This is a genomic window from Rothia uropygialis, assembly GCF_004137765.1.
Classification (GTDB): domain Bacteria; phylum Actinomycetota; class Actinomycetes; order Actinomycetales; family Micrococcaceae; genus Rothia.
In genome coordinates this window covers 230,686-461,371 of the sequence record NZ_NOIS01000002.1, presented here as the reverse complement: position 1 = coordinate 461,371, position 230,686 = coordinate 230,686, and the positions used below count along the sequence as shown (strand labels likewise).

202 protein-coding genes (2 of these 202 running past the window's edge) are annotated in these 230,686 nt (G+C 60.9%); 122 read left to right on the top strand and 80 right to left on the bottom strand.

Translation table 11 applies throughout. The annotated features are described in order from the left end of the window. Positions 1-24, top strand: partial view of a DNA polymerase III subunit alpha gene (locus tag EWV35_RS05665; protein WP_129658942.1) — the 3' end only. It extends 3,297 nt beyond the left edge of the window; the window shows 24 of its 3,321 coding nt (coding positions 3,298-3,321); its start codon lies off the left edge, out of view; the stop codon is at positions 22-24. 37 nt (positions 25-61) lie between these two features. On the opposite strand, the gene EWV35_RS05660 is transcribed toward EWV35_RS05665, so the two are convergent. The 3 genes from EWV35_RS05660 to EWV35_RS05650 are packed head-to-tail and all read right to left on the bottom strand — an operon-like array spanning position 62 to position 2,021. Further along, complete coding sequence (locus EWV35_RS05660) at positions 62-415, bottom strand: GNAT family N-acetyltransferase (protein WP_129658939.1); 354 nt, start codon at positions 413-415, stop codon at positions 62-64. A gap of 42 nt (positions 416-457) precedes the next feature. Beyond that, a complete protein-coding gene (locus EWV35_RS05655; protein ID WP_129658937.1) occupies positions 458-1,531 on the bottom strand; it encodes a pirin family protein in 1,074 nt (357 codons plus the stop codon). Between the two features lie 7 nt (positions 1,532-1,538). Next, positions 1,539-2,021, bottom strand: coding sequence for a carboxymuconolactone decarboxylase family protein (locus EWV35_RS05650; protein WP_129658935.1), 483 nt, complete (start codon positions 2,019-2,021; stop codon positions 1,539-1,541). A 244-nt stretch (positions 2,022-2,265) separates the two neighbouring features. Between EWV35_RS05650 and thrS the strand changes: the two genes are divergently transcribed. The 4 genes from thrS (at position 2,266) to bioD (ending at position 8,939) form a co-directional block, all read left to right on the top strand. Further along, on the top strand, positions 2,266-4,302 hold the full coding sequence (thrS, locus tag EWV35_RS05645; protein WP_394342436.1) for a threonine--tRNA ligase: 2,037 nt from the start codon (positions 2,266-2,268) through the stop codon (positions 4,300-4,302). Between the two features lie 253 nt (positions 4,303-4,555). Further along, the gene (gene bioA, locus EWV35_RS05640; RefSeq protein ID WP_129658930.1) at positions 4,556-5,899 is read left to right on the top strand and encodes an adenosylmethionine--8-amino-7-oxononanoate transaminase; all 1,344 of its coding nucleotides are present in this window, start codon (positions 4,556-4,558) and stop codon (positions 5,897-5,899) included. After that, positions 5,896-8,193 (top strand): aminotransferase class I/II-fold pyridoxal phosphate-dependent enzyme, encoded by a 2,298-nt coding sequence (locus EWV35_RS05635; protein ID WP_129658928.1) that lies wholly within the window; start codon positions 5,896-5,898, stop codon positions 8,191-8,193. Before bioA ends, EWV35_RS05635 begins: the two co-directional genes overlap by 4 nt. Beyond that, complete coding sequence (gene bioD, locus EWV35_RS05630; RefSeq protein WP_165168369.1) at positions 8,190-8,939, top strand: ATP-dependent dethiobiotin synthetase BioD; 750 nt, start codon at positions 8,190-8,192, stop codon at positions 8,937-8,939. The genes EWV35_RS05635 and bioD overlap by 4 nt, the downstream gene beginning before the upstream one ends. A gap of 25 nt (positions 8,940-8,964) precedes the next feature. Here the strand turns inward: bioD and EWV35_RS05625 are convergent, their stop codons facing one another. After that, positions 8,965-9,468, bottom strand: a complete 504-nt coding sequence (locus EWV35_RS05625) for an FBP domain-containing protein (RefSeq protein ID WP_129658924.1) — start codon at positions 9,466-9,468, stop codon at positions 8,965-8,967. A gap of 106 nt (positions 9,469-9,574) precedes the next feature. Between EWV35_RS05625 and EWV35_RS05620 the strand changes: the two genes are divergently transcribed. Further along, entirely contained in the window at positions 9,575-10,153 is a 579-nt protein-coding gene (locus tag EWV35_RS05620) for an HIT family protein (protein ID WP_129658922.1), read from the top strand. A 3-nt stretch (positions 10,154-10,156) separates the two neighbouring features. Here the strand turns inward: EWV35_RS05620 and EWV35_RS05615 are convergent, their stop codons facing one another. Both EWV35_RS05615 and EWV35_RS05610 read right to left on the bottom strand, forming a co-directional pair. Further along, positions 10,157-10,771: an LOG family protein gene (locus EWV35_RS05615; RefSeq protein WP_238654182.1), complete on the bottom strand. Its 615-nt coding sequence runs from the start codon at positions 10,769-10,771 to the stop codon at positions 10,157-10,159. Between the two features lie 96 nt (positions 10,772-10,867). Continuing rightward, positions 10,868-11,875, bottom strand: coding sequence for a hypothetical protein (locus EWV35_RS05610; RefSeq protein WP_129658918.1), 1,008 nt, complete (start codon positions 11,873-11,875; stop codon positions 10,868-10,870). Positions 11,876-11,925: 50 nt separating this feature from the next. Here EWV35_RS05610 and EWV35_RS05605 point away from each other — a divergent pair, with 50 nt between their 5' ends. From EWV35_RS05605 to EWV35_RS05560, 10 genes are all read left to right on the top strand, one after another. Continuing rightward, positions 11,926-13,221 carry a MurT ligase domain-containing protein gene (locus tag EWV35_RS05605; protein ID WP_394342435.1) on the top strand — a complete coding sequence of 432 codons (1,296 nt, stop codon included), beginning with the start codon at positions 11,926-11,928 and terminating at the stop codon, positions 13,219-13,221. Next, the gene (locus tag EWV35_RS05600) at positions 13,218-13,937 is read left to right on the top strand and encodes a type 1 glutamine amidotransferase (RefSeq protein ID WP_129658915.1); all 720 of its coding nucleotides are present in this window, start codon (positions 13,218-13,220) and stop codon (positions 13,935-13,937) included. The genes EWV35_RS05605 and EWV35_RS05600 overlap by 4 nt, the downstream gene beginning before the upstream one ends. Positions 13,938-14,156: 219 nt before the next feature. Next, a complete protein-coding gene (locus EWV35_RS05595) occupies positions 14,157-14,918 on the top strand; it encodes a YebC/PmpR family DNA-binding transcriptional regulator (RefSeq protein ID WP_129658913.1) in 762 nt (253 codons plus the stop codon). 19 nt (positions 14,919-14,937) lie between these two features. Next, complete coding sequence (gene ruvC, locus EWV35_RS05590; RefSeq protein WP_129658911.1) at positions 14,938-15,609, top strand: crossover junction endodeoxyribonuclease RuvC; 672 nt, start codon at positions 14,938-14,940, stop codon at positions 15,607-15,609. A gap of 89 nt (positions 15,610-15,698) precedes the next feature. Continuing rightward, complete coding sequence (gene ruvA / locus EWV35_RS05585; RefSeq protein WP_129658909.1) at positions 15,699-16,346, top strand: Holliday junction branch migration protein RuvA; 648 nt, start codon at positions 15,699-15,701, stop codon at positions 16,344-16,346. An 18-nt stretch (positions 16,347-16,364) separates the two neighbouring features. After that, positions 16,365-17,423, top strand: a complete 1,059-nt coding sequence (gene ruvB / locus EWV35_RS05580; RefSeq protein WP_129658907.1) for a Holliday junction branch migration DNA helicase RuvB — start codon at positions 16,365-16,367, stop codon at positions 17,421-17,423. A 116-nt stretch (positions 17,424-17,539) separates the two neighbouring features. After that, positions 17,540-18,139, top strand: a complete 600-nt coding sequence (yajC, locus tag EWV35_RS05575) for a preprotein translocase subunit YajC (RefSeq protein WP_129658905.1) — start codon at positions 17,540-17,542, stop codon at positions 18,137-18,139. A 67-nt stretch (positions 18,140-18,206) separates the two neighbouring features. Beyond that, positions 18,207-19,964, top strand: a complete 1,758-nt coding sequence (gene secD / locus EWV35_RS05570; RefSeq protein ID WP_129658903.1) for a protein translocase subunit SecD — start codon at positions 18,207-18,209, stop codon at positions 19,962-19,964. Further along, positions 19,957-21,123 (top strand): protein translocase subunit SecF, encoded by a 1,167-nt coding sequence (secF, locus tag EWV35_RS05565; protein ID WP_129658901.1) that lies wholly within the window; start codon positions 19,957-19,959, stop codon positions 21,121-21,123. Before secD ends, secF begins: the two co-directional genes overlap by 8 nt. A 148-nt stretch (positions 21,124-21,271) precedes the next feature. Continuing rightward, positions 21,272-23,656, top strand: a complete 2,385-nt coding sequence (locus EWV35_RS05560; protein ID WP_129658899.1) for a RelA/SpoT family protein — start codon at positions 21,272-21,274, stop codon at positions 23,654-23,656. 17 nt (positions 23,657-23,673) lie between these two features. Here the strand turns inward: EWV35_RS05560 and EWV35_RS05555 are convergent, their stop codons facing one another. Beyond that, on the bottom strand, positions 23,674-24,318 hold the full coding sequence (locus EWV35_RS05555) for a hypothetical protein (protein WP_129658897.1): 645 nt from the start codon (positions 24,316-24,318) through the stop codon (positions 23,674-23,676). A gap of 106 nt (positions 24,319-24,424) precedes the next feature. Beyond that, a complete protein-coding gene (locus EWV35_RS05550; protein ID WP_238654179.1) occupies positions 24,425-25,756 on the bottom strand; it encodes a DUF349 domain-containing protein in 1,332 nt (443 codons plus the stop codon). Between the two features lie 268 nt (positions 25,757-26,024). On the opposite strand from EWV35_RS05550, the gene hisS reads away from it, so the two are divergent. The 4 genes from hisS to EWV35_RS13520 all read left to right on the top strand — a co-directional run bounded on the left by hisS (position 26,025) and on the right by EWV35_RS13520 (position 30,359). Continuing rightward, complete coding sequence (gene hisS, locus EWV35_RS05545) at positions 26,025-27,371, top strand: histidine--tRNA ligase (RefSeq protein ID WP_129658895.1); 1,347 nt, start codon at positions 26,025-26,027, stop codon at positions 27,369-27,371. 117 nt (positions 27,372-27,488) lie between these two features. Further along, a complete protein-coding gene (aspS, locus tag EWV35_RS05540) occupies positions 27,489-29,264 on the top strand; it encodes an aspartate--tRNA ligase (RefSeq protein WP_129658893.1) in 1,776 nt (591 codons plus the stop codon). A gap of 293 nt (positions 29,265-29,557) precedes the next feature. Then, positions 29,558-29,770 (top strand): hypothetical protein, encoded by a 213-nt coding sequence (locus EWV35_RS05535; protein ID WP_129658891.1) that lies wholly within the window; start codon positions 29,558-29,560, stop codon positions 29,768-29,770. Between the two features lie 457 nt (positions 29,771-30,227). Continuing rightward, positions 30,228-30,359, top strand: a complete 132-nt coding sequence (locus EWV35_RS13520) for a hypothetical protein (protein WP_274542946.1) — start codon at positions 30,228-30,230, stop codon at positions 30,357-30,359. Between the two features lie 142 nt (positions 30,360-30,501). On the opposite strand, the gene EWV35_RS05530 is transcribed toward EWV35_RS13520, so the two are convergent. From EWV35_RS05530 to EWV35_RS05465, 14 genes are all read right to left on the bottom strand, one after another. After that, the gene (locus tag EWV35_RS05530) at positions 30,502-30,864 is read right to left on the bottom strand and encodes a hypothetical protein (protein WP_129658889.1); all 363 of its coding nucleotides are present in this window, start codon (positions 30,862-30,864) and stop codon (positions 30,502-30,504) included. 151 nt (positions 30,865-31,015) lie between these two features. Continuing rightward, complete coding sequence (locus tag EWV35_RS05525; protein WP_129658887.1) at positions 31,016-31,219, bottom strand: hypothetical protein; 204 nt, start codon at positions 31,217-31,219, stop codon at positions 31,016-31,018. A 574-nt stretch (positions 31,220-31,793) separates the two neighbouring features. Beyond that, positions 31,794-32,354, bottom strand: coding sequence for a cysteine hydrolase family protein (locus tag EWV35_RS05520; protein WP_129658885.1), 561 nt, complete (start codon positions 32,352-32,354; stop codon positions 31,794-31,796). Positions 32,355-32,483: 129 nt separating this feature from the next. Beyond that, a complete protein-coding gene (locus EWV35_RS05515; RefSeq protein ID WP_165168365.1) occupies positions 32,484-33,341 on the bottom strand; it encodes an arylamine N-acetyltransferase family protein in 858 nt (285 codons plus the stop codon). A 19-nt stretch (positions 33,342-33,360) separates the two neighbouring features. Continuing rightward, positions 33,361-33,819, bottom strand: a complete 459-nt coding sequence (locus tag EWV35_RS05510; RefSeq protein ID WP_129658881.1) for a peroxiredoxin — start codon at positions 33,817-33,819, stop codon at positions 33,361-33,363. Positions 33,820-33,891: 72 nt separating this feature from the next. After that, positions 33,892-35,274: an allantoinase AllB gene (allB, locus tag EWV35_RS05505; protein WP_129659626.1), complete on the bottom strand. Its 1,383-nt coding sequence runs from the start codon at positions 35,272-35,274 to the stop codon at positions 33,892-33,894. A gap of 404 nt (positions 35,275-35,678) precedes the next feature. Then, positions 35,679-36,845, bottom strand: a complete 1,167-nt coding sequence (locus EWV35_RS05500) for a glycerate kinase (protein WP_394342434.1) — start codon at positions 36,843-36,845, stop codon at positions 35,679-35,681. 100 nt (positions 36,846-36,945) lie between these two features. Beyond that, the gene (gene gcl / locus EWV35_RS05495; RefSeq protein ID WP_129658877.1) at positions 36,946-38,721 is read right to left on the bottom strand and encodes a glyoxylate carboligase; all 1,776 of its coding nucleotides are present in this window, start codon (positions 38,719-38,721) and stop codon (positions 36,946-36,948) included. 51 nt (positions 38,722-38,772) lie between these two features. Continuing rightward, positions 38,773-39,675: a 2-hydroxy-3-oxopropionate reductase gene (locus tag EWV35_RS05490; protein ID WP_274542947.1), complete on the bottom strand. Its 903-nt coding sequence runs from the start codon at positions 39,673-39,675 to the stop codon at positions 38,773-38,775. Between the two features lie 20 nt (positions 39,676-39,695). Next, positions 39,696-40,481 carry a hydroxypyruvate isomerase family protein gene (locus EWV35_RS05485; RefSeq protein ID WP_129658873.1) on the bottom strand — a complete coding sequence of 262 codons (786 nt, stop codon included), beginning with the start codon at positions 40,479-40,481 and terminating at the stop codon, positions 39,696-39,698. A gap of 261 nt (positions 40,482-40,742) precedes the next feature. Beyond that, on the bottom strand, positions 40,743-41,585 hold the full coding sequence (locus EWV35_RS05480; protein WP_129658871.1) for a bifunctional allantoicase/(S)-ureidoglycine aminohydrolase: 843 nt from the start codon (positions 41,583-41,585) through the stop codon (positions 40,743-40,745). Continuing rightward, positions 41,582-42,961, bottom strand: a complete 1,380-nt coding sequence (locus EWV35_RS05475; protein WP_129658869.1) for a DUF6986 family protein — start codon at positions 42,959-42,961, stop codon at positions 41,582-41,584. Before EWV35_RS05475 ends, EWV35_RS05480 begins: the two co-directional genes overlap by 4 nt. Then, entirely contained in the window at positions 42,958-44,565 is a 1,608-nt protein-coding gene (gene aceB, locus EWV35_RS05470) for a malate synthase A (protein WP_129658867.1), read from the bottom strand. The genes EWV35_RS05475 and aceB overlap by 4 nt, the downstream gene beginning before the upstream one ends. Before the next feature lie 52 nt (positions 44,566-44,617). Then, on the bottom strand, positions 44,618-46,012 hold the full coding sequence (locus EWV35_RS05465) for an NAD-dependent malic enzyme (protein WP_129658865.1): 1,395 nt from the start codon (positions 46,010-46,012) through the stop codon (positions 44,618-44,620). A gap of 265 nt (positions 46,013-46,277) precedes the next feature. Here EWV35_RS05465 and EWV35_RS05460 point away from each other — a divergent pair, with 265 nt between their 5' ends. Continuing rightward, complete coding sequence (locus tag EWV35_RS05460; protein WP_129658863.1) at positions 46,278-47,039, top strand: IclR family transcriptional regulator; 762 nt, start codon at positions 46,278-46,280, stop codon at positions 47,037-47,039. A 128-nt stretch (positions 47,040-47,167) separates the two neighbouring features. Here EWV35_RS05460 and EWV35_RS05455 read toward each other — a convergent pair whose 3' ends face one another. The 4 genes from EWV35_RS05455 to uraD form a co-directional block, all read right to left on the bottom strand. Beyond that, a complete protein-coding gene (locus tag EWV35_RS05455; RefSeq protein WP_129658861.1) occupies positions 47,168-48,721 on the bottom strand; it encodes a nucleobase:cation symporter-2 family protein in 1,554 nt (517 codons plus the stop codon). Positions 48,722-48,813: 92 nt separating this feature from the next. Further along, the gene (pucL, locus tag EWV35_RS05450; RefSeq protein ID WP_193554081.1) at positions 48,814-49,698 is read right to left on the bottom strand and encodes a factor-independent urate hydroxylase; all 885 of its coding nucleotides are present in this window, start codon (positions 49,696-49,698) and stop codon (positions 48,814-48,816) included. Between the two features lie 73 nt (positions 49,699-49,771). Then, a complete protein-coding gene (gene uraH, locus EWV35_RS05445; RefSeq protein ID WP_129658857.1) occupies positions 49,772-50,098 on the bottom strand; it encodes a hydroxyisourate hydrolase in 327 nt (108 codons plus the stop codon). Further along, the gene (gene uraD / locus EWV35_RS05440; protein WP_129658855.1) at positions 50,095-50,589 is read right to left on the bottom strand and encodes a 2-oxo-4-hydroxy-4-carboxy-5-ureidoimidazoline decarboxylase; all 495 of its coding nucleotides are present in this window, start codon (positions 50,587-50,589) and stop codon (positions 50,095-50,097) included. Before uraD ends, uraH begins: the two co-directional genes overlap by 4 nt. A 509-nt stretch (positions 50,590-51,098) precedes the next feature. Between uraD and EWV35_RS13610 the strand changes: the two genes are divergently transcribed. The 6 genes from EWV35_RS13610 to EWV35_RS05410 all read left to right on the top strand — a co-directional run bounded on the left by EWV35_RS13610 (position 51,099) and on the right by EWV35_RS05410 (position 54,117). Continuing rightward, a complete protein-coding gene (locus EWV35_RS13610; RefSeq protein ID WP_202976044.1) occupies positions 51,099-51,323 on the top strand; it encodes a lactococcin 972 family bacteriocin in 225 nt (74 codons plus the stop codon). Positions 51,324-51,478: 155 nt separating this feature from the next. Further along, entirely contained in the window at positions 51,479-51,820 is a 342-nt protein-coding gene (locus EWV35_RS05430) for a hypothetical protein (protein ID WP_129658853.1), read from the top strand. Positions 51,821-51,823: 3 nt separating this feature from the next. After that, complete coding sequence (locus tag EWV35_RS05425) at positions 51,824-52,363, top strand: hypothetical protein (protein ID WP_129658851.1); 540 nt, start codon at positions 51,824-51,826, stop codon at positions 52,361-52,363. Next, positions 52,330-52,995 carry a hypothetical protein gene (locus EWV35_RS05420; RefSeq protein WP_165168363.1) on the top strand — a complete coding sequence of 222 codons (666 nt, stop codon included), beginning with the start codon at positions 52,330-52,332 and terminating at the stop codon, positions 52,993-52,995. Before EWV35_RS05425 ends, EWV35_RS05420 begins: the two co-directional genes overlap by 34 nt. A gap of 20 nt (positions 52,996-53,015) precedes the next feature. Next, the gene (locus tag EWV35_RS05415; RefSeq protein WP_129658847.1) at positions 53,016-53,351 is read left to right on the top strand and encodes a hypothetical protein; all 336 of its coding nucleotides are present in this window, start codon (positions 53,016-53,018) and stop codon (positions 53,349-53,351) included. 109 nt (positions 53,352-53,460) lie between these two features. Further along, positions 53,461-54,117, top strand: coding sequence for an ABC transporter ATP-binding protein (locus EWV35_RS05410; RefSeq protein WP_202976043.1), 657 nt, complete (start codon positions 53,461-53,463; stop codon positions 54,115-54,117). Between the two features lie 73 nt (positions 54,118-54,190). Here the strand turns inward: EWV35_RS05410 and xdhC are convergent, their stop codons facing one another. Genes xdhC through EWV35_RS05395 form a run of 3 tightly spaced genes read right to left on the bottom strand, consistent with a single transcriptional unit; the run spans position 54,191 to position 58,901 of the window. Then, a complete protein-coding gene (gene xdhC / locus EWV35_RS05405; RefSeq protein WP_129658845.1) occupies positions 54,191-54,988 on the bottom strand; it encodes a xanthine dehydrogenase accessory protein XdhC in 798 nt (265 codons plus the stop codon). Beyond that, the gene (xdhB, locus tag EWV35_RS05400; RefSeq protein WP_129658843.1) at positions 54,988-57,432 is read right to left on the bottom strand and encodes a xanthine dehydrogenase molybdopterin binding subunit; all 2,445 of its coding nucleotides are present in this window, start codon (positions 57,430-57,432) and stop codon (positions 54,988-54,990) included. The genes xdhC and xdhB overlap by 1 nt, the downstream gene beginning before the upstream one ends. Next, positions 57,429-58,901, bottom strand: coding sequence for a xanthine dehydrogenase small subunit (locus EWV35_RS05395; protein WP_238654177.1), 1,473 nt, complete (start codon positions 58,899-58,901; stop codon positions 57,429-57,431). The genes xdhB and EWV35_RS05395 overlap by 4 nt, the downstream gene beginning before the upstream one ends. 568 nt (positions 58,902-59,469) lie before the next feature. Between EWV35_RS05395 and EWV35_RS05390 the strand changes: the two genes are divergently transcribed. From EWV35_RS05390 to EWV35_RS05380, 3 genes are all read left to right on the top strand, one after another. After that, complete coding sequence (locus tag EWV35_RS05390) at positions 59,470-61,080, top strand: nucleobase:cation symporter-2 family protein (RefSeq protein ID WP_129658841.1); 1,611 nt, start codon at positions 59,470-59,472, stop codon at positions 61,078-61,080. A 67-nt stretch (positions 61,081-61,147) separates the two neighbouring features. Further along, the gene (guaD, locus tag EWV35_RS05385; protein WP_129658839.1) at positions 61,148-62,473 is read left to right on the top strand and encodes a guanine deaminase; all 1,326 of its coding nucleotides are present in this window, start codon (positions 61,148-61,150) and stop codon (positions 62,471-62,473) included. A 163-nt stretch (positions 62,474-62,636) separates the two neighbouring features. Continuing rightward, on the top strand, positions 62,637-64,100 hold the full coding sequence (locus tag EWV35_RS05380; protein ID WP_129658837.1) for an NCS2 family permease: 1,464 nt from the start codon (positions 62,637-62,639) through the stop codon (positions 64,098-64,100). A gap of 96 nt (positions 64,101-64,196) precedes the next feature. Here the strand turns inward: EWV35_RS05380 and EWV35_RS05375 are convergent, their stop codons facing one another. Further along, on the bottom strand, positions 64,197-65,030 hold the full coding sequence (locus EWV35_RS05375; protein WP_129658835.1) for a carbon-nitrogen hydrolase family protein: 834 nt from the start codon (positions 65,028-65,030) through the stop codon (positions 64,197-64,199). Between the two features lie 125 nt (positions 65,031-65,155). Here EWV35_RS05375 and EWV35_RS05370 point away from each other — a divergent pair, with 125 nt between their 5' ends. After that, the gene (locus EWV35_RS05370; protein ID WP_129658833.1) at positions 65,156-65,812 is read left to right on the top strand and encodes a GntR family transcriptional regulator; all 657 of its coding nucleotides are present in this window, start codon (positions 65,156-65,158) and stop codon (positions 65,810-65,812) included. A 40-nt stretch (positions 65,813-65,852) separates the two neighbouring features. Here the strand turns inward: EWV35_RS05370 and EWV35_RS05365 are convergent, their stop codons facing one another. Continuing rightward, a complete protein-coding gene (locus EWV35_RS05365; protein ID WP_129658831.1) occupies positions 65,853-67,193 on the bottom strand; it encodes an MFS transporter in 1,341 nt (446 codons plus the stop codon). 129 nt (positions 67,194-67,322) lie between these two features. Between EWV35_RS05365 and EWV35_RS05360 the strand changes: the two genes are divergently transcribed. Next, complete coding sequence (locus EWV35_RS05360; RefSeq protein WP_129658829.1) at positions 67,323-68,003, top strand: DUF2848 family protein; 681 nt, start codon at positions 67,323-67,325, stop codon at positions 68,001-68,003. Between the two features lie 143 nt (positions 68,004-68,146). On the opposite strand, the gene EWV35_RS05355 is transcribed toward EWV35_RS05360, so the two are convergent. Further along, entirely contained in the window at positions 68,147-69,208 is a 1,062-nt protein-coding gene (locus EWV35_RS05355) for a Gfo/Idh/MocA family protein (protein WP_238654175.1), read from the bottom strand. Beyond that, complete coding sequence (locus EWV35_RS05350) at positions 69,205-70,032, bottom strand: sugar phosphate isomerase/epimerase family protein (RefSeq protein WP_129658827.1); 828 nt, start codon at positions 70,030-70,032, stop codon at positions 69,205-69,207. Before EWV35_RS05350 ends, EWV35_RS05355 begins: the two co-directional genes overlap by 4 nt. Before the next feature lie 224 nt (positions 70,033-70,256). On the opposite strand from EWV35_RS05350, the gene EWV35_RS05345 reads away from it, so the two are divergent. Beyond that, a complete protein-coding gene (locus EWV35_RS05345; protein ID WP_165168361.1) occupies positions 70,257-71,891 on the top strand; it encodes a glycoside-pentoside-hexuronide (GPH):cation symporter in 1,635 nt (544 codons plus the stop codon). A gap of 13 nt (positions 71,892-71,904) precedes the next feature. Beyond that, positions 71,905-73,083, top strand: coding sequence for a Gfo/Idh/MocA family protein (locus EWV35_RS05340; protein ID WP_129658823.1), 1,179 nt, complete (start codon positions 71,905-71,907; stop codon positions 73,081-73,083). 106 nt (positions 73,084-73,189) lie between these two features. Here the strand turns inward: EWV35_RS05340 and EWV35_RS05335 are convergent, their stop codons facing one another. Together EWV35_RS05335 and EWV35_RS05330 are read right to left on the bottom strand one after the other, a co-directional pair. Beyond that, a complete protein-coding gene (locus EWV35_RS05335) occupies positions 73,190-74,047 on the bottom strand; it encodes a sugar phosphate isomerase/epimerase family protein (RefSeq protein ID WP_129658821.1) in 858 nt (285 codons plus the stop codon). 285 nt (positions 74,048-74,332) lie between these two features. Beyond that, a complete protein-coding gene (locus EWV35_RS05330) occupies positions 74,333-75,877 on the bottom strand; it encodes a sulfatase-like hydrolase/transferase (RefSeq protein WP_238654173.1) in 1,545 nt (514 codons plus the stop codon). Positions 75,878-76,142: 265 nt separating this feature from the next. Between EWV35_RS05330 and EWV35_RS05325 the strand changes: the two genes are divergently transcribed. Next, entirely contained in the window at positions 76,143-78,086 is a 1,944-nt protein-coding gene (locus EWV35_RS05325) for an aconitate hydratase (RefSeq protein ID WP_129658820.1), read from the top strand. A gap of 109 nt (positions 78,087-78,195) precedes the next feature. Here EWV35_RS05325 and EWV35_RS05320 read toward each other — a convergent pair whose 3' ends face one another. The 8 genes from EWV35_RS05320 to EWV35_RS05285 all read right to left on the bottom strand — a co-directional run bounded on the left by EWV35_RS05320 (position 78,196) and on the right by EWV35_RS05285 (position 88,207). Then, the gene (locus tag EWV35_RS05320) at positions 78,196-79,590 is read right to left on the bottom strand and encodes a D-serine ammonia-lyase (protein WP_129658818.1); all 1,395 of its coding nucleotides are present in this window, start codon (positions 79,588-79,590) and stop codon (positions 78,196-78,198) included. A gap of 137 nt (positions 79,591-79,727) precedes the next feature. Next, a complete protein-coding gene (locus tag EWV35_RS05315; RefSeq protein ID WP_129658816.1) occupies positions 79,728-79,907 on the bottom strand; it encodes a hypothetical protein in 180 nt (59 codons plus the stop codon). Between the two features lie 90 nt (positions 79,908-79,997). Then, positions 79,998-81,740 carry an FAD-dependent oxidoreductase gene (locus EWV35_RS05310; protein ID WP_129658814.1) on the bottom strand — a complete coding sequence of 581 codons (1,743 nt, stop codon included), beginning with the start codon at positions 81,738-81,740 and terminating at the stop codon, positions 79,998-80,000. A 50-nt stretch (positions 81,741-81,790) separates the two neighbouring features. Next, on the bottom strand, positions 81,791-82,627 hold the full coding sequence (locus EWV35_RS05305; RefSeq protein ID WP_202976042.1) for a sugar phosphate isomerase/epimerase family protein: 837 nt from the start codon (positions 82,625-82,627) through the stop codon (positions 81,791-81,793). After that, positions 82,624-83,760: a Gfo/Idh/MocA family protein gene (locus EWV35_RS05300; protein WP_129658812.1), complete on the bottom strand. Its 1,137-nt coding sequence runs from the start codon at positions 83,758-83,760 to the stop codon at positions 82,624-82,626. The genes EWV35_RS05305 and EWV35_RS05300 overlap by 4 nt, the downstream gene beginning before the upstream one ends. Before the next feature lie 55 nt (positions 83,761-83,815). Further along, the gene (locus EWV35_RS05295; protein ID WP_129658810.1) at positions 83,816-85,642 is read right to left on the bottom strand and encodes an FAD-dependent oxidoreductase; all 1,827 of its coding nucleotides are present in this window, start codon (positions 85,640-85,642) and stop codon (positions 83,816-83,818) included. A 173-nt stretch (positions 85,643-85,815) separates the two neighbouring features. Further along, a complete protein-coding gene (locus EWV35_RS05290) occupies positions 85,816-87,150 on the bottom strand; it encodes an MFS transporter (protein WP_165168359.1) in 1,335 nt (444 codons plus the stop codon). Between the two features lie 154 nt (positions 87,151-87,304). Beyond that, positions 87,305-88,207: a LysR family transcriptional regulator gene (locus tag EWV35_RS05285; protein WP_165168357.1), complete on the bottom strand. Its 903-nt coding sequence runs from the start codon at positions 88,205-88,207 to the stop codon at positions 87,305-87,307. 222 nt (positions 88,208-88,429) lie between these two features. Here EWV35_RS05285 and EWV35_RS05280 point away from each other — a divergent pair, with 222 nt between their 5' ends. The 7 genes from EWV35_RS05280 to EWV35_RS05250 all read left to right on the top strand — a co-directional run bounded on the left by EWV35_RS05280 (position 88,430) and on the right by EWV35_RS05250 (position 96,038). Then, positions 88,430-88,741, top strand: a complete 312-nt coding sequence (locus EWV35_RS05280) for a YciI family protein (protein WP_129658806.1) — start codon at positions 88,430-88,432, stop codon at positions 88,739-88,741. Next, positions 88,738-89,796: a zinc-dependent alcohol dehydrogenase gene (locus EWV35_RS05275; protein WP_129658803.1), complete on the top strand. Its 1,059-nt coding sequence runs from the start codon at positions 88,738-88,740 to the stop codon at positions 89,794-89,796. The genes EWV35_RS05280 and EWV35_RS05275 overlap by 4 nt, the downstream gene beginning before the upstream one ends. Next, positions 89,793-91,421: an FAD-dependent oxidoreductase gene (locus EWV35_RS05270; RefSeq protein ID WP_129658801.1), complete on the top strand. Its 1,629-nt coding sequence runs from the start codon at positions 89,793-89,795 to the stop codon at positions 91,419-91,421. The genes EWV35_RS05275 and EWV35_RS05270 overlap by 4 nt, the downstream gene beginning before the upstream one ends. Positions 91,422-91,533: 112 nt before the next feature. Next, the gene (locus EWV35_RS05265; RefSeq protein ID WP_129658799.1) at positions 91,534-92,442 is read left to right on the top strand and encodes a LysR family transcriptional regulator; all 909 of its coding nucleotides are present in this window, start codon (positions 91,534-91,536) and stop codon (positions 92,440-92,442) included. Between the two features lie 130 nt (positions 92,443-92,572). Continuing rightward, on the top strand, positions 92,573-93,835 hold the full coding sequence (locus tag EWV35_RS05260; RefSeq protein WP_129658797.1) for a CaiB/BaiF CoA transferase family protein: 1,263 nt from the start codon (positions 92,573-92,575) through the stop codon (positions 93,833-93,835). Then, a complete protein-coding gene (locus EWV35_RS05255; protein ID WP_129658795.1) occupies positions 93,832-94,596 on the top strand; it encodes a crotonase/enoyl-CoA hydratase family protein in 765 nt (254 codons plus the stop codon). Before EWV35_RS05260 ends, EWV35_RS05255 begins: the two co-directional genes overlap by 4 nt. Positions 94,597-94,847: 251 nt before the next feature. Continuing rightward, positions 94,848-96,038 carry an acyl-CoA dehydrogenase family protein gene (locus EWV35_RS05250; RefSeq protein WP_129658793.1) on the top strand — a complete coding sequence of 397 codons (1,191 nt, stop codon included), beginning with the start codon at positions 94,848-94,850 and terminating at the stop codon, positions 96,036-96,038. A gap of 158 nt (positions 96,039-96,196) precedes the next feature. Here the strand turns inward: EWV35_RS05250 and EWV35_RS05245 are convergent, their stop codons facing one another. Beyond that, the gene (locus EWV35_RS05245; RefSeq protein WP_129658791.1) at positions 96,197-97,573 is read right to left on the bottom strand and encodes an NAD-dependent succinate-semialdehyde dehydrogenase; all 1,377 of its coding nucleotides are present in this window, start codon (positions 97,571-97,573) and stop codon (positions 96,197-96,199) included. A 225-nt stretch (positions 97,574-97,798) separates the two neighbouring features. Further along, entirely contained in the window at positions 97,799-98,740 is a 942-nt protein-coding gene (locus EWV35_RS05240) for an Lrp/AsnC family transcriptional regulator (RefSeq protein WP_238654171.1), read from the bottom strand. Between the two features lie 243 nt (positions 98,741-98,983). On the opposite strand from EWV35_RS05240, the gene EWV35_RS05235 reads away from it, so the two are divergent. The 5 genes from EWV35_RS05235 to EWV35_RS05215 are packed head-to-tail and all read left to right on the top strand — an operon-like array spanning position 98,984 to position 106,216. Further along, complete coding sequence (locus EWV35_RS05235) at positions 98,984-100,324, top strand: MFS transporter (protein WP_129658789.1); 1,341 nt, start codon at positions 98,984-98,986, stop codon at positions 100,322-100,324. Continuing rightward, on the top strand, positions 100,324-101,991 hold the full coding sequence (locus EWV35_RS05230) for an amidohydrolase (protein ID WP_129659609.1): 1,668 nt from the start codon (positions 100,324-100,326) through the stop codon (positions 101,989-101,991). The genes EWV35_RS05235 and EWV35_RS05230 overlap by 1 nt, the downstream gene beginning before the upstream one ends. A gap of 3 nt (positions 101,992-101,994) precedes the next feature. Further along, the gene (locus EWV35_RS05225; RefSeq protein ID WP_129658787.1) at positions 101,995-103,614 is read left to right on the top strand and encodes a thiamine pyrophosphate-binding protein; all 1,620 of its coding nucleotides are present in this window, start codon (positions 101,995-101,997) and stop codon (positions 103,612-103,614) included. A 5-nt stretch (positions 103,615-103,619) separates the two neighbouring features. Beyond that, positions 103,620-104,630, top strand: a complete 1,011-nt coding sequence (locus tag EWV35_RS05220; protein WP_129659606.1) for a C-terminal binding protein — start codon at positions 103,620-103,622, stop codon at positions 104,628-104,630. Positions 104,631-104,650: 20 nt separating this feature from the next. Further along, positions 104,651-106,216, top strand: coding sequence for a zinc-binding metallopeptidase family protein (locus tag EWV35_RS05215; RefSeq protein WP_129658785.1), 1,566 nt, complete (start codon positions 104,651-104,653; stop codon positions 106,214-106,216). Between the two features lie 532 nt (positions 106,217-106,748). On the opposite strand, the gene EWV35_RS05205 is transcribed toward EWV35_RS05215, so the two are convergent. The 4 genes from EWV35_RS05205 to EWV35_RS05190 all read right to left on the bottom strand — a co-directional run bounded on the left by EWV35_RS05205 (position 106,749) and on the right by EWV35_RS05190 (position 111,085). Then, positions 106,749-107,792 carry a fatty acid desaturase family protein gene (locus tag EWV35_RS05205; protein WP_129658781.1) on the bottom strand — a complete coding sequence of 348 codons (1,044 nt, stop codon included), beginning with the start codon at positions 107,790-107,792 and terminating at the stop codon, positions 106,749-106,751. Positions 107,793-108,026: 234 nt separating this feature from the next. Further along, a complete protein-coding gene (locus tag EWV35_RS05200) occupies positions 108,027-109,397 on the bottom strand; it encodes an APC family permease (RefSeq protein ID WP_129658779.1) in 1,371 nt (456 codons plus the stop codon). 53 nt (positions 109,398-109,450) lie between these two features. Beyond that, complete coding sequence (locus tag EWV35_RS05195) at positions 109,451-109,699, bottom strand: hypothetical protein (protein WP_129658777.1); 249 nt, start codon at positions 109,697-109,699, stop codon at positions 109,451-109,453. A 471-nt stretch (positions 109,700-110,170) separates the two neighbouring features. Further along, positions 110,171-111,085, bottom strand: coding sequence for a LysR family transcriptional regulator (locus EWV35_RS05190; protein WP_129658775.1), 915 nt, complete (start codon positions 111,083-111,085; stop codon positions 110,171-110,173). 71 nt (positions 111,086-111,156) lie between these two features. On the opposite strand from EWV35_RS05190, the gene EWV35_RS05185 reads away from it, so the two are divergent. From EWV35_RS05185 to EWV35_RS05170, 4 genes are all read left to right on the top strand, one after another. Next, a complete protein-coding gene (locus tag EWV35_RS05185; protein WP_129658773.1) occupies positions 111,157-112,017 on the top strand; it encodes an amidohydrolase family protein in 861 nt (286 codons plus the stop codon). A gap of 5 nt (positions 112,018-112,022) precedes the next feature. Next, on the top strand, positions 112,023-113,423 hold the full coding sequence (locus tag EWV35_RS05180) for an MFS transporter (RefSeq protein ID WP_202976040.1): 1,401 nt from the start codon (positions 112,023-112,025) through the stop codon (positions 113,421-113,423). Positions 113,424-113,898: 475 nt separating this feature from the next. Continuing rightward, a complete protein-coding gene (locus EWV35_RS05175) occupies positions 113,899-114,699 on the top strand; it encodes a putative hydro-lyase (RefSeq protein WP_202976039.1) in 801 nt (266 codons plus the stop codon). A 171-nt stretch (positions 114,700-114,870) separates the two neighbouring features. Continuing rightward, on the top strand, positions 114,871-115,341 hold the full coding sequence (locus tag EWV35_RS05170) for an OsmC family protein (protein ID WP_129658771.1): 471 nt from the start codon (positions 114,871-114,873) through the stop codon (positions 115,339-115,341). A 103-nt stretch (positions 115,342-115,444) separates the two neighbouring features. Here the strand turns inward: EWV35_RS05170 and EWV35_RS05165 are convergent, their stop codons facing one another. Then, positions 115,445-115,957, bottom strand: coding sequence for a GNAT family N-acetyltransferase (locus EWV35_RS05165; RefSeq protein WP_129658769.1), 513 nt, complete (start codon positions 115,955-115,957; stop codon positions 115,445-115,447). Between the two features lie 267 nt (positions 115,958-116,224). Here EWV35_RS05165 and EWV35_RS05160 point away from each other — a divergent pair, with 267 nt between their 5' ends. Then, positions 116,225-117,673, top strand: coding sequence for a sugar porter family MFS transporter (locus EWV35_RS05160; protein ID WP_129658767.1), 1,449 nt, complete (start codon positions 116,225-116,227; stop codon positions 117,671-117,673). A 767-nt stretch (positions 117,674-118,440) separates the two neighbouring features. Then, positions 118,441-118,971, top strand: coding sequence for a quercetin 2,3-dioxygenase (locus EWV35_RS05150; RefSeq protein ID WP_202976037.1), 531 nt, complete (start codon positions 118,441-118,443; stop codon positions 118,969-118,971). 197 nt (positions 118,972-119,168) lie between these two features. On the opposite strand, the gene EWV35_RS05145 is transcribed toward EWV35_RS05150, so the two are convergent. Together EWV35_RS05145 and pdxR are read right to left on the bottom strand one after the other, a co-directional pair. Then, the gene (locus tag EWV35_RS05145; RefSeq protein WP_129658763.1) at positions 119,169-120,368 is read right to left on the bottom strand and encodes a 4-hydroxybenzoate 3-monooxygenase; all 1,200 of its coding nucleotides are present in this window, start codon (positions 120,366-120,368) and stop codon (positions 119,169-119,171) included. 253 nt (positions 120,369-120,621) lie between these two features. Beyond that, positions 120,622-122,112 (bottom strand): MocR-like pyridoxine biosynthesis transcription factor PdxR, encoded by a 1,491-nt coding sequence (gene pdxR, locus EWV35_RS05140; protein WP_129658761.1) that lies wholly within the window; start codon positions 122,110-122,112, stop codon positions 120,622-120,624. A 118-nt stretch (positions 122,113-122,230) separates the two neighbouring features. Here pdxR and EWV35_RS05135 point away from each other — a divergent pair, with 118 nt between their 5' ends. Genes EWV35_RS05135 through EWV35_RS05125 form a run of 3 tightly spaced genes read left to right on the top strand, consistent with a single transcriptional unit; the run spans position 122,231 to position 125,550 of the window. After that, on the top strand, positions 122,231-122,476 hold the full coding sequence (locus EWV35_RS05135) for a hypothetical protein (protein WP_129658759.1): 246 nt from the start codon (positions 122,231-122,233) through the stop codon (positions 122,474-122,476). Next, positions 122,473-123,933, top strand: coding sequence for a sodium:solute symporter family protein (locus EWV35_RS05130; protein ID WP_129658757.1), 1,461 nt, complete (start codon positions 122,473-122,475; stop codon positions 123,931-123,933). The genes EWV35_RS05135 and EWV35_RS05130 overlap by 4 nt, the downstream gene beginning before the upstream one ends. Continuing rightward, complete coding sequence (locus tag EWV35_RS05125) at positions 123,934-125,550, top strand: amidohydrolase (RefSeq protein ID WP_129658755.1); 1,617 nt, start codon at positions 123,934-123,936, stop codon at positions 125,548-125,550. A 213-nt stretch (positions 125,551-125,763) separates the two neighbouring features. Here the strand turns inward: EWV35_RS05125 and EWV35_RS05120 are convergent, their stop codons facing one another. Next, on the bottom strand, positions 125,764-126,225 hold the full coding sequence (locus EWV35_RS05120; protein WP_202976036.1) for a MarR family winged helix-turn-helix transcriptional regulator: 462 nt from the start codon (positions 126,223-126,225) through the stop codon (positions 125,764-125,766). A 126-nt stretch (positions 126,226-126,351) separates the two neighbouring features. Between EWV35_RS05120 and EWV35_RS05115 the strand changes: the two genes are divergently transcribed. From EWV35_RS05115 to EWV35_RS05090, 6 genes are all read left to right on the top strand, one after another. Next, on the top strand, positions 126,352-127,959 hold the full coding sequence (locus EWV35_RS05115; RefSeq protein ID WP_202976035.1) for a DHA2 family efflux MFS transporter permease subunit: 1,608 nt from the start codon (positions 126,352-126,354) through the stop codon (positions 127,957-127,959). Between the two features lie 626 nt (positions 127,960-128,585). Next, complete coding sequence (gene aroA, locus EWV35_RS05110; protein ID WP_238654169.1) at positions 128,586-131,702, top strand: 3-phosphoshikimate 1-carboxyvinyltransferase; 3,117 nt, start codon at positions 128,586-128,588, stop codon at positions 131,700-131,702. A gap of 7 nt (positions 131,703-131,709) precedes the next feature. Next, on the top strand, positions 131,710-132,879 hold the full coding sequence (locus tag EWV35_RS05105; RefSeq protein ID WP_129658751.1) for an acyl-CoA dehydrogenase family protein: 1,170 nt from the start codon (positions 131,710-131,712) through the stop codon (positions 132,877-132,879). Beyond that, positions 132,876-133,691 carry an SDR family oxidoreductase gene (locus EWV35_RS05100; protein ID WP_202976033.1) on the top strand — a complete coding sequence of 272 codons (816 nt, stop codon included), beginning with the start codon at positions 132,876-132,878 and terminating at the stop codon, positions 133,689-133,691. The genes EWV35_RS05105 and EWV35_RS05100 overlap by 4 nt, the downstream gene beginning before the upstream one ends. After that, complete coding sequence (locus EWV35_RS05095) at positions 133,688-135,733, top strand: oxidoreductase (RefSeq protein ID WP_202976032.1); 2,046 nt, start codon at positions 133,688-133,690, stop codon at positions 135,731-135,733. The genes EWV35_RS05100 and EWV35_RS05095 overlap by 4 nt, the downstream gene beginning before the upstream one ends. A 212-nt stretch (positions 135,734-135,945) precedes the next feature. Further along, positions 135,946-136,341, top strand: coding sequence for a DoxX family protein (locus EWV35_RS05090; RefSeq protein WP_129658747.1), 396 nt, complete (start codon positions 135,946-135,948; stop codon positions 136,339-136,341). A 152-nt stretch (positions 136,342-136,493) separates the two neighbouring features. Here the strand turns inward: EWV35_RS05090 and EWV35_RS05085 are convergent, their stop codons facing one another. The 8 genes from EWV35_RS05085 to EWV35_RS05050 form a co-directional block, all read right to left on the bottom strand. Then, positions 136,494-137,921 (bottom strand): aldehyde dehydrogenase family protein, encoded by a 1,428-nt coding sequence (locus tag EWV35_RS05085; protein ID WP_129658745.1) that lies wholly within the window; start codon positions 137,919-137,921, stop codon positions 136,494-136,496. 144 nt (positions 137,922-138,065) lie between these two features. Further along, complete coding sequence (locus EWV35_RS05080; RefSeq protein WP_129658743.1) at positions 138,066-139,178, bottom strand: NAD(P)-dependent alcohol dehydrogenase; 1,113 nt, start codon at positions 139,176-139,178, stop codon at positions 138,066-138,068. Between the two features lie 200 nt (positions 139,179-139,378). Next, positions 139,379-139,579 carry a tautomerase family protein gene (locus EWV35_RS05075; RefSeq protein WP_129658741.1) on the bottom strand — a complete coding sequence of 67 codons (201 nt, stop codon included), beginning with the start codon at positions 139,577-139,579 and terminating at the stop codon, positions 139,379-139,381. Positions 139,580-139,616: 37 nt separating this feature from the next. After that, positions 139,617-140,648, bottom strand: a complete 1,032-nt coding sequence (locus EWV35_RS05070) for a VOC family protein (RefSeq protein WP_202976031.1) — start codon at positions 140,646-140,648, stop codon at positions 139,617-139,619. A 34-nt stretch (positions 140,649-140,682) separates the two neighbouring features. After that, positions 140,683-141,465 (bottom strand): 2-keto-4-pentenoate hydratase, encoded by a 783-nt coding sequence (locus EWV35_RS05065; protein ID WP_129658739.1) that lies wholly within the window; start codon positions 141,463-141,465, stop codon positions 140,683-140,685. Next, entirely contained in the window at positions 141,462-142,502 is a 1,041-nt protein-coding gene (gene dmpG / locus EWV35_RS05060; RefSeq protein ID WP_129658737.1) for a 4-hydroxy-2-oxovalerate aldolase, read from the bottom strand. Before dmpG ends, EWV35_RS05065 begins: the two co-directional genes overlap by 4 nt. Then, positions 142,499-143,425: an acetaldehyde dehydrogenase (acetylating) gene (locus EWV35_RS05055; RefSeq protein ID WP_193554080.1), complete on the bottom strand. Its 927-nt coding sequence runs from the start codon at positions 143,423-143,425 to the stop codon at positions 142,499-142,501. Before EWV35_RS05055 ends, dmpG begins: the two co-directional genes overlap by 4 nt. 14 nt (positions 143,426-143,439) lie before the next feature. After that, on the bottom strand, positions 143,440-144,234 hold the full coding sequence (locus EWV35_RS05050; RefSeq protein WP_129658735.1) for a 2-keto-4-pentenoate hydratase: 795 nt from the start codon (positions 144,232-144,234) through the stop codon (positions 143,440-143,442). 73 nt (positions 144,235-144,307) lie between these two features. Here EWV35_RS05050 and EWV35_RS05045 point away from each other — a divergent pair, with 73 nt between their 5' ends. The 29 genes from EWV35_RS05045 to EWV35_RS04905 all read left to right on the top strand — a co-directional run bounded on the left by EWV35_RS05045 (position 144,308) and on the right by EWV35_RS04905 (position 175,436). Continuing rightward, positions 144,308-145,075, top strand: a complete 768-nt coding sequence (locus tag EWV35_RS05045; protein ID WP_165168355.1) for an IclR family transcriptional regulator — start codon at positions 144,308-144,310, stop codon at positions 145,073-145,075. A 157-nt stretch (positions 145,076-145,232) separates the two neighbouring features. Further along, positions 145,233-145,670 carry a D-aminoacyl-tRNA deacylase gene (gene dtd, locus EWV35_RS05040; protein WP_129658731.1) on the top strand — a complete coding sequence of 146 codons (438 nt, stop codon included), beginning with the start codon at positions 145,233-145,235 and terminating at the stop codon, positions 145,668-145,670. A gap of 34 nt (positions 145,671-145,704) precedes the next feature. Further along, on the top strand, positions 145,705-147,093 hold the full coding sequence (locus EWV35_RS05035; RefSeq protein WP_238654167.1) for a replication-associated recombination protein A: 1,389 nt from the start codon (positions 145,705-145,707) through the stop codon (positions 147,091-147,093). A 310-nt stretch (positions 147,094-147,403) separates the two neighbouring features. Continuing rightward, complete coding sequence (locus tag EWV35_RS13430; RefSeq protein WP_238654166.1) at positions 147,404-148,075, top strand: hypothetical protein; 672 nt, start codon at positions 147,404-147,406, stop codon at positions 148,073-148,075. 289 nt (positions 148,076-148,364) lie between these two features. Next, complete coding sequence (rpsD, locus tag EWV35_RS05025; protein ID WP_129359589.1) at positions 148,365-149,006, top strand: 30S ribosomal protein S4; 642 nt, start codon at positions 148,365-148,367, stop codon at positions 149,004-149,006. Between the two features lie 150 nt (positions 149,007-149,156). After that, on the top strand, positions 149,157-149,594 hold the full coding sequence (locus EWV35_RS05020; protein WP_129658729.1) for a DUF948 domain-containing protein: 438 nt from the start codon (positions 149,157-149,159) through the stop codon (positions 149,592-149,594). Then, positions 149,591-150,094 (top strand): hypothetical protein, encoded by a 504-nt coding sequence (locus tag EWV35_RS05015; RefSeq protein WP_129658727.1) that lies wholly within the window; start codon positions 149,591-149,593, stop codon positions 150,092-150,094. Before EWV35_RS05020 ends, EWV35_RS05015 begins: the two co-directional genes overlap by 4 nt. A gap of 72 nt (positions 150,095-150,166) precedes the next feature. Continuing rightward, positions 150,167-152,851, top strand: a complete 2,685-nt coding sequence (gene alaS, locus EWV35_RS05010) for an alanine--tRNA ligase (protein ID WP_129658725.1) — start codon at positions 150,167-150,169, stop codon at positions 152,849-152,851. A 28-nt stretch (positions 152,852-152,879) separates the two neighbouring features. Continuing rightward, on the top strand, positions 152,880-153,401 hold the full coding sequence (gene ruvX, locus EWV35_RS05005) for a Holliday junction resolvase RuvX (protein ID WP_129658723.1): 522 nt from the start codon (positions 152,880-152,882) through the stop codon (positions 153,399-153,401). Beyond that, positions 153,398-154,612, top strand: a complete 1,215-nt coding sequence (gene mltG, locus EWV35_RS05000; protein ID WP_129658721.1) for an endolytic transglycosylase MltG — start codon at positions 153,398-153,400, stop codon at positions 154,610-154,612. Before ruvX ends, mltG begins: the two co-directional genes overlap by 4 nt. Beyond that, positions 154,582-155,538 carry a shikimate dehydrogenase gene (locus EWV35_RS04995; RefSeq protein WP_238654164.1) on the top strand — a complete coding sequence of 319 codons (957 nt, stop codon included), beginning with the start codon at positions 154,582-154,584 and terminating at the stop codon, positions 155,536-155,538. The genes mltG and EWV35_RS04995 overlap by 31 nt, the downstream gene beginning before the upstream one ends. Positions 155,539-155,612: 74 nt before the next feature. Further along, positions 155,613-156,833, top strand: coding sequence for a chorismate synthase (gene aroC, locus EWV35_RS04990; RefSeq protein WP_129658719.1), 1,221 nt, complete (start codon positions 155,613-155,615; stop codon positions 156,831-156,833). Next, on the top strand, positions 156,830-157,366 hold the full coding sequence (locus tag EWV35_RS04985; RefSeq protein ID WP_165168353.1) for a shikimate kinase: 537 nt from the start codon (positions 156,830-156,832) through the stop codon (positions 157,364-157,366). The genes aroC and EWV35_RS04985 overlap by 4 nt, the downstream gene beginning before the upstream one ends. Positions 157,367-157,425: 59 nt before the next feature. Continuing rightward, positions 157,426-158,526: a 3-dehydroquinate synthase gene (gene aroB, locus EWV35_RS04980; protein WP_129658715.1), complete on the top strand. Its 1,101-nt coding sequence runs from the start codon at positions 157,426-157,428 to the stop codon at positions 158,524-158,526. A 98-nt stretch (positions 158,527-158,624) separates the two neighbouring features. Beyond that, positions 158,625-159,188: an elongation factor P gene (efp, locus tag EWV35_RS04975; RefSeq protein WP_129658713.1), complete on the top strand. Its 564-nt coding sequence runs from the start codon at positions 158,625-158,627 to the stop codon at positions 159,186-159,188. Further along, positions 159,185-159,598 carry a transcription antitermination factor NusB gene (gene nusB / locus EWV35_RS04970; protein WP_129658711.1) on the top strand — a complete coding sequence of 138 codons (414 nt, stop codon included), beginning with the start codon at positions 159,185-159,187 and terminating at the stop codon, positions 159,596-159,598. The genes efp and nusB overlap by 4 nt, the downstream gene beginning before the upstream one ends. 318 nt (positions 159,599-159,916) lie before the next feature. Further along, a complete protein-coding gene (gene pyrR / locus EWV35_RS04965; protein ID WP_129658709.1) occupies positions 159,917-160,579 on the top strand; it encodes a bifunctional pyr operon transcriptional regulator/uracil phosphoribosyltransferase PyrR in 663 nt (220 codons plus the stop codon). After that, positions 160,576-161,559 (top strand): aspartate carbamoyltransferase catalytic subunit, encoded by a 984-nt coding sequence (locus EWV35_RS04960; RefSeq protein WP_129658707.1) that lies wholly within the window; start codon positions 160,576-160,578, stop codon positions 161,557-161,559. Before pyrR ends, EWV35_RS04960 begins: the two co-directional genes overlap by 4 nt. A gap of 8 nt (positions 161,560-161,567) precedes the next feature. Continuing rightward, complete coding sequence (locus EWV35_RS04955) at positions 161,568-162,890, top strand: dihydroorotase (protein WP_129658705.1); 1,323 nt, start codon at positions 161,568-161,570, stop codon at positions 162,888-162,890. A gap of 6 nt (positions 162,891-162,896) precedes the next feature. Beyond that, the gene (locus EWV35_RS04950; RefSeq protein ID WP_193554079.1) at positions 162,897-163,487 is read left to right on the top strand and encodes a PH-like domain-containing protein; all 591 of its coding nucleotides are present in this window, start codon (positions 162,897-162,899) and stop codon (positions 163,485-163,487) included. 4 nt (positions 163,488-163,491) lie between these two features. Then, positions 163,492-164,679, top strand: a complete 1,188-nt coding sequence (gene carA, locus EWV35_RS04945) for a glutamine-hydrolyzing carbamoyl-phosphate synthase small subunit (RefSeq protein ID WP_129658703.1) — start codon at positions 163,492-163,494, stop codon at positions 164,677-164,679. A gap of 4 nt (positions 164,680-164,683) precedes the next feature. Then, positions 164,684-167,998: a carbamoyl-phosphate synthase large subunit gene (gene carB / locus EWV35_RS04940; RefSeq protein WP_129658700.1), complete on the top strand. Its 3,315-nt coding sequence runs from the start codon at positions 164,684-164,686 to the stop codon at positions 167,996-167,998. Further along, positions 167,995-168,852 (top strand): orotidine-5'-phosphate decarboxylase, encoded by an 858-nt coding sequence (pyrF, locus tag EWV35_RS04935; RefSeq protein ID WP_129658698.1) that lies wholly within the window; start codon positions 167,995-167,997, stop codon positions 168,850-168,852. The genes carB and pyrF overlap by 4 nt, the downstream gene beginning before the upstream one ends. A 335-nt stretch (positions 168,853-169,187) precedes the next feature. Beyond that, the gene (gene mihF, locus EWV35_RS04930) at positions 169,188-169,502 is read left to right on the top strand and encodes an integration host factor, actinobacterial type (RefSeq protein ID WP_129658696.1); all 315 of its coding nucleotides are present in this window, start codon (positions 169,188-169,190) and stop codon (positions 169,500-169,502) included. Between the two features lie 4 nt (positions 169,503-169,506). Beyond that, positions 169,507-170,091 carry a guanylate kinase gene (gene gmk / locus EWV35_RS04925; protein WP_238654162.1) on the top strand — a complete coding sequence of 195 codons (585 nt, stop codon included), beginning with the start codon at positions 169,507-169,509 and terminating at the stop codon, positions 170,089-170,091. Between the two features lie 204 nt (positions 170,092-170,295). Then, positions 170,296-170,712, top strand: coding sequence for a DNA-directed RNA polymerase subunit omega (gene rpoZ / locus EWV35_RS04920; protein WP_129658692.1), 417 nt, complete (start codon positions 170,296-170,298; stop codon positions 170,710-170,712). 59 nt (positions 170,713-170,771) lie between these two features. Then, positions 170,772-172,064, top strand: a complete 1,293-nt coding sequence (coaBC, locus tag EWV35_RS04915) for a bifunctional phosphopantothenoylcysteine decarboxylase/phosphopantothenate--cysteine ligase CoaBC (protein ID WP_129658690.1) — start codon at positions 170,772-170,774, stop codon at positions 172,062-172,064. Positions 172,065-172,068: 4 nt separating this feature from the next. Next, the gene (gene metK, locus EWV35_RS04910) at positions 172,069-173,271 is read left to right on the top strand and encodes a methionine adenosyltransferase (protein WP_129359610.1); all 1,203 of its coding nucleotides are present in this window, start codon (positions 172,069-172,071) and stop codon (positions 173,269-173,271) included. Between the two features lie 2 nt (positions 173,272-173,273). Further along, positions 173,274-175,436, top strand: a complete 2,163-nt coding sequence (locus EWV35_RS04905; protein WP_165168351.1) for a primosomal protein N' — start codon at positions 173,274-173,276, stop codon at positions 175,434-175,436. 18 nt (positions 175,437-175,454) lie between these two features. Here EWV35_RS04905 and EWV35_RS04900 read toward each other — a convergent pair whose 3' ends face one another. Both EWV35_RS04900 and EWV35_RS04895 read right to left on the bottom strand, forming a co-directional pair. After that, a complete protein-coding gene (locus EWV35_RS04900; protein ID WP_129659573.1) occupies positions 175,455-176,555 on the bottom strand; it encodes a glycosyltransferase family 4 protein in 1,101 nt (366 codons plus the stop codon). A 26-nt stretch (positions 176,556-176,581) separates the two neighbouring features. Continuing rightward, positions 176,582-177,463 (bottom strand): alpha/beta fold hydrolase, encoded by an 882-nt coding sequence (locus tag EWV35_RS04895; RefSeq protein ID WP_129658688.1) that lies wholly within the window; start codon positions 177,461-177,463, stop codon positions 176,582-176,584. A gap of 218 nt (positions 177,464-177,681) precedes the next feature. Between EWV35_RS04895 and leuS the strand changes: the two genes are divergently transcribed. The 5 genes from leuS (at position 177,682) to holA (ending at position 184,903) form a co-directional block, all read left to right on the top strand. Beyond that, positions 177,682-180,255, top strand: a complete 2,574-nt coding sequence (gene leuS / locus EWV35_RS04890; RefSeq protein WP_129658686.1) for a leucine--tRNA ligase — start codon at positions 177,682-177,684, stop codon at positions 180,253-180,255. Between the two features lie 9 nt (positions 180,256-180,264). After that, positions 180,265-181,215, top strand: coding sequence for a DegV family protein (locus tag EWV35_RS04885; RefSeq protein WP_129658684.1), 951 nt, complete (start codon positions 180,265-180,267; stop codon positions 181,213-181,215). A gap of 92 nt (positions 181,216-181,307) precedes the next feature. After that, positions 181,308-182,270, top strand: coding sequence for a ComEA family DNA-binding protein (locus EWV35_RS04880; protein ID WP_129658682.1), 963 nt, complete (start codon positions 181,308-181,310; stop codon positions 182,268-182,270). A 269-nt stretch (positions 182,271-182,539) separates the two neighbouring features. Further along, positions 182,540-183,850, top strand: a complete 1,311-nt coding sequence (locus tag EWV35_RS04875) for a ComEC/Rec2 family competence protein (protein ID WP_129658679.1) — start codon at positions 182,540-182,542, stop codon at positions 183,848-183,850. A gap of 48 nt (positions 183,851-183,898) precedes the next feature. After that, the gene (gene holA, locus EWV35_RS04870) at positions 183,899-184,903 is read left to right on the top strand and encodes a DNA polymerase III subunit delta (protein ID WP_129658677.1); all 1,005 of its coding nucleotides are present in this window, start codon (positions 183,899-183,901) and stop codon (positions 184,901-184,903) included. A 77-nt stretch (positions 184,904-184,980) separates the two neighbouring features. Here holA and rpsT read toward each other — a convergent pair whose 3' ends face one another. Next, positions 184,981-185,244: a 30S ribosomal protein S20 gene (gene rpsT / locus EWV35_RS04865; RefSeq protein WP_129359619.1), complete on the bottom strand. Its 264-nt coding sequence runs from the start codon at positions 185,242-185,244 to the stop codon at positions 184,981-184,983. A gap of 242 nt (positions 185,245-185,486) precedes the next feature. Beyond that, complete coding sequence (locus EWV35_RS04860) at positions 185,487-186,017, bottom strand: type II toxin-antitoxin system PemK/MazF family toxin (RefSeq protein ID WP_129659570.1); 531 nt, start codon at positions 186,015-186,017, stop codon at positions 185,487-185,489. Between the two features lie 102 nt (positions 186,018-186,119). Between EWV35_RS04860 and lepA the strand changes: the two genes are divergently transcribed. Next, complete coding sequence (lepA, locus tag EWV35_RS04855; protein ID WP_129658675.1) at positions 186,120-187,976, top strand: translation elongation factor 4; 1,857 nt, start codon at positions 186,120-186,122, stop codon at positions 187,974-187,976. Beyond that, positions 187,973-189,199 carry a radical SAM family heme chaperone HemW gene (hemW, locus tag EWV35_RS04850; RefSeq protein ID WP_129658673.1) on the top strand — a complete coding sequence of 409 codons (1,227 nt, stop codon included), beginning with the start codon at positions 187,973-187,975 and terminating at the stop codon, positions 189,197-189,199. The genes lepA and hemW overlap by 4 nt, the downstream gene beginning before the upstream one ends. A gap of 16 nt (positions 189,200-189,215) precedes the next feature. On the opposite strand, the gene EWV35_RS04845 is transcribed toward hemW, so the two are convergent. Beyond that, positions 189,216-189,635 (bottom strand): DUF4870 domain-containing protein, encoded by a 420-nt coding sequence (locus tag EWV35_RS04845; RefSeq protein WP_238654160.1) that lies wholly within the window; start codon positions 189,633-189,635, stop codon positions 189,216-189,218. 149 nt (positions 189,636-189,784) lie between these two features. Continuing rightward, positions 189,785-190,651: a DUF3097 family protein gene (locus EWV35_RS04840; protein ID WP_129658671.1), complete on the bottom strand. Its 867-nt coding sequence runs from the start codon at positions 190,649-190,651 to the stop codon at positions 189,785-189,787. A gap of 209 nt (positions 190,652-190,860) precedes the next feature. Here EWV35_RS04840 and hrcA point away from each other — a divergent pair, with 209 nt between their 5' ends. The 3 genes from hrcA to EWV35_RS04825 all read left to right on the top strand — a co-directional run bounded on the left by hrcA (position 190,861) and on the right by EWV35_RS04825 (position 193,849). Continuing rightward, entirely contained in the window at positions 190,861-191,874 is a 1,014-nt protein-coding gene (hrcA, locus tag EWV35_RS04835; protein WP_129658669.1) for a heat-inducible transcriptional repressor HrcA, read from the top strand. Positions 191,875-191,941: 67 nt separating this feature from the next. Then, the gene (dnaJ, locus tag EWV35_RS04830) at positions 191,942-193,072 is read left to right on the top strand and encodes a molecular chaperone DnaJ (protein WP_129658667.1); all 1,131 of its coding nucleotides are present in this window, start codon (positions 191,942-191,944) and stop codon (positions 193,070-193,072) included. Between the two features lie 9 nt (positions 193,073-193,081). Next, a complete protein-coding gene (locus EWV35_RS04825; RefSeq protein ID WP_129658665.1) occupies positions 193,082-193,849 on the top strand; it encodes a 16S rRNA (uracil(1498)-N(3))-methyltransferase in 768 nt (255 codons plus the stop codon). A 6-nt stretch (positions 193,850-193,855) separates the two neighbouring features. Here EWV35_RS04825 and EWV35_RS04820 read toward each other — a convergent pair whose 3' ends face one another. Then, positions 193,856-194,773 (bottom strand): GerMN domain-containing protein, encoded by a 918-nt coding sequence (locus EWV35_RS04820; protein WP_129658663.1) that lies wholly within the window; start codon positions 194,771-194,773, stop codon positions 193,856-193,858. 231 nt (positions 194,774-195,004) lie between these two features. Between EWV35_RS04820 and EWV35_RS04815 the strand changes: the two genes are divergently transcribed. From EWV35_RS04815 to EWV35_RS04775, 9 genes are all read left to right on the top strand, one after another. Then, positions 195,005-196,048: a PhoH family protein gene (locus EWV35_RS04815; RefSeq protein ID WP_129659564.1), complete on the top strand. Its 1,044-nt coding sequence runs from the start codon at positions 195,005-195,007 to the stop codon at positions 196,046-196,048. A gap of 47 nt (positions 196,049-196,095) precedes the next feature. Further along, positions 196,096-196,581 (top strand): rRNA maturation RNase YbeY, encoded by a 486-nt coding sequence (gene ybeY / locus EWV35_RS04810; RefSeq protein ID WP_129659561.1) that lies wholly within the window; start codon positions 196,096-196,098, stop codon positions 196,579-196,581. Positions 196,582-196,587: 6 nt separating this feature from the next. Then, on the top strand, positions 196,588-197,874 hold the full coding sequence (locus tag EWV35_RS04805; protein WP_129658661.1) for a hemolysin family protein: 1,287 nt from the start codon (positions 196,588-196,590) through the stop codon (positions 197,872-197,874). 2 nt (positions 197,875-197,876) lie between these two features. Continuing rightward, the gene (locus tag EWV35_RS04800) at positions 197,877-198,965 is read left to right on the top strand and encodes a GTPase Era (RefSeq protein ID WP_394342433.1); all 1,089 of its coding nucleotides are present in this window, start codon (positions 197,877-197,879) and stop codon (positions 198,963-198,965) included. A 112-nt stretch (positions 198,966-199,077) separates the two neighbouring features. Further along, complete coding sequence (locus tag EWV35_RS04795) at positions 199,078-200,565, top strand: LCP family protein (protein WP_129658657.1); 1,488 nt, start codon at positions 199,078-199,080, stop codon at positions 200,563-200,565. A 255-nt stretch (positions 200,566-200,820) separates the two neighbouring features. After that, a complete protein-coding gene (gene leuA / locus EWV35_RS04790) occupies positions 200,821-202,557 on the top strand; it encodes a 2-isopropylmalate synthase (RefSeq protein WP_129658655.1) in 1,737 nt (578 codons plus the stop codon). 82 nt (positions 202,558-202,639) lie between these two features. Beyond that, complete coding sequence (recO, locus tag EWV35_RS04785; protein WP_165168349.1) at positions 202,640-203,398, top strand: DNA repair protein RecO; 759 nt, start codon at positions 202,640-202,642, stop codon at positions 203,396-203,398. Beyond that, positions 203,395-204,180: an isoprenyl transferase gene (locus EWV35_RS04780; RefSeq protein ID WP_129658651.1), complete on the top strand. Its 786-nt coding sequence runs from the start codon at positions 203,395-203,397 to the stop codon at positions 204,178-204,180. Before recO ends, EWV35_RS04780 begins: the two co-directional genes overlap by 4 nt. A gap of 61 nt (positions 204,181-204,241) precedes the next feature. Further along, complete coding sequence (locus EWV35_RS04775) at positions 204,242-205,330, top strand: quinone-dependent dihydroorotate dehydrogenase (protein ID WP_274542944.1); 1,089 nt, start codon at positions 204,242-204,244, stop codon at positions 205,328-205,330. 90 nt (positions 205,331-205,420) lie between these two features. On the opposite strand, the gene EWV35_RS04770 is transcribed toward EWV35_RS04775, so the two are convergent. Then, positions 205,421-205,957: a DUF3043 domain-containing protein gene (locus EWV35_RS04770; protein WP_274542943.1), complete on the bottom strand. Its 537-nt coding sequence runs from the start codon at positions 205,955-205,957 to the stop codon at positions 205,421-205,423. A 129-nt stretch (positions 205,958-206,086) separates the two neighbouring features. Here EWV35_RS04770 and EWV35_RS04765 point away from each other — a divergent pair, with 129 nt between their 5' ends. From EWV35_RS04765 to EWV35_RS04740, 7 genes are all read left to right on the top strand, one after another. Continuing rightward, the gene (locus tag EWV35_RS04765; RefSeq protein ID WP_129658647.1) at positions 206,087-207,508 is read left to right on the top strand and encodes a dipeptidase; all 1,422 of its coding nucleotides are present in this window, start codon (positions 206,087-206,089) and stop codon (positions 207,506-207,508) included. A gap of 151 nt (positions 207,509-207,659) precedes the next feature. After that, a complete protein-coding gene (locus EWV35_RS04760; protein WP_129359636.1) occupies positions 207,660-208,022 on the top strand; it encodes a HesB/IscA family protein in 363 nt (120 codons plus the stop codon). A gap of 296 nt (positions 208,023-208,318) precedes the next feature. After that, the gene (ctaC, locus tag EWV35_RS04755; RefSeq protein ID WP_129658645.1) at positions 208,319-209,176 is read left to right on the top strand and encodes an aa3-type cytochrome oxidase subunit II; all 858 of its coding nucleotides are present in this window, start codon (positions 208,319-208,321) and stop codon (positions 209,174-209,176) included. Positions 209,177-209,186: 10 nt separating this feature from the next. Further along, complete coding sequence (gene ctaD, locus EWV35_RS04750) at positions 209,187-210,890, top strand: aa3-type cytochrome oxidase subunit I (RefSeq protein ID WP_129658643.1); 1,704 nt, start codon at positions 209,187-209,189, stop codon at positions 210,888-210,890. Positions 210,891-210,901: 11 nt separating this feature from the next. After that, complete coding sequence (locus EWV35_RS04745; RefSeq protein ID WP_129359639.1) at positions 210,902-211,303, top strand: cytochrome c oxidase subunit 4; 402 nt, start codon at positions 210,902-210,904, stop codon at positions 211,301-211,303. Between the two features lie 902 nt (positions 211,304-212,205). Further along, entirely contained in the window at positions 212,206-212,397 is a 192-nt protein-coding gene (locus tag EWV35_RS13155; protein WP_165168345.1) for a hypothetical protein, read from the top strand. 438 nt (positions 212,398-212,835) lie between these two features. After that, on the top strand, positions 212,836-213,069 hold the full coding sequence (locus tag EWV35_RS04740) for a hypothetical protein (RefSeq protein ID WP_129658641.1): 234 nt from the start codon (positions 212,836-212,838) through the stop codon (positions 213,067-213,069). Between the two features lie 802 nt (positions 213,070-213,871). On the opposite strand, the gene qcrB is transcribed toward EWV35_RS04740, so the two are convergent. From qcrB to ctaE, 4 genes are read right to left on the bottom strand one after another with little or no spacing between them, the layout of a single operon-like run. Further along, entirely contained in the window at positions 213,872-215,500 is a 1,629-nt protein-coding gene (qcrB, locus tag EWV35_RS04735) for a cytochrome bc1 complex cytochrome b subunit (protein WP_129658639.1), read from the bottom strand. Positions 215,501-215,502: 2 nt separating this feature from the next. Continuing rightward, positions 215,503-216,594 (bottom strand): cytochrome bc1 complex Rieske iron-sulfur subunit, encoded by a 1,092-nt coding sequence (qcrA, locus tag EWV35_RS04730; RefSeq protein WP_129658637.1) that lies wholly within the window; start codon positions 216,592-216,594, stop codon positions 215,503-215,505. A gap of 58 nt (positions 216,595-216,652) precedes the next feature. Next, positions 216,653-217,447 carry a cytochrome bc1 complex diheme cytochrome c subunit gene (gene qcrC / locus EWV35_RS04725; RefSeq protein WP_129658635.1) on the bottom strand — a complete coding sequence of 265 codons (795 nt, stop codon included), beginning with the start codon at positions 217,445-217,447 and terminating at the stop codon, positions 216,653-216,655. A gap of 55 nt (positions 217,448-217,502) precedes the next feature. After that, positions 217,503-218,141, bottom strand: a complete 639-nt coding sequence (gene ctaE, locus EWV35_RS04720; RefSeq protein ID WP_129658633.1) for an aa3-type cytochrome oxidase subunit III — start codon at positions 218,139-218,141, stop codon at positions 217,503-217,505. Between the two features lie 253 nt (positions 218,142-218,394). Here ctaE and trpD point away from each other — a divergent pair, with 253 nt between their 5' ends. Continuing rightward, on the top strand, positions 218,395-219,450 hold the full coding sequence (trpD, locus tag EWV35_RS04715; protein WP_129658631.1) for an anthranilate phosphoribosyltransferase: 1,056 nt from the start codon (positions 218,395-218,397) through the stop codon (positions 219,448-219,450). Between the two features lie 58 nt (positions 219,451-219,508). Here trpD and EWV35_RS04710 read toward each other — a convergent pair whose 3' ends face one another. Beyond that, positions 219,509-219,928, bottom strand: coding sequence for a DUF3054 domain-containing protein (locus EWV35_RS04710; protein WP_129658629.1), 420 nt, complete (start codon positions 219,926-219,928; stop codon positions 219,509-219,511). Between the two features lie 160 nt (positions 219,929-220,088). Here EWV35_RS04710 and EWV35_RS04705 point away from each other — a divergent pair, with 160 nt between their 5' ends. From EWV35_RS04705 to EWV35_RS04695, 3 genes are all read left to right on the top strand, one after another. Then, positions 220,089-220,583, top strand: coding sequence for an NfeD family protein (locus tag EWV35_RS04705; protein WP_129658627.1), 495 nt, complete (start codon positions 220,089-220,091; stop codon positions 220,581-220,583). A gap of 42 nt (positions 220,584-220,625) precedes the next feature. Then, positions 220,626-221,798, top strand: coding sequence for an SPFH domain-containing protein (locus tag EWV35_RS04700; RefSeq protein WP_129658625.1), 1,173 nt, complete (start codon positions 220,626-220,628; stop codon positions 221,796-221,798). Between the two features lie 230 nt (positions 221,799-222,028). Then, positions 222,029-222,382 carry an RNA polymerase-binding protein RbpA gene (locus EWV35_RS04695; RefSeq protein ID WP_129658623.1) on the top strand — a complete coding sequence of 118 codons (354 nt, stop codon included), beginning with the start codon at positions 222,029-222,031 and terminating at the stop codon, positions 222,380-222,382. Positions 222,383-222,487: 105 nt separating this feature from the next. On the opposite strand, the gene EWV35_RS04690 is transcribed toward EWV35_RS04695, so the two are convergent. From EWV35_RS04690 to tatA, 5 genes are all read right to left on the bottom strand, one after another. Then, positions 222,488-223,243 carry a polyprenol monophosphomannose synthase gene (locus EWV35_RS04690; RefSeq protein WP_129658621.1) on the bottom strand — a complete coding sequence of 252 codons (756 nt, stop codon included), beginning with the start codon at positions 223,241-223,243 and terminating at the stop codon, positions 222,488-222,490. Positions 223,244-223,377: 134 nt separating this feature from the next. Further along, positions 223,378-224,235, bottom strand: coding sequence for a hypothetical protein (locus tag EWV35_RS13570; RefSeq protein WP_129658618.1), 858 nt, complete (start codon positions 224,233-224,235; stop codon positions 223,378-223,380). After that, entirely contained in the window at positions 224,232-227,081 is a 2,850-nt protein-coding gene (locus EWV35_RS04680) for a DEAD/DEAH box helicase (protein WP_129658616.1), read from the bottom strand. Before EWV35_RS04680 ends, EWV35_RS13570 begins: the two co-directional genes overlap by 4 nt. Positions 227,082-227,169: 88 nt before the next feature. After that, positions 227,170-228,012, bottom strand: a complete 843-nt coding sequence (gene tatC, locus EWV35_RS04675) for a twin-arginine translocase subunit TatC (RefSeq protein ID WP_238654156.1) — start codon at positions 228,010-228,012, stop codon at positions 227,170-227,172. A 97-nt stretch (positions 228,013-228,109) separates the two neighbouring features. Beyond that, positions 228,110-228,400 (bottom strand): Sec-independent protein translocase subunit TatA, encoded by a 291-nt coding sequence (gene tatA / locus EWV35_RS04670; RefSeq protein ID WP_129658614.1) that lies wholly within the window; start codon positions 228,398-228,400, stop codon positions 228,110-228,112. Between tatA and EWV35_RS04665 the strand changes: the two genes are divergently transcribed. Then, a complete protein-coding gene (locus EWV35_RS04665; RefSeq protein WP_129658612.1) occupies positions 228,399-228,605 on the top strand; it encodes a hypothetical protein in 207 nt (68 codons plus the stop codon). The two genes, tatA and EWV35_RS04665, sit on opposite strands and share 2 nt — an antisense overlap. 212 nt (positions 228,606-228,817) lie before the next feature. On the opposite strand, the gene EWV35_RS04660 is transcribed toward EWV35_RS04665, so the two are convergent. Continuing rightward, positions 228,818-230,686, bottom strand: partial view of a helix-turn-helix transcriptional regulator gene (locus EWV35_RS04660; RefSeq protein WP_129658610.1) — the 3' portion only. Its footprint extends 159 nt past the window's final position; only the last 1,869 of its 2,028 coding nucleotides appear in the window; the start codon falls outside the window, past its right edge — the gene reads right to left on this strand; its stop codon occupies positions 228,818-228,820.

The window sequence follows — 230,686 nt, the reverse complement described above, 5'->3', positions numbered from 1 at the left end:
CACTCTGTGAACTTCGGGGCATGAGTCATCCCGTCCTCGTCACCGGACGCCGAACCGAAAACTAGCCCAAGGCCTTGAGATGCTCCGGCGTGACCGATGTCGAGAACTCTTCGTACTCCGGATGCTTGTGAATCCACGACTTGACGTAGGGGCACACCGGAACGATCGTGAAGCCCTCCTTGATACTCGAGTCCAGGGCACGGCGGACCAGAGCGGAGGCAAGCCCCTTGCCATTGAACTCTTCGCTGACAAAAGTGTGCGGGAAGATCCGGGTTTTCTCCTCCCCACCCTCGAAGTCCACGAATTGCGTGAAACCAGAGGCTTCACCGGAACCGTTCGTGTGAATCTCGAACGCCGGACGTCCCTCCTGGTGTCCGACGATCACCTGAGGATCGTCCACAGTAGGTACTGGCATGACATACTCCTTCTTCTCTTCGGATTCCCGGGCTGACCAGTCTCAGCCTCTGAGTTTCAAACGGGTGCGCGGTAGCTCTGGGGCAGGCAGAGGAGCAGGCGTATTCGGCGGAAAACGACCGAACTGAGGTGTATCCGTTCCATCCGGATTCTCGGGGCTTTCCGAGGGCCGGGCTTCACCGGGATCCGCGAATCCCATTTCCTGCATGTAGCGCTCGCGCCATTGGGAAATCTCTTCATGGCTGCGTCCCACGAAGTTCCACCACATGAGAATTTGCTCGTTGAGGGGCTCCCCGCCCAGAAGAAGAGCGATCCCCGGCTCCGAGCCCACGCTGATGCGCACCGATTTGTGACCGGTCGGCACAAAACCGATGGCCTCCTGCGGCACCGTGACCCCATTGAGTCTCAAAGACCCGCTCACGTGCACCAACCCGTGCTCATGATCTTCCGGGAGCTCCACCTCGAGTTCGGTGTGGGGTTCGAGCCGTATTTCGGCGCCCGTCAACGGGATAAACGTCGGGACCGGCGACGTCTGGCCGAACAGGGAACCCAGGAATACTTTGGCTTCATATCCCTGTCCGTGCACAGTCTCAGGTCGGTGAGATTCCAAACCAGGGTCGGAAAAACGTGCCGCACTCGGTAACGCGTACCAGAGTTGGAGCCCGTGCAACGTCGTCGTTCCCGCCGGGGAGAACTCGGAATGCGTGATCCCGCGCCCCGCATTCATGAGGTTCACTTCACCCGGTCGAACGGTTGCCCCATTGCCCGCCGAATCCAGATGATCGATTCTGCCTTCGAACAGCCACGAAACCGTGGCCAAGCCTGTATGGGGATGACGCGCGACCTTCATGCCTCCGGTCCGGGCGACGTCGTCCGGACCATATGAATCCACGAAGCACCATGCACCGATCAACGAGCGGGCACGCTGCGGGAGCGAACGATGCACTGTCATCGCCCGCGGCCCGCCCAAAGGAACCTCACGAGGTTCAAGGATTTCCACGACGCCGTCTTCGCACTGCTCGCGAGTCACGCCATTGCGCAAACCGGCAGAAAACTTTCCCTGAGAGGGATCGGTCGCACAAACGACCTCTTGAGGGTCTTTTTCGAGATTGCTCATCCTGGGATCACTCTTTGACTCGGGGGACGGGATGATGTGACATGATGGAAATCCGATTGGTCGCATTCATGGTGATGGCCAACCACTGAACCGCACTATACTGCGCGTCCGTGAGAGATCCAGCACTCAGTAACTGGGCGAAATCCCGATCTTCGCCCTCGGGAAGCAACGTGACGGTTTCCGCCAGATACAGAGCCGCCTTCTCCTGATCCGTATACGCCTCCGTATCCTGCCACGCAGGCAGGAGCGACAGGCGCTGCTCGCTCACCCCCGCTTTCTTTGCGCGCTGGGAATGAAGATTCAGGCAATAGGCACACCCATTGATCTGGGATACCCGAACTGAAATCAACTCGACGAGCTGACGATCCAAGCCCGCCGTGCGGGCCGATTCGGCGCTCGCTGCGCTCAGGGCGCCTATTGCCTTCCACGCCCCAGGGTCAGCCTTGTCCAGATAAAACCCTAAAGGGTCGTGAGCGAAATGGTCAGACATACTGTGCACAACCATGACGGAGTCACGATCATTCCGGGAGCTCTCACATTCTCCTGAGGCAAGAAAAGAAACAATCGGTTCAGCCTCCCGAGGCGAGAAGGTATCCACAGGAAACGAGCATCCGACCTGGCAGGCTTCCGAGTTCGAGGTAGAATCACCACGTTCCTTCCCGACGGAGAGAACATCCCCGCATGGCACGCCCCAGGTATCGGCGTGCGTCCAACAACTCGAGGAGTGAGTGTCCATGGCCGAGAACACGGCCGAAAACCTGCATATCACCGTCCACGGCGAATCCCAGCAGGTGACAACGGGCACCACCGCTGCCGATCTGTTCGCAGAAGACCCGAAGGTCGTCGTCGCCCGCATCAATGACGTCCTGAAGGATCTGAGCACGCCGCTGACCGAGGGAGACTTCGTCATCCCCGTGACGATTGACCAGCCGGAGGGCCTCGAGGTACTGCGCCATTCGGCTGCCCACGTCATGGCGCAGGCGGTACAGAGCATGCGTCCCGATGCCAAGCTCGGCATCGGACCCTACATCACGGACGGCTTCTACTTCGATTTCGACGTCGAGGAACCGTTCACGCCCGAGGACCTGAAAAAGGTCGAGAAAACGATGATGAAGATCGTCAAATCGGGTCAGACGTTCCGGCGTCGTTCGGTTACCCACGAGGAAGCCCTCGAGGAGATGAAGGACGAGCCCTACAAGCTCGAACTGTTGGGTCTTTCCCAGGGGCCCGGTTCGGGATCGGATGCCGCCGAGGGCGCCTCGGTTGAGGTGGGCGAGGGCGAGATCACCATTTACGACAACGTGGATCGCAAGGGCGAGGTCGTCTGGAAGGATCTGTGCCGCGGTCCGCACCTGCCCAACACCAAACTGATCGCCAACGGCTACGCACTGACCCGTTCGGGCGGCGCATACTGGCGCGGCTCGGAAAAGAACCCCATGCTCCAGCGCATCTACGGCACCGCATGGCCCACCAAGGAAGAGCTCACGGCCTATAAGGAGCGCATTGCCGAGGCCGAGCGCCGGGATCATCGCCGGCTGGGCGAAGAACTGGATTTGTTCTCTTTCCCCAAGACCATCGGTCCCGGCCTGCCCGTATTCCACCCCAAGGGCGGCGTGATTAAGCGCGAGATGGAGAATTACGTCCGCGACCGGCACATCGCGGAAGGTTTCCAATACGTGGGGACCCCGCACATCGCCAAAGAAGACCTGTTCTACACGTCGGGCCACCTGCCTTACTACACCGAGGGAATGTTCCCGGCGATGGAGCTGGACAACGGCAATTACCGCCTCAAGGCGATGAACTGTCCGATGCACAATGAGATCTTCCGAGCGCGCGGACGTTCCTACCGTGAATTGCCGTTGCGTTTCTTCGAATTCGGCACCGTGTATCGCGACGAGAAGTCGGGAGTTCTTCAGGGACTGACCCGCGTGCGCATGATCACTCAGGACGATTCCCACAGCTACGTGACCAAGGAACAGGCGCCCGGGGAAGTCCGCCACTTGCTGAACTTCATGTTGTCGCTGCTGACCGACTTCGGTCTGACCGATTTCTACCTCGAACTCTCCACCCGGGAGACCGAAGGAGAGAAAAAGGACAAGTTCATCGGCACGGACGAACAGTGGGAAGAAGCCACGGCCGTTTTGGAGGGCGTCGCTCGCGAGACCGGTTTGGAACTCGTTCCGGACCCGGGCGGAGCTGCATTCTACGGGCCCAAGATCTCCGTTCAGGCCAAGGACGCGATCGGCCGCACGTGGCAGATGTCCACGGTGCAGTACGACTTCAATCAACCGGCCCGATTCGGCCTCGAATACCAGGCAGCGGACGGCAGCCGTCAAGAGCCGGTCATGATCCACTCGGCGAAATTCGGTTCGATCGAGCGATTCATGGGTGTGCTGACCGAGCATTATGCGGGGGCATTCCCAGCGTGGCTCTCCCCGGTTCAGGTCATCGGTATTCCGGTCGCCGAAGCGTTCAACGATTACATGGCCGAGATCGCCCAGAAGCTCCAGACTCAAGGCATTCGCGTCGAGGTCGACTACGGGACGGACCGCTTCCCCAAGAAGATTCGTAATGCTTCCAAGGAGAAGGCTCCATTCGTCCTCATCGCAGGTGGTGAGGATGCCGAGAACAACGCGGTGTCCTTCCGATTCCGCGACGGTTCGCAGGACAACGGGGTTCCCGTCGACGACGCCGTCGCTCGCATCGTCGAGCACGTGCAGAATCGGGTCAACACCGATCCCACGTCCGACGCCGAGACCAGCGATGCCTAGACCGACGTACTGACTCGGCACAGCCGGCCCAGGAGGGTCGGGTAGGTACCCGTTATGGGTACCTGCCCGGCCCTCTTCGCGTTCGCAACTCTCCGTGCCACACCGGTAGGCAGTTTTACCCAATTTGAACAGCGTTCAAAAACTGGTTACGGTACTTCCATGCGACAACCGGAACACCGCCCATCGTGCCCGAAAGTCATCTATCGGACAGAGGACGTCAGAGGGGCCGATCTGTCCATGGAAGGCCGAGATCGTGGTTGAGTCCCAGGGGTTGCTCCCCCGGGATGCCCGCCATGTGTGGCATCCGTACGCGCCCGTCGAAGAAGAGCAGCTCTATGCGGCCCGTTCCGCCGACGGCGCACTGCTGCGGCTGGAAGACCCCCAAGGGCAAGAGCACACGGCGATCGACGCAATGGGATCGTGGTGGGCGATGGTCCACGGGCACGCGCACCCGAAGCTGATCGACGCTCTGCGGCGACAATCCGAAATCATGCCTCACGTGATGTTCGGGGGCCTCACCCACGAACCGGCCGTCCGACTGGCCGAGTGCCTTGTCGCGAATTCGCCCTCCGATCTGCAACACGTGTTCTTCTCGGACTCCGGATCGATAGCCGTGGAGATCGCCCTCAAAATGGTGATCCAGTACCAAGCCGCTACGGGACGACCGGACAAGAACCGAATGCTGACGGTTCGCGGCGGATACCATGGGGACACCTTCGCCACAATGAGCCTGTGCGATCCGGTCGACGGGATGCACCACGCTTTCAGCCCACTGGCGACGCAACATATCTTCGCCCCGCGGCCGCCCGGAGGCCACTACGACGTAGCCGACGGCTCATGGAACTGGGATGACCAAGCCCTGAACACGTGGGCCGAGGAATTCGAGTCAATCCTGGCCGATCACCGGGATCGCATCGGCGGCGTCATCCTCGAACCCGTGCTCCAAGGGGCCGGAGGCATGTACGTGTACGATCCACGAGCCCTCGCCGTTGCTCGTCACGCCTGCGATGCTCATGACTGCCTGCTCGTCCTTGACGAGATCGCTACCGGATTCGGCAGAACCGGTCGATGGACGGCATCCGAGTGGGCCGGAATCGAGCCCGACATCATGTGCTTGGGCAAGGCCCTGACCGGCGGGACCCTGACAGGGGCAGCCACCCTCACGACCATACGGGTCGCGAAAGAAGTCTCCGGAGGCAGAAACGGAATGCCGGCCGCGTTGTTGCACGGTCCGACCTTCATGGGCAACCCACTATTCTGCACGGTGTCCTTGGCGTCCCTGGAACTGCTGACAGACGAGGAGTCCGGCTGGGCGCGGCAAGTGCCTCGTCTGGAACGACTACTCGCCGACGGCCTGGCTCCGGCCAGGAAGCTGAACTCGGTCGCGGACGTGAGAGTCCTGGGTGCCGTAGGCGTCATCGAGCTGAACCGTGACGTGGATGTACGAGCCGTGACCCGGGCCGCGGTGCGACGTGGAGTCTGGATCAGACCGTTCCGTCGGCTGGTCTACGTGATGCCGCCCTACATCACCACCGACGCCCAGACGAGGCAGATCTGCCACGGACTCATCGAAGCGATTGACGAGGTCCACGGATGAGTGCCGACTGGAGCGAATGGGCCGAGAATCGGCAACGCGTCCGGACCCGCCGCAACTTGGGCCGAACGGCCGACGCGCCCCCATCGGCAAACGCGAAGGCGACGGTGATGGATTTCCGGACCAATGACTATCTGGGTTTAGGCTCACGCAGCTTGCTGGCTCGTCAGGACCCCGCGCCCGTTGGCGCGGGATCCTCCCGCGTCGTCGCCGGCACGCACCCGGCACACCGGAAACTCGAATCCGCCCTCTCGCGACTGGCGGGAGCGACGGACGCGCTCGTCTTCTCGTCGGGTTACCTGGCCAACCTTGGCATCATCGGCGCCCTGGACGCTCCGGGAACCACACTGCTGATGGACGAGCACGTGCACGCGAGCCTGCGCGACGCAGCGCGAGCGGCGACGTCCCGCCACGAATTCTTCCCTCACCAAAACCTGGCCGAACTGGCGCATGCTCTCGAGAACGCACGGCAAGCACAACCGGGCGGTCGCATCGCCGTCGTCGTGGAGTCGGTGTATTCCGTTCTGGGGGACGCGACCGACCTGGACGCGCTCGCGGGACTCTGCGCGGCCCACCGGGCTCTTCTGGTCGTCGACGAGGCCCATAGCTTCGCCACCGTTCCGGGAGGAACCCTCACCGGAAGACATGGGCTATGGGCCGAGGAGCGGAACACGGCGGCACCGATTATCGTCACGGCGTCCCTCTCCAAAGCGCTCGCGGGGCAAGGCGGAGTGATCCTCTTCGGAGGCTCGGTGACCCGAGCCACCCTGTGGCGCGACCACATGGTCAACACCGCCCGTACCTTTGTCTTCGATACCGGCTTGTCGCCGCTTGTGGCCGCGGCCGCCCTCGAGGCCTGCTCCGTCGTCGCCGAACAGAATCTAGCGGGCAGGCTCGAGGAGCGGCGTTGCCTCGCCCGGACGGTGCTCGGACGACGCTCCGCCGTCGAACGCGTGCTGGACGGCGGAGACGGGCCCATCCTGTCCCTCCGCATGCCTTCCGCGGCATCCGCACTCGCCGTGGCCCGGGAACTGGAGGAAGCCGGAATCCGAGTGGGAGTCTTTCGGCCCCCGAGCGTTCCCGACAACATCTCCCGTATCAGGTTGTCCGTTCATGCCGACCATCGGCCGGACAGGCTAGTCATCGCGCTCGAACACGTCGCTTCCTCGGTCGAACGGGCTTGGGGCATCACGGACGGTTGTCCCTTTGCCGCACGCGACGCTCGTCCACCCGAACACCGTCACCGGCAGATCCTGGTCGAGGATCCGAACGTGGTGCGAGATATTATGGGCGATCCCCGGTCATTCCTCCCGGACAACGCGTTGACGACCAACGTCCCTTTGGATCCGGCCCCTCGACGGATCCTGGCCAAGGTCGGATTCCAATTGCCTCCCGTCCTCGCCTCCGCGACAGGCGAATTGCATCGAAGGGTGCGAAGGGTGACGACCCCGTACTTCTCGGCGGCCACGGTCAGACGCAGACTTCCCGACATCCGTCGAATCTGCCGAGACAGCATCAAAGAACTGGAAGCCGACCTCGGCTCGGGGCCGGTGGACCTTTCCCGCACTATTTCCTTCGCCGTCCCCGCCCGAAGCCTGCAGATGCTCTCCGGGATGCCCGCCCCCGAATCCACCGAATTGCAACAGTGGAGTGCGGACTCCCTCGAATTGTTCTGGGGATGGCCCGAGCGGTCCCGCCAGATACGGTTGGCTCGCTCGGCGGCGGAGCTCTACGCCTGGCTCAGGAGCGCTGTCCAAGAATCGCGCGGCGGCGAAAACCTCTTCGCGAGCCTGCTCGATGCCGGAATCAGCGTCGAACGTGTTGTTTCCCTTGGATACTTCCTGGTCATTGCCGGGCAGGAAACCACCAGAATGCTGATCAGCACGGCCCTCCACCGGGCACTCGGTGATCGCTGTCTTTGGACGGAACTCGGGAACCCTGAATCCGGACCGGGAGTGGCAGACGAACTCATCCGCGAGACCCTGCGCAGGAGTTCGTCGGTTCCCACCTGGCGGCGGCAATCGGCGGTCCCGACCGATCGTCCGGGACTGCACACGGAACCCGGCGATCACCTGCTCCTCCGTCTTTCAGGCGACGCACTGCCGGACCACCGGCTGGCCTTCGGGCACGGAATCCACCGTTGCCTCGGTGCGGCACTCGCCGAACAGGAGTCCTCGCTCGTGATCCACGAGTTGGCCCGCAGCCTGCCCGGCCTGCGTCCGAGCGGTGTCGCACCATCGTGGCTGACGCTTCTGTCTTTCCAATCCCCACAACACGTCATTGCGGAGAATCCGTGATCACCCCTTCTGATCCTTGCGCCACGGGCTCCCTTCCGCAAACCTCGATCTGGGTGGTTACGGGGACCGATACAGAGGTCGGCAAAACGTGGACCACGGCGGTACTCGCGGGAGAAAACCTGAGAGAAGCGGGACGAGTTCACATCGACAAACCTGTCCAGACGGGTCTGAAGCCAGGGGAACCCGGTGACGTCGAGGAGTGCCTCGAGATGATGGGGCATCCGAAAGGGCTGACCGGCTCGGAGGGGACAAGGCTCGGCCCCGCGATGGCGCCTCGCGACGCGCTGGACTGGTCCGACTCGACCGATGTCGAGTTGCCCTCGTTGGAATCCCACCTGGCGCGCTGGAACTCGCGCCTGAGCGCTTCGACAACACTTGTGATCGAAGGCTCCGGGGGAGTCACGGTGGCCTTGACGTCTGAAGGCGAGACGGCGGTCGACGTCGTCGATACCCTGCGTCGGCGCACCGAAAGCGCAGCCGCAGGGAAGCCAAAGGTGCGCCTTGCTCTCGTCTGCCGACCCGGCCTGGGGACCCAGAATCACACCCAACTGGCCATGGAACATTTGGACCGCCGTGGAGTGCTTCCCTCATGCCTCGTAGTTTCGGGCACCTCCGCTCGGCCAGACGCCGTCGAGAGGGCCAACCTGAGGTTTCTGGTGCGTCTCGCGGCAAAATATCGGGCGAGAATGTTCACGATCCAGCGAGGGTCTCTGCGTCTCGAGGAATTCTGTGACGGCAGGCTCTAGGCATCAAGAGATCCGGCGTCGAGCGTCACGGCCTGGATCGGGTTTTGAGACGGTTGATGAAACGCTCCACGTTGTTGGCGGTGCGATCCTTGCGGTCCTCGACGGTCATGGTCTCTTCCATCTGCCGGATGCCGACGGGCCGCTTTTTGTTCACGGCGTACTCTGAGCACCCCAAATCGGAGCACAAGTACGTGCCCAAGGAGGAATAGTGTTCCTTCCTCGTCGCGGGACGTTGAGCGGAATACATCGACACGCCGCTGCCGCCATGCAGCGTCATGCAGAACTGGCACATCTGGGCCATGGGTCGGCCGCGCTGTGGCGTCCTCTGCAGAACTATGCCTTTGGGCCCATCGTCGGTCTCCGCGACCACGTAACCGCGGTGCGGGCTCTTGGCATCGATCCATCCGAGAAATGCCTGTGATTCCCACTCGATGTGGGAAAGGCCTGCGGGAAGGTGGAGCCGTTGAGCCTCACCCTGGCTGCAATTGATGAAGCTGTTTCTGATCTCGGTCTCGGAGAGGGATCGCATGATTTCCAACCTATACCCGTGCTCACCTGAATAAATGCGTCGATGTCATGAAGGCTCAATACGTAAGGAACCGCACTGGGGCGTGCGAACGACCTAAGCTGGAAACATGACGGAGGAACCTGACTACTCAACCGACGATTTCGTGTTGCCTGGGGTGCCCGATGCGTTCCAGCGCATGTGGACCCCGCACCGTCGGGCCTACGTCAGTGGAGGCCAGAAGGACTACACGGAGATTTCGTGTCCGTTCTGTGTCGCCCCGGAACGCAGCGATGAGGAATCGCTGATCGTCTACAGGGGAGAACATGTCTACGTGGTCCTGAACCTTTATCCTTACAATCCGGGGCATTTGTTGGTCTGCCCGTACCGTCACGTGGCTCAATTCGACGAAATCGATTCGGCTGAGACCGCAGAAATGTCAGCCTGCGTGCAGGCAGCCATGAGGGTTCTCCGCGAAACCTCCAACGCCGCCGGTTTCAACATGGGCATGAATCAAGGCAAAGTCGGTGGGGCCGGAATCGCGGCTCATCTCCACCAGCATGTGGTTCCTCGGTGGAACGGTGACACCAATTTCTTGCCGATCGTCGCCGGAACCAAAACCGTCACCCAGACTCTGGACCAGATTCGTCGTATCGTCGCGGACGCATGGCCGAAAGACCTGATCAACCCCAACGACCCCAAGAATTGATTGCTAGCTTGCCCATTTGGGTTTGAGGGGTTGCCAGGTGCTCAGGGCTTCAAGTAGTAGCTCAGGTTCAGATTCGACAATGAGCGAGTGTCGCAGATTCTCTCGCAGAAACCCTTCTTCGACCATGTGGTCTAGAAGCTCGATCAGGGGATTCCAAAAGCCATTGACGTTGTAGAGCGCAACGGGTTTCGAGTGCAGCCCAAGGTGCTGCCAGGTCCATGTCTCGAAGAGTTCCTCGAGCGTTCCGGCTCCGCCGGGCAAGGCCACAAAAGCGTCACCCAGCTCGGCCATCCTGTTCTTCCGTTGGTGCATGTCTCCCACGACGTCGAGGGTCGTCAGCCCCGGGTGCGCAATCTCACCTTCGACTAAAGATTGAGGCATAACCCCGTGAACTGTGCCCCCGGAATGGAGGGCGGAGTCCGCGAGAATCCCCATGAGCCCGACTTTGCCCCCGCCGTAGACGACGCCGATGCCTCGCTGTGCGAATGCAACGGCCAGCCGGCGAACCGCCTCGGTGTACACGGCGTCGTTACCGGTCGCGGAACCGGTATAGGCCGTGATCGTGCGGATAGGAAGCGCAGGCATGGGATGGGTGGAAGCTGACTCATCGATACTCATGTTTTCCACCATAGACACCTCGGACATGACGAGAAGGGGCATGACACCCACTGCTCACGAGGATTGCGAATCGTGGGATTCCATCACGGCGGTTTCCTAGAACAGAGACTCCTGAACACTCACCGGCCCGTCGTCGCCGAGGAAGAGGGCGCACGTCCTGTTTTTCAATGCGGCCGTATTGAGCAACCATCCGGCCGTGTCGGGATCGCTTTCGGTGCAACCGGAAAGAAACGGGCCGGAACCGGATACTATTCGGAAACTCCGAGGTCCGGAAGACCACGCTTCGTAGCCCTGGAGCGGCCGGGAGCGCGCTGTGCCCAGTTGCTCGTAAGCTCGCAGCATCGCGCCGCCCGGCGTCCATTGCTCCGTTACTACCCGATAGCCCGAATCGTCCCATGCAGACAGCTCATCGCGGACCGTGGCCGCGATCTGGTCGTGAATTCTTGTCAGCTCCTCCGGGTCCTCAGGGTTCAGCCATGCCTTGTACTTTGCCTGGACTCTCTTGAGCTGAGTGAGCTGAACGGTCTGCGTCACGGCGTCTTCGAGTCGTCGGACCTCCAGGCCGTCGTCGGCGAGTGCGACGTAGCTGGCCCGGGCGACCGCTTGTTGATCGAGGCGTGTGACCTTGGACCTTTCGTGCGCGGTGCCGACTTTTGATGTGCCGTCAGGAAACGTCGCGACGTACAACCAATGAGGCCGGGCGGTGTAGGCACGTGCAACCTTCGACAGTTCAGCTCCTCGGTGGGCGCGGTGAATGGGTCGAAATTTGTCCAAGTGCATGCACAGCCGGCACTGCTGTCCCTTCGTGATGCGGTTCCCCTGTGGGCAGGGGACCGTCCGGAAAAACGGCCGTGCGTCAGCGTCGAACTCACCGTGTGCGAATCCGCTGCACCAGAGACCGGCGGATTCCTCGTCGTTTGCGAGCAAACGGATATTGAAGACGCTGCCGGGAGGCAACGGCACGGTGATGACCTCGCCGCTCGGTGAATTGTCGACGAACGGCTCGACTCTGACCGCGGGTAGTCGTTCCGGCCACGAAAGATCGCGCCAGATGAAACGTGAATCGGGAAAACGTTGAGGCGCCGTCGCATGCGTCGAATTCATCACTCCATCATGGCAAATATTGCGGAAAGGCACGGGTTAGGATTGATTCCATGCCAAGACCTGTCATCTTCAGACCCGCCACCCGCCTGATCGGCCAAGGCATTCGGTACGCATCCAAGCTCCGAGGGGGAGGTTCCGCTTTCCCCGGGCTGGTCATGGAGAAGTTCGATCCCGGATTCGTCGCTCGTGAACTGTCCAAGCTGCCGCGCGGCGTTGTGGTCGTGTCAGGCACCAACGGCAAGACCACGACCACCAAAATGGCCGTCCAGCTCCTCGAGTCCCAAGGCCTCAAGGTCTTCACGAACCGCACGGGGTCGAACTTCGTCCGCGGCGTCGCGGCGGCTCTTCTGGGCGAAATGAACCTGAAGGGCACACTGGACGCGGATATTGCCGTACTCGAATTGGACGAGGCCCATGCGGTTCACTTCGTCAAGCTGATTCAGCCAAGGTATGCCTTGCTCCTCAACGTGATGCGCGATCAATTGGATCGTTTCGGCGAAATCGACACGACCCGCAAGATGCTGACCAAGGTCGCCCAGGCAACCACCGGAACCGTGGTACTCAACCGTGAGGACCCGCGTATCCGCCGTATTTCGCAGGATGTCGGAGAGGGTACCGACGTGGCCTACTACGGTCTTTCTCACTCATTGCGATCCCGGTTCCCGTCCGACGACGAAATGCGGGACAACAGGCCCGCCCAACAAGCCGAGAATCTTCCCGATGCGTCGGTGACCCTCACCTCCTTCGAGGGCACCAGCACACATGTGCTGATCGGCGACCGTGAAGTCACTACGGAGATCAACCTCTACGGCATCTACAACATCTACAACGCTGCCGCCGCGTTGGCACTGACCCTTGAGATCATGGGCGACGAGGCCGACGAGAGCGCTTTGCTGTCCGAACTGTCCAAAGTGACTCCGGCCTTCGGGCGTGGAGAGTCGGTTCGTATCGGCGACCGCACGCTTCAGCTCCTGCTCGTCAAGAACCCAGCGGGGTTCCGACTTTCCCTGGCTTCCGCGACCGGCGGCGATTACGCGACCATGATCACGATCAACGACGAATACGCCGATGGTCGGGACGTGTCCTGGCTTTGGGATGTCGACTTCGAGGCGCTGCAATCCGGCGGGGTCGACGTCGTCTCCGGAACGAGGGCGTATGACATGGCGCTGCGCCTCGAGCACGACGACGTTCCCGTGCGCGCGGTCAATACCGACCTCTCGAGCGCGCTTGACGAATTCGTCCGCGGCTCGGGGGAGCAGCCGATGCGCGTTTTCTGTACCTACACGTCCATGCTCGCCCTGCGCCGCGAGCTGGCCAAGACGACCGAGGTTGCTGATATCGGATGACCGAGAGCCTGAAAATCCTTCAATTGTACCCGCGGGATATGAATATCTACGGGGACTGGGGCAACGTGCTGTCGCTGACCAGGCGAGCTCGCCAGCATGGCCTGGCCACGGAGATCGTCGATTACAACCCCGGGGACGTTTTCCCGGAGGACTTCGACATCCTCGTCGGCGGTGGAGGCCAGGATTCCGGCCAAACCGTGATCCAGGACGACCTTCACCGCATCGCCCCAGTACTCCGCTCCAAGGCCGAGGCGGGGACCCCGATGCTGGTCATTTGCGGTCTCTATCAGCTATTCGGCAAGGAGTTCCGAACCGTCGGGGGCGAGGTCCTGGACGGAATTGGACTCTTCGACGCGCACACCGTCGGTGGGGAGGAGCGCTTGATCGGGAACATCGTGATCGAGTCGGAAGAGTTCGGCACGGTCGTCGGTTATGAGAACCACTCCGGACTCACGTTCCTGGGCCATGACGTCGAGCGTCTGGGGACGGTGACCAAGGGGGAGGGGAACAACCTGGACGACGATGGCGAAGGCGCACGAGTCCATCACGTCATCGGCAGCTATCTGCACGGGTCTCTGCTTCCCAAGAATCCCAGGATCTCCGACTACTTGATCCGCCATGCGGCGGAGGCGAAATTCGGTTCCTTCCACCCCGTTGAGATCGACGATTCTTTGGCAACCCGGGCGCGCGAGGTCGCGGCATCCAGACCTCGCTGAGCATTGAAGCGGCATCGTCCCAAGCTCACTCGTTAGGGATCCGCAAGTCCATGCGGGTGAGGTTTGCGCGCGCCGTTACAATAGGACCAGGTTTATTCGCGGCCTGATGCCCTGGTTCCGCCTTCGGCGCGAGCCCGTAGGAAACCGTGCCAGGGCCGACTCGAGGGAGAAGCTCTCCGGCCGCGCAACGAAATTGTCTACATTCCGAGGAGCACATCTATGTCGGGTCACTCCAAGTGGGCCACCACCAAACACAAGAAGGCGGCGATCGACGCCAAGCGCGCCAAAGCCTTCGCCAAGTACATCAAGGGGATTGAGGTTGCCGCCCGCATGGGTGGCGCGGATATTTCCGGTAACCCCGCTCTGGACCTGGCCATTTCCAAGGCCAAGAAGAACTCGGTTCCCAATGACAACATCGACCGCGCGGTCAAGCGCGGTGCGGGCCTCACCGGCGAGGTCGTCGAATACTCCGAGATTCTCTATGAAGCACGCGGCCCGCAGGGATCCGCTCTCTACATCGAGTGCTTGACCGACAACAAGAACCGGGCAGCGTCGGATGTCCGTGTGGCCGTGACGCGCAACGGCGGAACCATGGCGGACCCCGGTTCGGTGTCTTTCCTGTTCGAGCGCAAAGGCGTCGTGGAGGTCGCCAAGAGCGAGGGCTTGACCGAGGACGACGTCCTCATGGCCGTGCTCGACGCGGGCGCCGACGAGGTCAAGGAAGAAGACGAATTCTTCGAAGTCATCTCGGAGGCCACCGACCTTCCCGAGATTCGCAAGGCGCTGGAGGATGCCGAACTCGATTACAACAACGATGACCCTCAATGGCGCCCGACCATGACGGTGGATCTGGACGCGGAGGGTGCTCGTAAGTTCTTGCGCCTCGCCGATGCGGTGGAAGCCCTGGACGACGTCCAGAACGTCTACTCGAATGCGGATATCTCGGCCGAGGTCATGGAAGAACTCGAAGCCGACGACTAGTCGAATCGGGAACCAGGATATGGCGCACGAGCACAAGGGACCGGTGGGGGCCGTCGAATCGACGTCCTCCGCCGGTCCTCTGCGTATTCTCGGCGTGGACCCTGGCCTGACCAGATGCGGTTTCGGCATCGTCGAGATGTCGGCGAACCGGAAAGCCCACTACATCGATGCCGGGGTCGCGGGCACTCATGCGGCCGATTCTCTCGACGCCCGAGTACTGCATATCCAACGCGCGATGCAAGGCTGGATCGATACGTATCGGCCCGATGTCATGGCGATCGAACGGGTATTCGCCCAGGAATCCGTCAACACGGTGATCGGGACGGCCCACGCCTCCGGAGTGGTGATCGCGACGGCCGCAGCGGCAGGCATCCCGGTCGCGTGGCACACCCCGTCAGAGGTCAAAGCGGCGGTCACGGGCAGTGGCCGGGCCGACAAAAAATCCGTCGGACGTATGGTGACCCGGATTCTGCAACTCGAAGAAGTCCCCAAACCGGCCGACGCCGCGGACGCATTGGCCCTGGCCATCTGTCACGGTTGGCGGTCAGGGATCATCGGCACCGGCATCAACATGAGTACCGGTGTGCAGACCCATCAGGGATCGATTCCTTCAGGTGCCGCAACCGGTGCCATGACCCCCGCGCAGCGTGCCTGGAAGATGGCCGAAGAACGGTCACGGCGCGGTCGATGAGGCCGGAATCGGGCCCGTGGGCGAGCGTCCGTCGTCCACAGACTCGCCGCTGAATGTTTTTCGTAACTTTGTTCGAATAAGATGGAAGCATGATTTCTTCTCTGACCGGCACAGTGACCCACGTCGGCCTTCACGAGGCCGTGATTGAGGTCGGAGGTGTCGGAATGCTGGTTCAGGCGACTCCTGGAACCCTCGCGACCTTGCGTCTCGGTGAGCGTGCGCATGTGGAGACTTCCTTGATCGTCAAGGAAGACTCGTTGACGCTCTTTGGTTTTCGGGACGACAGCGAAAGGGAGGTTTTCACGACCATGCTTTCGGTCTCCGGAATCGGGCCTCGAATCGCATTGGCGGTGTTGTCCGTGTATACGCCCGTCGAGGTCTCGCGCGCCGTCGCATCCGGCGACGACAAGGCCTTCAGCAAAGTTTCGGGGATCGGGCCCAAGGGGGCCAGACGGATTGTTCTGGAGCTGGCGGGCAAACTCGTTCTGCCTGACGCCGAGACGGACGAGAATCCGGGGAACACACCCCCGGGGGTCTCGACCCAAGGACCGGCATGGAGGCCCCAAGTTCTGGACGCTTTGATCGGTCTCGGCTGGCATGAGAAAGACGCCACTGGAGCCGTTGACTCGTTCGCCGAAGCAGAACCGGAGGCCGATTCCATGAGCGTTGCCGAGGCACTTCGTGCGGTTCTTGCAAGCCTCGGCAGGGTCAACGGTATGGGCCACCGCTCCAAATAGCTCCGTGGAAAGGAACTTATGACACAGCAATTCCCGGAGAACGACGCGCAGAACTTACCCGGCCAGCAGCGTGCGGGCCAGGAACGGTTGGTTGACGCGGAGATCGAACCTGAGGACAAAGCCATCGAGGCGGCTTTGCGCCCCAAAGCCCTTGACGATTTCGTCGGCCAAAAGCGGGTTCGTCAGCAGCTCTCGCTCGTCCTGGAAGCATCCAAGCTCCGGGGCAAGAGTGCGGACCATGTCCTGCTGTCAGGGCCTCCTGGCCTCGGTAAAACGACCCTCGCCATGATCATCGCGGAGGAGATGGGATCGCCGCTTCGGATCAGCTCCGGACCGGCAATCCAGCATTCGGGCGATCTCGCCGCCATACTCTCCTCGCTGACTCCGGGCGAAGTTCTCTTCCTCGATGAAATCCATCGGATGTCTCGTCCCGCGGAAGAAATGCTGTACATGGCCATGGAAGACTTCCGGGTGGACATTGTGGTGGGTAAGGGTGCTGGTGCCACCTCGATTCCGCTGGAATTGCCCAGTTTCACGCTCGTCGGCGCGACTACGCGGGCGGGGCTCCTGCCCGGTCCGCTCAGGGATCGCTTCGGGTTCACCGGTCATCTGGAGTTCTACGATGTTGCGGAACTGGAACTCGTGCTCCGTCGGTCTGCTTCTCTGCTGGACCTCAAGATCACCACGGAAGGATTCCACGAAATTGCGTCGCGCTCCCGGGGAACCCCACGTATTGCCAACCGCTTGTTGCGGCGAGTTCGCGACTGGGCTCTGGTGCACGCGGTGGACGACATCGACGCTCGCACCGCGGCGACCGCATTGAACATGTACGAGGTCGACTCGAGAGGCTTGGATCGTCTCGACCGATCTGTTCTGGAATCTCTGATTCACAAATTCGGTGGGGGACCGGTGGGGCTCTCGACCTTGGCCATCGCCGTCGGCGAAGAAACGGAAACCGTGGAGACAGTGGCGGAGCCTTACCTGGTGCGGGAAGGCCTCATGGGGCGGACGCCCCGGGGCCGAGTCGCATTGCCGTCCGCGTGGGAGCACTTGGATCTGGAACCACCCGAAAAATGAGTTGAGAAGTCTTGACGGGATATTCAGACTCTTCAATTATACTTGCCTAAGTCTGCCCTCCCGTCCTCATCGGGCACCTGCACGGGGGCGGTCACGATCAATTACGTGAGGAACACATGCTACTTTCCACCATCAATCCATCCGGAAGCCTTCAGGCCGCCGAGCAAGGCGGAGCCGGTGGCTCCAACTTCCTGCTACTGGGGCTCATGCTGGTGGTGGTCATCGTTTTCCTCGTCCTGCCCATGCGGCGACAGAAGAAGGCACGCCAGCAGATGCAAGAGCGTCAGCAAGCCATGACGCCCGGGACGCGCGTCATGACCCAGTTCGGCGTGTTCGGAACGATCGTGTCGATCGACCGCGAGGCCAATCGCGCGGTCATCGAAGTTGCCCCCAAGACCGAAATCACGGTTCACTTGGGTGCCGTCACCACGGTCCTGGACCAGAACGGTCAGGTCCCCGGAACCCCTGAGGCCGCTCGGGCGGCGGCCGCACAGGGCGTCACCGACGACTCCCAGCAGGGAACCGGTGAATTCCAGAACGACTCGTCACAGTCCGGCGGCGGATTCGGCTCTTCGGCTTCGGCTGCAGAAAACGATCCGCGTTTGAACGGTGAGCCGATTCAGGACGAGCGTTCGCAGGGCTTCCGCGATGAGAGCCAGAGTGGTTACCGTGAGCAGCGTCCTGAAGGCGACGACAACTTCGGTTCGTCCCGTTAAGTTCAACCCACTTCTCGAGGTGTCCGCCGGCGGCGGGCACCTCGACTTATGATCCTCAGGAATCCTTATGGCTCGGAATAAACGAATGTCGGGTGCCCGAAAGGCCCTGCTCCTGTTGACCGCCATCGTGGTGGTCCTCGGTGGGGTCGTCGGTCTGTCGGCCACCAAGCTCGGTGGTTCCGCGGCACCCAAGCTCGCCTTGGACTTGTCCGGTGGCACGGAGATGATCCTGTCTCCCAAGGCTACCAACGGGGGCGGAGACATCAGCAAAGACCAGCTCGACCAGGCCGTGGACATTATTCGCCAGCGCGTCGACGGCGCTGGCGTCTCGGAAGCAGAGGTCAGCACTCAGTCGGGCAAGAACGTGGTCGTTTCGATGCCTGACACGCCGAGTCAGGAAACTCGCGATCTCATTCAGGCTTCGGCCCAGATGTCCTTCCGATCGGTTCTGACCGAGGGCGAGGGGGCGGCCGTGCCGCAGGACAAACGCACGGAAGAGTCCAAACTCCCTCATCCGGACGCCCAGCCGACCAACGGATCCGATTCCAACTGGATCACCCCCGAGTTGCAGAAGCAGTACGAGCAACGTGACTGCACCGCGAATCCGGGCAAAGACGACCAACTCGATCCCAAGAAAGCCGTGGTTGCCTGCTCCCAGGACGGCAAACAGAAATACATCCTTGGTCCCGTCGAGCTCAACGGCTCGGACATCAAGGATGCCAGTCATTCACAAGTCGAGTCCGGCGGGGGCGTGAGCACGGGTCAGTGGGGCGTGAACATCACGTTCAACGATCACGCGAAGAACGTCTTCAAAGACGTGACCCAGCGTCTCTACGGCTTCTACGGCCAGAACCAGAACGACCCCAAGGCGTCCTTCGCGATCATGCTCGACGGGGGAGTGTTGCAGGCTCCCCGGGCGCAGAACGTGATCTCCGACGGTCAGGCTCAGATCACCGGCAACTTCACCGAGGATGATGCCAAGAGCCTCTCCGAACAACTGAAATACGGTGCGCTGCCGATCAGCTTCAACATCGAGTCCGAGCAACAGATATCGGCGACCTTGGGCACGGACCAGTTGCAGATGGGCATTATCGCCGGAATCATCGGCCTGTTGCTCGTCTGCATCTACTCGCTGTTCCAATACCGACTACTCGGTTTCGTGACGATTGCCTCCCTGCTCGTCGCTGGGGTGGTCACCTACGAGGCCATCACACTGCTCGGTTGGGGAGTCAACTACAGACTCTCCCTCGCGGGCGTCGCGGGTCTCATCGTCGCGATCGGTCAGACGGCGGACTCGTTCATCGTCTACTTCGAACGCATCAGAGACGGTTTGAGGGAAGGGCGAAGTGTGCCCTCTGCGGTGGACCACGGGTGGATGCGTGCGCGCAGAACCATTTGGGCGTCAAAGGGCGTCAACCTCCTGGCCGCCGTCGTGTTGTACTTCGTGGCCGTGGGCAACGTGCGAGGCTTCGCCTTCACGCTCGGCCTCACGGCGATTGCCGACCTCATGGTGATCTTCTGGTTCACCCATCCGATGATGGTTCTACTCTCCAGGACCAAGTTCTTCGGGGAAGGGCACAGACTCTCCGGATTGGATGCTCACGCCCTCGGGTACGTCCCGTTGTACCGGGGTGCCGGCCGGCTCCGCGACCCCGAAGACTCACCGCGTCGAAAGCGCCGCCGGGACGAGGTCGGGGAAGAACCGGACCGTCCCCTCACCATTGCCGAAAGACGCCGTGCCGAGGCTCTGAAATCAAAGGAGCACCAGGCCGAATCCCCTGAAGAGAAGGCCGGCCAAAATCCTGAAGGAGCCGACAATGCCTAAGTTCGCAGAGTTCGGTAGCAATCTCTATACGGGCAAGACTTCCTTGCCGTTTATTCCGAAGAAGAAGCTCTGGCTCGGAATTTCCGCGGTACTGGTCATCATTGCTCTTCTGATCCCGGTCCTCACGGGTGGGTTCAAAATGGGCATCGATTTTCGGGGCGGTTCCGAGTTCACGGTTTCCGATACCAAGAACACGGACATCCAGACCGGAAAGGACGCCGTTTCGAAACACGCGGGCGCGGCCGAGACCGAGGTGACGCGCATTGCTGCCGGAACCGTTCGCGTGCAAACCGAACAGTTGAGCGATGACGACACGCTGGCCGTCAAGGAAGCCCTGCAGAAGGCCTACGACGTCAAACCGGACGATGTGACGTCCTCGTATGTCGGCCCGACGTGGGGTGCCGGCGTCACTCGTCAAGCCACCTGGGGGCTGATCGTCTTCGTCGTGCTGGCAACCATTGGCATGGCGTTGTATTTCCGCACCGTCAAGATGTCCCTCTCGGCCATCGCGGGCCTGCTCTTCACCGTCATCACCACAGCAGGTGTCTACGCGTTGGTGGGCTTCGAAGTGACTCCGTCGGCAATTATCGGATTCCTCACGATCCTTTCCTATTCGCTCTACGACTCGGTCGTAGTCTTCGACAAGATCCGCGAGAACACCAAGGGATACCGGAGCAACAGGAAGCGGACCTTTGCCGACGAGGTCAACCTGGCGGTCAACCAGACGCTGGTGAGGTCCATCAATACGTCGGTCGTCGGAATCCTGCCCGTCGGTTCGATCCTGTTCATTGGGGCCTTCCTGCTCGGCGCGGGAACCCTGCAGGATCTGTCCCTTGCCTTGTTCATCGGCATCATTATGGGGACCCTGGGAACCTTGTTCGTCTCCGCCCCCCTCTATGCTGTTTTGCGTCAAGGGGAGAAGCCGATCAAGGAACAGGCGAGGCTCGTCGAGGGCCAGGACTCCTCGGAGGACACCGCCGCCGCATCCGATGCCGGGCGCGAAGCGCGCTCTTCCGGGTCGTCGAGCTCGAGCCGGTCCGGCTCCTCGACAGCAGGTCGTTCCTCACTGGGCAACGGCAATGTCACCACGGACACCAATCCGGTACCCCGTTTGGACCCGGGCGGTGACGACAAACCCGATAACGGTGCGGTGGTCTGAGATCGCTACTGTCGAAGTGCGACGCCGGTGCGGCTGTGAAGCCGCGCCGGCGTTTCTGCGTTCGCTTAGAGAGGCCCCGGCCGTTTCGAATCGGCTCAGCGCTCCGCGAGGACTAAACTAAGTCCATTACACGGTCAGGAGGTTCATCATGGCATCATCCGATGATCAACAAAGCCACGGGACTCATAGGGTTATGTCGGCGTCAACGAGGACGCCTGAACGTCGGGCATTCCCCAAAGCTTCCGTCATCCCGGCCGAAAACGGGAACCAGCCAACGGAAGGCATCAGCGACTCGACCGCGGCTAGCAGGAGCAAACCGGTCTCGCCGGTTCTGGTTCCCTTGCTGAGAACTGTCAAAGCCAACAATCCGCAGGAGGATTTCTCCACGATCGAGCGGGCCTTCGCCGTCGCGGACAAGCACCACACCGGGCAGAAACGCAAGAGCGGCGATCCGTACATCACTCATCCGGTTGCTGTCACCACGATTCTGGCGGAATTGGGTGCCTCAGGGGCCACGCTCATTGCCGGGTTGTTGCACGACACGGTCGAGGACACGGAGTACTCCCTCGAGGAGCTCACGGCAGACTTCGGTGAAGAAGTCGCCGAACTCGTCGACGGCGTGACCAAACTGGACAAGGTCACCTACGGGGAACACGCCCAGGCCGAGACGGTCCGCAAAATGGTCATCGCCATGGCCAAGGACATCCGTGTTCTCGTCATCAAATTGGCCGACCGTCTCCACAACGCACGGACGTGGCGTTTCGTGTCCCCGCAGTCGAGTGCCCGCAAAGCGAAAGAAACCCTGGAAATCTTCGCCCCACTGGCGCACCGGTTGGGAATCAACACCATCAAATGGGAACTCGAAGATCTCTCCTTCGCGGCCCTTGAACCCCGGATCTACGACGAGATCGTCCGGATGGTCGGGGACCGGACCCCGGAACGCGAACGGCAGCTCCAGGAAATCCGCACGGGGGTGATGGACGAACTCAAGGCATCCAACATTTCGTGCGAGGTCACGGGGCGACCGAAGCATTATTACTCGATCTACCAAAAGATGATCCTTCGGGACAAAGAATTCGACGAGATCTACGATCTCCTCGCGATCCGAATCCTCGTGGATTCCGTGCGCGACTGTTATGCAGCGCTCGGTGCGATCCATGAGGTGTGGAAGCCTCTCCCCGGCAGGTTCAAGGACTACATTGCGGTTCCCAAATTCAACACGTATCAGTCGTTGCATACCGCCGTGATCGGCCCGTCCGGGCGACCCGTTGAGGTGCAGATCCGTACGCACGAGATGCACCAGAAAGCCGAATACGGCATTGCGGCCCACTGGAAATACAAAGCTGCCGCCCGCGGCGAAGCATCCTCCTCAGGGCAACGCACCGAAGACTCCGCCGACGCGTTGAAGTGGTTGCAGTCGTTGATGTCCTGGCAGTCCGAGACCAGTGACTCGTCAGAATTCCTGGATTCGCTTCGCTACGAGGTCAACGCCCAGGAAGTCTTTGTGTTCACACCAGCGGGTGACGTTCTTTCCCTGCCAGCCGGCTCGACACCGGTCGATTTTGCCTACGCGATCCACACCCAGGTCGGCGAGCACACCATCGGAGCCAGGGTGAACGGCAAGCTTGTGCCCCTGTCCTCGAAGCTCAACCACGGTGACCGTATTGAGGTCTTGACGACCAAGGCCGAGGATGCCGGCCCCAGCGAAGACTGGCTCAAATTTGTCGCGAGTCCGCGGGCGCGGACCAAAATCCGGCATTATCTGACCAAGGAACGCCGCGAAGAGGCCATTGAAAAGGGCAAGGACAACCTCACGCGGTCCATGCGCCGCCACAGCCTGCCTTTACAGAGGCTTCTGACGAGCAAACTCCTCCTGTCGGTTGCAGAGGAGCAACACAAAGACGACGTCGCCGCCCTGTACGAGGCCGTCGGAGAAGGTCAGATCAAGGCCCAGGACGTCATCGACCGACTTGTCGATCTCTTGGGCGGTTCCGGAACCGAGGAAGAAGACCTCGAGGAAGAAACCTCCATTACGACGCATGCGCGCCCCAAGTTCGCGGATTCGGGCGTAGTGGTCCAAGGTGCAGATGGCGTCTACACCAAATTGGCACGCTGCTGCACCCCCGTTCCTCCGGACGAGATCATGGGAATCGTGACCCGCGGGAATGGCATCTCGGTGCACAGAGTGGATTGTCCCAACATGCGGCAGGCACAGGATGACCCCCGGCGCATCGAGGTGCAGTGGGCACCGACCAAATCCTCGGTGTTCCTGGTGGAAATCCAGGTCGAGGCTTTGGACCGCAAGTCTTTGCTCTCGGATGTGACCAGGGTGCTGTCGGAAAGCCACGTCAATATTCTCTCGGCGAATGTTCACACCAACGTGTCCCGGCTTGCTATTTCCCGTTTCTCCTTCGAAATGGGTGATCCCAGATACCTTGACCATGTGCTCAATACTGTCCGCGGCATCGACGGCGTGTACGACGTCTACCGAATCACGGGTTCTCGTCCAACGCCAACCCAACCTGCGTCCTGAACGGCCTGCGGCGGGAATCAGGACACCGTGGGCGCCAGCTGATGCACACGCTCGATCGCTCGCCTTCGGAACTTGAGCCGTGGGACCGCAGCCAGAGCCGCGCACAGGACCGGCGGCGAACAGCCGAATGAGGGTGCTCGTATGAAGGTCGCCAAGGCGGCGTCCCCAGCGGGTGAGGCGTCGAAAGCAGCGAGGTCCACGCATGTCCGCAGGGGAGTGGTAACCAGTACGGGCCCGACCCGGTTTACCTCGAATCGCGAATAGTTCAGGTAACGGTGGTGGACGTAGCGCAGTTCCTGGGCGCCGAACTTGTGGCCATCGCTCCCGTTGACCGTGCACTCGAGATAGCGGGGCGGAGCCGCACACCCGTAGATCCAAGCCGCGGTCAGTCGGTGGAGTACGGACCGGCGCCGGCTCAAGGCTCTCAGATGGAGACCGGCCGCATATGCCCGTAACTCCGGCGATGGCGCGGAACTGCTGTAAACGCGGTGAAGAACAGGCGCAAGGAGTCCACGTGCCGCCAGCGTCTGGGCCTCGGCTTCGGTCAGATGCACTCCGGCGAGAAGCAAGCTTTGTGGGCACCCCAATTCCGCAAAGTGAACTTCCCACAGAGTCTCAGGACGGGGTGAAACGGTACGTTCGGTCGGGGAATCGCTATGCATACGACTCATCTCACCGTACGAAAAGCGCAAAAAGCACGGGTTTCGGAAATTTGTGGATAAATTCCCGAACCCGTGCTTCATGAGGCACAGGACGCCTGTGCTGCGGCTAGGAGGCTGACTCGACCTGGTCGAGCCACTTGCGGCGTGCGTCCAGAGCTTCCTGTGCCTTGGCGATCGCCGTGGAGTCTCCCTTTGCTTCCGCCGCGGCCAGCTCGTCTTCCAGCCCAGCGATGGATTGCCGGAGCTGAGCCACCATCGAGTTGGCTCTGGCCTGAGTTTCCGGGTTGGTTCTTTCCCACTCGGCCTGTTCGGCCTCGGAAATTGCGTCCTGGACCTTCTTGAGCTCGTTCTCGACGCGGCGGAGGTCACTGCGAGGAACCATGCCGGCCCGATCCCATTCATCGAGGATGGGCGCGAGTTTGGCCTTGGCGACATCCGGATCCTTGACCGGCAGAATAGCGCGCGCCCTCTCGAGCAGGGCTTCCTTGACCTTCAGGTTCTCGGCGAATTCCCGATCGGTTTCCTCGTTGGCTGCCGCGCGGGCGTTGAAGAAAACGTCCTGGGCCGCCCGGAAACGGGCCCACAGGGCGTCGTCTTCCTTGCGGGACGCACGTGGTGCCTTCTTCCACCGATCCATGAGGTCGCGGTACTTGATGGAGGTTTCGCCCCAGTCGGTCGACCCGGAAAGAGCTTCGGCCTCGGCGATCAGGCCTTCTTTGGCTTTCTTGGCCTTCGCGTTGTCTTGATCCAACTGGGAGAAGTAGGCGCGGCGATGTTTGTCGAAGGTCGTCCGTGCGTTGCGGAAGCGCTTCCACAGTTCATCTTCGACCGACTTATGAAGCCTGTTCTCCTTCTGGGCGGTCTTCCAAGCATTGAAAAGGTCGTTCATCCGGGCGCTGGAATTCTTCCAGTGAGTCTGAGCAGGGTCTTGCTCGGCGACGTCTTCGGCCGCCTTGACGATGGCTTCCCGTTCGGTGCGAGCACGCTCCTTCGCGGCCGCTGCCTCGCGTTCCTGCTCCTCCGTGAGACGGCTCGCTGCTTGTTCCAGAGCATCGAGCCGTTTCTCCAAATCGGCTATGTCGCCGACCATTCCCCGTGCAGCAACCTGTTCCTTGAGGCTGCCAATGGTTCGGGAAACCGAGGCCGCGTCGGTGCCCTGGGAGACTCGATCCTCCAACAAGGAAATCTGGGTCTCGACTTCAGCAAACTTCCTCGCGAAGTAGGCGAGGGCCTCGTCTTCGGTGGCGTCCGGGAACGCCCCTACCGGTATATTCTCTCCGCGCACTTCGACGTAGACGTGTCCGTCCTCGCCGACGGATCCAAATTTCTTCGCCTCCTCCAGGGACGGCCGCACAGGGGGAGCGGCAGGTTTGGGCGCGGTCGGGGCCCCGGGCAGGTTGGCCGGAGTGGGCATGTCGTCGGGCTTCTTCTCGGTCACCGCTGAAACTCTTTTCGTGGGAGGGCCTGTGCGGCCCTGGTGTATCGATGTGCGACGGCGCCCTGAGATTTCATGGGCACTGGACACCAATATATATGGGGCGCGCGTCACGTGAATGGGGTGTTTCGCGAGAAGATGAGGCAATTATGCCTCATCGGGGCCTTTCACCCCCGTTTTTCGGTTCGCTTGGGTCCTCGCCAAGGTTTAGTCTTAAGGATGATTGTGCGCGATGTGCGCGCCGGCATGCTCAAAACTCGAGGAGAGGCACATGGCCCGTAAGGCGTCCCTGTCAGGTTTTCCGGAATTGCTACCCCAAGAGAGGGTCGTGGAGAATCACGTGCTGGACGTCTTGAGGCATACGTTCGAACTCCACGGATTCTCCTCCGTTGAAACCCGGTCTGTGGAAACTATCGATCAGCTCCTCCAAAAGGGCGAGATCGACAAAGAGGTTTACGCGGTGTCCCGTCTCCAGGAAGATCCGGACACCAAGAAAGCGGAGAAACTCGCGCTCCACTTCGACCTGACAGTCCCTTTCGCCCGGTATGTCGTGGAGAACGCGGGATACCTGAATTTCCCGTTCATGCGGTACCAGATCCAGAAGTCCTGGCGGGGGGAGCGCCCACAGGAAGGCCGGGCCCGCGAGTTCACGCAAGCGGATATCGACGTCGTCGGAGAAGAAACGCTGCCGTTCCGATACGACGTGGAGCTCGCACTGATCGTCGTGGACGCCCTGACTCGGTTGCCCATTCCCGAATTCAAATTGCGGGTCAACAACCGCAAACTTTCCGAAGGCTTCTATCGCGGCATCGGACTGTCCGACACCGCGGGGGTCCTGCGTTCGATCGACAAGTTGGACAAGATCGGGCCCGTGGCCGTGGGTCAGCTCCTCAAGGACGAGCTCGAGGCCACGGACGAGCAAGTTCGCGCCGCGTTGAACTTGGCGTCCATCACCGCAGAAGACACCTCTTTTGCGGAGAAGGTCCGCGCTTTTGGTGTGGAGGACGAACTCCTCGACCAGGGCCTGGCCGAATTGACCGAGGTCATCGAGGAAGCGTCCAAACGCGCGCCGGGCAGGGTCATCGCAGATCTGTCGATCGCCCGCGGCCTGGACTACTACACGGGGACCGTCTACGAGACCGTACTGGTGGGGCACGAACAATTGGGTTCCATCTGCTCCGGCGGACGCTACGAGTCCCTCGCTTCGACGGGGAAGAAAACCTACCCCGGCGTAGGACTCTCGATCGGCGTGACTCGCTTGGTCTCCCGAATTCTCTCCCAGGAGCTGGCCCGCCCCACGCGCAAGGTGCCTTCCGCGGTGCTGGTTGCCCTGACCAACGACGAAGCATGGTCGGCTGCGCAGGACGTCGCCGATCACCTCCGGTCCCGAGGGATCGCGTGTGAAGTCTCGGCCAGCGCCGCGAAATTCGGCAAACAGATCAAGTACGCGGATCGCCGAGGCATACCCTTCGTGTGGTTCCTGGGGACTGACGACTCAGGCAATACGACCCACGAGGTCAAGGACATTCGTTCCGGCGAGCAGGTGGCCGTCGACCCGAGCACCTGGAATCCGCCCGAGGAAGATCTTCATCCGCGCGTCGTCGCCGGCGACGACTGAATCCCCCCCCCCCATCTTTGTGGTGCGGGGTCCGACTCTGAGCTCTGAGCGGGCCGGGTAGACTCTGCACAGAACAAGTCCGGCGGAGAACCCGCCGGCACGTCGAAAGGACCGTGAGTGCTACGCACGCATACGCTCGGTGAATTGACCGCCGAGAACATCGGAGAGACCGTAACGCTGGCTGGCTGGGTAGCCCGCCGCCGTGACCACGGCGGCGTGGCCTTCGTGGATCTGCGCGACCGGGAAGGCGTCACCCAGTGCGTGTTCCACAATGAAGCGGACTTCGATGCGTTGCGCAACGAGTACGTTCTGAAGGTCACGGGTGTGGTGTCTCGCCGCCCGGACGGAAATGACAACCCGAATCTGGTGACCGGCCAAATCGAGGTCGAGGTCAACGAGGTCGAGGTGCTGAACACCGCGGCGCCTTTGCCGTTCCAGATCGACGAGCACGTCGAAGTGGGCGAGGAAGCTCGCTTGCGCCACCGGTACCTGGATCTGCGCCGTCCGGCCCCTGCGGCGGCCATGCGTCTGCGCTCGGACGCGAGCCGGGTCGTCCGTGAGCTGTTGCATCAGGACGGTTACCTCGAGGTAGAAACTCCGACGATGACCCGGTCTACCCCGGAAGGCGCCCGTGACTTCGTCGTGCCCGCACGACTGGTTCCCGGCTCGTGGTACGCCCTGCCCCAGTCCCCGCAGTTGTTCAAGCAGCTCCTGCAGGTCGGCGGAATCGAAAAGTACTTCCAGATCGCGCGTTGTTACCGTGACGAGGACTTCCGCGCCGACCGCCAGCCGGAATTCACCCAACTGGATATCGAGGCTTCTTTCGTTGAGGAAGACGACGTCATCGACTTGGGAGAGCAGGTCGTGTCCGCTCTGTGGAAGCTGATCGACGTCGAAATCCCTCGCCCCATTCGCCGCATGACATATCGCGAAGCAATGGAGAAGTACGGGTCGGATAAACCGGACCTGCGCTTTGGCCTGGAGCTCACGGAGCTGACGGAATATTTCCAGGACACGACGTTCCGTGTTTTCAAGGCTCCGTACGTCGGAGCGGTTGTGATGCCCGGCGGCGCTTCGCAGCCGCGCCGCACCCTCGATGCTTGGCAGGAATGGGCAAAGCAGCGTGGTGCCAAGGGCCTGGCATACGTTCTCGTCCAGGAGGACGGCAGCCTGACCGGCCCTGTCGCCAAGAACATCACCGAAGCCGAGCGCGAAGGTCTGGCTGCGGCAACGGGCGCAGAGCCCGGTGACTGCATCTTCTTCGCTGCCGGTGAGGCCAAGCCTTCTCGCGCTCTCCTGGGTGCTGCACGCGTCGAAATCGGTCACCGCACCGGACTCATCAAAGACGGCGACTGGGCTTTCGTGTGGGTCGTGGACGCCCCGATGTTCGAATCCGCGAAAGAGGCCGAGGATTCTGGCGACGTCGCCCTGGGCAACTCGGCATGGACCGCTGTGCATCACGCCTTCACCTCCCCAAAGCCGGAGTTCCTGGAGACGTTTGATCAAGATCCGGGCTCGGCTCTGGCGTACGCCTACGACATCGTGTGCAACGGCAATGAGATCGGCGGCGGTTCCATCCGTATCCACCGCCGCGACGTCCAAGAGCGCGTTTTCAAAGTCATGGGCATCTCGGAGGAGGAAGCCAACGAGAAGTTCGGGTTCCTGCTCGAGGCCTTCAAATACGGTGCGCCCCCGCACGGTGGAATCGCCTTCGGCTGGGACCGCATGGTCGCCTTGTTGGCCGGCACCGATTCCATCCGCGACGTCATCGCCTTTCCGAAGACGGGCAATGGCTTCGACCCGTTGACTGCGGCTCCCGCACCGATTACGCCGCAGCAGCGCAAAGAAACCGGCGTGGATGCCAAGCCCGAGAAGAAGGGCTCCGAGAAGTAGCCAATGGCTGGCTTTGCCAAGCCGTGGTAATGCTGTAACCCCCGGCCTTGGGCCGGGGGTTTTCCCGACCTGCGGGGGGGGGGCCGACGCCCGCCGAGCAAGGGCAAAAAAGGCTTCCTCACCGGATGAACGGCCTGATCCGTAGGCGCCGTAAGCCACGTACGGGCCGACCGTGCGGTCACGTGGAGCCGGGTACACCGAGAAGTGATGGACGGCGGTACGCCCGAATTCAGTCCTCTCTCACCTCGCGTGCGGTCTTCTGCGGACTAGCGTTCAGAACGTGACCTGCAAAAATGGACCACCACGAAATCGAGCTCACGGCCCTGGAAAATATGGCTGGGCCCTTGATGACCTCGAACGTCTCCAGAGGGCGGTCCGAAGGGTCCGCCGGATGCTCCCGCACCATCCGTCTTCCGGACGGTCACATCGACGGCGACGGTATTCGAATCAAGCAATTCTCATCCGTGAAAGTTTCTCCAGGATCCACGGTCTCCGGCGTGACGTGATTGGCACCGGCCATTGTGCTGTTCTTCGCCATTTCCCAGATTGTGATCTCCTTCGAATGGACCGGTATCGGCTTCATCCTGACGGTCAGGGGGTCCATGGTTTTGGTCAAACCGTCACGGCGAGTTTGCCCGGATATCTTTCGGCTCTTGTCGGTGCCCTTCGGTGGTCGAGGGTCGAGACGCATGTGGCACAGATGTTTCTGCCTCGTGGGGTTTGGCATCGACGTCGTGGGCCTTGGTCGGGTGGTGTTGGGTGGGGGTCACCCGGTTGAGAGGTGTTTTCCATCGTGAGGTGGGGGCTGTACCCCTCCTAATGGTGAAACCGGCACCGTATCGAGCAACCACCACCTAACGGGGGCAGACTCCCTGGAGGATCCCACGCCCCACATCTGCTGGTTCTGATCCTCATGAGGATCGGGGTCGAGACTGTCAACGGGATAGTGACCAGGAGTCGATCATGTGGGCGATATTAGCTCGCCTTCTGGTTCCGACGATGATGTATTTCGGCGTCGGCTTTGTTCGCCGAACCGTCTTTTTCGCCCTGCGGTACTTCATGGCCGCCCTCTTGGGCCGGGCCACCTTCGCCTGATCAGGGTTCCGCCCGGTGGACAAACGGTGCCCTGCACGTCCCAGTGGTCCGGGTCCAGGGCACCAGCCTTCCCGATCAGGCTTCCGGCTCATTCATCAGGCGTGAGATGTCTGTAGTAGCTCAGGCGATGCCTGATCGGTTGTCATTCGGCTTCATGGCTGGCGGCTGCACCCGGCCTGGTTTGAGGAATTTTGTTTGTCGCGGCCTTCCTGAGTTCTTCGGCCGCGGCTTCGGCTTCCTCCGGAATCAGATGCCAAGCAATACCGGCGGTCAGCTCGCCTTCTTCCTTGGGGACGATCCATCCGAGACCGACCAGGGCCGTGGTCAGGGTGTTCAGCCCATCGGCCAGAGTCTTTCCATCACTGTCGCAAATCTCTCCTGTTTCGGCACACAACCGCCACCGATGTCTCACGCAGATCTGCCGAGCCCACTGGGACTCGTTCTGCACATATTTTGGTGGGATCGTCAGGATTGTCTCTGTGACTGGTTGCGTTTCATACTGCATGGTGAGCTCCTTTGCTCTGCCGGACACAACGGCTTGACCGTCTCCGACTTCTTAGCAGGCGGGCCAGACCTTAAAGCTGTGGGACCGACGGAAGTTGTGCAAGAACTCTGAGCGCAGAACGTCCGTCGGGCCGCATGTCAGCTAGGGAAGTTTAGCTGGACTGGTTGCCGCTATGGCGGCCGCCCTTGGCCTTGTCCTCTGTGGACTGGGCCTCAGCGCCTTCCCTTCCGGCCTTATGCGGGTCGGCAGAGTTCTTGTCACCGAAGCTGCCGGTGCTCTCTTCGCCGCCCTTGTGGGCTTGTTCTTGGGTGTCCTTGCGGTTCCCGAACTGTCCCGGAGTGTTCTTGTCAGCCATAATCATGCCCTTTCCGATATGGGAGCGTTCTTCTTACAGCTGTGCGCCTCACTAACTATATAACTCCGACCGGATCGACTTTGCAAGCATTTTTCCGATTTTTGGTTTAGATCTCTTTCAAGGAAGCTGGGTGGTGGAAGACGGATTTGTCGGAAAGTGTTTGTGCATTGCTGGGGAAATACTGCGGGATACCGCGGAATACTGTGACACCCGCCCTTATCCGGCGTTGTGTTGCCGTAGATTCGCCGATTCTGATTCTCGACGCTATCGGGGATTCTGCTGTTTGGCCCTTGAAATACCACGGCATTAGCCAATTCTGATTTAATCTCCTGACTGCATAATAGAAATACAATGTGCTTTGGGTCAGAGTTAGCCACCCTCTGGTTACTATGGGGTTCGCTCCGGAGATCGGGGCGGGATAATACGGCTCACAGTTACATGTTGCGGCATCGTAGTTCCCCAATACTGTAGCTCGCCGTAGTACTGAATCATCGCCTCTCGAAACCGTCTCGGACGACGAGGCCAGAAGCAAGGCGTCGTCCGACGCTACAGTCTCAGAACGGCCGATCTCCGCTCAGTGATCGGACTCCCACATCTGTATGACCTCGTCCACGGCGTGCAACTGGGTCTGCCGGTCGTCGACCAGCTGCTCCAGCATGATGTCCTGGTAGCGCTCCCGATCATCCGCTATGGCGTCGGTTGCAATTGCCGTTCGAATATTTCGTGCGTACGCGTCCCGCACCGTTTGAGCAATGCATCCATGGGTGGAGACCCCCGCGACCACCACGCGATCAACATCCAGGTTTCTTATCCTCAAGTCCAAGTCGGTGCCGAACCAGGCGCTGTCACGGGTTTTCTCGACCCGCGTGACGCCTTGGGTGTCAAGCCCCTCGACCAGCTCTGCCGAGGGGTCGTTGTGGAAGAGATACCCCTGATCGTCGTCGAGCATGTTGAGAGTCCACGTGGATCGGTCCCGGCTGTGCTCGGTCGTGATGAGGAAAACCGGGACCCTGTTGTCCCTAGCCGCTGCTATGAGTTTGTTGGAAGACTCGACGAGATTCTTTCGGGCCAGTTTCAAGGTCTCGGACGTAAAGAACCCGGCTTGGAGATCGATCAGCAACAGTGCGTCTTTCATAGAACTTCGATTCATCGTGAGGACAGGCCGTCCCACCATTCTCACCGAGAGCTCACCCGATTGAAATCCTCGAAGGCCCAAGGGGCCGGCGTCGTGGCCGATTCGCCAGGAAGCCGCCGTCTGTTCGCTCTAGATCTCGTTCCGAGTCGAGGGCGCCCCCGAACGGTTTTGCAGGTCTGCGATCCTCTCCGCGAGTCTTTCCTTCTCATGAGAAGTCATGTGCACGCCCAATGCTTCGACAGCGGTGGCGGTATCCACGGGGTCCAGTTCTTCTCTGCGGGTGCTTTGCCCGGCAGATCGGAAGGTTCGAGCCTCTTCGGTGACGGTGACGTGGCCTTCGGCAGTGTGCCGCATCACCATAAGATGTTCCGTGAACGGTCCGAAGCCAGCGGTGGACGTGACCAGGTGGCCTGAGCGGACATCAACGGGCATCACCGGCAGTCGGTCCGTGAAGTGCTGAGGCTCGCCATCGCGCTGCAGCTCCCAAACCTCAGAAGCCGCCGAGCCGTGTTTGACCAGAGTGAAGGTGCGGTCGCCTTCGATATGCTCGCCGTTTTCGGAAATGAGCATCGGCTCGCGCAGGCTGAAACCGAAGCCTGGGTCGCACAGGTAGCTGTGATCGCCCACAGTGACGACGACGCTCAGATGCGTTCGCGAGTTGTCGGGTGAATGCACGCGTCCAAGGAAGAGGTCGACCGAGAAGCCCAATCGCTGCAGGACACCCGCGAAAAGCTGAGAATGTTCGAAGCAATAACCGCCACGATGACGCTCCACGATGGACTGCTGCACAGCATGCGCCGTCACGCCCGGATGATCACCCAGGAGCACCTGGACATTGGAAAACGGATACGTGCGAACGTGACCGCCGTAGATTCGACGCACTAGATCCAGGTCGAGAGGCGCTCGGTGTGCATCGACCACGCCGATCTGGTCCAAATATGTTTCGACATCGTAGGCCCCGATGTCCCATGGTGTTCCCGAAGTCATTTCGATCCCATGTCCCCGGTTATTTTTGCAGCTCGGACACGAGTCGAGCCACATGGCCTTCCGCATCGACACGGTATTCGGCGCGCACGATCTTTCCGGCGGTGTCGATCACGAAGGTCGATCGCAAGGGGCCAACGGAAGTCTCACCGTTGATAGTGCGCTCACCCCACGCGCCCCATTCCTGGGCAGCGGCGTGATCCGGGTCGGACAGGAGCGTGTACGGGAGGCTGTACTCCTCGGCAAAGCGGGCCAATTCCTCTGGGCTGTCCCCGGAGACCCCATAGACCCGTCCCTTGAGGGCGGCCAGGTTGTCCCGGAAGTCACAGGCCTCGCTGGTGCACCCGGGGGTGAAGGCCTTGGGGAAGAAATACACCACCACGTCGCTTCCGTGGTGGGCACCGAGGTTCACGGTGCTTCCGTCGTGGGCTGAAAGTTCGAGGGTGGGGGCGGGGTCGCCGGGAACGAGTTCGCGTGACATGTTTTCTCCTGATGATTGATGGTTTGTTTCGGTAGCCGGCTGGCGTCGATGCCTAGCGTTCGCAGCGCCGACTTAAGCGGATCCGCGGTTGATCAGTCTGCCGGTCGGGGTTTTGTAGTCTACGAGCTTGCCACCGACGAATGTCTTGCGGACCTTGCCTGAGACTACCTTGCCTTGGTAGGGGGTGATCGGGTTCTTGTGATTGAGCCTGGCGGCATCGACGACGTAACTTTCGTCTGCCGCAAAAACCGCGAAGTCTGCGTCGTAGCCCAGGGACAGGCGACCTTTGGACCGGAGACCCACACGCTCGGCCGGCCGCCGGGACATCCACTCGAGGACCTTAGCCAACGGGATCCCGCGACGACGCGCCTCGGTCCAGATCAGGGACAGACCCAACTGCAGGGACGAAACTCCACCCCACGCCACACCGAAGTCGCCATTTCCGAGATCCTTGAGCGCCAGTGTCGAAGGCGAATGGTCCGAGACGATGAAATCGATGGTCCCGTCCATAAGTCCCTCCCACAGCTTCTCCCGGTTGTCCACCTCGCGTACCGGTGGACAGCATTTGAAGGCGGTGGCGCCGTTCGGAATCTCCTCGGAGAGCAAAGTCAGATAGTGAGGGCAGGTTTCTACGGTGATATCCAAGCCATCACGCTTGGCGGAGGCGATCATGGGCAACGTGTCGGAGGACGAGACGTGCAGGACGTGCGAGCGGGCACCGGTCCAGCGGGTCCGCTCGATGACCTCCGCGATCGCGATGTTCTCCGCGCCGCGAGGCCGGGACTTCAGAAATCTGTCGTAGACGTCCCCATCCGGACTCGGAGCCCTGTCGATGGTCCGGGAGTCTTCGGCATGCACGATCATCAACGAGTCAAACGTCTTGATCTCGGCCATGTCCTTTTCCATCTCATCCGCATCGAGGTGCGGAAACTCGTCCACCCCTGAATGCAGCAGGAAGCACTTGAAGCCGAATACGCCCTCGTCGTGAAGGGTACGCAGATCCTTCTCATTTCCGGGAACGGCCCCTCCCCAGAACCCGACATCCACAAAAACGTTGCGCCGGGCGAACAACCTCTTGTATTCCAGCGCCGGAGCGTTGACCGTGGCGGGCACGGAATTCAGCGGCATGTCCACGATCGTGGTCACGCCGCCGGCGGCGGCCGCACGCGTAGCGCTCGCGAATCCTTCCCAATCGGTGCGACCGGGCTCGTTGACGTGGACGTGAGTGTCCACCAAACCCGGGATCAGCGTCTCGTCCTCCTCCAGCTCGACCACACGCGTCCCGTCGAGGTCTGCCCCCAGCGGCTCGATTGCCACAATCTTTCCGTCCTTGACCGCGACCTCTCGAGGGGCGACATGGTCGCCGCACGAGACCTGGCGGCCGCGTACCACGAGGTCGAAGCGGGACTCTCCAACGACTGTGGCAGCGTCCCGGTTCTTGTCTTCCGGTCCGATGTCGTCGACGGTGTGCTCGGACTTGTACGCACGTATCAGCTCCCGCACTCGCACAGGGTTGTTGGCCCTGTTGGCAAGTTTGATCTGCTCCGCGCGCGCGGAATCGAAGCCCGACTGACGACCGTCGGTCACGGACCGCTGGGAATTCCCCTGGGCGACGTCGTGCGGTGAGTTCTGCGGTTCTGGCTCCGAGGCGGAGTTCTCGATCTTGCTCCGAACGGTCTGGGGCGCCTTCTTGGCATTTTCTTTGGGCGTCACAGCCCACCGCCCACGATCGGACTCCGAATCCGTGCGTTCATCGGCTCCCTCCGAGCCGTTTGGCGTGGAGTCCTTGGGATGTGCGTTCATGGTGGAATCCTTCCGTGAGAGGGGACGTCGGACGCCGTCCCGACTAAAATTACTGGTCAGAGCTGATTGTCGGGGGACGGTACGGCCCGTGCCATGCCATGTTCCGTGACGAGCGTTCTCCCTACCTTGTGGAGAAACCGGGGAGCCTCGCGGATCGAGGTCAGGTCATCCGGTGCAAGTCCGGACAGGGCGTAAACCGCGTGGAATCCCGTCTCGTGCAGGATGCGCCACGGCAAAGTAGTGCGACCGCATACCGCGAGCACGGGCACGCCGTGGTCCTGACCGACCTTCAGCACCCCCAAGGGTGTCTTTCCGGCGAGACTCTGTTCGTCCAGGCTTCCTTCCCCGGTGATCAGAAAGTCGGCGTCGGCGACGGCCTCGTGGAGGGAGACCAAGTCGAGGACGACGTCGATGCCGGGCCTTCGTGTGGCTTTGAGCACTGTCAGGGCTGCGTAGCCCACGCCGCCTGCTGCACCGGCTCCTTCCGAACTCGCGGCCCGCCGCGCGGACTTGCCCAAGGCTTCCGCGAGCCTGTCACGGAAGACGCCCAGAGCGGAGTCGAGGTCCGCGACGTCCTTCTTGCTCGCGCCCTTTTGCGGACCGAAGACTGCCGCGGCCCCACGGTTTCCGGTCAGCGGGTTGTCCACGTCCGCTGCCAGTACGAACTCGGTGTCCTTGATACGCGGATGCAGGTTGGAGAGATCTATCGCCCCCAGATTCGCGAGAAACGAACCGCCGTCCGGCAGTTCATTGCCGGAGGTGTCCAGCAACCGGGCACCCAGTCCCGCGATCATGCCCGCACCGCCATCGGTGGTAGCGCTGCCGCCCACAGCCAGGACGACTCGTGTGCATCCGGAGTCCAATGCGGCGGCGATCAATTCGCCGGTGCCTCTGCTTGTGGCCTCGCGCGGCGCCAGGATCGGTTCGCCCGTGGCGTCGTGCGGCAGCGCCGCCAATCCCGACGCCAGGGACATCTCGACCACGGCGTCGCCACCACGTCTCGCCCACGCCGCGGACACGGGGTTGCCGACCGGCCCGGTCACCGTCTCCTCCTGGAGCGTGTAGCCGGACTCCACGGCGGCCTCGAGGGTCCCTTCTCCGCCGTCGGCCACGGGGAGTAGGACGAGATCGGCATCCGGCCTGGCCTCGCGGATTCCCGCTGCGACGTGCTCGGCCGCCTCGCGGGCCGTCACGCACCCCTTGAACTTGTCAGGTGCCACCACGATTCGCACCGTTACCTCCCTGAGAATTCTGGGGCGAGCCGCGGATCTGCGTGGAATCCGCGAGACACGCGGCTCACCCAATGGTGTTGGTATCGGACGGTCAGTCCATGACCGAAATGGCCGTGGGCGCGTCCGATCCGTTCTCGGCCAGCTCCTCGAACTCCGTCACGTTGTCCAGCTCGGTGCCCATGGAGATATTGGTGATCTTCTCCAAGATGGCTTCCACGACCACCGGAACCTGATGCGCTTGGGCCAGCGACTTCGCCGAGGTGAAGGCATCACGGAGCTTTTCGGGATCCGTGACGCGAATGGCCTTGCACCCGAGTCCCTCGACGACTTTAAGATGGTCCACCCCGTATCCCTGGGTCTCCGGAGAGTTGATGTTCTCGAAGGCGAGGGACACGTTCTGTTCCATCTTGAACCCGCGCTGTGACTGGCGGATGAGACCAAGATAGGAATTGTTGACAACCACGTGGACGTACGGCAGGTTGAACTGCGCGCCCACCGCAAGCTCCTCGATCATGAACTGGAAGTCGTAGTCACCGGAGAGGGCGACGACGGTCTGACCGGGTTGTCCGCGCACCACTCCCAGTGCCGCGGGGCAGGTCCAGCCCAAGGGGCCGGCCTGACCGGCATTGATCCACCGTCGCGGGCCGTAGACGTGCATGAACTGGCCACCGGCGATTTGTGAGAGCCCGATCGTCGAGACGTAGGTGACGTCCGTTCCGAAGGCCGCATTCATCTCCTGGTAGACCCGTTGGGGCTTGATGGGAGTTTCGGTGAAGTGGGTCTTGCGGTGCATCTGCCCTTTTCGGTGCGCGCACTCCTTGGCCCACACCTCGTAGTCGGGCACGGAGAACTGCTCCTTGCGGTCGCGGGCGACCTCGACGAGGACGTCCAAGGCGGCACCGGCATCCGAGGCAATGCCGAGGTCCGGGGCGAAGACGCGACCAATCTGGGTCGGGTCGATGTCCACGTGCACGAAAGTGCGTCCCTCGGTGTACTTGTCGATGGATCCTGTGTGGCGGTTGGCCCAGCGATTGCCAATTCCCAGAACGAAGTCGGACTCGAGAAAGGTCGCGTTGGCGTAGCGGTGTGACGTCTGTATCCCAACCATGCCGGCCATCAGCGGGTGGTCGTCCGGCATCGTTCCCCAACCCATGAGGGTCGGAACAACCGGTACGCTCAGCAGCTCGGAGAGCTCCACGAGCCTGTCAGAGGCATTGGCGTTGATGACCCCGCCGCCCGCGACAATCAGAGGATGATCGGAAGCGAAGAGCATGTCCAGGGCCTTCTCGGCCTGGGCGCGGGTTGCCGCCGGACGGCTGGCCTGCATGGGTTCGTACAGATCGACGTCGAATTCGATTTCCGCCTGCTGAACGTCCAGAGGAAGATCGAGCAGAACCGGGCCGGGTCGGCCCGAACGCATCAGATAGAAAGCTTTTTGGAACGCGCCGGGGACCTGCCCGGGCTCCAGGACAGTCATGGCCATCTTGGTGACCGGTTCGGCGATGGATGAAATGTCGACCGCTTGGAAGTCCTCCTTGTGCAGCTTGGCGACCGGAGCCTGACCAGTGATGCACAGAATCGGAATCGAGTCGGCCGACGCCGAATACATCCCCGTGATCATGTCCGTTCCTGCCGGCCCGGAGGTGCCGATGCAGACGCCGATGTTGCCTGGAGCCGCGCGAGTGTAACCCTCGGCCATGTGGGAGGCGCCCTCGACGTGGCGGGCCAGGGTGTGGCGGATACCGCCGTGCGCGCGCATCGCTGAATAGAGAGGGTTGATCGCCGCGCCGGGCAGACCGAACGCCTCGGTCGCGTTCTCCTTCTCGAGGATCTCCACGATGGCGTCGACCGTACGCATCTTGCTCATGATGTTCTCCTTGAATTCAGTTCAGTTCCCCGCAGCCCGCAGGCTTCGGGGCTACTTCTTGTCGCGGCCTGATAATTCGTTGACGAGTTGGAACAGCCCCGAGTGGTCCAAGCTTCCGTCGCCGCGCGCGACCAGGGCGGTGACCAATTGGGCCACGAGACCCCCGAGGGGAATGCTCACGCCAGCCTCTCGAGCCGCGGCGGTGACGATGCCCATGTCCTTGTTGTGGAGGGCCAGACGGAATCCGGGGTCGAAGTTGCGGTCCAGCATTTTCTGGCCCTTCTGATCCAAGACTTTCGAGCCCGCCAGACCGCCGCCGAGTACCTTCAGAGCGGCGTCCGTGTCCACGCCGTAGGCCTCGAGGAAGACCACAGCCTCGGCCAGCAGCTCGATGTTGCCGGCCACGATGAGCTGGTTGGCGGCCTTGACGGTCTGTCCTGACCCCGAGGGACCAACATGCACGATCGTCTTGCCGACCACGTTGAGGACCTCTTGGGCCGCCTCGAAGTCGGCCTCCTCGCCGCCGACCATGATGGACAGAACCCCGTCGATCGCGCCCTGTTCACCTCCCGAGACCGGGGCGTCCAACGGGCGCAGACCCGCCTCGCGGGCCGCGTGAGCCAGGTTGCCGGCAACATCCGGACGGATTGTCGACGCGTCGATCCATAACGCACCCTGGGCAGCATGGGCGAACACGCCGTCATCGCCTTCGACGACGCTTTGGACGTCGGGGGAGTCCGGGACCATGGTGACGACCACCTCGGCTCCCGTGACGGCCTCGGCTACGGAATCTGCGGCGGTCCCTCCGGCCTGGACCAATTTCTGGGCTTTCTCAGGGGAGCGGTTGTAGCCGACGACGTCGTGCCCCGCGTTCACGAGGTTCTTCGCCATGGGGAGACCCATGATGCCCAATCCGATGACTGCAATCTTGGTCATATCGTTCTCCTTAAAGATTCGGTTGAGAATTCGGTTGTTCAGGACCGGCGTTCGCGCGGCAACCACGCAAACGGGTCGTTGTGGGATGCCTTGTACTCCAGACCGACGACGCCGTCGTAGCCGAGTTCGGCGGAGCGTTCGATCCACCGTTCAAGGGGAAGCTCTCCCGTGCCCGGCTCGTTCCGACCCGGGTGGTCCGCGATCTGGATGTGACCGAAGTCCGCGGCGTGCTCCTCGATGACCTTCGCGACGTCGTCGCCGTTGGCGGCCAGATGGTAGAAGTCCGCGAGCAGCCTGACGTTGTCTCGCCCGACCTTCTCGATGATGGACAGCGCGTCCGCTGCCGTCTTGAGCGGGTACGCCTCGGTGCCGGAGACAGGCTCGAGCAGGACGACACCGTCAATCTGGGCCACGGCGTCCGCCGCCTGCCGCAGATTCTCGACGCCCAAGCGGTCCTGGGCGGCCGGGTTCTCGCCATCGACGCGGTTGCCGTACAACGCGTTGAAAGCTGTGCACCCGGTTTCCCGGGCAATCTTCAGGACGGGCTCGATATTGGCACGGAACTCTTCGGCCCGTGCAGGTTGGGACAGCACACCGCGCTCGCCTCCGGGCATGTCGCCCGCGTAGAAGTTCAGGCCGGTCAGCTGAACCCCAGCGGTTGCGAGGGAATCCACGAACTCTTCGACCTCGGAGTCCGAGGGCGTAGGGGTCGGGAACGGCCACCAGAACTCGGCGCGCGTGAACCCGGCGTCGGCTACGGCCTGCGGGCGATCCTTGACGGGCAGGTCAGTCAGCAAGATCGATGCGTTGACGGTGTAGCTCACGGTGTTCCTCCTGTGCGGTAGGGTCTCCGTCGAATCCAAACTTTCGGGATACGGAATCTAACTTCTGTTGTATGAAAACCCTAGGTCAGGATGTGACGTGCGTCAACCGGAAAATTTGGGCGATCTTCGCGGATTTTCTTCGGAGCGAGATCGCCGAGGACGGGCCCTTCAACGCACGACGCCGCCGTGGGACAGCACTGTGTGCTGTCCGACGACGGCGTGGGTGCGGTGCGTGGGCCCTTCGGGATGACCATCGTGAGCTCAGCGGCCCGCGTGGCCTCCCAGGGCGAGGGGCGCGTGACGGTTGACGTCCTTATACAGGAGATAACGGAAAGGCTTGGGGCCACCGGCGTAACAGGCCTGTGGACAGAACGCCCGCAACCACATGAAGTCACCCTCTTGAACCTCGACCCAGTCTTCGTTGAGTCGGTAGACGGCTTGCCCCTCGAGCACGTAGAGACCGTGTTCCATCACGTGGGTTTCCGCGAAGGGGATGATTCCGCCCGGTTGGAAGGTCACGATGGTCACGTGCATGTCATGGCGCATATCCTTGGCGTCCACGAAACGGGTCGTGGCCCAACGTCCCTCTGTGCCCGGCATCGGTGTGGGGTCGATGTCCTGCTCGTTGGTCACGAACGACGTCGGTCTCTCGATCCCCGGAACCTCCTGATACCGTTTGCGAATCCACATGAAGCGCGCCGCATCGGTGCCCCGATTGTGAATCGCCCATGTTTCGCCCGGAGAGATGAACGCGTAACCGCCCGGCTTCAGCGTGTGAGGTGCGTCGGCCAGAGTCAGCTCGAGATGGCCCTCCATGAGGAATAAAACGGCCTCGGCACCAAGGTCTTCTTCCGGCCGGTCCGATCCGCCCCCGGCAGAGACCTCCACCAGGTATTGGGAGAACGTCTCGGCAAATCCCGTGAGCGGTCGCGCAAGGACCCAGAGGCGTGTCTTGAACCAGAACGGCAGGACCGAGGCGACGATATCGCGTTGGGTACCACGAGGGATGACCGCATAGGATTCCCGGAACATGGCGCGGTCGGAAAGAAGATCGGTTTGTGGAGGATGTCCACCTCGGGTTGCCCAGTAATTGCGATCGGTCATCGTACGTCTCCTGTCTGTGGTGCCATTCCGGAAGCCGGGGAAGCCGCGGAACGGAGCGTCTCTGGATCAAGTCCGACCTCACGCAGCTCGTCCTCGCCCACCGCGCCGCAGAGGAGCCCCCGCCGTACGTAGACAGCAAGCGCTCGCGCAGTCGCCGGTTCATCCGCGACATCCGCCGCCTGGATGCCCGGGACGGACCGTCCGGCATAGGCCACGAGGCGTCGGAGGGCATCGGCGAATGCGTCTCGATAGAAGCCGTAATTGGTGAGGAAACGCGTGGGCAATTGATGCGCGTGCAAGTCCCAGCCCTGGTAGTAGCCGCGCTCGAGCGAGCGGCGGATCAGGCGCGCGTGCAGGGTCCAGGCCTGCCTACGCTGGTCGGCCTCGCCCACCGGTAATTGGTTGGTCGAGCCGTCCGAAAGATGCACTCCGGTACCGGCCACGGCCACCTGCATGACCGCTTTGGCGTAGTCGGCAGCCGGGTGTTCCAGAGACTGGAATTCGCCCGATATGCCGAGCGAAGCGGAATAGTCGTATGTGCCGTAGTGCAGAGAAGTCACGCGCCCTTCGGCAGTACGGAGCATGTCCGGGATCGGGCACCTTCCGTCCAGACCCAAGATCATGGGCGCGGTCTCCATCTGAATCTCGAAGTTCAGGCGACCAGCGGGCAGCCCCAAGGCATTCTCGAGTGCTTGGCACGCTTCGACCATGACCTGCACCTGCTCCACGCTCGATACTTTGGGCAAAGTCAACACCAGGCCGGGCGGGAGCCCGTCCGCGCTCACGCCGGCTTCCTTGAGCCCACCCGATTGCACCAACGTGGTCAGGAACAGGTCCAGGGACCGCAGCCCTCGTGCCCGGGTGGCCGACTCGAAACTCTTGAAACGGATGCCTGCGAAAGCTGGGGCGGGGGCCGAGTCGTGGTGACGATTGAACGCGAATCGTGCGACGGTCCGGGCCGCTTCTGCGGCCGCGGCATCTTCTTGCGCATCCGGTCGGTCGCCGAATCCGTCCTCCAGGTCCAGACGAAGGTCCTCGATCGGCTCAATCCGCAGCTTCGCGGTCACCCGCTCGACGACGTCGCGCGCGTCGGTCGGGTCGATTCCCACAAGTCCGGCCAGGGATTCGATCCCGCCGGCTTCCTCCGCGGCCCGAAGAGCTGCGCGACCCCACTCGGCGGGGGTTCGTTCGGTGACCAGATCGGCGGGAACATAGCACGTGTGGACGGGCTGGCGGACGCCGGAATCGCCCGGGAAGAAACGGGCCAGATCTGAGTCCGTGCCGGCGAGCAATTGATCGGCCCGCGTTGCGAAGGTCCCAGAGAGACAGCCGACCTCCTCCGTCTCCGGGTCTGGCAGGGCGGTCTGGCGGCTCACTTGATCCCTTCCATCAGCTCATAAGCGGGCAAGGTCAGGAAGTCTGGGTAGTCCTCGCGCAGGACCATGTCCTGGATCAGCTTGCCCGCTGGCACGAACCACTTCTCGTAGTTTTCGGAATCGATCTCGCCGCGCAGCACGTCGAGCTGTCGGTCCAGCGCCGTCGAGACCAGGGCCTGAGTAGCGGTGTTGCCGGTGTCCTGATAGACCACGCCGTTCTTGATTTGTTGCCAGACCTGGGACCGTGAGATTTCCGCGGTGGCGGCATCCTCCATGAGGTTGTGGATTGCCACGGCGCCGTTGCCGGAAAGCCACACGGCGATGTACCGGATCGCAACGTACAGGTTGTCGTTCAACTCCGCTTCGGTGCGCTGGTCCCCGGCGGACGGGACGTCCAACAGTTGCTCGGCGGTCACCGTGACGTCGGGCCGTAGCCGGTCCACCTGATTGGGCTTGTCGCCCAAGACGTCGTCGAATACTTCCTGGCACACCGGAACCAGGTCAGGGTGCGCGACCCATGAGCCATCGAAACCGTCCTGGGCCTCCCTGCTCTTGTCGTTGCGGACTTTCTCGAAGGCTGCCCGGTTGACCTCTTCGTCCTTGCGGGACGGGATGAAAGCCGCCATGCCACCCATCGCGAATGCGCCGCGCTTGTGGCAGGTCTGCACGAGCAGATCGGTGTACGCGCGCATCAGGGGCGCGGTCATGGTGACCGAGGAACGGTCGGCCAGGATGAATTTTTCCCCGGCGTCCCGGAAGTACTTGATGATCGAGAACAGGTAGTCCCAGCGTCCCGCGTTCAGCCCGGACGCGTGATCGCGCAATTCGTAGAGGATCTCGTCCATCTGGAACGCGGCGGGGATCGTCTCGATCAGAACCGTGGCTCGGATGGTTCCGTGGTCGAGGCCGAGGTATTCCTCGGCGAAAGTGAAAACGTCCTCCCAGAGTCGAGCCTCGAGATAGGACTCCATCTTGGGCAGGTAGTAGTACGGTCCGTGACCGTTCTCCAGCAGCTGTTGCGCGGTATGGAAGAAATGCAGGCCGAAGTCGGTCAGGGAACCGGACCCGGTCTTTCCATTGACGGTGATGTTCTTCTCCGGAAGGTGCCAGCCGCGTGGGCGAACAACGACCACGGCCCTGGGCCGGTCTTCGCGCAACGTGTATTCCTTGCCCTTCGACGAGGTGAAGCGGAGAGTACCCCGTGCCGCGTCGCGCAGGTTCGCGACCGAGTCGATCTGGTTGTACCAGCTGGGGCTCGCGGCATCCTCAAGATCCGCGAGCCACACTTTGGCTCCGGAGTTCAGCGCGTTGATGGCCATGTTGGGTGGAGACGCGGGCCCGGTCATCTCGACCCTGCGGTCGCGCAGCGCTTCCGGTGCAGGGGCCACTTTCCACTCGCCCTCGCGCACTTGACGCGTCTCCTGGGGGAAGTCCAAAGATCCCCGGGCCACGACCTTCTCTCGCTCCGTCTCGCGGGCTCCCAAGAGTTCTTCGCGGCGATCCCCGAACTTCTCGTGGAGGGCTTCGACGAATGTGAGGGCCTCATCGGTGAGGATCTCGTCCGCGACGGCCAGATTCTCCGGCGTGTTGTGAGTGATGGTCATGCTTGCCTCCTGGGCTCTCGATGTATCTGGTGGTGGCTGGGACGGGCTCGTCTCAGCGCCCTGATTCGCCCCGTGCGGTGGTTTCGACGGCATCGGCCACAGCCTGGGCCACATTGGGGTCGAAGACGCTCGGAACGATGAAGTTCGGATTCCGTTCCTCCTCGTCCACGCAGTCGGCAATGGCCTTCGCCGCCGCAACGAGCATGTTCTGAGTGATGTCCGACGCTCCTGCATCGAGCAGACCTCGGAACAGGCCGGGGAACGCGAGAACGTTGTTGATCTGGTTCGGGAAGTCGCTGCGGCCGGTTGCGACGACGGCGGCGTGCTCGGCGGCTTCGGTCGGGTCCACCTCGGGGTCCGGGTTGGCCATCGCGAAGACGATGGCACCGTCGGCCATGGTCGCGATGTCCTCGCCCGTCAGAAGGTTGGGCGCCGAGACGCCGATGAAGACGTCCGCGTCGGCCACGGCCTCCTTGAGCGACCCGCTGAATCCGTTCTTGTTGGTGTTCTCCGCGAGCCACGTTCGGTGTGGGTCCGTGTAGTCCTCGCCGGAGTGGATGGCACCGTTGCGCGAACAAGCGATCACGTTGGCAACGCCGTTGGCGAGCAGCAACTGGATGATCGCGTTTCCTGCGGCGCCGACGCCTGAGACGACGACTTTGATGTCCTCGATCTTCTTGTCGACCTCGCGCAGCGCGTTGTACAGAGCCGCCAACGTGACGATCGCGGTGCCGTGCTGATCGTCGTGGAACACGGGAATGTCCAATTCCTCGCGAAGGCGGGCTTCGATCTCGAAACAGCGCGGGGCAGCAATGTCTTCGAGGTTCACCCCGCCGTAGACGGGCGCCAAGGCCTTGACGATGCTGATGATCTCCTCGGTGTCCTTGGTGTCCAGGCATACGGGCCACGCGTCGACCTCGGCGAACGCCTTGAAGAGGGCGGCTTTGCCTTCCATAACCGGCAGGGCCGCGGCCGGACCGATGTCGCCGAGACCCAACACCGCGGTTCCGTCGGTAACCACGGCGACAGTATTGCGTTTGATCGTCAGGCTGCGCGCGTCTTCAGGATTCTCGTGGATCGCGGTGCACACCCGGGCGACGCCGGGGGTGTAGGCGCGCGACAGATCGTCACGGTTGCGGAGGGAAACGCGTGGTGTCACCTCGATCTTGCCTCCCAAATGAATCAGGAAGGTGCGGTCGGAGATGTGATGGACCGCGACGCCGTCGAGATCGTTGATGGCGTCCCGCACCTCGTCGCGGTGGGCCGCGTTGGAGACATTGCAACTGATGTCGACGATCACGTTGTCGGGACGCGACTCCACGACATCCAGAGCGGTGACCTGGGCACCTGCAGCGGAGGCGGCGGCGGTGATCTCACTGGTGGAGTTGAACGAAGCGGGTGCCTCGAGGCGGAGAACCATGGAATATCCGGGGCTGGGAGCGGGCATATCTGAATGTTTCCTTCCGTGACGTACCGGATGACTGCTCCGGCACTAAATCCGTATTGTGGAAAAACAATTCCATTAAATGAATCCTAAATGTACGATGTGACGCATGACAAGGTTTTGTTGAAATATGATTCTTAGACTGCCGACCCGGCGCCTTCCAAGCCGGAGGTTCGGCGCACCGCCACCGAGGCCGGAACCATGGCGTCAGCGCGAGTCCCGGCCAGGAGAACCACACAGTGCGCGGTAACCACCACGAGGAGGCACAATGACAGAAGGAAAGAGTACGGGCGGTGTTCAGTCCGTCGAGAGAGTTTTCGACCTGCTCAACATCATCACCAGCTCCGGAGGCGAATCCTCGCTCAGTGAGCTGGCCGGCAAAGCTGAATTGCCTCTGCCGACGATCCACCGATTGCTCCGGACCTTGGTGTACCTGGGCTACGTGCGGCAACTTCCCAATCGCAGTTATGCCCTGGGGCCCGGGCTGATCCGGCTCGGATACACCGCGAGTTTGCAATTGGGCGCGTACGCCCAGCCGGTCCTGAAGAAGCTCGTGGACCGCCTGGGGGAGTCCGCCAATATGGCGGTGCTGGACGGTCACATGGTCGTATACGTGGGGCAGGCGCAGTCCTCGCATTCGATGCGCATGTTCACGGAGGTCGGGCGCAGGGCCCACACCCACGACACCGGCGTCGGCAAGGCCATCCTGGCAACGCTGCCCGAGTCCCAGGTGATCTCGATCGTTTCGACGATGGGGATGCCGACGCCCACGAACAAGAGTCTGGGCACCATGGAGGAACTGCTCGCGGACTTGGCCAAGATCCGCGAACGGGGTTACGCGATCGATGACGAAGAGCAGGAGATCGGGGTGCGCTGCTTTTCGATGGCGTTGCCCGAGGCTCCCACGCCAACCGCGATCTCCGTATCCGGGCCAGTCTCCAGAGTGGATTGGGATTTCGGAGAGCGAGCCGTCCCACTCCTGCGGGACGCGGCCCAAGAGCTCTCGAGCCAGTTCGCACAATCTCGCTGACGGGCACTGTCCGCCAAGGCGCTGGGCGCAGGCAGACTGCCTGACACCCCGGTCGAGCCCGGTCACCAGTCAACGACGACGCGGTCCCGCATCCATGCGGGCCCGCGTCGTCGTTGTGTGGATTGTGCTCAATGGTCCTCTGAAGCGACCTCGGTGAATTTATCCATCACGGGCGCATCGACGATCTGGCCGGAAGCGGTGATGCACGGGAGTTCGTTCCCGTTCGAATCGAGGATCTTGCCGTCCTTGACGACGTCCCCCTCGTGGAGGCGGCCTCGAAGCTGTTCGAGAGCTTCGAAGGGAACGTACCTCGGAGGCGCCGAAGCGAACACGGACCCCTCACCGGCCGGTGGATTTCCGAACTTGAGTTCGTTGAACAGCAGGTTCAGCAGAACGGCGACGACGGCGGCCGAGCTGATACCCGAATGGAAAATGGTTTCGAACCAGCTCGGGAATCCGCTGTAGATGTCCGGCTTGACGACGGGCAGCAGGCCCACGCCGAGGGAAGCGGAGACGATGATCAGGTTCGAGGTGCCCTCGTACTCGACCGTGCTGAGCGTCCGGATGCCCGATGCGGCCACCGTACCGAACAGAACGATGCCTGCACCGCCCAGAATCGGTGGGGGAACCGCTGAGACCACTCGCCCCAGAATTGGTAGGAGACCGAGGACCAGCATGATTGCGCCTCCGGCCGTGACCACGAATCGCGATTTCACGCCGGTAATTGCGACCAGGCCGACGTTCTGGGCAAAGGCCGACTGCGTGAAACCGTTGAAAATGGGGGCTATGAAGGAAGCACCCACGTCGGCGCGCAGGCCGTCGCCGATCCGTCGACGGTCCACCTTGGAATCGACGATCTCGCCCACCGCAAGGATGTCGGCGGTGGTTTCGGTCAGGATCACCAACATGACTATGGTCATGGAGACGACGGCCGCTAGGTCGAACGTCGGCAGGCCGAAAGAGAAGGGTTGAGGGAAAGCAAAGATCGCGCCGTCGCCGATGGTCGAGAAGTCGGCCATGCCGAGCACGACGGCCAGGACTGTGCCCAGGACGATGCCCAGAAGGATGGACAGGCGCGATATTGCGGCACTGCCCACTTTGGAGAGCAACAGAATGATCAGAAGCGTGCCGCCCGCGAGGCACACGTTCTTGACGATCGTCGGTGCATCCCCGGTTACCTCGACCTCCGCTCCACCCATCGCCCACTGAGCCGCCGTGGGAAACAAAGACAGTCCGATGGTCGTGATCACAACGCCGGTGACTACCGGTGGGAAGAACCGGATGACGCGGGCGAAGAAGGGCGTGATCAGGAAGCCGATAAAAGCGGAGACCATGACAGCGCCGAAAACGGCCTGGATGCCTCCGTCGCCGCTCACGATCGCCGTCATGGTGGCCACGCTCGCGAACGATGTGCCCTGAACCAGGGGCAACTGGGATCCGAAGAATTTGATGCCGAAGGACTGGAGCAGGGTGGCCAGTCCGCCGATGAAGAGGCAGCACGCGACCAGCTGGGCCTGTTCGCTTCCGGACAGCCCGGCGGCGCCGCCGACGATCAGCGGCGGGGCGATGATGCCGCCGTACATCGTCAATACGTGTTGGAATCCGTAGCCGAAGCTGGGGCCGAGGCCGAGGTATTTGTCCTCTGGCCGCGGGCGTTCTTCGGCGGTGACCTTGCTCGACATGGGGATAGCCTTCCTGAGTGTCGGTCCGTGAGCGATGAGTCCCCGCCCCGTCGTTCGGGGGACAGGGGCGGGGACTTTGCTGGGGCCCGGGGTTAGCAGAAGCCGGCGATGCCGAACCAGGCGTTCTCGTCCTCGGGAGCGCCTTCGCGCTGCACGGTCGCCTCAATCAGCCCGTAGGGTCGATCGGCGGCGTGGTGGGTCTCGTTGTTGTTCTCTTCGCCGCAGAAACTCAGGTCGTAGACGAAATGATGCTTGTTGGGGCAGGAGAACTTGATCTCGTCGATCTCCGGGTGTGTTTCGATCACGGCCTTGCCCATGAGGTACAAGGTCTCCTGCAGGGCACGAGAGTAGTGATCGGTGAACTTGTCGAGGATGATGTTCTTGACATCCTCGTAGGCGGCATCGAAGTCCACTTCCGTGGTGTTGTAGCGCCAGCGGGTCGCGATATCCGTGGACAGAACGCGGTCGTCGGTCTCCTTGAGCGTGGTGAATTCGTCCTTGGGGTACCCGACGAAGCCCGACTCGGTCGACTTGAGAACCGTGAGGTCTTTGAATCCCGAGATTACGGTCTTCTTCTCGCCGTCGGTGACGACGACTGCGGTGCGGACCTCGTCCTTGTTCTGAACGAAGCAGTGGTCGTGATCATTGATCCGATTCCAGAGGTGCTCTTCGGCCGCCCAACGACCGCCGGAAACCCAGTCGAATCCGGACGTGAAGTGGTCCGAGAGCGTGTTCAGGAACTCCTCCGGACTCTTGATGTCGTGCTTCTGGGCTAACGCGAATACTGTGTTTTTCTGAGTATCGGTTGCCACGCAATGGGCATTATCGCCTTCGGTGTGTACCGCTTCGAAGTCGCCCCTCAATTGGGAGGTGACCACGAGATCGCGCAGCGTGTGACGGTCCGTGGCGCGGTTGACCCGCACCACGTGGTTCTCGGCCTTGCCGTACTGGTTCTTTCCGAGGACAACGTTGGTCATGATGTTCAGCTCCTGCTGCATTTTCGTTGGGTGTGGTGGATCGGCAATCGTCGACAAGGGGTCGGCTCCTGGTTCAACTGCCGCGGTATGTGGAATACGCGTACGGGCTGAGCAGGAGTGGCACGTGGTAGTGCCCCTGTTGCTTCTGTACCGTGAAATCCACCGCGACGAACGGGTAGAACGTCTCCAGGCCCTGCCCGGAGAAGTATGGTTCGGTCGCGAAAATGATCCGGTAATGGCCGGACTCCAGGGTCTCTGGGCCGAGGTCGTTGACTCGGCCGTCCTCGTTCGTGGTTGCTGCGGCGATCCTCTCGCCGGAGCCCTCAAGGAGCGTCACATCGATACCGGCGGCCGGGCAGCCGTAGACGGAGTCGAGGACGTGGGCGGAAATGAAGCTCATGACAGTATCCCTTCGATGCGCAGGGCGGCGATATCGCGCAGTTGCTCGGCGACTTCCGTGCGCTCAGCTTTGGGAGAGTTGTTCAGGCGCCGATGGAGTTCAGAGAGGATTTCTTCGTGCGAGCGACCGGCGGCGCGGATCAGGAACACGTGGCCGAAACGATTCTCATAGACCCGATTGCCGGCGGCGAGGGCCTCAAGGGTTGACGCCGGTGCTTCACCGAGCCCGGCCTGTTCGGACCGGGAGTGCTTGGCCTCCTCAGATTGCGTTTCGTCCCGCTCACCGATTTTCGGGTGGTGGGAGAGGGCGAGATCGATCTCGGCGTCGGTGAACGGGTGGGCGGCGTCGCGGGCGACGTCGATGGCCTCGGCCACCGAGCCATACGGGCGGCCCGCCGCGACCTCCTCGACCCACCGGGGGATACCGAGGGCCGGAGTGATGGTCGCTCGCGCGGTGACGGGGTCGATCTCATTGAACTCCGCGAGTCTCATGGTCGCCTCCTACGTTTCGCATAGTGAAACTTAGTTTCCATTCCTGAACAGTGAACTGGATCACGGGCGCGAAGTCAAGGGGGTGTGCGGTGGGGTTTTATGTCGTGCCGATGCGAACGGTGGCGGTGGATGACCGAAGTGGCAGTCTTGTGTGGCGTCTGGATGCGGAATCTGTACAAAATTGCCGCTTCCGACGGGGCGGAGAGGGGTGGCCGGTCGCGGGGTGGTGAGAGTGAGAGGGTCAGGGGGTCCAAAGCTGCTCGCGGCCTGATGGGTAACCCCTGCGGACGTTTGGAAGGTTGATCAATGCTGGGCAGCCGTATTTATACTAATCAAAGTCGAAATGACGATTCATGGGATGGAATTAATAAAACACGGCAAGGCTCATTAAATCTCTTTGAAAATTTAACTTGACGGTGGATGTGGGCGCCATTACTACCACTGATGAGGCACGCGAGAATGAGACTCAACTCAATTCGTTTCTGTTGTTTTGTCTTCGAGGAGATATTATGAGAACGAATATTCTATCTGCCGCAACGGGGGCCATGCTCGTTTTCGGGGCTGTGGCTGCCGCCCAGGCCGCCGATCATGTCGGCGGAGGCTATTGGGATCACGGAGTAAGCGGTGGAAGGGTGTTCTCAGACTATCTGCATCACGGGCGATGTCACGGTAGCACGGCGAAGGGGGGCCTTTGTGGCGAAGTCGGGCAATACACCTGCCGGACGCTGGGCTAAGGCCTCTGCGCCGTCAAGATGGTTTGCCATTGACAAGGCATATTGGAACTACTGTTAAGAGTTTCGAGATAGAGCGCCCCGATCCGAGCAGACCGCGGCGCCCCCGAATCATGAAAAACAATTTGAGGATTTCTCTAGCTTACTTACTTCTCCCCGTGGTGGCTTTCGTTTTCGTCTTCGGAGCTTTGTTCTCCATTGATTCCGAAACGACCCTGGGATTTGGTGATATCGCTTGGTTCAAGAATTCTGAAGAGGATGCAGACCCTCAGAAATTCCACGATTCGTTGACGTCAACGGCAAAACAGCGGGGGCTCAATATAGCCAAGATTGGGGCCGATCCAGAGCGTCCCGAAACCGGTCAACATTTGGAGATGGTGATTGGAAATCCCGAGCTACCGTCGGCGCACTGGCCTGATTCCGGGTATCCGGCGTTCAATCTAAGCCAGGGTGTGAGCGTTGCCGTGCGGGAACACCCCGATGCAGACCCGCTCGGATAGTACGTGATCTATGGGGACCGTGGCCGGGCCGAGGGTCTGCTCTCCGAGGTGGGCGGCCAAAACGGGTATTCGGGGATGCAATACGGAATGTTTTCTGCGGACAATGTCATGCGTTCCATGGGGCGTACCCCCTTGGTCGCCGCATTGGTTTCCAGCATCGGAATCATTCTCTTCAGCCTGTGTTCCTCGATCCTACTGGGCAGCCGTCGGTACGCCAGAAAACGCCTCTATGGGGCCAGCCCCTGGGAGCTTTTCAAGCACGATATTGCCGATATTGCTGTGCCCCTCCTGGGATCCATCGCCCTCACCACTACTCTGTCCGGGATATTTCTCAAAATATATAACGACCTTGCTTTCGCAACTCTGTTTTTCCTGCTCGGTGCGGCAATTCTTGACCTACTCGTCGTTGTATGCTTGGCCTTCACGCCGCCACCATATTCTTTTGCACCCGTCTCCCCATTTCAGATGCTCTCAAGGGAAAACAGCCAGCACGATTTGTTTACGCATCCATGGGTTTGGCCAGGGGCTTCGCGCTCATCATGATTCTTGTGACGGCCTTCGGGGCCATCGGAACAGCGCTGATTCTTCGATCCCACGCGGAATCGCGGTCCTCCTGGGAATCCAACCCTCACGCCTACTTCGTCAATATTGCTGGTGCCGATCGTAGTGAGGACGAGGAAAAACGGCTGGCGCAATGGTTCGCCGAAGAGATCAAAAAGAACAACATCATCGTCGCGCACCGGGACAACCTCATTTCCACCTCAACCAACGAACCGTGGCGATCTGAAGGCTCAGTACTGTTCGTCAATGATCAGTACATTCATCACAATGCTCAGCGTTTCCCGGATGCAGAAAAAGACGTTCGTCAGGACCCGCGCTCGATGAGGCTCATCGTCCCGGACGAGGCCGAGACAACTATCGAGAACGTAGTGGACCACCTCCCGTATGGAGTCGTCAGGCCCGAAGAACGCGATGTCCGGGTCTCCCACCACGACTCGAAGGAACCAATCTTCGACTACGGGTGGTCCCAGGGGCTCGACCGCGTCGACTCCTTCGGCTCGGTGGTGGTCTATCTGCCTCCCGAACAAATGACCAAGATCCCGGAAACGTCTCCGCGTGGGCCACGCAGGGTGATGCGCTGGTCATCGACAGGGAATCAGCGCTTACCCGGTTGAAAGAAGCCGGGGTGCAGTCCATGGTCCACAGCATCAAGAACGCGCGGATCACCCAGGCTGAGTATGCCCGAGAGGCCCGAACCGACCTCTTCCTCTCCGTGTACTCGATCTGCCTTCTGGTGGTTCTACTCTTCTTCGCGACCGTCGAATTCTCCAGAATCCATATCTCGGAACGCGATCAACGGCTCTTACGCGGCCACTTATTCGGAGAATCGTGGGTCCGAGGTTTGCGTCTTGTCCTCTGGCTCGAAGTGGTGGTTGGCGTGGTCTTCGGCTGGTGGATTCTCCACAAAGCAGCGGTGGTCTCCGAAATCGACATACTCACCGGAGCGTCATTGCACGAAAACCGCCAGTAGCACACGGGGATGCTGATCTTCGGAGCACTCCTGGTCCTGCTCAATGCTTCGCTCATGCTCACGTCCCTGAATCGCACCTATCGTCACCACATCTCCAGGAGGTCCCGAGTTGCCTGAGCCGATCGTCGTCGTCAGCGAGGGGGAGAAAGTCATTGGTTCGTCGACCATTTGGCGCGGCGTCAACCTCACGATCGAACCCGGCGAAATGGTCGCACTCGTCGGACCGTCCGGATCGGGCAAGACGACCCTGCTGAACTGTCTGGGGTGCCTCAGCGAACTGACCTCGGGTCGGCTCACCATGATGGGCCAGGACTTCTCACGCCGCGCGCCACGGAAACAAAGGCAATTCCGACGCCGACATCTCGGCTATCTCTTCCAGAACTACGCGCTGGTCGAGTCGGACACGGTACTCAAGAACCTTCAGGAGCCGTTGCGTCTGCTCCCACGCCGTGACCGGCCCGACCGAAAGGAGATATCGCGGGCGCTGGCCGACGTCGGGATCGAGGGCCGCGAGAACAGCAAGGTCTACCACCTGTCCGGCGGTGAACAGCAGCGGGTCGCGCTGGCCGGTGTGATGCTCAAACGCCCGAGCATGATCCTGGCCGACGAACCCACCGGTGCGCTCGACGCCGAGAACGGTGCGCTGGTCCTGACCAAGGTCCGGGAGATGGTCGCGTGCGGCGGGGCCGCGGTCATCGCAACGCACAACGCCGACGTCATGGATCTGTGCGACCGGACCATCGACGTCGCGCACTTTCGTCGCTGAACGTCGACGGCGCGTCGCGCCCAGACACCAGCCAAGAGCGCGCCGGGCCCACGGGACGCTCAACCCGCGGCACTCAGGGCCGGTCGATCACCTGGGCTAGGGCCGCCACCACGCTGATTGCAATGACTGCGGGCGATTTTCCGCCGATTCCGGGGATACCGATGGGGCACGTGATCCGGCCGAGGGCGGCCTCGTCGTGCCCCAGCTCCAGCAAACGCTTCCGAAAGCGTGCCCACTTGGCCGAGGAACCGATCAACCCCACCGAAGCTAGGTCATCGCGTCCCAAAACCGTATCGCACAGAATGAGGTCCTCGGAGTGGTCGTGGGACATGATCAGAATGTGGCTACCCGCGGGCAGCTCCTTCAAAACTGCTTCCGGAGCCGGAGCATGGTGCACGCGAAGTGTTGCGGAACCGTCGAGGGGCTCGAGGGATTCGGCCGCATTGACTGCGGCCTGGCGGCTGTCCGTCAGGTGCAAGCTCACGGGGAGGCGGGACAAGGCCCGGGCCACCTCGAGGCCCACGTGCCCGGCTCCGAAGATTGCAACGACTGGCGGCGCGGCGATTGGCTCGAGAAGCGCCGTCACCTTCCCGCCGCAGCACTGCTGACCGTACCGGGTGGTGGCGCGCTCGTTGAGGGAGATTTCCTCGGAACGCGGCTCGGACTCGCCAGCGCTCAGCATATGGTGCGCCTGCTCAGTCAGGGTGGCCTCGAGGTTCCCGCCGCCGATGGTGTCCCACGCGCGGCCACGGGCCACGACCATCTTCGCTCCGGCCGCACGAGGGGCGTGACCGCGCACCGACGTCAGAGTCACCAGAACCCCGGCCGCCCCTTCCTCGCGCAGCTCTTGGAGACCGGTCAGCCACTCCATCAGACGGACTCGGTTTCTGGCTGCGGAGGCTTGGCGGCCTGAGGACCCGGACCCGGTGCGCTGCCGACGTCTTCTCGATCTTCTTCGGCTCGGACGGCCTCACCCCCGGGCACCTTTCCTCTGGCCTCCTGGATTGCCCAGAACACCGCCTCTGGCGTTGAAGGGCATCCCAGGTCCACTTCGACCCCCTCCGGCCCGAATGCCTCGACCGCCGTGCGAAGGGCCTCCCGCACACTCATCGCAAGCATCAGGGGCGGCTCTCCGACGGCCTTGGAGCCGTAGACGACGCCGGTCTCGGTGGCCCGCTCGAAGAGGTGGACGTTGAACTCGCCGGGAAGTTCGGAGAAGCTCGGCAGCTTGTACGTGCTCGCTGCTTGCGTCGCGAGGCGACCCCTCCTCTCGCCGTCGGAGGTGTCCCAGCGAAGCTCCTCGAGGGTCAACCACCCCGTGCCTTGCACGAATCCGCCTTCGATCTGGCCTACGTCCACCAACGGGGACAGCGAGTCCCCGACGTCGTGCACGATATCGGTCCTGAGTACGCGGTATGCGCCGGTGAAGGCATCGACCTCGACCTCGGTCGCAGCGGCACCGTAGGCGAAGTACTTGAAGGGGGAACCGTGCATATTCGCAGAGTCCCAGTGGATTCCCTCGGTGCGGTAGTAACCGGCGGCGAAGAGCTGGACCCTTTGCAGATAGGCATCCGAGACCACCTCTTCGAAGCGCACGGGGTCCTTGCCGAGCGCCGCGACACCGTCATCCTCGAATCGAACGTCATGAGGATTGGCACCGAACTTTCCCGCGGCAACCTGTGCCAGGCGCTCCCGAATCTGCTCACACGCATTCTTCACCGCGCCGCCATTGAGATCCGCGCCGGAGCTCGCGGCCGTCGCGGAAGTATTGGGCACCTTGTCCGTGCGAGTGGGCGCCAAGCGTACCCGTTCCAGACCCACACCAAGGGTTGTTGCGGCGACCTGGCGCATTTTGGTGTGCAGACCCTGCCCCATCTCGGTGCCGCCGTGATTGATGAGCACGGAACCGTCCTTATAGACGTGTACCAAGGCTCCGGCCTGGTTGAAGGCAGCGAAGTTGAACGAAATCCCGAACTTGACAGGTGTCATGGCCAGGGACCTTTTGGTATCTGCGTGTGCGGCGTTGAATTCCGCGATTTCGGCCTTCCGGCGTACGACGTCCGCGCGTTCGGTCAGCGTCCCCCAGATCTCCGTGATCCGCTCGGCATGCCGAACCGGTTGGCCGTACGGTGTGGTGTCGCCGGGCTGATAGAAGTTGCGGCGACGAAGCTCGCCCGCGTCGAGCCCTATCAGCGGAGCGCAGCGGCCGAGAATGTTCTCGAGGACCAGCATTCCCTGGGGTCCACCGAATCCTCGGAAGGCGGTCTGGGAGGTTTTGTGCGTCTTGGCGATTCTTCCGGTGACCGACACGTTGGGGATCATGTAGGCATTGTCGATGTGGCACATGGCCCTGGAGAGTACAGGCTCCGAAAGATCCATTGCCCAGCCGCCATCGGCGGTCAGGGTGGCCTCGAGGGCCGTGAAGCGGCCCTGCTCGTCGAAACCGGCCTCCCACTCCGCGTGGAACGGGTGACGTTTTCCGGTCATGGTGATGTCCTGGGTCCTGGTCAGTCGCAGACTGACCGGCTTTCCCGTGCGCACCGTCGCGATCGCGGCGATGGCTGCGAGACCGTGTGGCTGCATTTCCTTGCCACCGAATGCTCCGCCCATGCGCAAGGATTGGACCGTGACCTCGTGGCTGGACAGCCCCAGCACGTGAGCCACGATCTCCTGGGTCTCGGACGGATGCTGGGTCGAGGAATTGACCAGGACCTGACCGCCCTCGTCCACGCGTGCATAGGATGCGTGCGTTTCCAGGTAGAAGTGTTCCTGACCGCCGAATTCGAAGGTCCCGCGGAACCGGTGCGCCGAATCGTCGAGCGCGGAGCCGGATTCGCCACGTTCCAAGAGGTGCTGCGGGCCCTGGAAACTGCCTGAACCGATCGCCTCAGGAAGGGTCACGATCGAAGACAGAGGCTCGTAGTCGATTTCCACGGCTTCCGCGCCCTGCCGGGCTGCCTCCGTGGTCTCGCCGATGACCCAGCACACGGCATGGCCGAAGTACATGACCTCGGAGGGGAAAAGAGGCTCATCGTGTTTGACGCCGGCGTCATTGAGCCCCGGCACGTCCTCGGCCGTCAGGACCTCAACGACACCCGGGACCTTGCGGGCACGTTCGGTGCGCATGGACGTGACGAGCGCGTGGGCGTGAGGGGATTGCACGGGCCAAGCATGAAGGGCGCTCTTGTCCCGGGTCGCGAGATCGTGGGTGTACAGGGCCTCGCCGGTGACGTGAAGCGCGGCGCTCTCATGGGAGACTCGCGTGCCGACGCCGGCGGGGTAAGAGCTGGCTGGGGGTTGGGCTACCGTGTTCATGATTTCGCTCCTATGTATTCGGAGGGACGGTGTTGGGCGAAGAACCTCATCATGCTCTGTTCCAGCATTTGTGATCGATAGCGCGAACTCGCGCGGTGGTCGTCCATGGGCGTGCTTTCGGCGGTCATTAGAACGGAGGCCTCGCGGGCCGTCTGCTCCGTCCAGGGCTGGTTCACCAGGGCTCGCTCGGCGGCCAGCGCACGGATGGGTGTGGCCGCGACACCACCCATTCCGATCCGAATCGAGGAAATGCGCCCCTGTTCGAGCTGCATGGAGAAGGCCGTTGCGACCGATGAAATGTCGTCGAATCGTCGTTTGGCGACCTTGTAGAAAGCCGTGGTTTCCGAGAGGGGCATCGGGATGCGGATCGCGCGAATGAACTCGCCCGGTTCCCGGACGGTCTGTCGGTACCCGGTGAAGTACTCGGAGATCGGCACGGTGCGCTCGCCCGACATCGAGAACAGCACGAGGGAAGCGTCCAGGGCCAGGAGCACGGGGGCGGAGTCGCCGATCGGCGACCCCGTGCCGAGGTTGCCGCCCAACGTCGCGCTGTTGCGCACGAGCCGTGATGCGAACTGGGGGATGAGCTGGGCAACCAGTGGAATCCGACCGTCCAGGCCGCGTTCCAGCTCCGAAAGGGTCATTGAGGCTCCGAGCTCCACGTAGTCGTCCGCGAATCGGAAGGACCGGAGCCCCTCGAGGCGATCGATGGCCAGGACCGTCTTGGGGCGAATATGCCGAATATTGGTTTCGACCCCGACATCCGTCCCACCGGCCAGGAGGACCGCATCCGGGTGGTCCGCGCACCGTTGGGCCAATTCCTCGATGCTGGAGGGGCGCAGGAACGTCGAGGTCTCGGTGTGCACTTCGGTGCGGCACGCCGGCGGAGCCGAGGACGATTGGCGCTCGAACAGGGGGTCGTCCTTGTCCGGTGTTTCCAGGGCATATGCGGCGTCCTTGATGGGGCGGTATCCGGTGCAACGGCAAAGATTTCCGGACAGGGCATGCAGATCGAAACCGTTGTCACCCATCTCTTCGGTCGCCTCGGACACGGATTCGGTAGCGCGTTCGGGCCGGTAGTACTCAGCCGCCATCGAACAGATGAAGCCGGGGGTGCAGAAGCCGCACTGGGACCCGCCGCGGTAGGCCATTTCGCGTTGTACAGGGTGAAGGTCCTCCTCGGAGCCCGGTCCGGGGCAGGTCCCGAGCCCCTCCGAGGTGATGACCTCCTGTCCGTTGCATGCGATTGCCGGTGTCAGGCACGCGTTGACGGACGTCCACCGGGACCCCCCGTCACCGTCCGGTCGAGCGATCAGGACGGCGCACGCGCCGCATTCGCCTTCTGCGCAACCTTCTTTGGCACCGGTGAGGCCCAGATTGCGGAGCCAGTCCAGCAGATTGAGGTACACAGGTACGTCGGCATCTTCTCGGGGTTGGCCGTTGACGGTGATGTGAAATGAACCCATCATCACGTCCTCCTAGTTCTTCGGATTCTCTGAACGCTCTCAGAGCGGGAAGCGCCCCAGGGCATCTTTGTCCCGCTGCCCCTGACAGGGTGCGCCACAAATGCCCCGTAGAGTGTGATGTGGCTTACCAATATTTGTATTCTGGTCATATTAGCACTCCTGATGGAATTTGGAATCCACATCGTGGAAACTTACGTGTCACCCTGCCCTCCCTTATTGGGGGTGTCGGGCACATCTCTGTGAACCTCACAAGGGGGTAGATGAGGGCGGACGCCGGGGTCCTCGACTTGGTGACACGGCGTTTCGAGCTGTGCCGGAAAAATGAATGCGCCTCGGCTTGTTCTCGGCGTTTCGTGCAAAAGGTGCGACACTCTCGACCGAAGGGGTGGTCAGCCAAGAAATCACGAACTTTCTCCTCGAGGGGCTTGTCAAGATCTGAGTGACTCAGGTTACACTAGGTCCACGATGCGGATCTTAGATACCGCATCATGAAATAAATTCCGCATTTCCGACGGACCAGGGACGGGCCGCATCGCCGCACCGGCCCCCGCGTTCGGGAAGGTTCTATACGATGACCAGCGAGAAAACCGCCAAAAGATCACCGCGGCGGACATCTGTCCCCGCCTCGTCGGATCGCCCCGAGGATACGTGGTTGCCCGCCGGCAAGCTGATCACTTTTGGTCTTCAACACGTCTTGACGATGTACGGCGGAATCATCGCGGTACCTCTGGTCATGGCCAATGCCTTGGGACTATCGGCGGGTCGGACCGCCATCATGGTCACGGCCAGCCTCTTCGTAGGCGGCCTGGCCACAATCCTGCAGAGCGTGGGAGTGCCATTTCTCGGGGCCAAACTCCCCGTGGTCCAGGGCGTCACCTTCGGCGGCGTGGCCACCATGTTGGCCATCCTGGCCACCCCAGGCAGCAACATCACTACCGTTCTAGGAGCGGTGATCGTCGCGAGCATCCTCGGATTCCTGATCGCTCCGTTCTTTGCTTCGGTCGTTCGGTTCCTGCCACCGGTCGTCACCGGAACGGTTATTGCAGGGATCGGATTGAGCCTGATTCCCGTCGCCTCGGACTGGTCCATGGGCGGCGACTCGAAGGCCTCGGACTACGGTTCCATGGCCAATGTGCTCCTCGCCTTTATTACCCTCGCGATCACGCTGTTCTTCAGCAAAGTCGGCTCAGCGGCCCTGTCCCGCCTTTCGATCCTCTTGGGGCTCGTGGTCGGCACGATCGTCGGGTTGCTCATGGGACTGACCGATTTCTCCGGCGTCGGAGAGGGGGCATGGGCGGCCCCACCGGAAGTTTTCGGATTCGGATGGCCGACTTTCGATCCCGCCGCGATCATCTCGATGGTGATCGTGATCCTCGTTGCGATGACGGAATCCGTTGCCAATCTGTTGGCGGTCGGCGAAGTGGTCGGGACACGCGTTGGCCGTCGCAGGATTGCTCGCGGCCTCCGAGCTGACATGCTGTCTTCCGCCGCCGCACCGGTTTTCGGGTCGTTCACGCAGACCGCATTTTCGCAGAATATCGGCCTGATCGCCCTGACCGGGGTCAAGAGCCGATTCGTGGTGGCCACGGGCGGAGTGATTCTGGTGGTCATGGGTCTCCTGCCGATTCTGGGCCAAGTCGTGGCCGCGGTTCCCATGCCCGTCCTGGGCGGTGCCGGGATCGTCCTGTTCGGGACCGTTGCGGGCTCGGGCATCCGCACCCTGAAGGGGGTTTCCTACGAAGGAAACATGAACCTCATCATCGTCTCCGTTTCCCTGGCCTTCGGGATGATCCCCATGGTCCAGCCGGACATCTACCACGATTTCCCGTCTTGGTTCCAAACAATTTTCTCCTCCGGAATCTCCTCGGCCGCAATCATGGCCGTGCTCCTGAATCTCGTCTTCAATGAGATCCATTTCGGAAACTCCAAGGGTGCGTCGGTCTTCGCCGCCAGGCCGGTCCGCTATCTCACGTCATCGGATATCGAGAAGCTCCAGGATGGCGACGTCGTGACCGACGGCAAGCTCGTCGACCGGGACGGCGAAGAAGTGCCTTGTGTTCCGGACTCGAGGACAACTGAGGTCCAGGAAGCGATCGCTTCCGGTGAGGTGACCGATACGAGCCAAATCAGAATGATCCTCGACGGAGACAAACCTGTAGCACGGAAGGCGCCCCGGAACTAGCAGGAGGCCGGCCCATAGCGGCCGACCGGAACCAAGACAGCACAGCGATGAACGGAGGAATTGCGCCATGAACATCACCGAAAGACACGAGGATGACACGTCCGAGGCGGCCTCCGCGGCCATCCGGATCATCACCGGCCACGTGGTAACCCCCGTTCAGGGGCCGGCGAAAGAGACCGTGGACCTCGAAAACGGCGCGATAGCGGTAAGGGAGGGTCGCATCATCGCGGTGGGCGAGGCAACGAACATCCTCGAGACATACCCGACGGGATCGATAGAGGCCTACGGCGATCGCCTGGTCGTTCCGGGTTTCGTCGACTGTCACGTCCACTACTCGCAGATGAATATGATCGCTTCGCCAGGCCTACAGCTCCTGGAATGGCTGGAGAATTACACGTTCCCCGCCGAAGGACGCTTCGCGGATCGGGCGCACTGCGCCGAAATGGCGAACTTCTTTACCGATCAGCTCATCGACCACGGGGTCACCTCGGCGTGCGCTTACTCCACGGTCCATCCGGAGTCGGCCCGCGCGCTGTTCCGATCGGCTCGAGCCAAGAATCTCCGCCTGATGACCGGGAAAGTCTGTATGGACCGCAACGCCCCCGAATACCTGCTCGACACTCCGGGGCAGGCATACGAGGAGAGCCTTGAGCTGCTGGAAGAGTGGCACGGGGTGGAACGCTTGGAATACGCACTGACTCCGCGATTCGCCCCGACGTCTTCATCCCGGCAATTGGAACTTCTCGGGAAGATCGCGGAGGACCACCCCGACGTGGTGGTCCAGACCCATCTTTCGGAGAATCCTGCGGAATGCGATTGGGTTTCCGGACTCTTCCCGGATGAAAGCGACTACACCGCCGTCTACGAACGTTTCGGTCTAGTCAGACGCCGCTCGGTATTCGGGCACGCGACTCATGTCTCCGCCAACGAACTGGAACGACTGGGATCTGCCAGGGCTTCCCTCGCGCACTGCCCCACCTCAAATTTATTTCTCGGTTCAGGCCTCTTTGAGCTCAAGAAAAATCGACGGTACGAGGGACTGCGGATCGGGTTGGGATCCGATGTCGGCGCAGGCACCAGCCTTTCGCCTCTTGCCTCGCTCAACGAGGCCTACAAGGTCAGTCGTTCCGTCGGCGAACCATTGGAATCCTTTGAGGCTCTTCGCCTGGCAACACTGGATGGGGCCGAAGCACTGGGCACTGACCATGCGGTCGGCAGCCTCGAGACCGGGAAGGAAGCGGACATCGTGGTCCTGGATCCCGAATCCAGCCCGGTTCTGCGCCAGCGAGCCGACTATGCACAGAGCACCGAGGAATTGTTGTTTGCCACGATGCTGCTCGGCGACGACCGGACCGTTCACAGCGTCTACGTCGCCGGTTCGAAATCGAGGTAATGAACTCAGTGGCGTTTACCGCCCGACCATAAACCACCGTCAAATGCTCGGGACTCCTTCTCCGCCGTGACAAGAGTTCCGTAAGGGTAAGAATTCATCGTCGCCAATCCCCACAAACAATCTCCATTTCAATTCTGGGAATGGTAGGGAAAAGAGACACCCAATGGCTGTAGTCAACCTCAAATCCGAAAAGAAACCGACGGGACGGCGTTCCGCCCTGGACCGCTATTTCGAGATCACCGCACGTGGGTCCACGGTCAAACAAGAACTCCGGGGCGGACTCGTGGCCTTCGTGGCCATGGCGTACATCGTCGTACTCAACCCCCTGATCCTCGGAGCCGCACCGGATGTTGAGGGGAGCAGCCTCGACTTCGGACAACTGACGGCCGTGACGGGACTCGTGGCGGGGTGCATCACGGTACTCTTCGGCCTCGTCGCCCGGCTGCCATTTTCTCTCGCGGCCGGATTGGGGATGAACAGTTTCCTCGCTGTCTCCGTGGTGCACGACGTGACCTGGCCAGAGGCGATGGGGCTGGTCATCATCAATGGCGTGATCATAGTATTCCTGGGGGCCACGGGCGTCCGCACTGCTATCTTCCACGCTGTTCCCGCGCCGCTGAAGAAGGCGATCACCGTGGGCATAGGTCTGTTCATCGCATTCATCGGCTTCGTCAATTCGGGTTTTGTCACTCGAACCCCGGACGGCCCACCGGTCCAACTCGGCCAGGGCGGTTCCATCACGGCGTTGCCCACGGTCATATTCGTGTTCGCTCTTCTTCTGATCGGCGTCCTGGTCGTCCGTCGAGTGCCGGGTGGGATCCTCATCGGCATGGTGGTCGCAACCGTCGTGTCGATCATCGTGCAGGCCTTTGCCCATTTGGGAACGGTGGGGGACCCGGTACACCCGGATCCTCAGGGGTGGAACCTGAGCGCTCCCGAAGTTCCCAGTCACATCGTTGCGCTGCCTGATTTCGGACTCGTCGGCGCTTTCGATCTCTTCGGCTCGATCGAAAGAATCGGCCTGCTTTCCGTGATCATGCTGGTGTTCACCTTGTTGTTCACCAACTTCTTCGATGCCATGGGCACCATGACAGGGCTCGCCGGCAACGCCGGTCTCGCGCGCTCGGACGGCACTTTTCCCAGAATCCGCCAAGCATTCATCGTCGAAGGCATCGGGGCAATAGGAGGAGGCGCCGCTTCGGCCTCTTCCAATACCGTTTTCGTGGATTCGGCCGCGGGTGTGGCCGAGGGTGCCCGCACCGGCCTCGCGGCTTGCGTGAGCGGCGGCCTGTTCCTGGTCTCCATGTTCTTCACCCCGTTGATCGAGGTGATTCCCATGGAAGCCGGTGCCGCGGCCCTCGTGGTCGTAGGGGCCATGATGGTCATCCAGATCCAAGAGATTGAGATGAACGATTTTCGCGTCTCACTTCCGGTTTTCCTGACCATCGTCTCCATGCCGCTGACCTACTCGATCGCCAATGGAATCGGCGTCGGATTCATCTCCTGGGCTGTGATCCACGTGCTGACGGGCAAAGGCCGTCAGGTGCACTGGTTGATGTGGTTGGTTTCGGCGGGATTTCTGCTCTACTTCACCCGCGACGGGATCACCGCGCTCCTCGGGGGATGAGGATCGGCTTGTACTGTGTATCCGGAGCCGATCCGGGGCGGCGGTGAATCCCGAGGTCGCGCGGATTCCCACCGGCCCGGGAAGCTGGGCTGCCGCTCACTCGGTCTCGACAGTCACCTCGCCCTCGAGGAACGAGTTCGCGAGCACCGGAATCGCAGTCCGCGTCTGACGGACGACCTGCCGCGAGAGCTCCGCATAGATGATCTCGTCACCGGCGTCGGCGGAGGCGATCAACTCTCCCTTCGGACCTGCCACGTACGAATGGCCCACTCCCGTCGGGCTGTCCTGGGCTGCGGGGGCGCCCGTGACCCTCGGATCCGCCTGACCGCACGCGAGTACGTATGCTGTCGCGTCCAATGCCCGCGCTCGACCGAGCAATTCCCATTGTTCGATCTTCCCGGGGCCCGACCCCCACGAGGCGGATACGACGATCGCGTCCGCACCCGAGCGCGCCTGCGCCGTGAAGAGGGGAGGGAACCGCACGTCGTAACAGATGGCCAACCCTATGGTGAGATCGCCGAATCCAAACGTGCGGATCGTCTGGCCGGGTGAGACGGAATCTGATTCCTTGTGCCCGAACGCGTCGAATAGATGGACCTTGTCGTAATGTGCAGCTACGGCGGTGCCCTCGGGATCCATGCCACGGGCCACGATCGTGTTCTTCACGGTGCCATTTGTTCCGGGGCGGAACATGCCGGCGATCACGGTAACCCCGTTTTCACGGGCGATCGCCTCGAGGCGTTTTGCCCAAGGGCCATCGAGTTCCTCCGCGGCAGCCGCCAGATCTGTGCCGAACGGAGTCTGCGTCGCTTCGGGGAAGACGACGAGGTCGGCGCCGTTCCTCGCCGCCGTTTCCGTGCGTTCGGCGATCGTGCGCAGGTTCGCACGGGGATCCGCCACAGAATTCATTTGCACGAGTGCTGCCTTCATTGGTCTGCTCCTTCATCGTGTTCGGGTGTGTCTTCGTCATGCGTTTTCGTTCGATGTGCTTCCGGTGTGTCCGATGCGGCGGGCACCGGGATCGTCACGGTCCGGGACCGGTAGGCTTGTGAATCATGCAGAAGTTAACGGGACCCACAGCACGCCAGAACGCCTACGATCGTCTGCGTGATCTCGTTCTGACCGACCCGTCCGTGCAAGGGACTTTTCTCAACGAGGGAGATCTGGTCGACAAGTTCGGGCTCTCCCGCACTCCGATACGCGAGGCGCTCATCATGCTTGCCTCCGATGGGCTCGTCGAACTCATTACCCACCGCGGGGCCTACGTGCGTCCAAGCGATGACCGGGCGATCCGGGAGACGATGGAAATGCGTGCCCTCATTGAGCTCGAGGCGGCCCGCCAGGTTCTTGCCTCCGGTCGAGTGCCCCTGGAAACCATGTCCGACCTCCTGGAACAACAGGCCAATCTTCAGGTCTCCTCGGAGACGGTCCCCGACTTCATCTCGATAGACCAGCGGTTTCATGCGGCGATGGTTGATGCTCCGGGGAACAGAGTGATGTCGGATTTCTACACCCGCCTCCGGGTGATGCACGTGCGATTCGGCATCGCGGCGACGTGGACCAGCTCGCAGCGTCCTGCCGAAGTGCTCGAAGAACACACCCGGATCCTCGAGGCCTTGCGTGCTGGCGACGCAGCAGGGACCGAGGCCGCGATCCGGCACCACATTGAACGAACGCAGTGCCTCCTGCTCCACGGCACCCCGATCCCGTGAGATTTCCGCCAGGTCGGCGTGCAGGACCTTGGCTTGGATCTCAGGCATCGGCCGTGCTCGCCTGTACTTTCTCGAGATGATCGAGATCCTCCTGGACGTTGTTGTCGCGTCCGAGCATTAGCCCGATGATCGTCAGGACACACGTTCCGGCCAGGTAAACGGCAACCCACACCCACGTGTCCGTCGTGTCGAGGAGCAGCGTGAACATCATCGGCGCGATCGCTCCACCGAGCACACCGGCGATGGTGTAGGCAAGCGATGAGCCGGTGTATCGCAATCGCGGTGAGAACTGCTCGACGACGAATGCCGCCTGGGGGCCGTACATGAGTGAGTGGAAGAAAAGTCCGATGGGAATTCCGATGTACATCCACAGTGCGCTGCCGGTCTGCAATTGGGAGAAGAAGACGAACGTCCACACGACCGTGCCGAGGGCCGAAATTCCGTAGAGGAGACGCCGGTTGATCAGGTCGGAGACGTATCCGGCCAGCGGGATGCACACGATCTGGAAGGCGGACCCGAACATCACTGCGCCGAGGACGGTCGCTCGGTCCAGTCCGAGGACGAGGGTGCCGTACGTGAGGGTGAAGACGGTGAACAGCGCGTACGTGACGTCGGGGCCGATGCGGGAGAGAACGGCCGCAATCAGAGGCCGCAGCTCGTCCCTGAAGAGTTCGGAAATGGGTTTCTCCGCACGTTGCCCGGACTTTTCCACAGCCTTGAAGACAGGGGTGTCCTCGAGCTTGAGGCGGATCCACAGCCCGAAGAGGACGAGCACAGCGGAAATGAGGAAAGCCACCCGCCATCCCCACGCGAAGAACGCCTCCTCGGACAAGAGCAGGGTGAGGCCCGCGAAAACACCGTTCGCGAGGAGGTTTCCGGCCGGTGGGCCGATCTGCGCGGCGGAGGACCAGAAACCGCGGTAGCGAGGGTCGCCGTATTCGCTGGAAAGCAGGACGGCGCCACCCCATTCGCCCCCGACGCCCACTCCCTGCGCAAATCGCAGGAGCACGAGGACGAGCGGGGCGAAGAACGAGATGCTTTGGTACGTAGGCAGCAGCCCAATGAGGAATGTCGAGGTACCGATCAGGACCAGAGTCCACACGAGGACCTTCTTGCGCCCGACCTTGTCACCCAGACGCCCGAAGACGATACCGCCGAGTGGGCGGGATACGTACCCGACGGCGTAGGTCGAGAAGGCGAGGAGAACGCCGACCATCGGATCGCCCGTGGGGAAGAAGAGTACCGGAAGTACGATCGCGGCGGCCGCCGAATAGATCGCGAAGTCATACCACTCGAGCGTCGTGCCACTGAGACTCGCGGCGAATGCCTTGACGAGGTCTTTCTTGGTGACAGGTGGACGGGCAATGGTCGATGTGCTCATGACTGCCTTTCGAGTCGATGCTATGTGACGCTTCACACGTGATGATTGCGTCAACGTTATACTGGTTGTATACAATGAAACAACCCCGTCCGATCGGCCGCGGTAACCCGAGAAGGAAGTAGGCCTCCAATGCTCACATTCGAACTCCCCGAGGGGTCGAGCACCGACGTCGAAGTCACCCGCCTGTTCAACGCGGGGTACGCCGGACGCGATCAGTCTTCCGTCCAAGCGCACATCGATGAACTCGCCGAACTGGGCGTCCCGGGTCCCACAGTTATCCCTGCGCTATACCCGGTCTCGCCGTACCTCGCGCAGCAGACGGAAACCGTCGCGGTGCAGCGCGGAAAGTCCTCCGGTGAGGCCGAATGGGCCATCGTTGTGACGGATGGGGGAGTGCTCATCACCGCCGCATGCGACCAGACCGACCGCGACCTGGAGACTTACGGGGTGGCGTGGAGCAAGAACGCCTCGCCGGATGTTCTTGCGAGGAAGGCTTGGCGCCTCGACGACATCGCGGACCACATCGACGACATCCGGATCGAGGCATGGGTCGCCGACTCCTCGGGCGAGGAGACTCGGATTCAGGACGGCAGCTTCGCTGAGCTCCTTCCTCCGGAGCACTGGCTCGAGCAGCTTCGGGAAAAGGGATATGCCCAGCCCGGCACTGTCCTCATTTCAGGCACGATCCCCATGGCCCCCGACGTCGACCAGTTCGCACCGAAGTGGCGCGTACGACTCACGGACCCGACCAATGGCAACACAATCGAACTCGCATATGCGGTCGAGCCGATGCCCGAGCCTGTCGGCTGAGGACCTCGCAGCGAACGAACTGGAACGACTGCCCCAAACACTTGTTCAGGAGAACCGATGATCCACGTTCTTGATGCGGATGCGTTCGCCGCATACGGGAAGATTCTGGACTGCTCATTCCAGGCCGACGATGCCGTACGGATTCACACCAGATAGGGGTTGGCCGCGTCCACGTCCCGTCCGGGCCTTTCGGGGAATCCGCCGACACCGTCGTAGGCGGCCTTCACGATGCGCAATGAATTCATCGCCTCGTCGGGGTCGATCCAGAATTCCTCGCCGGCCTCGAAACCCTCGTAGAAATCCTTGATGAGTTCGACGTGGGAGGACCCCCAATATGCTTTGGCCCGATCCGAAGGGAGGCGCTCCTTGACCACCTTGTCCGGTGCGCCTTCCCCCGTAATCAACAGTTCGGTTCCGGACCGCATCTGGCCCCGCTCCATGACGACGTCCATGGTCACGGGAAGATTCGCGGGGGCCGCATTGGTCGCCATGAGGACGCTCCGCACGCCGGACTCATGAGTCAGGGTCAAGGCCGCGGTGTCCTCGACCTCGATGATCTTGTTCAAGGCATCGGTGCCGACCCGCCCGCGTACAGCGACCACGGGCCCCATAATCCATTGGAGCAAATCCACCGTATGGATTGCTTGGTTGATCAGTAGTCCGCCACCGCTGCCGGACCAGGTTCCACGCCACGGTTTGTCTGTGTAGTACTCGGGCGGTCGGTGCCACGCGACGGTCGCCACAGCTCCTTGGACCGCGCCGAATTCGCCGGCTTCCACGACCTGCTTCATGGCCTGTGCCGAGAGATTGTAACGATTTTGGAAGCACACGCCCACGCGCGGACGACGCCCGCCGCGGCCGAGCTTCGGATTCCTGGCGGCCTCAGCAATCCTCTCGGCACTGGCCAAATCGGAACTGAGCGGTTTCTCGGTCAGCACGTCGCACCCGGCTCGCAATCCCTCGAGAATCGCGGGCTCGTGCTGCCCATGGGGCGTCGTGACGTGCACGACGTCGGGGGCGAACCTCTGGAGTGCGTCATCGACGGATTGGGCGGTCGGCACCCCAAGTTCGAGTTCGGCCGCCCTCCTCCGTTCCGGGTTGACGTCGCACACGCCAACGATCCGGGCGTTGGGCATGGATGTGAGCGCCTCGGCGTGCACAGCGCTCACGGAACCGTAACCGACGATCAAGGCACCGAGAGTCACTGGTATGGGATCCCCTTCTCCTTGAGCAGACTCGTGAACGCCGCGTGCGCCTCGGTGAACAATTCGGGTCCGGAGAAGCCTCCGAGCTCGTGCGTTGCGGACAGATGAGGTTCGAGTGAGAAGAACCCGTCGAATCCGTCCGCGACCAAGGCGTCGAGGGTCTCACGCAGTTCGCCGTCGCCTTCGCCGGTCACGACCACTTCGCCGTCGGACAGGCGCGCGTCCTTGACTTGGATGTACTCAAGGTACGGGCGGATCTGGGCATAGCCCTCGGAGTAGGGGCGCAGACCGCACTGCACGAAGTTCGCGGAGTCCCACGCCGCCCGGAGTCGCGAGGAGTCGACGCTCTCTAGGATGTCCGCGCACCGGCGAGGGATGTCGCCGTAGATCTTCTTTTCGTTTTCGTGCAGGAAGGTCAGGTCGCCTTCCTCGGCGACGTCGGCAAGTGCCCGCATGCGTTCGATGACCTCGTCCCGATGGCTGTCCGGATCCTCGCCGTCGGGCATGAAGAAGGAAAAGATGCGCACGAAGGGCGCGCCGAAGACGTGAGCGACGTCGACCGCTTGCTGAGCACGCTCGAGGTGGGGATCGATGGGGTCGTGGATTCCGATCTTGCCGATGGGTGAGCCGATGCTTGAAACCTTGAGGCCGTGACGATCGAGGATTTCCACCGCCCGCTCGAGCTGCTGATCGTCAAGGTCCAGAACATTGGTGTCCCACGCGCTGCGGAACTCGATGTATTCGAGCCCCAAGGACCGTGCATGGGCGCACTGAGTTTCGAAATCGGGGGAGATTTCGTCGGCAAATCCGGACAGGGTCCACATGTACTTCTCCTCGTTGAATGACGTCTTCCGGTCTCCAGCCTGGCTTAACCGGGAATACGCGGCAACGGGTTGCCATTTGTTGCCTGGATCACAGGTCTGACGTGGGAAGTGGTGACGACAACAAGTGGCAACCACTAGTTCGGGGAGGCGGCCGGCCCCAGGATGTAGGAAAGCAACGGCCACATGTGGCTTGCGACACTTTTTGACAGCGAAGGATGACGACGATGTCACACCCATCCGTTTCCGAGACCAAAGCGGCCACCCCCACGGCCCCCTCGAAAGGCGCAACCCAAAAGCTCCCGCTCCGGTCCTTCCTGGGCTATGCGGCCGGCGACGCGGGCAACAACCTCGCGTTCAACATGGTCAGCACGTTCCTGCTGCTCTATTACACGGACGTCGTCGGGATCCCGGCCGGATACGCCGCCCCGATCTTCCTGATTGTCCGCATCTGGGACGGGATCGGGGACATCGTCGTCGGGCGTTGGGTGGACAAGACAGTCAGCCGATGGGGCAAATTCCGTCCCTGGATCCTCTGGTCCTGCCTGCCGCTTATGCTGACCTCGGTATGGGTCTTCTCGCTTCCGGAAGCTGACAGCCTCACGATGAAGCTGTTCTGGGCATATCTGTCCTATGGAATCATGATGATGTTCTATTCCATGGTCAACATCCCATACGGGTCGCTCGCCTCGGCGATGACGCAGGCGCCCGTCGAGCGTGCAAAGCTTGCGACCTTCCGAACCATCGGTTCCCAGGTCGCGGTCATGTTGATTGCTGTCGTCGTGGCCCCGCTCGTTCAACGCTTCAGCGCGGCGAACCTGTACCAGGACAAGGTGTCCGCGCTGGGTGGTGAGGACAACTCAACGGATGCGCAGCTGTCCGCGGCCAAGGCCGCCGCGGCTCACGACGCGACCACGGGCCTGCAGGGATCCCTGACCACGATTACCCTGATCTTCGTGGTGTTAGGCGTCGCCCTGTACGTCTTCACGTTCCTGACTGCCAAGGAACGTGTGGTGCGCCCTCCGGAGGATCAGGTCAGCTTGAAGCAGGCCGTGGTTGTACTGGCCAAGAACAAAGCGCTGATTTGGCTGTCCATTGGTTCGATCATCGTCCTGACCTCCCACGTATCGCTGCAGACGATGGGCATTTACTTCGCCCGCGACGTCATGGGCAATGCCGGCTTGTTCTCGATTCTCACGATCATCCAGACCGCGTCGATCTTTGTTGCCGCGCCGTTCATCGGACGCGCCGTGGCGCGGTACGGCAAACGCTTCGTCTACCTGTCCGGAGCCGTCGCTTTCATGCTCGGAGGGATCCTGGTGTTCCTGTGCCCGCCGTCCATGCCCTGGCTGGCGTGCGTCGCATTCTTCTTCCTAGGCCTTGGCATCGGGTTGCTCAACACACTGATGTGGGCCATGGAAGCGGACACCGTCGAGTACGGCGAGTGGAAGACCGGTCGCCGCACCGAGGGCACCACATACGCTGTCTTCTCGTTCGTGCGGAAACTGGGCCAGGCATTCGGTGGTGCTGCCGCGGCGGGGCTGATCGGCTTGACCGGATACGTCGGAGGCGCCGCGGTTCAGTCCGATCACGCGGTCTTGGGCATCCGTCTGACCGCAGGGATTCTGCCGGCAGTACTGTGTTTGATCGCTTTCTTCGTGATGCTTCGCTATCCGTTGACCGATACGTTGTTCAACCGGATCGTGGAGGAGAACGAGACGCGCAAACAGATCAAACTCGCGATGTCCCACGGACGAGCCATTGTTCCGCCCGACACGGACACTCCGCGGGGCGCGCAGTCGGGAACCCATAATGACGGCGAACCGGTCCCGGAAACGACATCACAGCAGACCGAGAAATAGAAAGAGGACACACATGAGACCCACGGGAACCCAAGACACGGTTCGCCTCGGTATCATCGGGTACGGCGCGCAAGGCTCCACGTATGCGACATTCATTGCCGAAGGTCGCGTGCCGCACATGCGAGTCGGCGCGATCTGCGACACGAACCCCGAGCGCCGCGCACAGGCCGAGCGAGATCACCCCGGGGTCACGACTTTCTCGAGCTATTCCGACGTCCTGGCATCGGAGAAAATCGACGCCGTGGTCACGTGCGTACCGCATTACCTCCACCCGGAGATGGGGATCGAGGCCCTCCGCAACGGGACACCCGTGCTGGTCGAGAAGCCAGCGGGCGTCTACACGAAGCAGGTGGCCGAGCTGAACCAGGTCGCAAAGCAGACCCCCGACGTCCCGTTCGCGATCATGTTCAATCAGCGCAACAATCCGCTGTATCGCAAGATCAAAGACATCATCGATGCGGGGGACATCGGCACCCTGCGTCGCACTAACTGGATCATCACCACATGGTGGCGCCCCCAGGGCTACTATGACCAGTCCGCGTGGCGGGCCACCTGGGGCGGCGAGGGCGGCGGCGTCCTGGTCAATCAGGCACCGCACCAGCTCGATCTGCTGCAGTGGATGTGCGGGGTGCCTCGTTCGGTCTTCGCCAAGGCCGCTTTCGGTTTCCGACGGAACATACCGGTCGAGGACGAGGTGACCGCCGTTCTGGACTACGGCAATGGCGCAACCGGTGTCTTCATCACCGCGACGCACGATCTGGTGGGCACCGACCGTCTCGAAATCCTGGGCGACAAAGGCAAGATCGTGGTGGACGGCTCGAAGAAGGCGCACATCTACCGCCTGCGCGACGACGAGCAGGAGATCTCCAAAGGACTCGATATGGAGGCGGTGAGAGGACTGTTCCAGGGTTCGATCGATCCGCACGACTTCTACGAGGAGGAGGACCTCGAGTTCGAGTCGGTGTGGGGAGAACAGCACACCGGTGTACTGGAGAACTTCGCGCTCCACGTGCTGGACGGGACGCCGCTTCTCGCGCCGGGCTCGGACGGGATCAATGGGGTCCGGCTCGCCAACGCGATCCACCTGTCCGCGTGGAAAGGGGAAGAGGTGCCCCTGGATTTCGATACCGAAGAGCACTTGGACCTGCTGAATCAGCACATCGCCGAAGAAGGGACATACCCTCAGCGCTAATCGGGCTGCCCCTCGCGGGCACCGGGCGCAGCCCACACGCCGCCAAGGGCCTGCTGATGACCATCGGCAGGCCCTTTTTCCGGACAGCCGTGTCAGGGCTCAAACATCAGTAACCGATCGAGCGAAGGTATTCCCTGGAATCGGCGAGGCAATCGAAAGGATCGCGTCCGTAGAGTTCGTCCTGCTCAACGAAGAAGTGTTCCGCGCCGGCATCGAGCGCCGCCGGCAGGAGCTCCGGCCAGTTCATATTGCCGGCACCCACTTCCGCGAATTGGGGAAGAAGAGCGAATCTGCGCATGAACTCTGCGTGGGCCTCGGGCGTTTTGTCGTCGAGGAGCGCCATATTCTCCGCAGGCAGAGGGACCACCCGATAATCCTTGACATGAATGAGCTTGCAAACGCCCGAGTACTCCTTGAGCATGTCCAGCGGGTTCATGCCGCCGCGCTGCACCCAATGAAGGTCCACCTCGAATCGCACGGTCGGGGCGAGACGCCGAACGATGTCGAAGATGCGCTCGCCGTCGAACTGGGCCAGATCCACGTGGTGGTTGTGGTAACAAAGCGTGATGCCTTCGGCCGCCAGACGCTGCCCCGCTTCCTCGCACTCGCGCCCCCACGCTTCACAGGCCTCCTTGGATGCCATGGCATCGAACGGCATCATCCCGATGCGGACGAATGAGACGCCGAGTCGGCGGCAGTCCGAGACGACCTTTCCGAAATCGGTGTCCAGAGCGTCGCCGGTAGCCGTTGCGGTTTTCTTGAGCGCTACCGAGAGGGCGCCTACCCTGAGGTCGAGTTCGGAGGCACCGCGCTCGAGATCCTTGGTATTCGTGTCGTTCATCGGGATCTGAGAGACCTCGACCGACTCGTATCCGAGATGCTTGATTCTCTCCAGGACACGGAACATGCCCTCCTCGGCAACTCGGTCCTTGAGCATCATCATCTGAACACCCAGCGTCGTCATCTTCGCTCCTCACGTTCCGGTGCCCGCGGCGGTGCGGGTTCGGCTTCAGGTCTACCGGCGGGGTGTAGCGCAGGTCACGCGATTGCCGCGGGTTGCCGCGGCCTGAAGATCGATCCGCGACCCCGTCCCAGTTGCGCTCGCCGTCGTGGCACCGCGGGCTCATCGTCGCTGATGCACGGGGACCACGATCAACCGTGGGCTCAAGTCTTTCCTCGGAGCTACGTGGAGGCCGGCTTCAAGGCCTCAGGCCCCGGCCGCCCATCCACGTGCTCGCCATTGCTGTTCCTAGCTCCTGACGTGCTCGCCGTCCCACGCCTTCGTATAGAAGTCCTTGGAACGCGTCGTGAGCAGCTCTTTGTATTCCTGACCGGTGAGGGCCTGAGCTGAGTCTTGGGGAATATTGTCCGTGAATCCGGAGACGCCCAGCCCTGCCGAATGGTTCTGCACTTGCAAGCCGGCGGCCTCGAGCATCGTCGGATACATATTGAGCTGGTCCATACCGGGACGTAACTGCCGATTCCTGTCTTCACCCGGAACCCACACACGATTGAAGATGCTGCGGTTGTTGTTCTTGTCCAGCTCCTTGTGGAACGAATCACTGGATGCCATGTGCTTGAGGTGGTCTCCCTGGATAACGACGGCGGTGTCGTCCAGATAGCCTTTTTCCTCCATGTAGTTCACATAGTCGACAACTTTTTCCATGGAACACTGGTAGACCGATGTCAGCTTTTTATTCGTGTCCACCTGACAATAGTCGTATACCGTGGTGGGCTCGTGGGTGTCCAAAGTCAGCGTCGAAAGATTGAATGGCTGTCCGGTCTCCTCGGACTCGGCGTGCAACTGGTCGATCTCGTCCTTGGCGTGGTCCAAGAGCCTCTCGTCGCTCAGACCCCAATCCTCCCGGAAGTTCTTCTCCGGCTCACCGGCTGCTTTCCAATCTGCCAGGTCCTTGATTTCGTCGAAACCGTGGTTTTGCAAGAACGTGTCCTTGCTGGCGAACTCGCCGCCTGCTCCGCCCATGAACACGTTCTTGTACCCCTGTTGTTTGAGTACATCACCCAAGCACGTCGTGCCGTTGAGATAGGAGCCGATGCCGTCCGGAGGAGCGGTGTTCCCGCCGCCGTACCACGGTGAACTGGTTCCCTTGAGCGGGATACCGCACTGCGTCGAGACCATCCCGGCCATGGTCCAGCCTCCGCCTTCGTACTGCTGGTAATTATCGACGCTCTGCCAATCCGCCGTCCGGTCTTCGAGAGGGGCGTATGGATCCTTCTCGAACAGGTTTTCGTCGCCCAGCGTCTGTTCTCCGGATTCGATATAGATATTCACGATATTGCGCTTATGCGTGGAGTCGGTGATCATCGGCTCGGCGTAGTAGTCCCCGACATCCATGTCGGAACTCGCCGCGCGGACGAAATCGGCCAGACCCACGCTGCTCGAAAACACCGATGCTCCGGAAACAATCAGGATCAGGACCAGGCTCGCGGAGACTACCCGGGTCATGCGACGCGTCAACCGTGGACGCGGATCCCATGAACCAAGCCGCCTTTTCCGGGTACCGAGGAGATGGACAAGCGCAATGGCAAGAGTAATGACCACGGGGAGAACGACGAAGCCGAAGAACCCCAGCCATTCCATGGCGAAACCGCGCGATAAGTCGACCTCCTTGACACTCATCGCCATCTGCCGAACAGTGACTTCACCCCAGAACCAATGGATTCCGAGGCCAGCAACGAGCAGGACGAGCCCGAACCAGACCACGAGATAGAAGAGGACCATTCCCAGGATGGCGCCGATTCGTCGGCTCGGTTTCGAATAATTGCTGGGCACAGTCACTCCTCGGCTTCAATCGCCCGCATTGGTCTCGTCCCGCGTCTAAACGGACTCACACGATCGCCCAGCCTAGCGAATTTTGAAAGGAATACGATGTGTCATGCGGGGGCGAAGACCCAGAGCCTCTCCGGATCCCAGGCACGCCGCGGGCGGGGCGGTCCGACATCCGCGCTTAACCTTTCGTTTCCTGGGGCATAGCCTGGGGTCAGGGGCCCGAGTCAAAGTTGATTCGGTGCTCATCACAAGCCGGGAGGGCAGGATAGTGTCTCAGAACGTCACCCAGAAACTCATCGCGAATCATCTCGTCGAAGGGGAGATGAAGCCAGGCGAGGAGATCGCCCTGAAAGTTGACCAGACCCTTACCCAGGACGCCACGGGCACCATGGTGATGCTCGAATTGGAGGCCATGGGCCTGGAACGCATCCAGACCGAGCTGTCGGTGCAGTACGTGGACCACAACCTGTTGCAGACCGACGAGAAGAACCCTGATGACCATCTGTTCCTGCAGTCCGCGGCTCAGCGTTTCGGCCTGTGGTTCTCCAAGGCCGGTAACGGGGTCTCGCATCCGGTGCACCAGTCCCGTTTCGGCCGGCCTGGTGCCACCATGATCGGTTCCGACTCGCATACGTGCGCTGCGGGCGCTCTGGGGATGCTCGCGGTGGGGGTCGGCGGCCTGGAGGTCGCGATGGCAATGGCCGGTCAGCCCCTCTACGTGACCATGCCCGAGGTCTGGGGCGTGGAGTTGATCGGCGAGCTTCCCGACTGGGTCTCTGCCAAGGACGTGATCCTGGAGATGTTGCGTCGTCACGGTGTGAAGGGCGGTGTGGGCCGCGTGATCGAGTACCACGGGCCAGGCCTTGCCGGACTCACCGCCATGGACCGGCACGTGATCGCGAATATGGGGGCCGAACTCGGAGCCACCACGAGCGTGTTCCCGGCCGATGACGCTGTGCAGGAATACCTCGCCGCGGTCGGCCGCGCCGACGACTACCAGCGGATCGTGGCCGACGACGACGCAACGTACGATGTCGAGGAGCACATCGACCTGTCCTCCTTGGAACCGCTCATCGCCAAGCCTTCTTCTCCGGGCAACGTCGTTCCGGTGGCCGAGGTCGCAGACGAAGACGCGTTCCAGGTCGTCGTCGGATCCTCCGCTAATCCCGGGCTCCGGGATTTCGCGGTATTCGCGGAGATCCTGGCGGGTCAACAAACAGACTCGCAGGTTTCGGTTGATGCCAACCCCACCTCACGTGAGGTGCTGGCGGATCTGATCGCCGGTGGCTGGCTGACTTCTCTCGTTGCCTCGGGGGCGCGTATCCACCAGTCAGGCTGCATGGGATGCATCGGTATGGGTCAGGCTCCTGCGAGTGGCCGCAATTCGTTGCGCACCATGCCGCGCAATTTCCCGGGCCGGTCGGGCACGGAGGAGGACGCGGTGTGGTTGTGTTCCCCGGAGACGGCGGCCGCCGCTGCCTTGACCGGCAAAATCACCGACCCACGAACCCTGGCCGAGAGTCACGGCATTGAATATCCGAGACCGGAGATGCCCGAGAGGTACAGCGCCAACACGGACATGCTGCTGCCTCCACTGGACAAGGACGAGGCGCTCCAGGTCGAACTGGTGAAGGGTCCAAACATCTCCTCGTTGCCGGAATTCGAGCCGCTTGAAGATCGACTCGAGGCTCCGGCACTTTTGGTCATGGAAGACGACGTCTCGACGGACGAGATCATGCCTGCCGGTTCGCGCGTTCTGCCATACCGCAGCAATATCCCCAAGATCGCGGAGTTCAGTTTCACCCGGATAGACCCCACGTATCCGGAAAGGGCGGCCCAGGCCGATGGAGATCACGTGGTGATCGCAGGAGACAACTACGGCCAGGGTTCGTCCCGCGAGCATGCCGTGATTGCCCCTCGCTATTTGGGGCTGCGTGCCGTGATTGCCAAGTCCTTCGCGCGTATCCACTGGCAAAACCTTGCCAACTTCGGCATCCTGGCTTTGGAATTCGACGACCCGGCGGACTACGAGGCCGCTTCACAAGACGACGTTGTGGTGCTAGAAGGGCTTCACGACGCCCTTTCAACCGGCCGCGACATCACGGCCACTATCGGCGGTCGCAAGACGTTGCTGCACCATAGGCTCTCGGATCGCCAGGTAGAGATGGTGCTGGCCGGTGGGCGAATCCCGTTGACCGCGCAGGCCGTCTAGGTCTGCTAGCCCATGACGGATTCCGCGCCGGGCGTCCGGCGCGGAATCGGCCTGTGGTTCAGGGCCTGCCTCCGACCGGGACTTCGTCGAGGGCGTAGCGTCTCTGAGCTTATATCTCTTGGCCGGTGCCCCGGGCGATGAGTGAGGTGAACTCGGCCTGGGGCATCATGTTCCCACCGGTGAGCCAGGCCAGGTGAGTGCCGTTCTCGACCTGGGACCGGGTGATGCCGCGAATGCCGAGAGTCGAATCGTCCAGGGCAGCGAAACGAGTTGCACCCACGATGCCGGCACATGCGGAGGGCTCAACACGCAGGCCCTCGGCGTGGTGGGCGGCGGCGAGGGTCCGGATCAAAGGCTCGTCGTCGACGGTCACGAACCCCGTGATCTCGGAGCCTATGGCCTGGCCCACCAACCCGGAAGGACGCTGCACGGCGAGCCCATCCGCCTCGGTGGATCCGTCCAGCCCAATGTCCTCGACATGGACCCCGTCATCAAGGCCGGTCAGGCGCCCCAGAAACACCGCGGGCGCGTGGGTGGGCTCAACGAAGATGCAGTGTACGTTCTCGCCGAATTCCTGTTTGAGCCCGTAGGTGATTCCACCCGGTGCTCCTCCGACCCCGCAGGGCAAGTACACGAACAACGGTCTGTCCGCTGTCACGTGGACGGCGGCAGTGCGCAGTTGACCGGCTACCCGTGCGCCCGCGACGGCATATCCCAAGAAGAGGTCCAGGGACCTCTCGTCGTCGATGAAAAAAGCGGTGGGTTCCAGCTCGGCCGTCTCGCGTGCTTCGGTCACGGCCACGCTGAAGTTGCCCGCGTGTTCTACAACCTCAGCCCCCGCTTCGCGCAGTTTTGTCTTCTTCCAGGTCTTGGCGTCGGCGGACATGTGCACGGACACGCTGAACCCTAGGGTCCGACCCATGAGCCCTATGGATAGCCCCAGGTTGCCCGTGGATCCGACCACCAAGCGGTATCCGGAAACGATCTCGCGAATGTGGGGGTCCATGAATTGAAGGGCGCCGTCGCTCATCGGAAGACCGTGTCTTTGCAGCACACGGTGGCCCAGAGCAAAGACTTCGTGGATGCCCCCGCGAGACTTGACCGAAGCGGTTACGGGCAACTCGTTGTCGCACTTGACCCACAAATTCCCTGGGATTCTTGAGCCGAGAATCGGATGCAATGCCTCCTGCAAGTCACCGACGCTGAGAAGCCTCGACTCGATGATTCCGTTCCACGCTTTGGTCTCCGGAAACATCTCCCGGACCAGAGGCGCATACCAGCGAAAGCGCTCGGCGGCCTCGGCCAAGTCAGTCCGGGAAGGGACGGTTGCGGGGACCGGCGACGGGGCCGGTGCTGCGGTACTCCCGAAAGGTTCGGTGGCTTCGCCCGCCTGTTCTGGGCGCCGGATGGTTTCCGGCGGTTGGATCCATGCGGTTGCGGTTCCGGTCCGCAAGGCGTTCAGTACGCCACGCTCACCCGATTGCAGTTGGCTGTCGTCAAACATCGGATCCCTTTACGAATTCGCGGTTGGTCTGCTGCCTCGAGTATGTCAGGTGACGTTCGGCCGCCCCTGCATCCTTCTCGGGCATGGCGGCCCGGGTGGAAGCTGAACGCGGACGGTCTCAACGATTTCGGAAGATCCTACGGAACGACTCGGTCTACGATCACGGGAGCAGGACGATCGTGCCAACATGGTCCCGAGGACGGCGTTTCTCCTGGGTCTGGGGTCTCGTCCAGCGGATACGTCGCAGCGATCACCGGATTGATCTGCCCTTGACGAGCAATCGTCATCAAGAGGTCGAAATCGGTGCGAGTGTGCATGCTGGAGCCGATGATCCGGATGCTATCAAGGTTGAGACGACGCACGTCGAAATCGACTTCATGACCGTCCAGTGCGCCAGGCGCCCCGGCTCACAGCTCCGACTCGGCCGCGGTGACCTCGTAGTCGGAGGCGCCGGACAACTCTCGCCCCACCACGTACCCGAAAGTCAACGCCGGGCCCAAATTGGTGCCGCCCGCCGGGTAGAAACCGCCCATGATCGAGGCGCGGTCGTTGCCGGCGGTGTAGAGACCCGGGATGTCCGCACCGTCTTCGTCCAGGACCTTCCCACGCCCATCAGCTGCGATACCGTCGAAAGTCCCGAAGCTTCCCGGGACGACTTTGACCGCGTAGAACGGTCCCTTCTCGATCGGCGCCAGGCTTGGGTTGGGCTGGACCTTAGGGTCTCCACCGTACCGATTGAATTCTGTCTTTCCGCGGTGGAACTCGGGGTCTTCACCACGGCGGGCCGCACGGTTGAAAGCCCCGACCGTCTCATCGAGATTGACCGGGTCGATCCCGCATTTCTGCGCGAGCTCTTCGAGGGTTTTTGCCCGGATCAGATAGCCGCTACGGAGGTATGGGGTCAGCGGAATGGGCCGTGGTTTGGCCATCCCAAGCGGGTATTTCCGGACGAATCGTGAATCCGCGATCTGCCAGGACTGTACCGCCTCCCCTTCGGGGACGGTCTTGAACATGGCATCCACGTAGTCGTAATAGCCGTTCGCCTCGTTGACGAACCTCTTGCCGTTTCGCAGTACGCCGATCGACCCGGGTTTGGCTCGGTCCATGATGTGGGGGAATATGCCCGTGGTTCCGTTGGCGTAGGGAACGAGCGAGACGGGACACCATGCGGCCGGAGAGGCGACGTTTTTGGCAAAGGCCGCCCCTACGCTTTGTGCCAGCCTCAGGCCGTCCCCGGTGCAGGTCTCCGGCGCAAGGGTGTGGTGTTCGTGGCCTGAGGGCGTACCGGGGAACAGTTCTTTGCGGAGTTCGACGTTCCGTGGGAATCCGCCAGTGGCCAGGACGACGCCGGAGCCTGCCTCGATCGTGAATTCTCCGTCGGGCCCTCGGAGCTTCGCGCCGTTGATACGGCCGTCCTCGGTCATCAGCATCAGGCCCTCGGTGTTGACCAGGTACTCGACTCCCAGGTCCGCGCCGGATTGGGCGAGTCGTCCGATTAATGCGGTTCCATTCACTAATTGCATGTTTCGGCGGTGAGCGAGAAGATCCCACATGTGGGGGAGTACCCGCTTGGCCGAGTGGAGCCACCCTTGTGGGCTGAATTGGGAGGCGGCCAAGAACTGGGAAAGGTCCGGGCCGGCCATGATGCCCATGCCGAGGAAGGATGTTTCATATTTTTGGTGCCGCAATTTCTTCAGCAAATTGGGGTCAATGTTACGCGCATTCCACGGTTTGGGGCCGACCGAACGGTGCCCGGTGCCTGCTTCGGGCAGATTTCCGTAAATGTCTTTGATCTTCGCCCCGGGAGTCCATTGGAGCTGGGTCTTCTTCTCGAAGAATTCCACCATGCGCGGAGCGGCCTCAATGAATGCGTCGATGTTGTCCGACTGGTAATAACGGCCGATCACGCTTCTGAGATAGGTGCGGAATTGCTCCGGGTCCTCGATGAGGCCGTCGCGTTTGGCGAAATGTGTGCCGGGCGTCCATGCCCACCCGCCGGACCAGGATGTCGCGCCTCCCATCACGGCATCTTTCTCGGCAACGATGACCTTCATTCCGTGATACGCGGCAGTGACTGCGGCAGCGAGGCCGCCGGCGCCGGAACCGATCACCAGGACGTCGCAGGACAGGTTCGGGGGTGTACAGGACATGAGTCGTCTCCTTAGACGTCTAGAGGTTGGATCGTGGAGAGGGGCAGGCCTTAGACGCTCGGGCTTTCGGGCGAGGCGAGGATTGCGGTCGTGCTGTCGTGCAGAAGGCGAACCCACTCCCGTGCGCCGTGCTGCCGGACGTAGGCGTCTGAACAGGACTCCACGCTGATGGGAAGGTCCGGGGGGAGGTGAGCCAAATAGTCTTGCAGTGGGAACTCCCCGTGCCCTGGAGCGAGACGGTCCGACCGGGATTCCGCGACGAGCCCGTTGCGGTCCGAAGGCCCTGCCATAGGTCCGTCGACGAGCTGGATTCCGCCGATGAGGTCGTAGACGGCATCGAGCTCGTCGAGGGTCGCCCCGAATCGGGTCAAGTGGAGGGTGTCCACGAGGATCTTGGCTCCCGTCTCCCTGGCGAGGCAAGCGGCACCGGGCAGAGAGTTGACCGCTTGGTAGCTGATCGGTTCCACAGTGACCGTGAGGCCGCGCTGCCGGGCGTAGCCAACCATGCCGGTCAGAGAGTCGCGCAACCGATTCTGTTCCGTGTCCGCGGCGGCCACGGTGAAGGTTTGGGCCGCCAATCCGGCAGCGTGGTCCAGTGCTCGTTCCCAGTGGTCTTGTTGATTCGGGCTTCCATCGAGCAACAGAAATTCGGTATCCAGAATGCGCAGTCCGGTTTCGGACAGCGCAGTGAGTACTCGGCGTCGCAATGGGGAGCCGGGGCTGAGATCGTAGAAGGGTTCCGCTTCCGTGACTTTCTGGACCCGGATGCCGACAACGTCGAACCCCGCGTCTGCGGCCAAGTGAATCAGTTCGTCCGGGGGAGTCGTCAGGGAGGAGAGCGCCGCCAATCCGAGTGTTCGGCGAGAGTTTGTCGGTGAGGTCATCATGATCTTTCCACGGGGTTGGCGGTTGAATGGACATCGTCGGGAACCCGGACGCGGGTTGTGATCGGTTCCTCGCTCAATCGGACGGGCGCGCCGGTGCGGGCAGACTCGTAGATCGCCAACAAGATCTTCAAAGCCCGGATCGAATCGGATCCGGTAATCGCGGGTTTCCTCGTTTGCCGCAGGGCGTCGACGAAATCCTCCAGCTGGGAACGATGATGGGGAATCAGGTGATCGTTAATGGCAGAAAGGGATGCGTTGGGTGGCACGTTCGCCGGGTGTGTGAGAACACTGGTGATCGAATCGCCCTCTCCCCAGATGTCCACGCGGCCGTCGGTGCCCTCTGGAAATTCGGTCAGCTGCGCGGTGGAGCCGTTGCTCCCCGTAACGCGCACTTGGGCACCCAGCGCGGGAGAGGCGGCGGTGCTCGCCTGAATCGTGGCCATGGCCCCTGAGGCGAACACGAGGGTCGCGACGGCCGAATCCTCGACTTCGATATTCGTTCCGTGCTTGTATGTGTTCACTCGCCCGAAAACTTCTTGAACATCCCCCATGAACCACTGCAGCAGATCGATGTAGTGGATCGCTTGGGTCATCAGGACCCCGCCGCCATCCGTGCGCCAGGTGCCTCGCCAGTCGTCCTGGGAATAGTAGTCGGGGTCACGATGCAACATGACCGAGCAGTGGCCGAGCACTGGGTCGCGAAGCGGCCCGTCGTCGAGGGCGGTCCGGATCTGCTGCGCCGCCGGCCAGAACCTGCGTTGGAAAAGTACGGTGAATTCTACGCCCGCATCTTCGCATGCTGCGACCATGCGGGAGGCTGCGGTTACATCGATGGAAATCGGCTTCTCGCACACCACGTTCACGCCGTGGTCCGCAGCCGCCAGGACCAAAGCTTCATGCGTCGGGTGCGGGGTGCAGATCGAGACGACGTCGAGGTCCTGCTCCCAGAACCGGTCGATGTCCGTCGCACTCACCGGGATCCCATAAGCCGTTGCGATCCTCTCTGCGGCTTCAGGATTCAGATCGGTGACGGCGACAACCCGGACGTGTGTCATTGATTGATACGACTCGATATGGTTCCGGCTGATCATCCCGCAACCGATGATCCCTACCCTCAGTTCGCGCTGTTCCATAGGTCCTTTCCTCGAGGTGGTTGCACGGAGCTGGCCTCTTCTGCGAACGCCAGTGTCAGCGGTTTTGACCGTCATTCACGCGCTTTCTCCCTGCGTGGGAACGCCCGTGGGCCGGTCGCAACGTCGAGGTTCGGCCTGCGGCATCCTGAGCCGCGACCCAGCCGAAAGTCATTCCGGCTCCCACCTGGGTACCGGCGCCCGGATATTCGGAGCTGAATACGGATTGGGCATCGTTGCCGACGGCATACAGGCCGGGGATGAGATCCCACGACTCGTCCAGGACCTGTGCCTTTTCTGTGATGGACGCACCGAACGACGTTGCCAAGGGGGTCGGAACCACGCGAATTGCGTAGTAAGGAGCCGTGGAGACCGGCCCAATATTCGGATTGGGCTCGTGCTCGGGATCTCCGGCCGCGCGGCCAAATAGCGACTCGCCCTTGTGAAAGTCCTCGTCCTTGCCCATTTCCGCGAAACCGTTGTACCGTTCGACGGTCTTCTCCAGAGAACCGGCAGGGACACCGATGCTCTCGGCCAGTTCCCTGAGAGTCGCTCCTTGACGCAGATACCCTGAATTGACGTACTTCTTCAAGGCGATACGGGGTAGGTGCGGCATCGTGATCATGCCCAGGCCATAGGTGGCCAGGGCCTTCGAGTCCACGATGAGCCAGGCAGGAACGCTCTCATGTGCGTACATTGCACGGACGAACCGGTGATACGACGTCGATTCGTCCACGAACCTTTGTCCCCTCGCGTTCACGGCCATGACTCCCGGCTTCCCGCGGTCCCAAATGTGGGGAAACACGGCCGTTGAACCGTTCTTGCGCGTGCCGACCGAGGAAGGAAACCACAGTGCATTTTCCCGGTTGTCATTGCCCAACCGCGCCCCGATCGACGTCGCAAGCTTCAGGGTGTCTCCTGTCGCACCTTCGTTGGCCCGCGAGAACTGTGGTGTCGGGTCCGGCATGTATTTCTCGCGCATCTGTGGGTTCTGCGAAAATCCACCACCAGCGAGTACGACGCCATGCGTCGCCCGGACCGCGATCTCTCGTCCCTCGTACTGAACACAGAGCCCGACGACACTGCCGCCTTCTTCGGGACCTTCGCGAAACAACCGCGTGACACGGGCGTCGAGCCACACCGCCCCGTCCATCTCGAGGAGTCGGTTGTAAAGGCCTGCGACCAGCGCGTTGCCCATGACCAGACGGGTCCCGCGGGGGTAATGCAGGCGGTCCACGGCCCACCGCATGCCCAATCTGAGTGCCGTGAACACGGCCTTGACCGTGGCCCCGGCCTTCTTGGAAAACAATCCCAACAGGGTGTTGACCTCGGGGCGTCGCACCATGAGTTCCCCGTTCATCAGGGAAAATTCGGGCACGGGACGGCGCACGCGGCGGAAGTTCTCCCGTCCCAAGCGACGTCCATCGAAGGGTTTGGGCTCCAGTGCGCGTCCGGTCATGCCGGACTCGAGCAGTTCGGAGTGGTAGTCGACGACGTTTGGCGAGTGCAGGAATCCGACCCCCAGTTTTTCCATGTATTTGAGCATCTTGGGCCCATTGTCCAGGTAGGCCTGGCGCATCGATTTATCCGACTTGTCTCCGACTAACTGGTCCAGATAGTGCTCGGCCTTCTCCGAGTCGTCGGTGATTCCGGCGGCAACTTGAAACCTGTTGTTCGGGACCCAGCAGGTTCCGGCCGAGTATGCCGTCGTACCCCCGATGTAATCGGTTTTCTCGACCGCCAGGACTTTGAGTCTTTCGCAGGCTCCCGTGACGGCCGCGGACAACCCGGCGGCCCCGGTCCCCAGGACCACCAGGTCGTATTCCTCGTCCCACACCTCCGGAACTTTTCCTTCTTCGAGCTGGTCCACGGCTATAGCCTCCATGATCTTTGGGTTGCGGTGGTGCTTTGTTCGACTAGGGGATGTCGGAGCCGGCGTCGCTGGGTCGTGAGCGTCTGTTCGGCGGAATGAATGGTCGGTCGGCTGAGGGCGCGAGCGTTCGGGGCGAGAGCCTTGTGGCGTGGCTCGGAAATGTGGATCGGGGATCTCAGCGAGGCTCAAGCGCGGTGTCGGCCGAGTTCCGAGGTCGGGGTCCGGTACGTTTCCGTGCTAAAGGCAGCACAGGCTCCGGAGATGGCGATGCAGATCGCAGAGAAGAGGGCTACGCCGAACCAATTGTGGTGCGGGCCCGAGATGGACTCAGCGATCGCGGGGGTGAATCCGGCCAGGAGAAGACCGATCATGAGGCAGATCGCCATGCCGGAGTAGCGCACGTTGGTGGGGAACTGTTCGGGGAAGTATGCGGGATAGACCGCGTTGCTCATCGAGTAGCCGCCGGCGATCAGCAGGGTTCCGACAATCCAAACCCACCAAATATTAGCCGTGACGCTTCCGGCAAGGATCCAGAAGAAAGCGAAGACCAGAATCACCTGGGCGATGATTCCAGCGATGAATACCGGCTTTCTGCCGATCTTGTCCGAGAGCATGCCCCATAGTGGCAGCGCGAAAACGGCAATGAGGTTGGCGACGCTGACGAAGGTCAGCATGTCCTGCCTGGGGATACCGGCCACGTTGGAGCCGTAAGCGAGGGCAAAGACATTGATGATGGTGTTGACCATCGTGAAAAGGGTCATTCCCGTAACCAGCAGAAGGGTCTTCGGATGGCGGTGGAATAGTTCGAATGCAGGAACCTTGACGACCAGGTCGAGCTCTTTGGTCTCTGTGAATTCCTCGGGCTCATCAAGGGTTCGGCGCAATACTAAAGCTATTGCCGTGACCAACGCGGAAAGCAGGAATGGCACGCGCCAGCCCCAGCTCATCAAAGATTCCTCGGGCAGGGCCTGCAACGGAATGAAAACCGCTGAAGACAGGACGATTCCGAAGGTGACTCCGGAAAGTGTCCAACTCGAGAAGAATCCCCGGCGATGGTCGGGTGCGTGCTCCATGGTCAGCGAGGCCGAGCCGGGGGACTCACCACCGGCGGACAGTCCCTGGGCCAGTCGCAGAACAACCACAATGATCGGGGCCCAGATACCGATGGATGCATACGTGGGGACCAGTCCGATCACGAATGTGGAGGCACCCATCAGGATGAGCACCATGATCAAGACTTTCTTGCGACCGATGACATCGCCCAGATGGCCCCAGAGCAGCGCGCCGAGCGGTCGGGTGATGTAAGCCACGCCGATGGTCGCCAAGGAGAACAACTGTCCGGTGGTTCCGCCTCCTGGGAAGTACAAGTCTTGAAGGTACAGAGCTGCCGCCGTCGCGAAAATGAAGAAGTCGTAGTACTCCAGGGCGCTTCCGGCGAATCCTGAAATGGCCGCGGTGCGGGCATTTCGGCGCCTTTTCTCACTGTATATCTTGCTCGGATTCAACGACTCCGTCGTCATCGTGGTCTCCTTCTCGCCCTGGTTGGGGTACACCGGAAGTTCTCAGATGAACGACCTGACTAGGTGTGACATGCGATACCTTACGAGAGTATGTAGAGAGATTGTTAAAATCCAAGACTTAATGACACTCGGACTATGTGGGTCCGGAACATAATTACTGGAGTATCTGCTCGGGGAAGACCGTGTCCAGGACAGTGAGGAATGCCTGAAGCGGTTCGGACTCGTTGTCCTCGGACCATACGACTCCGTGTCTGAACGGCACAGGATCACCCTCGAGCTCGATCCATTTTGCTGCCTCGGGCAGGATCGGTAGAACCTCAGAGGGCAAGATCGTGATGCCGACCCCGGCGGCCACCATGGACACGATGAGGAACGGATCGCTGACGGCTTGTGCTATTTGGGGTTGGAATCCGGCCGCGTGGCATATTTGTAGGGCAGCAACGGTCATCGAGGAGTTACCGTCGACCGGGCCCATGACGAAAGACTCTCCACGCAATTGTTGGATCGGAACCGCGTCCCGATACGCGAGCGGATGATCCGTCGGCACAACCACCCCCAAGTGGTGGCGAGAGATTTCGCGAGCCCGTAATGGCGGGGCAACGTCGCCGATGATGCCTAAGAAGCTGGCGTCCAAGTCTCCGTTGCGTACTTGGCGCATGCCGTCAAAGGTGCGGATTCCGCCGACGAGGTTGAGCTCGACACCAGGAAAATCTTCTCTCAGGGCTCGAGTGATGCGGGGGAGAGTGTCGTGATTGTGCATCCCTGAGAACCCAAGGGTAAATCGTCCCGTGGGTACGCCTTCCGCGCTGCGGGCCGCGTCCATAGCGTTATTCAAGCTTCGCAGGATTCGGTATGCGTACGGAAGCAACGCCTGCCCCGGAGCCGTCAGCTCCACGGTCCGAGTGCTCCGCTTGAAAAGCGGTGAGCCGACGTCTTTCTCCAGTTTGCGAATAACTTGGCTCAGCGGAGACTGCGCCACGTGCAATCTCTCCGCGGCTCGTCCAAAGTGAAGCTCCTCCGCGACCGCGACAAACGCTTCCAGCCACCGCAGTTCCATTATCTGGCCCCTCCGAAGATTATGTGCCGATATGTACACAGTATCGGACTCATTATTAATTAATGAGCGAAAGGTATTGTCCTGTCTTGTTTTCTCCCCGGAGGATGTTCGTTGAAGGGCGGCGGCCTTAACGGCCGTCACCTTGATCATCGGGTCGGTGTCCGAGGCTGTGCTTCGAGCTGATTCAACGCATATTTTCTCCTAATGAATTGAGGAATCAACATGGGACTTTTCGCAGTCTGCTACCGCTACGCCGAGGGATCCGAAGCCGGTCGTGCGGAGCATCGGGAAGAGCATCTGGCATTCCTGCAGGAGCAGTTCGACGCCGGGCGCCTGGTGGTTTCCGGGCCGACCGACGTCGATGGTGGCGACAAAGGCGCGCTCCTGATCATCCGGGCGGACTCCGCGGTTGCAGTCGAGGAGGTCATGGATCAGGAGCCGTTCGAGCAGCGCGGCTATGTTGCACGCACCATCCGGACTTGGACCCCCAAATTCGGTGCGGACCGCCTCGCATCGAGCAAGGATGCCTCATGACCACCGAGACCATGCGTGCGGTTCGGACCGTTGCGGCGCGCACTCTTGATTATGTGACGGTCCCCCTCCCGGCCGTGTCCTCCGGAGAAGCGCTCGTGCACATCGAGCACGTCACATTGTGCGGGACCGATCTTCATATCTTCGAGGACGACTACGCCTCTGAGCTGCCCCTTGTCCAGGGCCACGAGATTTCCGGAACGGTGGCCGAGGTGGCTCCGGGCGTCGAGACCGTTGAGGTCGGGGATCGCGTGGCAGTGGACCCGTTGATCGCCTGCGGTCAGTGCCAGGCGTGCCGATCGGGTCACGACAACGTATGCCCCTATCTGACCGTTTTCGGTTGTTACCGTGACGGCGGACTCGTCGAGTATCTTTCCGTCGCCGCCGCGCGCTTGCACCGTATTCCGGAAGGAATGCCGACGGAACTGGGGTCCGTCGCGGAGCCGACCGCGATCTCTCTCGAGGCGGTCGCCAGAGGACAAGCGATCGAGGGGGAATCTGCCCTTGTCCTGGGTGCGGGGCCTATCGGGCTGTTGGCGACATTGGCATTGCACGACCTGGGGGTTACGGTCATCACCGCGGACACAATCCCCGATCGCTTAGAGTTCGCACGAGAATTCGGCGCCGATGGGACACTGCTGATCGACCCCGAGCAACAATTTCCCGTGGCCGATCTCGCTTCGGCTCTGGAAAGCTCCGCTCCGGACGGTCCGCAGCTCGTCATCGAAGCGACGGGCGTACCGTCGTCACTGGGCAATGCGATCAACGTGGTCGCACCCGCCGGGCGTGTAGTCCAGGTGGGCATCTCCACCCGTCCCGCGGATTTCCCTCTGAACCTCCTCCCGTTCAAGGAAATATCCCTTCTGGGCAGTCGCAACAGTCGTGGGCTCATCCCGAGAGCCCTGGACCTGATCTCCCGATACCCCGAGACGGTGGACGCGTTGATCACTCACCGATTCGATCTTCGGGACTTGAACCAAGCCTTTGAAACCATGCGTGACACGAGTCGTCGTATCGGAAAGATTCTCATCGACATGCCGACGAAAGAGGCTTCATGATCACCTCACCCATGAGTGACCTGCCGGATCGGACAGACATCGTCGTCATCGGTTCCGGCGCGGCCGGTCTGACCGCCGCGACGAGAGCGGCTGACGGCACCCACGACGTCGTTGTCCTCGAAAAGGCCCACCACCTCGGTGGTACGACCGCCGTTGGGGGAGGCGTCCTGTGGGCCCCTGCAAATTCCCTCGGGGTGAAAGCCGGTTACGAGGATTCTCGTGAGGACGCGATCGAGTATCTGACTGCGGCTACGGGCGCGAAGATTGGTCGAAAAGACGTCGAGTGGTACGTGGATTGTTCTGCGGAGGCCGTCGACTGGTTGGTCGAGAAGACCCGTGTAAGTCTTACCCCGTTGGCGCGTCCCGATTACCACCTCGAGTTCGAGGGGGCGACCCGGGGCGGGCGAAGCCTGGACAATGACGCCTTTGACGTCGGTTCCGTGGACGGCCTGCGGGAGGCCTTGCGACCGTCAAGCTACTTCCCGTTGCTGACCATGGCGGAACGGGACGGTCTTGACGGTGCGGCCCCCGATGCCGATCTTCTCCATCGACGCTCTGAACAAGGGGTGCGAACCATGGGAGGTGCCCTTGCGGGCAGTTTGCTGGTCTCTGCCCTGGACCGCGGCGTCACGGTCTTTGCGAATGCACGCATGACAGACCTCGAACAGACCGAACACGGTCGGTGGCTCGTGACGGTGGGGAACCAAAGCATTGAGGCCGAGATCGTCGTGATGGCTTCCGGGGGGTTCGAGTGGAATCTTGAGCTCCAGAATGCGTTCTTGCCTCACCCCATCGTGCCGATCTCCGCGCCGTCGAACGAGGGAGACGGTCTGCTGCAGAGCCTCCGTATCGGTGCGGCCGTGGCGTCCATGACGACGTATTGGGGTGTCCCCGTGATTGCCCCTCCGGACCAGACCTATGACGGGAGGCCGTCAGGGAGGATGGGCAATGTGGAAATGACGCTGCCCGGTTCGATCACCGTCGGAAATGACGGGCGAAGATTTGTCAACGAGGCACTGAATTACCACGACGCGTCGTTGGTGATGGGATCCATCGATCAACACCGACTCGAGCCGAAAGGGCAGCCGGCGTGGCTGATTTTCGATCAGCGCTACATGGAGCACTATCCTGTGGCCGGTTCGCCCCCGGGCAAACCTGCCGAATGGATGATTGCGGCCTCGTCCCTGGCGGAATTGGCAGAACGGATCGGTGTGGAACCGGAAAATCTGGTCGACGAGGTGGAGGCTTTCAACTCTGATGCGTCTTCGGGTATCGATCGCGCATTCGGCCGAGGTTCCTCCGCCGAGGACCGTTTCCTCGGAGACTCGGCCGTCACCCCGAATCCCTGCCTTGCGCCCCTTGCCGAACCACCCTACTTTGCGGTGCCGGTTCACTGTGGCGCCTTGGGAACATCCGGTGGCTTGGCGACCGACCACCACGGGCGGGTCATAAGGTTCGACGGGTCAGTGATCCGGGGGCTCTACGCTGCGGGGAACGTATCTGCGACGGTGTTTGCGGGAGCATATCCCGCCGGTGGTTCGACTCTTGGTCCGGCGATAACACGCGGATTCGCTGCGGGGAAACACATTGCGTGTTCCCTCCAGGGCCCGAAAACGTCGCTGTGAGACTGTGCCTAACGCCTGCGGAACGAATCGGCCGGTCGATGACGCCGTGAGAGTAGCGGCCGAGGGATAAGACAGCTCCTTGCCGGTCCTCGGCTTGGTACAGTGACAACCTATGGAGGTATACCACCTGCGCTACTTCGTCGCAGTAGCCGAGAACCTGAGTTTCTCGGGCGCAGCCAAATCCCTTCACATGGCTACCTCCCCATTGAGCCAAAGGATCAAAGATCTTGAGCGCGAGCTCGGCCTCCAGTTATTCGAACGGGATTCGAGAAACGTTTCGCTCACCTCGCACGGTCGCGCGCTTTTGCCTATGGCTCGCCAAACCCTCATGGACTTCGACACCCTCGGAACGCGTCTCAAGCAGCTCGACGAAACTGCGGTCCCACGCTTCTCGATAGGAGTGCCTCCGTGGCTGCATCCCAAGGTCGACCGAGCGCTTTCGGAGTTCGCTTTCGAAAACAGTCACGAATTCACCATTGAACGATGGCCGGGTGGTAGCAACGACCTGGTTCGTGCGGTCCAATCGAAGGTTTTGGGGTTCGCACTGGTCCATCTTCCCGCCCAAGGTCCGGGTGTCACGTGTGAGCAAATATTTAGCGAAGATGTGGGTCTCCTGCTCCCGTCACATCGGTTTTCCAAAAGGCAATCGATCAGCATTTCAGAATTGTCCGGAATGGTTTTCGTGAAACCACCGATGTCCTTGTCTCCAACGTATTTCGAACAAATTGCCGTGCGTTTGACGGCCGCCGGTCTGGTGGACCACGTGACTCTTTCCTCCGGAGATTATTCGAGTCCGGCCGAATTGGTTGCCAACGGCAATGCTTGCGCGTTGACGACACTGGATCATAATGCTCACGGAGACATGATCAGGCAAGGTTTGGTGACCGCACTGCCGTTCAACGATTTTGCGCCGAAGTTGGCGACCGGTTTAGTGATGAATACTTCGTCGGAGAGTCCTGAGAACCCGTTTCACGATTTGGTCGACGCAGCCCGAAATCATTTCCGCACCTCGATCCGATAAACCCCAACTTCGGTTGATATCGACCTGCGTTACCTGTGGCCGGACCGTGATCGCTGTGGTCATAATACTATTCTCCCATTGGTGATATTTAAACCTCCGCGACTGTCACCAAGAGCGTTAGAGTCATTCCATGAGTTGTGAAGGGGAGACAGTGGAAAAGCAGTTCTCGAATAATTCGAATAACACCAATTTGGGCCCTCTTTCGGGAGTTCGTGTTATTGATATGGCGACAGTCGTGATGGGCCCCTATGCGGCGCAAATTCTCGGCGATCTGGGTGCAGATGTTATCAAAATCGAATCGCCACGAGATAGCGCCCGCAATGGCCTCTATGCCCGAACCCCGGGAATGGGACCCTTGCACTTGAACGTCAACCGAAATAAACGCAGTATCAACCTGGATCTGAAATCCGAGGACGGTCACGAGGCCGCTATGGGGTTGTTGAAGTCCGCCGATATTCTGATCACTAACATGCGCATCTCTGCTCTATCCCGTTTGGGACTTGACTATGAAGCGATCAAGGATGCGGTTCCTCATCTCGTCTATGTCCATGCACAGGGTTTTCGTTCCGATTCGGATCGTGCGAATCTGGCCGCATACGATGAGACGATTCAGGCGGCGTCCGGAATATTGGACGTCTCCAACCGCGCGGACGATATCCAGAAACCGGTTATTCTGCCGACGATCATCGCAGACAAGGTATCGGGCCTCACGATGGTCTACAGCGCCCTGGCGGCGTTGTACAACCGCAATAATGGTGGCCCAGGACAGCTCGTGGAAGTGCCCATGGCCGATACGATGATTGCCTTTACTCTCGTTGAGCACCTTCAGGGCAAGTCTTTCGATCCAGCATTGAGCGACACGGGTTTCCCGCTGTCGCTGAACAAGGGACATTACGCTCGCACGACGCGAGATGGCCGTCTGGCCGTCGTGTTGCCTTACACCGGTCAGAACTTCAAAGACGTGTTTGCCGCCGCGGGTAGGGACGACTGGGCCACCGACCCTCTGCTCGACGAGACCCCTTTTAGCCCCAGGGAGCATGGTCAGTTGATGAACTCGCGACTCGACGAGTGCATCTCGGCCCTGAGTCTGGAGGAGTGGTCTGCGGTGTGCTCTGAGAACAATGTCCCGTTCGGTCCCGTGCTCAATCTGGACGACGCCGCGGAGGACGAATACGTCCGTTCCGGTCATCTCCTTGATGCCGCGGAGCACCCCACCGAAGGCCCGACCAAGGTCGTCGGTATTCCGATGCGGTTCTCGGAAACGCCAGCTTCCGTGCGTCGTCTTGCCCCCGTTCAGGGAGCGGACACAGAAGCCGTTCTGGCGGAATTGTCGCAACAGACCGCTACTTTGCATACAGTCGACATCACATCGGAAGGAAGTGAAGTCGCATGAAGCAAGCTGTAGAAACGCAAGCAAGAGACTCCGTTCTGGTCATCACTCTGAATCGACCGGAGAAGAAAAATGCCGTCAACGCGGACCTCGCCCGCGGGCTACGGGCCGCGGTTGAGAAGCTGGAAACCGATCCGGTGTTGCGAGTCGGCATTATCACGGGTGCCGCAGGGACCTTCTGCGCTGGAATGGATCTCAAGGCTGCAGCTGATCATGAACCGGTCAGCCTTCCCGAACATGGATTTGCGGGGTTCGTGCAAACTGTCACTGCAAAGCCGATCATTGCCGCGGTGGAAGGCTACGCACTGGGCGGTGGTCTGGAGGTTGCCTTGAACTGCGACCTGATCGTCGCCTCCACCACGGCAACTCTTGGCCTGCCCGAAGTCAAGCGCGGGCTGATCCCGGGAGGCGGTGGGGCGATTCGGTTGCCTCAGCGCATTCCTCGCCATCTGGCGATGGAGCTGCTGTTGACTGGGGCGACCTTCAGCGCCCAGCGAGCTTCGGAACTCGGCTTGGTCAACCGCCTTGCAGACGAAGGGCACGCACTGGAAGCTGCACTCGAGCTTGCGTCAACCATCTGCTCCAATGCTCCGCTCGCACTTGAAGCGGTCAAAGACGTCGTCCGTTTGGCGGACAACTCCTCGGAGGCTGAGGCTTTCGCCAACCAGACCGAGATCGTCGAAAGGCTGAAGCAATCGGAGGATTTTGCCGAAGGCATCGCCGCGTTTTCCGAGCGTCGGGAGCCTCGGTGGAAGGGCCGCTGACAGTCTGAGAACTGCGGAGACCGAACAGCAGTTTCTACTCCCCTGGGGGTGCCAGCGCATTCCGTCTTGCCCTCACCGGAGTCTCGTGGGAAAAGAGCGGCCCCCGGATTTTCCGAGGCAACAGCAATGGAGACTGCGACACGCAGGACAACCGACGGGTCCAAACCCGTCCCGTACAGCGGTGAAGCACAACGGGACACCCGACCGATGTCATCGGAGGGGTCCGAGAGCATCAATGAAAAGGACAAGTCATGTCTAAGCCCGCAAACACAACATCAGACTTCCTCGACTATGCGTCGCTGCTCAGCGAGCAGGAGCAGACCGAGCTGGAGGGAATCCGGCGCTATTTGGCCACTGAGATCAAACCTCTCGCCGAGCAAGCGTGGGATGCCGGGCAGTTCCCGCAGGGACTGTTCCAGAAGTTGTCACCGCTCGGAGTCGCCGAAGGACGCTACCCGGAATACAGCACGGTCCCTGCGCAGCCTCGCAGCGAACTGCTTGCGGGTTTCATCAGAATCGAGATGAACAAGACCGACCCGTCATTCGCCGTGGCCGCGGGAGTCCATACGGGTCTGGCTATGGGGTCCATTGCGGGCGGGGGCAACGAGGAACAGCGCCAGCGGTGGCTGCCTGACATGGTGGCCATGTCGAGCATCGGCGCTTTTGCCTTGACCGAGCCCGAGGGAGGCTCCGACGTAGCCGGGGGGATGCGTACGACCGCATCCCGGAAAGGCAACGAGTGGGTTCTCAACGGCGCAAAACGGTGGATTGGCAACGGTACCTTCGCGGATCTCGTGGTGGTCTATGCTCGAGATACCGAAGACGACCAGGTCAAAGCCTTCGTCGTCGAAAAAGGCACCGAAGGATTCCAGGCAGAGAAGATTCAGGGGAAAATTTCTTTGCGAACCGTGGAAAATGCCGATCTGACACTATCGGATGTGCGTGTTCCCGAGGCAAACCGTCTTCAGAACATCAACAGTTTCCGAGACGTAGCGAAAATCCTGCGCGCGACCAGAGGGGATGTGGCATGGCAAGCCACCGGCGTCGCCATGCGCGCCTACGAGGTAGCCAGGAATTACGCAACCACCCGAGTCCAGTTCGGCAAACCGATCGGTGGTTTCCAGATGATTCAAGACTTGCTGGTCAAAATGCTGAGCAACGTCACCGCGATGCTCGGGATGGTCATCCGCATGGGACAACTGGCCGAGAACGGTGAGGACACGGCTGCGCAGGCGGCCCTCGCCAAAGCGTTCTGCACCACAAGGATGCGGGAGACAGTGGCGTGGGGTCGCGAACTGTTCGGAGGCAATGGCATCGTGCTCGAGTACGAAATCGCCAAGCTCTTCTCGGACGCAGAGGCCATCTATTCATTCGAGGGGTCACGGGAGATGAACACCTTGATCGTTGGCAAGAGCATCACGGGCTTGTCTGCCTTTGCCTAAACAAAGCCTCTGACCAATGCTGTCGGGGCGCAGGCAGCCGCAAGCCCCGGAATGAATTCACGAGCTTTCTGAGGGACCGGGGGATCCGTGTCACCGGCTTGGTGCCGTTGGCCAGCCAATGGCCAACGGCACCAATTATGCTCCCCTGCGTGCCGTTGTTATTTCAACGCGGTGCGACGCAGCCGGGTGTTGACGAATTCGCCCATTCCCCAGCGGCCAAGTTCACGGCCGAACCCTGAGCGTTTCACACCTCCGAAGGGCAGCCCGGGAAGGGTCGTGCCATGTTCATTGATGTAGGCCATCCCAACCTCCAACCTGTCTGCCACCTGCTGGGCACGCTCGATATCAGGGCTCCACACCGAACCGCTGAGCCCGAAACCGACATCATTGGCCAGTTCGACTGCTTCATCGACGGAATCGACACCGTAGACCACAGCCACGGGGCCGAAGATTTCTTCAGAATAGGCGTCCATGTCTTTGGTGACGCCGGTCAGTACCGCAGGCCGCATGAAGGCCCCGGGTCCATCGACCGGTTGACCGCCGGTATGCAGTGTCGCGCCCTGCTCGACTGCCTTCCTGACCTGGGCCACAACATTGTCCCGTGCCACAACGGAAGACAGCGGTCCGACCTGCACCTCGGAATCGGTGGGGTCCCCAATCCGCGCCTCGCTAAAAGCGGCGGTGACTTTGGAGACGAAGGAATCCAGGTGGGCATTCGGCACGATCATTCGTTTGGGAGAATTACAGGCCTGTCCGGTATTGGAAAGCCGCGCCTTCGCGGCTTTCCTTGCGACCCGGTCGATATCGGCGTCATCCAGGACGATCAGAGGATCCGAACCGCCGAGTTCGAGCACAACCTTCTTCAGGTTCCGACCAGCGGTCTCGGCCACAGAGGAACCGGCCCGTTCGCTGCCGGTCAATGAGATGCCACGCACCCGTGGATCGGCGATCATGTCAGCGATGTGTTCCTTGGAAGCGAAGACATTGATGTAAGCGTCGTCAGGTACGCCCGCCGTGTGGAGAATTTCGGCCATCACTTCCGAGGAAGCCGCGCAGATCTCGGCGTGCTTCAGAATAATGGTATTGCCAGCCATCAGGTTGGGGGCGGCGAACCTGGCGGCTTGGTAGTAAGGATAGTTCCACGGCATCACGCCTATGAGCGAACCGATCGGCTGAGTCTGGACCAGCGATTCGGCGGCGCCCTGAGGATCGAGTTGTTCTTGTTGCAGCAGCTGCGGGCCGTTCTCGGCATACCAGCGGAAAATCGCACCTGCCAATTCCGCCTCGCCTATTGCTTCTTGCAAGGGTTTTCCCATTTCGGCAGCGATCAGCCGCCCCAGCTCTTCCTTCCGGGCATCATAGGCGTCAGCGGCCTGGGTCAGGATCGACGCTCGCTGATCCGCCGGCGTCGCCCTCCAACCAGCGAATGCGTTGGCCGACCGGTCGAGCACTTGCTCGACACCCGTCTCATCCAGCGAGGGAAATTCGCGTTCGGTTACTCCGGTGGTCGGGTTGGTTGTCGTATAAGTAGACATAAAACAACCCTACGCCCCTTGCGAAGGGGGAGACACCCTCGAAACTGCCAACTGGGATGCAGCACCCGCCTCGTCCGGCCTAAACGATCTTCGAAGTAGCCGGCAGGGCGCTAGAAGCCCCCATGTGCGTGTGGAACCCTGATCGAGGTTGCGATAGTTCCTGGGGCGGGACCCCCCGAGGTTTCTGCGATCTTCCGGCGGGTGTGTTTTTCCCGGCCGTTCCTTCTACGGTTTCAGAACTTGCCCCACTCTGCGGGCGTACTCCTCCTTGATGAGATCAAGGTGGGTCCAGGAGTCCAATGACGCGACCCCTGGCAGTGCTCTGAGATCCTCAATGACTTCGAGAACTTTACTCGACACATGGCTGTTGGCGGTTGCAATGAAGTCGTAGTTGCCATAGGTGCGTGCTGCGAAGTCAATATTCGGTGCGGTGCGCAGATGTTCGCGGATGTCGTCGATGTTGCCGCGGGCGGAGATCCCAAGGCCGATGGAGAACCGACTCCGAGAAATTCCGCCCGGCTGGATGGCGGAGATGCGGATGACGCCGGCATCGAGGAGTTTTGCGACGCGTTCGCGAACCGACGAGGGGGAGAGGTGGACTGCTTCGGACAACACGGCGTAGCTGGTTCGGCCATCCTGTTGCAGTATTGCGATGATATTGAAGTCGATGGGGTCCGGGGAGATCTCCTTGCGGGTCTTGGCTACGAAGAACCCTTTGACGACTTCGGCATACGTGGAGATGCGGATGGAACGGACGGAAGGGATCGCTCGCACCTCGTCGAGCAGCATTTCCATTTCCTCGTGGTTCCCGTGCCGGGATTCGAAGACTATGGGACGCTCTCCACTGACCATGGACACGAGTACCGTGTCGGCCAATTGTGCCAGTTTGGATGCCACCGGTCTGGCGGCGCCGTCGATGTCGACCATCGCGTGGATCAGCACTTGTCGACCGGCATGGCCAGGGTCAACCGCCGCTACGATCTTGAGACCGTCTTCGTCCACCAGACGGCGGATACGCTGAGAAACCAGATCTCGTGATGCAGCCAGGATCTGTGACAGTTCGTGGATGCTTGCCCGGCCGTTCTCCTGCAGTGCCCGAATGAGAGCGGCATCCAGGTCCCTGTAATCCTTGCCATCTCGGCGATTGGCCCGCGACGACTTTGCCAATATGTCCTCCGTTACATTTTTGTTCAATAAAAACTGATTATGCTCAACACTAGCCGCAAAAATTTGGTAGAGCCCTGGGATTATCCGTCGGTCGTCACTAAAGTGCACGAAATGTTTCTCATTTCCGCGGCAGATACCTGTTTTGCGCCATGATGCAGCGTGTTCCCATTGTGCGAAATCACCTATATTCAGTGGGGCAATTACAGGACGTCTGTAACCCACACTTGAGCAAGGGAGCTCGACATGTCGTCCACGAATCTGGGCCGGGAGAAGACGCACAAAAAGGCGTTACGATCAGGTTTCGCTGCCGCCGTCGGCACCACAGTCGAATGGTATGACTTCTATGTGTACGCCACAGCGGCGGCCATTGTCTTTCCACAGCTGTTTTTCCCGGAAGTCGACAGGTCTCTGGGAACTCTGGCGTCGTTCGGAACGTACGCGGTTGCCTTCTTCATGCGGCCCATCGGCGGTGTTCTCTTCGGCCACATCGGAGACAAGATCGGCCGCAAGCCCGCACTGACAATTACTCTCTTGGTCATGGGCGTGGCCACCGTGCTCGTCGGCTGTTTACCCAGTTATGCCATGGCAGGGATGCTCGGTCCGATACTTCTCATCGTGTTGAGGATGTTCCAAGGACTGGCCGTTGGGGGCGAATGGGGTGGCGCCAGCCTTATGGCCGTCGAGACCGCGCCCGAGAAATGGAAGACCTTCTACGGAGGTTTCACCCAGCTCGGCAACCCGTTCGGTGCTCTCTTGTCCTCCGGAGCCTTCTGGGTGCTCGCAGCCATGGGCGACGATGTGCTCATGACCTGGGGCTGGAGGATCCCTTTCCTGTTCTCCTTGGTGCTTATCGGCGTCGGCATCTGGGTACGACTCCGAGTCGAAGAGACTCCTGTTTTCGAAGACAAGGTCGAAGGGGCCGAGCAATCGACACCGATTCTTTACGCGCTGAGGTTCAACTGGTGGCCGATTCTGCTCGGCTTCGGGATCGTTGCCATGTCATCCGGTGGCTACGTCGTGGCGACAAGTTTCGTTCAGAATTACGCCACCGACCCTGAAGTGGGTGTCAGTGCTCAGGTCATCCTCGCTGCCATGACGGTTGCGTCCTTCATCGAAGCCATCGTCACCCTGCCTTTGGCCTGGCTAGGAGACAAATGGGGCGGTAAAACGATCATGTATTTGGGCATCGGGCTGTCATTCCTGACTATGATTCCGCTCATTCTGGCCATCGAGGGCCGGAACGTTGTGCTCATCTTCCTCCTGGTCGCGCTCGTCCGACTGACCCTGTCCGGTGCGTGGGCGCCCTTGTCGACTTTGATGGCCCAGATGTTCAAGCCCCAGGCAAGGTACACGTCGATGTCATTGGCCTATGGCGTCGGCGCGGCGGTTTGGGGTGGTCTCTCGCCCGCGATTGCAAGCGGACTGCTGGCGGCCACTGACAGCATCTGGTCGGTCGTCGCCTTCTTCGGACTCCTTTCGCTCGTTGCCTGGTTGGGCACAGCGTTCGCACCCCAGTATTCCGATTCAGAGGGCGTCAGCAGGACCTCCACCAATTCGACCTTTCAACCCATAGGAGAGAAATGATGCGCAGGCTCGCCACATTCGACGATCGCAATTCTGAACCGACGATCATCACGGCCGGAAACATTCACACCATCGACGGTGACAAGCCGAAGGCCGAAGCCATGTTCATCGTGGGGGGCCGAATCGAAGCGGTCGGAACCCTGGCCGAGGTCGAGCAGGCCGCGGCAGGATACGAACCAGTCCGCGTCGAGCGCCCAGAAGCGACGATCGTCCCCGGATTTGTTGATGCGCACGCACATCCCCTCATGTACGGACAGTTGCTGACGTGGATTGACATCACTCCCGGCAACGCCGGGTCGATTCCCGAAATCATAGAGCTCATGCGTCGGGGCGCAGAAAAGTTGCCCGCAGGGGTGCCGATCCGTGGGTTCGGATACGAACAACGGAACCTCGTCGAACGTCGGCACCCCACCAAGGAGGAACTCGACAAGATCGCCACGGACCGTGAGGTTTACATCATGAATGCCTCAGGGCACGGGGGAGTCGTGAACTCTTTCACCTTCGAGAAATTCGGGATCACCAAGGACACCCCCAACCCCGAGGGCGGAGAGTTCTTCCATAATTCGGACGGCGAACTGACCGGGGAGCTCTCCGATGCGGCGTGCAACGTGCTCACGGGCCTGCACGGGGTCAAAATAGGCCATCATGGGCCCAATTTCCATCTTGGCGACGAACCGGCCGAGCATCAGCGGCAGCTCGACTTGGTACAGCGTGAATTCCTCGCGGGCGGAGTCACCGCGCTTGGAGACGCACAGGTGTCCAAACGGGAATTTGCTGCCTACCTCGAGATGGTTGATCGGGGCGCCCTGGAGATTCGTGTGTCCGTGTACTTCCTCTCCCACCTTCTCGATCAGGTCATCGAGCTCGGCCTGACCGGGCCTTTCGGGAATGCCTTCCTGTCCGTAGCGGGCATCAAGCTCTATGCCGACGGCACCCTGGGTGGTTGGACCGCATATTTCCCGGAAGGGTACGTGGGCGATCCCTGCCGCACGGGTCAGCTTTATCATGACCCGCGCGAATACAGTGAATTGGTGTCCAAGGCGCACTCCAACGGATTGCAGACGGCCACGCATGCGCAATCGCCGACGGCGATCACCATGGTCGTTGATGCCATCGAACAGGCTCTGACAGATCACCCGGACCCCGATGCACGGCACAGGATCGAACACTGCGGACTGCCCACTCCGGAAGACATCACCAGGATGTCCGAACTCGGTATCCGCCCCGTCAACCAGACGCAGCACTATTACAACTGGGGAGAGGGCGTCGAACAGGCGATCGGCACCCCCGGCGAGCGGTTCAACCCACTGGGCGAATTCCTCGCAGCCAATGTCCCAACGACTATTTCCTCCGACGCCCCTGTTGCAGAACCCCGTCCGCTCGAGGCGATCCAGGCCGCGGTCACTCGAGTGACGCGACGGGGCGCAAAACTCGGTCCCGACTCCCTGAGGATCACGGCAGTCGAAGCGTTGAAGGCACATACTCTCGAAGGGGCAAAGAGCCTGGGACGCGATGACGAGTTCGGAACGCTCACCCCCGGGAAGCGCGCCGACTTCGTCATTCTCGGCGACGACCCGTTGCTCGTCGATCCGACGGAGATAGCAGGAATCCCCGTGCTCGAGACCTGGGTTGACGGTCGGTGCCGTCATCAGTCGGAAGAGGCCTGAACGATGAAGACGCAGAAGAGGACCACCGGTTGGGCCGTCATGGAGATGCTGAGAGGTTACGGCATTGACACCGTCTTCGGCATTCCCGGGACCCACAACCTCGAGTTCTACCGTCCGCTGACCGACTTGGGCATTCGAGCGGTCACGACCCGACACGAGCAAGGGGCCGGATACGCCGCCGACGGGTGGTCATTGCAGAGCGGACTTCCCGGAGTCGTACTCACGACCAGCGGACCGGGCCTGCTCAACGCGCTTTCGGCCGCAGGCACGGCCTTCTGCGAATCCAGGCCGATGATCATCCTGTCACCGGGACAACCGCGTGGAGCCAAGTTCGCCGATGCAGGAACTTTGCACGAGACCAAGGATCAATTGGGTGCCGCCTCAGCGGTCGTTGAATGGGCGCGTCGCGTCACGACGGCCGAAGAAGCGATACGTGCCGTCCACGACGCCTTCGAGCTGTTCGCCACTTCCCGGCCCCGGCCGGTCTACATCGAAATCCCTCTCGACCTTCTCGACGAGGTCGCCGAGGTCGAACCGACGGTTCTCCGGCCCCTGGTATTCGACCCCGTGCCTTCTCCCGACGCCGAGGCCATTGCCGAGGCGGCACGAAGGCTGACCACGGCCGCGTCCCCGACTATTTTGGCCGGAGGCGGCGCCCGCTCTGCCTCCTCCGAGGTGCGGCACCTTGCTGAGCGTTTGGGAGCCCCCGTGGTCACAACGCTCAACGGCAAAGGCGTGCTGGACGAGACGCACCCGCTCTCTCTGGGCTCCAACCTGCGTTTGCCATCGATCCGCGAGTACGTCAGGTCGGCAGACGTGCTGCTGGTCATCGGGTCGAAGCTCGGAGACGCCGAACTCTGGGTTGATCGTCTTGACGCAACCGGTTTCGTCATCCGGGTCGATATCCTCGAATCGCAGATCAACAAGAACCAGCGGGCGGATCTCGGCCTCGTCGGTCATGCCCCCACCGTGATGGGCGCCCTTGTCCAGGAGCTCGGATACGGCGAGGCAAGGAGCCCGGAGCCCACGGTCGTCGAGCTCTTGAACGCTGCTCTCGACGATTGCTGGAAATTGTCCGTGCAGAACACTCAGCTGTCCGAGGACATCGTTTCTGCGCTGCCGGATGATGCGATTCTGGCAACCGACTCCTCTCGGATCGCCTACGGTGGCCTGCTCAATGTCTTCTCCGCGTCGAGACCGAACTCGACTCCGTACATGGGGACCTTCGCGACTCTCGGTTATGGACTGCCCGCCGCTCTCGGTGCACGGATCGCCGCTCCCGAAAGGGCGACTTTCGCCGTGATCGGAGATGGTGCGCTGATGTTCTCCGTGCAGGAATTCATCACGGTGGTCGAACAAGACCAGGACGTCACCGTGATCGTTGTCGACAACGGCGGCTACGGGGAGATCAGGCAGAATGAGGCGGATCTCGGCATGGCTCCGATCGGTGTTGACCTCGTTCAACCCGATTGGGTGGGGTTGGCTGCTGCTTTCGGAGGCGCGGGATCTCGTGTGAGGACGCAGGCAGAGCTGGCGGCTGCAATAGATTCCGCAGTGGCCGCCGGAGGTCTGCAGGTGATCCACATTGAGGTTGCCATGTACACCCACGAGGAGGATCTGTGACCACGATGAATCCGATTCCACTGGTTGCGGTCTACACCGATGTCGAGGACACGGACATCACGCCGGGCATCGCACTGCTCGAAGAGGCCGGATTTGAGGTCCGGGTACTCGGAACGCGAGACCCTGAAGCGATCGTCAGTGGTGGGCAGGGTGCCGAAGTCCTGCTACCCGGCTACTCAGAGATCACTCGAGACATGATCGAAAGGCTGCCGGATCTGAAGCTCATCTCGCTGATGTCTATGGGAACCGACAACGTGGATGTCGAGGCAGCGACCGAACACGGGATCTGGGTAACCAATGTTCCTGGTGCAGCCACGGAAGAAGTCGCCACACATGCTCTGTCCATCCTCCTGGCCGGCCTGCGTCAGCTACCGTTTTACACGCGCTCGGCCAATCCAGTGGACTGGAACGATCGGGCGCCAGTAGCGCCGCGTCGGTTGAGCGAGCTGACGCTCGGGGTGCTCGGCCTCGGCCGGATCGGGAAGAAATTGGCGCACTTGGCGTCCCCACTGTTCGCTGAGGTCATCGGATACGACCCGTACTTGCCGAACACTGCGGAGGTTCAGTCGGATATCGAACGGCTCGGGATCCGCAGGTGCGAACTGGCAGACGTGCAAACCCAAGCCGATGTGCTCTGCCTCCATCTTCCTCTGAGCCAGACCACTCAGACCATGATCGATGCGGATTTCATCGCGCGAATGCCGGATAAGTCCTTCCTCGTCAACGTTTCCAGGGGAGGCCTCATCGATCACTCGGCGCTTGCCTCCGCACTCGAATCCGGGCATCTGGCCGGCGCAGCGCTCGATGTACTCGATGAAGAGCCTCCTACTGACGAGCATCCGCTCGTGGGTCGAAGCGAGGTCATCATCACTGCGCATATCGCCTACTACTCCGATCGAACGCTCCTTGACTATGTGCGAATTCAGGCTCAGAACGCCATCAGCTTTGTACGGACCTGCCAACCCGATTCACCTGTAAATGCCCCGAAGCCCCAGGGTTTTCCTCCACACGACTGAAACATTCGAAAGAAGACTCAATGTCACCCATGCATTCCGCTGCCAAGGAGACCGCTCGTACCTGGATCGACGAGCACCTCGACGAACTCCTCGAATGGCACACGCACATCTGGGAACTGGCCGAGCCTGCATGGCGCGAATACAGGTCCCAGCGTTGGTACGTCGAGCTCCTACAGGATGAAGGCTTCGAGGTCGAGGACGGATCGGCAGGAATGCCGACGGCATTTTCGGCGGTGTGGTCAAACGGAGAAGGTCCGACGCTCCTGACGTACGCCGAATACGATGCCGTGCCGGGAAACAACCAGGCTGCCGGGACAACGGAGGCTCCGCGCGAGGGTCTGAGCCGTTTTTCTCCTGGACACACGGACCCGCATTCGGCCTTAGGGATCTCTACGCTGGCAGGATTGTTGGCCACCAAACACGCCATGGAGGTTTATCAGATCCACGGAACTCTGAAATACACGGGCGAGCCGGCAGAGAAAATGCACGGTTCGAAGGTCGTCCACGGTCTACGGGGCTACTACGACGACGTTGACGCCATCGTCTCGTTCCACCCCTTCTACATGCTTCCCCTGTGCAACACCGCTCGATGGGACACCCACTGCGGGGCCTACTACTCCAAGGTCTACAGTTTCGTCTGCGATCACCCCGAAACCTGGCAGACCTCGACGGCGGATCCGAACTCGCCCATTCCCGCGTCACACTCCGCAGCTCGGGCGCCGGGAGCAAATGTGGCGCTGTCACAGATGTACACCGCGTCCCGGACCATGCTCGATTCGATGCTTCCGGCCACCGGTGGCTGGAGCTTCTCCGATGCGATCCTCAGCGATGGGCAGGCCACAGCGGACAATCTGCCTCAGCGAGTAGCACGACTCCAGTTCTCCTGGCGCACACCCGACGTCGATATGGCCGAACATATCCTTGCGGTGCTCGACCGCAATGCAGCGGCGGCGGCGACAATGGCCCATTGCGACCTGGAGGAGAGGTGGGTCGCAAGAAGCCGCCCAGGACGAAAGAATCATGTCCTGGCGCAGGCGCTGTACGAGAACCTCGAACAGGTCGGTCCTCCCTCATACGGTCCCGAAGCGGTCGCGGTGGCACAAAGGATTCAGGAGAGCCTGGGCCACGAACCTACGGATCGTCCGTTTCTCGACAAGACCGAACAGCTCATCGAACCGGCCGAGGCGGAACGGTTGCTTCGCGAGCAGATGCCGGCTTGGCAACGGAATTGGACGAGCGATGACTACGTCGAAATGTCGCATTACGCCCCGCTTGTGCGTTTTTATGTTTCTCGCCCGACCCTCGCAACAGCGAAAGACGGGCACCAACACCCGTCGTGGGTGATGAACGCTCTGGGTGGGATCCCCGAGACGATCGCCCCGACGATTGTCACTGCGGGAAAGACCGTTGCCGGTACATTCCTCGATCTGTTCGATCGGCCGGAAGTCCTCGAAGCGGCGAAAGCTGAATTCGACCGACGAACTGAAGAGAAACCGATGCCCGCATTGCTGCCGAAAGAATTCGAGGCGCCGATCGAACTTCCCTGGCCGGACTATCAGGTGCGCGCAAATGCCCGACAATGGTGAGTCGTGTGGGAATCGGGAACCCCCTGACCGGTCGCCGGGAGCTGGTGTCGCTTTTCGGCTGCCGGCCCGTCATCGATAAGAATCACAGCTCGGCCGGCAAGCGTGACCGGCCGGCGTGTCGGCGATTCCGGTATTGCTCCATGTCTTGACCTCCCGATGGCCGCGGTAACGATGCGCCGCGGACCCGGCGAATTGACGCCGTCGGGGTTGCCTTGTTGACACCCGAGTCAGGGCCGACGGGTTTGCACCGGGCTACCGGGGAGGCAACGGGTGCCCGTCGATTTGGATGGTTCCCGAGGGACACTGGATCTCTGCGAGCCGTGTGGCGGTCCACTCACTCTGTGGCGGGTCAGGGTTCACAAGTTTCACGAATCCGTCGTATTCTTCTGGGTTCTGGAATACGTTCGGTGCTACAAGTCCGCAGTTTCCTGATGCGACACACATTTCCGCATGGACGGTAACTTTCATGGTAATCCTCCGTTTCGGCCCTCAGAGGATACTGTATCTCCGCGGGATTTACATTGATCGTTTTTCAACCTCGGTATTGCTGCACCAAGGGACAGACGTAAGGGTCCCTGTTTTTTAGTCCAACTTGGTTCAAATACGACACGACGGTTACTGCCGCCTCGGGCAGGGTTCTTTGTTCGTAAGGGATGTCGTATTGGTGGCAGTATTTGCGGACTATTCTTTGTAACGCGGGAAGGCTGGTCCGCGGTGCGGCGGGAAATAAGTGATGTTCGATCTGGTATTGGAGACCACCCATCAGAATTCGTACCAGCAGCCCGTCATGGATATTGCGGGACATGACCACCTGCCGACGGAGAAAATCGATGCGAGTTCCCGATGGAACAGTGGGCATCCCGATGTGGTTGAGTGCGAAGGCACCTCCCAAAAGGAGACCGAAGGAGCCAACTTGGACACCGATAAAGGCGACCGCCATACCTACAGGCAGCATGGTGAACAACAGTGTCAAATATGCGATGTGCCGAACGAGGATGAGGCTTATTTCCACGATCCGGTGGGCCACTGAAGGGGGAGAGAAGAGCATTTTGAGAGATTGGACGTGCAGGTTGAATCCCTCGAGAAGCAACAGTGGCACGAAGTAGACGCCTTGACGTGCGGCCAGCTTGGCACTCAGCCCGGTCCTTCGTTGACTGGCTTCGGGAGTAAACGTCAGTACCGTCGATTCGACGTCGGGATCCTTGCCCTCCTGATTGGGATGAGCGTGGTGGGTGTTGTGCTTGTTCATCCACCAGCCGTAGCTCATGCCCATGAGCGTCCCGGACAGGATTCGAGAAACCCATTCGTTCCATGCACGGGATGCAAAGACCTCTCGATGGGCGGCCTCATGAGAGAGAAAGCCTATCTGGGCCAACACGGCTCCGATCAGGGCGGCGGTGATCATCTGATACCAGGTCGCACCCAGGACGATCACGACGGCCAACAGTGCCAACAAGACTGCTACACATCCTAGGATCATTGACCAATAGAAAGTGTACTGTCGGCGGATCAAGCCTGCCTTATGGACTTCTTCACTCAGCTTCCGGAAGGCTCTGGCGTACTGGTCCGTGTTCATCGAGCTCTCCTTTGCGCCCTGATGCTGCGATCAACTCCCCCTTTGACTCATCGGGGAAAAACACATCGCTACTTCCTTAAGACTAGCAATAAAACAATTTGCCGCTAGCTGCCCGGCGTCATGATCAGATGGGCCCGGACATATTTCTTTCGCTTCCCTACCCGGATACAAGGTGTGAAGTGAATAAACCGTGATTGTCACGACCTGAGGAATCCACCCCGTGTCGCTGATAATTCACCCTCGGCCGCGATATCGCTTGATGAGGCAAAGGGCCGCGTAGATTACTAAGCCTATGACCATGATGGCCGCGCCTCTCAGCCAAACTTCACCTGTCTGCTGAGAGACCAGGACCAGGCAGGAGATCACGGCCAGGACCGGTACGAGAGTCCATGCACGGAAATGCTGGTGTGGAACTTCTTCGCGTCTCAGGACCAATACCGCGACGTTGGTACTGAGAAAGACGAGCAAGAGCAATATGACCACGGTCTCTGCCAGGATGGCCACGGAACCTGTCACCGTCAGGCCAATGGCGCACACTGTCGTCACGAGAATGGCAATCCATGGAGTTCGCCTGTGTGGAAGCACTCTTGCCAAAGGGGATGGCAGGATCCCTTGCCGAGCCATTCCATATGCCAGGCGACTGGCCATGATCATGGTCAGCAAAGATCCGTTTGCCACAGCGACTAGCGCAATCAGACTGAAGATCCAGGCAGGAATGGGCACGCCTGTCGCGCCCATCACAGTACTCAGCGGCCCCGAGGACTGCGCCAACGTATCCGAATCCACTGCAACGGACGCGGCAGTGCCGACGAGCGCGTACATCACGCCCGCCGTGATGAGAGCGCCGAAAAGGGCGCGCGGGTAAACCTTGCTGGGATGTCGGACTTCCTCAATGATGTTCGCTGAGGTCTCAAATCCCACGAATGAGTAATAGGACAGGATGGCCGCCCCCAGCACAGCCGGAATAGGCCGGACATCATCCGCAAAAGAAGTCGCCCGAGTGAGATCGCCCCCGTGGTTCCCCACGAGAACGCCTACGCATGCGATGACGAGCAGCAAACCACTGAACTCGATCATGGTCATGATCACATTGGACCGCAAAGATTCCTTGATTCCACGCATATTGAGCGCTGCCACCAAACAAAGAAATATAATTGCGCCCACTACTGGATCGATATGCACGAACGACCCGAGGTAATCCCCGGCGAAAGCAAGAGCCAAAGCCGCGGCGCTGACGACGCCAGCGGCCAGCATGGCAAAACCAACTAGATACGAAACCAACGGAGAGTTGAATGCTCTCTCGGCGAAGACGGCTGAGCCGCCGGCACGGGGATACTTGGTCACGAGTTCCGCGTACGAGGCCGCGGTCAGCAGAGCCAAAAGCAGGGCGACCGTCATCGGAATCCACGTAACGCCGCCGACTTGGCCAGCGATTTGGCCGACCAAGGCGTAAATGCCAGCCCCCAAGACGTCGCCGAGAATAAAGACGTAGAGCAGGAATCCGGTCACATTTCGTTTGAGACTTCTCGTGGCCGGGTCACTGGATGGAAGCCGGGCTGCGGCGGACCTGGCGGCACCCGGACTGTCTTGCGGATGCTTCGTCATGATGCTCCTTTGAAGGTCCTCTTGAGGATCAGAGTACTCCGGGGCCCGCCCTTCTATCCCGCATGCCCTCCCGGCGTCGTCGCAAGCCGTTTGAGGCTGCTCCGGGCGTGGGTGAGCTCTTCGACCAGACGGTGGCCGTCGATCTGCATGGAGCCGTAAACGGGCCACTGATGCGGGTCGTTCAGTTGCTGGTGCCTGGCTCGTTCAGCGATGGCGCTGTAGGCCGTGCGTGCTCGGCCGACAGCGGCGTCGAGGTGCTCGATATGCTCGGTGTCCTCGGGGCGGCGCAGTCCTTCCAGCACGCCAACGGCTTCGCCTACGTCGGGTAGGAACTGGCTGTAGTCGATGCAGAATCGGTTGTGCTGGGTTTTCGATCGATCCTCCGTATCGCGGATGGGATCAGCCCCGGGGTAGCACGGACGCCGTGGCCTACCTTTGCGGCCCGTTGGGCTTCATGCAGGACGTTCATGCGCAGCTGATCGATGTCGGCGTATCCGGTCCTAGGATCCGTTAGGAAATCTTTGGCGCGGATCAGTGGATGATCCACGATAGGGAGCTCGCGTCGGTGTGATCCGGTCTGCCCTGATTTGGGTGGTCGGGCTGTCCGCACCGTTCGCGCTGAGGGGCATCCGCCAACGGTGCCAGGGCAGTGACGAAGCTCGGCCGGCTTTGCCAGGCCGGGCCGCGAGACCCGAGACGTCACAGCGTGGCTGACGTTCAAAGTTGTGGTGCTGAATGTCGGTCGCAGTGCCGCCGGGCCATCTTCGCAGGGATTAAGAATTCGACGACCCGGTCACTTCAAAACCAGAGGCTTGGGCCAGTACTTCGAGCGCCGTCGAGGCGAGAAACTTGACGCGTTCGGCGGACAACCGACGTCGGTGTGCCAAGTAGATCCGAAGTTCCCGTAGCTCAGGTGATGCCCTATGACGCACAATGCCTGGCGTCTCTTCTGCCGAGGTCATGCAATGCGGTATGATGCCCGCCCCGATGCCGTCACGGACCAGCCTCATCGTCACCGGAATACTGTCGCAGGTGTTGGTCTCTGACCAGCCGTCTTGAGAGGAGAGCCAGTCGGCCACGATGGTGCTGATCGCAGATGGTCGAGGGTTGAGCAGGGTCTGATAAACGGCAAGATCCTCCGGTGTCACCACCTCAGGGAGCCCGATGTGCCCGTTGCTGATGATTTCGAGTCCCGTTGTAGCAAGCTCGAGGAGCACACAGTCCGCGGTCGGGTCGGGATCACTGACGAACGCGGCATCGAGTTCACCCCGTTCGAGAGCTTTCACCAAGAAGGTGCTTGCCCGGACCGTAAGATTCGTTTTGAGTCTCGGGTGCTCAGATTCCAGGGCCTGCAGGACTCCAGGAAGACCTGTCATGGAGAAAAGTTCAGAGCTGCCGATGCGGAGCAACCCCGTCCACGGTTGTTTGTCTTCGAGATAACCGTTGAGCGAGTCAATGGCCTGGAGTGCACGTTCGGCATAGGAGAGAAGCGAAACGCCTTCTGTACTCAACACCACGGTGCTTCCGTGCCGGTCGAACAAGGTCGCACCTGCCAGTTTTTCAAGTTCACGGACCCGTAACGATACTGCCGGTTGAGATATGTCGAGAGCCTCAGCAGCGGAACTAAAGGTTCCAAGTCTGCAAATCATGACGAACGTACGCAGCAACGGTATCGAAATGCTTCCCATAAGCTGATCTTATATAGATTGTGTACCTATGCTGATAGGTGTTCGCGCTCACGATATTTATCGTGAAAAATATGCCTCAGTCACAAACACCTCTCTGTATCGCGTCAGCTCCCGGCCAACCAACCGGAATCGACTGCCACGCGCACGTCGTACGTCGAGATGCCCCCTTATCAGCTCTCCGTCACTCCAGCCCAACGGTAGACGCCTCGGCAGAAGACCTGCTTGCGAATATGGATCGCAACAATATTTCCCATGCCGTCCTGACTGCACCGAGCTTTTACGGGAATGACAATTCACTGCTTCTGGAGGCGGTGGCGCAAGGCAATGGTCGATTCTTGGGCACTGCACAAGTGGCTCCGGGAACCAGCGGAAGCGAACTCATCGAATTGGCCTCGCAGGGGGTCTCCGGGCTTCGGCTGAACTGGTGGCAGCTGCCTGATCGGCCGGATCCTGCAGATGCCGAGTATCAGCGGCTCTTTCGCAATGCGGCAAAGTTGGGGATGCATATCGAAGTCTTGATTGAACCAGAGCATTTATCCCAAGTCGGACAAGCAGTCCTTGATGCGGGTGCGGACCTAGTGATTGACCATTTCGGTCTCATCCATGACCTCTCGACGCCTTGTGGAAGCGTCGTAGCCGAGTTTCTGGCTACGGGGCGCACGTGGGTGAAACTCTCAGCCCCGTATCGACTGGCCATCAGTGACCACGCTCTCCAACTGGCTAGGCAACTTCAGGAAGAGAGAGGGGACAGGATCCTGTGGGGCAGCGATTGGCCATGGATCAGTCATGAAAACGAGGGACTCCGGTACGACGAGCTGTTGGGGCAGCTGGGCGTCTGGTTCCCCCAATCTGAGCACCAGCGCCAGGTTCTCGTTGAGAATCCTGCGACGTTGTTTGCGGATTTTCTCCAAAACACAGTCAAGGGAGTCTGAGTTTGATGACAATGAACAGCCCGCAGACATACGGAACGGCCGAGAGACTCGACCGGCTGCCACACTCACGGCATATAACGTTGATCGTCTTTCTGATCTCCCTGGGTACGTTCTGGGATGCCTACATGCTGTATTCCATCGGTCCCATCTCGTCGACTTTTCTGTCGTCACTCGGGGACGAACAGCTGGCCACCAGAGCGCCCACGGCCCTGTTCTTCGGAACGTTCCTCGGCGCGATCATATTCGGCCGGCTGGCTGACCGAATTGGACGACGCAACGCGTTTACCCTCAACCTCAGCATCCTCGCGGTCGGCAACATCTTCGCGGTTCTGTCACCTAACGGTGTCATCCTGATTATCGCCCTGATCATTGCGGGCCTGGGCACGGGTGCGGAGATCCCCTTGTCGTCGACCTATACACAAGAATTCATGCCTGCGGGTCGGCGCGGTAAGGCAACTGCGCTCATGCTTGCCTTTGGGTTCCTCGGTGGCACTGTCGGCGGATTCGTTGCTCGTTTCATTGGGCCGGCAGAGAATTTGCCACTGTCTGGGTTTAGGATCGCCCTGCTGATCGGTGCAGCAGGGGCATTGGTGACGATCTTTATTCGCCGGCGCGTCCCCGAATCGCCGCGCTGGTTGGACCGGAAGGAGCGCTACGCAGAGGCGGACGCGATTCTTTCGGGGATGGAACAACGCGTCATGGCTGAACGGAATCTTTCCGAATTGCCCGAGCCCCAACCGGCCCCGCCGATGGACTCCACGCTGCAGAAATCGAGTAAAACTATTGATCTGTTGCGTCCGGCGTACCTCCGGCGAACCCTTTGCGTGTGGATCATCGAACTCTTTCAGGGATTCGGTGCTTACGGTTTCACGACGTTCGTCCCCGTCATCCTGACTGCCAAGGGATACTCGATTGTTGATGCTCTCGGATATACGGCCCTGATCCAGATTTCTTATCCGATCGGTTGCCTGGTCGCTTCGCAAATAACCGACAGGATAAACCGTAAGTGGGGTATGACTCTCTTCTACACGCTCAACATGCTCTGTGGCGTAGCTTTCTACTTTTCCGACACGGTACCCATGATCCTGCTCTTCGGGTTCCTGACGGAAATGCTGGTTTTCATCGATGGACCAATGCTCCACACTTATGAGGTGGAGATTTATCCCACCCACTTGCGTGGACTGGGAGCCGGCACAAGTTTTGGGCTGAGCCGGCTAGGAGGTTTCCTCGCCCCGCTCGCAGCCGGAGGAATTCTTGCTTTGGCCGGGCAAAATGGAGCTACCTACCTCATTGTCACTGCCGCGGGAAGCTGGTTGGTCTGCGCAGCTACCGCAGCGGTTCTGGGTATTAGGACCAAAGACGTGAGCCTGGAGAGACTCGAATCTTCGCTCAAGCGCATTTCATGAAGCATCTTGGCTTCGCCCCGGCTTATACGAAGGACCTGGCTGTCTGGAAGGCCCCGTAGACCACACTGTTCAGCTGCAACAGACCGAGGATTTGGCTGTTGTCTTCAACGATCCAGAAGAACCCGCGTGATGCTTCTCGATCGCACAGGCTTGTGCGATCGCTGTTTTCTCCCGTGGATCGGTGTAGAACGAGTCCGCTCGTACCGATGAACCGGTACGCATGTGTTCGCGATTGCGCGTGTAGAAAGCTGCTAAAGAGGTGGCGTCGGATTCCTGATGCGAGCGACGTGTGAGTCTGCTGGTACGCGGCGGTCGCAACCCGTCGTTCCGAACCGTCGCGAAGAGTCACGTGTCCACAGCAGGGGTTTCTCCTTGGGTACGGTGGGATTCGTTCTGACATGGGTGCTGACTGCACTGGCGTTCAGGCCAGTATTCGGTTTGCTCCAGTTCTTTTGTCCGCTCGAAAGGGAGAAAAATGGTAGTAGAACCTGACGCTCAGACAGCTCGTACTATGAGCCCGGAGAGCGCTCGAGCGACTTTCCATGCCGGACTCAACCGGACAACCTCCGGCTGGGCCGATGGATGGGTGCAATGCAATCTGTTGTCGGTTGAAAAGAATACCGCGCGTGATCTGATGATCTTTGCGCAACGGAACCCGAAAGCCTGCCCGCTCTTGGATGTGCTGGAACCAGGTCAGTACTCCAGCTCGAGGTTTCGGGGCGATGTCAGGACCGATCTGCCGGGCTATGTCATTTACGAGGACGGGAAACCTCCCGTAGCGTCCAACAACGGCAAGGATTTTTGGAAGGACGAGTTCTATACCTTCTTGATCGGTTGCTCTTTCACCTTCGAAAATGCATTTCGTAGGCTGGGTGTTCCGGTGCGCCACGATGAAGACGGCCGAACGGTTCCGATGTACCGAACAAACATCGATTGCGCCGCCGCGGGCCGACTGAGTGGACCCCTGGTGGTCACCCTTCGTTACATGCCCGCGGCCTTGGTGGCTGACGCGGTCCGAATCAGCTCCCGTTACCCCTCTTCTCACGGCGCGCCAGTTCACGTGGGGGACCCAGCAGAATTAGGTATCGAAGATGTCAGCAAGCCCGACTGGGGCGACCCGCCGGTGAAGAAGGCGGGGGATGTGCCGATGTTCTGGGCCTGCGGTGTGACACCACAGGCCGTGGTCATGAGTAGCAATATCGAATACGCAATCGCACATGAACCGGGGCGAATGGCCATCATGGATATTGCCGAGGAGTCTGTACAAGCGCCCTGAGCGCAGTCAATCGCAGCTTGTCCGGTGGGGCTTGTTCTGCGGTCTGGAGGACCATCCAACGATCCGGGGAGCTACCCGGCCCCTGGGTTCGTTGAGGGAGAAGCATCTACCTCTCCAGACGAGGGTCGGGTATACCTGCCTACAAGACCAGGAGACAGGGGAAACGATCCGATGCCAGATACGCATTCGTACGATGTGACCATCACATGGACCGGCAATCTGGGTCCGGGCACAGACTCTTACACGAGCTTCAACCGTGATCATCGCGTTGAATCCGCAGGTCTGCCTCCTATAGAGGGATCAGCCGACCCGGCATTTCGGGGTGACCCGGATCGGTGGAACCCGGAGCAATTGCTTGTGGCATCGCTGTCGCAGTGTCACATGCTCTGGTACCTGCACCTCGCAGCTTCGGCAGGCGTGGCCGTCATCGCATACCGGGATCGCGCCGAGGGCGTCATGGTTATGGGTCCTGACGGATCGGGCCGGTTCGAGAGGGTGATCCTGAACCCACGGGTCACGATCTCTATGGAGAGCGACCCGGACAAAGCTCTGGCCTTGCACGGTAGCGTCGGACAGTATTGCTTCATTGCACGGTCGGTGAATTTCCCAGTGGAGCACAAGCCGGAGATCGCATGGGATTGAACCAGGCCAGGATGTCTTCGAGGTGTTGCATTATCGACCGGCTCGGTGCGGCAATGTGGCGCCGGGGAAGCTCCCTTGGCCTCTGTTTCATATGTTCGTGCGATCAGTTGGCCTTGATCATCGCGCAACGCTGGGAGCCATCGATGCCAGGCAGTCCGGCCTCAAACCGGGAAATGCGCAAGAGCTCGGGCCCCATGTTGGCCCCAGCGAGGACTTGGTAGCCGAGACGCGCATAGTACGGGAGGTTCCAGGGAACAGTCGTGAAGGTCGTCAGGGTTGTACCAGAGCAACCACGGTCCCGTCCCCAAGACTCCACGAATTCGATCATCTGTCGTCCGTACCGGTGTCCGGCGTGAACCGGGTCGACGGACACCTGGGCGACGTGGGCGTTAGCATCGACCAGGTCGGCAGCAACGTAGCCGACTACTTGGCCGTCCACCTCGGCGACCCAGAGGTGATGCACGTAAATAGCTTCACGAAGTTCCCCGGCCTCTGGTCTGTGATCAGCGACCTCCGGCATCCCCACCGAGCGGAAAGCCTGGCCGGCGTCGACCTCGATTGCGATGATCCGCGGTATGTCACTCTCCGCGGCTTCACGGATCCTACATTTGAGCATACGGCCATTTTTGCAGGTCACCCCGGCTTCATGCGCCAGGTTCGGTACACCCAATCCGGATTGAAAGCATAGGCGTTGACGAGCGCGTTGACCCGAGATTCCTCTTGGCGCTCGACGCCGTTGATGCGACCGGACAGCTACCTGCGGGCGCGACGGCGCGTCACTTCCGGCCTCTGTTGAGTTGACGGCTGGTCGGAGTATTGTTGCTGGCGAAACTTGCGCCGAGGCTAAACGGCCGCAGGTTGCAGTCGATTGGAGATGGGCAGAATGACGGCGGATTCTAACAAGAGCATCAATGCGACCAGTGGCCATGGGAAGGCCGTGGGTGTCTCGATTGCCGCCGCAGTTGGCGGCTTTCTTTTTGGCTTCGACTCCTCGGTCATCAACGGCGCCGTCGACGCGCTGAGCTCCCACTTCGAATTGGGCTCCTTTCTCTCGGGGTTTGTCGTCTCGATCGCGTTGCTGGGCTGCGCCGTCGGCGCCTGGTATGCCGGGCGGCTGGCGGACAGTTGGGGTCGCCGTAACGTGATGTTGCTGGGCGCCGCCATGTTCATCGTCAGTTCGGTCGGATCGGGCTTGGCTTTCTCCGTGGTCGACCTGTTGATCTGGCGTGTGATCGGTGGCCTGGGAATCGGTATCGCCTCGGTGATCGCGCCGGCGTATATCTCCGAGGTGGCGCCGGCCAAGGGCCGTGGTGCTCTCGGGTCCTTGCAACAGTTGGCGATCACGATCGGCCAGTTAGTCGTACTCAGCTCCAACAAGGGTCTCGCCGGTGCCGCCGGCGGTTCATCGCAGGACTTGTGGCTGAATATCCCGGCATGGCGGTGGATGTTCTTGGTCGGTGTTATCCCGGCTGTCGTCTACGGCGTCTTGGCTATGTCGATACCCGAATCGCCGCGTTTCCTCGTCTTGCGTGGTCGTTACGACCAGGCCGCGAGCGTCCTGAAACGAGTGTCAGGGGAATCCGACCCGGACGCCAAAGTCGAGGAAATTCGTCAAACGCTCCAGAAAGAACACAAGAGCACATTCAACGACATTCGTGGCAATAGATTCGGTCTTCAGCCGCTGGTATGGGTTGGAATCATCATCGCGGCGTTCCAGCAGCTCGTCGGTATCAACGCGATCTTCTACTATTCCACGACCCTGTGGAAGTCCGTCGGGTTCAGTGAATCCGACTCCTTTACGACGTCGGTCATTACTGCGGGGATCAACGTCGTCATGACCGTGATCGCGATGCTGCTCGTGGACCGGATCGGCCGCCGGCGACTGCTGACCATCGGATCAATCGGGATGTTCCTGTCGCTGTTGCTCACCGCGATCTCCTTCTCCCAACAACTCGGCAGCGGCGACAACGTTTCGCTGCCCGGCGCATACGGACCACTCGCGCTGATCGGGGCGAACGCCTTCGTCGTATTCTTCGCCCTCTCCTGGGGCCCGGTCATGTGGATCCTGTTGGCTGAAATGTTCCCCAACAGAATGCGTGCCATGGCCCTGGCCATCGGCACCACCTCGAACTGGATCTTCAACTTCATCGTCACGTTCGCTTTCGAACCCATGACGCAACGAGTCGGTCTGTCTTGGCTTTACGGAGCGTTCGCCTTCTTCGCGCTGGCCTCGTTCTTCTTCGTCCTGCGATTCGTGCCCGAGACCAAACAACAAGAACTCGAAACCATGACGGGACAAACACACCAGCGGCCCACGACTCCGCATGCCTAAGGTTGTGCTTCAACTGCGGCATCACTGACCGAGGGGCAGCAGACGTTGATGAGGCCGCTGGGCAGTGCCGATAGTATGCCCGGGAGCATATAGACGGTTGAAGCTGGGTAAGCGGATCCGGGGGAGCATACCGTAATGACCATAGCTGGCGTCTCGATGGGCTTTAAACGTCTCGAACACCCGGGCCCTGATCCCAGCCGAGGGTATTGGTGAACGTCAAAATCGAGATTCTCGCCTTTTCTCCGCCTCGTCCTCATCCAAAGTTGGATGTGGTTCGTCCTCGGGGACCGGCGCCGCCTCGTGGCCGGCCCGTGAACATATGGGCGCATGGTGCCTGATGGCCTCTTCGGAGCCGAACCGCGAGGCCTGACTTTTCCCAACGATTCGCGGCCGAACGCTGCGCGATGATCAGCATCGATTATCGCCTGGCACCGGCCCAGCCTCATCCTGCTCAGGCTCATGATCTTCCTGAGGCGAGCCGTTTTCCTTCGATTGCACCTTGCGGGTTTGACCCTTGATCCAGAACGAATCCCTGTACCTGCGCTAGGCACAGGCAGCGACCGCATCATCATTGATCGAAAGTGACTTCTGCGATGACTACCGCTTCCGCCATCGCCCGCTAGTATCACTCCAGATCCGGAAGAGACCATAGAAAGGCGTCACAGTCTGGTCCCGGTTCTGGACTCGGTTCCCGGAGAACCCGTCCCTTATGTCCTGGCCGCGGGGAGGGGAACCATCTCCAGCCGGGTCCCTACCATCTGACCGTCATGTCCCGTGCCATCGGAATCGACCATGATGAGCTGGAAGCCTGCGGGTTCACCTTTTACAAGCGGAGCTACCTCTCCGAGCTCGGGCCGCGGATCGACCGTTTGCCGCGGGACAAGCGGGTATTTTCCTTGGAAGACGGTGAAGGGGACCGGTTGGAGCAGTTTGGGCAGATCAACAGTTTCGTGTGCCGCCCGAGGCACACGGACAATCAGTTCCTGGTCGTGCAGACCCGGGGATCCAAGTCGCCATATATTCCCCGGCACTTCCATCGACTTCACCCCGAGACCTTCATCTGTCTGGATGGTCACCTCACATTGAACATCAACGAGCGAGAAGTTGTTCTTTCTCGCGGAGATTATGTGTGTCCGTCAGCCGAAACGATCCACTCCTTTGCTTTCACGGGGCACAACACTCAGATGCTAGGTGTGTTGACCACCGGGGTATTCGAAAAGTTCTTTGGCTACATGAACAGCGCCACGGATGCCCGAGTCCAGCTGGAGAACGGGGGGCGAGCCGGAATTCCCCGCTGAGGCATTCGTCAAGGTTCAGGCGGAGCTCGACGTCGAGGCCGTGGGTCCTGCGGAGGGTTGACGCAGGGGTCGCGATCCTTCGCGCCGAGATCGGCTGACTGCCGCCAGCGTTGTGCCTCGTGCTCGACCGAAGAAAGCAAAACCGCATTATTGCGCCACTAAGGGGGCGTGGGTTCCCCACAACGTCTCTCTGCCCATCAGACAGCGGACGCCGGCGTGTCCGGCCAGCCGGTGTACTGCTCAGCCAAGAACGCCTTGCCGTGCTGTGAATCGACGACGGCGCGCAGTTCTCCCAGCCGCCGGGCCGCATTGAACTCATTCTCGTCCGGCTCCTGGTGCAACATACCAGTCATCCAATACGAGAAATTCTGCGCCTTCCAGACCCTTGCCAGGGCCGTGTCCGAGTAGTCCGCGAGGAGGCGCTCGTCCTCGTCGCGAACCGCAGCAGCCAGGGCCGGGGCGAGGACACGTACATCCGCCAGTGCCAGATTGAGGCCCTTAGCTCCGGTCGGAGGGACGGTGTGGGCGGCGTCGCCAGCGAGGAAAAGATGCTCGTGATGCATGGGATCGCACACGAAGGAACGGAATTTCAGCACGGTCTTGTCGAAAATGGGACCGGTCTTCAACCGCAAACCGTCCGGGCCCTCCACACGCTTCTGAAGCTCGGCCCAAATATCCTCCTCACTCCAGGAATTCGGATCCGTTTCAGGATCGCATTGAAAATACATGCGCTGAACATCGGCACTGCGTTGCGAGATCAACGCGAAACCGTGCGGAGACCGTGCATAAATGAGTTCGGGGGCACTCGGGGGAGCCTCGGTAAGGATTCCGAACCAAGCGAACGGATACTCACTCACGTAATGCCGGCGGAGTCCTTCCGGAATCGATGCGCGACAAACCGACCGGGAGCCGTCCGCGCCGACGACGTACCGGGAGCGAATCTCGTGGGGTGTTCCGCCTTCGTCGACGAAATACACCCCGGGGCTATCAGACTCGATGTCCATGGGCCGAGCCTCGGTCACGTTATAGCGGACGTCCATCCCGTGTCGATGGGCTGCCGTGGCGAGATCGTGGAAGAGCTCATTCTGCGGGTACAACCAAACCGATTCTCCCACCAATGCTTGGAAATCCACACGATGGGACTGCCCACCGAAGCGCAGATCAATGCCGTCATGTCTGTGACCCTCCGAAAGAACACGTGAATTGAGATCCTCGTGGGAGAGCATCTCGACGGAGCCATGCTCAAGAATCCCGGCTCGGTGGGTTCGGCGGATTTTCTCTTCGAGCCGGGAATCCACGTTAACCGTGGACAGCCCCTCACGACGCAGCAGGTGGGCGAGCATCAGACCTGCCGGGCCCGCCCCGATAATTGCCACGTCCACCGAACGATCACTCATGACTTTCCCTCCTGAATTTGTGCCAGCTCACACCGAGCCCGTTCGAATCCCTAACCAGTGTTCGCATCCCGTACATCTGGTCGAGGAGAAATTGCGTCGCTGGCGCGGGCCGCGGACCGGCCACGGTTGCCTCACTCCTGCGATACGCTCCTGTCCGCCCGTTTCTTGGGGTTACACCGCGCCCGAGACCACAACCTGTTGAGGGGCCTTCCGTCCTGGATCCCTCGACCGGAAGGAGGCACACTGAGCCCGGTCAAGGATGTGAACTATCGAACAAACTCGCGAGTTTCAGCATTCCCGGTTCGATCCGGTCATGGTGAATGGATGCAAAGCCGATCCTTAGATAGCAATTGTCGGCCTGGGGACCAGTGAAATATTTTTCGCCGGAATCGAATAAAATTCCTTGCTTTTTGGCTCGGTGTTGCAGTTCTCCAGTGTCTACGCGATCGGGGGCTTTGAGCCAGAGGCCGGTGCCACCTGGTGGGAGCAATTGCCTGTGTGGGAAGACTTCGCGAGCGATCTTGGTTGCTGTGTTCCATCGAGTATTTAAAGCTCGCCTATAGGACTGCAATGACGCCTTGAAATCGCCACTTTGATACATCAGGGCCACGGCCCGTTGAATCTGTCCAGGCGGTTGCCTGTGTTGGTACCGCCTGATCCTTCGCAAGATGGTGATGAGAGGCTCCGGCCCAACCAAAAAGCCGATACGGATTCCCGGTGCCAGAACCTTGGACATGGTGCCAAGATAGATGGTCCGGCCGTTGGGGTCCAAAGCGGCCATGGCAGGGGAGGGCTGCCCCTCATAACGCAGTTCCGAGTCGTAATCGTCTTCGATAATGATGAAGTTGTGCCGGACGGCATCGGCAATAAAGTCAAGGCGACGTTTGGCCGTCAACGTGACGTTGGTGGGATGCTGGTGACTCGGCGTGAGGTAGACCAATTTCGCATGCGAATACGACTTCTGCGGAACGGCCCCCTCGGCGTCCACGGGGAGGGAACCAAGCCTGGCGCCCGCCCGCGAAAAGACGTGGCGGGCATCCACATATCCTGGGCTTTCCACCAACGCGGCATCGCCCGGATGCAAAAGGCATTCGCTGAGTAACTGTAGCCCCTGTTGGCTTCCCAAGGTCACGAGCACATTTTCCGGTTCAACAAAAATTCCCCGTGCCGGCAAAATCTGCTGACAGATGTTTTCCAACAGCAACGGGTCGTCCACGAGGACGTCGTCCAAACTGGCGTGACGGTGTTCGTCATCGCTCAAGGAGGCCTTGAGCGCCCGTAGCCAAGCGGCTGTGGGGAAGTAGATGGGGTCATGTTGACCGGTGACGAAGGGGTAGTCGTACGTCCACCAACGCGGTTCCCTGTCCAACTCGGGCAGAGGCGGGGCTGCCGTGGACGCCAGCTGAACCCAGTCGACCTCCCGCGGGGTGCCATGAAGGCCTGAATCGTCGTCGTGGTCAACGGCAATAGGGCTGATGTGGTGGCTGACAAAATACCCGGAACGTGGTTTGGCCACAATGAACCCGTCCTCGAGCAGACCGCTGTATGCAACTTGGACGGTGGTTCTGGAAATGCCGAATATCTCTGCGATCTGGCGGCCCGAGGGAATCCTCGTTCCGGTGGGCCAAATACCAGAAGCGATGAAACCCTCCACCGTCCGTCGGACACGGAGGTGCAATGGCGTGCCCGGCGGGGCTTGAACCAACGCAAGGTCCTTCGGCATCTGTTGCCGTGTTCTAGCCATGTGTCGAGAGTAACAGGCCGGTCCTCATTCTGGCATGGTAGATGATCTGCATTCTGGCCCTTGTCCAGGCCAGCAAGCGCCAGAATAATGTGACTCGGTCCACTTCAAAGGAGAAGCAATGATTCCCAGGATGGCGAGTGTGGTCATCTCCCTGATTGCACCAACCGTAATTGTGACGGTCGGAATTCTAGTGCTCGGAGGATCGAGCGTCACGGTCTTTGGCATACCGTTGGTTCTGCTGTTCATGTTTGTGATGTTCCCGGTGATGAGCCTCGCAATGTGGATCAGCTGGCACCTCTTCGACAAGCACGCGGACTACCAGCTTGACGAACTTGAAGACCCGGTCTCGGAGGTGTCTTCATGACGATTGTCATGTTTGTGGTGGTGCTACTGCTCGCCGTGGCAATCGGCCTGTATTCCCGCGTCGGAGCCGGCAAGTCGACCGCGGACTTCATGGTGGGTGGCAGAAGCTTCGGCTCCGTGATGGTGTTCATCATGGTCGTGGGAGAGGTCTACTCCATCGGTACAATCATCGGCTTTCCGGGTGGCGTATACGCCAACGGCGTTGGTTTCGCGGTGTGGTTCATGGGCTACATCCTCTTGGGATATCCCATCGGTTATTTTCTGTTGCCTTTGTTGTGGAAAGCCGGACGCAAGTACAACGCCATGACCTTGCCGGACATCTTCCGGGGGCATTTCAAATCCCGCCCATTGGAGCTAACGTCCGCCCTGATCGCCGTAATTTTCCTGGTGCCTTGGGCCCAATTGCAGCTGACAGGCCTGGAGGTTGCTCTCAACGGCCTTGGCCTGGGCTTAACGCCTCTGGCTACGGTGCTTATCGGGGTAGGTATATCCCTGGTCTTCGTTCTCCTGTCGGGAATCAGGGCCCCTGCCTTCGTCAGTTTCCTGAAGGATTTCGCTTTGATTGCCGTAATTCTGGTGGTCGCCGGTTTCGTGCTGTACAAGGTCCCCAACGTTGCCACCATTGTTGCCGACGCCAACGTTGGTTCAGCTCACACCACCATCCCGGCCGGGGTCCCGATGGTCAGCACCATCTCGACTCTCTTGTTCCAAACCTTGGGTTTCTACATGTTCCCGTTCGTGATCCAGGCGGTCCTCAGCGGCAAGTCTCCCATTAGTATCAGGCGCACCCAGATTGCGATGCCGCTCTATATGCTCATGTACCCGTTCATCCTGCTGACCTCTTTCTTCGCAATTTCCGCGGTGCCCGGTCTGACCGGGGCGGACACCAATCTTGCCTTCATCGAGGTGGCACGCCAGCTATTGCCCGATTGGCTGGTGGGTTTGGTCGCAGGTGGAGCGGCGCTGTGCGCGATCGTGGTTCTTGCGGCCTCGGCACTGGTCATCGGTACTCTGTTCTCCAGGAATGTTCTTCCACATGTCAGCGAAGCCAAACAAAAGCCACTGACGCAGGTGGTGATCTTCGTTTACCTGGCAGTCTCGATTGTGTTGACCCTCGTAGTGCCTACCATCATGGGGACATTGATCAACACTTCTTACTACGGGCTGACCCAGTTCATCGTTCCCGTCGTTCTGATGATTTTCCCGACGCGGGTCCGGCCAGGCGTGATGGCCATCGGACTAGCTGTGGGCGCTCTGGCATCCATCGGGATCTACCTCTCGGGGGCCACATTGGGCGGGCTCAACATCGGCGTTCCAGCCCTCGCGGCGAACTTGCTGGTGCTCGTCATCGGCAGACTGGTGGCTCCGGCTGCAACTGCCTCCCCGTCCCTTGCCGCACGGCGGCGAACTCTGCCTTCCGATGCAAGTGATAAGACCAACAAAGTGGGAGCTTCCTAAATGTCAGCTACTATCTTCGCCAACGGGGCTATTCGAGTGGATGCTTGGAGCGATCCCGTAGAAGCTCTTGCCGTAAATCAAGGAAAAGTCATCGGCGCAGGGCCGCTGGAGGAAGTCGAGGCCAAAGCCGGGTCAGCTCCGCGGCGAGTGAATCTCGACGGCGCCACCGTGGTCCCGGGGCTGATCGAGTCCCACGTTCACCCCGTATTCTTCGGACTGACCAGAAACTGGACTGATTGCCGCAGCCCCCTCAACGGTTCCATCGCTGATATTCAGGGGGCTTTGCGAGGAGATCTGGCGACCGTGCCCGCCGGCAAGTGGCTTCGTGGCTGGGGTTATGACGACACCATGCTGATGGAAAACCGCCATCCTCATCGAGATGACCTGGATGCCGTCAGTCGTGAGGTTCCCCTGGTTGTCTCTCACATCTCGGGGCACTTCGTTGTAGCGAATTCCCTCGCGCTCGAGCTCGCCGGCATCCACGAAGATCGGGGAGATCCCGCGAATGGGCACTTTGTTCGAGATGAAGCCGGGAGATTGACCGGCCTGTTATGGGAGATGGGGGCAGTGCACGCGGTCCTTGACGCTATGCCACAGACGTCCGCAACCGATGTTGAAGAGGCGGCCCGCTACGCGGCTGACATCGGTATTGAACGCGGCATGACATCCATTCACGACCTCGGCGTCGGCATCATGGCCGGAGACCTGGAGATTCAGGCGTGGCGGAAGCTGGCCGCAGATTCCAAGATCCCGCTCAGAGTGACCGGCTATGTGAGAGCTGACCTCGCACAGGGGTATGTGGCAAGCGCGCCAGACCTGTTCACTCGGCCCGCCTCGGGAAAATATCGGGTAGCCGGTGCCAAGTTCTGGTCGGACGGTTCGATCCAGGGGCTTTCGGGCGCACTGAAAGAGCCATATTCGTGTCATGATTCCGAGTGTGGAGAACTGCTGTATTCCCCCGAAGAATTGGTCGAACTCCTGCGTCGCGTTGACGGTGCAGGAGGCCAATGCGCGGTCCACGCCAACGGCGATCGTGCTATTTCTGCGGTGGCAGGGGCCTTCGCTGCCTTGCGCGGGAGCTCGGATCAGAGCGATCCGAGGCACCGGGTGGAGCATCTGCAAATGGCATCGGATGAGGATATCTCGTCGCTGGTCGCGTCGGGCTCGGTCGCTTCCATTTTCGCCAATCACATCTACTACTGGGGCGACCGTCATCGCGATCGTTTCATTGGGGCCGAACGTGCTGCCAGGATCAATCCCACGCGGGACGCTCGAAACGGCGGCCTCCACTTCGGCATGCATTCGGATTGCCCGATAACACCGATGGACGCTTTGGCTACCTTTCGCACGGCGGTGACAAGGCAGACCAGTGGCGGCTCTGTCCTGGGCGCGGCGCAGCGAATTGACCAACGTGCAGCATTGCACGCCCTGACTGCGGACAGTGCGTACCTGACCCACGATGAGGATCACTTGGGTACGCTGACAACCGGTATGGACGCCGACCTGACCATCCTCGACCAAGACATCGTGGGCCTGGATATAGAACAAACCCAGGGCGTCTCAGCCGTAGCAACGGTGGTAGGCGGAGAATTCGTTTACAACAATGGCCAGTTCTAAAGACAATGATCTGATCATCCGGTCCATTGTTGTCACTGACCGCGTTCCCCCAGCCTGATCACTGTGGACTTCGACCCAAGGCAGAAAAGGCTTCGCAGTGGAATGCGGCGCGTGTCTTGTGAGGAGACCCACCGCGGGAAAATCAGGACTATCTTCTACGTCGCAAGTGTCTCGAGCGCGAGTACGGTTGCGGGGGATTCGCGTACCGAGCCTCTACTCGTCAGTCTTCTCGCCAACGTAGGCTTCCATGGTCGAGCGAAGCTCAGAGATGAATTCTTCGAGTTTCACTAGCACGTCTTCCGGATATTTGCTCATCACGTCGTCGATCCGCGCACCGAGAGGGTCGAAGAAATCGTCGGTGGCCTTCTGTATTTCGGCGGTCGAATGCAGAGTGACAATGCGGCGGTCGGAGTGCTCGTGAGAGCGGATCACGTAACCGGCCGTTTCGAGTCGATTGAGCAGCGATGATGTTGCTCCCGCGGTCAAACCGACTCGTTCCCTGAGACGAGCGGGGGAGAGCGGGGTTCCGCGTTCCTCGGCAGCAAGAATTTCGATGACGGCGGACGCATCCGTGTGGTGCAAGCCAAGACTGGCCGCAAATCGGCGTCCTACCTCACCGTATGTGCTCCCGTAGCCGCGGAGCACCTCGATCATGCGTTCACGTTGTTGCACCACGCTCTGGCGCGCCTTATTACCCAAACTTACCTTCTTCGTCCGAGAGCTTCATTTGACAAGCTATCATCGCGCCAAATAGTTTCACAGTGAAACTATTTGGCGGTGTAAGTATATATGGAGGTTTCGATGGTGGCAGTATCGGCAACGGCTCGGCGTTGGTTAGGCCTGATAGCCCTGGCCCTGGGGGTCGCATTGATCGTCGTGGACACTACGGTCGTGAACGTGATCATCCCACCCATGATTGAGGATCTGGGGATTAATTCGGCGCAGGCCCAATGGGTCCAGGAGTCCTATGCCATCGTGTTCGCCGCTCTTCTGCTCGTCGTCGGACGTATCGCTGACCTGCGTGGGGCACGGTTCATATTCGTCACCGGCGTCATCGCCTTTGGCGTCACCAGTCTGCTCGCGGCCATGGCGCCCACCGGAGAAATTCTGATACTCGCCAGGTTCTTGCAGGGGGTTGGCGCGGCCATGATTCTTCCGACCACGTTGTCTTTGCTCAATTACATGTTCACCGGCAAAGCACGCGGCCAAGCCTTCGCCGTATGGGGCGCGACGATCGGTGCAGCCACCGCTCTCGGGCCGGTCCTCGGCGGATGGCTGTCCGAACATGCCTCGTGGCGGTGGGCTTTCGGTATCAATATTCCCCTGACGATGCTGATACTCCTGCTCGCCCTGGTTTTCATCCGCCGTTCCCCGCACACTTCGGGTCGCGTGGATGGGGCTGGCGCTCTGCTGTCCGTCGCGGGGCTGGGCCTGCTCGCCTTCGGGATTATCGAGGGTCGTGTCTACGGCTGGATCACGAGCCAGCACGAATTCTCACTTTTCGGGCTCACCTGGGACAAAGGGCTTTCACCAGCTTTCGTCGCCCTTATTGTGGGTGCAGTGGTCATGGCGGCGTTCGTGTGGCGACAAGTCGTCCTCAGCCGCGGCGGCCACGCTGACCAGCCCCTCATGGACGTCAGGCTGTTTTCCATCGCTTCATTCCGTAACGGCAACATCGCAACCGTGATCATCGGCCTGGGGGAGTACGGGATCATTGCCGTCATGCCTCTCTGGCTGCAGTTCACCCTCGACTATTCGTCGCTCCAAGCTGGACTCGCGCTCGTCCCGATTGCCGTCGGAAGCTTCGTTGCCAGTGGCGTGACCTTTCCTCTTGCGCGCAGAATTTCGGCTCTGGCATTCGTGCGAATCGGCCTCGCCGTAGAAATTATTGGGCTCGCCGGTCTTGGCACGGTCGCGACAACCACCGATTCGCCCTGGTGGCTGATTGCATTCGTGCTGTTCATTTATGGCGCCGGAGTCGGATTTGCGACTGCTCAAGTTACCAACGTAGTGCTCGCCGATGTCCCCGAACAAGAAGGGGGACAAAGCTCGGCGATCCAGAGTACATTCCGTCAACTTGGCTCAGCCCTGGGCATCGCTGCCCTCACCACCGTGTTCTTCTCGGCCATCAGTGCGCAGCTGAAAGCTACCCTGGTCGATGCCGGCATGTCCACTCAAGATGGGGATAAATTCTCCAGCGCCGTCACAGACAGCGGCGGAGCGGCAATTGCGCCGTTGGCCCAGAACCCGGCCACTGCTTACGTCGCTGATGCGGCCCAAGACGCGATGACCCACGGGCTTGCCCTCGGTTCCTGGCTCGCGGCAGCATTCCTGATTTTGGGCGTCGTCGCAACATTCTTCATTCCGAATAAAACTGTTTCACGTGATAGGCCCGAGGGATCGGAATGAGGATTATCGTGACGACTTTGTTGTAGTAAACTATTCGGTTCCGTCCTAGGCCTCATTCGTATTTTCCATAATTGACCAGGAAATAATTCTGATAGCGAGGATACGCGGCTGTGAGGCGTTTGTCAGGGACGGTAGAGCGAGGGTATGACGTACGTCAGCCTCACCTTCGCGTAACTATTTGAAAGCTATACAAAATTAGCTTGATGAGAAAGTAACCGTTATCCCAGGACTGTTTTCCCTAGTCCGAAAAGTCGGGGAATTAACTGGCCGGGCTGTTGCTGGCCCCGAAGTAGTGGTTGTATTTCCCCTTGATAGGTCCGGTCGCTTGTGCTAATTGCCGTTACGGATCCGTTACGTCGGTTTGAATTGGTTTCCAAAAGAAGTCGGGCCTCGATACGTATTGCATTCCTAGTCATTGAAATGGAGGTCCGTGGACGGTCCTGCCGAATCGGGCGGCCCGGTGACAACATTCTGGCTCAGGGATTCGCATTCGGCTGGAACCAGGGCGTGCAACCGGAGTCTCCGGCGGTCTAGGGCGGACGGATATGCTCTCGTCCGTCTTAGAACGGCGCCGATTTGTTTCATGGTTCACGGACAGACCGGGACACAGTGCTAACGTCGAATACGTGCAGTTGAATTCCACAGAACATCAAGGATCCGTCACCGGCACTCTGAGCATTCCAGTGTCCAAGTACCATGTGCACCGCGCGCTGGTTCTGGCCGGACTAGCCGATGGCGTCAGTATCCTGCACGGTGTCTCGCACACCAGGCAGGCCGAATGGACTATCGCATGTTTGCGGGCCCTGGGAGTAGGAATCACCGTCACGAAAGACGCGTATATCGTCAACGGGACGGGTGGGCGCTTTCGCAGCGTGCCGATTCGGGAACGAGGATCGGACGGTGGTGAGGGCCTGCTCGATGTCGGTGCCTCGGGTACAACCCTGTACTTCCTCACCGGCCTGGCTTGCTTGTCCGATAGCCCGATAACCCTGACGGGCATGAAGTATTTCCGGCGACGCCCCATCAAGGCCCTCCTCGACTCTCTCCAGCAAATGGGCGTCGAGCTCTCTTCCGAGGATGACTGCCCGCCGATCACCGTCCAGCCCGGTCGTCCCCGAGGGGGCGACATCGAGATTGCAGGGACCCTCTCCCAGTGGATCTCCGGGCTGTTGCTCCTGGCTCCCTTCGCCGAGACGGACACAACGATTCACGTGACCGGCGGCAAGCTCAACGAGGGATCCTATGTGGACCTGACTTTGCGCCTGATGCGCCATTGGGGCCTGGAGGTCGAGGTCAGTGAGGACGAGCTGACTTACCGGATTCCTGCGGGGCAGACCCCGAAGGCTCGGGACTACACGATCCCGGCGGACATCGGATCGGCGGCTTTCGGGATCGCGGCTGCTGCGTTGCACCCGGCCGACGTCCTGCTCGAAGGGCTCACCGCCGCCACCTCCGCCGAAGCGGACCACCCGGAGGCCGAGTTCCTCGACATCGTTACCGAAATGGGCGTTCCTCTGACCAGGGATCCTGAGACCGGATGGGTGCGTATCCGCCATGACGGCCTGACCCTCCAGCCTTTCGATCTCGACGCGACGACCTTCCCCGACCTCGTCCCCGTTCTTTCCGATCTTGCATGCTTTGCCCATGGCACGAGCCATCTGCGCAACGTCGGCCATGCTCGGCTCAAGGAGTCAGACCGGGTTGCCGCGATGCTCCAGGTCAACCGGCTTGGCGGACACGCTGAGCAGGAAGCTACCGCCTTGCACATCACCGGCATCGAGAGCGGCAGGGGGACCGGAGCCGCGCTGTCGAGCTTCAACGACCACCGTGTGCTCATGGCCCTGGCTGTGGCCGCCACGAGGTGTCAGGGGGTCACCAGCCTGACCTATCCGCATGCGTATCGGACCTCATATCCGGAGTTTCTCGACGCGATGGAGAGCATCGGTCTGAGCATCGGGGTCGGCTCGGACTCGCGTCGCGAGAAGCACTCCGAACCCGCACTCGAGTCCGCTCCCCGGCATCCGGAGGAGGACGTGCCCCACGAGGATGCTGTGTTCCCTCGCTTGGTGCGAGAACGCGCGGCGCGCAGCCCCGAGGAGGCCGCGGTGATCGAGGTTGCCGAGGGTGAAACCGCCTCCACCACGACGTGGAGCGAGCTTCAGGACGAAGCCGACCGGATCTCGCAGATGCTCATCGAATTGGGCACAATCCGTGGTGACGCGATCGCAGTGCAGTTGCCCAATTGGCGCGAGTTCGTGGCCGTGTCACTGGGCGCCATGCAGATCGGCGCAGTCGTCACCCCGATCATGCCGGTCTTCGGCCCGCGGGAAGTTTGCATGACCCTGGTCCGCTCGAAGGCCAAGATCCTTTTCCTGCCCGACCTCTTCCGTGGCCGCCGTGCCGCTCTCGAGCTGCTGGCCGTGGCTGACGAGGCCGAGGCCACGGGGCGCAAGCTTGCGCTCGAGAACATCGTGGTCGTTCAGGCCGCGGCCCGCGACGGCGAGGAGAACAAGGGTCTGTCGCCGATTCCCGAAGAAGCGGCAGCCCGTTGGAACGCTTCCGCTTGGACCTGGCGCTATTACGACCGGGCTCTGGCTTCGGTGACTCCGGAGCTGGGGGCCATCGCCGACCGCATGCCCAGCGAGGAGGACATCTGCCAGCTGCTGTTTACCTCCGGTACCACGGGCGAGCCCAAGGGCGTTCAGCATCCGTATCGCACTTTGGGTCAGGCCACTTCCATGCACGTTGCCCGCTCGGGTCTCGGCTCGGGGGACCGGATCTTTGTGCCGAGCCCGCTGGCTCACCAGACCGGCTTCCTCTATGGGATGTTGTTGGCCTTCCGGCTTGGCGTCGCGCAGGTGATCCAGCCGATCTGGTCGGGGGAGAAGGCCCTGGATCAGGCCTTCGAGCAGGCTAAGGTCTCCTTCGTCCAGGCCGCGACCCCGTTCCTGATGGACCTCGTCGGGCTCGTGGAGTCCGGGCAGAGGGAAGCACCCGAAAGCCTGACGACCTTTGTTGCGACGGGGGCCGCGGTTCCGCGCGAACTGGCCCAGCGGGCCACGACGGTGCTGGAGACCTCCGTGCTCGGGGCCTTCGGCACCACGGAGACCTGCCTGGCCACGTTGTCGGGCCCGGACGACGTCCCGGAGAGCATGTGGGGTACCGACGGACGGGCCCTTCCGGGGATCACCCTGCGCATCGTCGACGATGAAGGGCATGAGGTTCCGGCAGGCGTTGAGGGAAACTTCGAGTTCGCCTCGCCGACCCTGTTCGGCGGCTATCTTGAGCGTTCGGACCTCACCGCGGAGGTATTCACGGACGATGACTTCTACAGGACGGGCGATCTCGCCGTCATCGACGAGAACGGGTACCTCAAGGTCACTGGCCGTGTCAAAGACATCATCAACCGCGGAGGGGAGAAGATCCCGGTCAGCGAGATCGAGAATCTGCTCTTCCGGCACCCCTTGGTGGCGGACGTGGCCCTGGTGGCGATGCCGGATCCGCGGCTCGGTGAACGCGGCTGCGCCTACCTGGTTGACGCCCAGAAGGACCGGACCCTCGACCTGCCCGGCATTCAGGAGTACCTCTCCGCTGCTGGCGTGTCCAAGTACTACTGGCCCGAGCGCGTCGAGCACATTGACGAAATGCCGCGCAACGCCTCGGGGAAGATTCAGAAGAACATTTTGCGCGAGGCCGCCGCGGCCCTCGCCGCCGACGGCCGCGATGGCCGGAAAGAGAGCTGATATCAGCATGGTCGACAACAACAGCCAGAGCCTTGGCGAGCTCCTGGACGAGGTGCGAGCTTGGGTCTCCGGACCGGGTGAGGAATGGGCCGAACGCATCGAAGACACCGGCACAGTACCGGATGAGCTCGTGACCGAGCTCCGCGACCGTGGATGGTTGTCCCTCGCGGCCCCGCAGGAACTCGGTGGGGCAGGGATGTCCTTCTCGGATTACCTCCAGGTTCTGGAAGTGATTTCCAAGTCCCACGCTTCGATCCGGATGCTCGTGCACGTGAACAACGGGACGTGGCGGGCGATGGCCCCATACGCCTCACAGGAGCTGCGGGAGGAGGTCCTCATTCCCGCGGTCAAGGCGGACAAGCGCGTTGCCTTCACCCTGACCGAGCATGACCGCGGCTCGGGAGCCGATATCGGCACGACGGTTCGCCGCGAAGGCGACGAATACGTCATGAACGGCGAGAAGCACCTGATCACCTTCGGAGTGAAGGCCGATTACCTGCTGATCACCGCACGCCTCGAGGGAACTTCCGGCAAGGAGGGACTCGTGAGCTTCACGATGCCCAACCATCTGCCCGGCGCGGAGGTCATTGACGACTCCGACACGATGGGTGTCCGAGGAACCGATCACGCGATCCTGCGTTTCAACGAGACCCGATTCCCGGCCCGTTACCGCATCGGCGAGGAGGGGCAGGGCCTCGAGATTGCACTCGGCGGATTTCTGACTCCCAGCCGGGTCGGCGTAGCTATGAGCTGCGTCGGGCTGGCCGAACGTGCCCAGGAACTGGCCATCGAATACGCGAACGAGCGTGTGACGTTCGGTAAACCACTGGCCAAGCGCCAGGCGATTCAGTTCATGCTCTCTGAGAACTATGCGCGTCTGGCCGCGGCCAAAGCGCTCGTGATGCAGGCGGCTCGCGCCTACGAGGCTGGCGCTCCGGACGCCGGCGAGCTCTCCTCCGCTGCGAAACTCACCGCCGTGGACATGCTCACTTTCGTGACCGACAACGCCCTGCAGGTCCATGGAGGTCGCGGATACTGGAAGAAGAACCCCATTGAACGCGTTTACCGGGACGCCCGTGCCCAGCGTTTCGAAGAAGGAACCAACGAGATTCAGAAGCAGGTAATCTCCCGAGGTGTTCTCTCGGGAACCGTATCTACCGAAGGAGGACAGTGGTGAGCGAATCTCCTCGCGTCATCGTCATTACCGGGGCCAGCCGAGGCATCGGCAGATTGCTGGCCCAGCGGTTGGGGGCCCAGGGCGCTCATCTGGTCATCAACTACAAGGCCAATTCGGAACTGGCCGAGGAGTCCCTCGCGGCCGTGCGCGAAGCGGGCGGTGGCGGGATCACGGTCCAGGCGGACGTCGAGTCCCCTGAGGGCGTCGACGAGCTCTTCGCCGCGGTTGATGCGGCTTATGACCATGTGGACGCCTTCGTGGCCAATGCCGCGGCCTCTGCATTCAAGCCGGTCAAAGATCTGAAAGTTCACCACCTGGATCGAAGCTATGCGATGAACGTCCGCAGTTTCGTGCTCGGCGCGCAGCGCGCCGCCGAGCGCATGCGTGACGGCGGAAAGATCGTCTACATGTCCAGCTACGGTTCGCATTCGGCCTTCCCGACGTACGCGGCCCTCGGCGCGGCGAAGGCCATGGGCGAACAGTACATGCGCTACATGGCCGTCGAGTTCGGCCCGCGCAATATCACCGTCAACGCCGTCAACGGCGGTCTGATCGACACGGATTCCCTGGACTTTTTCTACAACAAGGTCCCAGGCATGGCGGATATGGATTCCGTGGTGGAGAAGCTGCCGTTGGGGCGTCCGGCCACCGCTGAGGACATGGCCCAGGCGGCGCTGTTTCTGCTTTCGGAGCAGGCCGGGTACATCACGGGCCAGGTGCTCAACGTCGACGGCGGCCTGTCCGTCATCGCCCCGCCTTACTGGGCCGACACCAAGGAGCCCTTGCGCGAGGCGGTGTTCGGGCAGGAGTGAGCGCTCCCTTTCCCCGTATCGCAACACCCCTTGGCCTCGGGAGCCTGAGGCTTCCGCATCGCATTGTGATGGGCTCCATGCACACGGGCCGCGAACATGATGCAACCGCCCTGGGCGCGTTCTATGCAGAGCGCGCCCGGGGCGGGGCGGGACTGATGGTCACGGGCGGGCTCGCGGTCAACCAGGCCGGATCCGGTGGCGAGGACTACGTAGTGCTCACCGATCCGGCCGTGACCGAGAACCTCGCGGAGGCGGTCAGGGCCGTTCACGCCGAGAACGGGCTGATTGCCGCCCAGCTCTTCCACGCCGGGCGCTATGCCGTCGGTGACTGGGCCGTCGCGCCCTCACCGGTCCCGTGGCGGGCGGCGGGCGGTATTGTTCCCGCAGAGCTCGACGAGGCCGGGATTCGCTCTACGATTGATGATTTTGCCGCCGCGGCCGCCGCGGCCCGAGATGCTGGCTTCGACGCGGTGGAAATCATGGCTTCCGAGGGGTACCTGCTCAACCAATTTCTGTCCCCGTTGACCAACCTCCGAGAAGATGCCTGGGGCGGAGATTCCCAGGCCCGGATGCGTTTTCCGCTAGCAGTCGTGCGGGCCGTGCGGGAGGCGGTGGGCCCGGACACGCCGGTGATCGTCCGTCTTTCCGTTGAAGACCTGATGCCGGGATCCACGGTTCCCGCGGAGACCGACGCTTTTGCCCTGGCGGTGGCTGAAGAGGGCCCCGATGCGCTGAGCATGGGGGTGGGGTGGCACGAGTCCCGGGTCCCGACTGTCCAGTCCTCGATCCCGCACGGTGCGTGGGTCGCGTATGGGGAACGCGTCGCCGACGTCGTTCATGCCGTTCATCCGGATCTGCCTTTCATCGCTTCCAACCGCATCGTGGATTTGACCGAAGCCGAAGAGATTTTGGCCCGTGGTCGCGTCGATGCCGTGGCGATGGCCCGGCCTTTCCTCGCGGATGCGGACCTGATGGCCCGTTCCTTGGCCGGAGACGCCAGCTTGGTCAACCGCTGCATTGGGTGCAATCAGGCCTGCATCGACCGTTCGATGTCCTTCACTGCCGTATCCTGCCTGGTCAATCCGCGAGCGGGGCAGGAATCGGGCTTCCCGCTGGAGCTCTCGCCCGAGCCTCGTTCCATGGCTGTGGTAGGGGGCGGTCCGGCAGGACTGGCCGCGGCCGAGGACCTGGTTCTCCGTGGTCATCGTGTGACTGTCTTCGAGAGTTCCGCTGCATTGGGCGGTCAGTTCAAGCTCGCCGCCCGGGTTCCCGGCAAGGAGGATTACGGGGTCATGGTCGCGGCTGCCGAGGAGCGGCTCAGGCGGGAGGGCGTTCGTATTGAGCTCGAGCATGCCCCGGATGCGCGCGAGCTCACCGGTTTCGACGGTGTCGTGCTCGCAACCGGCGTCAGGTCTCGCAGTATCGATCTGCCCGGGGCCGACCAACCACATGTCATAGGTTATGAGAAGGCCCTGCGCGATGGGGTTGCCCCGGGCCCTGTGGCGATCATCGGCGGAGGCGGCATCGGCGTGGACGTGGCCGCCTCCCTGGTGGAGACCGCGTATCCCGCCTGGAGGTGGGTCGGCTTCGCGCAACGGTTCGACGTCGAGCCGACGGTTCTTTCCCCCACGAGCGCTCTCGCCGAGCGACGCGGCACCCCACGGCCTGCTCCCAGGCCTGGCCAGCAGGTGACCCTCATGCGCCGTTCCGGACGTTTCGGCCAGGGGACAGGCAAGACGACCCGTTGGGTCAATGTCGGGGTGCTCCGTGACGCCGGGGTCTCGATGATCAAAGATCTCGACTACGTGGGCATCACGGACGATGCCGTCGAAATCTCCCGCGAAGGAAGGATCGAACGGATCCCCGCGACCACCGTGGTCGTCTGCGCGGGCCAGGAGTCCTCTGACCCGCTCTCAACACAGCTCGGGGCCACGGGCGTTGCCTTTGAAGTGGTCGGTGGGGCGCGGGAAGCGCGCGCCGTGGATGCCGTGCGGGCAACGAGCGAGGGCCTGGCAGCGGCTCGCCGTCTCACCGCGATTTAAGGGATCGATCCTCGACCTCCTCTTAATAGGTGATGCGGATGCCCGCTCGTCACCGACAGGACTTCATAGGGAATACCTTCCGGGACTCGTCGTAGCTTGCTAGAGTTGTCCTTCCCTAGTGACCTTGACGCACAGCATCTTCGATGCGGCTAGGGGAGTGAGGGCCGGTATTAGTTCACGATTGGTCCTCGCGGCAGAAGGGGTGAATGAGGATGATTACTGTTCCGCCGCTCATCGCAGCGGTTGTCCTTCTGCTGGTACGTGCCGTGCTTGCCGTGGCGTTTTTTCGTGAGTTCTGGGTTAAGGCCAAGGACGTCCCTGGCTTCGCGAAAAACGATGGTCTCAACGTTCCGGCAGCGTGGTTCGTCACCGTCGCCGAACTCGCTGCGGCGCTCTCCTTCACGACCGGTGTTCTGGCTCAGTGGGCCGGAACCGGTGTGATCCTGCTGATGATCATCACGACGAGCCTGCACGTTTTCAAGTGGCACAGCACATACTGGGCCTCGTCCGGTGGCCCGGAGTACGACTTGCTCTTGTTGAGTTTGGCGGCAGTCGTTCTGGCATTCGGTGCCGGACCCATCGCCGTACCGACCCTGTTCGGATACTGACAGGAACACGGGGCGGGTCTGATGGGGCCGGTGATCTACAATCGTTGGCGCTCATTTCGGGGGACCGGCCCTAAACTGGTTGCCTGCCGAACACAGCGGTTACGTCATGTCGCCTGACGGGGTTCAGGGGAGTGGACTCCGAGCGACTTGGCTCAGAGTTGTTGGGTGTAGGTTTTGATCTCCTGGAACTCCGCGAGCGCTCCGAGTCCATTGAGACGCCCCAATCCGGACTGTTTGAACCCTCCCTCTTCGAAGGAGTCCGTCACCACCGCCCATGTGTTGGTCCATATAGTGCCGGCTTTGATGCGCCGCCCCACGCGCGATGGGCGGTCCACGTCCCGAGTCCAAATGCTTGCCGCGAGTCCGTACTCAGTGGCATTGGCCTTCGACACAGCCTCGTCGTCGGAGCTGAAGGTCTCGAAGGTTGCAACTGGACCGAAAACCTCTTCTTGAACGATTCCCGCACCGACATCGGCCACGGCAAGCAGGCTCGGAGAATAGAAAGCGGTATCTCCTTGCTGCCCTCCCCGTCTGAGAGCCGTCGCCGAACCATTGTCGATGGCCGTCTGTACGGTTCGGTCTACGCGTGAGGCGTTGGCAGCGTCGATCATGGGTCCCATGTCGACACCGTTCTCGTCACCTGCTCCCACCGTGACCGCATCCAGCGCGGCAACCAGTCGTTTGCTGAGTTCCTCGGCGCGTGACTCATGGACCAGAATTCGGCTTCCGGCCATACAGAACTGTCCTGTGAAAGTGGTGATGCCCTGGACGAGCACGGGAACGGCAGCATCAAGGTCCGCGTCGGAAAAAATCATCATGGGAGTCTTTCCGCCCAGCTCCAAAGACAGCTTTTTCAAGTGTGGCGCTGAGTTGGCCATGATGGTTCGCCCTACTTTGGCGCTGCCCGTGTAGCTGACCGCAGCCACGTGCGGCGAAGTAGTCAGCAGTTCGGCCAAATGGTTGCCGGATTCAGTCACGGAGTTGATGACCCCCCGTGGCAAGTCACTTGTGTCCGCGAATAGTTGGTGCAGAAGCCCATTGACCATAGCCGTTTGAGGCGGGAGCTTCATGGCCACGGTGCAACCAGCGGCCAGCGCCGGGGCGAAGGACCGAATAGAGAGCACTATGGGGGAGTTCCAGGGCACTATGACTCCAGCGATACCCACGGGCTCGGCGACGCTGCGCTGGATGAGACCGGGCGCAGTCTCCGATGCGTGTCCGGTTTCGGTGAGGGCGGCGGCCGCGTAATAGCGCAGTTTGGGCACGGACACAGAGAGCTCGAATCGGGCTTGCTCCAGAGTCTTTCCGTTGTCTCGGGAAAGTGCTCGAATGAATTCGTCGGAACGGGCTTCGAGCAGGTCTGCCATGTTCATGAGAACGCGGCTTCGTACCTGCCTGTTGCTTGCCCAGTCGGTCGTCTCGAAAGCCCCTCGGGCAGCATCGACCGCGGCTCGGGCGTCCCCGGCGGTACCGTCGGAAAATTCGCCGAGGCTCTTGCCTGTGGCGGGGTTGAAGGCCTGCTCGAACATTTCGGATTCTGTCAGTTCTCCATCGATGTACTGTCGGGCTGCGGTTGTCATCGGTGTCCTTTCGAAGTTTGGTCTGGTCGCGGTCCTGGGGAAATACCATGGGTCGTAGTTGGGACCTCTGTCTGGCCCGGTACGGTTTTGTCTCTGCGGATTCGAGTTTATTGAGGCGATTCCAGGGATGAGCGAGCAGGTTGTCTATTGCGGAAGTCGGACAATGGGTTTGATGACCGTGCCGTTGGCGGAGTCCACGAACCCCTGGTTGATGTCGTCGAATTCGTAGTATTTAACCAGTCTGTCAAAAGGAAAGTCGCCTCGTTTCCAGAGCTGAACCAGACGAGGAATGAACACCTGGGGGACGGAGCTGCCTTCGATGATTGTCTTGAAAGTCCATCCCTTGACCAAGGAGTCGCCGATTTCAAATGGGACTTCTGTGCCTGATGTCGTAGATGCCACGGTGGCCAAGGTGCCACGTTTGGCCAATGCCTGAGCAGCCCGCGTGAGGAGGACGGGTATGCCCGTCGTATCGATCGCAAAGTTGATGCCTTCGCCGCCGGTGATCTTCATCAGGCCATCGACGACGGCATCGATTTCTCGGGAGTTGATGGTGTGAGTCGCACCGAGCTCCATCGCCGTCTCCAGCCGGGAATCGTGAATGTCCAGGGCGACGATTGTGGTACATCCGGATATCTTCGCGGCCATGATGGCGGCACTGCCGACGGCGCCGGTCCCGAAGACGGCCAACGTGGTGCCGGGCGCCGGACGCAGTTCGTTCAGGACGGCTCCGGCGCCGGTGTTGAACCCGCAACCCAGGGGCCCCACGAGTTCAAGAGGAACGTCCTTGTCGAGGACTATGAGGCTTTCTTGGACGACATTGGCATGAGTCGCGAAGGATGACTGGCCGAAGAAGTGTGAGGATAGTTGTTCACCGTTCTTCGACAGAGCGGTGGAACCATCGCGCCGCCTTCCGCCGAAGTCCTCGGCGAATACGTTCTCACAGTAGGCCGGATTCCCTGAGCGGCATTGATTGCATGTACCGCAATAGGCTGGGCCGAGAGCGACGTGGTCTCCGACCTTTACATTCGTCACGGCTTCGCCGACAGCTTCGACGATACCGGCGCCCTCATGACCGAGGACGGCAGGCAGGGGTGTCGGATAGACACCGTCTCGGACCACGGCATCTGTATGGCAGATACCTGCTGCGACTATACGGACCCGCGCCTCATTGGGCTTGAGCTCGTCCAGTTCGATGCCGTCCTCGACGACGAGGGGCTGTTTGTGGTCGCGAACAACGGCTGCAGTAATCTGCATAGTGGTTGGCCTTTCAGAGAGGACGTTCTGGGTTCCAACCGTTGACTGCGAGGTTGGTGGGATCTGCGTCCTTGATCCCCTTGCACGTGCAATACAGATCCTTTGACGGTGCAAGCGGACGGATCGGTATAGGGCGAACCTGCCGCAAGCGGGAGGTCTGATGGAATGCCAAGCGAGCCCCCATGCACCGTGGCTTAGACCTATTGCGTATTCGAGCGTTTCTCGGCGAGAGTCTGAACACCAGAACCCCAGTGCGTCAACGGAAATTCGTTCACGGTGACACGCACGTTCTCAGCCGGTGCGTCGAGCGATGTCGATACTGCCTCCGTGACGGAACGAATGAGCTCTCGGATTTGTTCGGGCGAGCGCCCCTCGGCAATCGATAGTTGTGCTAGCGGCATGTGAATCCTTTCCGGGGTTTGATTCTGGCTCGGTTGCTCAGCGTGCGCCGAACAGTACCTTGGCCTCATCGGCGATGTACCTATTGGGTGTACGGTAAGCGGTCGGTCCCGCGACCGGAGTCCCGTAGGTATCGAATTCGGCTGGGAGGTCCGCTCCATACCAGATGATCGCGTGGTCTAGGGAGTCTAGTCCCCATAAAACCGGCTCGTAGGTCGGATCGGTAATCTCAGGACCTAACTGGCCTACGAGTTCAATTCGGTTGCCGCCCGGCTCGAATACATAAACGAATTTGGAGCGGCTGATGGCATGCCAGGCGGGCCCGGCTTCGAACTCGATCCCTGCGTCCGTCATCACGTCGCAAGCGTCTTCGAGGTGTTGCTGGACGCCGTAGAGGAATGCTACGTGATGCAGGCGTCCACCGCCTCCGACCGCGTCTTTGACGAGCGCTACGTCGTGGGTGCGCGTCCACGCGCGTAGCCAGGCACCGGCCTCTCCGTCCTCAAGCACAATATGTTCACTGAGTTTGAAGCCCAAAACCTCCGAGTAGAAGTTCTTATTGGCTGTGACATCCTTCGAAAGGATGTTCAGATGGTCCAACCCCCGCACGGGCACACCATTGAGCGGACGTCGTTGGGGCCGATTGAGCACGACGCTCTTCTGGTCTTCGGCTGCCTGAAAGTAATCGACTTCGAAGTTGATTCTCTGTCCGGCGCCGTCAGGTGTGGTGAATTCGTAGGCTGGTCCCATGCCCACTTCTCCTTCAACCCATCCTCGGCCGAGTCCGGACGCCTCGATCGCGCTCACACGCCGCTCGAGAGCGGGCTGAGAAGAAGCTCGCCAACCGGCAAAGCCCATTCCGGGCTGGTCACGCTCCGTGATTTTCAGCGAATGCTTGTAGGGGTCCTCGTAGCCTCGCATGTAGACGGACCGGCCGTCGCGGCCGGTTTCCACCATTCCGAGCAGGTCGCGGAAGAACCACACCGTCTCATCCACACAAGGCGAATAGAGCTCGAATGAGGCCATTTCGGCAACGTCAAATATGGGTTCTGGAAATTCTGGGGTGTTCAAGGCGGATCTCCTTTGATCGACCGCGTTGTCAGTGTCATTCACCGGTGATGTGAATCGAACCGAGATGAGTGAATTGGGCTGTGATGGCTGACCCGGCCCTGACCGGAACTGCGTCCGTGAGCCCGCCGGTCAGCACAATCGCTCCCGCAGGAATCTTTTGGCCACGCTTGCCCAGGGAATTCGCCGCAAGGGCGAGTGCCTCCGCCGGATGGCCTTGTACGGCTGCGCCGGTGGCCGTGGCCGTCACGTGACCGTCAACGGACAATGAGACAGCCTCGAGTGCGAGGTCCAGATCCGTCGGGGAAACGCGGACCGGTCCCAGGCTGAACAACGCGGAGGACGCATTGTCAGCAACGACGTCAGGCAGGGCGAAGCTGAAGTCGCGATAGCGGCTATCGATGACTTCGAATCCCGCGTAGACGCTTTCCACGGCATTGAGTGCCGTTGCGGAGGTGATACCGGGGCCCGACAGATCCTCGCCCATGACGAATACGATCTCAGGTTCGACACGGGGGTGGATCAGTTTGTCCAGCGGAACTGGCTGATCGGCGGCGAGCATGTAGGCATCTGTAAGGGTTGCGGTCAGCGGCGAGTCGATTCCCATGCGCTGCTGTTTGGCCCGGCTGGTCAGGCCCAGTTTGACGCCTACAACGTGCTCGCCGTTCTCCACACGCTGAGCAATCAACGCATCCTGAACCTCGTATGCCGTGTCGATGTCCAGCTCCGGCCATTCGTCGGTGATCCGGCCCCGGGATTGCCGGTTGGATTCCGCTGCCAGCAATTCCTTTACTGCATCCTCGATGCTTGCAATGCTCATGCCGATACCTCCTGCAAATCGCGCTCCTTGACCAGCTCAAGGGCAATGTCAATGATCATGTCTTCCTGTCCGCCGACGAAATGTGCCTCGCCTACTCGTTTGAGCACTTCGTGCGCGGGAACGTTGTATCGTTCGGCCGCGCGCTTGGCATGGAGCAAGAAAGAGTTGTATACGCCGTAGCGACCTTGAACGATCGCATCCCTGTCGATCTTGGGGAACTCAGGGACGATAGGGCGCAGCGTGTCTTCGGCGGCGGAGAGAATCTTTTCCATGTCTACGCCGGTGGGGATTCCGAGGGCGTCGAAAGTTGAAACCAATGCTTCGGTGGGAGTATTACCGGCGCCCGCTCCCAGTGAGCGTAAGGTTCCGTCGATTCGTCGTGCCCCGTTTTCGTAGGCCACGATTGAATTGGCGACACCGAGAGTCAGGTTCATGTGCCCGTGGAAACCGACCTGTGCGTCATCACCGAGTTCCTCAACTAGGGCACTTACGCGGTCGCGCACGCCCTCCGGCAGAAGCGCACCCGCGGAGTCCACGACGTAAACACATTGGCACCCGGCATCGGCCATAATGCGTGCCTGTTTCGCAAGCTGCTCCGGCTCAGTCATGTGCGAAAGCATCAAGAATCCGGCGGTCTCCAAGCCCAGCTCGCGCGCGGCCTTGAAATGCTGGATGCTCACATCGGCCTCGGTGGAGTGAGTTGCCACACGCACGTAGCCGATTCCCGCGTCCACGGCTTCACGCAGGTTATCGATGGTGCCGAGGCCCGGCAGGATGAGAGCGGCAATTTTGGCATTGTGGGCTCTTTCGACGGCCACTCTGATCAGGTCAATGTCGCGGACCTTGCTGAATCCATAGTTGAAGCTGGAGCCGGCCAATCCGTCACCGTGCGTGACCTCTATGACCGAGACGCCGGCGTCGTCGAGCGCCCCGACGATGTTCCGAACGTTCTCCCCACTGAAAGTGTGAGCCACGGCGTGTGAACCATCGCGCAAGGTTGTGTCGGTGATCTTCACGCCGTCCTTTTTCGTGTTCATGCCACGGCCTCCTTCGCGGTTTTCGCGAGTACGATTTCTTCGGCCGTGCGGTTTGCCGCGGCCGTCATGATGTCCAGGTTTCCGGCCCACTCGGGGAGAAAATCGCCATTGCCCGTGATTTCGAGAAAAACACCAACACGGGCTTGACCGTTCCAGGCCTCTTGGGGATCGTCGAATTGAGGTTCGGCCTTGAGTTTGTAACCCGGTACGTATTCCTGGACGGTCGATACCTTCTGGTAAATGGCTTTGGTGATCGCGTTCCGGTCAGCATCGGGGTCAATAGCCACGAACACGGTGTCGCGCATGACCAGCGGAGGATCCACCGGGTTGAGCACAATAATTGCCTTACCGCGCTGTGCGCCGCCGACGCTTTCGATGGCCTGTGAGGTCGTCTCCGTGAATTCATCAATATTGGCGCGCGTACCTGGGCCTGCCGATCGCGAAGAGATTGAGGCGATGATCTCCGCGTACGGAACGTCCGTAACCTCGTGCACGGCAGCCACGATGGGAATGGTTGCTTGGCCGCCACAAGTAATCATGTTGATATTCGGCGCACCAAGGTGTTCTTGCAGATTCACGGCCGGGCTGACGAAAGGACCGACAGCTGCCGGCGTCAGGTCGATGGCTTGGATGCCGGCCTCAGCATATCGAGGAGCATTTGCTGCATGCGCACCCGCGGTCGTTGCTTCGAAGACGACGTCCGGCAACACATCCTGCTTCAGCATCCAGTCCACGCCTTCCGCCGAAGCAGTCACGCCGAGCTTGCGGGCCCGTTCCAAACCTGCCGAACTTGGGTCGACACCGATCATGTACAGCACATCGAAAATTCCGCGACGTTTGAGCTTGATGAGCAGATCCGTTCCGATGTTTCCGGGGCCTACAATCGCCGCGGTGGGTTTGCGAAGGTTCACAGTTTCTTCCATGGGATTGTCCTTTTCTACTGGGAGGCCGGAGAGAACGCGGCGGTGACGGAACCTAAACCAGCGAAGTCGGCTGAGATGACGTCGCATTCGGCGACTGAAATCATGTTTGTGAACGCCCCGGACATCACCACGGACCCTGCCTCCAGAGTTGTGCCGAGGGAGCCCAAGGTGTTGGCAAGCCACGTCACGGAAGCCAACGGGTTGCCGAGGACAGCGGCCCCTGCGCCGGTCTCCACGATTGCACCGTTCTTGCGAACTACCGACCCGACGAGTCCGAAGTCGCGATTGCGTATATCCACCGGAATCGAGCCGAGGACGACCGCGGCAGAGGATGCGTTGTCCGCGATCGTGTCCGAAATCGTGATGTTCCAGTCTTCAATCCGTGAATCAACGATTTCCAGAGCTGCTATTGCATAATCGACAGCTCCGATGACCTCGGCCACGGTGTTGCAGTTGCCTGAGAGTGGCTTATTGAGAACGAAGGCGATCTCCGGCTCGATGCGAGGGGAGATGAACTTGTGGGAGTCGAGCTCCGCCCCGCTGAGGTGGAACCGGTCCCCGAAGAGACGGCCGAAATCGGGCTGGTCAACCCCGAGCTGTTGTTGCACCCCCGTCGAGGTCAATCCCACTTTGTAACCGGCTATACGACGGCCTTGGGCAACCCAGTGATCGATTTGGTGCTGCTGGATCGCGTAAGCGTCGTGCTGGGAGAGTCCTGGGAATGACCGTGTGAGAGGGGCTATGGGGTCTCCGCTCTGCTCCGCGCGGAGCAGGGACTGCGCCAGTTCTTGGTGATTTGGTTCGGACATCGGTGGCCTTTTCGAGATGTATGCGACAGTGCGTTGTTGACACGCTCACGCATATCAACCGAATATGGCAAGAATGAGTTCCACTGAGCGAAACGCTCCTGCTTCGATGATTGGTCGGGTCGACCAAATCCTGAATGCTTTCCAGCTTTGGGGTCCTCTGATGTCTCCTGGAGATATCCGTCGTGTGACCGGACTGCCCAAGGCGACCGTGTCGCGGATCGTCTCGGAGCTCGTGGAGCACAGAATTCTCGAGTATTCCGGAAGGCAGCTTCGTCTCGGGATTCGTCTCTTTGAATTGGGCGTTATGGCGGTCGGTCCACGGGATCTCAATCGTCTGGCCGCGCACCGCATGGCCCACCTCCGAGCGGCTACGGGACAAACGGTCCATCTGGCCGCCCTCGACGGGCGCGAGGTTGTCTACGTACAGATCCTGCGTAGTTCGACCAGCCCGCCGCTGCCTTCACGGGTGGGAGGCAGACTGCCGGCGTATGCGACGGGTGTCGGGAAGGCATTGCTCGCGTGGTTGCCTGACGCCGAAATCGAGAACAGTCTGCCGGATAAGTTGGAAGCCTTGGGGCCGAACACCATTACTTCACGGTCGCGACTTTTGGTCGAGCTGGACCGGATACGCAAAGCGGGCGTCGCCTATGAGAGACAAGAATCCAGTGATGACCTCGCTTGCGCCGCGGCCGCGATCATGGGTTATGACAACCGGCCCATCGCAGCCATTTCGATTACTGTCCACATTGGCTCCGTCTCACTGGATACTCTGGGCCCGGCCGTTGCCACAACGGCAGAGACGATTTCCGCGGATGCAAAGCGATTCCGGATCAGTCGGTGAGATGGACGGGAGCCAGAACCGTGTCTTCGCCCGACGCTAATTACTGTGGGTTTGGGCATACACAGGTTCTCAGAAGCCGCGCCGCAATAGTGCACTGAGTTGAGCAAGGCCGGTCGAGCGCCCATCCATGCTCCAACACCTTGTCTAAACTGGCCGCATGCGAATAATCCTGCAGAGAGTCGAACGCGCGAGTGTCACGGTTTCAGATGTGGTGGTGGGAGAAATCCAAGAGCCTGGTCTCCTCGCCCTCGTTGGAATCACTCACGATGACGCAGACGCCGAGATCGCCAAGCTCGCGGAGAGGACCTGGAATCTCAGGCTTCTGGACGGGGAGAAATCCTGCGCCGATGAGGCGGCTCCGATTCTGGCGGTCAGCCAATTCACCCTCTACGGAGATGTCAGGAAGGGGCGGCGCCCATCGTGGTCCAAGGCGGCCCCGGGGCCCGTATCCGAACCGCTCTTCAATCAGTACGTCTCGGCCCTTCGGGGAATGGGTGCCCGGGTTGAGACCGGCCGGTTCGGTGCGGACATGAAGGTGGAACTCGTCAACGATGGTCCGTTCACCGTGGTTCTGGACAGTGAGGATCTTCTCTGATCCAGCCTCGACTCCGCTCGGATAGGCTGGGCCTGTGACGCAATCACTATTCGACACTCCCGACGATTCCTCGCCGAACGATCCAGTACGCGGTCGTTCAGCCGGCCCCAAAAGCCCTCTGGCGGTCCGGATGCGGCCGCGCTCGGTGGAGGAAATAGTCGGTCAACAGCATGCCCTCAAGCCTGGGTCGCCTTTGCGGGTTCTGGCAGGGGAGGACGCCGGACCGGCGGGTCCCTCGTCCGTCATACTGTGGGGGCCTCCGGGGACGGGGAAAACGACGATCGCGCACGTGATCGCGAGAGGTTCGTCCCGCAAATTCGTTGAACTCTCCGCCGTGACCGCGGGCGTCAAAGACGTCCGTGCGGTCATGGATCAGGCGTTGAATGATCGGGACATCCGAGGAATCACCACCGTACTATTTTTGGACGAGATCCATCGGTTCACCAAGGCTCAGCAGGATGCACTGCTGCCGGGCGTCGAAAACCGGTGGGTCGTGCTGGTTGCGGCGACCACGGAGAATCCTTCCTTTTCGGTGATCTCTCCGCTGTTGTCCCGCTCAATACTGGTGACCCTCAAGCCTTTGGAGGACGAGGACATCGGCGACCTGTTGGATCGTGCGGTTTCGGCCGAGCGGGGATTGCGCGACCAAGTCGTCCTTTCGGAGGCGGCCCGCAAGCATTTGGTGGAGTTGTGCGGGGGAGACGCCCGGCGGGCACTGACCGCCCTCGAAGCGGCGGCGGCCGTCGCTTATGGTGAATCCCAGGACCAGGAAGCCCCTGTTGAGATCACGGGCAAGCATACGGAAGAGGCCCTCGACACAGCGGCCTTGCGTTATGACAAAGGCGGGGATCAGCATTACGACGTGATTTCGGCTTTCATTAAGTCGATCAGGGGATCCGACGTCGACGCCGCGCTTCACTACCTTGCCCGCATGATCGAGGCGGGGGAGGATCCGCGTTTCATCGCTCGTCGGTTGGTGGTTCACGCGAGTGAGGATATCGGAATGGCGGATCCTACGGCGCTCCAGACGGCCGTGGCCGCGGCCCAGGCGGTCCAGCTCATCGGGTTGCCCGAGGCGAGAATCAACCTGGCCCAGGCGGTGATCCACCTGGCTACCGCGCCGAAATCCAATGCGGTCATCACCGGAATCTCGGAAGCAATAGCGGATGTTCGTGGAGGAAAAGCCGGTGCGGTGCCTCCGCATGTGAGGGATGCCCACTACGCGGGGGCGACACGTCACGGTCACGGCGAAGGCTACGTGTACCCCCATGATGTGCCGAACGCCGTGGCGCCCCAGCAATACGCGCCGGATGAGCTCCGGGGACGAGAATACTATCGGCCCACCGAATATGGAGCCGAAAAGCCATTACGGCAACGACTAGGAATAATACGAAGAATCCTCGGTGGATTCCGGTCCAGTTAGTTAGCTAAACAAATTTAGAGTAAAGCTAACCGGTTTCCGGGAGGGCAGTCGAATGTTTTTGTGACGTGTCCCGGTGAGAAAATTTTTTCATAACTATCTTGTGGAAGAGTATTCGCAAGTCAACTAAAAGATTGTCTTAGACACGCCCGCCCCGGAGGCCCTATCAGTGCATTCTGATGTGCACTGAAAGAGTTGCATTCTAGTACCATGATTTCCCATAGCCCGAAGTTCACTTTCTATTGTGTGACTAGCCCGGGGTTATGCCTTGTTGATTGTCGGACGCCTCGTCCGCCTGACTCGAAAGCAGAGTATGACTCACAACATCTCTCGTCGCACCCTCGCCAAGGGTGCCGCCTGGTCCGCCCCTATGCTCGCGGCATCCGCCACCGTGCCCGCGTTCGCGGCGTCGCAGCCCCCCTCACCTGCACCCATCTCGACCGATCCGTGTTTGACACCGGAGGAGGTCCAATCGGGCAACTGCGCCCGTGCGGTCCACGCCTTCAACAATTTTTTGGGTGTTAGGACTTACACACTCGCTTTTGGAGGCTTAGCTAACGCAAACCTTCAGTACAGCGTCAGTGCAGCGGCGAAGTGCTGGCCGTGGGCTCAGCTTATGTCGTTCAAAACCTACGATGGCGGTTCGAATAACCACCAGGTTCCCCGGCCCTCCGTTGTGCTGCCGCGAGAAGGAGGGAGGTCGTTTACGGGCCGTGCAACCCTGGGGAGTGTGGCGTCGTGGGGCGTCAAAGACGGTGTGCCCCTGAGTGCCAATATTCAATGGGACAAGTCAACCCATACGGACAAATTGGATTGGAAGGATGCCCAGGTCACCATTCCCCTTCAGGCCGCTTGGAGCAATGTTGGTTATGGCAGCCACGTCTGCTTTTTCGACTTGAAGTTCGAGCTGAGCGGTGGTTATACGGGCTTTTATGGAACCCGTAGGCGTATGAATAATATTCGCTTTGTCCTTCACGGTCAGTGAGGCGCACGCCGATTCTTAAAGACCGGGCGCGGCGCATGCGAGCCACGTGTGACGCACCCGGCCCCTGGGTTCTGGTCCATGCGCCGCCTTTCGGCTAGACTGGATCGTTGGCTGGCAAGCTCCCCAAAACGCACCTGCGGGTGATCACCGGGGTAGTTGTAGCGAGGGTTGCGGCTGACCCAGAGCTCTCCACCGTGCGAACCGTGCACGGAATCATGGAGGCCAGTTACACCAGAACAAATGATCGTGGGCCACCGCGCCCAACGATCAACCGCATGAAAGGCACAACGTGGCAACTACCACTAAGAGCAAGCGCGCCCGTAACTTGGTGCGCAAGTCTCGTGCCCTCGGAATCCCGCTGACTCCGAAGGCCGAGAAGTACTTCGAGCGTCGTCCCTACGGTCCCGGCCAGCACGGCCGTGCCCGCAAGAAGGCCGACTCCGACTACGCCGTTCGTCTGCGCGAGAAGCAGCGTCTCCGCGCGCAGTACAACATCCGCGAGGCTCAGATGCGTCGCGCATACGCCGAGGCCAAGCGCGTCGAGGGTCAGACCGGTGAAAACCTGGTCCAGATGCTCGAAACGCGTCTGGACGCCCTGGTCCTCCGTGCAGGCTTCGCCCGCACGATCTCCCAGGCACGCCAGATGGTCGTTCACCGCCACATCATGGTGGACGGCGTCCGCGTGGACCGTCCGTCTTTCCGCGTGAAGGAAGGCCAGCTCATTCACGTTCACCCCCGCTCCGAGAAAATGGATCCGTTCCAGATTGCCGCCACCGGCGCCAACCAGGACGTCCTTCCGGACACTCCGGCGTACCTGAACGTGGAGATCGACAAACTTCACGCAAAGCTTGAGCGTATGCCCAAGCGCAGCGAAGTTCCCGTGACCTGCGAGGAACAGCTCGTGGTCGAGTACTACGCCCGCATGGTGTAAGTTTTCTCGCCTAGCTCTGATGGCCCGGGCATATGCCCGGGCCATCACGGCTTTAACGGTCCCCATGCCGTAAACTGGCACAGGTCCCGGTGAAAGCCCCTCTCAGGAGCCGGGAACCAGAAGATTCCATCAGAGGAGACGGGTGCATTCATGACGGGCGGAGCAATCGCAGGGCTAATCGCGGCCGCAGTATTTGCCATCCTTGTGGCGCTGCTCGCGATGCCCATCATCAAGCTCGGCAAAGTCTTCGACGAAGTCCGGGAGACGGTACGGCAGATCAACGCCGGAACCGGTCCCCTCATCGAGGAGGTCACGCGCACAGTGACCACAACCAATTCACAATTGTCCAAAGTGGACGGCATCACCGACAACGTCTCGGACGCCTCCGCCAACGTCTCTGCGCTCTCGAGCCTCGTCGCCTCGACCGTGGGCCAGCCGCTCATCAAAATGGCGTCATTCTCCTACGGAGTCCGCAAGGCCTTCCGTGGGGAGGGCGCAGAAGAGAAAGACGCGGCTAGCAGCGACCAGGCGCCCACCGGAGAAACAGGGCACGCGGGTGCCCACCAGAGCCCAGGAGAAGACGGATGAGCTGGTTATCCAAAGCCGGTCTGTTGCTCGCCGGTGCCGCAGCCGGTTACGTCGCGTCCAAACGTGGCGGACAGATCGTTCACACCGCCCAAGAACTAGTGGTGAGGGATCCCATGCAGGTCAGCAAGCGTGACGGCGGCCAAGGCACCGCGGACAAGATCTGGTCCTCGCCCGTCATGACTCCCGTACGGAATGGCGCGCTCAAGGCCTTGAAATTCGCGGCCACCGTGAAACAGGGAATGGCTGAACGAGAAGAACAGCTCACCGAAAAGTACGCGAACCAAAAGAAGGACATCCGTCCCGGTTCCCTGGACACTTGGGGCCGCCCCCGGACCGCGGATTCGGACTCGCGAAGCGGTGAGAGCCTGCCAGGGGAGCGAGGACCCTCAGAGGTCATCGAGCACGCCGCGCCCGATGCATCGGGCAGCCCCGCTCGGGACTCGGATCTGCCCCCGGACTTTTTCCTCGACTCCGGAAACGACCCCCAGAATTCCCGTTAGCGCGCAACGCAACCGCGCCCACGGACAGAAAACGCTCAAACAGGCACTCAGGACGAAGGACTTATAGCCGATATGCTCTCCCAGGAAATCAAGCAGCGCTGGATCGAATTCTTCGAAGAGCGCGGACACACTGTGGTCCCCTCTGCTTCCTTGGTCTCGAACGAAGCCGGAGCGATGTTCACGATCGCCGGCATGGTCCCGTTCATCCCCTACTTTCTCGGCCGGGAGAAGGCACCGTACAGCCGTGCGACTTCCGTGCAGAAATGCATCCGCACGCTCGATATCGACGAGGTCGGCAAGACCGCGCGTCACGGAACGTTCTTCCAGATGGCCGGCAACTTCTCCTTCGGCGACTACTTCAAGGACGAGGCGATTCCCTTCGCCTACACCCTGCTGACCACCCCGCAGTCCGAGGGTGGATTCGGCCTGGACCCCGATCGCCTCTGGGTGACCGTGTACGAAGGCGACCAAGAGGCCTTCGACATCTGGACCCGCAAGGTCGGATTCCCGGAAGAACGCATCCAACGCATGAACATGCAGGAAAACTACTGGTCAACCGGCCAGCCCGGGCCGGCCGGCCCCGACTCGGAAATCTTCTACGACCGAGGCCCGGCCTACGGCAAAGAAGGCGGCCCCGCCGCCGACGACGACCGCTACATTGAAATCTGGAACCTCGTGTTCATGCAGTTCCAGCGCGGCGAGGGCATCGGCAAGGACGACTTCGAAATCCTCGGTGAGCTTCCGAAGAAGAACATCGATACCGGTATGGGACTCGAGCGCCTTGCGATGCTGCTGCAAGGAGTCGAGAACTTCTACGAGACCGACCAGGTCCGCCCGGTTCTCGACGCCGCATCCGAACTCTCCGGGAAGAAATACTTCGGTTCCGAGTCCTCCGCGGACGAAGGCTACGAAGACGATGTGCGCCTGCGCGTCGTCGCCGACCATATTCGATCATCACTCATGCTGATCTCCGACGGCGTCACGCCGTCGAATGAGGGGCGTGGGTACATCCTGCGGCGCCTGCTGCGTCGAGCCATTCGGGCCATGCGCCTTCTCGGCGTGACCGAACCGTGCTTGCCCGTGCTGTTCCCCGCCTCCCGGGACGCGATGAAGGGCGCCTATCCCGAGGTCGCCGACGACTTCGACCGGATCTCGCGCATCGCCTACGCGGAAGAGCGTGCGTTCCTTCACACGATCGAGTCAGGCACTACGCGCCTGAACGAAGCGGTCCAGCACGCCAAGACCGGCGGGGGATCGGTGAGCGGAGAAGAAGCTTTCGCTCTTCATGACACCTACGGTTTCCCGATCGACCTGACCCTCGAAATGGCCAGCGAAGCCGGCGTGTCCGTGGACGAGAAAGCATTCCGCTCCCTCATGGAAGAGCAGCGCCACCGGGCCCAGGCCGATGCGAAGGCCAAGAAGGGCTCCCACGCGGACCTCGGCGCCTTCCGGCAGCTGGTCGACGAGCGCGGTTCCGTTTTCACCGGTTACACCCAGCTCAGCGGCGAAAGCACCATTCGCGCAATCCTTCAGAACGGTGTGACCGTGCCTGCCGCTTCCAAGGGCGAGACGGTGGAAATCGTGCTCGACGAGACCCCTTTCTACGCCGAAGCCGGTGGCCAGGCCGCAGATACGGGCCTCATCAGCGGAAACGGCTATTCCGTGCGCGTTCACGATGTTCAGCAGCCCGTTCGTGGTCTCAGCGTCCACCAGGGCGAAGTTATTGAGGGGGAGGTCGTCGCAGGCTCGGAGGCAAGGGCTCAGGTGGATGTCCAGCGGCGCAAGGATGCGGAGAAGGCCCACTCCGGAACCCACGTCGTTCACGCTGCCCTCCGCCGTGTCCTCGGACCGGAGGCCGTCCAGCGCGGCTCCTTCAACAAAGAGGGCTACCTGCGCTTCGACTTCGCCTGGACCGAATCCCTCTCGGAGACTGTCCGTGAAGAGGTCGAAGGCCTGTCCAATACCGCGATCCGTGACAATTACGAGGTCATCACTCGTGAGATGCCCCTCGCCGAGGCCAAAGCCATGGGGGCCATCGGCCTGTTCGGAGAGAAGTACGGTGACGTCGTACGAGTCGTCGAAATGAACGGCGACTTCTCCCGCGAGCTGTGCGGCGGTACGCACGTGTCAAGCTCCGCGGAGATCGGTTCCCTTTCGCTGCTCTCGGAGCAGTCCGTGGGCTCCGGGAACCGCCGCGTCGAGGCTCTGGTCGGTCTGGACTCCTTCAACCACCTGGCCGCCGAGCGCACGCTCGTCAACCAACTGACCGATCTGTTGAAGGTCCAGAACTCCACGGACCTGCCCGAGAAAATCAACTCGACCCTGAACCGCCTCAAGTCTGTGGAGAAGGAACTGGAAAAGCTGCGCAAGGAAAAGCTCCAGGCGGAAGCCGGGCGTTTGGTCGAATCCGCAGAGCTCATAGGCGGCGTCCGTCTGCTGGCCCACAATGCTGGGGACCTGGCCGCTGACGACGTGCGGAACCTGGCCACCGACCTGCGCCATCGCTTGGGCGAAGACGCGGCCGCCGTCGTCGTCGCAGGCACCAATAACGGCAGGCCCGTGGTGGTTGTCGCAACCAACCAGGCCGCACGGGATCTGGGTGTCAAGGCCGGTGCGCTTGTCCGCACCGCTGCCGGCGTCCTCGGCGGCGGCGGAGGAGGCAAGGACGACCTCGCTCAGGGCGGCGGGCAGGACCCGGCCAAGATCGACGAGGCCTTCACGAGTGTCAAAAGCCAGGTTGCCCAGGCCGGCAAGTAAGGAACCTGTGTTCACACGAGGAGTGCGCATGGGGGTCGACGTGGGCAACGCCCGCGTCGGCCTCGCTCTGTGCGACCCGGACGGCATCCTTGCGACGCCTCTGCAGACGTTGAAGCGCAATGCCAACACCAATTCGGATCGCCGCGTCTTGAGAAAATTGATAGGCGTGCATAATGTTACGGAAGTATTCGTGGGCCATCCACGCACCATGAGCGGCGGATCGAGCCCGTCGACGCAGATGGCGGAAGACTATGCCGAGGGGCTCGTCGCCGAGCTGGCCGACGAGGGCAGAGGCGATATACCGGTGTGGTTGGTGGACGAAAGACTCACGACAGTCTCCGCCCATCGGTCGCTCCACGAGGCTGGCGTGTCCTCTCGGGACTTCAAGTCCATGGTCGACCAGGTTGCAGCGGCTAATATTCTTCAACAGGCGGTCGACGCGCTCAAAGCCGATCGGTCCGTCGCCGGATATTGTGTTAACCCAGAGCCACGCGGCGAGTCTCCCGAGCCGTTACCCGATGACGTCGAAAAGAATGGAGAACCTTCGTGAGCGAAGATTCATCACGAAAAAACCGTGGAGAGTCTTCGGGTGATGACAATGAGTCCTTTCACGGGCTTTTCTCCCCGACAGAAGCCGAGCGACGCGCCGGCATCGAGGGTCTCCGCATCGAGCAGGAGAGTCTGACTCCTGACCAGATTCGCAGGCGTTACGCACGCCGCCGCCAAGTTCTGGTCTCGGCCACGATCATCTTTGTGATTGCTCTGGTGGCGTCGCTTGCCATCGTCGGGCCTAAAACCGGTCTTTTCGAGGTGAAGGACTATCACGGTGACGGCAACGGCAAGAACGTCAGCATCACCGTGAGCGAGGGCGATACCAACGGAACCGTTGGCCAGCGGCTCGAGCAGAAAGACGTCATCGCGAACGCGGACAAGTTCGTCGAAGTCATGGAAGACAAAGGCTCTGGCAAGTTCATTCAGCCCGGAACTTTTGAATTGCAGCAGCACATGAGCTCCGAATCCGCGATGAACTCGCTGACCGGCAGCGGCAGCGCCAAGCATTACGTCGCGATCAACCAGAACCAGCGCAAGGACGAGACGTTCGACGCGCTGGCCAAGGGCACGGGGATCAGCGTCGACAAATTCAAGACGCTCGACAAGGACCCGGGCAAGTTCGGCATCCCGAGTCAATTCGACTCGTTGGAAGGCTTCCTGCACCCCGGCGAGTACCGCTTTGCCCCGGATGCCTCGGCCGAGGATGTCATCCAGGAAATGGTCGACAAGACCAAGAAGGATCTCAAGGACGCCGGGGTCGAGGGAGACGACGAGGTGTTCCACACCGTCACGGTCGCGTCGATTCTCGAATTCGAGGCCAAACCGCGCGACTACAAGGGTGTGGCCGGTGCCATCGACAACCGAGTCAACAACGTCGACGGGGAGACACAGGGCTTCCTCCAGTCCGACGCAACCGTTGCGTACGGGCTGGGGGAGAAGACCTACCAGATCAGCAACGAGCAGAAACAGGATGCGTCGAATAGATACAACACCTTCGCGAACAAGGGCCTGCCCGTAGGGCCCATCGGTTCCCCGGCCGCGGAGGCCATCAAGGCTGCTGCCCACCCGGACCACAATGATTACTACTACTGGGTGACGGTGGACCTGGATACCGGCGAGACGAAATTCGCGAAAACCTACGAAGAGCACGAGAAGAACGTCGAGGAATACGACAACTGGTGCTCCGAGCACGAGGGCAAATGCGTCTGATCGAAACCCCGGACGCCCCCTGGGCCGCGGTCCTGGGGCATCCGGTAGCCCACAGCTTGTCACCGGTGATGCACCGGGCCGCGTATCGGGTGCTCGGCTCCGAGATCGAATACACGGCGGCCGACATCGAGGAAGAAACCCTCGCCGATGTGGTGGAGCCAGCGCTGAGGGACGGCAATTGGCGCGGCTTCTCCATCACCATGCCGCTGAAATCGGCGGCGTGCCGCTTCGCCGGACGGTTGACCGAATTCGCACAGACGGTAGGAGTGATCAACACTCTGGCGCCCGTCGGGGGAGCGGACGCTCAGGTGGTGGGGCACAACACCGACGTCTCAGGAATCGTCAACGCGCTGCTGCGAACCGGGGCGTGTACGAGTCAGGAACCGAAGGCAGCGATCATCGGCGGCGGTGGTACCGCGACCGCAGCGGTCGCGGCTCTCCACGTACTGGGAGCGGCTCGTTGCACGGTATTCGTCCGGGATCGTGCCCGGGCGGGTCGCGTCGTCGACGTTGCCGGGAGGCTGGGAATGGAACTGGACTTCCGGCCCCTGGAAGAGGCTGCTGCCGGTTTGTCCGGATTCGACCTCGTGGTCTCCACATTGCCGGCCCACGCCTTCGACGTGTATGCCCAGTCGATTCAAGGCGATCTGAGCCGGACCGCGGTCTTGGACGTCTCCTACGATCCGTGGCCATCCGATCTCGCTCAGGCCATCAGCGCTTGCGGCGGGACGCCGGTCTCGGGACGTGAAATGCTCTTGTACCAAGCCGTCGACCAGATCAAACTATTTACCGGGCAAAGCCTTTTCGAAGCCTTGCCGAGCCAGGAGGCAGTGCTCTCGGCCATGGCCGAGGCTCTCGGCCTCACGCCGCGGACCGATGAGCCGCGCCTGGTCTGCGACGACAAACTGCTTCGGCCCAGAAACTAAGGGCCGCCACGACGCCGTTGCGCCGGGGCCCCAAGGCCGGGCCCCAAACGATCACCGAAAGATGAGGTAACACCGTGACATTGCGTTGGCTGACCGCCGGAGAGTCCCATGGAGAGGCTCTCGTCGGAATCATTGAGGGCGTTCCCGCGGGCGTCGAGCTCACCTCGGAGGACATCCGCCGTGCCCTGGCCCGGCGCCGCCTCGGATACGGTCGCGGTGCCCGCATGAAATTCGAGGAGGACCGCGTCAGGATCTTGGGGGGCGTTCGGCACGGGCTGACCCAGGGCGGCCCCGTGGCGATCGAAATCGCCAATACGGAGTGGCCGAAGTGGACCGACGTGATGTCCTCGGATCCCGTGGATCCGGACGTGCTCGAGGGACGGGCCCGTAACGCCCCGTTGACGCGCCCCCGCCCCGGTCACGCGGATTTCACGGGAATGCAGAAATACGGTTTTTCGGAAGCCCGTCCCGTCTTGGAGCGCGCCAGCGCGCGAGAGACAGCGACACGAGTCGCGCTCGGTGTGGTCGCCTCCCAGATTCTCAAAGCTTTGGGAGCCGGGCTGGTCAGCCACACCACGGCTATCGGGTCGGTTTCGGCGCCGGAAGATGCCCAACGTCCGGTGCCTCGTGACGTCGACGCGCTCGACGCCGACCCCCTTCGGTGCTTCGACGCGTCCACCTCCGAAGCGATGGTCGCCGAGGTGGACGCCGCGCACAAGGACGGCGAAACGCTCGGCGGCGTCGTGGAGGTCCTCGCCTACGGGCTCGTGCCGGGTCTGGGATCCTACGTTCATTGGGACCGCCGTCTCGACTCCCGCTTGGCAGGCGCCCTCATGGGAATTCAGGCGATCAAGGGAGTCGAAGTGGGGGACGGTTTCCTGACGGCCGCCCGCCGAGGGACGGAAGCGCATGATGAAATCACCCAGGACGAGCATGGTCGGGTTCAGCGCACCTCGAACCGGGCGGGCGGCATTGAAGGTGGGATGAGCATCGGCGACGCCCTTCGGGTGCGTGCCGGAATGAAACCCATTGCGACGGTGCCCCGGGCATTGAAGACCGTGGACACGTCCTCCGGAGAAGCCACCACGGCCCATCACCAGCGGTCTGACGTATGCGCGGTACCGGCCGCAGGAGTTGTGGCCGAGGCGATGGTGGCCCTCGTTCTTGCGGATGCCTACACCGAGAAGTTCGGTGGGGATTCGATCGAGGAGACACGGAGAAACGTTGATGCCTACCTCGCCTCGATTCCCGAAGAACTGGATTTCGCCCCGAATACCGAAGGATGGGATTCATGAGCTCCGGAGAACAAGGACCCGTGATCCTGATCGGGCCGATGGCCGCGGGCAAGTCCTTCCTGGCCCTGCACCTGTCCAAATTCTTCGGCTACGGATTCGTCGATGTCGACCAATTGATCGTCGAACGCCACGGCGTCATCGCCGAACTGTTCGTCGAATACGGCGAGAAGTATTTCCGGGACATAGAAGCCGATACCATCGAAATGCTTCTTCGCTCTCCGGACCATCGGAACTCCGTGATCTCCATCGGCGGCGGCGCCCCCATGACCGAGCGGGTACAGAAGATCCTCGACGGACATACCGTGGTGTATGTGCTGGTGGACGATGAAACCGTGCGGCCCCGTATCGAGGGGAACACCACACGGCCGATGCTCCAGCCGGATCCGATTGCGCGGTGGCACGAGCTCTTCGAGGCACGCCGCGAGACTTATGAGAGGCTCGCGACGATCGTCCTCGACGGACGGGGCGACCGGGAGATCTCATCGATGGCGGACGAACTCCACCGAAGCATCCAACAGATACGGTCCGCCTGAACGCGGACAAACGGCAACGGGACAGCACTGCTCCCGACGCAGCAGACCAGGAGGATCACATGGCCGACGGGCCCTCAGACGCAACGCGCATTCCGGTCACCGGAACGCAACCCTCGGAGAACTACGACGTTCATGTGGGTCATGATCTGCTCGGGAAGCTCCCCGAAATCCTCGGCCCTCGCGTGCGCCGAATCCTCGTGATCCATCCGCGGGCACTACGCTCGACGGGTGAGCTGGTCATGAACGATCTCAAGGCGGCCGGTCTTGAATCCTTCAGCGCCGAGATCCCGGATGCCGAAGAAGGCAAGCACGTCCAGGTCGCAGCATTCTGCTGGCAGGTGCTCGGCCAGAACGACTTCACGCGTTCCGACGCGATCATCTCCGTGGGCGGAGGCGCCGTGAGCGATGTCGCCGGATTTGTGGCGGCCACCTGGCTCAGGGGCGTGCGCGTCGTCCACATCCCCACAACGCTGCTCGGAATGGTCGACGCGGCCGTGGGCGGCAAAACCGGCATCAATACCGCCGAAGGGAAGAACCTCGTGGGCTCATTCCACCCTCCGGCGGCCGTCCTATGCGATATCGGAACGTTGAGGACCCTTCCGGTCAACGAACTGGTCACCGGACTCGCCGAAGTGATCAAGTGCGGCTTCATCGCCGATCCGGAGATCCTCGACCTGATCGAGGCGCAGCCGGAAAAGATCCGTGATTCGCAGTCTGCCGTGATCCGGGAACTCATCGAGCGATCCATACGCGTCAAAGCCGAGGTCGTCTCCACGGATCTCAAGGAATCCGGGCGAAGGGAATTCCTGAATTACGGACACACCCTGGGCCACGCGATCGAACTGAACGAACGTTACCAATGGCGCCACGGTGCCGCGGTTGCGGTCGGAATGATGTTCGCGGCCGAACTTGCGAGCACCGCTGGCAACTTGGAGGAAAGCGTCGTCGAGCGCACGCGTTCCATCCTGGAGATGGTCGGGTTGCCGACGACGTACCGGGGCGACCAGTGGAAGAAATTGCTCGACGGTATGCACAGGGACAAGAAGGCCCGCGGAAACCTGTTGAGATTCGTGGTTTTGGACAAGATTGCCTCCCCGCGAATCATGGAAGTTCCGGACGAGTCCATCCTCTTCGCGACGTATCAGGAGATCGCTTCCTGAATCGCCTCTCACAAGGGCGTTACAATAATTACCGATTCATTTTCATGGTGCACGCGATTCGCAGCGTGCCATCGAAAAATCTGCCAAAAGGAGTGTTCGTGGCAACGACCAACGACATCAAGAACGGAACCATCCTCAAGCTGGACGGAAATCTCTGGGGCGTCATCGAGTTCCAACACGTCAAGCCGGGTAAGGGCGGTGCGTTCGTGCGCACCAAGTTGCGCAACGTCAACAGCGGCAAAGTAGTCGACAAGACTTTCAACGCCGGTTCCAAGGTCGACGTCACCACCGTGGATCGCTCGGAGTACCAGTACCTGTACCAGGACGGCTCCGACTATGTCTTTATGGACAACAAGACTTTCGACCAGATTTACGTCCCCGGCTCTGTCGTTGGCGATGCCGCCAACTTCATGCTCGAGAACCAGAACGTGACGTTGGCTCTGCACGACGGCGCTCCCTTGTACATCGAATTGCCCCCGTCGGTAGTCCTCGAGATCACCTACACCGAGCCGGGTCTGCAGGGCGACCGCTCGACCGGAGGCAACAAGCCCGCGACCCTCGAGACCGGCGCGACCATCCAGGTCCCGCTGTTTGTCGAGCAGGGGACCAAGGTCAAGGTCGACACCCGTTCCGGCGATTACCTGGGTCGCGTCAACGAGTGAATTCGAGGACGAAGGCGCGCGTTCGCGCCCTGGAAGTTTTGTTCGAGTCCGAGGAACGCCAACAGGACACCCTCGAGGTGCTCCGTCGTCGGCGTCTCCACACGGCCGCGATCATTTCGGAGTATTCCGAGCGGATCGTCCGCGGGGTAGTCGACCATGATGAAGAGATCCGGGAGTTCGTGGAAACGTACTCCAAGGGATGGACCATGGACCGCATGCCGTCCGTGGATCGGGCGATCCTGCGCTTGGGGGCATGGGAATTGCTCTACAACGACGACGTCCCGGATGCCGTAGCAGTTTCGGAGGCGACCGGCCTGGCCAGGACGCACTCAACCGACGACTCGCCGCGGTTCATCAACGGTCTGCTGGGCAGATTGCAGAAGGTCAAGCCGACCCTGTTGACGGAATAGGAAGCCAACGACGCCGCTGGGCAGCCTGCCTGGCGGCGTCTTTCGCATGTTTGACGAACGTTCGGCCTGGCGAGGACGATATGACTCCGCGGCGGTGTTGGAGAGCCCGATCGCAGGGCCCAACCGCCGAATGCATGTGGCTAAGGCCTGTTGCATGGTGTCCAGGGCCTGGCCGTACGATGCCGCGGCGGACCGCCGAAGACACATTTCGGTCCCGCGGATCGTGCCGGCGTGACCCTGTGATACTTTTGGCCCAGATGAGAACATCTTGCTGACCTTTAAATTCCGTCCTGTGAGGCGGGGAAGGAGGCAAACGCGATGACCGAAAACTCACGCAGTGGCGGCAATGCCCGAAATCGGGTATCCGAACACGCACGCGTCATTCTGGATTCTGCGGATGTCAACCGGGTGCTGACCCGTATCGCCCACGAGATCGTCGAAGCCAACAAGGGCACGAAGGATCTCGTTCTCTTGGGCATTCCTCGGCGGGGCTTTCCGCTCGCCGAACGTATTGCCCAAAAAATCGCCGCGACCGAACCGGGATTCGACCCCAGCTCTTCGTTGGGGCAACTCGACGTCACGATGTATCGGGACGACCTGCGCCGCAACACGTCCCGGACACCGCAACCGACCAGGATTCCCGCCGGCGGCATCGACGGCAAGAACGTGGTGCTCGTGGACGACGTCCTCTACTCGGGGCGCACGATCCGTGCCGCGCTGGATGCGTTGGGAGACTTCGGGCGGCCAGCGGTGGTCAGATTGGCCGTGTTGGCCGACAGAGGGCACCGCCAGTTGCCGATTCGTGCGGACCACGTCGGCAAGAACCTGCCGACCTCCCAGGACGAGTCCGTTCGCGTCTTCCTCCGTGAAACGGATGAACCGGTTGCCGTGCATACAGCGGACGCCGACCGGAATCTGGACGACTGCGTCCTCCTGGACCCGGCCCAGGCACCGGCGACCGAAGAAGCGAGCCACGCATGAGACATCTTCTCGATACCAAAAACTTGAGCCTCGACGAAGCGGTCCAGATTCTCGACACCGCCGACAGCATGGCCGAGGTCGGGAACCGCGAAGTCAAGAAATTGCCTGCGCTGCGCGGGCGGACCGTGGTCAACCTGTTCTTCGAGGATTCCACGCGAACTCGGATCTCCTTCGAGACCGCGGAAAAACGGCTGTCGGCCGACGTCATCAACTTCGCGGCCAAGGGGTCTTCGGTCTCCAAGGGAGAATCCCTCAAGGACACCGCGCAGACCCTGGAGGCCATCAACGCTGATGCCATTGTGATCCGTCACCCTTCTTCCGGAGCTCCCGCGAGGTTGGCGACGAGCGGCTGGATTTCTTCACCCGTCATCAACGCGGGGGACGGAACGCACGCCCACCCGACGCAGGCCCTTCTGGACGCCATGACCCTGCGGCAGCACCGGTCTCGACTCACCGGGGAGGAAACCCGAGGGTCGGATCTGGAGGGGATGAACGTCGCAATCGTGGGGGATGTCCTCCATTCACGCGTCGCCCGATCCAACGTGTGGTTGCTTGCGCTGCTCGGAGCACGCGTCACCTTGGTCTCGCCCCCGACCTTGCTTCCCGTCGGCATCCAGGACTGGCCGGTCGAGGTGCAGTACAGCCTCGACGAGGCCATGAAACAAGACCTGGACGCGATCATGATGCTGCGCATACAGCGCGAAAGAATGCATGCGGCTTTCTTCCCTTCCTCGGAGGAATACGCGCGACTCTGGGGTCTGACCCCTGAGCGACTCGCCCTGCTCGATGCGCAGGGGGCCGAAACCGCGATTCTCCACCCGGGGCCCATGAACCGTGGCCTCGAAATCAGCGCCGCAGCGGCCGACTCACCGAGATCCCTGGTCCTGGACCAGGTCACCAACGGTGTCTCGGTCCGCATGTCCGTTCTCTACCACCTGATGACCGGTCCGCAGGACCAGCTCCAGACCTCCGCACTGTAAAGGACCCCATGAGCACTCAGAAATATCTCATCCGCGGTGCGCGCCTGCTCGGCGAAGAAACCGCCGATCTCCTCATCGACGACGGCACAATAGCCCGGATCGGGGAGAACCTGGCCGGGCACGATGCCGACGTCATCGACGCCGACGGTCTGATCGCCCTGCCCGGACTGGTGGATGTCCACACTCACCTCCGGGAACCGGGCCGCGAGGACGCCGAAACCGTGGAAACCGGCACGCGCGCGGCCGCGGCCGGCGGATACACCGCAGTGTGCGCCATGGCGAATTCGAATCCCGTGGCCGACACCGCCGGTCTGGTCGAACAGGTTTGGGAACTCGGCCGTCAATCCGGCTGGGTGGACGTCCACCCGGTCGGAGCCGTGACGGTCGGTCTCAACGGTGAACGACTCTCCGAAATCGGCGCCATGGCCGATTCGCGGGCGCAGGTTCGCATGTTCTCCGACGACGGCAAGTGCGTCCACAACGCCGTGCTGATGCGGCGAGCCCTCGAGTACGTCAAGACGTTCGACGGTGTCGTCGCCCAGCACGCTCAGGAACCTCTCCTGACCGAGGGGGCTCAGATGAACGAGGGCAGCGTCTCGGCCGACCTCGGGCTGACCGGTTGGCCCGCCGTCGCCGAAGAAGCCATTATTGCCCGGGATGTTCTCTTGGCTCAGCACGTGGGCTCTCGCGTGCATATCTGCCATCTCTCGACCAAGGGCTCCGTGGAGATCATCCGTTGGGCCAAGGACCGCGGGGTCGATGTGACCGCCGAGGTCACCCCGCACCACTTGCTCCTCACGGACGAGTCGGTTCGCACCTACGATCCGCTCTACAAAGTCAATCCTCCGCTGAGAACACGGGAGGATGTCGAAGCCCTGCGCAATGCCGTGGCCGACGGAACCATCGACGTGATCGGTACCGACCATGCGCCCCATCCCACCGAAGCCAAGGAATGCGAGTGGGCATGCGCCGCCATGGGCATGACGGGATTGGAAACGGCGCTGTCGATCGTCCAGCAGACCCTCGTGGATACCGGAAAAATCCAATGGGCCGACGTCGCACGCATCATGTCCACCCGACCCGCCAAGATCGCACGCATCCAGGACCAAGGGCGCCCTTTGGCACCGGGCGAACCCGCGAACATCGTCCTGGTCGACCCCGAGGCACGCCGCATCGTCGAGCCGGACAAGCACCAGTCCAAGGGCCGCAATTCGCCGTACCGCTCGATGGAGGTCCCGGGAGCGGTCCGAGCGACCTTCTTCAAAGGCCATCCGACCGTTGTGGACGGCCATATCAATTCGCCGCGGGCGCTCGTCGCTCCGGCAGACTAGGAACACATGTCCTTCAATCATTTGCTGACCCTTATCTCCTCCGTGGTGCTGGCGGTCCTGGTGGTACTGCTGATCACGTGGGGGTGGAGGTCGCGGGCGAATCGTCAGTCGGGCATCGCGGACATCCCGGAGGTGCCGCGAGAACTCGACGGCGCAACGGCCGAATTCGCGTGCGACGTGCAATACGTGTGCACCACTACCGCGGGAGACTGGCTGGACAGGATCGCGGTACACGGTCTCGGCATGAAGTCCAACGGAAACGCCCTCGTGTACCCGAGCGGGTTGATTGTGACCCGCGACGGAGCGCGAGACCTCTGGATTCCCCGAGAAGACATCGAGGTCCTGCGCCGTGAATCGGGAATGGCCGGAAAATTCGTCGAGAAGAACGGCCTGGCAGTGATTTCGTGGCGATTGGGCGACCGATTGGTCGATACGGGTCTCCGAACCCGAGCCGCGGCCCATACGCCCGAGCTCATGGACCGACTGCGTGGCATCGCTCCGCAAGCCCAAACCGAGCTTCCGGCAACCCATAACACCCAGGCCTCCGAGCCTAAGCAGGATTCGTCGGATGCGTCCGCCGATCAGAAGAGGAAGTGAACTTATGACCAACGTAGGCAAGGCACCGGAACGGGCGCTCCTGGTCCTCGAAGACGGCACGATTTTCCGCGGTCGTTCTTACGGCGCCGTGGGGCAGACCCTGGGTGAAGCGGTTTTCTCGACCGGAATGACCGGTTACCAGGAGACGCTGACGGACCCCTCGTACGCGGGACAGATCGTGGTCCAGACTGCACCGCATATCGGCAATACCGGTGTCAACGCCGAAGACGCCGAATCCCGTCGCATCTGGGTCAACGGATACGTGGTCCGGGATGCGGCTCGAGTGCCTTCCAACTGGCGGTCGGAGCGCTCACTGGACGATGAGCTCGTCGAGCAGGGCGTGGTGGGGATCCAAGGGATCGATACCCGGGCGCTGACACGCCATCTGCGAAGCGCCGGCGCCATGCGATCCGGCATCTTCAGCGGAGAGTCAGCCGGCGTGCCCGAGCAGGAATTGCTCGAGCGCGTCAAGAATTCGTCCGAGATGAAGGGGCAACAGCTGGCGGACCAGGTCACGGTGGCCTCCCAGTACACGATCGAGCCTCGGGACCACGGATGGACCCAGGAACCCCTCGGTACACTCGTCGCCGTGGATCTCGGCATCAAATCGATGACGCCGCGGCGCTTCGCGGAGCGGGGCATTCGCGTGCACGTCGTTCCCGCGGACAGCACCGTGGAGCAGATCAGTGAATTGAACCCTGATGGGGCATTCTTCTCCAACGGCCCGGGAGATCCGGAGACGGCCGTTCAACAGGTCGAGGTGCTGCGCGGAATACTGCGGGCGGGCATCCCGTTCTTCGGAATCTGCTTCGGGAACCAGCTGCTCGGCCGTGCTCTCGGATTCGGAACCTACAAACTGCCCTTCGGGCACCGCGGCATCAACCAACCCGTGCTGGACCGCTCGACCGGTCGTGTCGAAATCACGGCCCAGAATCACGGTTTCGCCGTGGATGCCCCCTTGGACGGGCCGGTCACGGCCCCGGAATCGGAGTTCGGGCGTGTGGAGGTCTCGCACGTCGGCCTGAACGACAACGTCGTGGAAGGCCTCCGATGCCTCGATATCCCGGCTTTCTCCGTGCAGTATCACCCGGAAGCAGCTGCCGGGCCGCACGATGCCGCCTACTTGTTCGACCGTTTCATCGAACTCATGACAGCAACCGACTCCGCCGCCCGCCAGAAAGCAGGAAAGTAACTTTATGCCTCGTCGTCAAGATCTCAAGAGCGTCCTGGTTATCGGCTCGGGCCCCATCGTCATTGGCCAGGCGGCCGAATTCGACTACTCGGGAACCCAGGCCCTGCGAGTGCTCAAGGAAGAGGGGATTCGAGTCATCCTGGTCAACTCGAATCCCGCGACCATCATGACGGATCCGGAATTCGCGGATGCCACTTATATCGAACCGATTACTCCGGACACGATCGAACGCATCATCGACCGTGAGCGTCCCGACGCGATTCTGCCGACCCTGGGCGGCCAGACCGCGTTGAACGCCGCGATCGCTCTCGATGATCGCGGAATCCTGGCCAAGTACGATGTCGAGTTGATCGGCGCGAATATCGCCGCGATCAACCTCGGTGAGGACCGTGAGGCCTTCAAAGGCGTCGTCGAACGGTGTGGCGCGGAATCGGCCAAGTCGATCATCGTCCACTCCATGGACGAGGCCTTGGCCGCGGCGGACAAACTGGGTTACCCGATGGTAGTCCGGCCTTCCTTCACCATGGGCGGGCTCGGCTCGGGCATGGCCTACAACGAGGAAGACCTGCACCGCATTGCGGGGGCCGGTATCCAGTACAGCCCCACGTCCGAGGTCCTCCTCGAGGAGTCGATCCTCGGGTGGAAGGAATACGAGCTCGAGATGATGAGGGACAAGAACGACAACGTCGTTGTCGTCTGTTCCATCGAGAATTTCGATCCGGTAGGCGTTCACACGGGAGACTCGATCACCGTGGCGCCGGCCCTGACACTGACGGACCATGAATACCAAAAGATGCGCGACGTGGCGATCGCTGTGATTCGCGAGGTGGGCGTGGACACGGGTGGTTGTAACATCCAGTTCGCCGTGGACCCGGCAACCGGCCGCGTCGTGGTCATCGAGATGAACCCGCGTGTATCGCGGTCCTCGGCATTGGCGTCGAAGGCCACCGGCTTCCCTATTGCCAAAATCGCCACGAAACTCTCCCTGGGATACACCCTGGACGAGATCCCCAACGACATCACCCGGAAAACGCCGGCTTCCTTCGAGCCAACCCTGGACTACGTCGTCGTCAAGGTTCCGCGATTCGCTTTCGAGAAGTTCCCTGCGGCTGATCCCACGCTGACGACCACCATGAAATCCGTGGGTGAGGCCATGGCTTTGGGACGCAACTTCACCGAAGCATTGCAGAAGGCCATGCGTTCTCTCGAGCAGAAGGGCAGCACGTTCTCCTTCGCCCGGGACGAGCTCGCGCCATCGGAGCTGCGCGAACTCATCGAAGCGACCAAAACCCCGACGACGGAACGTCTCCACCAGGTCCGGCGTGCGCTGGCGGCCGGAGCCTCGATCCAGGACCTGTATGAGGCGACCGGAATCGATCCCTGGTACCTGGATCAGCTTCAGCTCATCAACGAGGTCGCACACCAGGTCCGCGAGGACAAGAACCTGAGCCGAGAAACCCTTGAGCTGGCCAAGCGCCACGGATTCTCCGATGCACAGATCGCAGAACTGGCGGACAGCCGTGAAGACATTGTGCGCGGGGTCCGTCATGCGCTGGGGGTGCGCCCGGTCTTCAAGACCGTGGATACGTGCGCCGCGGAGTTCGAGGCATTTACCCCGTATCATTATTCTTCCTACGACCAGGAGGACGAGGTCGCGCCCCACGAGGGCAAATCGATCATGATTCTGGGGTCCGGGCCCAACCGTATCGGTCAGGGCATCGAATTCGACTATTCGTGTGTCCACGCGTCCATGGTTCTGCGGGAGGCCGGATACGAAACGGTCATGGTCAACTGCAACCCGGAGACTGTCTCGACGGATTACGACGTCTCGACGCGCTTGTACTTCGAACCGTTGACCCTCGAAGACGTCCTCGAGGTCATCGATTCGGAACGCCGTACCGGCGGTCTGATGGGAGTTTTCGTTCAGCTCGGTGGCCAGACGCCTCTCAAGCTCGCGCGCGAGCTCAAGGAAGCAGGGGTCCCGATTCTCGGTACGTCCCCGGAAGCGATCGATTTGGCTGAGGACCGCGGCGAATTCTCGCAGGTTCTCGAACAGGCCGGGCTGACCAGTCCCAAGAACGGAACGGCCTCGACGTTCACCGACGCCAAGGTCATTGCAGATGACATCGGGTACCCGGTTCTGGTCCGCCCTTCGTACGTTCTGGGCGGACGCGGCATGGAGATCGTGTACGACGAGGAAAACCTCGCTCGCTATTTGTCCAACGCGACCGAGGTTTCACCGTCACAGCCTGCCCTGATCGACAAATTCTTGGAAGACGCAATCGAAATCGACGTCGACGCACTCTTCGACGGCAATGATCTGTACATGGGCGGAATCATGGAGCACATCGAGGAAGCCGGCATCCACTCCGGCGACTCGTCCTGCACCTTGCCCCCGATCACGTTGAGCCCTGCCGTCCTGGACCAGGTTCGTCAGGCCACGCTGGGCATTGCCCAAGGCGTCGGCGTGAAGGGCCTGATCAATATCCAGTTCGCGGTCGCTTCGAACGTCCTCTACGTGATCGAGGCGAATCCTCGCGCATCGCGGACAGTTCCGTTTGTCTCCAAGGCCACGGGCGTTCAATTGGCCAAGGCCGCGGCGCTGATCGGCACGGGGGAGACAATTCAGTCCCTCAAGGCGTCGGGGCATTTGCCGAAGCACATGGACGGGGCCAACCTTCCGGAAGAAACCGCGATAGCCGTCAAGGAAGCGGTCCTACCGTTCAACCGGTTCCGTACGCACTCTGGTGCCGCTGTTGACTCCCTGTTGGGGCCCGAAATGCGTTCGACCGGTGAGGTGATGGGCTTGCACAAGTTCTTCGACACCGCATTCGCGAAGGCCCAGGCGGCGGTCGGAAACATCCTTCCGACCGAAGGCCGCGTCTTCGTGACCGTTGCGGATCGAGACAAGCGCGCGGCGATCGTCTACGTCAAGATGCTCAAAGAGCTCGGGTTCGAAATCATCACCACCGGCGGTACGGCCCAGGTCATGCGTCGCAATGGCGTGGATTGCACCGTGGTTCCCAAACTGCGCGACGCGAAGGAAGGCGAACGGACCATCGTCGATATGATCACCGACGGTGAGATCGCCTTGATCTTCAATACACCGTCGGGGGCGGGTTCCGCTCGAGGCGATGGATACGAAATCCGCGCCGCGGCGACTAGCATCGGCTGCCCGCTCATGACTACCATCTCTGAATTCGGCGCGACGATCCAGTCCATCGACGCTCAGCGCCGCCACACGTGGGACGTGATGAGCTTGCAGGACCATGAGGCCACGCTCGCCGCCGCCACGGACGTCGAGGGAGCGAGAGCATGACGGCAAAAGATCGTCCTGCCGGGGATCGGTTGTACCGTGCGATGCGGGACAAGGGTCCGCTCTGTGTCGGGATCGATCCGCACCCCGCGCTTCTTGCCGCGTGGGACCTCCCGGACGACGCCGCCGGATGCGAATCCTTTGCTCTGACGGTCATGGAGGCCGTCGGGGGAGAGGTGGCATCGGTCAAACCGCAGGTTGCATTGTTCGAAAGACACGGGTCGGCCGGTCTGCGAGTCCTGGAACGGGTCGTGGCCGAGGGCAGGGCCTCCGGAACCCAAGTCATCTGTGATGCCAAACGCGGCGACATCGGCTCTACCATGGCCGCTTACGCCGACGCGTGGCTGGGTGGGACATCGCCGTTGGCGGGGGATTCGGTGACCTTGAGCCCTTATCTGGGATTCGGGTCGTTGGTTCCGGCGCTGGATGCTGCGGACGCACATCGACGAGGCACTTTCGTCCTCGCGCTGACCTCCAACCCGGAGGGCGCGGACGTCCAGCACCGAGGCCAGGAAGTATCGGTGGCCAAGTCCATCGTGGCGCAGGCCGCCGAGGAGAATCGACGTCGTGAGGCCGAGTTCGCGGGTCCCTGCGGATTGGTCGTCGGCGCCACGGTCGGGCCGGCACTGGAGACCTTGGGGATTTCGCTCGCGGAATTCAACGGGCTCATCCTGGCTCCGGGGTACGGGGCGCAGGGTGCCACGGAATCCGATTTGGCGAAGGTTTTCGAAGGGGCCACCGACCGGGTCGTCGTGGCTTCTTCCCGGGGAGTGCTCCAGTACGGGCCCGACGCGGACGCCTTGGCCGGTGAGGCCCGACGCTGCAATGAGGCCTTGATGACCGCCTTAGGTCATTAACCAAAGCCGATCTGAACGTGCGGCCTTTATTGCACAACGCAACGGCCCGGGCACAATTGATTGATATCCGTCTATTGTTCCTAGGGTCGAACTTTTACGGACCCATTGGGCGAACGGTCAAGCATGCGGAGGCGCCGAGTTCGCCGGAATACCGAGGATCCGGGGCCAAACTGCAGCTACGTCATCTCAGAGAGCGGATAATCTGGCCAATGTTGAGTCGTGGCGCCTTTTTGATTGGTTTAATAGCCTACTCTGAGGTAATTTTGGGTCCATATCCACGAGGAGTTAATGGGGAACTAGCAATCTAACCTCGTGTGCCCATGAGAGGAGTAACTATGGCTCTGCGCCCTCTGACCGACGAAGAAAGGGCTGCCGCGCGTGAGAAAGCGAGACAGTCACGTCAGATCCGTGCCGACGCGAAGTTGGCCTTGAAGAACCGAGAGATCACCATCAAGGAGTTTCTCGAGAGAGCGGATGCGGATGAGGCTTTGCAACGCATCCGTGTCGAGGATATGTTGAAATCCATCCCGAGCATCGGAGAAATACGCGCGGCGGCAATCATGAGGGAACTCAGGATCGCTCCGAGTCGACGCCTCCGAGGCTTGGGCGCCCATCAGCGCAGAAATCTCATCGAACACCTCGAAGGGTAATCCAGTGACGCAGACCCAGTCCCCGCAATTGACCGTTTTAGCCGGACCGACAGCCGTGGGCAAGGGGACGGTCTCTGCGTACATCAGGGATCACTATCCGGAGGTGTGGCTCTCGGTATCCGCAACCACCAGGGATCCTCGGCCGGGTGAACAAGACGGCGTTCACTACTACTTCGTGTCGGATGAAGAATTCGACTCGATGATTGAAAATCGTCAGATGCTGGAGTGGGCAAAGGTCCACAACAATCACCGGTACGGAACCATGAAGACCATGGTCGAGGATGCCCTGGCGGCCGGCCGCCACGTGCTGCTGGAAATTGATCTGCAAGGCGCGCGCCAGGTACGGAACGCCATGCCGGAAGCCCAGATGATTTTCTTGGCTCCGCCGAGTTGGGAAGAACTGGTCCGCCGACTTCGCACACGCGGCACCGAGACCGATACGGAACAGCACGTTCGTCTCGAAACGGCCAAGGAAGAGCTCGGTGCCGAGCCCGAATTCGACCAGACCGTCATCAATGAGACGGTCGAACAAGCAGCAGGGGAGCTCGTGGAAATCATGGGCATTGCTCGGCGCTCTGCCGAGGTCTAGGCCGCGCGTCCAGTCACGGCCCGAGCCGACGGCCACGTGAGCTGGCGGACAATCGGTCCCCAAAAGTAGATGAGACGTGCTTTCGACCCCTCGCGGTTGTAGCATGGTGTATTAGGTTTGCCCGGTAGGTCATTTACGACGATCGCCGGAAGGACGCCTGGCCGGCTAGGCCGGCGGTTTTTATCAACGTCACGGGAGAATTTCTTGGCACTTTCCGAACATGAAGGCATCATCGACCCCTCGGTGGACTCGCTCCTCAAGAAGGCCGATTCGAAGTATGGCCTGGTCCTTTTCGGTGCCCGTCGTGCGCGCCAGATCAACGCTTACTACTCCCAGCTGCAGGAGGGGCTCTTCGAACACGTGGGCCCGCTCGTTGACACCGCAGTGAATGAGAAGTCCCTCTCCATCGCCATGCGAGAGATCGAAGAAGACCTCCTCGAGTCCCATCCGGTCGAGGGTGGTCGTTACAACGAGAACGGCCAACTGATCCATGATGACGAGCCCGTAGCCGATTTCTTCGGGTCGGATATTTTTGCCAACGATGTCGAGTCCGCCGATACGTTCGTCGCATTCAGCGAGGAGACGACCGAGGAAACCGGTTCGGAAAGCGAATCCGAATAATCTGACGTGCGTCTTCGGAGGCGAAGACATCGCATCGGACGGACCGCTAGACTGGATTCGTGCGAATTATTTTAGGTATAGGTGGAGGCATCGCGGCTTACAAGGCCGCGATGCTTCTGCGTTTGTTGAGCGAAGACGGCCGGGAGGTCGTCGCGATGCCGACTTTGTCTGCCCTCGAATTCGTCGGAGCCCCGACATGGGAGGCGCTGTCGGGACGTCCGGTCCGGACCTCCGTATTCGAGGATGTCGAAGCCGTCAACCACGTCCGGCAAGCCGAAGAAGCCGACCTGATCGTCGTCGCACCGGCAACAGCTGACCTCATGTCGCGAGTTGCGACCGGTCGGGGTGACGATCTGTTGACGGCCACGATTCTGACGGCCACGTGTCCCGTTGTTTTCGCTCCCGCGATGCACACCCAGATGTGGGAGAATCCGGCAACTCGTCGCAACGTGCAATTGTTGCGCGGTTACGGGTACACGGTAATCGACCCCGCGGTAGGTCGGCTCACGGGACGTGACAGCGGAGCCGGTCGACTCCCGGAACCTGAAGAAATCTATCGCCGTTCCCTGAAGGCCTACGATGACGCGAAGGCGAACCGAGCCGGGGCCGTGGACCTCAGCGGAAAGAAGTTCGTGGTCACCGCGGGTGGTACTCGAGAGGCTCTGGACCCTGTTCGTTACCTCGGTAACCGGTCGTCAGGAAAACAAGGGATCGCCATCGCGCAGGCTGCCGCCGACCAAGGTGCCCAAGTGCACCTCATCCTGGCTCACACCGAAGTGCCCGATCCCGAACAAACCGAGAGGTTCGGTATCACTCGAGTCTCCTCCGCCCGGGAACTACAGGTTTCCACGCAGCGGGCCACTATCGAAGACGGGGCCGACGTCCTCGTCATGGCGGCCGCCGTCGCCGATTTTCGCCCACGGGAAACCTCCGGATCCAAGATCAAGAAAGATCCGGACCGTGACGACGCCCCGGCGTTGGAGCTCGTGCGCAATCCGGACATTCTCAAGGACTTGGTCCGGGCCAAGAAAGAAGGCCAACATCATGCCCTCTTGGTCGGGTTCGCGGCTGAGACCGGCTCGGCCGATCAGAGCGTTGCCGAACTCGGACGGGCAAAGTTGGCGTCCAAAGGGTGCGATGTGCTCGTCGTCAACGAAGTAGGGACCGACCTCGTCTTCGGCAAGGACGAGACCGCGGCAACCATTCTTGTCCGCGGCGAAGATCCCGACCCCGAGGAGGCCGAGGTCAGGGGGACGAAATCGGACCTTGCACGACGCCTTGTGACGCGGGTGGCGTCACACTTCAACATTCCGCCAGAGCAGGCCCAAGCCGCGAACAAACTAGTAGAGTAGCCGCGTGACTTCCAACGATAATCAGCATCTCCGTCTCTTCACCTCAGAGTCCGTAACTGAGGGGCATCCCGACAAAATCTGCGACCAGATTTCCGACTCGATCCTTGATGCTCTACTGACCGACGATCCGGCGGCGAATGTAGCTGTGGAGACCATGGTGACCACAGGGCAGGTCATGGTTGCCGGCGAGGTGACCACCACCGCTTACGTCGAGATCCCCAAGATCGTGCGAGACACCATTCTGGAGATCGGGTACGACTCGTCGACGCGTGGATTCGACGGGGATTTCTGCGGAGTCTCCGTATCGATCGGCGAGCAGTCACCGGACATCAACTCGGGCGTGTACACATCGTTGGAGCAGCGCACCGGAGTCGCCGAAGATGCTCTGGATCTTCAGGGCGCCGGCGACCAAGGGCTCATGTTCGGTTATGCGACCAACGAGACGAAAGCTCTGATGCCCGCGCCGATCTGGATCGCGCACCGTCTGTCCGAGCGGCTCACCAAGGTCCGCAAGGACGGGGTTCTGCCCGGTCTTCGCCCGGACGGCAAAACCCAGGTCACGCTGGGTTATGACGGTCATACGCCCGTATCCGTGGATACGGTTGTGCTCTCGACCCAGCACGGCGAGAAGTACTCCCTGGACAGCCTCAAGGATGAGGTCCAAAGGTTCGTCATCGACCCCGTTCTCGAAGATCTCGACCTGGACACCAGCACGGCAGATTTCATCATCAACCCGGCGGGTCAGTTCGTTCAGGGCGGGCCCGTGGGCGACGCCGGATTGACCGGACGCAAGATCATCGTGGACACGTACGGGGGAATGTCGCGCCACGGCGGGGGTGCGTTTTCCGGCAAGGACCCGTCCAAGGTGGACCGGTCTGCGGCTTATGCAATGCGCTGGATCGCCAAGAACGTGGTCGCGGCGGGGTTGGCGGACCGCGTCGAGGTCCAAGTCGCCTACGCCATCGGTCGGGCGCGTCCCGTCGGCTTGTACGTCGAGACCTTCGGAACCCATCACGAGGACCCGGTCCGGATCGAGAAAGCCATCAATGAGGTCTTCGACTTGCGGCCTCTGGCCATCATCAACGACTTGGACCTGCGTCGCCCAATCTACGCCAAAACCGCAGCACACGGTCACTTCGGCCGTGACGAGCCTGAGTTCACATGGGAAAGGACCGACCGCGTCGATGCTCTGAGGTCTGCCCTGTAAATATGGAAGACCATCCGGAGGGAGTCCTTCCGGGGCTGGAAGGATGGGAACAAGACACGAGAGCCAATGCTCGAGAAATGGGCGGAGTCATTCTGGCCACGGATCGGCCCGTGGCCCGCGTTGCGATCGATACTCGCGTGCCGCACCTGGACAGACTCTTTGACTATTCGGTGCCGTCCCACCTGAGCGACACGGCCCAGCCCGGCACTCGTGTACGCATCAAGTTCCACGGACGCGAGACCGTGGCCTGGCTTATCGAGAGGTGCCAGCAGAGCGAATCTCATGTTTCTCTCCAGCCTCTCCGCGAGGTCGTCTCCCCGGTCCGCGCGCTGGCCCCAGAGATGTGGGAACTCATTCAGGCTGTCGCGAGCCGGTACGCAGGACTGAACTCGGATGTTTTGCGCCTGGCTGTGCCTCCCCGTGCAGTCAGACCCGAGAAGAAGTTCGAACGGGATGTTTTGGGGATCGAACCGCAGAAGAAGACCTCCCACGGCAACGACGAGCAGAAACCGGATACACAGGTCTGCGTTCCTGCACAGATCCCCGGACCCGCCTGGGGGACGGAAGACGACGACGAGACCGGCCAGGGATGGGCCCTGTACGCCGGCGGGACCCGGATGCTGCAGCAGCTTGCCGAGCCTTCGGGCGATCCGGTTCGACGAGTCGTCGCCGTAGCACCTTCCGCATCCCATGACTGGGCCGCGCTGACGGCCCGGGCATGCGCGGCCACTCTGTCCTCGGGGAAACGCGCCGTCGTCGTCGTACCGGACAATCCCGCGCTGGACCGGTTGGAGAGTGCACTGAATCGGCTCGTGGACGCGGACAAGATCGCTCGCCTGAGCAACGGTTCCGGGCTCATGGCCCGGTACAGCTCATTCCTCAAGGCCCTTTCCGGCCAGGCCTGGGTGGTTATCGGCACTAGGTCGGCGGCATTCGCACCGGTTCCGGACCTCGGCCTTCTCGCCTGCTTCGACGATGGGGACGAGAACCTCGTCGAGCGTCAGGCCCCCTACTGCAACGCGCGAGACGTACTGCTTCTGCGCGCACAGCTCCAGGAATGCTCGGCGATCTTCCTGGGCTACGCGGTCACGCCGGAGGGCGAGCGCCTGGTGCAGACGCGGTGGGCTCTACCCGTGGCGCCGAAGCGCGACGATCTCAGGTCGCACTCGCCGTTGATTCGGGCGACCTCGGATTCTTTCACACGAGAGCGGGATCCCATGGCGGCACTCGCCAGAATCCCTCACCTCGCGTATCAGGTCGCCCGGGAAGCGCTGAGCCACGGCCCTGTGCTCATTCAGGTGGCTCGTACCGGATACGCCCCGTCGCTGGCTTGCCAAAGGTGCAGGGCCTCCGCGCGCTGCCCGCATTGCATGGGTCCGCTGAGCCTGGACAAGGATTCACGTTCTCAGGCGGTGTGCCGGTGGTGCCACCGAGGCGTCTCCGAGTGGAGTTGTTCCGAATGCGGACACGGTCGATGGCGGCTGACCACGGTGGGGGCTCTGCGCACGGCAGAAGAACTGGGCCGTGCTTTCCCACAGGTGCCGGTGGTGAATTCGAGCGGAGAAAACGTCAAGGATTCGGTCAGCGACCAGCCGGCTCTGGTCGTGGCAACCCCGGGAGCCGAACCTCGCGCCGTCGGGGGGTACAGGGCCGCTCTCCTTCTGGACGGCGACCGAATGCTGGCCCGTGATTCACTTCGGGTCTCCGAACAAGTGCTCAGACGCTGGATGAACGCGTGTTCGTTGGTGACCTCTCGGGACAATGGCGGCCAAGTGATCTGCACGGCCGAGGACTCTGCGGCACTTGCGGCGTTGGTCAGGTGGGACCCTGCGGGATTTGCCGCTCGCGAGTTGGCGGAGCGCCACGAGCTCGGTCTTCCCCCTGCTGTCCGTACGGCCGCTATTACGGGTCCACGGATCGCGGTCGAAGAATTCGTCCGGGCACTTGATTTGCCGACCGTGGGTACGCCCCCGGCCCTGCGTCTCATCGACCCTGTTCCGACGAGCGACGACGACGAGGACGACGAATACCGGGCCATTATTTTCATGGCATACGGGATCGCCTCGCGGGTCACGGAACTGCTGAGGGGCACAAGGGCGGCATTCTCGGCGTCCCGCAAATACGAATCTGTCCAAATCCGTTGCGACGCCCTCGACGTATTCTGATAGCTTCCGGAACGCCCGTTACTGGTGCTTCAGGTTCATCGCGAGATCGACGAGACGGCGGGCGGAGATATTCCAGCTGTATCGGGCGGCATCCTCCAGGGAACCGGCAACGGCCGCACGATAGGTCTCGGGATCCTCGAGCGCACGAACCGACTCGGCGAACTCGTGTTCTTTCGAAAAGTCGATGTGGTGCGCGTTGGGCGCGATTTCCCGAAAAATGGGAATGTCCGAGACGATGCGGGCTGTACCTTCTGCGGCCGCTTCGGCCACCGGTAGCCCGTACCCTTCGGCCGAGCTCGCCGTCACGAGTGCGGTACATGTGGTGAGCATCTCCGAATATTCCTCATCGGAAACACCGTCGTGGAAAATGACGCGTGATCCCTTGGGGACCAGGTTCTCGAGTTCGACCCGCCGCCGGGGATCATAGCGGGACAAGAGGTGGAGCTCGTAGTCGGGAAGGAGCTCCATGCCCCGGATCAGAAGGTCCACACCCTTGTAGGGCATCGCCGAGCCCATGTAGAGCAGGGTCTTGCGTCGCTTCCGAATACCGGCGACCGCCTGCTGGACCGACGGCCGCACGCCTTCTGGCGGCGCATTCGGTATGACGGTTACCGGTTTTCTCGTCAGCGCGTGTTCCACGATGAGTCGGGCCGTCGTCTCACTGACGGTCGCGACGGCGTCGGCTCTATTGAGAAGCAGCCGCTGTGGGACATATGACCGGTGGAAGAGGCGCCATCCCCATCGTACCGGCGCAGGAAGGAACGCCGGTGGCTCCGGGTGGTCGTAGTAGATCAGGTCGTGCAGCGTCAGGATCAAACGGTATTTGCGGCCCCAGGAACCCATGGTCTGCATGGGGGAGAACACGACGTCCGGACGGTACCGGTTGACGGCCAGAGCACTGAGCGGCTCGAGAGGACCGGTCGGGGAGAAGCCCCTCACATGGGGCAGGTCAGGCAGCTGAGTCAAGGTCGACTCGTCGCTGACGAGCATGGCCACGTGCAGACCGGGGTATTCATTGGATTCGGCGCAGCGAGCAAGGCTGTGCAGAAGGCTCGCCGTGTAACGACTGATCCCGTCGTGGGTCGACCGAACGTAGCGGGCATCGACGAGCAGTTTCACGTCGGTTTCTTCCCCGGAATCCTGGTTCATCTGCTGAATTCCTTCGCGTTCTCGGTTCGACCGTCGTGAGCACCGACGGGTTTGAGTTCTTCGGCGAATCCGTCGATCATTGCGGCGGCCCTGCGTGGAGTCTCGTAGTGGATCAGATGCCCGACGTCGGGTATCACGTCAAGACGGGCGTCACCGAACAGGTCCGCGAGTTTCTCCTGGCCCGGAATCGAACCCAGGTCATCCTTCTCGGCTGCTACGAGCAACGTCGGTACGGTTACGTCGGGGGCCGAGTCCAGGACCGTGTCCCGGATCGAGGACTCATAGGCCTCGAGGACGACCGCACGGGAAGCGAAGCTGCCGAAGTACGCATCGTGCTGCCCGTTGATGAAACGACGGAGCGTGCGGTCAGGGGTTTTCATCATGAGGATCGAAGAAACACGAGTTACCACGGAAGAACGCACCAGTGCGTTGCCGAGCGGTTCGGGCAGCGCGGTGCACACCCGATAAAAGAGCGAGGCCGCGAGGGACGGTATCTTGGCCGACGAGTCCAAAGCTGGCTCGCAGATGGGGTTGATCAGAGCGAGGCCCATGACGCGGGGGAGACCCAAGGCCGCAACCTTGGCGGCAATCACGGAGCCGAAAGAATGCCCCACGAGGATCACCGGTCGATCGCCCCAGCGCGTGAGAAGATCGGCCACCGCGAGCGCGTAGGCCCCGGCAGTATGTCTCTGGCTCGTGAGAGCTTCCGATCTGCCAAATCCGGGCAAATCGGGGACCACGACATCCCACCGCGCGGACAGCGCTTCCGCAATCAGCGCGAGCCCGTGGTGGTCTCCCCGGAAACCATGCACGAGGACCAGAACGGGGTCGAATCGTCGTTGTTCCTGATCAACCCGAGAATAGGTCCAATAGCGCATCCGGGCGCCGTCATGATGAAAGCTGTCCTCCCGCGGAAACCGGCCCCCAGCCGGCGCCTCCTCGAAAACCGACGTGGAGGATATTGTCTGGGAACGGCGCACAATGGGCTCCTGGGGGTTGAAAAGGATAACCTCGGGTGAGGTTCGGGCAACCGATCTTCACCTTACAAGCGAATCAGGTCTCGACGCGCCAACGCGTTAGACTGAATGCATCCCTGATGAGATGTCCTAACGGGGGCGCGCCCTGGCCACGGACTGACACCACTCACAAGCGCAAAGGAAACACTGTGCCGCAAACGGTTGGAGAGAATCCCTCACGAGACGCCGCCGAGGAGAAATCCTACGATTTCGCCTCGATGGAGGCCACGTGGGCGGACTACTGGGAGCGTGAGAATGTCTTCGCTCCGCTCGACGACGGTTCTAAAGAGCGCAAATACGTTTTGGACATGTTCCCGTACCCGTCTGGTGACCTTCACATGGGTCACGCGGAAGCCTTCGCGATGGGCGACGTCGTCACGCGCTACTGGATGCAGAAAGGCTATGACGTTCTCCACCCCATCGGGTGGGACTCCTTCGGGCTGCCCGCGGAGAATGCGGCGATCAAGAACAACACGCATCCCGCGGAGTGGACCTACAAGAACATCGAAACCCAGGCCGCGTCGTTCAAGAGGTACGGAATTGCCGTGGACTGGTCCCGGCGCCTGCACACCTCGGATCCCGAGTACTACCGCTGGACGCAGTGGCTTTTCGAACAGTTCTACAGCAAGGGCCTGGCGTACCGGAAGGACTCTCCCGTCAATTGGTGCCCCAAGGACCAAACCGTGTTGGCCAATGAACAAGTCATCAACGGCGCGTGCGAACGATGCGGAACCCAGGTCACCAAGAAGTCCCTCAACCAGTGGTACTTCAAGATCACCGAGTACGCGCAGGAGCTCCTGGACGACATGGAGCAGTTGGAGGGCAACTGGCCGGATCGTGTCCTGGCCATGCAACGCAACTGGATTGGACGCTCGGAAGGCGCTCAGGTGCGTTTTTCGGTCAAATCCTCCGGCGACAAGCCCGCCGACGAGCTCTCAGTTTTCACCACGCGTCCGGACACCCTCTATGGCAACACATTCTTCGTTGTGGCCGCGGATTCCCAACTCGCTTTGGATCTGGTCACCGAGGAGCACGCATCGGCTCTGAATGCATACCGTGAAGAAGTCAAGTCTTTCTCCGACATCGAGCGTCAGTCGAGCGATCGTCCGAAAACTGGCGTGTTCATCGGCCGGTACGCGATCAATCCGTTGACTCGTGAGGAACTTCCGATCTGGGCATCGGATTATGTCCTCGCCGATTACGGCACCGGTGCCATCATGGCCGTGCCGGCACATGATCAGCGGGACCTCGACTTCGCACGTACCTTCGACCTCCCGGTACGGGTCGTCGTGGAGACGGGCGAAGCCGACCCGAACGAGACAGGACAAGCCACCGGAGGCAGCGGAACCCTTGTCAACTCGGGTCCTTTGGACGGCCTGTCGAAGGAAGACGCGATTTCGCACGCGATCGAATTGCTCGAAGCAGAGGGAGACGGCGAAGGCCAGACGATCTTCCGCCTCCGTGATTGGCTCTTGTCACGTCAGCGGTTCTGGGGCGCCCCGATCCCGATCATTCACTGCCCGGCATGCGGTGAAGTCCCCGTTCCCGAAGACCAGTTGCCGGTACGTCTGCCGTCGGATCTCAAGGGCGAAGACCTTGCACCCAAAGGTCAGTCGCCTCTGGCGGCCGCGACCGATTGGGTCAATGTCGAGTGCCCGAACTGTTCCGGACCCGCCCAGCGGGACACCGACACGATGGACACTTTCGTGGATTCCTCGTGGTACTTCTTACGCTTCGCCTCGCCGAACCTTGATACGGCGGCTTTCGACCCCGAAGAGCTCCGCAAGTGGGAGCCTGTGGACCAGTACGTGGGCGGTGTCGAACACGCAATTCTGCACTTGTTGTATTCGCGGTTCTTCGTCAAGGTGATCCGGGACCTCGGGTATTTGGACTACGACGAGCCGTTCCGGGCACTGCTGAACCAAGGGCAGGTGCTCAACCAGGGCAAAGCCATGTCCAAGTCCTTGGGCAACGGCGTCGACTTAGGCGAACAGCTCAACGAATACGGCGTCGACGCGGTCCGCACCACCATGGTTTTCGCCTCTCCGCCGGAGGACGACGTCGACTGGGCAGACGTATCACCCGGTGGCGCGGGCAAATTCTTGGCCCGTGCGTGGCGACTGGGACAGGATGTCTCTGCAACCACACACGACGTTGCTCCTGGGGACGACGCTCTCCGACGAGTAACTCATAAAATAATTCACGATGCCGAACAGGCTTTGGAATCGCACAAATTCAATGTCGTCGTCGCCAAGACCATGGAATTGGTCAACGCGACTCGCAAGGCGATCGATTCCGGTCCCGGAGCTTCGGACCCGGCGGTTGTCGAAGCGACCGAAGCAGTTGCTGTGCTGCTATCCCTGTACGCCCCGTATACCGCGGAAGATTTGTGGCACCAACTCGGTCATGAGAATCCTGTGCTGACCGCAGGGTGGCCGGAGGTCGATCCCGCGCTGCTCGTCGAGGACACCGTGACCGCGATAGTCCAGATCAAGGGCAAGGTGCGTGCGCGCCTCGAGGTGTCCAAGGACATCACTGCGGATGCGCTCGAGGAGCTCGCGCTCGGAGACGAGGCGGTCAAGAAGCACCTGGCCGACGCACCGATTCGCAAGGTCATCGTTCGGCAGCCGAAACTCGTCAACATCGTGGTCTAAGGTTTTACCATGACGTCAGGACGCGAGCGCCGCACCCGAGTTGCCGTTGTCACGGATTCGGCGGCGGGGCTCGCCCCTTGCGTGACCAAGGAATGGGTCCAGGCCGGAGGTTTCGCCTGCATTTCATTGCCCTTGATGATCGGCGACCAGATCTACACGGACAACGACGATCCCGGTGTCCAAGAGCGATTGGTCGTTGCGACGGCCGAAGGCCGAAGAATGACGACGTCGCGGCCTTCACCTGGTGCTTTCGCCTCTGTTTACGAGAGCCTCGCGACCCAAGGGTACGAACATATCGTCTCGGTTCATCTCTCTGCCGAGTTGTCCGGAACCGTCGACTCCGCACGGGCCAGCGCCCGGCAAGCCTCCGTTCCCGTATCGGTGATCGATTCTCGAAGTGCGGCGATGGGCCAAGGGTTCGCGGTCGCGGCGGCCCGAGATGCGGCGAGGGCCGGGGCCGGTCCGGCCGAAGTCGAGAAGGCGGCTCTTCACGCTTGCGAAATTGCGCACATGCTTTTCTACGTCCCGAATCTCGATGCGCTGGCCAAAAGCGGGAGAATACCCAAAAGTCTGGCCGTCGTCGGACAAATGTTCCAGATACGACCTATCGCGACCATTGCCGACGGCAAGCTCAAGTACTTGGAACGTCCGCGCCAAGAAGCGGCGGCCATCAAGCGGATGGTTGAGCTGGTCCTGGACGAGGCGGAGCGAACCATAGCCGAGGACACACGGATTTCGGGTCGCCCTACTGGGCGGGCCGTCGTCGCGATCCAGGATTTCTATGGCCGGCCTCTGGCCGAGCTGCTTTCCGAAAGGGTCCGGACCCGGTTCGGAGAGGCAGCTCAGGTGATGCGCTCGACCGTGCCCCCGGTTCTGGCGGTCCACGCGGGGCTCGGGCCCGTATGCGCCGTGAGCGTTCCCTCCAGCCTGGTCCCGGGGCTCTCGCCCACAGGGCGGTAAATTTCCCGCTCACGGTGGGGCCTTCCACAGTCCCCGCGTTTCCAACGTGGTGAGCCGAAGGCAGACGTACTCTCAGTCCGTACGATGTGCGCATGCAACACCATAAAGGGGCCAGAAAGCGGAACACATATGATGAAGGCGGCACCGTTCTTCGACGTCGAACGCTCACGGCACGCCGTATAGGCTCTCCTGAAGCTCGGGAAAGACTCAACGCGATGATCGCTCGATCATGTGATCGTCGAACCGCCGAGGGAGAGCCCGCTGAGGATGAGGCCGGCTCGTCTACTGTGGGCCCGGAGGTTGCCGAAGCGGAGGCAGCGGGCGCGCACCATGTTGCGCGGACGCGGTTTTCTCCTTCGCCGCGAGCTCTCGCAGGTGCCTTCGTCCTGGTGGCTCTGGGAATTCTGGTTGCGTTGCTCGTCTTTCCCCGTGCCGGGGCACCTGGTCAGGTTTCGGTCATGGTTTCGGGAACGGCATCTCCTCTTGACCCGGACCGGATTTCCGCCGCCGACGCGGATGGTCAGTTGTCCAAAGGGCAGGCTGCCGAGCGCGACGGCGGTGACAGCGCAGGCTCGGTCACGGTTCATGTGGTGGGTGCCGTTGCCCGGCCCGGTCTGGTCCGCGTGCCTGAGGGATCCCTGACCAATGACGCTGTCCAAGCCGCGGGCGGGCCTGCACCGGATGCGGCCCTTGATTCTCTGAATCTCGCGGAGCCGGTCCGTACCGGACAGCAGATCAAGGTCTTGTCACATGACGAGGCGGAACATCTGGCGAGCGGCACCGAGAGGGGATCCGATTCGGAGGCTTCTTCGGGCGGCCCCGGGGCGAATGGCTCCGCCGCGAAAAGTGGTCCGACCGCATCGGGGAAGATCGACCTGAACCGAGCAACCGTCAACGATCTGCAGACGCTGCCCAAGGTAGGGCCTAAGCTCGCCCAGCGGATTGTGGATTGGCGGAGCGAACACGGACCGTTCCGTTCCACATCCGATCTCGACGCGGTGCCGGGTATAGGTCCGGCGCTGATGCAGGCCTTGGAACCGCTGGTGACCGTGTGAAGACGGGCCCGCATCTGGATTTTCGGTTGCTTCCGGCAGCCATTGGGGCATGGGCAACGGCCCTCTGGGCGGAGAGCCATCATCCGGTCCACGCCACGTGCAGCGTGGCGGTCTTGTGCGCCGGTTTGGTTTCCGGAGCGGGTGCCCTTGTGCGCGAGAGAGGACATCGTGGGCCCGCGGGCCGGGTGTCTGCGGTTCTAGCCGGAACATGCAGCGTCTGCCTGGCCGCGGGCGCGGTCCTCTGGTTCGCTGTTCCTTCGTCTCAGGATATGATCCGAACTTTGAGAGAAGCCGCCGACCGCGATCTCGTAGTCCGGTGCGTCGTCATCCCGGTTTCCGAGGAACGGTTCGTGGAGACGAGTTTCTCGACGAGTCGTGTGAACGAAGCGAACCTTGTGGCCGTAGAGGGACAGAACGCAGTGGTGCACGGATTGGAAAAGGTCACGGTGTTCAGACCCGTGACGGGTCGGGATTCTGAGAAAGAAAACCGTAGCTTCGGAACGTCGCCGTCCGCCCAGGGCGTGATCGCTCGAATAAACATGGCGGAAGACGGCCGATTCCGGCTCCGCATTCTTGCCGAGGATGGACTGATACGTGGCGACTCTCCCGTGGACCATTCACCCAAAGGGTGGGCTGGTCGGTTGCGGAAGGCAATGTCGGACCGTACCGAGAGGCTACTGGCTTCCGACGCCGCCGCACTGACCACAGGTATGTCTTATGGGGACGATGCGGGTCTTTCAGAAGGGTCTCGGCAGGCGCTCAGAACCGCCGGACTGACTCATCTCACGGCCGTGTCCGGTTCGAATGTGGGTCTCGTTTTCATGATCGGTGTTCACACTGTCCGCTGGACCAAGTCTCCACGGTGTCTCACGATTCTTGCGGGTATCGGCGCCGTGTGGGGATACGTGAGCCTTGTGGGGATGGACCCCTCGATTCTTCGGGCCGCCTCGATGGGAATCATCGGAGGGACCGCGATGATCCTGGGTAGAGCGGGCACAGCCGGTTCAGCATTGTGGGCCACCATCGTGGGGCTGTTGTGCGCTGATCACCAGATGGCCACGAACGTCGGATTTGTGCTCTCCGTTCTCGCAACCGCTGGAATTCTCGTCCAAGGTCCGCCGTTGTGCCGTGTGTTTGCCGGGTTCTTGCCTCGTCTAATTGCAGACCTCGCGGCCATGACGGTTGTCGCTACTCTGTGGTGCGCGCCCATTCTGGTGTGTTTATCCGGATACTGGAGCATCTACACCGTGGTCGCGAATCTCGCCGTGGCTCCTGTTGTCCCCGCAACCACCTTGTGCGGAATTCTGGCGACTAGCCTGCCCATGGTCCCCGGTTTGGCCGACTGTCTCGTGACGTGCGCCGGGGTGGGGGCCTGCTGGATCGACATCGTAGCCAGGACGATCTCCTCCTGGCCGGTTTCCCGAATCCAAATCGGATCCGGCCTGTTCGCGATAGCCGCATCCGCTGCATTGAGTGTCTTTTGCGTCATCCTGACCTTTCGCCTGGATCCGGCCGGGGGAACTAGTATGGAGGATGACCTGGGGGAGGTTCGCGCGCTTGCTTGTGAATCGACCTCGTGACTTTTCACCACCCGCATTGCACCACCGTTCGCCTCATGGAGAAACCCTGTGCCCCCACGTAGATCAGCCCGCGATTCCTCGGGCGGCCCGAATTGGCGCGAAGTCGAGCCCGCGCCTGTCGTCCTGCTCTATGGGCCCGAAGAGTACTTCGCGTCCCAGGCGAGGCGGCGGCTCGTGGCGGCGGTACGCGAAGGCCGCGGCGAGGTTGAGGTCCACGAGCTTTCCGGGAAGGACTACACCCCCGGTTCTCTGGCCATGGCCACGAGTCCTTCGCTCTTCGGAGACGCTCGTGTCGTCGTGGTCAGCGAACTCGAGAAGATGAACGACGAGTTCCTCGCCGAGGCTATCCCGTACGTCGAGTCTCCTGACCCGGAGTCAGTCGTGATTCTCCACCACGGGGGAGGCAACCGCGGGAAGAGATTGATCGACGCTGTGAGGAAGTCTCGAGCTCCCGTGGTCGAGTGCAAACCCCTCAAAACGGACCGGGACAAGACGGATTTCGTGTACCAGACTTTCCGGGCCGATCAGCGTCGCATCGAGCCCGATGCGGCCCGCATGCTCATTGCCGCGGCCGGCAGCGATGTCTCCGAGCTCGCCGCGGCCAGCCACCAACTGATAGCGGACGGGCCTGCTACCGTCACGGATCAAGTCGTGGAGAAATACTACGGCGGACGAGTTGAGGTGACTGCTTTCAAGGTCGCGGATGCCGCGGTCAGCGGCAACAGCGGTTTCGCCCTTCGGTCCCTGAGACAGGCGCTGGATTCGGGAGTCGACCCGGTCCCTTTGGTCGGAGCCATTGCCGCTCGTGTCCGGCACATAGCGCAGGTCCACGGCCGGAGGGAAACCCCGAATACCCTGGCCAAATCGCTGGGACTGGCCCCGTGGCAGATCGAACAAGCACAACGCGACTCACGGCGGTTCAGTTCGGAAGCACTGAGCCAAGTGATCAGGAGCCTCGCCGCAGCGGATGCCCAAGTCAAGGGTGAGGCCCAAGATCCGGTTTATGCCTTGGAACGGGCGGTCCTGGCGCTGTCCACGGCAGGCTCCAGGTAGGGCGAAGCGCCTGGTCGGAGAAAACGAAAGGCCCCTCCGAATGGAGGGGCCTTTCGACTCACTTCTCTAGCTGCAGACTAAGACAGAGCGTTGACACGCTTGCTGAGACTCGACTTCTTGTTAGCAGCGTTGTTCTTGTGAAGAACTCCCTTGCTAACAGCCTTGTCGAACTTTTTGCCGACGAAGCGAAGAGCTTCTTGAGCCTCTTCCTTGTTGCCGGCTTCAACAGCAGCATTGACTTTGCGGACGGCGGTACGCAACTCCGACTTGTAAGCGTTGTTGCGTAGGCGCGCCTTCTCGTTAGTCAGGATGCGCTTCTTCTGAGACTTGATGTTAGCCACGTAAAAACTTTCTGTTTTGTCTAATAGGTCAGTGAGGGCAAACGAGCCGGATCTTGACTGAGCGGCGTGGGGATACCTATGGCAATCCGGCCCGCAGTGCCCGATGACCATCGGACACACAACTATCGAGTTTATCAGAGCCGAATGACTCGGGCCAGGGTGGACACGCAATGAGCTGGACCACGCAGCATCTGCCGCGGCAGTCGAGCACAAAGTACATGCCGGAATCCCGGAAACGCGTTCTACGGGCGGGAATTCACCGCGGAGACCACCAGATCGAACGTCCGACGGTCCAGGGAAGCCCCCTCGCGTCGCACATTGTCCGGATCCACCCTGATGATGCGGTCGAGTTTGATCTCCGACGGGCGTGATTGTGGATCCCACGGTCCGGAACCGATGTCCACGTATCGGTCATCGTGCTCGTGGGTGTTGTTGTGGTCTTTGCTGGTCAGCATCAACCCCAAGAGGTCCTCTCCATCGCGGCCCACCAGAAGAACCGGACGGTCTTTGCCTTTTGAATAGTCTTCTTCGAACGGGACCCAGGTCCAGACTATTTCCCCGGGATCCGGGCGGCCATTCGGATTCGGCGCGTAGTCAGCTCTTAAGCGACCGCGATAGTCTCCCTTGTAGCCCGACGCATCGCGTGAGGCCCGGTTCCCTGTAGCGGGACCTGATGGCGTTCTGTTTGAAGCATTCTGCGCTTTTCGAACCTGGCGAAAGACACGCCTCGTCAGCCGGAAAATGCGGTTGATCGTGTACCCGTCGACATTCATGTCCTCCAGCTTAGGCGAGAACTTCGCGCCCCACGCGAAAACGTGGGAAACTTGGTCATTGACCGGCACACGTGTGCGTACACCCAGGAAAGGAAGTCTTCCGTGGCACCTCAGGCGAGTCAGGCCCCACGGCCCGCCGCAACCGATCCGAGCATCCTTCGGAACTTTTGCATCATCGCCCACATCGACCACGGCAAGTCGACTCTCGCTGACCGTATGCTCCAGGCGACTGGGGTCGTCACGCCTCGTCAGATGAAGGCCCAGTACCTGGACAGAATGGACATCGAGCGCGAACGCGGAATTACCATCAAGTCCCAGGCCGTCCGAATGCCCTGGGAACTGGACGGGTCGTCCTACGCGCTCAACATGATCGATACGCCCGGACACGTCGACTTCACCTACGAGGTTTCTCGCTCCCTGGCAGCGTGCGAAGGCGCATTGCTCCTGGTGGACGCGGCCCAGGGGATCGAGGCCCAAACATTGGCCAACCTTTACCTGGCCATGGAAAACGATCTAGCGATCATTCCGGTCCTGAACAAAATCGACTTGCCCGCAGCGCAGCCTGACAAATATGCCGAGGAAATCGCGAACCTCATCGGTGGCCAGCCCGAGGACGTCCTGAGGGTCTCTGGCAAAACCGGAGAAGGCGTTGAGGATCTTCTGGACAGAATTGTCCGGGAGATCCCGGCTCCTCAGGGGGATCCGGAGGCTCCGGCACGTGCCATGATCTTTGACTCCGTGTACGACTCGTACAGGGGAGTTGTCACCTACGTGCGCGTCGTCGATGGCAAGCTCGCACCGCGCCAACGCATTGCCATGATGTCGACGGGCGCCGAACACGAACTCCTGGAAATCGGCGTGATATCTCCCGAACCGAAGCCGACCGAAGGCCTCGGGGTCGGGGAGGTCGGTTACCTCATCACGGGAGTCAAGGACGTTCGCCAGTCACGCGTCGGGGATACCGTCACGGATGGCCGGAAACCCGCACAAGAATCACTCGGTGGGTACGAAGATCCCAAACCGATGGTCTTCTCGGGGTTGTTTCCCATCGACGGATCGGACTACCCCGTACTCCGTGACGCGCTGGACAAGCTCAAACTCAACGACGCCGCCCTCGTTTACGAGCCGGAGACGTCGGCCGCCCTGGGATTCGGTTTCCGTTGCGGGTTCCTCGGGCTTCTCCACCTGGAAATCATTCGTGAACGCTTGGAACGAGAGTTCAACCTTGACCTGATCTCCACGGCACCCAACGTCATCTACGACGTCGTCGCGGAGGACGGTTCCTACCTGCGCGTCACGAGCCCCAGCGAATTCCCCGAAGGGAAACTGGAGACCATCGCGGAACCCATGGTCGCGATCACGATCATCTCGCCGAGCGAATTCGTCGGCGCCATCATGGAATTGTGTCAATCCAGACGCGGCCAGATCGGCGGAATGGACTATCTGTCGCAGGAACGTGTGGAGCTGCGCTACCGATTGCCACTCGCCGAAATCGTGTTCGACTTCTTCGACCACCTCAAGTCCCGGACCCGTGGCTACGCTTCCCTGGACTGGAAGTTGGACGGTCAGCAGGAATCGGACCTGGTGAAGGTGGACATTCTTCTCCAAGGCGAGCGTGTTGACGCCTTCTCGGCGATTACGCACCGGGACAAGGCCTATTCCTACGGCGTGTCCATGGCCTCGAAGCTTAAGGAACTCATTCCCAGGCAACAGTTCGAGGTTCCGATTCAGGCGGCCATCGGATCGCGCATCATTGCCCGAGAAAACATCCGAGCCATCCGCAAGGACGTTTTGTCCAAGTGCTACGGCGGCGACATTTCCCGCAAACGGAAATTGCTGGAAAAGCAGAAGGAGGGCAAGAAACGCATGAAGACGATCGGTCGTGTGGAAGTGCCCCAAGAAGCCTTCGTCGCAGCTCTCAGCTCCTCCGACGAGGCCAAGGACAAACCGAAAAAGTGAGTCCTGCTCAGCCAACCGGCGATCCGGCCCCTCGCGACGGCCTCCTGCCGCCGTCCGTCCTGCGGCAAGCCGAAGGACGGACGTTGAGCCTCTATGTCCACGTGCCGTACTGTTCCGTTCGCTGTGGATACTGCGATTTCAATACCTACGCCAAAGAAGACTTCGGCGAGGGCGTGGGCCGTCTGACGTATGCGCAAGATGCCCTGCGAGAGCTGTATTTTGCTCGCGAGGTTTTGCAGGCCTCGGGGGTGAAGCAGCGCCCTCTTCACTCCGTATTTTTCGGTGGGGGCACCCCGACGCGTATTCCGACCGACGACCTGGTTGAGATCCTCCGAACTGCCGTCGAAACGTTTGGCTTGGCGCCCGGAGCCGAAGTCACTACGGAAGCGAATCCGGATTCGGTCGAGCGGGAAGACCTCGTTGCCCTCAAGCAAGCGGGTTTCACACGAGTTTCCTTCGGGATGCAGTCCGCGGTTCCACGGGTTCTCGGGATCCTGGACCGAACCCATGAGCCGTCCAACGTGCCCATAGTGGTTCGGTGGGCGCGGGAAATCGGTTTGGAAGTATCCGTGGATCTGATCTCCGGCGCCCCCGGGGAGACACTCGAGGAGTGGCGGACTTCCGTCGAGGCCGCGATCAGCTATGAACCGGACCACATTTCCGCTTATTCCCTGATCGTTGAGCCGGGCACCAAGTTGGCGGCGCAGATCGCGAGAGGCGTCTACACGGCGGTCGACGACGACCAGCAAGCAGATATGTATCTCCTGGCCAGCAGTTTATTCGAGGAAGCCGGATACGGTTGGTACGAAGTGTCGAACTGGTCTCGATCCGTCGAAACACGGTCCAGCCACAATCTGGCTTACTGGCGCAATCAGGACTGGTGGGGGATCGGCCCGGGAGCGCATTCCCACGTCAACGGGACGCGCTGGTGGAATGTGAAACATCCGCTGCCTTACGCGCAACGAGTGCGAGCCCAAGATTCACCGGCGGCGGCTCGGGAGATCCTCGACGAGGACACTCGCTATATGGAAAATGTGATGCTGGCGGCCAGAATCCGCGACGGTTTGCCGTTGTCGAGTCTGAGGACTGACGGTCGTGAACGAACCTCGTGGCTGGCAGATCAAGGACTCATCGACCAGGCAGCCCTCGACGGCGGCACCGTACTTCTGACGCTCCAAGGACGTCTTCTGGGCGACGCGGTCGTGCGTGATCTGACGGCCTGAGACTTGTCGGTGGCGTTCAGCGCCGCCGGCGGCGGGAGAACCAATCGAAGGCGCGCGTGTTGTAGTGGTACTGGTACGGATTGCCCCGGTTCACCCTGATTCCCGCAATGAGCGAGGAAACCGCCAGGTAAACCCATACAGCGGCCGCGATCAGCCCAAAGATCCAGCCGATCCCGGGAACCACCGAGAGCGCGACGCTCACCACGACGACCACCGACGGCAGCAACGTGAAATTCAGGGCCTCGCGAGCCTCTTGAGCGGTGAAGCGGCCACGTGCCCGCAAGGTTGCGTAGATGATCGCGGCCGGAACGCAACCTACGACACCGCCGAAGTGGGCCATCGTGGCCATCGAACGATCGTCTTTGACGCTAAGAGGCTCCGGAGTCGCGGACACACCTTCGAACGGGGGTCTCTTATCGGTGGAAGTGGTCGTCAAAACCTCGCCTTTTCTTTCGGGCAGACATGAAAGCGTCAAGGACGCGATTCCAAATATTACCGATTAGTTGAACCAAACGGGTACGTGCTTACCGTTACACTGCCACGGATTGCGGTTCGGTGCCAAGGCTCTGGGGCCGAGGCAGGCCTTTACGCGGCGCCGGGCGTCGCCGTCAGAAAATCGATGATGTGTTCAACCGGGCCCAGAATTCCCGGGTCCAAGTCCGCATAGGTATTGACGCTGGCAAGGATCTTCTTCCACGCCACCGCTCGCTGTGCAGGCGTTTCGTGAGGCCATCCGATTCTCCGGAGGATTCCGGTTTTCCAGTCTTCACCGCGAGGGACCTGGGGCCATTCGCGGAGGCCCACGGCCTTCGGCTTCACGGACTCCCACACGTCCACATACGGATGACCGACGAACAATACGTTGCCTCGGGAACCCGGTACCTTCATGGCCTGCTCGGCAAGTCTTGATTCTTTGCTGCCCGTGACCAAATGGTCCGCGAGGATTCCCAATCTCCGCTCGGGACCGGGCTCGAATTCTCGGATGATGTCGGAGACATGGTCCAAGCCATGCATCGGTTCGACGACGATGCCCTCGATGCGAAGGTCATCTCCCCACACCTTCTCGATCAACTCCGCGTCGTGCAGGCCTTCGACCAGCATGCGCGATGCCCGCGCTTTTCTGGCCTTGGCTCCCGGGACCGCGAGCGAACCCGAACGCGTACGTTGGGGCTTCGATGACGTTCGCGCACGGGGAGGCACGAGGTGCACGGGCTCGCCTTCGTACAGGAACCCATGTCCCAGAGGGAAAGACCGGACAGATCCATGGCGGTCCTCGAGCCCGACCACGCGTTGGCCGCCGATCGACTGCAAGCTCACCGCCGCGCCCACCCACCCGGATTGGACCTCCTCGATGACCATGTCCTTTCGGACTTCCAGGTCACGGGGCTCGGGGGGCTGGTTGCTCAATCCGGCGCTGCCCAGTTCCTGCGGGCCCCATCCGTAGCGATCCATGCAACTTCCTGTTCTGTGGTCCAAAAATTTCCAAGATGCGGGCGCGCAGCCCGTCGCCAATATAGCCTCTCCGCCGAGAGCTGAGCATCCTGCGGTGCGTTTTTCGACAGCCGACATGCGGCGTAGACTTAGCAGTCGGACCGGGGGAGTGCCAATTGGCTCCTACCACGAACCATCTACAGTCAGGATTTTGCGAGGAGGGCGAGACCGTGAACAAGCCACGCCGGCTCGATGTCCTGAGCGCGATCGTCGAGGACTACGTGCACTCGCGTGAGCCCGTCGGTTCAAAAGCCTTGGTCGACCGCCACAAACTCGGTGTCTCCAGCGCGACCGTCCGTAATGACATGGCCGCCCTGGAAGATGCCGGAATGATCATGGCCCCCCACGCAAGTGCAGGTCGAATACCCACGGACAAGGGGTACCGCGCATTCGTGGATCAGATCGCATCGATCAAGCCGCTGTCCGTCGCGGAACGTCGGGCGATCACGAGTTTCTTGGACTCCTCAGACGATGTCGATCAGATGATGGAAAAGACTGTCCGTCTGCTATCCCAATTGACGCGGCAGGTTGCACTTGTCCAGTACCCGACCCGGACCGGGGCGAAAGTCCGGCATCTTGAACTGGTGACCATGGCTCCGCGATTCGTTCTGGTTGTCATGATCACGACTCGAGGCGGAGTCGGCCAGCGCGTCGTCGAGATCCCTGAGGAACTCTCGGAAGAGACGTTGAAAGGAATTCGTCGCAGCTTCCTCGACGCGATCCTGGACCGCCCCGTGGGGGATTTGGAGGCTTCGCTGGTGCCCGCGATCGCAGAATGTGAGCCAGCGCATCGTGCTTCGGCCAGGATTCTTGCCGGAATGGTGACTATCCTGGGTCGAGGCGAGCAGGAAGAACGCCTGCTCATGGCGGGTACTTCCTATCTCGCGGAGTCCACGGACGACTTCAACCGCAGCATCGCACCCATCCTCGACGTACTGGAAGAGCAAGTCGTCATGTTGCGGTTGCTTTCCGAAATCGGTGAGGACGCCAGGGGCGTCTCCGTCCGGATCGGGCGGGAGAATTCGGACACCCCGCTGTCTGACGCATCCGTGATTGCGACGGGGTACGGGCCGCAGCTCGCCTCGAAATTGGGCATCGTCGGGCCGACACGAATGGATTATCCAGGCACCATGTCCGCGGTGAGGGCCGTCGCGCGGTACCTCTCCCGCATCTTGAACGAATAAATCCGCGCACACAGCCGTTGACGAATTGGAACCCAGGCGGTTTCCGACCGCAGATCAAGGAACATCAGTGAGCGACCACTACCAGACTCTCGGCGTCTCGCGAGACGCCAGTCCAGAAGAAATCAAGAAAGCGTACCGCAAGAAGGCGCGCACCTTGCATCCGGATGTGAACCCTTCGCCCGAGGCGGCGGAGGAATTCAAGCGTGTCTCCCACGCCCACGACATCCTCTCGGACCCGGACAAGCGCCGCGTGTATGACACCACGGGGAACGAGAACGGCAATAACACCGGTTATGGCGGCGGTTTCCCCGGCAGCGGCTTCGGCTTCTCGGATATCTTCGAAACGTTCTTCCAGGGCGCCGGCGGACCTCGCGGCCCGGAAAGCCGTGTGCGTCAAGGCCAGGACGCCCTCATCAACGTACGGGTCAACCTGCGGGACGCCGTGTTCGGCACAGAAAAAGAAGTCACCGTGGATACCGCCGTGACCTGCTCCCTGTGCGAGGGGAAAGGAACCGAGAAGGGCACCGAGCCCGAAACCTGCGACGTCTGCCACGGGCAAGGTCATATTCAGCGTCAGGTCCAGTCCATTCTTGGCAATGTCGTCACCACGGCCGAGTGCCCCAGTTGCCGAGGCTTCGGCACGGTCATCAAGCACCCGTGCCCCGAATGCTACGGCGAGGGCCGAGTGCGTCAGCGCAAGCCGCTGACCCTCAAGATCCCGGCTGGCGTTTCGACCGGTACGAGAATTCGACTCAGCGGCGAAGGCGAAGCCGGAACCGGGGGTGGACCGAACGGGGACCTCTACGTCGAGCTCCGCGTGAACCCGGACGAAACCTTTACGCGCGAAGGGGATGACCTCCACGCCACCATGACGGTGCCCATGACCGCGGCAGCGTTGGGCACCACCATTAGCCTGGAAACCTTCGACGGCACACAGGACGTCACGGTCAAACCCGGAACCCAGACCGGTCAGACGACCACGCTTCGGGACCTGGGCGTCACCAAGCTCCGCGGTACCGGACGCGGCAACATCGTTGTTCATTTTGAGGTCGAAACGCCTTCGAAGATCAACGACGAGCAACGGGAACTGTTGCGCAAGCTTGCCGAGCTCCGGGGAGAGGACGACGTCGTCGGCGAGACGATGCAGAACACGGGACTCGGATTCTTCTCGCGCCTGCGGGACCGCTTCCAGGACTGACCGGCTTCCATGACACACCCCGTTTTCTACGTCGAACCGCAAGACATCGGATCCTTGACCCCCGGGGAGTCTTACGAATTAGTGGGTTCGGAGGGGCACCACGCCAAGACCGTGAAACGACTCGGCGTGGGAGAACCCCTCGACCTGGTTGATGGACGCGGTCATCGCGTCTGCGGTGTCGTCGGAGAAATCCTTCCTGATGGTCTGGCCGTGTCCGTCGTGTCAGGGCCGCTCGAAGACCCATCCAGTTCGGTCGTGTTGGTCCAGGCGCTTGCCAAGGGCGACCGCGACCTCATGGCAGTCGAAATGGCCACCGAACTGGGCGCCAGCGCGATCATCCCGTGGCAGGCCGAGCGAAGCATTGTGCGATGGAAGGCCGACCGCGCGGCGAAAGCCCACGCGAAATGGGTCAAGACGGTATCGGCGGCGGCCAAGCAGGCCAGGCGCTCTTTGGTCCCTCACGTCGGTGAATTGCTCGCGACCTCCCAGGTCTCCCGGCTCATGGAGCAAGGGGACCGGATGGTCGTGCTCCATGAGGAAGCCGCGGTGAGCCTCGTGGAGTACCTTGATTCGGCCCAGACGGCGAATAATGGCGCTGATTCCGGCCGCACCTTCGTCGTTGTGGGCCCGGAAGGCGGGATATCCCCTCACGAGGTCGAGACACTGGAGCAAGCAGGTGCTCAGTGCGCGGTACTGGGCACGGATGTCCTGAGGAGCTCGACGGCGGGGGCAGCGGCGATCGCGGTCATCAACGCGATGATCGGACCCTGGCGCTGAGAGCCCCTAGTCTCTGATCTTGAACTGGTGGTCATCGTAGAGGCTGACATCCTGGTCCGATACGGCCAGCCCCGGGTCGCGAAGATCCTTCGTACGGATATAGATACGGATCGTGTAATCACCGGGGGAGAGTGTTTTGCTGAATTGAATCTCCTGGAGACCGGATTCGCTGCCGGAGAGTTCTTCGTCGCCGGCCGCTACTTCGGAACCGTTCTTGCGGATGTCCCAGTACACCCTGGAAGCCACATTGGTAGCAACCATTTTCACACTGAGGTTCGATGTCGACACCACGTCTTGTTCCGGGTCGATGATCCAGAGAGGGGCCGCGACGGCGTCGTCTCGGACCATCGGCTGCCCCAACGTCTGCTGCCCGAAGCGGTACCCTCGGTGCCCATCGACCAGGATGATGACCTTCATCGTCGGTCCCGCATTGGCTATGCCGCCCGCAGCCGCGGCGGCCGTCGCCGTGTAAATCAGTTGTTGGACCGCGAGATTTGCTTCGTCGCCGGACAATGAATGGTCAAAGATGTCGGATGAAACGTTGAGCGTCAAAGTCCCATCCGTGGACATCGACGATCCTACGGACTGCGCGGGCTTCCACGGATTGTGATAGTCCGGGTCGCTGGGCTGGACTCTCGTCAGCATGGACACCGCGGTCGCCACCACGTCGCCCGACGATGCGGCATCGTCCGCCTGGTAATCCCTGTACTCACGGTACAAGTACGAAGATTTACCGGTATTTCCGAGCCAGTACAGCGGAACCTTCCGGTCGGATTGCGAAGGAGAGGAGGTCGGCTTGGGCGACTCTTCGGATTCGCTCGCTTTGTTGGCGGCGTCCAACAGACCACATCCACTGAGCACACTGGGAAGAACGCACAAGACCACGACCGCTCCCGCGACCGGGCGCCACGTGCGTGAGATCATGTTCTGAGTCCTCCAGGTCAGTTCGCGCCATGACGGCCTTGCGTTCCGTGCACCCAGTCTAAAGCGTTGACGTGAGTTTCAACTCGCTGAAGCGTGAGTGACATGGGCTTCGTGCGCATTCGGCAAAGTCTCGTGGTGCGCTCGCAACAACAACGGTAGTCTTGAACAATAACTGGATCCTCAGGAACATAGGGGTCCAACGCCCCTGAAGGAGAGGTAATTCCGCATTTGATGACCGCATCCACGCCTGGTCTTTCACGTCCGTTGTCCGTTTCGAGGACATACACATTTCGAAGCCGCGAGTCCATGGTCGAGGTCCTTGGGCCTCAGGATTCATCATTGCTCATCATCGAGCAGGCGTTCTCGGATGTTTCCCTAGGCGTCAAAGGCCTCGACGTCGTGGTGACCGGGCCGTCGGCTCAGGTTGAGTTGGTCATCAGGCTCTTCGAGGAACTCGAGGTCCTGGCCTCTCAAGACAGTGTCATCAGCGCCGAAGTCGTGAAGCGCTTGGTGGACCTGCTGATCAAGAATATGGCTTCCGCAACTCCGACGATGACGCAGAACATACTGTCGTCTCGTGGCCGGAAAATCAGGCCCAAAACGGTCAATCAGTCCTCATATGTGGACGCGATCGACAACAACACCGTGATTTTCGGTATCGGGCCCGCCGGTACCGGCAAAACGTATCTTGCCATGGCCAAAGCGGTACAGGCGCTTCAGGCCAAAGAGGTCAACCGCATCATTCTGACCCGCCCCGCCGTAGAAGCGGGGGAGAGCTTGGGCTTCCTTCCGGGCAGCCTCAACGAAAAAATCGATCCTTACCTGCGGCCTTTGTACGACGCGCTTCACGACATGATGGACCCCGAATCGATCCCGCGGCTGATGGAGGCCGGGACCATTGAGGTAGCCCCTCTGGCGTACATGCGCGGTCGTACCCTGAACGATGCGTTTGTGATCTTGGACGAAGCCCAGAACACCACGGTCGAGCAAATGAAAATGTTCCTGACTCGTCTGGGGTTCGGCTCCAAGATGGTGGTTACAGGGGACGTGACGCAGGTTGATCTTCCGACCGGATCTACGTCCGGTCTGCGGCAGGTTCGTAAGATTCTGAACGACATCGAGGAAATACACTTTTCCCAGCTCGAAGCCGTCGACGTGGTGCGGCATCAGCTGGTGAGTGACATCGTCACGGCCTACGGGAAATGGGAGGACGAGCAACAGGTCTCCTCCCGACCACGTGCGGCCCGGCGTCGGGCCGAGGGTGATGGCGAGTGAGCTTCTCCACTGAGTCCCTTGGAGAGCAGAGTCTCCCCTTCGTCGATATCGAAAGCTCTGAAGCTAGTACAGGCCCCGAAGAACAGGCTTTTGGAGCGGTCAATGTGGCCCAATTGCGCAAACTTGTAGCTTTCGCTTTTGAGTTGCTCCATGTTTCTTTTCAGACGGAGCTATCAGTAACTGTCATCGGAGAAGCCGAGATGGAGCGGCTTCACATTGAGTGGATGGACCTCGAAGGTCCCACGGATGTGATGTCCTTCCCTATGGACGAGATGCGCCCGGGAACTGCGGACGAACTCGCTGAGGGAACTCTTGGCGATATCGCCCTGTGTCCCACGGTCGCGGCCCGGCAGGCCGAGTCCGCTGGACACTCAACCGCTGATGAGCTGTGTCTGCTTTTGCTCCATGGAATCCTGCATTGCCTTGGGTACGATCACGCCACGACCGAGCAGGAACGAGAAATGTTTTCTCTGCAACGGAATATCCTGGAAAAATTTCTGGGCCACCCCGCGCCCGTGGAAACGAGGCATTAGCACGGTATGATCACGGCGCTCCTTGCCATTGCGACCCTAATTCTGCTGGGCGTGGCATTTCTTCTGACGGCTGTAGAATCGGCGTTTACCTATTTGCCACGTCACGAAGCGGAGAAAGCTTCCCAGGCCGACGCGCGCCGAAGTCTCAAAAAGGTCCTCGAGGACCCCCGGCCGTATATGCATGCCCTGAGATTCGCTCGCATTCTTTGCGAATCCCTCGTCTCGGTCGTCCTCACTATTCTCTTTCTGCGATTCATACCCTGGGTATGGCTTTCGGCGCTGATTGCCGTCGTCATCGCGACTTTGCTGGGGTTCGTGGTCATTGGTGTCTCACCGCGTCACGTCGGACGATCGCATCCATTGGCCGTCGTCTCCAGGACCTCCGGTTTTCTCCGCGCGATCACCGCCGTATTGGGACCTGTGCCACGGTGGCTCATGCGTGGCGGCTCGGCTTTTGCTCAGCCCACGGACGAGAACGCCGGGTTCTTCACGGAAGAAGAACTCCGCGAGTTCGTGGATCGGGCCAGTGGCACGGATGTGATCGAAGACAGCGAGGCGGCGATGCTGCACTCGATTTTCGAGCTGGACGACACCCGCATTCGAGCGGTGATGGTTCCGCGAACCGACACAGTGACGTTCGACCTCGATGATTCGGTGGACAACGCCCTCAATCTGTTCTTGCGATCCGGATATTCGCGCATCCCCGTCATAGGCGAGGACTTCGATGACGTTCGCGGCTTCTTGTACCTCAAGGATGTCGCCGAGGCGATTCTGATCCGTGATCACCGGGGCAGTGCCCCCGTTGTCTCGGATCTTTTGCGTCCGGCACGCTTCGTTCCTGAATTGCAGAAAGTCTCCGAGCTGCTGCCCCAAATGCAGCGGGAGGGCACGCACGTGGCAATCGTGGTTGATGAGTACGGTGGTACGGCGGGGCTGGTCACCCTCGAAGACCTCATTGAGGAGCTCGTCGGTGAGATTGTCGACGAGTACGATACGGCCGAGCCGGAAGCGACTGCCGAAGGCGACGCCTACCGAGTATCGGCACGCATGAGCGTCGGCGACCTCGGCGAGCTATTCGACCTTGATCTGGAAGACGACGATGTCGATTCCGTCGGCGGTCTTCTAGCAAAGGCTCTCGGCCGCGTTCCGATCGTTGGTTCCACGGCGGAGATCTACGGGATTCGGCTCAAAGCCGTTAAGCTCGAGGGGCGCCGGAACCGGGTCGGCACGGTCCTCGCATGGCAGGAACCGCCGCAGGAAGAACTTGACGGGCAGGAGCCCTCGGAGGAATGAACATGGATTTTGCAACCGTACCCGAGGATTTCGTCGCCGGATTCGCGGTCCTGGTCGGGCGCCCGAACGCCGGAAAATCGACGTTGACGAATGCGTTGGTCGGCCAGAAGGTGGCGATCACGTCCAACCGCCCCCAGACGACGCGACACACCATCCGAGGCATTGTCCATCGCGATCATTCCCAACTGATTCTGATCGATACCCCAGGACTGCATCGGCCGCGCACGCTCCTCGGTGAGCGGCTCAACGATCTCGTTGCGGAGACGCTCGCGGAGGTTGACGTCATCGGATTCTGCGTACCTGCCGACGAAAAGATCGGGCCGGGAGATCGCTACATTGCGTCGCAGCTGGCCGCGGCGGGGAAAAAGCCAATCGTCGCCATTGTTACCAAAGCCGACAAAGTCCCGGCGGACCGTCTCGCGGAACAACTCGTTGCCGTCACAGATCTGGGCAATGAAATCATGACCTCCGAGCGACGCGCCCGTGAAGAGCGGGCACGGCGTCGACAGGGCCGGGGCAAAGGGCCCCAGGGCAGAAAATCCGACCCACCGGCCCTCTTCGCCAAGGGCTCGGGCAACTCCGAAAACGTCCCGACGGGTCCGGTCGATGACGGCCAGGGCGGCTGGGCTGACATCATTCCGGTTTCGGCTGTCAAAGATTTTCAGGTCGAGTCCGTTGCGAGCTTACTGAGCTCGTATTTGCCCGATTCCCCACCACTTTATCCTGACGGCGACCTGACCGATGAGCCCGAGGCAGTTATGGTCGGAGAACTCGTTCGTGAGGCGGCCCTAGAAGGTGTCCGCGACGAGTTGCCGCACTCGGTGGCCGTGACCGTCGAGGAGATGAATGATCGCGAGGACCGGCCCGAGGACGATCCGATGATCGACGTCCACGTGAACCTGTATGTCGAACGGGACTCGCAGAAAGCCATCATTATCGGAAAGCGCGGATCCAGGTTGCGGGATATCGGAACCAAGGCTCGGCAGGGGATAGAACCGTTGCTCGGAGCCAAAGTCTATTTGAGCATTCACGTGAAGGTTGCCAAGGACTGGCAACGTGATCCCCGAGCCCTAGGCCGCTTGGGATTCTAGACGGTATCCGGGGAAGAATAGAGGAAATTCACGGTCTGACGTGAGGAAACTTCTCAGCCTCGGGCCGTAAAGTACTTAAAGGTTTTTCGCCGTCCGTTCGAGAGGAATATTTGTGCCGCAGTCGCCCGAGACTTCGAATGAAGCGCCTTCGCCGCGCCTCAATGCCCGGGGCCGTCACTACAAGAACCGCGCGAGGAAATCCAAGCGTGGGCTCTGGCTCTCGCTGTGCTGTGTCGGTCTTCTGCTCGTCGTCATGGGCGCCGGAGGATTCGCCGCGATGCGTTTGCGGTCCAACGTCGAGACGGACGCGCTTAATCTCGGGTCCGGCCTCGACGGTGGAAAAGAACTGGCGGACGGTCCCCTCGATATCCTCGTCATCGGCTCCGACACCAGGACGGGCAACAACGCCAATTACGGCGATGCTTCGGACGAGGGTTCCGGTGCTCGTTCGGACGTCATGATGTTGATGCAAATCAGCGAGGACCACAAGAAGGTCAACGTGGTGTCTTTCCCCCGTGACTTGATGGTCGACATCCCGCAGTGCCAAGGGGCGGACGGAAAGAAGTACCCCGCCGAACAAGACACCCAGATCAACGAGTCACTCACCAACGGCGGTCCGGGCTGCACCGTAGCGACCATCAACCAGATGACCGGTATCAACGTAGATCACTTCATGCTCGTCGACTTCAACGCCGTGAAACAGTTGAGCACCGTTGTGGGAGGTGTGAACGTCTGCGTCAACAAACCAATCAAAGACGAATACTCGGGACTGGACATTCCATCGGGCAATTCCGAGGTGGAGGGCGAACAAGCCCTGGCCTTCCTCCGCTCACGTCACGGTTTCGGCGACGGATCGGACACCAGCCGAATCCAGGCCCAGCAGGGCTTCCTGGCTTCGTTGATGCGGAAGGTCAAGGAACAAGGGACCTTGTCCAATCCCGGCAAAATGTACGGTATCGCGGAGGCTGTCACGCAGAACGTTACCGTCGACAAGGGCTTCACCGACCCGGCCACGTTCGTGGACATCGGCAAAATCCTCTCCGGCGTTGACCTGTCCGACATTGTTTTTGCCACGGCTCCCACAGAGCCCTACGTCAATGACGAGAACAAGTTGCAGCTCTCCGACGATGCGGAGAAGGTCTTCGAAACGCTGCGCAAGGACGGATCATTGGCAGGTGGGCAGGACCAGTCTTCCGAGTCTCCGTCGAGTTCCGCATCCGAGCCGGAAATCGACCGGTCTGTACCCGTGTACATGTCCAATGCATCGGGCACCGAGAATCGTGGCAAGGATCTGAGCGGCAAGGTCGAGGAACTCGGGTACAGCGGCGTGACGTACCAGGATTTGGCCCAGGTCTCGGAGACCACCACAATCCAGTACGGCCCTGGCTATCAGCAGCAGGCTCAGGAGATCGCAAATAAGTTCGGCCTGGGGTCGGATCAAGTGGTCGAAAGCGCCGCGGTCGCCGGGATCGACGTCAGTGTGGGCAAGGACTTCGCAAGCGGAGACACGGTCAAGAAGGAAGGCTCTTCCTCGATCGTCGGCGGCGCGAATGGCCAGACCGCAGATCAGCAGACCTGCCAGAAGGCATTCGCTTACTGATAGTGGCCGCCGCCTCGAATCTGGCGGATTCGTTGAGGTCGGCTATGGGCGTCGCATCCCATAATGTGGACAGACCGTGACCTGTCACGCAGGGATGCGACGCGAGTGGTACGTTGAATATCGTGAATCAATCATCCGTGATCCTCCTGCTTAGTTGCCGCAGCGAGGCCTCGTTTTCCGACTAGGCCGACACCTCGCTGCGGAGAACAGTTGCGCCGGCCGCAACCTGACACAACGTCTTGAGAGGCACTCACGATGACTCACCCGCAGAAATCCTCCGGAATGCCGATTCACAAATATCGTCCTTACCACGAGGAAATTTCGGTCAATCTTCCCGACCGCACTTGGCCGGATAAGGTCATGACGCATGCACCGCGTTGGTGCGCCGTCGATCTCCGCGACGGAAACCAGGCCTTGGTGGACCCGATGGACACGGATCGCAAACTGGCGATGTTCAAGCTCCTGGTCTCGATGGGTTACAAAGAGATCGAGGTTGGTTTCCCCTCGGCGTCCCAGACCGATTTCAATTTCGTACGCACCCTGATCGAGGACCATTACATCCCCGACGACGTCACGATCCAGGTTTTGGTCCAGTGTCGGGAGCACCTCATCGAGCGGACCTACGAGGCCATCGAGGGTGCACCCTCGGCGATCATCCATTTCTACAATTCGACGTCGGTTCTGCAACGTCGCGTTGTCTTCAAACAGGATCAGGACGGCATCATGGATATCGCCCTGAACGGTGCGCGCCTCTGCACCAAGTACGAAGAGCAGATGAGCACTGCTGTGCCTCTCACGTACCAGTATTCTCCGGAGTCCTACACGGGCACCGAGGTCGAGTACGCCGCACGCGTTGCCAACGCGGTTACCCACGAACTGGGCATCGGAGACGACCGCCAGGTCATCATCAATTTGCCCGCGACCGTCGAGATGGCAACGCCCAACGTCTATGCCGACTCGATCGAGTGGATGAGTCGTCATCTGGACAATCGGGACAACGTCATTCTTTCCTTGCACCCTCACAATGATCGGGGCACGGGCATTGCCGCTGCTGAACTCGGTTTTCTGGCCGGTGCAGATCGTATCGAAGGTTGTCTGTTCGGCAACGGAGAGCGGACCGGAAACGTCGACCTGGTGACCCTGGGGCTCAACATGTTCACCCAGGGCATCGACCCGCAGATCGACTTCTCAAATATCGACGAAATCCGGCAAACGGTCGAGTACTGCAACCAAATCAAGGTCCACGAGCGCTCTCCCTACGGTGGCGACTTGGTGTTCACGGCATTCTCCGGATCCCACCAGGACGCCATCAAGAAGGGCTTCGAGGCCATGGAGGTCGATGCGAAGTCCCAGAACAAGGATGTCGAGGAGATGGAGTGGGCCGTTCCTTACCTGCCCATCGATCCGATGGATCTCGGCAGGAACTACGAAGCGGTCATCCGCGTGAACTCCCAGTCCGGCAAGGGCGGCGTCGCCTACTTGTTGAAGCAGCAGAAGGGCCTGGACATGCCCAAACGTGCACAGGTGGAGTTCTCGAGCGTCGTCCAGAATCGCACGGACAGCGAAGGTGGCGAAATCACGAGCGTGGCCCTCTGGGACATCTTCAAGGACGAGTACCTGCCGGCTGAAGAGGACCACGGTGAGCGCCGTTGGGGCAAATTCCGAATTGCCGCGATGACCACCGAGGCCACGGATACGGGAGACACAACCCTGAGGCTCAAGCTGGATATCAACGGTCGTGAGATCGACCGTTCTGCCGTCGGCAACGGACCTATTGACGCGTTGACCCGAGTTCTGGCCCATGAGGGTGTCGACGTTCGAGTCCTGGACTACTCCGAGCATGCAATGTCGGCGGGCGAGAACGCTCATGCGGCCAGCTATGTCGAGGCGGCGGTCGGCGATCGTGTCCTCTGGGGAGTCGGCATCGACGCCAACACCACCCGAGCAGGCTTGAAAGCTCTGATCTCTGCCGTCAACCGCGCATTGCGGTAACCTAGTTCGCCTGACGACGCCGCCCGCCACTTGCGCGGGCGGCGTCGTATTTTTCTCCTACCGACCGTGGGATAATGGGCGAGTGCCAACGACAACCGCCGCCTCCAGGACGTATCGCGAGACTGTGATCGTCCTTGGAACGTACCCACTTGGGGAGTCGGACCGGATCATTGTAGGTCTGTCCACTGGGCACGGGGTGATACGTGCTGTGGCCAAGGGCGTGCGCCGAAGCAACTCGAAGCTCGGCGCACGGTTAGAACCCTTCATGATCACTGATGTTTCTCTGGTCCACGGCCGGAATCTGGATATCGTAACTCAGGCCGTAACCCGAAAGGCCTACGCCGCTCCCATCGTGGCCGATTACGTCGCGTACACGAGCGCTTCGGCTGTAGCGGAGGTTTCGGAGTACGTGTCTCAGGGAGACCCTAAGTCCGCACGGGAACTCTTCACCTTGACGGCAGGCGCCCTCTCTTCCTTGGCTCGTCAGACCCATCCACCTCAAGACGTCTTGAACTCGTTCCTGGCCCGATCCATGCGGATAGCCGGCTGGTACATCGCAACGGAAGCCTGTGTTCGGTGCGGGACTACCGAGAGCTTGACCTCGTGGTCGATGTCCGGTGGGGGCGTAATATGCGCCGCTTGTGCCCAGGCCGGGGATCGCCCGTTGAGCACGGACATGATGACTTACCTGCGCGCGGTTGCCACGGGACACTGGGACCTTCTGCGGGACGTTGAAGATCACACCGCCGGGGACCGCGTCGGAGTGCTCCTCAGACGTTATGTACAGTGGCACGTGGAGCGCGAGTTCCGCTCATTTGCCTTGCTCGAAAGGACCTTATGACCATCCAAGCCCCCTTTCCTCATCCGTCGGGAACACGCCCGCCGTCCATCCCTCAGAAGTTCGTGCCGCGTCACGTAGCCGTGGTCATGGACGGTAACGGACGTTGGGCGAATGAGCGCGGGTTGCCCCGCAATGAGGGCCACAAAGCGGGGGAGCAGGCGCTCTTGGATGTGGTCGCCGGAGCCATTGAAATGGGTATTTCCGTCGTGAGCGCTTACGCCTTCTCGACCGAGAACTGGAAGCGGTCCCTGGATGAGGTCAATTTCTTGATGAGGTTCTGCGGCGACGTCTTGGAGCGCCAGCTCGATACGCTGAATTCTTGGGGCGTTCGTATCCGTTGGGCTGGAAGACGCCCTCGCTTGTGGAAGTCAGTTATTCGCCAGTTGGAGACCTGTGAGCGGGAGACTGCGAACAACACCGTGTGCACGCTGGTCATGTGCGTGAATTACGGTGGTCGTGCAGAAATCGCCGATGCCGCGGCCGCCATCGCTGCCGATGCTGCAGCCGGAGCCCTCAAACCCGGCCAGATCAACGAAAAAACGTTCGCTCGGTATTTGGACGAACCAGATCTTCCGGATGTGGACATGTTCTTGCGAACCTCTGGGGAACAACGCTTCTCCAATTTCCTTCTCTGGCAGAGCGCTTATGCTGAGATGATCTTCATGAATATTCTTTGGCCGGACGTGGATCGCCTCGTTCTCTGGGACGCCGTCGAAGAATACGCCCAACGCGACCGCAGATACGGGGGAGCGGTGGACTCGGTACATAAACCTGCTGTTTAATTTTAGGTCCTAACCCTCAACCTCAAATTTATGTTCAAAAAACGAAGGCCTAGGAGAATCCGTGGTCAGGTTCTATCCGACATTTTTCAAGATCGTCTTCTCCGGTATGGACGCGGAGAGAGCGCACGCGATCGGTTTCGCAGCAATCAAGGCATGCCGACAATCGGGAGTCTCCAAGGTCCTCCGTGTGTTGACGGCCCCGGACAAATCTCTGCGCACGGAAGCGCTCGGCCGCGTCTTCCCTTCTCCCTTCGGCTTGGCGGCCGGTTTCGACAAAGGCGCCACGGGGATCAACGCGCTGACGGACTTGGGCTTCGGTCACGTGGAGGTGGGAACGGTCACCGGCCAACCGCAGTCCGGCAACCCCAAGCCCCGATTGCACCGACTCGTCCGGGATCACGCGGTGATCAATCGCATGGGATTCAACAATGACGGCGCCGACCAGATCGGACCGCGTTTGGCTTCCGCCCATGCCGACCTGTGGCACGACTACAAGGAACGCACCCGCCCGATCGTCGGTGTGAATATCGGCAAAACTAAGGTCGTGCCCGTCGAGGAGGCGATCGAGGACTACGTGCACAGCACGCGGACGCTGGCTCCCCAGGCCGACTACCTCGCCGTCAACGTGAGCTCACCCAACACGCCCGGGCTTCGGGATCTGCAGCACATCGACGCACTCCGGCCACTGCTTGGTGCAGTCGTACGCGAAGCGGAACTGGCCGCGCGTCGGCACGTTCCGGTACTGGTGAAAATCGCTCCCGACCTTTCTGATGCTGAGGTCGCGGCGATCGCCGATCTGGCGGTTGAGTTGGAGCTCGACGGCATCATCGCCACCAACACCACGATTCGGCGCGAAGGTTTGGGCCTTCAATCTTCTCCGGCCGATATCGAAGAATGCGGGGCGGGGGGCCTATCCGGTGAACCGCTACGGAAACGATCGCTAGAAGTTCTCTCGGCTGTTCGGGCTCGTGTCGGGGCAGACATGACCATCATTTCGGTCGGGGGAGTCACCTCGGCCGGGGACGTGGAAGAGCGTCTGCAATGCGGAGCCAATCTGGTCCAGGGCTACACCGCTTTCCTGTACGAAGGCCCGTTCTGGGCTGCCCGGATCAACCGTGGCCTGAAGAAAATGAGGCGCCTACGCCGCTGACTTCGGAGCGCCGGCGTCAACGCTTGAGGGCGGCCGGCCATCCTAGGGGATGACCGGCCGCCCTCACTTCAGTAAAGTACCGCACAGGGTTTAGGAGGGGAATTCCCCTCGCTTGACCTGCGGCTTGGGCATCCGCAAACGACGGATCATCATGACCCGGTTGAATACATACATTCCGGATCCCGCCTCGGCGGAACCGAATTTCTCGATCACAAGTTTCTTGAGTTTCCTCCACAGGATGAAGAAGTCCAGGAGCCAGATCGCAATGAAGATCCACATGACGTAGATCGTGAACTGCTGGATGTGGAGCGGCATCACCAAGCCGAGAACGAAGATGACGAGCAAAATGACGATGAAGTAGTCACCGATATTGAACCTGGCATCGACATAATCCCGGATGAAACGACGCTGGTGGCCGCGGTCGCGAACAGGCAAGTAACGATCATCGCCCGTCTGCATCGCCTGGTTCTGCCGTACTCGCGCTTCCCTGGCGGCCTCGCGTTCCTTCTGCTTGGCCATCTTGCGATCATCAGGCACGAGGGGACGCTTGCGGGCGGCCTCCCTTTCTTTACGAGTTGGAGTGGGGCGGCCCTTGCCTTGAGCCCTTGCGGCCTCTGAAGAGTTCATCGAGTCCGACGACTCTTCCGTGGCAACGCTTTCAGCTGAGGATTTCTTCTTGCTTCCGAACACCCCTCCAGGATACTTGATGGCGCGCCCTGTTACCTTCCACCGCGCCAGAAGCATAAGGTGGCGGCTATGACGAACAACGATGTAACTAGCGCCAATGACGGTCGAAACGTAGAACCTTCGATTAAGGTTGAGATTAAAGCTCGTGTCGAGCAGACATTCCAGAACACTCTGGCAACTCTCAAGGAGCTCGTATCGATCCCCTCGGTAGCATGGGAAAGTCACGATCTGTCCCGGGTGCGCGAAAGCGCCGGACGGGTCGCGGAGCTCGCCCGCGAGTCCGGTTTCGACGACGTCGAAATCCTCACTGCCGACAAGCCTGATGGGGGCCAGGGCATGCCGGCCGTCGTCGCCCGAAAGCACCCTCGCGCTGGATACCCGACAGTTCTTCTTTATGCCCACCATGACGTTCAACCGGTTGGCGACGTAGCGGACTGGAATACGGATCCTTGGGTCGCAACCGAGGTCGGCGACCGCCTTTACGGACGCGGCGCTGCAGACGACAAAGCCGGTTTGATGACTCACCTTGCATCGGTCGATGCGCTTCACAGCGTTCTGGGCAACGAACTTGGAATAGGCATTACTTTGTTCATCGAAGGCGAGGAAGAGGCCGGCTCACCGAGCTTCGGGAACTTCCTCGCCACCTATCAAGACAAACTTCAGGCGGACGCAATCGTGGTCGCGGATTCTTCCAACTGGCGCGCCGGAGTTCCCGCGCTGACCACGAGCCTTCGCGGTGTCATCTCAGGAACCGTCACGGTGAGGACCCTGGACCATGCCCTTCACTCGGGAATGTTCGGAGGTCCCTTGGTTGATGCGAATACGGCCATGGTGCGTCTCCTGGCATCCTTGCACGATGACGCGGGGTCCGTAGCGGTCGACGGCCTGGTTCGTGGCCCGGATCCTGAGCTCGACTACTCGGAAGCAGATTTCCGCACCGATGCCGGTGCGCTCGAAAATTTCCGCCTCACCGGTACGGGTAGCATCTCATCACGGCTGTGGAATCAGCCGGCGCTGTCCATCATCGGGATGGACATCACGTCGGTCGACCAATCCTCCAACACCATGGCCTCCACAGCCCGGGCTCGAGTCAGTCTTCGCCTCGCGCCGGGGCAGGATCCTCATGAGGCCCATCGGCTTCTGGAAGAACACCTGACGCGGAACGCACCCTGGGGGTCAACAGTCGAATACGACGGCGGCGAAGCCGGTCAGCCTTTCGAATCGGATGTGAGCAGCGGTCCGGCTCGGGCTGTGCTGGAGTCGATGAAGGACGCGTGGAATACCGAGCCCGTTCTGATGGGAATGGGCGGATCGATTCCGTTCGTAGCATCGTTGACGCAGATGTTCCCTGATGCGGCGATCCTCATCACGGGCATCGAGGACCCGGACACCCGCGCACACAGCGCCAACGAGTCTCTCTTCATTCCAGATTTCCAGCGTGCCATAGAATCCGAAGCATTCTTCATGGTCCGCATGAATCATTCTCGCTGATGATGCCCCACACGCCCGGTCCAAGGTGCGTGCCGAGCCTCCAGCATGGGCAAAGGTTCGGCCCGCCGAGGAATAACGAGAGCGGTAATAGGGTTACACTGACGCGAGAGCAATAGCTAGGCTTGAGGCGAGCAGAAAGGCAGGTCGCGATATGACTGTTGCACCCGAAATGAAGACCGAGATGCCGACTCACGGCGTGACTCTCACCGAAGGAGCAGCCGAGAAGGTACGCACCCTTCTGGAACAGGAGGGGCGAACAGACTTGCGACTTCGTGTTGCGGTTCAGCCCGGTGGTTGCTCAGGTTTGATCTACCAGTTGTACTTTGACGAGCGTGTTCTCGATGGAGACGCTCTACGCGAGTTTGACGGCGTCGAGGTCATTGTTGACCGGATGAGCACTCCTTACCTGGAAGGCTCGACGATCGACTTCGAAGACACCATTCAGAAACAGGGCTTCTCGATTGACAATCCCAATGCGCAGGGTTCCTGCGCCTGTGGTGATTCTTTCAACTAAGTGATATAGATCGCGTCCAGACGGTGCGTAATATGGCCCGGTCATTCCCGCTTTGGGGAGGACCGGGCCATAGTCTTGTTAAGGTCGAAAATACGGGCTCCAACTCGGCCTTGGCAGATATGTCGGAGCTGAATCTGCTCCGACTTTCGGGGTACTGTGGTGACACAGTGTCAGCGGAAATCCGCAGGGACGAGTAAGCTCGTACTAAGACCAGAACGCTGTCGCACGAGCACATGGGAAACGGTGTATCGGCTCAGCGTTCATCACACGCACGGAAATTAGAGGAAGGGCAGTCTGTGAGTTCGCAGAAACGAACCGGTAGCAGTCGCGCCAAAGGCATTGTCGCCATCGGCGCGACAGCGGCCGCCACGCTGCTGTTGACGGGTTGTTCGGATAGCGCTGAGGTCGGCTTCTTGCCGACCAAGCGCGGCACCACCGACAACGTCGACACGATCATGGATCTTTGGATCGGCTCCTGGATCGCTGCACTCGCAGTCGGTCTGGTGACCTGGGGTCTGATGCTCTGGTGCATCATCGCCTATCGTCGCCGCAAGGGAGAAACCGGCTACCCGCGCCAGCTGGGATATCACCTTCCTCTCGAGATCATGTACACGATCATCCCGATCGTTTTGATCGTGAGCCTCTTCGCGTTCTCCGACAAAGCAGAGCGTTCGGTCGACAGTCGTTGGGATCATCCGGGAGTCACAGTTGAGGTCTATGGCAAGCAGTGGGCTTGGGACTTCAATTACCTGGACAGCGATACTTACACCTCAGGCACGCAAGCTCGTCTCGACGGCCAGCCTGGCCGGGAGGACAAGCTTCCGACCCTCTACCTGCCGGAGAACACCGAAGTTGAGCTCCAGCTCAAGTCCCGCGACGTGAACCACTCATTCTGGGTGCCCGCATTCCTGCAAAAGATCGACACCATCCCCGGTCAGACCAACTACATGGACTTCAAGACGGGTGGCCCCGGTGATTACCAGGGCAAATGCGCCGAACTCTGCGGTGAGTACCACTCAGAAATGCTCTTCAACGTAAAGGTCGTCTCCCAGGACGACTATGACAAGCACATGCAGGACCTCAAGAACCAGGGCAACAACGGACGCCTCGGCGATGAGTACAACCGCAATCCCAACATGAACGAATCGAAGTAGGGGAGTACCGGTGTCTACATTCGAGTATTCAGCTGAAGAAACAACGGTTGCGCAACGCACCGTTCCCCGGTCCCGGGGACGGATCGTCGTCAGCTGGTTGACTTCTACCGACCACAAGACCATCGGATACATGTATCTGATCGCGTCCTTCATCTTCTTCTTGCTGGCCGGCATCATGGCCCTCGTGATGCGCCTTGAGCTATTCGAGCCCGGCATGCAGATCCTGGAGACCAAAGAGCAGTTCAACCAGCTGTTCACCATGCACGGCACCCTGATGTTGCTGATGTTTGGTACCCCCATGTTCATCGGCTTCGCCAACGTGATCGTGCCCCTGCAGATCGGTGCTCCCGATGTCGCTTTCCCGCGGCTTAACGCGCTTGCCTTCTGGTTCTTCCTGTTCGGCTCCCTTGTCGCAATTTCCGGGTTCATCACCCCGCAGGGCGCGGCATCCTTCGGTTGGTTCGCCTATGCTCCGTTGAACTCCACCACGTACAGTCCGAGCGTGGGCGGCGATCTATGGGTCTTCGGCCTTGCCTTGCAGGGCTTCGGCACCATCATGGGTGGCGTCAACTTCTTGACGACTATCCTCTGCATGCGCGCTCCGGGCATGACCATGTGGCGCATGCCGATTTTCACCTGGACCACGTTGATTACGGCGATCCTCCTCATCATGATCTTCCCGCCCCTGGCAGCCGCGCTGTTTGCCTTGGGTATGGATCGTAGGCTGGGCGGTCATATCTTCGACGCCGAAAATGGTGGTGCGATCCTGTGGCAGCACCTCTTCTGGTTCTTCGGGCACCCCGAGGTCTACGTTTTGGCCTTACCATTCTTCGGAATCGTCTCTGAGATCATTCCGGTGTTCTCACGCAAACCGATTTTCGGGTACAAGGGACTCGTCTACGCGACGATCGCCATTGCTGCGCTGTCCGTGACTGTGTGGGCCCACCACATGTACGTCACCGGTGCTGTTATGCTTCCGTTCTTCTCGTTCATGACGATGATGATCGGTGTCCCCACTGGCGTGAAGTTCTTCAACTGGATCGGCACGATGTGGCAGGGATCCATTACCTTCGAGACGCCACTCTTGTGGGTCTTCGGATTCCTGTTGACCTTCTTGTTCGGCGGTGTGACCGGGATCATCCTGGCCACCCCTCCGCTGGATTTCCATCTTTCGGATTCGTACTTCGTGGTCGCGCACTTCCACTACACGGTCTTCGGAACGGTCGTGTTCTGCATGTTCGGTGGTATCTACTTCTGGTGGCCCAAGTTCACCGGCAAGATGCTCAACGAACGACTGGGCAAAATCCACTTCTGGCTGCTGTTCATCGGCTTCCACACGACCTTCCTGATCCAGCACTGGCTGGGTGTGGACGGAATGCCGCGTCGTTATGCTGACTACATGCCAGAGGACGGTTTCACCTGGATGAACCAGTTCTCGACCGTCGGCGCCATGATTCTGGCGGTGTCGATGCTGCCGTTCTTCTGGAATGTCTACATCACGACCCGCAACGGCAAGAAGGTTGAAGTCGATGACCCGTGGGGCTTTGGAAGCTCCCTGGAATGGGCGACATCCTGCCCGCCGCCGCGTCACAACTTCACGGCCCTGCCGCGAATCCGCTCGGAACGGCCTGCACTTGATCTGCACCATCCCGAGTTGTCCACCAACCACGACGTCGCGTCGGCTGCCCGCAAGGCCGCCACGGTCAACTCCTAGGAGGCAAGCAGATGCGCGAAAATGGCATCCTTTTTTGGGCTTTGTTCATCTTCCTGATCCCGGTGACTCTCGTCTACGGGTTCATGACAGGATTTACCGAATGGGTCGGATTCCCGGCCCTCCTGTTGACCGCGTTGATGTCGGCGTTCTTGGGCTTCTTCTTCAGCTTCACTTCGAAGAAGCATCCCAACCAGCCCTCGGATAACTTGGACGGTGAAATCGTCGATGCCGCAGGCGATTACGGCTTCTATTCGCCTTGGAGCTGGTGGCCTCTCCTCATCGCCATCGCAGCGGCAATCGGTGTTGTGGCCATGGCTATCGGTTGGTGGCTCCTCATGCTCGCGTTCCCGCTTGCCATGATTGGTCTGGTCGGTTGGGTCTACGAATACAGCCGCGGAAGCCACGCTCACTAGATCGCGAGCGTCACACCCCAGCGATAGAAGGGCCCCAATCCTCTCCTTGAGGATTGGGGCCCTTCTTCTCTTCCCAAGGCATGCAGCGAACCGGTCGAATCGTCCACAACCGATGTACCTTCGGCCCCGGGCTCTTCTGGCCCGATCGGCCCTCATCGTTCCTACAAGTCGTAGGATCCAATGTGAGTGGCCTCAACGCCACGACCAGAGCAGCTCCAAGGACCCGCAGGTGAGGTCCGATATGCTCCTCCGCACCGCCAGCAAACCTACCTTTGCTCAGTAGGGGTATTGACCTGAAACGGTGGGTGCACGAGCAAATTGCTACACAACAACACCCCACCACGCACGACCGAGGCCATGAGGGAGCCCGACAAAAAGTTGCGTGGCAGCCGAGTCCCGTCGTGCATCCGTCTTGGGCTTCAAACGTCCCGCAGCCAATGCAACGGGAATAGCGGGGTAGGAAGGCTTCACCGCCACGTCGGACGTGATTTCTTCCACCCTCGTGCGGACATAACTGGGGTATTTTTCGTTTCGAATGAGCGGCATCGTTGCGTTCCTCCACCGCTTGCTGAGCCTCCAGGACCAAACTGGTCTCAACGGCAGGTTCTCGGACATCTCTCAACGCCAAACCGGAGCCGCGCCTGGTCGACGAGATCGTGTGCTGGCCATGACGCTTCTGTCGGCAATGTGTACCTTTGATCCGCTACGTCCTCTACAGAGGGACGATACGCACTGACGCCTTGACTCTGTTGCAACGTCAACTGGGAATGCGGTGCTCAGGATTGAGAATAACGGGCCGGCAATTGACCGGTCGATATACGTGATGCCTATGTTCGTAAACCTCGTGGTGAGCGGCCTTGAGGCGGCCGAAACGCACTACGGCGCCGCGGGATTCGTGACCCTTGCTCTACCATCCCGGTCCCGGTGGTGTGCCTTCGCTCGTGCATCTGCGCCGCGAGAAGTACCAAGACATTCTCATGGCCCAGGGCGCTGCGGCACACGGATCAGTATCTGCATCGTTCACTGCGGGGGACGTAAACCTGGAGGAGGTCGGCGACCGCCTGGGGGCGGTGCAGAGGTCACGGGGCCGCTAGATACTCCGTGGTTCTCGACTGATCTCACATTCATGGACAGGGATGGAAACGCGATTACTCTAACGACTCCGCGTACGGGCGATCAGGCGGTCGATCATGCTTGGGCGAGCGATCACATCAAGGGTGAATATGATCTTCCAGCGGCAGCCGAACAGAACGGGAAACCTGACTAGCGAGAGCAATATGGCGGAATGGCCGATCAGAGACCCTGCCAAGGCGGCTGGGATCGCCAGTCGAACGCTATGACACGACGAGCAGGTAGGCCTCATCTACCCGTCACGGGTCGCAAGCAACGGATATCGGTTCTATGGGGACGCCGAGATTTCACGGCTCTACCGCGTTTTATCTCTGCGCGTTCGACCTCCCCTCGCAGCTATTTACCTCGCGCTTGACGACGAGAGCTCTCCCGCTGAAGCAGCCGAGACTCAACTGGACCTCATGGAAGAGCAGCGTGACCGAATCAACGAACAGGTCGCTGTCGTCCGACACACTCTCGGAACAGTAAAGAATGGCCGTTCCATGACGATTAAGGATATCTTTGCTGGGGCCGACCACAGCCAATATGAAACTGAAGTGCGCACGGGGTGGGGCGACAAAGCATGGGAACGAAGCGGTGCGACACAACAGCTGAAGTCAGAAGGCGATCCGACGACTAACCAAGCGGCTTCGTGAATGCCGCGATTCGTGAGGCCGCGGCCAAGCGCAAACACCGTCCAACGATATGTTCCAGAGTCTGATTGCCGAGCCCCACCGATGGGTCGGGTGACCAGTGGGGCGGACGTGTCCCTGACCGCAACGCATACACCGGCCTGTCTGAACTCTATGTCGCCGCCACACGTTTCGCCGCCGCGTACGCGGGACAAGAGAATACCCGGATCACTCGGGAAGCGATGCGGATTTGGATCTGCGCCAACCCTCCATGTGTCGATGATGACGGTCCACCGGATCAACGCAAGAATAGGAATGGCATGACGGATTCGTCATCTGGGACCTGTGCACCAAAAACTACCCGTCGGCAGGACCTCACGGTGGAGGCATGGGCACAGCTCCCCAAATGCACCCAAAAGCCCGGGCCGCCTACAACGGGATCACATGGCCCACAGGACCATGAACCTGCCAAACGGGAAATACGTTTACCTGAACCCGACTGGAAGGCGGTGCCCCGCCTTCTGCACACGTCGGGAGCGCACCGAAATCCGCCTCCTCTTCCACAAGGAGACCCGTGGTTGTCACATTGCGCCGTGACAGCTCATGACTGTCCGCAGAAGGCGCGGGGGTTCCGGCCGGTAGAGGAGAGAACATAACTGAGCTGAGCCAACGCGGATCGTACCGAGGGAGTCTACGGTCTACGCGCTGTCCAGAAAACCGGTTCACCATAATCATCGCAGGGGAGACGGCAGGACCCCTGTGCAGCGAAAAGCCCCGGTCCCTCACATTCGAGGGGCCGGGGCTTTCGACTCAGTGACAGATCAGGCTAGTGGTCACCGGTTTCCAACTCGTGGTGCTCATGCGCGGCCTCCAGCTCTGCCGGCGAGACCGGGGCGACCCGGTCTTCGAAGAACAGGCGGGATATCCGGCCACGAATCTTCTCGCTTCCGGTAACCTTACCCTTCTTATTGGGCTCGGCAGGCCGCACCTGCGGCGCGTTGAAGTTCACCAGGCGATACCGATCATATTCGTTGAGGGGTTCGTGAACCTCAATGAACTCACCGTGAGGCAACTGAACAACACGTCCGGTTTCGATGCCGTGCAGCACGAGTTCCCGGTCCTTCCGCTGCAAGGCCAAGCAGATTCGTCGGGTGATCTCGAATGCGATGAACGGGCCAAAGAAGAAGAAGAAACGGAGTATGTACGCCACGTCGTTGAGAGCCACATGGAAGTGCGTCGCAATCAAGTCCGAGCTGGCGGCCATCATCATGATGGAATACCAGGTCACTCCAGCAACGCCGGCACCGGTACGGAACGGAGCGTTGCGCGGGCGATCCAGAATGTGGTGTTCGCGATTGTCTTTCGTGACCCAGCGTTCGAGCCAGGGCCAGGTGAAGAACAATCCGAGCAAAATCGCAGCGGGGACCATGGGCAGGAGAACGGCAAGGACCCAGGTTCCGCCGGCTTGCACCTGCCAATGCCAAGGCCATGCCCCAGGCATCAGACGGAGCGCACCATCGACCCAGCCGATGTACCAGTCAGGCTGGGTGCCAGCCTGCACAGGGGAGGGATCGTAGGGGCCATAGTTCCAGATCGCGTTGATCGTGACCGTACCGGCCATGATGGCAATGATTCCGAAGACGATGAAGAAGAAGCCGCCGGCCTTGGCAGCGTAGACCGGGCCCACGGGGAAACCGACCACGTTCTTTTCGGTTCGTCCCGGACCGGGGTACTGCGTGTGTTTGTGGACAACCACCATGAACAGGTGGATCGCAACCGTCAACAAGATCAATGCAGGAATGATCATGATGTGAAGTGTGTACAGACGTCCGATGACAGAATGACCCGGGAACTCTCCACCGAAGAAGAAGAGGGACAGGTGAGTGCCAACCAAGGGGATGGCTTTCATCACGCCGTCGATAATCCTGAGGCCGTTGCCCGAAAGAACGTCGTCTGGAAGCGAATAGCCTGTGAAGCCTGCCGCCATGGACAGGACGAAGAGCATCCCGCCCACGACCCAGTTGAGCTCACGCGGCCGCCGGAACGCGCCGGTGAAGAAAACGCGCATCATGTGCACGGCAATGGCCACGACGAACATCAGCGCAGCCCAGTGATGGACCTGACGCATGAATAGGCCGCCACGGATATCGAAGGAGATGTGCAGCGTGGATGCGTAGGCAGCCGACATTTCGACGCCCTTCATCGGCACATAGCTACCGTCATAGACCTTGGAGGTCATGGAAGGGTCGAAGAAGAACGTCAGATACGTGCCGGAAAGAATCAGAATGACGAGGCTATAGAGAGCCACCTCGCCGAACATGAATGTCCAGTGGTCAGGGAAGATCTTACGACCGAACTCGCGGACAATGCCGGACATACCGACACGGGTATCGACAAAATTAGCGATGCGCCCCGGTGTTGTCGAGGCCTGGTATTCGTTTACAGCATTAGACATGTTTAGGCCTCACTCGCCATCTCTTGCTTCTGCTTGCCGCGCTCCCAGTACGCCGGGCCGACCGGCTCGTGGAAATCGCTGCGGGCAACGAGGTAACCCTCTGAATCGACTGTGATCGGCAGCTGGGGCAGCGCGTGGGCTGCGGGTCCGAACACGACCGCGCATTCGTTGGCGGCGTCAAACGTGGACTGGTGGCAAGGGCACAGCAGGTGATGGGTGCGCTGCTCGTAGAGAGCAATGGGGCAACCAACGTGGGTGCAGACCTTGGAATAAGCGATGATGCCGTCGACGTTCCAGTCTTCGCGATCCTTTGAAACGTGGAGCTCCTCGGGGTCCATACGCATCAGCAGAACAACGGCCTTGGCCTTCTCCTCGAGGTACCCGTCCTCGTGTGAGATATCCAAGATATTTTCCGGCAGAACGTGGTAGGCCGAACCCATGGTGACGTCCGCAGCCTTAATAGGCGTCCCGGAAGGATCGCGCACCAGACGAATACCCTTGTCCCACAGCGTGTGCGAGAGAACCTTCGTGTTGATCGGCCCCAGCTCGCGGAAAAGGGTGACGAATGTGAGGGGCGCAAGAATGATCGCCCCGATCATCGTGTTGCGAAGCAGGGGACGACGCTTGATGCCGGACTCGTCGATAATGGTTTCGACGATCTCTTGAGCCTCCGCTCGGGATTCTTCCGAGCTGATCTCGTGACGCATCTCGACCATCTCGTGGTCGGGCATCAGAGTTCTGGCCCACTGGACGATCCCGATGCCGATGCCAAACATCGTGCAAGCAATACCCAATCCGAGCAGCAGATTCTGCAGACGCAGATTGCTGGTCGGGTCCGGGTTATTGACGTTGTACATGTCGCCGCTGGCTTTGATCGCGAAGAACCCGATCCAGAACACGAACGCTCCGACGATGGAGAGAACGAAGAGCCAGGAAACCTGGTGCTCAGCGCGCTTCGCGCGCTTGGGATCCAGGTCGGTCAGGCGCGGTTCGTGATGCGGCAGACCCGGATCCGGGAACTGTTCCTGGTTCTGGTCTCCTGAGGTAGCAACGGCGCCGGAACGCTCCGGTGCTCCGTCACGATGGTTGCCCATGTGATCCTCTAACTTCCTTGGTACGAGCTGCTGGTAGGTGTGTGATGCTCGAGCGAGCTTACGCGGACCGCGAGGTCAGCCAAACGGTGAAACCGATGACAAGACCCAAGCCGATGGTCCAGATGAACAATCCCTCCGAAACCGGGCCGAGTGAGCCAAGGGCCAACCCACCGGGGGAGCCGTTGGTTTCCTGCGCCTTCAGATAGGTAATGACATCTCGCTTTTCATCGGGGGTGATATTGGCATCGTTGAAGACGGGCATGTTCTGCGGGCCGGTCTCCATGGCCTCATAAATGTGCTGCTCTGAAACACCCATGAGAGTCGGAGCGAACTTGCCCCGCGTCAACGCACCGCCCGAACCGGCTGCGTTGTGGCACATTGCACAGTTGGCGAGGAACACCTTGGCGCCGTTGGCTGCATCGCCCTTGCTGGTGTCCAGCGACTCCTCATCGGGGACACCAGGACCAGCGCCGAGCGAGGCGACGTAGGAAGAAAGCTGCTTGGTCTGGTCTTCGTTGAACTGGCCGGGCTTGAGCTGAGCCTGAGTTCCCTGCATCTGCATGGGCATACGCCCGGTGCCGACCTGAAAGTCGACTGCGGCGGCACCGACGCCGACCAGCGAGGGTCCGTTCTCGGTTCCCTCAGCATTAGTTCCGTGACAGGTAGCGCAGTTCGACTGGAACAGCTTCTGTCCAGCGGCGATGTCATCGGCCGTATAGCTCTGATTGGAGTCGGCCTTGGCCTGATTGGTGGCGGAGGCAACTGCATAGAGGCCGCCAGTCAGGACGAGGGCGACAGCCAAAAGAATGATGGCCGCCAGCGGATGACGCCGCTTCTGGGAAAGTGCCTTCACGTCAAGAGTTCCTTTGTCTGTGTGTGATTGATGTGTGGGCGGGCGATCCTCGTGTCTACTTCACGAAGTAAACAACGATGAACAGCACAATCCAGACGACGTCAACGAAGTGCCAGTAGTAAGACACCACGATTGCTGAAGTCGCCTCATAGTGGCCGAATCGTTTTGCGACGTACGCGCGTCCGATGATGAAGAGGAATGCAATCAGGCCAGCGGTCACGTGCAAGGCGTGGAAGCCTGTCGTGATGTAGAACGCTGAACCGTAAGCACTCGCCGCGATGGACACGCCTTCTGAGACGAGGGTCGCGTACTCCATTGCCTGGACACTGACGAAGACGGCGCCCATGACGAAGGTCAGCAGGAACCACTCCGTCATGCCCCATTTGCCGACCTGCCAAATGGACCCGGTGCGGCGAGCCTTGAGCTGTTCGGCCTTGAACACGCCGAACTGGCAGGTCACTGAACTCAAGACGAGCACGATCGTGTTCGCCAGAGCCAGTGGCACTTCGAGATGATGAGTGTTTTCCGCCCACACGTCAGGCGCTGTGGCGCGCAGGGTGAAGTACATGGCGAACAGTCCGGCAAAGAACATCAGCTCACTCGCCAACCAGACCACCGTGCCTACGGACACGATGTTGGGACGATTGAGCGTCGGTTGTGTCGACTTACTGGGAGTATGGGTTGCAGTTGTCACATAGACATTATGTCTGTAAAACTCTCGCCGAACCAACAGCAAGGCCCACTGGGGCTCCCGGCGTGTCACGTGTCGCTCACCAAAACCCCCGCCGATCCGCGGTTTTCCAGGGCAGATAAGACTTCTTGGCTTTTAAAGTCACGTAATGGTGGGACGATCACCACAATTATTCGACCAGGTGGCTTACAGCCAGCAGTCAGGTTACGGGTCTAGGGGTCACAGAGTGGAGGGGTTTATCGCTTAGGGTTGCCCTATGAGCAACACCCAAGATCCCACGAACCAGCCCACCTGGAAGAGCCTCATCAACGCGATTGAGCGTCACGAAGACCTGACTTACGATGAGGCCGCTTGGGCCATGCGGGAGATGATGAGCGGTGCCGCAGATCCGGTTCACGTCGCCGCTTTCCTGGTGGGCCTCCATACCAAAGGGGAGACCGCCGAGGAGTTGCACGGCCTTTCGGAGCAGATGCTGGACATGGCAGAGCCTTATAACGGACCTCGTGATGCCGTTGACATCGTGGGCACCGGAGGGGACCAGCACAACACGGTGAATATCTCCACCATGGCTTCGCTGGTTATGGCGGGCGCCGGGGTCAAGGTGGTCAAGCACGGAAACCGGGCTTCGTCCTCCTCGACAGGATCTGCTGATGCCCTCGAGCGACTGGGACTGCCTCTTGATGCACCTGCCGACCGGGTCGAAGCGTCCGTGGGCGAAGTAGGCATTTCGTTCCTCTTCGCGAATACGTACCACCCGGCCATGCGATACATAGGTCCGATTCGACGGACCCTCGGAGTCCCTACCGTCTTCAATTATCTGGGCCCTCTCGCCAATCCTGCACGCGTGGCTTCTTCGGTGATCGGCGTATCAAGTACGCGCATCGCACCCCTCATGGCGGACGTCTTCGCACGTCGCGGAAACCATGCCCTCGTGTTCACCGGTCCATTGAATTTGGATGAGCTCAGTCTGATCGGGCCCACTCAGATGTGGGAGGCTCATGACGGAACACTGGAAGAGAGCGTCATCGAAGTTGCAGACATCAACCTGCCCTCCAACACCCTCGCTGACATCACTGGCAAGGACCCGGAATTCAATGCGGACGTCATCCGCCGACTCGTGGCAGGGGAGAGCGGCCCAATCCGCGACACGGTGGTTCTGAACGCCGCAGCCGGACTGGTGGCCGCCTCCGACGACGCTACGTCACCGCTGATCGAACGAATTAATCACGCAATAGCTCGCGCCCAGGAATCAATCGATTCGGGGCGTGCCGAAAAGGTCTTGACGGAATGGATTGAATTCCTCAAGTATTAACCTTAAAGTATAGGTTAAGGTTAGGAGACTTCGGGGGAGTTCCCTTGGCCTGAGGACCCTAGTGACGAGTTGCCGCCCTTCTCACCAAAAGCTTCACCAGCAACCTGTAGCCGATGAGAAATACGGCGTTGACAATGGTCGCAACGACAATGAAGGACCAATGCGTTCCTTGGCCGACTATGGCCCTCAGGATCATTCCCACGACAACCGTAGACAGCCACACGGTAATTCCGGTCGGAAAAATCGCCTGAGGAGCTCGCCACGCGCGGAGGGTCAGCCAACCAATGGCTGCACCCGCCAGAAATGGCCAAGCGGTGGAAAACGTGCCTGCGAGGCTCTCGCCATGAGAGCTTCTACCGATGCCCGCAAAGACAATGATGAGGACGATGTCCGCCACGAGGAACGGCCATGCCGAGACCTTGCGCGGAAGCGGGCGGTTTGAGGCATTCTTGCGATCGACGCTGGCATTCTGAGTCATGCTTCGAATCTAGTCGAGGAGCGGCCATGCGATCCACGAAGGGCAGTGGTCAAGTCGTTAACTTTACATAATGTAGATTATCGGCGTTATGGGTATATTCAGCCGACCGGGGATTCCTTGGCCCTATAGAACTTTGCGGGCACCATGGTGAATACAACCTATGGAAGGAACCTCACTCGTGCTGACCTGGATCGCAGAAAATCCGTTTGCGGTGTGGCTGATAGCCGTCATCGTGCTCGCAGTGATCGAAATGCTATCTCTCGATTTCTTTTGCCTCATGCTTTCCGGCGGCAGTCTCGCCGCAACGATCACGGCTTTGATAACTCGCAGCTGGACCATTCAAGTCGTGGTATTCGCTGTGGCATCTGTTCTGCTGATCTTCGTCGTGAGGCCCATTATCGTGCGACGTTTGGGTCGCAACGCGCCCCAGAGCTTGAGCAATGTGGACCGGCTCCTCGGCCAACGGGTTGAGGTTCTCGAGACGATCACCAATGCCTCGGGGCTGATTCGCCTCGAAGGTGACCATTGGACAGCACGTATGGTTAACCACAAGGGATCTATTCCCGCGGGCTCGTTTGCCGTTGTACGCAGTATTGATGGTGCCACGGCCATGGTCGAGGCAGCGGACTCGCCCAGTAACGACCGAGAATCCTAGAAGGCCCGTCCGACCCAAGAACCACCGAGGAAGGTGCAGAAAATGACAGCACTTATTGTTGTGCTGGTACTCCTGATCCTGTTCGTGGTGATCGCGCTGTTCAAGGCTGTGCGTATCATCCCTCAGGCCAAGGCCGGTATCGTCGAAAGACTCGGAAAATACCAGACCACCCTGAACCCCGGGCTGCATTTCGTGGTCCCCTTCATTGACCGCGTCCTTCCGCTCATTGACTTGCGCGAACAAGTCGTGTCGTTCCCGTCGCAGTCCGTCATCACTGAGGACAACCTCGTCGTAGGCATCGATACCGTCGTGTACTTCCAGGTCACGGATCCTCGGGCAGCAACCTACGAGATCACCAACTACATTCACGCCGTCGACGAGCTGACGAGCGCAACGTTGCGCAACGTCGTCGGTGGGCTGAATCTCGAGGAAGCTCTGACTTCGCGAGACCAGATCAACGCCGAGCTCCGGGGTGTTCTGGACAGCACGACCGGTCGCTGGGGCCTGCGGGTTTCACGCGTGGACATCAAGGAGATCCAGCCGCCCGTCTCGATTCAGGACTCGATGGAAAAGCAGATGCGCGCCGAACGTGATCGTCGTGCGGCAATTCTTACTGCGGAAGGCGCCAAGCAGTCGTCAATTCTCACGGCCGAGGGCGAGCGTCAGGCATCCATTCTTTCGGCCGAAGGTGACGCCAAAGCGGCCATCTTGCGTGCCGATGGCGAGGCCCAGGCCATCCACAAGGTCTTTTCCGCCATTCACAAGGCAAATCCGACGCAGAAGCTGTTGAGCTACCAATACCTGCAAACCCTGCCCAAACTGGCAGAGGGCGATTCCAACAAGCTGTGGTTCGTGCCGACCGAGCTCGGTGACGCATTACGAGGAATCGGAAAGGCTTTTGGAGACGGCCAGGGTGTCGACCCCATGAACCCGTTCACACCGAACGCCGCGGAGGAAGAGCCCGCCCCTGATGTTGCTGACGATGACGGTCCGATCGTCGATACGCCGGACCTGAAGGTTACTGAAGAGGACCTCAAGCCCAACATCAATCAGACCAGTGTGGATCCCGACGAATTCGAAATGCCTCCGTCGAGCATCGATCCCGATGAGCCACTTCAAGGTGACTCGGATTTGTCCGAGCAGGCAGAAGAGGCATCGCCCGGGGACGCGACTAACGACAACGGAGGCACCTACGGGATTCCTGGTCAGAAGTAACAGGAGCTGAGTCCCTAGTGGCTCTCCCCTGGCCTTTTCGACGCCGCACGCACACCACAACCGGGTGCGTGCGGCGTGGTCAGGTTCGAGCTTCGACGAGTCTCGCCAACGCCGGTGACGGATTTCGAGTCCGGCTACTGAGGATGAGAGCATAGGTGGGAATAATTGTGAGTGCGTTGGCGCTGAATCATATGTCGTGACCGCGCTTTCACCTGGGAAGGAATAAATCAATGAGTGATCGTAGCCTTCGAGGCATGCGCCTCGGCTCGCAGTCCATGGAATCCGAGCAGGGCGTCCAGCCAGCTCCGCGTCAGCGCGTCGAATACCGCACCGAGGACGGTGAGCAGGTTTTCGTGACCTTCGCCGCCGAGGCTGAGATTCCGTCCACGTGGACCGCAAAATCGGGCAAGGAAGCCGTTCTGATGGACGGATCCAAGCCTGAGGGCGGCAACGAAAAGCCGGTTCGCACGCACTGGGACATGCTCCTCGAACGCCGCTCGATGGAAGAGCTGGAAGAGACGCTCCAGAAGCGCATCGACTATTACCGGGAACGCCACGAGCTTCCAGCGGAGCAGGAAAGCTAGTCAACAGCGCGCCCGACGGGCTCGCGGAATGATGTTCCGGGAAAAAGGACCGGGGCAACACCATGTGAGGTGTTGCCCCGGTCCTTTTTGGATTCTTCCTCAAATCTAGAGGTTCGAGCGCAAAGCCCTCGCCTTATTGCTCAGGGTCTTGGCGCGGGCCCCGAGACCCCAGCGCGCAACCTTGAACATGGACTCGAGGATGACGCCCGAATCCATCTTGGAATCCCCCAGTTCACGCTCGACAAACGTGATCGGCACTTCCGTGATGACCAGTCCGGCCAGTTCAGTCCGCCAGCCCAAATCGATCTGGAAGCAGTATCCGACGGACTCGATGGTATCGAGATCGATGCGTTCAAGGGTTCCGCGACGAAACGCTCTGTATCCGGCCGTGATGTCCTTGACACTGGTTCCGAGGATCGTCTGAGCGTAAAAATTTGCGCCCCGGGACAGGAACTGGCGATGCCATGGCCAGTTGATGGTCTGCCCGCCGGGAACATAACGAGAACCAATGGCCAGATCGGCGCCGTTCTCCACAGCTTCCAGGAGCCGGCCCAATTGCTCGGGCTGGTGCGAAGAATCTGCGTCCATTTCGACGAGGACTTCGTAATCCCGGTCCAGGCCCCATTTGAACCCTGCGATATACGCCGCACCGAGTCCGCCTTTGCCCTTGCGGTGCAGCACATGGATCTTGCTGTCGTGCGCTGCCAACTCGTCGGCCAAATCTCCAGTGCCGTCCGGGCTGTTGTCGTCCACGATGAGGACGTGCACTTCCGGTTGCGCAGCTCGCAGTCGCTTGATCACCACGGGGAGAGCCTCGAGCTCGTTGTACGTGGGTATCACTGTCAGGGTCTTTAGTTCCACTGTGAATGCTCCTGCGGAGATCTTGAAGTCACTCAGGTTGTCCTCATGACGCTTATCGATTTAATAGTACCGGCGCTACCCTATCCCAACTCTTTCGGGATTTCTCGAGCGCGGCAGTGACGCGGCCCTCGCCCCTACAACACGTATTCAAGGGTGCCAACCCTTGCGATTTCGGCCTGCGGGTACGTCTCCCCAGCCAGCTCTGGAAGCAATGGAGTACGAGCACGAGGATCGGTGCTCCAAGCTGCTATTCGCGAATCCGCGGTTTGAACCATGAGAGCTTCCGCACGCCACCCCACGAAGTCGGCATTGGAATCCGGGACAATCTGCCCGCCGAAGGGACCGCCGACGCGGAAAAGCCTTCTGAGCCCTCGCGTCTGGGCCGTGAATGTCGCCCGAGTCGGCAGGCCTGTCTCATCCGAGAGCAACCGGAGTCCCTGGGTAGCCCATGCCCACGGGTTGATAAGCGGGTCCTCTTGCGTCGCCTCTTCGGCAGGGACGAGGCCGACTGCTGTGCCTGCGCGCAATTCGGCGCGTATCACGTCGATCCACCCTTGGTCCTCGAGACTCGCCTCGACCAATAGACCGGCCTCGGAATGCGAATGTTTTGTGTCCGAGGCATGACGGACTTCGACCCCCGCCGGCAAGTCATGTCCGAAGTCTTCCGCGAATGAATGAAAAGCCAGGTCCTCGTCTTCTTCCCCCACGATACAGGCGGTGTAGCCGGCAGAAACCAAGGCCGCGGTTTCGTCCTCGGCGGGGACGTCTCCCCCGCCGCGAGCAACGAAACCGGGCACGAGAACGAGCCCGTCCAGGTCCACGGTCGTGACCTTGTTATCAGTCAGGGAGTCGGCACCGGCCTCTTCGCCCACCCAAACCACGCGGTCCTCTTGGACGAGCACAGCCGTCGCGAACGGGTCCGCAGGACTGTACACGGATCCGTTCCGATACATGACGGTCTCCTGACCGCGATTCCGAGTCGAGATTCTCATACCTCTTCCGATTCTTCGTAGTCGATGCCCCAGGAGTCATTCTCGGTACCCACGGGCGTGTCCAATTCGTGAATGATGACCCCGCGTTTGATCAAGTTGATCGCTGCTTCGCATCCGGTACGCCACGTCGGATCGTCAACAGCGTGTCCCAGCTGGTCCAAGGCGTCGATCACCTGCTTCGTGGCTCGAACGAAGTCTCCCGCAACAAGGCCTGAACCCTCCAGGCTCTTCGAGAGAGACTCACCCCTCGCCCACCGATAAATGGACCACATGAGGCCGACATCGGGAACCGGGGTCTCCGGCAGACGATGATGTCGCTCACGTCCGGTCAACTCCGTCCACAAACCATGGAGTCTTGTCACCTTGTCTTCCAACTCGGCCGGGTAAGTCCTCAGGAACACGGTTTCATCGCGCTTGCCGGAGAACACCAATGGGGAGACGGCCGCACACAATGCCGCGGGATCCAAACCTTCGAAGTAGCCGTCCCGCAACGCGAGGGATACCAGCAAGTCGCGCTCACCATATATTTTTCGCAACGACTCGCCTCGGGAAAGGAGCCGAGGTTCGCCGCCGGCGTCGGGGGCCACATAGTCGTAATCCGCCAAGAGCTCGAGGATATTGGCAAACCTCTTTGCAATCGTATTGGTCCGCGAGTCGATCTGCTGCCGAAGCGAATCGGTCTCCTTCTTCAACTTCACCCAGCGGTTGAACCATCGGGCGTGGTCTTCCCTGTCCGAACAGCCATGACAAGGATGAGATTCCATAGCGCGACGCAGATCGCCGATTTCTTGCTTTTCTCGGTTCGGGGCTTCGAAGTCAGGTGTCCGCGGAGGCCTGACGGTTCGCGGAGGCTTTCCCTCGTCAAGGGCAGATTGGACCCGAGCAGACATATCACGGCGGTCCTGCGGCGTCCGGCCCGTGAAGTGCTTGGGGACCTTGACCTTCGAAACAGGTTGAATGGGCCCATCAAAGTCGGACGGGCCGATCACACGCAAATGCGCGGAAGTCGTCACCACCCCGATTCGTGTCTCGAAGCCGCCTTGGGGCTTCCCCACCACCACGGCCGGTCCCGAGTTGCGCCCACGAGGAATATCGACGACGTCTCCCGGCATCAAGAGCTGCATCGTGGATTCGACTGCGGATCGGCTGACCCGTTTGCGATCCCGAGAGTACCGCTTTTCGGTTTGATTCAACTTGTACTTCAAATTGGCGTATTCGACGTAGTCCCCGAGGTGGCATGTCATGGACTCTTCGTACCCGGCGAGGGCTTTCTCTTGTTTGCGCACTTTAGACGCCAGGCTCACGACCGACTTGTCCGCTTGGAACTGAGCAAACGATGATTCCAGAATGCTCATGGCCCGATCGACACCGAACTGGTCCAGAAGGTTGACCGACATGTTGTACGTCGGCTTGAAGCTCGAGTAGAGAGGATAGGTTCGCCGAGAAGCCAGGCCGGCGATGGCCTTCGCATCCATTCCGTCGTTCCACAGGACAACGGCATGTCCTTCGACGTCGATCCCCCGCCGCCCGGCCCGGCCGGTCAACTGGGTGTATTCACCGGGGGTGATGTCCACGTGTTGTTCGCCGTTGAACTTGGAGAGCTTTTCGATCACGACGCTTCGTGCAGGCATATTGATGCCCAGCGCAAGCGTCTCGGTCGCGAACACGACTTTGACGAGTCCCTGCGTGAACAAATGCTCCACGATTTCCTTGAAGAGCGGAAGCATGCCCGCGTGGTGGGAAGCGATGCCCCTCGAAAGGCCCTCACGCCAGTCATCGAACCCCAGGACCCTCAGGTCCTTGAGATCGACGTTGGCCGTCGCTTCAGCGATATATGCCCGGATCAGCTGGGCCTGCCGCTGATCGGTAAGCCGGATATCCGCGTCTATACACTGCAGGACGGCGTCGTCGCAGGCGGCCCTGGAAAAGATGAAGTAGATCGCTGGCAGGAGCCCGTCTTCGTCGAGCGAATGCAAGACAACGGGACGAGGGGCGCGACGCACACCCGGCGAGCCGGAGCGTCCTTTTCCGTGCCCCTTTCCCGGACGTCGACCGCGACGCGGCGGAGCACCACGGCGAGACGTGGCCTTGAGGAGCTCCGAATTGACCTTGATCTTCTCAGTACCGCTTCGGCGCACGATGTCCGCGGCCTTGGAGATCGTCGTGTTGTCCGCAAAGAGATCGTAAAGCCTGTGCCCGGCCATGACATGCTGCCACAGGGGTACGGGCCGATGTTCCGAAACCACCACTTCGGTAGACCCGCGGACGGTATCCAGCCACTGGCCAAATTCTTCGGCATTGGAGATGGTCGCCGACAAGGACACAACAGCGACCGACTCGGGGAGGTGGATCATGACCTCTTCCCAGACAGCGCCGCGGAATCGATCGGCGAGATAGTGAACCTCATCCATGACGACGAAGCCGAGCTTGTCCAGGGTCGAGGATTGCGCATACAACATGTTTCGCAAGACCTCGGTCGTCATGACCATGATCGGCGCCTCGGAATTGACGGAGATGTCCCCCGTCAGCAGACCGACGTTCTCCGAACCGTAGATGCGACCCAAGTCGTGGAATTTCTGATTCGACAGGGCTTTGATCGGCGTGGTGTAGAAAGCTTTCTTGCCTTGGCGCTGGGCCAAGAACACCGCGAATTCGCCGACAACGGTTTTGCCTGCACCCGTCGGAGCGGCAACCAGAACACCGTCCCCTTCCTGAAGGACTTCGCAGGCTTCCCGCTGGAATTCGTCGAGGGGGAATTCCAACGTGCTCTCGAAGAGGCCCAAGGGACTCTTGAGGTACTCATTGCGGGCCTTAGCCGCTTGATACTTATCGGCGTAACTGGGCATGGGACCAGCCTAGCCGCTGCGGCCGAACGCAGACTGTCGATTCAGCTCTGCGCCGTACTGAAGGATTCGAGGACACGAGCCCCGCGTTTTACCGGCCCAACCCTTCTAATTGGTCGCTCCGCGTGGCTTCGTCGGCTTCCGTGCTGTAAGTTTCCGCCAATTTCGCGCGCTTCTTGTCCCGCCGCTTGTCGTTGTACATGCAGATGGCAATGGCCAAGAAGAAGAGGATGAGGAGGGGCGCCATGAGGTAGAACATCGTCATGACATCCGTGCCGGGGGCGGTCATTGCGGCCAACAACGCAACGATCACCACGACCCAGCGCCACGACTTCAGGATGGTACGGCCACGAATCAGGCCCATCATGTTGACGCCGACCAGAGCGACCGGGATGACGAATGAAATACCGAAGGAAAGGATCAGCTTCACCACGAAGGAAATGTACGTCTTCGCCTCGATGAAGTTGGACTCCCCCTCGGGCGTGAACGCCGTCAGGGTCTTGACGGCAGCGGGCATACACAGCCAAGCGATCCAGATGCCCAAGAGGAAGAGCGGTACAGATACGCACAAGAAACTCGCGGCGTAGAGTTTTTCCCTCTTGTGCAGGGCCGGCATGATGTAGGCCCACAACTGGTAGAGCCATACCGGTGATGCCAGGACCAAGCCGATGGCGAGCGAGACCTGGACCATGATGTCGAAGGCTGACGCGACACCATTGAAATTGATGGTCGCGTTCCGCCCGTGATCACGCGCAATATCGGCTATGGGGCTGGTAATGGCGCCCATGACCGGGTAATAGAAAAAGAATCCGGCAACAGCACCGATCACGGTTGCTATGGCGGCCTTGATGAGCCGATTGCGGAACTCTCTCAAGTGCTCCCGCAACGCCATCTGCGCCTGGGGGTTGCCTTTCCGGCTGTACTTAGTTGCCATGCTTCGGTCCGTGTCCTCGAGTCAGCAATAATTCCGGCCGCTCAAGGCAGCCCTGCGAGTCAGCACGGGCAGGCCCTGGCGGCCGAAGAAACAGCGGCTAATTCTTTGTCTTGCCCTGATCGCGGACGTCTGACCCCCCAGCCGCACCGTCGGCACTGTGTGAGCCGCTGCTGTTGCCGTTGTCGACAACCTCACCATTGACGACATGTTTCTTGTTGGACGCCTCGTCCTTGTCGTCCTTCATTTCCTTGACCTCGGACTTGAAGATCCTCATCGACTGCCCGAGGCTGCGGGCCATGCCCGGAAGCTTCGGAGCACCGAAGAGCAACAGAATGATCACCAGCAGGACCAAGAGGTAAATAGGATGGTCAAAGAGCCTACCGAACATGAGTTCTTCCTTTCTTGTCGCCTCGTATCAGATCCCTGATGTTCTGGGGTTGACCGAGGCGGTCACGCCGCGCGATGCGCTGGGCGACTTTGCGTTGTTGTCGCGTCGAGCGTTCGCGAAGATAATCCTCGCGAGCTTGGTGGATGGGGATGAGAATTCCCGGCACCGGCGCCTTCCGGATGCCCGTGGCCACGGAACTCGCTGATTTGTCCCACCGATTGGTCATATCTTCCCCGAGTGTGCCGACCTCGTTGAGAGCGCCGAAAAACCGTCGAACGGTTCGCCAGGCCAACCAACCTAGAATCGCCGCAGATACCAGGACGAGCACCGTCCACAAAAGTATCCAAAACCACCAAGGCATAATCTCATTATAAGCATCGATAACGATTCCCTGACCCCGAATTCCGGTCGATCTCGTCACCTGAAGTCTCCGACGTCGATCCCACGGCGTCGTGCGGCGTCTGCCCAGTCGGTCCGCCACGATATCGACTGCCACAAGGCCATCGATCCGGCGTGATGGAGCATGAGTCGATACAAGCCGAACCAATCGATCACCGAGACTTCGAGCAGCTGCCCCGATGCTTGTTGGCCGTCGGGCTCTGCGTGACGCGGCACGTCCGCGTGCCCGACTACCTCTCCGCCCAGCGCCGCTGCCAACGCCCTCGCCCGATCGGCAACCCACACGGTGGTCCGGGACGGCTCTGAACGCTCTTTGAGTTCACCGCCGAGGGAGAGTTGCGTTGCCGAGGCGTGCAACGGGCGGACGCCGCGAATCGCTTCCATCCGGTAGGTCCGTACCTGACGGTGCTCCAGGCTCTCCGCACTCAGGTACCAGGAATTACCGCTCGAGTACACGTCCAGCGGTAGCACTTTTCGTTCGGTTGCAGACGCCTGCCCCCGTGACCTGTAAGTCATCGAGACCGCTTGCCGCTCGCTTGCTGCTTGCCGGAGACCGTCAACGATTTCAGCAAGATGCGGTTCCAGGCGAATCGAGAACTGATCCACCGATACCCCGGCACCGTCGGCCATCCGAACCAGTTTGCGGGAGATATCGGAGGCGGTTTGGGCGTGCTGATGAGATATCTGCCCGAGCATCTGAACGGCCAGGAGAAGACGAATGATTTGGTCCGGAGCGAGGTTGAGCGGTTGCTCCAGTTCTTCTGGCAATTGCACGTAGACTTCGTCCTCATAAGCGTCGATCCGCAGATACGCGCTGCCAAGAAGCTCCTCGCCGGCGTTGGCAATTGCTTGAAGGTCCTGGCGGACCTGACCGGCCGACACTCCGAGATGACGAGCGATTTCACGGGTTCCACAGCCTGGATGACTGCCCAGAAAGGAGGCGAGGTCCACGAGGCGCACGAAGCGGCGATCATTGGACTCCCGGTTTCTGGCGCGTTTGGGTTCTTCGATGTGCGCCGTGTCGCTGGAAACCAAGGCCGAGACGTCGTCCTGAAGACTCATTGCAGTCGCGACCGCCCGTTCGACCGCCTGCCGGATACCCTCGGCATCCAGGCGCTGCGCCGGAGGAATGCCAAGAGCGACCCCGGACCCCAATTCGGCGAGGCATCGGACCAGTTCATGCACATCCGGAACGTTTGCCTCGGCACTCATCAGCGTCGAACCGTTTCCGGTATGGACGGCCTCGGGGCGGATCCTTACGCCTGTCCCCGCTTCGGACCAATCCAGAACCACGGGCAAAGCTCCGGAAGGAAAATCCAGTTGTACCGACGGCGCCGGAGCCTCGGAGACACTCTCGAGCGCCTTGCTCATCGAAAACTCACGGGGTGCTCTCGGTAGGTTGCTGTCCTTTGTGGAGATACCGGTCATACGGGACAGTCGAAAATTCCGGAAGGCCCTTCGGCCGGCGTCCCACCCGCTGACGTACCAATGACCGAACCGTTGTCCGACGCCCCAGGGCCGGAGGCGCCGTGGTTCCGAAACCAGTGACGTCGACGCCCGGTAGTCGAACGTCATCTCGGCGCCCTGCGCCAAGGCACCAAGAATGGTTTCCAACTGCTCTCCCCCGGAGCTGAGCCGCGGCGAGAGATGCTCGAGCCCCCCGGAGCCAACGACGTCATTTTCACCGTAGCCCAGACGCCGGACCGCCTGCTCGACGTCGCGCGCATAGCTAGGATCCGACCAGAGCCGCGCGGCGATACCCAGGGTCAGGCGCTCGGCGGGGGTGAACTCGTCATTCGTGAGCCACAGATTCTTGCGCTCAATCTGATAGACGGTCTCGCCGAGGTCTTGGGTTGTCGCCAGGTGCATGCCGAGGCTGCGCAAGGC

Bases quoted from the DNA above. Each gene is read 5' to 3' on its own strand.
- EWV35_RS05660 (WP_129658939.1), bottom strand. From the start codon at position 415: ATGCCAGTACCTACTGTGGACGATCCTCAGGTGATCGTCGGACACCAG.
- EWV35_RS05655 (WP_129658937.1), bottom strand. From the start codon at position 1,531: ATGAGCAATCTCGAAAAAGACCCTCAAGAGGTCGTTTGTGCGACCGAT.
- EWV35_RS05650 (WP_129658935.1), bottom strand. From the start codon at position 2,021: ATGTCTGACCATTTCGCTCACGACCCTTTAGGGTTTTATCTGGACAAG.
- thrS (WP_394342436.1), top strand. From the start codon at position 2,266: ATGGCCGAGAACACGGCCGAAAACCTGCATATCACCGTCCACGGCGAA.
- EWV35_RS05635 (WP_129658928.1), top strand. From the start codon at position 5,896: ATGAGTGCCGACTGGAGCGAATGGGCCGAGAATCGGCAACGCGTCCGG.
- EWV35_RS05625 (WP_129658924.1), bottom strand. From the start codon at position 9,468: ATGCGATCCCTCTCCGAGACCGAGATCAGAAACAGCTTCATCAATTGC.
- EWV35_RS05620 (WP_129658922.1), top strand. From the start codon at position 9,575: ATGACGGAGGAACCTGACTACTCAACCGACGATTTCGTGTTGCCTGGG.
- EWV35_RS05615 (WP_238654182.1), bottom strand. From the start codon at position 10,771: ATGAGTATCGATGAGTCAGCTTCCACCCATCCCATGCCTGCGCTTCCT.
- EWV35_RS05610 (WP_129658918.1), bottom strand. From the start codon at position 11,875: ATGAATTCGACGCATGCGACGGCGCCTCAACGTTTTCCCGATTCACGT.
- EWV35_RS05605 (WP_394342435.1), top strand. From the start codon at position 11,926: ATGCCAAGACCTGTCATCTTCAGACCCGCCACCCGCCTGATCGGCCAA.
- EWV35_RS05600 (WP_129658915.1), top strand. From the start codon at position 13,218: ATGACCGAGAGCCTGAAAATCCTTCAATTGTACCCGCGGGATATGAAT.
- EWV35_RS05595 (WP_129658913.1), top strand. From the start codon at position 14,157: ATGTCGGGTCACTCCAAGTGGGCCACCACCAAACACAAGAAGGCGGCG.
- ruvC (WP_129658911.1), top strand. From the start codon at position 14,938: ATGGCGCACGAGCACAAGGGACCGGTGGGGGCCGTCGAATCGACGTCC.
- ruvA (WP_129658909.1), top strand. From the start codon at position 15,699: ATGATTTCTTCTCTGACCGGCACAGTGACCCACGTCGGCCTTCACGAG.
- ruvB (WP_129658907.1), top strand. From the start codon at position 16,365: ATGACACAGCAATTCCCGGAGAACGACGCGCAGAACTTACCCGGCCAG.
- yajC (WP_129658905.1), top strand. From the start codon at position 17,540: ATGCTACTTTCCACCATCAATCCATCCGGAAGCCTTCAGGCCGCCGAG.
- secD (WP_129658903.1), top strand. From the start codon at position 18,207: ATGGCTCGGAATAAACGAATGTCGGGTGCCCGAAAGGCCCTGCTCCTG.
- secF (WP_129658901.1), top strand. From the start codon at position 19,957: ATGCCTAAGTTCGCAGAGTTCGGTAGCAATCTCTATACGGGCAAGACT.
- EWV35_RS05560 (WP_129658899.1), top strand. From the start codon at position 21,272: ATGGCATCATCCGATGATCAACAAAGCCACGGGACTCATAGGGTTATG.
- EWV35_RS05555 (WP_129658897.1), bottom strand. From the start codon at position 24,318: ATGCATAGCGATTCCCCGACCGAACGTACCGTTTCACCCCGTCCTGAG.
- hisS (WP_129658895.1), top strand. From the start codon at position 26,025: ATGGCCCGTAAGGCGTCCCTGTCAGGTTTTCCGGAATTGCTACCCCAA.
- EWV35_RS05535 (WP_129658891.1), top strand. From the start codon at position 29,558: ATGGACCACCACGAAATCGAGCTCACGGCCCTGGAAAATATGGCTGGG.
- EWV35_RS13520 (WP_274542946.1), top strand. From the start codon at position 30,228: ATGTGGGCGATATTAGCTCGCCTTCTGGTTCCGACGATGATGTATTTC.
- EWV35_RS05530 (WP_129658889.1), bottom strand. From the start codon at position 30,864: ATGCAGTATGAAACGCAACCAGTCACAGAGACAATCCTGACGATCCCA.
- EWV35_RS05525 (WP_129658887.1), bottom strand. From the start codon at position 31,219: ATGGCTGACAAGAACACTCCGGGACAGTTCGGGAACCGCAAGGACACC.
- EWV35_RS05520 (WP_129658885.1), bottom strand. From the start codon at position 32,354: ATGAAAGACGCACTGTTGCTGATCGATCTCCAAGCCGGGTTCTTTACG.
- EWV35_RS05515 (WP_165168365.1), bottom strand. From the start codon at position 33,341: ATGACTTCGGGAACACCATGGGACATCGGGGCCTACGATGTCGAAACA.
- EWV35_RS05510 (WP_129658881.1), bottom strand. From the start codon at position 33,819: ATGTCACGCGAACTCGTTCCCGGCGACCCCGCCCCCACCCTCGAACTT.
- gcl (WP_129658877.1), bottom strand. From the start codon at position 38,721: ATGAGCAAGATGCGTACGGTCGACGCCATCGTGGAGATCCTCGAGAAG.
- EWV35_RS05480 (WP_129658871.1), bottom strand. From the start codon at position 41,585: ATGACCGATCGCAATTACTGGGCAACCCGAGGTGGACATCCTCCACAA.
- aceB (WP_129658867.1), bottom strand. From the start codon at position 44,565: ATGACCATCACTCACAACACGCCGGAGAATCTGGCCGTCGCGGACGAG.
- EWV35_RS05465 (WP_129658865.1), bottom strand. From the start codon at position 46,012: ATGCCCGCTCCCAGCCCCGGATATTCCATGGTTCTCCGCCTCGAGGCA.
- EWV35_RS05460 (WP_129658863.1), top strand. From the start codon at position 46,278: ATGACAGAAGGAAAGAGTACGGGCGGTGTTCAGTCCGTCGAGAGAGTT.
- EWV35_RS05455 (WP_129658861.1), bottom strand. From the start codon at position 48,721: ATGTCGAGCAAGGTCACCGCCGAAGAACGCCCGCGGCCAGAGGACAAA.
- pucL (WP_193554081.1), bottom strand. From the start codon at position 49,698: ATGACCAACGTTGTCCTCGGAAAGAACCAGTACGGCAAGGCCGAGAAC.
- uraH (WP_129658857.1), bottom strand. From the start codon at position 50,098: ATGAGCTTCATTTCCGCCCACGTCCTCGACTCCGTCTACGGCTGCCCG.
- uraD (WP_129658855.1), bottom strand. From the start codon at position 50,589: ATGAGACTCGCGGAGTTCAATGAGATCGACCCCGTCACCGCGCGAGCG.
- EWV35_RS13610 (WP_202976044.1), top strand. From the start codon at position 51,099: ATGAGAACGAATATTCTATCTGCCGCAACGGGGGCCATGCTCGTTTTC.
- EWV35_RS05420 (WP_165168363.1), top strand. From the start codon at position 52,330: ATGGGTTTGGCCAGGGGCTTCGCGCTCATCATGATTCTTGTGACGGCC.
- EWV35_RS05415 (WP_129658847.1), top strand. From the start codon at position 53,016: ATGGTCCACAGCATCAAGAACGCGCGGATCACCCAGGCTGAGTATGCC.
- xdhC (WP_129658845.1), bottom strand. From the start codon at position 54,988: ATGGAGTGGCTGACCGGTCTCCAAGAGCTGCGCGAGGAAGGGGCGGCC.
- xdhB (WP_129658843.1), bottom strand. From the start codon at position 57,432: ATGAACACGGTAGCCCAACCCCCAGCCAGCTCTTACCCCGCCGGCGTC.
- EWV35_RS05395 (WP_238654177.1), bottom strand. From the start codon at position 58,901: ATGATGGGTTCATTTCACATCACCGTCAACGGCCAACCCCGAGAAGAT.
- EWV35_RS05390 (WP_129658841.1), top strand. From the start codon at position 59,470: ATGACCAGCGAGAAAACCGCCAAAAGATCACCGCGGCGGACATCTGTC.
- guaD (WP_129658839.1), top strand. From the start codon at position 61,148: ATGAACATCACCGAAAGACACGAGGATGACACGTCCGAGGCGGCCTCC.
- EWV35_RS05380 (WP_129658837.1), top strand. From the start codon at position 62,637: ATGGCTGTAGTCAACCTCAAATCCGAAAAGAAACCGACGGGACGGCGT.
- EWV35_RS05375 (WP_129658835.1), bottom strand. From the start codon at position 65,030: ATGAAGGCAGCACTCGTGCAAATGAATTCTGTGGCGGATCCCCGTGCG.
- EWV35_RS05370 (WP_129658833.1), top strand. From the start codon at position 65,156: ATGCAGAAGTTAACGGGACCCACAGCACGCCAGAACGCCTACGATCGT.
- EWV35_RS05365 (WP_129658831.1), bottom strand. From the start codon at position 67,193: ATGAGCACATCGACCATTGCCCGTCCACCTGTCACCAAGAAAGACCTC.
- EWV35_RS05360 (WP_129658829.1), top strand. From the start codon at position 67,323: ATGCTCACATTCGAACTCCCCGAGGGGTCGAGCACCGACGTCGAAGTC.
- EWV35_RS05350 (WP_129658827.1), bottom strand. From the start codon at position 70,032: ATGTGGACCCTGTCCGGATTTGCCGACGAAATCTCCCCCGATTTCGAA.
- EWV35_RS05345 (WP_165168361.1), top strand. From the start codon at position 70,257: ATGTCACACCCATCCGTTTCCGAGACCAAAGCGGCCACCCCCACGGCC.
- EWV35_RS05340 (WP_129658823.1), top strand. From the start codon at position 71,905: ATGAGACCCACGGGAACCCAAGACACGGTTCGCCTCGGTATCATCGGG.
- EWV35_RS05335 (WP_129658821.1), bottom strand. From the start codon at position 74,047: ATGACGACGCTGGGTGTTCAGATGATGATGCTCAAGGACCGAGTTGCC.
- EWV35_RS05320 (WP_129658818.1), bottom strand. From the start codon at position 79,590: ATGTTTGACGACAGCCAACTGCAATCGGGTGAGCGTGGCGTACTGAAC.
- EWV35_RS05315 (WP_129658816.1), bottom strand. From the start codon at position 79,907: ATGCACACTCGCACCGATTTCGACCTCTTGATGACGATTGCTCGTCAA.
- EWV35_RS05310 (WP_129658814.1), bottom strand. From the start codon at position 81,740: ATGTCCTGTACACCCCCGAACCTGTCCTGCGACGTCCTGGTGATCGGT.
- EWV35_RS05305 (WP_202976042.1), bottom strand. From the start codon at position 82,627: ATGATGACCTCACCGACAAACTCTCGCCGAACACTCGGATTGGCGGCG.
- EWV35_RS05300 (WP_129658812.1), bottom strand. From the start codon at position 83,760: ATGGAACAGCGCGAACTGAGGGTAGGGATCATCGGTTGCGGGATGATC.
- EWV35_RS05295 (WP_129658810.1), bottom strand. From the start codon at position 85,642: ATGGAGGCTATAGCCGTGGACCAGCTCGAAGAAGGAAAAGTTCCGGAG.
- EWV35_RS05290 (WP_165168359.1), bottom strand. From the start codon at position 87,150: ATGACGACGGAGTCGTTGAATCCGAGCAAGATATACAGTGAGAAAAGG.
- EWV35_RS05285 (WP_165168357.1), bottom strand. From the start codon at position 88,207: ATGGAACTGCGGTGGCTGGAAGCGTTTGTCGCGGTCGCGGAGGAGCTT.
- EWV35_RS05280 (WP_129658806.1), top strand. From the start codon at position 88,430: ATGGGACTTTTCGCAGTCTGCTACCGCTACGCCGAGGGATCCGAAGCC.
- EWV35_RS05275 (WP_129658803.1), top strand. From the start codon at position 88,738: ATGACCACCGAGACCATGCGTGCGGTTCGGACCGTTGCGGCGCGCACT.
- EWV35_RS05270 (WP_129658801.1), top strand. From the start codon at position 89,793: ATGATCACCTCACCCATGAGTGACCTGCCGGATCGGACAGACATCGTC.
- EWV35_RS05265 (WP_129658799.1), top strand. From the start codon at position 91,534: ATGGAGGTATACCACCTGCGCTACTTCGTCGCAGTAGCCGAGAACCTG.
- EWV35_RS05260 (WP_129658797.1), top strand. From the start codon at position 92,573: ATGAGTTGTGAAGGGGAGACAGTGGAAAAGCAGTTCTCGAATAATTCG.
- EWV35_RS05255 (WP_129658795.1), top strand. From the start codon at position 93,832: ATGAAGCAAGCTGTAGAAACGCAAGCAAGAGACTCCGTTCTGGTCATC.
- EWV35_RS05250 (WP_129658793.1), top strand. From the start codon at position 94,848: ATGTCTAAGCCCGCAAACACAACATCAGACTTCCTCGACTATGCGTCG.
- EWV35_RS05245 (WP_129658791.1), bottom strand. From the start codon at position 97,573: ATGTCTACTTATACGACAACCAACCCGACCACCGGAGTAACCGAACGC.
- EWV35_RS05235 (WP_129658789.1), top strand. From the start codon at position 98,984: ATGTCGTCCACGAATCTGGGCCGGGAGAAGACGCACAAAAAGGCGTTA.
- EWV35_RS05230 (WP_129659609.1), top strand. From the start codon at position 100,324: ATGCGCAGGCTCGCCACATTCGACGATCGCAATTCTGAACCGACGATC.
- EWV35_RS05225 (WP_129658787.1), top strand. From the start codon at position 101,995: ATGAAGACGCAGAAGAGGACCACCGGTTGGGCCGTCATGGAGATGCTG.
- EWV35_RS05220 (WP_129659606.1), top strand. From the start codon at position 103,620: ATGAATCCGATTCCACTGGTTGCGGTCTACACCGATGTCGAGGACACG.
- EWV35_RS05215 (WP_129658785.1), top strand. From the start codon at position 104,651: ATGTCACCCATGCATTCCGCTGCCAAGGAGACCGCTCGTACCTGGATC.
- EWV35_RS05205 (WP_129658781.1), bottom strand. From the start codon at position 107,792: ATGAACACGGACCAGTACGCCAGAGCCTTCCGGAAGCTGAGTGAAGAA.
- EWV35_RS05200 (WP_129658779.1), bottom strand. From the start codon at position 109,397: ATGACGAAGCATCCGCAAGACAGTCCGGGTGCCGCCAGGTCCGCCGCA.
- EWV35_RS05190 (WP_129658775.1), bottom strand. From the start codon at position 111,085: ATGGGAAGCATTTCGATACCGTTGCTGCGTACGTTCGTCATGATTTGC.
- EWV35_RS05185 (WP_129658773.1), top strand. From the start codon at position 111,157: ATGCCTCAGTCACAAACACCTCTCTGTATCGCGTCAGCTCCCGGCCAA.
- EWV35_RS05180 (WP_202976040.1), top strand. From the start codon at position 112,023: ATGACAATGAACAGCCCGCAGACATACGGAACGGCCGAGAGACTCGAC.
- EWV35_RS05175 (WP_202976039.1), top strand. From the start codon at position 113,899: ATGGTAGTAGAACCTGACGCTCAGACAGCTCGTACTATGAGCCCGGAG.
- EWV35_RS05170 (WP_129658771.1), top strand. From the start codon at position 114,871: ATGCCAGATACGCATTCGTACGATGTGACCATCACATGGACCGGCAAT.
- EWV35_RS05165 (WP_129658769.1), bottom strand. From the start codon at position 115,957: ATGCTCAAATGTAGGATCCGTGAAGCCGCGGAGAGTGACATACCGCGG.
- EWV35_RS05160 (WP_129658767.1), top strand. From the start codon at position 116,225: ATGACGGCGGATTCTAACAAGAGCATCAATGCGACCAGTGGCCATGGG.
- EWV35_RS05150 (WP_202976037.1), top strand. From the start codon at position 118,441: ATGTCCCGTGCCATCGGAATCGACCATGATGAGCTGGAAGCCTGCGGG.
- EWV35_RS05145 (WP_129658763.1), bottom strand. From the start codon at position 120,368: ATGAGTGATCGTTCGGTGGACGTGGCAATTATCGGGGCGGGCCCGGCA.
- pdxR (WP_129658761.1), bottom strand. From the start codon at position 122,112: ATGGCTAGAACACGGCAACAGATGCCGAAGGACCTTGCGTTGGTTCAA.
- EWV35_RS05135 (WP_129658759.1), top strand. From the start codon at position 122,231: ATGATTCCCAGGATGGCGAGTGTGGTCATCTCCCTGATTGCACCAACC.
- EWV35_RS05130 (WP_129658757.1), top strand. From the start codon at position 122,473: ATGACGATTGTCATGTTTGTGGTGGTGCTACTGCTCGCCGTGGCAATC.
- EWV35_RS05125 (WP_129658755.1), top strand. From the start codon at position 123,934: ATGTCAGCTACTATCTTCGCCAACGGGGCTATTCGAGTGGATGCTTGG.
- EWV35_RS05115 (WP_202976035.1), top strand. From the start codon at position 126,352: ATGGTGGCAGTATCGGCAACGGCTCGGCGTTGGTTAGGCCTGATAGCC.
- EWV35_RS05105 (WP_129658751.1), top strand. From the start codon at position 131,710: ATGGTCGACAACAACAGCCAGAGCCTTGGCGAGCTCCTGGACGAGGTG.
- EWV35_RS05090 (WP_129658747.1), top strand. From the start codon at position 135,946: ATGATTACTGTTCCGCCGCTCATCGCAGCGGTTGTCCTTCTGCTGGTA.
- EWV35_RS05085 (WP_129658745.1), bottom strand. From the start codon at position 137,921: ATGACAACCGCAGCCCGACAGTACATCGATGGAGAACTGACAGAATCC.
- EWV35_RS05080 (WP_129658743.1), bottom strand. From the start codon at position 139,178: ATGCAGATTACTGCAGCCGTTGTTCGCGACCACAAACAGCCCCTCGTC.
- EWV35_RS05075 (WP_129658741.1), bottom strand. From the start codon at position 139,579: ATGCCGCTAGCACAACTATCGATTGCCGAGGGGCGCTCGCCCGAACAA.
- EWV35_RS05065 (WP_129658739.1), bottom strand. From the start codon at position 141,465: ATGAGCATTGCAAGCATCGAGGATGCAGTAAAGGAATTGCTGGCAGCG.
- dmpG (WP_129658737.1), bottom strand. From the start codon at position 142,502: ATGAACACGAAAAAGGACGGCGTGAAGATCACCGACACAACCTTGCGC.
- EWV35_RS05055 (WP_193554080.1), bottom strand. From the start codon at position 143,425: ATGGAAGAAACTGTGAACCTTCGCAAACCCACCGCGGCGATTGTAGGC.
- EWV35_RS05050 (WP_129658735.1), bottom strand. From the start codon at position 144,234: ATGTCCGAACCAAATCACCAAGAACTGGCGCAGTCCCTGCTCCGCGCG.
- EWV35_RS05045 (WP_165168355.1), top strand. From the start codon at position 144,308: ATGAGTTCCACTGAGCGAAACGCTCCTGCTTCGATGATTGGTCGGGTC.
- dtd (WP_129658731.1), top strand. From the start codon at position 145,233: ATGCGAATAATCCTGCAGAGAGTCGAACGCGCGAGTGTCACGGTTTCA.
- EWV35_RS13430 (WP_238654166.1), top strand. From the start codon at position 147,404: ATGACTCACAACATCTCTCGTCGCACCCTCGCCAAGGGTGCCGCCTGG.
- EWV35_RS05020 (WP_129658729.1), top strand. From the start codon at position 149,157: ATGACGGGCGGAGCAATCGCAGGGCTAATCGCGGCCGCAGTATTTGCC.
- EWV35_RS05015 (WP_129658727.1), top strand. From the start codon at position 149,591: ATGAGCTGGTTATCCAAAGCCGGTCTGTTGCTCGCCGGTGCCGCAGCC.
- alaS (WP_129658725.1), top strand. From the start codon at position 150,167: ATGCTCTCCCAGGAAATCAAGCAGCGCTGGATCGAATTCTTCGAAGAG.
- ruvX (WP_129658723.1), top strand. From the start codon at position 152,880: ATGGGGGTCGACGTGGGCAACGCCCGCGTCGGCCTCGCTCTGTGCGAC.
- EWV35_RS04985 (WP_165168353.1), top strand. From the start codon at position 156,830: ATGAGCTCCGGAGAACAAGGACCCGTGATCCTGATCGGGCCGATGGCC.
- aroB (WP_129658715.1), top strand. From the start codon at position 157,426: ATGGCCGACGGGCCCTCAGACGCAACGCGCATTCCGGTCACCGGAACG.
- pyrR (WP_129658709.1), top strand. From the start codon at position 159,917: ATGACCGAAAACTCACGCAGTGGCGGCAATGCCCGAAATCGGGTATCC.
- EWV35_RS04960 (WP_129658707.1), top strand. From the start codon at position 160,576: ATGAGACATCTTCTCGATACCAAAAACTTGAGCCTCGACGAAGCGGTC.
- EWV35_RS04955 (WP_129658705.1), top strand. From the start codon at position 161,568: ATGAGCACTCAGAAATATCTCATCCGCGGTGCGCGCCTGCTCGGCGAA.
- EWV35_RS04950 (WP_193554079.1), top strand. From the start codon at position 162,897: ATGTCCTTCAATCATTTGCTGACCCTTATCTCCTCCGTGGTGCTGGCG.
- carA (WP_129658703.1), top strand. From the start codon at position 163,492: ATGACCAACGTAGGCAAGGCACCGGAACGGGCGCTCCTGGTCCTCGAA.
- carB (WP_129658700.1), top strand. From the start codon at position 164,684: ATGCCTCGTCGTCAAGATCTCAAGAGCGTCCTGGTTATCGGCTCGGGC.
- pyrF (WP_129658698.1), top strand. From the start codon at position 167,995: ATGACGGCAAAAGATCGTCCTGCCGGGGATCGGTTGTACCGTGCGATG.
- mihF (WP_129658696.1), top strand. From the start codon at position 169,188: ATGGCTCTGCGCCCTCTGACCGACGAAGAAAGGGCTGCCGCGCGTGAG.
- EWV35_RS04905 (WP_165168351.1), top strand. From the start codon at position 173,274: ATGGAAGACCATCCGGAGGGAGTCCTTCCGGGGCTGGAAGGATGGGAA.
- EWV35_RS04895 (WP_129658688.1), bottom strand. From the start codon at position 177,463: ATGCGCTATTGGACCTATTCTCGGGTTGATCAGGAACAACGACGATTC.
- leuS (WP_129658686.1), top strand. From the start codon at position 177,682: ATGAGATGTCCTAACGGGGGCGCGCCCTGGCCACGGACTGACACCACT.
- EWV35_RS04885 (WP_129658684.1), top strand. From the start codon at position 180,265: ATGACGTCAGGACGCGAGCGCCGCACCCGAGTTGCCGTTGTCACGGAT.
- EWV35_RS04880 (WP_129658682.1), top strand. From the start codon at position 181,308: ATGCAACACCATAAAGGGGCCAGAAAGCGGAACACATATGATGAAGGC.
- EWV35_RS04875 (WP_129658679.1), top strand. From the start codon at position 182,540: ATGATCCGAACTTTGAGAGAAGCCGCCGACCGCGATCTCGTAGTCCGG.
- EWV35_RS04860 (WP_129659570.1), bottom strand. From the start codon at position 186,017: ATGAATGTCGACGGGTACACGATCAACCGCATTTTCCGGCTGACGAGG.
- EWV35_RS04840 (WP_129658671.1), bottom strand. From the start codon at position 190,651: ATGGATCGCTACGGATGGGGCCCGCAGGAACTGGGCAGCGCCGGATTG.
- EWV35_RS04825 (WP_129658665.1), top strand. From the start codon at position 193,082: ATGACACACCCCGTTTTCTACGTCGAACCGCAAGACATCGGATCCTTG.
- EWV35_RS04820 (WP_129658663.1), bottom strand. From the start codon at position 194,773: ATGATCTCACGCACGTGGCGCCCGGTCGCGGGAGCGGTCGTGGTCTTG.
- EWV35_RS04815 (WP_129659564.1), top strand. From the start codon at position 195,005: ATGACCGCATCCACGCCTGGTCTTTCACGTCCGTTGTCCGTTTCGAGG.
- EWV35_RS04805 (WP_129658661.1), top strand. From the start codon at position 196,588: ATGATCACGGCGCTCCTTGCCATTGCGACCCTAATTCTGCTGGGCGTG.
- EWV35_RS04800 (WP_394342433.1), top strand. From the start codon at position 197,877: ATGGATTTTGCAACCGTACCCGAGGATTTCGTCGCCGGATTCGCGGTC.
- leuA (WP_129658655.1), top strand. From the start codon at position 200,821: ATGACTCACCCGCAGAAATCCTCCGGAATGCCGATTCACAAATATCGT.
- EWV35_RS04780 (WP_129658651.1), top strand. From the start codon at position 203,395: ATGACCATCCAAGCCCCCTTTCCTCATCCGTCGGGAACACGCCCGCCG.
- EWV35_RS04770 (WP_274542943.1), bottom strand. From the start codon at position 205,957: ATGAACTCTTCAGAGGCCGCAAGGGCTCAAGGCAAGGGCCGCCCCACT.
- EWV35_RS04765 (WP_129658647.1), top strand. From the start codon at position 206,087: ATGACGAACAACGATGTAACTAGCGCCAATGACGGTCGAAACGTAGAA.
- EWV35_RS04760 (WP_129359636.1), top strand. From the start codon at position 207,660: ATGACTGTTGCACCCGAAATGAAGACCGAGATGCCGACTCACGGCGTG.
- EWV35_RS04745 (WP_129359639.1), top strand. From the start codon at position 210,902: ATGCGCGAAAATGGCATCCTTTTTTGGGCTTTGTTCATCTTCCTGATC.
- EWV35_RS04740 (WP_129658641.1), top strand. From the start codon at position 212,836: ATGGAAGAGCAGCGTGACCGAATCAACGAACAGGTCGCTGTCGTCCGA.
- qcrB (WP_129658639.1), bottom strand. From the start codon at position 215,500: ATGTCTAATGCTGTAAACGAATACCAGGCCTCGACAACACCGGGGCGC.
- qcrA (WP_129658637.1), bottom strand. From the start codon at position 216,594: ATGGGCAACCATCGTGACGGAGCACCGGAGCGTTCCGGCGCCGTTGCT.
- trpD (WP_129658631.1), top strand. From the start codon at position 218,395: ATGAGCAACACCCAAGATCCCACGAACCAGCCCACCTGGAAGAGCCTC.
- EWV35_RS04710 (WP_129658629.1), bottom strand. From the start codon at position 219,928: ATGACTCAGAATGCCAGCGTCGATCGCAAGAATGCCTCAAACCGCCCG.
- EWV35_RS04705 (WP_129658627.1), top strand. From the start codon at position 220,089: ATGGAAGGAACCTCACTCGTGCTGACCTGGATCGCAGAAAATCCGTTT.
- EWV35_RS04700 (WP_129658625.1), top strand. From the start codon at position 220,626: ATGACAGCACTTATTGTTGTGCTGGTACTCCTGATCCTGTTCGTGGTG.
- EWV35_RS04695 (WP_129658623.1), top strand. From the start codon at position 222,029: ATGAGTGATCGTAGCCTTCGAGGCATGCGCCTCGGCTCGCAGTCCATG.
- EWV35_RS13570 (WP_129658618.1), bottom strand. From the start codon at position 224,235: ATGAGAATCTCGACTCGGAATCGCGGTCAGGAGACCGTCATGTATCGG.
- EWV35_RS04680 (WP_129658616.1), bottom strand. From the start codon at position 227,081: ATGCCCAGTTACGCCGATAAGTATCAAGCGGCTAAGGCCCGCAATGAG.
- tatC (WP_238654156.1), bottom strand. From the start codon at position 228,012: ATGGCAACTAAGTACAGCCGGAAAGGCAACCCCCAGGCGCAGATGGCG.
- EWV35_RS04665 (WP_129658612.1), top strand. From the start codon at position 228,399: ATGAGTTCTTCCTTTCTTGTCGCCTCGTATCAGATCCCTGATGTTCTG.
- tatA (WP_129658614.1), bottom strand. From the start codon at position 228,400: ATGTTCGGTAGGCTCTTTGACCATCCTATTTACCTCTTGGTCCTGCTG.